214 protein-coding genes, 3 tRNA genes and 3 pseudogenes (2 of these 220 only partly in view) are annotated in these 230686 nt (G+C 37.4%); 134 read left to right on the forward strand and 86 right to left on the reverse strand.

Annotated features, from left to right (window positions below; all coding sequences use genetic code 11):
• A protein-coding gene (recJ, locus tag ESV24_RS03005; RefSeq protein ID WP_111815191.1) for a single-stranded-DNA-specific exonuclease RecJ crosses the window boundary here: on the forward strand, positions 1-1105 show its 3' portion. The gene continues 587 nt to the left of window position 1, outside the view; the window shows 1105 of its 1692 coding nt (coding positions 588-1692); its start codon lies off the left edge, out of view; the stop codon is at positions 1103-1105.
• Here recJ and ESV24_RS03010 read toward each other — a convergent pair.
• Positions 1095-1853, reverse strand: a complete 759-nt coding sequence (locus ESV24_RS03010; protein WP_111815193.1) for a UDP-2,3-diacylglucosamine diphosphatase — start codon at positions 1851-1853, stop codon at positions 1095-1097. The genes recJ and ESV24_RS03010 overlap by 11 nt on opposite strands.
• Positions 1854-1907: 54 nt before the next feature.
• Positions 1908-2357 carry a 6-pyruvoyl trahydropterin synthase family protein gene (locus ESV24_RS03015; RefSeq protein ID WP_111815196.1) on the reverse strand — a complete coding sequence of 150 codons (450 nt, stop codon included), beginning with the start codon at positions 2355-2357 and terminating at the stop codon, positions 1908-1910.
• A 208-nt stretch (positions 2358-2565) separates the two neighbouring features.
• On the opposite strand from ESV24_RS03015, the gene ESV24_RS03020 reads away from it, so the two are divergent.
• Positions 2566-3201, forward strand: coding sequence for a 2OG-Fe(II) oxygenase (locus tag ESV24_RS03020; protein ID WP_111815497.1), 636 nt, complete (start codon positions 2566-2568; stop codon positions 3199-3201).
• 22 nt (positions 3202-3223) lie between these two features.
• On the opposite strand, the gene ESV24_RS03025 is transcribed toward ESV24_RS03020, so the two are convergent.
• Both ESV24_RS03025 and ESV24_RS03030 read right to left on the reverse strand, forming a co-directional pair.
• On the reverse strand, positions 3224-3535 hold the full coding sequence (locus ESV24_RS03025; RefSeq protein ID WP_111815198.1) for a hypothetical protein: 312 nt from the start codon (positions 3533-3535) through the stop codon (positions 3224-3226).
• 188 nt (positions 3536-3723) lie between these two features.
• Positions 3724-5058 carry an MATE family efflux transporter gene (locus ESV24_RS03030; RefSeq protein WP_111815498.1) on the reverse strand — a complete coding sequence of 445 codons (1335 nt, stop codon included), beginning with the start codon at positions 5056-5058 and terminating at the stop codon, positions 3724-3726.
• A gap of 149 nt (positions 5059-5207) precedes the next feature.
• Here ESV24_RS03030 and ESV24_RS03035 point away from each other — a divergent pair, with 149 nt between their 5' ends.
• Positions 5208-5549, forward strand: a complete 342-nt coding sequence (locus ESV24_RS03035; RefSeq protein ID WP_235003992.1) for a universal stress protein — start codon at positions 5208-5210, stop codon at positions 5547-5549.
• A 278-nt stretch (positions 5550-5827) separates the two neighbouring features.
• Positions 5828-5904 (forward strand) — tRNA-Ala (locus ESV24_RS03040).
• A gap of 26 nt (positions 5905-5930) precedes the next feature.
• Here ESV24_RS03040 and ESV24_RS03045 read toward each other — a convergent pair.
• The 5 genes from ESV24_RS03045 to ESV24_RS03065 all read right to left on the reverse strand — a co-directional run bounded on the left by ESV24_RS03045 (position 5931) and on the right by ESV24_RS03065 (position 15448).
• Positions 5931-6770 carry an alpha/beta hydrolase family protein gene (locus tag ESV24_RS03045; protein WP_111815200.1) on the reverse strand — a complete coding sequence of 280 codons (840 nt, stop codon included), beginning with the start codon at positions 6768-6770 and terminating at the stop codon, positions 5931-5933.
• Positions 6770-9496 carry a PD-(D/E)XK nuclease family protein gene (locus tag ESV24_RS03050; RefSeq protein ID WP_111815202.1) on the reverse strand — a complete coding sequence of 909 codons (2727 nt, stop codon included), beginning with the start codon at positions 9494-9496 and terminating at the stop codon, positions 6770-6772. The genes ESV24_RS03045 and ESV24_RS03050 overlap by 1 nt, the downstream gene beginning before the upstream one ends.
• A gap of 70 nt (positions 9497-9566) precedes the next feature.
• A complete protein-coding gene (locus tag ESV24_RS03055) occupies positions 9567-10958 on the reverse strand; it encodes an OmpA family protein (RefSeq protein WP_111815204.1) in 1392 nt (463 codons plus the stop codon).
• A gap of 122 nt (positions 10959-11080) precedes the next feature.
• Positions 11081-12280, reverse strand: a complete 1200-nt coding sequence (kbl, locus tag ESV24_RS03060) for a glycine C-acetyltransferase (protein WP_111815206.1) — start codon at positions 12278-12280, stop codon at positions 11081-11083.
• 27 nt (positions 12281-12307) lie between these two features.
• On the reverse strand, positions 12308-15448 hold the full coding sequence (locus tag ESV24_RS03065) for a UvrD-helicase domain-containing protein (protein WP_111815208.1): 3141 nt from the start codon (positions 15446-15448) through the stop codon (positions 12308-12310).
• Between the two features lie 158 nt (positions 15449-15606).
• Between ESV24_RS03065 and ESV24_RS03070 the strand changes: the two genes are divergently transcribed.
• A complete protein-coding gene (locus ESV24_RS03070) occupies positions 15607-16215 on the forward strand; it encodes a superoxide dismutase (RefSeq protein WP_111815209.1) in 609 nt (202 codons plus the stop codon).
• 1187 nt (positions 16216-17402) lie between these two features.
• On the opposite strand, the gene ESV24_RS03075 is transcribed toward ESV24_RS03070, so the two are convergent.
• The 5 genes from ESV24_RS03075 to purN all read right to left on the reverse strand — a co-directional run bounded on the left by ESV24_RS03075 (position 17403) and on the right by purN (position 22333).
• Complete coding sequence (locus ESV24_RS03075; protein WP_111815211.1) at positions 17403-19301, reverse strand: amidophosphoribosyltransferase; 1899 nt, start codon at positions 19299-19301, stop codon at positions 17403-17405.
• A gap of 56 nt (positions 19302-19357) precedes the next feature.
• A complete protein-coding gene (locus ESV24_RS03080) occupies positions 19358-20281 on the reverse strand; it encodes a PfkB family carbohydrate kinase (RefSeq protein WP_111815212.1) in 924 nt (307 codons plus the stop codon).
• Positions 20282-20405: 124 nt separating this feature from the next.
• Entirely contained in the window at positions 20406-20948 is a 543-nt protein-coding gene (locus ESV24_RS03085; protein WP_111815213.1) for a hypothetical protein, read from the reverse strand.
• A gap of 78 nt (positions 20949-21026) precedes the next feature.
• Entirely contained in the window at positions 21027-21659 is a 633-nt protein-coding gene (locus ESV24_RS03090) for a ribonuclease H1 domain-containing protein (RefSeq protein WP_111815214.1), read from the reverse strand.
• An 80-nt stretch (positions 21660-21739) separates the two neighbouring features.
• Positions 21740-22333, reverse strand: coding sequence for a phosphoribosylglycinamide formyltransferase (gene purN / locus ESV24_RS03095; RefSeq protein WP_111815215.1), 594 nt, complete (start codon positions 22331-22333; stop codon positions 21740-21742).
• Positions 22334-22558: 225 nt separating this feature from the next.
• On the opposite strand from purN, the gene ESV24_RS03100 reads away from it, so the two are divergent.
• From ESV24_RS03100 to pyk, 5 genes are all read left to right on the forward strand, one after another.
• Entirely contained in the window at positions 22559-22792 is a 234-nt protein-coding gene (locus ESV24_RS03100) for an acyl carrier protein (RefSeq protein WP_014781833.1), read from the forward strand.
• Between the two features lie 10 nt (positions 22793-22802).
• Entirely contained in the window at positions 22803-24056 is a 1254-nt protein-coding gene (gene fabF / locus ESV24_RS03105; RefSeq protein WP_111815216.1) for a beta-ketoacyl-ACP synthase II, read from the forward strand.
• 8 nt (positions 24057-24064) lie between these two features.
• Positions 24065-24808 (forward strand): ribonuclease III, encoded by a 744-nt coding sequence (gene rnc, locus ESV24_RS03110; RefSeq protein WP_111815217.1) that lies wholly within the window; start codon positions 24065-24067, stop codon positions 24806-24808.
• A 140-nt stretch (positions 24809-24948) separates the two neighbouring features.
• Positions 24949-25440: an IPExxxVDY family protein gene (locus tag ESV24_RS03115; protein WP_111815218.1), complete on the forward strand. Its 492-nt coding sequence runs from the start codon at positions 24949-24951 to the stop codon at positions 25438-25440.
• Positions 25441-26871: a pyruvate kinase gene (gene pyk / locus ESV24_RS03120; RefSeq protein WP_111815219.1), complete on the forward strand. Its 1431-nt coding sequence runs from the start codon at positions 25441-25443 to the stop codon at positions 26869-26871.
• Positions 26872-26928: 57 nt separating this feature from the next.
• Here pyk and ESV24_RS03125 read toward each other — a convergent pair whose 3' ends face one another.
• Both ESV24_RS03125 and ESV24_RS03130 read right to left on the reverse strand, forming a co-directional pair.
• A complete protein-coding gene (locus ESV24_RS03125; RefSeq protein WP_111815220.1) occupies positions 26929-28299 on the reverse strand; it encodes a T9SS type A sorting domain-containing protein in 1371 nt (456 codons plus the stop codon).
• A 56-nt stretch (positions 28300-28355) separates the two neighbouring features.
• Entirely contained in the window at positions 28356-29708 is a 1353-nt protein-coding gene (locus ESV24_RS03130; protein WP_111815221.1) for a hypothetical protein, read from the reverse strand.
• A gap of 141 nt (positions 29709-29849) precedes the next feature.
• Between ESV24_RS03130 and ESV24_RS03135 the strand changes: the two genes are divergently transcribed.
• Both ESV24_RS03135 and ESV24_RS15650 read left to right on the forward strand, forming a co-directional pair.
• Positions 29850-30089: a helix-turn-helix domain-containing protein gene (locus ESV24_RS03135; RefSeq protein ID WP_111815222.1), complete on the forward strand. Its 240-nt coding sequence runs from the start codon at positions 29850-29852 to the stop codon at positions 30087-30089.
• Positions 30086-30220, forward strand: coding sequence for a helix-turn-helix domain-containing protein (locus ESV24_RS15650; RefSeq protein WP_394364091.1), 135 nt, complete (start codon positions 30086-30088; stop codon positions 30218-30220). The genes ESV24_RS03135 and ESV24_RS15650 overlap by 4 nt, the downstream gene beginning before the upstream one ends.
• A 32-nt stretch (positions 30221-30252) precedes the next feature.
• Here the strand turns inward: ESV24_RS15650 and ESV24_RS03145 are convergent, their stop codons facing one another.
• From ESV24_RS03145 to ESV24_RS03155, 3 genes are all read right to left on the reverse strand, one after another.
• On the reverse strand, positions 30253-31014 hold the full coding sequence (locus tag ESV24_RS03145) for an SH3 domain-containing protein (protein WP_111815223.1): 762 nt from the start codon (positions 31012-31014) through the stop codon (positions 30253-30255).
• A gap of 134 nt (positions 31015-31148) precedes the next feature.
• On the reverse strand, positions 31149-32252 hold the full coding sequence (dinB, locus tag ESV24_RS03150) for a DNA polymerase IV (RefSeq protein ID WP_111815224.1): 1104 nt from the start codon (positions 32250-32252) through the stop codon (positions 31149-31151).
• A 47-nt stretch (positions 32253-32299) separates the two neighbouring features.
• Entirely contained in the window at positions 32300-32878 is a 579-nt protein-coding gene (locus ESV24_RS03155) for a transposase (protein WP_146743133.1), read from the reverse strand.
• A gap of 135 nt (positions 32879-33013) precedes the next feature.
• Here ESV24_RS03155 and ESV24_RS03160 point away from each other — a divergent pair, with 135 nt between their 5' ends.
• Together ESV24_RS03160 and ESV24_RS03165 are read left to right on the forward strand one after the other, a co-directional pair.
• On the forward strand, positions 33014-33676 hold the full coding sequence (locus ESV24_RS03160) for an NAD(P)H-binding protein (RefSeq protein WP_111815500.1): 663 nt from the start codon (positions 33014-33016) through the stop codon (positions 33674-33676).
• Complete coding sequence (locus tag ESV24_RS03165; protein ID WP_111815226.1) at positions 33657-34127, forward strand: CYTH domain-containing protein; 471 nt, start codon at positions 33657-33659, stop codon at positions 34125-34127. The genes ESV24_RS03160 and ESV24_RS03165 overlap by 20 nt, the downstream gene beginning before the upstream one ends.
• A gap of 135 nt (positions 34128-34262) precedes the next feature.
• Here ESV24_RS03165 and ESV24_RS03170 read toward each other — a convergent pair whose 3' ends face one another.
• From ESV24_RS03170 to ESV24_RS03210, 9 genes are all read right to left on the reverse strand, one after another.
• Positions 34263-35660 (reverse strand): efflux transporter outer membrane subunit, encoded by a 1398-nt coding sequence (locus ESV24_RS03170; RefSeq protein ID WP_111815501.1) that lies wholly within the window; start codon positions 35658-35660, stop codon positions 34263-34265.
• Positions 35661-35682: 22 nt separating this feature from the next.
• On the reverse strand, positions 35683-38904 hold the full coding sequence (locus ESV24_RS03175) for an efflux RND transporter permease subunit (RefSeq protein WP_170227856.1): 3222 nt from the start codon (positions 38902-38904) through the stop codon (positions 35683-35685).
• A gap of 20 nt (positions 38905-38924) precedes the next feature.
• Positions 38925-40061 (reverse strand): efflux RND transporter periplasmic adaptor subunit, encoded by a 1137-nt coding sequence (locus ESV24_RS03180; RefSeq protein ID WP_111815227.1) that lies wholly within the window; start codon positions 40059-40061, stop codon positions 38925-38927.
• 11 nt (positions 40062-40072) lie between these two features.
• A complete protein-coding gene (locus ESV24_RS03185) occupies positions 40073-40561 on the reverse strand; it encodes a GbsR/MarR family transcriptional regulator (protein ID WP_111815228.1) in 489 nt (162 codons plus the stop codon).
• A gap of 92 nt (positions 40562-40653) precedes the next feature.
• On the reverse strand, positions 40654-43032 hold the full coding sequence (gene pbpC, locus ESV24_RS03190) for a penicillin-binding protein 1C (RefSeq protein WP_170227857.1): 2379 nt from the start codon (positions 43030-43032) through the stop codon (positions 40654-40656).
• A 25-nt stretch (positions 43033-43057) separates the two neighbouring features.
• Positions 43058-43357: a type II toxin-antitoxin system RelE/ParE family toxin gene (locus tag ESV24_RS03195; protein ID WP_111815229.1), complete on the reverse strand. Its 300-nt coding sequence runs from the start codon at positions 43355-43357 to the stop codon at positions 43058-43060.
• Between the two features lie 10 nt (positions 43358-43367).
• A complete protein-coding gene (locus ESV24_RS03200; protein ID WP_111815230.1) occupies positions 43368-43622 on the reverse strand; it encodes a hypothetical protein in 255 nt (84 codons plus the stop codon).
• Positions 43623-43767: 145 nt separating this feature from the next.
• Positions 43768-49434, reverse strand: coding sequence for an alpha-2-macroglobulin family protein (locus ESV24_RS03205; RefSeq protein ID WP_111815231.1), 5667 nt, complete (start codon positions 49432-49434; stop codon positions 43768-43770).
• A 195-nt stretch (positions 49435-49629) separates the two neighbouring features.
• On the reverse strand, positions 49630-50697 hold the full coding sequence (locus ESV24_RS03210) for an isoaspartyl peptidase/L-asparaginase family protein (protein ID WP_111815232.1): 1068 nt from the start codon (positions 50695-50697) through the stop codon (positions 49630-49632).
• 205 nt (positions 50698-50902) lie between these two features.
• On the opposite strand from ESV24_RS03210, the gene ESV24_RS03215 reads away from it, so the two are divergent.
• From ESV24_RS03215 to amaB, 3 genes are all read left to right on the forward strand, one after another.
• On the forward strand, positions 50903-51412 hold the full coding sequence (locus tag ESV24_RS03215) for a CAP domain-containing protein (RefSeq protein ID WP_111815233.1): 510 nt from the start codon (positions 50903-50905) through the stop codon (positions 51410-51412).
• Between the two features lie 64 nt (positions 51413-51476).
• Positions 51477-52013: a 3-hydroxyanthranilate 3,4-dioxygenase gene (locus ESV24_RS03220; RefSeq protein WP_111815234.1), complete on the forward strand. Its 537-nt coding sequence runs from the start codon at positions 51477-51479 to the stop codon at positions 52011-52013.
• 97 nt (positions 52014-52110) lie between these two features.
• Positions 52111-53664, forward strand: coding sequence for an L-piperidine-6-carboxylate dehydrogenase (gene amaB / locus ESV24_RS03225; RefSeq protein ID WP_111815235.1), 1554 nt, complete (start codon positions 52111-52113; stop codon positions 53662-53664).
• 112 nt (positions 53665-53776) lie between these two features.
• On the opposite strand, the gene ESV24_RS03230 is transcribed toward amaB, so the two are convergent.
• The 5 genes and pseudogenes from ESV24_RS03230 to ESV24_RS03255 form a co-directional block, all read right to left on the reverse strand.
• The gene (locus ESV24_RS03230) at positions 53777-54766 is read right to left on the reverse strand and encodes an acyl-ACP desaturase (RefSeq protein ID WP_111815236.1); all 990 of its coding nucleotides are present in this window, start codon (positions 54764-54766) and stop codon (positions 53777-53779) included.
• A gap of 64 nt (positions 54767-54830) precedes the next feature.
• Positions 54831-55556, reverse strand: a complete 726-nt coding sequence (locus ESV24_RS03235) for a metallophosphoesterase family protein (RefSeq protein ID WP_111815237.1) — start codon at positions 55554-55556, stop codon at positions 54831-54833.
• Between the two features lie 3 nt (positions 55557-55559).
• The gene (locus ESV24_RS03240) at positions 55560-56696 is read right to left on the reverse strand and encodes an ATP-binding protein (protein ID WP_111815503.1); all 1137 of its coding nucleotides are present in this window, start codon (positions 56694-56696) and stop codon (positions 55560-55562) included.
• 74 nt (positions 56697-56770) lie between these two features.
• Positions 56771-57160 (reverse strand): annotated as a pseudogene (locus tag ESV24_RS03250) (four helix bundle protein).
• Between the two features lie 38 nt (positions 57161-57198).
• Positions 57199-57960: an SDR family NAD(P)-dependent oxidoreductase gene (locus ESV24_RS03255; protein WP_111815238.1), complete on the reverse strand. Its 762-nt coding sequence runs from the start codon at positions 57958-57960 to the stop codon at positions 57199-57201.
• 143 nt (positions 57961-58103) lie between these two features.
• Between ESV24_RS03255 and ESV24_RS03260 the strand changes: the two genes are divergently transcribed.
• The 13 genes from ESV24_RS03260 to ESV24_RS03320 all read left to right on the forward strand — a co-directional run bounded on the left by ESV24_RS03260 (position 58104) and on the right by ESV24_RS03320 (position 71619).
• Entirely contained in the window at positions 58104-58883 is a 780-nt protein-coding gene (locus ESV24_RS03260) for a DUF4382 domain-containing protein (RefSeq protein WP_170227858.1), read from the forward strand.
• Between the two features lie 150 nt (positions 58884-59033).
• Positions 59034-60038 carry an AAA family ATPase gene (locus ESV24_RS03265; RefSeq protein ID WP_111815239.1) on the forward strand — a complete coding sequence of 335 codons (1005 nt, stop codon included), beginning with the start codon at positions 59034-59036 and terminating at the stop codon, positions 60036-60038.
• An 84-nt stretch (positions 60039-60122) separates the two neighbouring features.
• Entirely contained in the window at positions 60123-60986 is an 864-nt protein-coding gene (locus ESV24_RS03270) for a DUF58 domain-containing protein (RefSeq protein WP_111815240.1), read from the forward strand.
• Between the two features lie 65 nt (positions 60987-61051).
• Positions 61052-62725 (forward strand): DUF4381 domain-containing protein, encoded by a 1674-nt coding sequence (locus ESV24_RS03275; RefSeq protein ID WP_111815241.1) that lies wholly within the window; start codon positions 61052-61054, stop codon positions 62723-62725.
• Positions 62715-63719: a vWA domain-containing protein gene (locus ESV24_RS03280; RefSeq protein ID WP_111815242.1), complete on the forward strand. Its 1005-nt coding sequence runs from the start codon at positions 62715-62717 to the stop codon at positions 63717-63719. The genes ESV24_RS03275 and ESV24_RS03280 overlap by 11 nt, the downstream gene beginning before the upstream one ends.
• Positions 63720-63782: 63 nt before the next feature.
• Entirely contained in the window at positions 63783-64157 is a 375-nt protein-coding gene (locus ESV24_RS03285) for a hypothetical protein (protein ID WP_146743134.1), read from the forward strand.
• Positions 64158-64159: 2 nt separating this feature from the next.
• Positions 64160-65203, forward strand: coding sequence for a VWA domain-containing protein (locus ESV24_RS03290; RefSeq protein WP_111815244.1), 1044 nt, complete (start codon positions 64160-64162; stop codon positions 65201-65203).
• Positions 65184-66062 (forward strand): tetratricopeptide repeat protein, encoded by an 879-nt coding sequence (locus ESV24_RS03295; RefSeq protein WP_235003993.1) that lies wholly within the window; start codon positions 65184-65186, stop codon positions 66060-66062. Before ESV24_RS03290 ends, ESV24_RS03295 begins: the two co-directional genes overlap by 20 nt.
• A gap of 3 nt (positions 66063-66065) precedes the next feature.
• Positions 66066-67838, forward strand: a complete 1773-nt coding sequence (locus tag ESV24_RS03300) for a BatD family protein (RefSeq protein ID WP_111815245.1) — start codon at positions 66066-66068, stop codon at positions 67836-67838.
• Positions 67839-67849: 11 nt separating this feature from the next.
• Positions 67850-68599: an SH3 domain-containing protein gene (locus tag ESV24_RS03305; protein WP_111815246.1), complete on the forward strand. Its 750-nt coding sequence runs from the start codon at positions 67850-67852 to the stop codon at positions 68597-68599.
• 44 nt (positions 68600-68643) lie between these two features.
• Positions 68644-68958, forward strand: coding sequence for a hypothetical protein (locus tag ESV24_RS03310; RefSeq protein WP_111815247.1), 315 nt, complete (start codon positions 68644-68646; stop codon positions 68956-68958).
• 123 nt (positions 68959-69081) lie between these two features.
• Complete coding sequence (gene can, locus ESV24_RS03315; protein ID WP_111815248.1) at positions 69082-69714, forward strand: carbonate dehydratase; 633 nt, start codon at positions 69082-69084, stop codon at positions 69712-69714.
• A 54-nt stretch (positions 69715-69768) separates the two neighbouring features.
• Entirely contained in the window at positions 69769-71619 is a 1851-nt protein-coding gene (locus ESV24_RS03320) for a SulP family inorganic anion transporter (protein ID WP_111815249.1), read from the forward strand.
• Positions 71620-71626: 7 nt separating this feature from the next.
• Here ESV24_RS03320 and ESV24_RS03325 read toward each other — a convergent pair whose 3' ends face one another.
• Positions 71627-72181, reverse strand: coding sequence for a CvpA family protein (locus ESV24_RS03325; protein WP_111815250.1), 555 nt, complete (start codon positions 72179-72181; stop codon positions 71627-71629).
• Positions 72182-72285: 104 nt separating this feature from the next.
• On the opposite strand from ESV24_RS03325, the gene ESV24_RS03330 reads away from it, so the two are divergent.
• The 5 genes from ESV24_RS03330 to ESV24_RS03345 all read left to right on the forward strand — a co-directional run bounded on the left by ESV24_RS03330 (position 72286) and on the right by ESV24_RS03345 (position 75335).
• Complete coding sequence (locus ESV24_RS03330) at positions 72286-72642, forward strand: hypothetical protein (protein ID WP_111815251.1); 357 nt, start codon at positions 72286-72288, stop codon at positions 72640-72642.
• Positions 72643-72738: 96 nt separating this feature from the next.
• Positions 72739-73758, forward strand: coding sequence for a phenylalanine--tRNA ligase subunit alpha (pheS, locus tag ESV24_RS03335; protein WP_111815252.1), 1020 nt, complete (start codon positions 72739-72741; stop codon positions 73756-73758).
• Between the two features lie 57 nt (positions 73759-73815).
• Positions 73816-73980: a hypothetical protein gene (locus ESV24_RS15250; protein WP_170227859.1), complete on the forward strand. Its 165-nt coding sequence runs from the start codon at positions 73816-73818 to the stop codon at positions 73978-73980.
• Between the two features lie 2 nt (positions 73981-73982).
• A complete protein-coding gene (locus ESV24_RS03340) occupies positions 73983-74378 on the forward strand; it encodes a hypothetical protein (RefSeq protein ID WP_111815253.1) in 396 nt (131 codons plus the stop codon).
• 9 nt (positions 74379-74387) lie between these two features.
• A complete protein-coding gene (locus ESV24_RS03345) occupies positions 74388-75335 on the forward strand; it encodes an ABC transporter ATP-binding protein (protein WP_111815254.1) in 948 nt (315 codons plus the stop codon).
• A gap of 2 nt (positions 75336-75337) precedes the next feature.
• On the opposite strand, the gene ESV24_RS03350 is transcribed toward ESV24_RS03345, so the two are convergent.
• On the reverse strand, positions 75338-76333 hold the full coding sequence (locus ESV24_RS03350) for an NADP-dependent oxidoreductase (RefSeq protein WP_111815255.1): 996 nt from the start codon (positions 76331-76333) through the stop codon (positions 75338-75340).
• A 166-nt stretch (positions 76334-76499) separates the two neighbouring features.
• Here ESV24_RS03350 and ESV24_RS03355 point away from each other — a divergent pair, with 166 nt between their 5' ends.
• On the forward strand, positions 76500-78758 hold the full coding sequence (locus tag ESV24_RS03355; RefSeq protein WP_111815256.1) for an FUSC family protein: 2259 nt from the start codon (positions 76500-76502) through the stop codon (positions 78756-78758).
• Between the two features lie 10 nt (positions 78759-78768).
• On the opposite strand, the gene ESV24_RS03360 is transcribed toward ESV24_RS03355, so the two are convergent.
• From ESV24_RS03360 to pdxA, 9 genes are all read right to left on the reverse strand, one after another.
• Positions 78769-79227, reverse strand: coding sequence for a 3-oxoacyl-ACP synthase (locus tag ESV24_RS03360; RefSeq protein ID WP_111815257.1), 459 nt, complete (start codon positions 79225-79227; stop codon positions 78769-78771).
• On the reverse strand, positions 79224-79943 hold the full coding sequence (gene mtgA, locus ESV24_RS03365) for a monofunctional biosynthetic peptidoglycan transglycosylase (protein ID WP_111815258.1): 720 nt from the start codon (positions 79941-79943) through the stop codon (positions 79224-79226). Before mtgA ends, ESV24_RS03360 begins: the two co-directional genes overlap by 4 nt.
• On the reverse strand, positions 79936-81054 hold the full coding sequence (locus ESV24_RS03370; protein WP_111815259.1) for an NAD(P)/FAD-dependent oxidoreductase: 1119 nt from the start codon (positions 81052-81054) through the stop codon (positions 79936-79938). The genes mtgA and ESV24_RS03370 overlap by 8 nt, the downstream gene beginning before the upstream one ends.
• Before the next feature lie 133 nt (positions 81055-81187).
• On the reverse strand, positions 81188-82540 hold the full coding sequence (accC, locus tag ESV24_RS03375; protein ID WP_111815260.1) for an acetyl-CoA carboxylase biotin carboxylase subunit: 1353 nt from the start codon (positions 82538-82540) through the stop codon (positions 81188-81190).
• A 77-nt stretch (positions 82541-82617) separates the two neighbouring features.
• Positions 82618-83109, reverse strand: a complete 492-nt coding sequence (accB, locus tag ESV24_RS03380) for an acetyl-CoA carboxylase biotin carboxyl carrier protein (protein WP_111815261.1) — start codon at positions 83107-83109, stop codon at positions 82618-82620.
• Positions 83110-83145: 36 nt separating this feature from the next.
• Positions 83146-84144, reverse strand: a complete 999-nt coding sequence (locus ESV24_RS03385) for a beta-ketoacyl-ACP synthase III (protein WP_111815262.1) — start codon at positions 84142-84144, stop codon at positions 83146-83148.
• A 171-nt stretch (positions 84145-84315) separates the two neighbouring features.
• The gene (gene rpmF, locus ESV24_RS03390; protein WP_111815263.1) at positions 84316-84513 is read right to left on the reverse strand and encodes a 50S ribosomal protein L32; all 198 of its coding nucleotides are present in this window, start codon (positions 84511-84513) and stop codon (positions 84316-84318) included.
• Positions 84514-84522: 9 nt separating this feature from the next.
• Positions 84523-85068 carry a YceD family protein gene (locus ESV24_RS03395; protein ID WP_111815264.1) on the reverse strand — a complete coding sequence of 182 codons (546 nt, stop codon included), beginning with the start codon at positions 85066-85068 and terminating at the stop codon, positions 84523-84525.
• Between the two features lie 81 nt (positions 85069-85149).
• On the reverse strand, positions 85150-86211 hold the full coding sequence (gene pdxA / locus ESV24_RS03400; protein ID WP_111815265.1) for a 4-hydroxythreonine-4-phosphate dehydrogenase PdxA: 1062 nt from the start codon (positions 86209-86211) through the stop codon (positions 85150-85152).
• Positions 86212-86451: 240 nt separating this feature from the next.
• Between pdxA and ESV24_RS03405 the strand changes: the two genes are divergently transcribed.
• On the forward strand, positions 86452-87039 hold the full coding sequence (locus ESV24_RS03405) for a riboflavin synthase (RefSeq protein WP_111815266.1): 588 nt from the start codon (positions 86452-86454) through the stop codon (positions 87037-87039).
• Here ESV24_RS03405 and ESV24_RS03410 read toward each other — a convergent pair.
• The 3 genes from ESV24_RS03410 to mce all read right to left on the reverse strand — a co-directional run bounded on the left by ESV24_RS03410 (position 87020) and on the right by mce (position 88264).
• On the reverse strand, positions 87020-87217 hold the full coding sequence (locus ESV24_RS03410) for a hypothetical protein (RefSeq protein WP_146743135.1): 198 nt from the start codon (positions 87215-87217) through the stop codon (positions 87020-87022). The genes ESV24_RS03405 and ESV24_RS03410 overlap by 20 nt on opposite strands.
• A 448-nt stretch (positions 87218-87665) precedes the next feature.
• Positions 87666-87739 (reverse strand) — tRNA-Ile (locus ESV24_RS03415).
• A 117-nt stretch (positions 87740-87856) separates the two neighbouring features.
• A complete protein-coding gene (gene mce, locus ESV24_RS03420) occupies positions 87857-88264 on the reverse strand; it encodes a methylmalonyl-CoA epimerase (protein WP_111815267.1) in 408 nt (135 codons plus the stop codon).
• A gap of 106 nt (positions 88265-88370) precedes the next feature.
• Here mce and rbfA point away from each other — a divergent pair, with 106 nt between their 5' ends.
• Together rbfA and ESV24_RS03430 are read left to right on the forward strand one after the other, a co-directional pair.
• Entirely contained in the window at positions 88371-88766 is a 396-nt protein-coding gene (gene rbfA / locus ESV24_RS03425) for a 30S ribosome-binding factor RbfA (protein WP_111815506.1), read from the forward strand.
• Between the two features lies 1 nt (position 88767).
• Positions 88768-89973, forward strand: a complete 1206-nt coding sequence (locus ESV24_RS03430; RefSeq protein ID WP_111815268.1) for an ABC transporter permease — start codon at positions 88768-88770, stop codon at positions 89971-89973.
• On the opposite strand, the pseudogene ESV24_RS03435 reads toward ESV24_RS03430, so the two are convergent.
• A pseudogene (locus tag ESV24_RS03435) lies at positions 89970-90134 on the reverse strand (tRNA dihydrouridine synthase DusB); the annotation flags it as partial. The gene ESV24_RS03430 and the pseudogene ESV24_RS03435 sit on opposite strands and share 4 nt — an antisense overlap.
• A gap of 150 nt (positions 90135-90284) precedes the next feature.
• Between ESV24_RS03435 and ESV24_RS03440 the strand changes: the two are divergent.
• Positions 90285-92183, forward strand: coding sequence for a T9SS type A sorting domain-containing protein (locus ESV24_RS03440; RefSeq protein WP_111815269.1), 1899 nt, complete (start codon positions 90285-90287; stop codon positions 92181-92183).
• A 4-nt stretch (positions 92184-92187) separates the two neighbouring features.
• Positions 92188-92700 carry a hypothetical protein gene (locus ESV24_RS03445; RefSeq protein ID WP_146743136.1) on the forward strand — a complete coding sequence of 171 codons (513 nt, stop codon included), beginning with the start codon at positions 92188-92190 and terminating at the stop codon, positions 92698-92700.
• A 110-nt stretch (positions 92701-92810) separates the two neighbouring features.
• On the opposite strand, the gene dusB is transcribed toward ESV24_RS03445, so the two are convergent.
• Positions 92811-93803 (reverse strand): tRNA dihydrouridine synthase DusB, encoded by a 993-nt coding sequence (dusB, locus tag ESV24_RS03450; RefSeq protein WP_111815271.1) that lies wholly within the window; start codon positions 93801-93803, stop codon positions 92811-92813.
• A 127-nt stretch (positions 93804-93930) separates the two neighbouring features.
• Positions 93931-96321, reverse strand: coding sequence for an outer membrane beta-barrel family protein (locus ESV24_RS03455; protein ID WP_160110590.1), 2391 nt, complete (start codon positions 96319-96321; stop codon positions 93931-93933).
• A 232-nt stretch (positions 96322-96553) separates the two neighbouring features.
• Here ESV24_RS03455 and lepA point away from each other — a divergent pair, with 232 nt between their 5' ends.
• Positions 96554-98350 carry a translation elongation factor 4 gene (gene lepA / locus ESV24_RS03460; RefSeq protein WP_111815273.1) on the forward strand — a complete coding sequence of 599 codons (1797 nt, stop codon included), beginning with the start codon at positions 96554-96556 and terminating at the stop codon, positions 98348-98350.
• A gap of 13 nt (positions 98351-98363) precedes the next feature.
• Here lepA and ESV24_RS03465 read toward each other — a convergent pair whose 3' ends face one another.
• Positions 98364-98591 carry a hypothetical protein gene (locus tag ESV24_RS03465; protein WP_146743138.1) on the reverse strand — a complete coding sequence of 76 codons (228 nt, stop codon included), beginning with the start codon at positions 98589-98591 and terminating at the stop codon, positions 98364-98366.
• Between the two features lie 36 nt (positions 98592-98627).
• Entirely contained in the window at positions 98628-100496 is a 1869-nt protein-coding gene (locus ESV24_RS03470) for a cation:proton antiporter (protein WP_111815274.1), read from the reverse strand.
• A gap of 138 nt (positions 100497-100634) precedes the next feature.
• On the opposite strand from ESV24_RS03470, the gene ESV24_RS03475 reads away from it, so the two are divergent.
• Genes ESV24_RS03475 through ESV24_RS03485 form a run of 3 tightly spaced genes read left to right on the forward strand, consistent with a single transcriptional unit; the run spans position 100635 to position 105009 of the window.
• Positions 100635-101495, forward strand: coding sequence for an MBL fold metallo-hydrolase (locus ESV24_RS03475; protein ID WP_111815275.1), 861 nt, complete (start codon positions 100635-100637; stop codon positions 101493-101495).
• Between the two features lie 14 nt (positions 101496-101509).
• On the forward strand, positions 101510-103174 hold the full coding sequence (locus tag ESV24_RS03480) for a S8 family peptidase (protein ID WP_111815276.1): 1665 nt from the start codon (positions 101510-101512) through the stop codon (positions 103172-103174).
• Complete coding sequence (locus tag ESV24_RS03485) at positions 103174-105009, forward strand: M1 family metallopeptidase (RefSeq protein WP_111815277.1); 1836 nt, start codon at positions 103174-103176, stop codon at positions 105007-105009. Before ESV24_RS03480 ends, ESV24_RS03485 begins: the two co-directional genes overlap by 1 nt.
• Before the next feature lie 35 nt (positions 105010-105044).
• Here the strand turns inward: ESV24_RS03485 and ESV24_RS03490 are convergent, their stop codons facing one another.
• Positions 105045-105647, reverse strand: coding sequence for a transposase (locus tag ESV24_RS03490; RefSeq protein ID WP_111815278.1), 603 nt, complete (start codon positions 105645-105647; stop codon positions 105045-105047).
• Between the two features lie 182 nt (positions 105648-105829).
• Between ESV24_RS03490 and rnpA the strand changes: the two genes are divergently transcribed.
• The 6 genes from rnpA to ESV24_RS03520 all read left to right on the forward strand — a co-directional run bounded on the left by rnpA (position 105830) and on the right by ESV24_RS03520 (position 110603).
• On the forward strand, positions 105830-106195 hold the full coding sequence (gene rnpA, locus ESV24_RS03495; protein ID WP_111815279.1) for a ribonuclease P protein component: 366 nt from the start codon (positions 105830-105832) through the stop codon (positions 106193-106195).
• Positions 106182-107000 carry a DUF4349 domain-containing protein gene (locus ESV24_RS03500; protein ID WP_111815280.1) on the forward strand — a complete coding sequence of 273 codons (819 nt, stop codon included), beginning with the start codon at positions 106182-106184 and terminating at the stop codon, positions 106998-107000. The genes rnpA and ESV24_RS03500 overlap by 14 nt, the downstream gene beginning before the upstream one ends.
• 79 nt (positions 107001-107079) lie before the next feature.
• Positions 107080-108702 (forward strand): S41 family peptidase, encoded by a 1623-nt coding sequence (locus ESV24_RS03505; protein WP_111815281.1) that lies wholly within the window; start codon positions 107080-107082, stop codon positions 108700-108702.
• Between the two features lie 40 nt (positions 108703-108742).
• Positions 108743-109333: a hypothetical protein gene (locus ESV24_RS03510; protein WP_111815282.1), complete on the forward strand. Its 591-nt coding sequence runs from the start codon at positions 108743-108745 to the stop codon at positions 109331-109333.
• Positions 109334-109353: 20 nt separating this feature from the next.
• Positions 109354-110184 carry a sterol desaturase family protein gene (locus ESV24_RS03515; protein WP_111815283.1) on the forward strand — a complete coding sequence of 277 codons (831 nt, stop codon included), beginning with the start codon at positions 109354-109356 and terminating at the stop codon, positions 110182-110184.
• A 47-nt stretch (positions 110185-110231) separates the two neighbouring features.
• The gene (locus tag ESV24_RS03520) at positions 110232-110603 is read left to right on the forward strand and encodes a hypothetical protein (protein ID WP_111815284.1); all 372 of its coding nucleotides are present in this window, start codon (positions 110232-110234) and stop codon (positions 110601-110603) included.
• On the opposite strand, the gene ESV24_RS03525 is transcribed toward ESV24_RS03520, so the two are convergent.
• The 4 genes from ESV24_RS03525 to ESV24_RS03540 all read right to left on the reverse strand — a co-directional run bounded on the left by ESV24_RS03525 (position 110593) and on the right by ESV24_RS03540 (position 113329).
• Positions 110593-111033, reverse strand: coding sequence for a GNAT family N-acetyltransferase (locus ESV24_RS03525; RefSeq protein ID WP_111815285.1), 441 nt, complete (start codon positions 111031-111033; stop codon positions 110593-110595). The genes ESV24_RS03520 and ESV24_RS03525 overlap by 11 nt on opposite strands.
• Positions 111034-111146: 113 nt before the next feature.
• Complete coding sequence (locus tag ESV24_RS03530; RefSeq protein ID WP_111815286.1) at positions 111147-112064, reverse strand: cation diffusion facilitator family transporter; 918 nt, start codon at positions 112062-112064, stop codon at positions 111147-111149.
• A gap of 9 nt (positions 112065-112073) precedes the next feature.
• Entirely contained in the window at positions 112074-112505 is a 432-nt protein-coding gene (rpiB, locus tag ESV24_RS03535) for a ribose 5-phosphate isomerase B (protein WP_111815287.1), read from the reverse strand.
• A gap of 584 nt (positions 112506-113089) precedes the next feature.
• Positions 113090-113329 carry a DUF2007 domain-containing protein gene (locus tag ESV24_RS03540; RefSeq protein ID WP_111815288.1) on the reverse strand — a complete coding sequence of 80 codons (240 nt, stop codon included), beginning with the start codon at positions 113327-113329 and terminating at the stop codon, positions 113090-113092.
• A gap of 119 nt (positions 113330-113448) precedes the next feature.
• Here ESV24_RS03540 and rnr point away from each other — a divergent pair, with 119 nt between their 5' ends.
• The 3 genes from rnr to ESV24_RS03555 all read left to right on the forward strand — a co-directional run bounded on the left by rnr (position 113449) and on the right by ESV24_RS03555 (position 117193).
• Entirely contained in the window at positions 113449-115647 is a 2199-nt protein-coding gene (gene rnr, locus ESV24_RS03545; protein WP_111815289.1) for a ribonuclease R, read from the forward strand.
• 108 nt (positions 115648-115755) lie between these two features.
• Positions 115756-116433 (forward strand): head GIN domain-containing protein, encoded by a 678-nt coding sequence (locus ESV24_RS03550; protein ID WP_111815290.1) that lies wholly within the window; start codon positions 115756-115758, stop codon positions 116431-116433.
• A 46-nt stretch (positions 116434-116479) separates the two neighbouring features.
• Positions 116480-117193 (forward strand): LysE family translocator, encoded by a 714-nt coding sequence (locus ESV24_RS03555; protein WP_111815291.1) that lies wholly within the window; start codon positions 116480-116482, stop codon positions 117191-117193.
• Positions 117194-117224: 31 nt separating this feature from the next.
• Here the strand turns inward: ESV24_RS03555 and ESV24_RS03560 are convergent.
• Both ESV24_RS03560 and folB read right to left on the reverse strand, forming a co-directional pair.
• Positions 117225-117295: transfer RNA gene (locus tag ESV24_RS03560), tRNA-Cys, on the reverse strand.
• A gap of 57 nt (positions 117296-117352) precedes the next feature.
• Entirely contained in the window at positions 117353-117709 is a 357-nt protein-coding gene (gene folB / locus ESV24_RS03565; RefSeq protein ID WP_111815292.1) for a dihydroneopterin aldolase, read from the reverse strand.
• 134 nt (positions 117710-117843) lie between these two features.
• Here folB and ESV24_RS03570 point away from each other — a divergent pair, with 134 nt between their 5' ends.
• The 4 genes from ESV24_RS03570 (at position 117844) to ESV24_RS03585 (ending at position 120770) form a co-directional block, all read left to right on the forward strand.
• Complete coding sequence (locus ESV24_RS03570) at positions 117844-119523, forward strand: glutamine--tRNA ligase/YqeY domain fusion protein (protein WP_111815293.1); 1680 nt, start codon at positions 117844-117846, stop codon at positions 119521-119523.
• Between the two features lie 167 nt (positions 119524-119690).
• Complete coding sequence (locus tag ESV24_RS03575) at positions 119691-120068, forward strand: YtxH domain-containing protein (RefSeq protein ID WP_111815294.1); 378 nt, start codon at positions 119691-119693, stop codon at positions 120066-120068.
• A gap of 1 nt (position 120069) precedes the next feature.
• Positions 120070-120516, forward strand: coding sequence for a hypothetical protein (locus tag ESV24_RS03580; RefSeq protein ID WP_111815295.1), 447 nt, complete (start codon positions 120070-120072; stop codon positions 120514-120516).
• 5 nt (positions 120517-120521) lie between these two features.
• Positions 120522-120770 carry a hypothetical protein gene (locus ESV24_RS03585; protein ID WP_111815296.1) on the forward strand — a complete coding sequence of 83 codons (249 nt, stop codon included), beginning with the start codon at positions 120522-120524 and terminating at the stop codon, positions 120768-120770.
• A gap of 77 nt (positions 120771-120847) precedes the next feature.
• On the opposite strand, the gene ESV24_RS03590 is transcribed toward ESV24_RS03585, so the two are convergent.
• Positions 120848-121840: an SPFH domain-containing protein gene (locus tag ESV24_RS03590; RefSeq protein ID WP_111815297.1), complete on the reverse strand. Its 993-nt coding sequence runs from the start codon at positions 121838-121840 to the stop codon at positions 120848-120850.
• An 83-nt stretch (positions 121841-121923) separates the two neighbouring features.
• Here ESV24_RS03590 and ESV24_RS03595 point away from each other — a divergent pair, with 83 nt between their 5' ends.
• Positions 121924-122583, forward strand: coding sequence for an outer membrane beta-barrel protein (locus ESV24_RS03595; RefSeq protein WP_111815298.1), 660 nt, complete (start codon positions 121924-121926; stop codon positions 122581-122583).
• Here ESV24_RS03595 and gltX read toward each other — a convergent pair.
• Positions 122580-124091 carry a glutamate--tRNA ligase gene (gene gltX / locus ESV24_RS03600; RefSeq protein WP_111815299.1) on the reverse strand — a complete coding sequence of 504 codons (1512 nt, stop codon included), beginning with the start codon at positions 124089-124091 and terminating at the stop codon, positions 122580-122582. The genes ESV24_RS03595 and gltX overlap by 4 nt on opposite strands.
• Before the next feature lie 184 nt (positions 124092-124275).
• Here gltX and ESV24_RS03605 point away from each other — a divergent pair, with 184 nt between their 5' ends.
• The 4 genes from ESV24_RS03605 to ESV24_RS03620 all read left to right on the forward strand — a co-directional run bounded on the left by ESV24_RS03605 (position 124276) and on the right by ESV24_RS03620 (position 130975).
• On the forward strand, positions 124276-127671 hold the full coding sequence (locus ESV24_RS03605; RefSeq protein WP_111815300.1) for a DUF4175 family protein: 3396 nt from the start codon (positions 124276-124278) through the stop codon (positions 127669-127671).
• Complete coding sequence (ybeY, locus tag ESV24_RS03610) at positions 127664-128080, forward strand: rRNA maturation RNase YbeY (RefSeq protein WP_111815301.1); 417 nt, start codon at positions 127664-127666, stop codon at positions 128078-128080. Before ESV24_RS03605 ends, ybeY begins: the two co-directional genes overlap by 8 nt.
• 111 nt (positions 128081-128191) lie before the next feature.
• Entirely contained in the window at positions 128192-130063 is a 1872-nt protein-coding gene (gene mnmG / locus ESV24_RS03615) for a tRNA uridine-5-carboxymethylaminomethyl(34) synthesis enzyme MnmG (RefSeq protein WP_111815507.1), read from the forward strand.
• Between the two features lie 81 nt (positions 130064-130144).
• Positions 130145-130975, forward strand: a complete 831-nt coding sequence (locus ESV24_RS03620; protein WP_235003994.1) for a class I SAM-dependent methyltransferase — start codon at positions 130145-130147, stop codon at positions 130973-130975.
• 132 nt (positions 130976-131107) lie between these two features.
• On the opposite strand, the gene ESV24_RS03625 is transcribed toward ESV24_RS03620, so the two are convergent.
• A complete protein-coding gene (locus ESV24_RS03625) occupies positions 131108-132262 on the reverse strand; it encodes a DNA polymerase III subunit (protein WP_111815303.1) in 1155 nt (384 codons plus the stop codon).
• A 140-nt stretch (positions 132263-132402) separates the two neighbouring features.
• Between ESV24_RS03625 and ESV24_RS03630 the strand changes: the two genes are divergently transcribed.
• The 3 genes from ESV24_RS03630 to ESV24_RS03640 all read left to right on the forward strand — a co-directional run bounded on the left by ESV24_RS03630 (position 132403) and on the right by ESV24_RS03640 (position 136430).
• The gene (locus ESV24_RS03630) at positions 132403-133590 is read left to right on the forward strand and encodes a phosphoglycerate kinase (RefSeq protein ID WP_111815508.1); all 1188 of its coding nucleotides are present in this window, start codon (positions 132403-132405) and stop codon (positions 133588-133590) included.
• 186 nt (positions 133591-133776) lie between these two features.
• Positions 133777-135342, forward strand: coding sequence for a LysM peptidoglycan-binding domain-containing protein (locus tag ESV24_RS03635; RefSeq protein WP_111815304.1), 1566 nt, complete (start codon positions 133777-133779; stop codon positions 135340-135342).
• Between the two features lie 20 nt (positions 135343-135362).
• On the forward strand, positions 135363-136430 hold the full coding sequence (locus ESV24_RS03640) for a DUF4837 family protein (RefSeq protein ID WP_235003995.1): 1068 nt from the start codon (positions 135363-135365) through the stop codon (positions 136428-136430).
• 79 nt (positions 136431-136509) lie between these two features.
• On the opposite strand, the gene tatA is transcribed toward ESV24_RS03640, so the two are convergent.
• Positions 136510-136701, reverse strand: a complete 192-nt coding sequence (gene tatA / locus ESV24_RS03645; RefSeq protein WP_111815306.1) for a twin-arginine translocase TatA/TatE family subunit — start codon at positions 136699-136701, stop codon at positions 136510-136512.
• Positions 136702-136820: 119 nt separating this feature from the next.
• On the opposite strand from tatA, the gene ESV24_RS03650 reads away from it, so the two are divergent.
• The 11 genes from ESV24_RS03650 to ESV24_RS03700 all read left to right on the forward strand — a co-directional run bounded on the left by ESV24_RS03650 (position 136821) and on the right by ESV24_RS03700 (position 148120).
• Positions 136821-137684 carry a M23 family metallopeptidase gene (locus ESV24_RS03650; RefSeq protein WP_111815307.1) on the forward strand — a complete coding sequence of 288 codons (864 nt, stop codon included), beginning with the start codon at positions 136821-136823 and terminating at the stop codon, positions 137682-137684.
• Positions 137685-137690: 6 nt separating this feature from the next.
• Positions 137691-139193, forward strand: coding sequence for a GH3 auxin-responsive promoter family protein (locus ESV24_RS03655; protein WP_111815308.1), 1503 nt, complete (start codon positions 137691-137693; stop codon positions 139191-139193).
• 17 nt (positions 139194-139210) lie between these two features.
• Positions 139211-140911 (forward strand): DUF6909 family protein, encoded by a 1701-nt coding sequence (locus tag ESV24_RS03660; RefSeq protein WP_111815309.1) that lies wholly within the window; start codon positions 139211-139213, stop codon positions 140909-140911.
• Between the two features lie 5 nt (positions 140912-140916).
• Positions 140917-141924: a dTDP-glucose 4,6-dehydratase gene (gene rfbB, locus ESV24_RS03665; RefSeq protein WP_111815310.1), complete on the forward strand. Its 1008-nt coding sequence runs from the start codon at positions 140917-140919 to the stop codon at positions 141922-141924.
• Positions 141925-141990: 66 nt separating this feature from the next.
• On the forward strand, positions 141991-142848 hold the full coding sequence (gene rfbA / locus ESV24_RS03670) for a glucose-1-phosphate thymidylyltransferase RfbA (RefSeq protein ID WP_111815509.1): 858 nt from the start codon (positions 141991-141993) through the stop codon (positions 142846-142848).
• Between the two features lie 2 nt (positions 142849-142850).
• Positions 142851-143396, forward strand: a complete 546-nt coding sequence (rfbC, locus tag ESV24_RS03675; protein ID WP_111815311.1) for a dTDP-4-dehydrorhamnose 3,5-epimerase — start codon at positions 142851-142853, stop codon at positions 143394-143396.
• A complete protein-coding gene (rfbD, locus tag ESV24_RS03680; RefSeq protein ID WP_111815312.1) occupies positions 143393-144256 on the forward strand; it encodes a dTDP-4-dehydrorhamnose reductase in 864 nt (287 codons plus the stop codon). The genes rfbC and rfbD overlap by 4 nt, the downstream gene beginning before the upstream one ends.
• Positions 144257-144266: 10 nt before the next feature.
• Positions 144267-145226: a hypothetical protein gene (locus ESV24_RS03685; RefSeq protein ID WP_111815313.1), complete on the forward strand. Its 960-nt coding sequence runs from the start codon at positions 144267-144269 to the stop codon at positions 145224-145226.
• Positions 145227-145278: 52 nt separating this feature from the next.
• Entirely contained in the window at positions 145279-146403 is a 1125-nt protein-coding gene (wecB, locus tag ESV24_RS03690) for a non-hydrolyzing UDP-N-acetylglucosamine 2-epimerase (protein ID WP_111815314.1), read from the forward strand.
• Between the two features lies 1 nt (position 146404).
• Positions 146405-147625, forward strand: a complete 1221-nt coding sequence (gene wecC, locus ESV24_RS03695) for a UDP-N-acetyl-D-mannosamine dehydrogenase (protein ID WP_170227861.1) — start codon at positions 146405-146407, stop codon at positions 147623-147625.
• 18 nt (positions 147626-147643) lie between these two features.
• Positions 147644-148120 carry a hypothetical protein gene (locus ESV24_RS03700; protein WP_146743139.1) on the forward strand — a complete coding sequence of 159 codons (477 nt, stop codon included), beginning with the start codon at positions 147644-147646 and terminating at the stop codon, positions 148118-148120.
• Positions 148121-148146: 26 nt separating this feature from the next.
• On the opposite strand, the gene ESV24_RS03705 is transcribed toward ESV24_RS03700, so the two are convergent.
• The gene (locus ESV24_RS03705; protein ID WP_146743140.1) at positions 148147-148776 is read right to left on the reverse strand and encodes a class I SAM-dependent methyltransferase; all 630 of its coding nucleotides are present in this window, start codon (positions 148774-148776) and stop codon (positions 148147-148149) included.
• A gap of 221 nt (positions 148777-148997) precedes the next feature.
• Here ESV24_RS03705 and ESV24_RS03710 point away from each other — a divergent pair, with 221 nt between their 5' ends.
• The 12 genes and pseudogenes from ESV24_RS03710 to ESV24_RS03765 all read left to right on the forward strand — a co-directional run bounded on the left by ESV24_RS03710 (position 148998) and on the right by ESV24_RS03765 (position 163579).
• A complete protein-coding gene (locus ESV24_RS03710) occupies positions 148998-150236 on the forward strand; it encodes an MATE family efflux transporter (protein ID WP_111815317.1) in 1239 nt (412 codons plus the stop codon).
• A 14-nt stretch (positions 150237-150250) separates the two neighbouring features.
• Positions 150251-152083: an asparagine synthase (glutamine-hydrolyzing) gene (asnB, locus tag ESV24_RS03715; protein ID WP_111815318.1), complete on the forward strand. Its 1833-nt coding sequence runs from the start codon at positions 150251-150253 to the stop codon at positions 152081-152083.
• A gap of 165 nt (positions 152084-152248) precedes the next feature.
• Positions 152249-153502, forward strand: a complete 1254-nt coding sequence (locus ESV24_RS03720) for an O-antigen ligase family protein (protein WP_111815319.1) — start codon at positions 152249-152251, stop codon at positions 153500-153502.
• Positions 153499-154578 (forward strand): glycosyltransferase family 4 protein, encoded by a 1080-nt coding sequence (locus ESV24_RS03725; protein ID WP_111815320.1) that lies wholly within the window; start codon positions 153499-153501, stop codon positions 154576-154578. Before ESV24_RS03720 ends, ESV24_RS03725 begins: the two co-directional genes overlap by 4 nt.
• A 338-nt stretch (positions 154579-154916) precedes the next feature.
• Positions 154917-155072 (forward strand): annotated as a pseudogene (locus ESV24_RS15655) (DapH/DapD/GlmU-related protein); the annotation flags it as partial.
• Positions 155073-155097: 25 nt separating this feature from the next.
• Entirely contained in the window at positions 155098-156396 is a 1299-nt protein-coding gene (locus tag ESV24_RS03735; RefSeq protein ID WP_111815322.1) for an O-antigen ligase family protein, read from the forward strand.
• Positions 156378-157544: a hypothetical protein gene (locus tag ESV24_RS03740; protein WP_111815323.1), complete on the forward strand. Its 1167-nt coding sequence runs from the start codon at positions 156378-156380 to the stop codon at positions 157542-157544. Before ESV24_RS03735 ends, ESV24_RS03740 begins: the two co-directional genes overlap by 19 nt.
• Positions 157537-158274 (forward strand): WecB/TagA/CpsF family glycosyltransferase, encoded by a 738-nt coding sequence (locus ESV24_RS03745; protein WP_111815324.1) that lies wholly within the window; start codon positions 157537-157539, stop codon positions 158272-158274. The genes ESV24_RS03740 and ESV24_RS03745 overlap by 8 nt, the downstream gene beginning before the upstream one ends.
• Before the next feature lie 407 nt (positions 158275-158681).
• Complete coding sequence (locus ESV24_RS03750; protein ID WP_160110592.1) at positions 158682-159800, forward strand: O-antigen ligase family protein; 1119 nt, start codon at positions 158682-158684, stop codon at positions 159798-159800.
• 123 nt (positions 159801-159923) lie between these two features.
• Entirely contained in the window at positions 159924-161237 is a 1314-nt protein-coding gene (locus ESV24_RS03755; protein ID WP_111815326.1) for a UDP-glucose dehydrogenase family protein, read from the forward strand.
• Positions 161234-162220, forward strand: coding sequence for a UDP-glucuronic acid decarboxylase family protein (locus ESV24_RS03760; RefSeq protein ID WP_111815327.1), 987 nt, complete (start codon positions 161234-161236; stop codon positions 162218-162220). The genes ESV24_RS03755 and ESV24_RS03760 overlap by 4 nt, the downstream gene beginning before the upstream one ends.
• Before the next feature lie 6 nt (positions 162221-162226).
• Positions 162227-163579, forward strand: coding sequence for an exopolysaccharide biosynthesis polyprenyl glycosylphosphotransferase (locus ESV24_RS03765; RefSeq protein WP_111815328.1), 1353 nt, complete (start codon positions 162227-162229; stop codon positions 163577-163579).
• On the opposite strand, the gene ESV24_RS03770 is transcribed toward ESV24_RS03765, so the two are convergent.
• Together ESV24_RS03770 and ESV24_RS03775 are read right to left on the reverse strand one after the other, a co-directional pair.
• Positions 163576-164739: a glycosyltransferase family 4 protein gene (locus ESV24_RS03770; RefSeq protein ID WP_111815329.1), complete on the reverse strand. Its 1164-nt coding sequence runs from the start codon at positions 164737-164739 to the stop codon at positions 163576-163578. The genes ESV24_RS03765 and ESV24_RS03770 overlap by 4 nt on opposite strands.
• An 11-nt stretch (positions 164740-164750) precedes the next feature.
• The gene (locus ESV24_RS03775) at positions 164751-166061 is read right to left on the reverse strand and encodes a phenylacetate--CoA ligase family protein (RefSeq protein ID WP_111815330.1); all 1311 of its coding nucleotides are present in this window, start codon (positions 166059-166061) and stop codon (positions 164751-164753) included.
• Positions 166062-166297: 236 nt separating this feature from the next.
• Between ESV24_RS03775 and purD the strand changes: the two genes are divergently transcribed.
• Positions 166298-167569, forward strand: coding sequence for a phosphoribosylamine--glycine ligase (gene purD / locus ESV24_RS03780; protein WP_111815331.1), 1272 nt, complete (start codon positions 166298-166300; stop codon positions 167567-167569).
• 4 nt (positions 167570-167573) lie between these two features.
• Here purD and ESV24_RS03785 read toward each other — a convergent pair whose 3' ends face one another.
• Positions 167574-167795: a DUF6341 family protein gene (locus tag ESV24_RS03785; protein ID WP_111815332.1), complete on the reverse strand. Its 222-nt coding sequence runs from the start codon at positions 167793-167795 to the stop codon at positions 167574-167576.
• A 41-nt stretch (positions 167796-167836) separates the two neighbouring features.
• On the opposite strand from ESV24_RS03785, the gene ESV24_RS03790 reads away from it, so the two are divergent.
• The 7 genes from ESV24_RS03790 to ESV24_RS03820 all read left to right on the forward strand — a co-directional run bounded on the left by ESV24_RS03790 (position 167837) and on the right by ESV24_RS03820 (position 172951).
• Positions 167837-168790, forward strand: coding sequence for a DUF6427 family protein (locus ESV24_RS03790; protein WP_111815333.1), 954 nt, complete (start codon positions 167837-167839; stop codon positions 168788-168790).
• Between the two features lie 8 nt (positions 168791-168798).
• Positions 168799-169428 (forward strand): hypothetical protein, encoded by a 630-nt coding sequence (locus ESV24_RS03795; RefSeq protein WP_249041579.1) that lies wholly within the window; start codon positions 168799-168801, stop codon positions 169426-169428.
• Positions 169429-169522: 94 nt separating this feature from the next.
• Positions 169523-169780: a DUF6364 family protein gene (locus tag ESV24_RS03800; protein WP_111815335.1), complete on the forward strand. Its 258-nt coding sequence runs from the start codon at positions 169523-169525 to the stop codon at positions 169778-169780.
• Complete coding sequence (locus tag ESV24_RS03805; protein ID WP_111815336.1) at positions 169773-170195, forward strand: type II toxin-antitoxin system VapC family toxin; 423 nt, start codon at positions 169773-169775, stop codon at positions 170193-170195. Before ESV24_RS03800 ends, ESV24_RS03805 begins: the two co-directional genes overlap by 8 nt.
• A 13-nt stretch (positions 170196-170208) precedes the next feature.
• Positions 170209-171204 (forward strand): DNA adenine methylase, encoded by a 996-nt coding sequence (locus tag ESV24_RS03810; RefSeq protein ID WP_111815337.1) that lies wholly within the window; start codon positions 170209-170211, stop codon positions 171202-171204.
• Between the two features lie 75 nt (positions 171205-171279).
• The gene (locus ESV24_RS03815; RefSeq protein WP_111815338.1) at positions 171280-171894 is read left to right on the forward strand and encodes a DUF4254 domain-containing protein; all 615 of its coding nucleotides are present in this window, start codon (positions 171280-171282) and stop codon (positions 171892-171894) included.
• Positions 171895-171916: 22 nt separating this feature from the next.
• Positions 171917-172951, forward strand: a complete 1035-nt coding sequence (locus ESV24_RS03820) for a glycosyltransferase family 9 protein (RefSeq protein ID WP_111815339.1) — start codon at positions 171917-171919, stop codon at positions 172949-172951.
• A gap of 94 nt (positions 172952-173045) precedes the next feature.
• Here ESV24_RS03820 and ESV24_RS03825 read toward each other — a convergent pair whose 3' ends face one another.
• Positions 173046-174086 (reverse strand): ferredoxin--NADP reductase, encoded by a 1041-nt coding sequence (locus ESV24_RS03825; RefSeq protein WP_111815340.1) that lies wholly within the window; start codon positions 174084-174086, stop codon positions 173046-173048.
• Between the two features lie 360 nt (positions 174087-174446).
• Here ESV24_RS03825 and porW point away from each other — a divergent pair, with 360 nt between their 5' ends.
• The 16 genes from porW (at position 174447) to ESV24_RS03905 (ending at position 186833) form a co-directional block, all read left to right on the forward strand.
• Positions 174447-176993: a type IX secretion system periplasmic lipoprotein PorW/SprE gene (porW, locus tag ESV24_RS03830; protein ID WP_111815341.1), complete on the forward strand. Its 2547-nt coding sequence runs from the start codon at positions 174447-174449 to the stop codon at positions 176991-176993.
• A 49-nt stretch (positions 176994-177042) separates the two neighbouring features.
• Positions 177043-177519: a bactofilin family protein gene (locus tag ESV24_RS03835; RefSeq protein ID WP_111815342.1), complete on the forward strand. Its 477-nt coding sequence runs from the start codon at positions 177043-177045 to the stop codon at positions 177517-177519.
• 16 nt (positions 177520-177535) lie between these two features.
• A complete protein-coding gene (locus tag ESV24_RS15575) occupies positions 177536-177748 on the forward strand; it encodes an AtpZ/AtpI family protein (protein WP_111815343.1) in 213 nt (70 codons plus the stop codon).
• On the forward strand, positions 177749-178144 hold the full coding sequence (locus ESV24_RS03845) for a DUF6168 family protein (protein ID WP_111815344.1): 396 nt from the start codon (positions 177749-177751) through the stop codon (positions 178142-178144).
• 92 nt (positions 178145-178236) lie between these two features.
• Positions 178237-179424: a F0F1 ATP synthase subunit A gene (gene atpB, locus ESV24_RS03850; protein WP_111815345.1), complete on the forward strand. Its 1188-nt coding sequence runs from the start codon at positions 178237-178239 to the stop codon at positions 179422-179424.
• A gap of 47 nt (positions 179425-179471) precedes the next feature.
• A complete protein-coding gene (gene atpE, locus ESV24_RS03855) occupies positions 179472-179672 on the forward strand; it encodes an ATP synthase F0 subunit C (protein ID WP_111815511.1) in 201 nt (66 codons plus the stop codon).
• A 113-nt stretch (positions 179673-179785) separates the two neighbouring features.
• Positions 179786-180286, forward strand: coding sequence for a F0F1 ATP synthase subunit B (locus ESV24_RS03860; protein WP_111815346.1), 501 nt, complete (start codon positions 179786-179788; stop codon positions 180284-180286).
• Positions 180287-180292: 6 nt separating this feature from the next.
• Positions 180293-180829, forward strand: a complete 537-nt coding sequence (gene atpH, locus ESV24_RS03865) for an ATP synthase F1 subunit delta (RefSeq protein WP_111815347.1) — start codon at positions 180293-180295, stop codon at positions 180827-180829.
• Between the two features lie 102 nt (positions 180830-180931).
• Positions 180932-182512 (forward strand): F0F1 ATP synthase subunit alpha, encoded by a 1581-nt coding sequence (atpA, locus tag ESV24_RS03870; protein ID WP_111815348.1) that lies wholly within the window; start codon positions 180932-180934, stop codon positions 182510-182512.
• 70 nt (positions 182513-182582) lie between these two features.
• Positions 182583-183458: an ATP synthase F1 subunit gamma gene (gene atpG / locus ESV24_RS03875; RefSeq protein ID WP_111815349.1), complete on the forward strand. Its 876-nt coding sequence runs from the start codon at positions 182583-182585 to the stop codon at positions 183456-183458.
• A 92-nt stretch (positions 183459-183550) separates the two neighbouring features.
• Positions 183551-184084 (forward strand): hypothetical protein, encoded by a 534-nt coding sequence (locus ESV24_RS03880; RefSeq protein ID WP_111815350.1) that lies wholly within the window; start codon positions 183551-183553, stop codon positions 184082-184084.
• 101 nt (positions 184085-184185) lie between these two features.
• Positions 184186-184698, forward strand: a complete 513-nt coding sequence (locus ESV24_RS03885) for a hypothetical protein (protein WP_146743141.1) — start codon at positions 184186-184188, stop codon at positions 184696-184698.
• 2 nt (positions 184699-184700) lie between these two features.
• On the forward strand, positions 184701-185099 hold the full coding sequence (locus ESV24_RS03890) for a cupin domain-containing protein (RefSeq protein WP_111815352.1): 399 nt from the start codon (positions 184701-184703) through the stop codon (positions 185097-185099).
• A 3-nt stretch (positions 185100-185102) separates the two neighbouring features.
• Positions 185103-186059: a 2-hydroxyacid dehydrogenase gene (locus ESV24_RS03895; RefSeq protein ID WP_111815353.1), complete on the forward strand. Its 957-nt coding sequence runs from the start codon at positions 185103-185105 to the stop codon at positions 186057-186059.
• The gene (locus tag ESV24_RS03900; RefSeq protein WP_111815354.1) at positions 186049-186435 is read left to right on the forward strand and encodes a VOC family protein; all 387 of its coding nucleotides are present in this window, start codon (positions 186049-186051) and stop codon (positions 186433-186435) included. The genes ESV24_RS03895 and ESV24_RS03900 overlap by 11 nt, the downstream gene beginning before the upstream one ends.
• Positions 186436-186479: 44 nt before the next feature.
• Positions 186480-186833: a TM2 domain-containing protein gene (locus tag ESV24_RS03905; RefSeq protein ID WP_111815355.1), complete on the forward strand. Its 354-nt coding sequence runs from the start codon at positions 186480-186482 to the stop codon at positions 186831-186833.
• A 38-nt stretch (positions 186834-186871) separates the two neighbouring features.
• Here the strand turns inward: ESV24_RS03905 and ESV24_RS03910 are convergent, their stop codons facing one another.
• The 4 genes from ESV24_RS03910 to ESV24_RS03925 all read right to left on the reverse strand — a co-directional run bounded on the left by ESV24_RS03910 (position 186872) and on the right by ESV24_RS03925 (position 191365).
• Entirely contained in the window at positions 186872-187621 is a 750-nt protein-coding gene (locus ESV24_RS03910) for a DUF5995 family protein (protein ID WP_111815356.1), read from the reverse strand.
• A gap of 23 nt (positions 187622-187644) precedes the next feature.
• On the reverse strand, positions 187645-189495 hold the full coding sequence (locus ESV24_RS03915; protein WP_111815357.1) for a GNAT family N-acyltransferase: 1851 nt from the start codon (positions 189493-189495) through the stop codon (positions 187645-187647).
• Between the two features lie 50 nt (positions 189496-189545).
• A complete protein-coding gene (locus ESV24_RS03920) occupies positions 189546-190802 on the reverse strand; it encodes an aspartate kinase (protein ID WP_111815358.1) in 1257 nt (418 codons plus the stop codon).
• A gap of 62 nt (positions 190803-190864) precedes the next feature.
• Positions 190865-191365: a GNAT family N-acetyltransferase gene (locus ESV24_RS03925; RefSeq protein WP_111815359.1), complete on the reverse strand. Its 501-nt coding sequence runs from the start codon at positions 191363-191365 to the stop codon at positions 190865-190867.
• A 159-nt stretch (positions 191366-191524) separates the two neighbouring features.
• On the opposite strand from ESV24_RS03925, the gene fbp reads away from it, so the two are divergent.
• Complete coding sequence (gene fbp / locus ESV24_RS03930) at positions 191525-192532, forward strand: class 1 fructose-bisphosphatase (RefSeq protein ID WP_111815360.1); 1008 nt, start codon at positions 191525-191527, stop codon at positions 192530-192532.
• 103 nt (positions 192533-192635) lie between these two features.
• On the opposite strand, the gene ESV24_RS03935 is transcribed toward fbp, so the two are convergent.
• On the reverse strand, positions 192636-193061 hold the full coding sequence (locus ESV24_RS03935) for a tellurite resistance TerB family protein (RefSeq protein ID WP_111815361.1): 426 nt from the start codon (positions 193059-193061) through the stop codon (positions 192636-192638).
• 168 nt (positions 193062-193229) lie between these two features.
• Between ESV24_RS03935 and ESV24_RS03940 the strand changes: the two genes are divergently transcribed.
• From ESV24_RS03940 to ESV24_RS03955, 4 genes are all read left to right on the forward strand, one after another.
• The gene (locus tag ESV24_RS03940) at positions 193230-194273 is read left to right on the forward strand and encodes a ligase-associated DNA damage response exonuclease (protein ID WP_111815362.1); all 1044 of its coding nucleotides are present in this window, start codon (positions 193230-193232) and stop codon (positions 194271-194273) included.
• A gap of 45 nt (positions 194274-194318) precedes the next feature.
• Positions 194319-195911: an ATP-dependent DNA ligase gene (locus tag ESV24_RS03945; protein WP_111815363.1), complete on the forward strand. Its 1593-nt coding sequence runs from the start codon at positions 194319-194321 to the stop codon at positions 195909-195911.
• 158 nt (positions 195912-196069) lie between these two features.
• Positions 196070-196438: an endonuclease domain-containing protein gene (locus tag ESV24_RS03950; protein WP_111815364.1), complete on the forward strand. Its 369-nt coding sequence runs from the start codon at positions 196070-196072 to the stop codon at positions 196436-196438.
• Between the two features lie 172 nt (positions 196439-196610).
• Entirely contained in the window at positions 196611-199082 is a 2472-nt protein-coding gene (locus ESV24_RS03955) for a ligase-associated DNA damage response DEXH box helicase (RefSeq protein WP_111815365.1), read from the forward strand.
• Positions 199083-199123: 41 nt separating this feature from the next.
• On the opposite strand, the gene ESV24_RS03960 is transcribed toward ESV24_RS03955, so the two are convergent.
• On the reverse strand, positions 199124-200245 hold the full coding sequence (locus ESV24_RS03960; protein WP_111815366.1) for an ATP-binding protein: 1122 nt from the start codon (positions 200243-200245) through the stop codon (positions 199124-199126).
• 114 nt (positions 200246-200359) lie between these two features.
• Between ESV24_RS03960 and pdeM the strand changes: the two genes are divergently transcribed.
• Positions 200360-200998, forward strand: coding sequence for a ligase-associated DNA damage response endonuclease PdeM (gene pdeM, locus ESV24_RS03965; protein WP_111815367.1), 639 nt, complete (start codon positions 200360-200362; stop codon positions 200996-200998).
• 6 nt (positions 200999-201004) lie between these two features.
• Positions 201005-201811, forward strand: a complete 807-nt coding sequence (locus ESV24_RS03970) for a tryptophan-rich sensory protein (protein WP_111815368.1) — start codon at positions 201005-201007, stop codon at positions 201809-201811.
• An 88-nt stretch (positions 201812-201899) separates the two neighbouring features.
• On the opposite strand, the gene ESV24_RS03975 is transcribed toward ESV24_RS03970, so the two are convergent.
• Positions 201900-203252: a dihydrolipoyl dehydrogenase family protein gene (locus ESV24_RS03975; RefSeq protein WP_111815369.1), complete on the reverse strand. Its 1353-nt coding sequence runs from the start codon at positions 203250-203252 to the stop codon at positions 201900-201902.
• 157 nt (positions 203253-203409) lie between these two features.
• Between ESV24_RS03975 and mfd the strand changes: the two genes are divergently transcribed.
• The 4 genes from mfd to ESV24_RS03995 all read left to right on the forward strand — a co-directional run bounded on the left by mfd (position 203410) and on the right by ESV24_RS03995 (position 208244).
• A complete protein-coding gene (mfd, locus tag ESV24_RS03980; protein WP_111815370.1) occupies positions 203410-206751 on the forward strand; it encodes a transcription-repair coupling factor in 3342 nt (1113 codons plus the stop codon).
• A 30-nt stretch (positions 206752-206781) separates the two neighbouring features.
• A complete protein-coding gene (locus ESV24_RS03985; RefSeq protein WP_111815371.1) occupies positions 206782-207021 on the forward strand; it encodes a hypothetical protein in 240 nt (79 codons plus the stop codon).
• Positions 207014-207319: a type II toxin-antitoxin system RelE/ParE family toxin gene (locus ESV24_RS03990; protein ID WP_111815372.1), complete on the forward strand. Its 306-nt coding sequence runs from the start codon at positions 207014-207016 to the stop codon at positions 207317-207319. The genes ESV24_RS03985 and ESV24_RS03990 overlap by 8 nt, the downstream gene beginning before the upstream one ends.
• Before the next feature lie 112 nt (positions 207320-207431).
• Positions 207432-208244 carry a helix-turn-helix domain-containing protein gene (locus ESV24_RS03995; RefSeq protein WP_111815373.1) on the forward strand — a complete coding sequence of 271 codons (813 nt, stop codon included), beginning with the start codon at positions 207432-207434 and terminating at the stop codon, positions 208242-208244.
• A gap of 33 nt (positions 208245-208277) precedes the next feature.
• On the opposite strand, the gene ESV24_RS04000 is transcribed toward ESV24_RS03995, so the two are convergent.
• Both ESV24_RS04000 and ESV24_RS04005 read right to left on the reverse strand, forming a co-directional pair.
• The gene (locus ESV24_RS04000) at positions 208278-208640 is read right to left on the reverse strand and encodes a YraN family protein (RefSeq protein ID WP_111815374.1); all 363 of its coding nucleotides are present in this window, start codon (positions 208638-208640) and stop codon (positions 208278-208280) included.
• Between the two features lie 14 nt (positions 208641-208654).
• Positions 208655-209587, reverse strand: coding sequence for a S66 peptidase family protein (locus ESV24_RS04005; RefSeq protein ID WP_111815375.1), 933 nt, complete (start codon positions 209585-209587; stop codon positions 208655-208657).
• Between the two features lie 62 nt (positions 209588-209649).
• Between ESV24_RS04005 and metG the strand changes: the two genes are divergently transcribed.
• The 6 genes from metG (at position 209650) to ESV24_RS04035 (ending at position 217136) form a co-directional block, all read left to right on the forward strand.
• The gene (metG, locus tag ESV24_RS04010; RefSeq protein WP_111815376.1) at positions 209650-211746 is read left to right on the forward strand and encodes a methionine--tRNA ligase; all 2097 of its coding nucleotides are present in this window, start codon (positions 209650-209652) and stop codon (positions 211744-211746) included.
• A gap of 45 nt (positions 211747-211791) precedes the next feature.
• The gene (locus tag ESV24_RS04015; RefSeq protein WP_111815377.1) at positions 211792-213276 is read left to right on the forward strand and encodes a hypothetical protein; all 1485 of its coding nucleotides are present in this window, start codon (positions 211792-211794) and stop codon (positions 213274-213276) included.
• 9 nt (positions 213277-213285) lie between these two features.
• On the forward strand, positions 213286-215427 hold the full coding sequence (locus tag ESV24_RS04020) for a Tex family protein (RefSeq protein WP_111815378.1): 2142 nt from the start codon (positions 213286-213288) through the stop codon (positions 215425-215427).
• A gap of 100 nt (positions 215428-215527) precedes the next feature.
• The gene (locus ESV24_RS04025; protein ID WP_111815512.1) at positions 215528-215944 is read left to right on the forward strand and encodes an ester cyclase; all 417 of its coding nucleotides are present in this window, start codon (positions 215528-215530) and stop codon (positions 215942-215944) included.
• A gap of 27 nt (positions 215945-215971) precedes the next feature.
• Positions 215972-216922, forward strand: a complete 951-nt coding sequence (locus tag ESV24_RS04030; protein WP_111815379.1) for a histone deacetylase family protein — start codon at positions 215972-215974, stop codon at positions 216920-216922.
• A gap of 1 nt (position 216923) precedes the next feature.
• Positions 216924-217136: a hypothetical protein gene (locus ESV24_RS04035; RefSeq protein WP_111815380.1), complete on the forward strand. Its 213-nt coding sequence runs from the start codon at positions 216924-216926 to the stop codon at positions 217134-217136.
• Positions 217137-217139: 3 nt separating this feature from the next.
• Here ESV24_RS04035 and recQ read toward each other — a convergent pair whose 3' ends face one another.
• The 4 genes from recQ to ESV24_RS04055 form a co-directional block, all read right to left on the reverse strand.
• Entirely contained in the window at positions 217140-219218 is a 2079-nt protein-coding gene (recQ, locus tag ESV24_RS04040; RefSeq protein ID WP_111815381.1) for a DNA helicase RecQ, read from the reverse strand.
• A 73-nt stretch (positions 219219-219291) separates the two neighbouring features.
• A complete protein-coding gene (locus ESV24_RS04045; RefSeq protein WP_111815382.1) occupies positions 219292-219627 on the reverse strand; it encodes a single-stranded DNA-binding protein in 336 nt (111 codons plus the stop codon).
• A gap of 263 nt (positions 219628-219890) precedes the next feature.
• Positions 219891-220718, reverse strand: a complete 828-nt coding sequence (locus ESV24_RS04050; RefSeq protein ID WP_111815383.1) for a ferritin-like domain-containing protein — start codon at positions 220716-220718, stop codon at positions 219891-219893.
• 31 nt (positions 220719-220749) lie between these two features.
• On the reverse strand, positions 220750-221508 hold the full coding sequence (locus tag ESV24_RS04055; RefSeq protein ID WP_111815513.1) for a ferritin-like domain-containing protein: 759 nt from the start codon (positions 221506-221508) through the stop codon (positions 220750-220752).
• A gap of 177 nt (positions 221509-221685) precedes the next feature.
• Between ESV24_RS04055 and ESV24_RS04060 the strand changes: the two genes are divergently transcribed.
• Positions 221686-222258: a TMEM175 family protein gene (locus ESV24_RS04060; RefSeq protein ID WP_111815385.1), complete on the forward strand. Its 573-nt coding sequence runs from the start codon at positions 221686-221688 to the stop codon at positions 222256-222258.
• On the opposite strand, the gene ESV24_RS04065 is transcribed toward ESV24_RS04060, so the two are convergent.
• A complete protein-coding gene (locus tag ESV24_RS04065) occupies positions 222259-222720 on the reverse strand; it encodes a CBS domain-containing protein (protein WP_111815386.1) in 462 nt (153 codons plus the stop codon). It abuts the gene before it with no gap.
• 121 nt (positions 222721-222841) lie between these two features.
• Here ESV24_RS04065 and ESV24_RS04070 point away from each other — a divergent pair, with 121 nt between their 5' ends.
• Both ESV24_RS04070 and ESV24_RS04075 read left to right on the forward strand, forming a co-directional pair.
• Entirely contained in the window at positions 222842-225208 is a 2367-nt protein-coding gene (locus ESV24_RS04070; protein WP_111815387.1) for a M28 family peptidase, read from the forward strand.
• The gene (locus ESV24_RS04075) at positions 225201-226007 is read left to right on the forward strand and encodes an SDR family oxidoreductase (protein WP_111815388.1); all 807 of its coding nucleotides are present in this window, start codon (positions 225201-225203) and stop codon (positions 226005-226007) included. The genes ESV24_RS04070 and ESV24_RS04075 overlap by 8 nt, the downstream gene beginning before the upstream one ends.
• An 89-nt stretch (positions 226008-226096) precedes the next feature.
• Here ESV24_RS04075 and ESV24_RS04080 read toward each other — a convergent pair whose 3' ends face one another.
• The 4 genes from ESV24_RS04080 to ESV24_RS04095 form a co-directional block, all read right to left on the reverse strand.
• Positions 226097-226624 (reverse strand): Riean_0653 family protein, encoded by a 528-nt coding sequence (locus ESV24_RS04080; RefSeq protein WP_111815389.1) that lies wholly within the window; start codon positions 226622-226624, stop codon positions 226097-226099.
• Between the two features lie 210 nt (positions 226625-226834).
• Complete coding sequence (locus ESV24_RS04085; RefSeq protein ID WP_146743142.1) at positions 226835-227362, reverse strand: Riean_0653 family protein; 528 nt, start codon at positions 227360-227362, stop codon at positions 226835-226837.
• A gap of 175 nt (positions 227363-227537) precedes the next feature.
• Positions 227538-229604 (reverse strand): M13 family metallopeptidase, encoded by a 2067-nt coding sequence (locus ESV24_RS04090; RefSeq protein WP_111815391.1) that lies wholly within the window; start codon positions 229602-229604, stop codon positions 227538-227540.
• Positions 229605-229675: 71 nt separating this feature from the next.
• Complete coding sequence (locus tag ESV24_RS04095; protein ID WP_146951068.1) at positions 229676-230284, reverse strand: hypothetical protein; 609 nt, start codon at positions 230282-230284, stop codon at positions 229676-229678.
• Positions 230285-230384: 100 nt separating this feature from the next.
• Between ESV24_RS04095 and ESV24_RS04100 the strand changes: the two genes are divergently transcribed.
• Positions 230385-230686 carry the start of an NAD-dependent epimerase/dehydratase family protein gene (locus ESV24_RS04100; protein WP_111815393.1) on the forward strand. 646 nt of this gene lie beyond the right edge of the window, so the window shows 302 of its 948 coding nt (coding positions 1-302); the start codon lies at positions 230385-230387; its stop codon lies off the right edge, out of view.

Below are 230686 nucleotides of genomic sequence, written 5' to 3' on the forward strand. Positions count from 1 at the left end.
TGGAGTTGGATTTAAATTAATTCAGGCTTTAGCAGAACAAAGAGGTTTACAGATTAGAGATTTGTTGCTTTATTTAGATTTGGTAGCCACTGCCATTGCCGCAGATATTGTTCCAATAACTGGCGAAAATAGAATCCTCGCCCACTACGGATTGAAAGTGATAAACAGCAATCCACGCACCGGCTTTAAAGCTATTCTGAAACAAATAAAAAAAGAAACACTTACCATTACCGACGTAGTTTTTATCATCGCCCCGCGCATTAATGCTGCCGGACGAATGAAGCACGGCAACCACGCCGTTACATTACTCATAGAAACTGATGCTGAAAAAGCTGAAATATATGCTTCCGAAATTGAAACTTTTAATACTGATAGGCGTGATACAGACAAAACAATAACAGAAGAAGCGCTGCAGCAAATAATTGAAAATAAAGAAGAAGAACGAAAAACCACAGTAGTTTATAATGAAAATTGGCACAAAGGCGTTATCGGCATCGTGGCTTCCCGCTTAACGGAAACCTATTATCGTCCCACTTTAGTTTTTACAAAAAGTGGTGAAAAACTCGCTGCCTCTGCACGCTCCGTAAAAGGGTTTGATGTTTACAATGCTTTGGAAAGCTGTGCCGAACATATTGAACAGTTCGGTGGACATATGTATGCTGCGGGTTTAACCTTGTTCGAAAAAGACTTCGAAAAATTTAAAAATGAATTTGAACGTGTAGTTTCAGAAACCATCGATCCACATTTATTAACTCCGGAAATTAGGATTGATGCCGAAATAAATCTGAAAGACATCACCCCTAAATTCTTTCGGATACTTAAACAGTTTGCGCCTTTTGGCCCCGGAAATATGACGCCTACATTTATGACCCAAAACCTAAAAGACACGGGCTGGGGAAAATGTGTGGGCGAAGACAAAACACATCTGCGTGTTGTGGTTAAGCAGGGAAATTCAAACCAATTTACAGGAATAGGTTTCAGTATGGCTGAAAAAAGTGATATTGCTTGCAACGGAAAACCATTTAAAGCCGCCTATTGTATTGATGAAAACGAATGGCAGGGGAATGTAAGTTTGCAGCTTCGGCTTAAAGATATTATGGAGTAAATGTTTTCATTTCAAACGCTTCGCCCTCAAAAACGCCGTAAGTATAATGATTTATCCAATCGCCCAGATTATAGTAGGTTGAGTGTTCACCCACTTTAATTTCCATCGGCAAATGGCGGTGCCCAAATATGAAGTAATCAAAATGTTTGTTTTCCAGCTTTCGTTTTGAGTATTGCGCTAGCCATTCCTTTTCATCGCCCAAAAACAGCTTATCGTCATCACCAGAAATCAATTTATTTTTCACGGAAAGATGTTGCGCCACACGCATTCCAATATCTGGGTGCAACCAACGGAAAAGCCATTTAAAAACTGGATTGGTGAAAACCTTTTTCATACGCTTAAAACCCTTATCACCTGGACCTTTGCCATCGCCATGACCTATAAGGAAATGTTTGTTATTGAAAACAAATTCCTTAGAATCGTGATAGATTGGAATATTAAGCTCCTTTTCAAAATAATCATTCATCCAGAGATCATGGTTTCCCACAAAAAAGTGAATTTGAATTCCGCTGTCGCGAAGTTCGGCAAGCTTTCCCAAAACGCGAACAAAGCCTTTAGGCACCACGGTTCTGTATTCAAACCAAAAATCGAAGAGGTCGCCGAGCAGGAAAATAACTTCGGCATCGTGTTTAATGCTTTCCAGCCATTTTACAAAAATCTTTTCGCGCGGCAAGCTTTCTGCCTGTGTGGGCGCGCCAAGATGATTATCGCTAGAAAAGTATATTTTTTTGCCTTGCGGGATTTGCATATTCAAAGATATAGAAAAAGACCCTTCGACTGCGCTCAGGGTGACAATGTGAGTTTAATTATCGTCGGCAAACCACTCAGCATAACTACTGTCGGTTTCCTGAAGTTTAAGGGAGTGTAGCTGAATGTTTTTTGGCAATCGTATTTTTATTTTTTCAGAAAAATCTATTACCATCATTTCGCTGGTTGGCTGATAATCTACCAAAAGTACACTGTGACCGCGGTCACTCAGTTCCTTTGCCAATTCCACATGTGGCGTATTTTTATTGAATACAGTGGAATGGTCAAAAACATCAACAATTTCCTCTTTCACTATTTTTTTAAGGTCGCTAAAATCTATCACCATTCCAAATTTCACATTGTCAGTATCAGAAATTGGGGTGCCAATTACAGTTACCGAAAGTTTGTAACTGTGGCCGTGCACGTTTCTACACTTGCCATCGTAACCATAAAGTGCGTGGCCCGTTTCAAAAGAAAAAATCTTAGTGATGCGTATCTTATTCATAGGGTAAAGTTGGGCTACAAAGATACAATTTTCTTCGCCCAGACTTTAGCCAATAGCTTTTGAAAAAATAAACCGTAGTTTTGAACAAAAGCACGTATGGTTTGAACCAAAACCACGTATCGTTTTTCTGAAAATAAGGTTATGTTTTTGAGCATCGAGAAACCAACCAATTTCTGAACTATATTTGCCCGCTTTTAAAGAACCAAAAATGACGGAAGAACTCTTTGAACAATTGGAATTTATTGAAAATCCGTTGTTTGAAACTATTATAGATAATCTGCTTCAGCAGCAATATAGCATTGTGGATAACTTTTTTTCTTCGGAAGAAGTTGAAGTTTTACGCAATTCATTGCTTGCAAAATACGAAGCAGACCGTTTTAAAAAATCTGCCATCGGCAATCGCACCAATGAAGAAATTGATAAAACCATCCGTGGCGATTTTATTCTTTGGATGGATGAAAAGAACGCCAACGAAGCAGAATTGCTCTTCTTCAAGAAAATAAATGAACTCGTTAATTACCTAAACAAAACTTGCTTTTTAGGGATCCTCCATAAAGAGTTTCATTACGCAGTTTATCCAAAAGGCACTTTTTACAAGCGGCATTTAGACACTTTTCAGAATGACGACCGTAGAAAGCTTTCCATTGTTTGTTACTTAAATGAAGACAATTGGCTACCTGAAAACGGTGGCGAACTTACCATTTACAGCGAAAAAGAAGCGTTGGACATTTTACCGCTTCCGGGTCGATTGGTGATTTTTGAAAGCCAAATTTTGGAACATGAAGTGAAGGTGGTTAGAGCCTCAGAACGCATGAGTATTACGGGCTGGTTGAAAACGAGATAATTCTTGGCTTCTTTCTTGAAAATTATAGATAAATCTGATGATCGCGACAATAGTCGTCTATATACTTACGAAGATTTTCCACAGCGTTTTTGAAATTCACCCGTTCACTTTCGCCAAAACGTTCGGCTTCCAAATCGCGGTTCAGTTCCATGGAAATACTCTGCCTTATCTCACCCAGCAGGATTCTTAAATATTTTTCCTTGCCCATTTCAGAAAACTGCTGCAGATCTATCAGCGCATCGCATACTTTTTCGTACTCCCAAACGAGTTCTTTCACCGAATCATTTTCGAGCAATTTGGAATTATTTTTGAAGATTTCAGAAGGAGTTTTCAAAACAATAAATTTTTCTAAATAAAAAATACGAAGATTTTAGCGCTTTTTCAACTTTTGATAAATAACTACGGCAATTACCAGAACCGCCAAAATTAAAAATAGCCCTGGGCCGCCAATAAATTCTAACCAATCCATGATTTTCGTGATTTGTTAATTCGAGATTCGTTGTTTCTTGTTTCGTAAAAGTATTAATTTTCTATCAGCGGAATATATTTTCTTCGGAATTTAATCATCAATGCTACCGCGCGGTAAGCCACCCAAATAATAAGTGCGGCCCAGATTCCTATCAACCCCCAATCCATATATTTCGAAAAATAGAGTGCGGGAATAAAGCCAAATATTGTTGCACCCAAAAGTACGTTGCGCAAATAGCTCATTTCACCCAAGCCTTTAAAAATAGAATCTAGCGTGAATGCCATTGCATTAAAGGGCAGACAAATGAGCACCATAAAGAACATTCCGTAAAAAATGGAAAGCACCTTTTCATCTTTGTTAAAAAGAAGTCCCAAAGGTTCATAGAGCATTAACCCAATTAAAACAAGCATTGCGGCAACCCCAATATTATATAAGTTTACTTTTTTTGTAAGTTCCCATAGCGATTTGTAATTGCGCTCACCAAGCAGTTTTCCTCCCAAAATATTTCCGGCAGCTCCATATCCATCGATAAAAAATGCAGTGAAAATCCAGATATTAAAAGCGATAGTATGAGCCGCTATATATTCCTTTCCCAAGTCTGCCGCTTCACGAGTTGCTAAGATTAATGCAGTGTTTAAGGCCACCGAACGTAAAAACAGATTTAAACTCATGTTTACCAATCTCTTAATTTCAGGATGTAATGGAAACTTCAGTTTTAAGGATATCTCTGTTTTCTTTAAGAGAAATATCAAAGCCATAACAGCCATTACGGCTTGCGAAATAAGGCTCGCCCAAGCCGCTCCTCTAATTCCCATTGCGGAAATATATCCTTCAATTCCGTAGACAAAAGCAAAATCTAGTACAATGTTTAATGCTGCGCCAATGGCAGCAATAATCATTGGCCAAAATGTATTTTGAAGTCCGCGGAACAAACCAAAAACCGCAAAGGTGAAAAGCGTAAGTGGAAAGCCCCAAACGCGAATGTTGTAATAATCTATACTAAAGGAAAGAATCATGCCTTCGGCATTGAGTAGTTTAAAGATCTCCTCAACAAAAAAGTATGTGGAAAAAAGCACGACAATACTTAACGCAATATTAAAATAGATCGCCTGTGCTGGAAAACTTTGCAAGTCCTTCAATTTTCCGGCACCTAGATTTTGCGAAACTATCGCTGAAATCGCGCTTCGCGTTTGGCCTAAAATCCAGATCAATGCCGAAAGAAAGGAACCAACAATCCCAACGGCGGCGAGTGATTCAATACCGAATTCACTTATATTTCCAACTACTGCAGCATCGGTTGCAGACAGCACCGGTTCGGCAATTCCAGCGATAATGGCTGGAATGGCGAGCTGTTGGATTCGTTTGAATGAAATATCAGTCTGCAGCATTTTGGAAAAAGCAAAACTACGCAAAATGAAAAAAGCCAAAAGGCTTGATTGCCTTTAAAGTTTTATAATTTATTCAAAATGTGAAAGTATGCTGTGTCGAAGAATAATTACCTTAATTTTGTATTCATAAAAACTAGACGTTTCAGGTTATGCAAAATATTTTGGTCCCTGTTGGTTCTTCAGCAAACTCAATCAGTAATTTACAATACGCCATAGATTTGGCCGAATCGATAAAAGCCACTGTTTACGTAGTTTCTGTATTTCAGGAACTTTCAAAAGTTGGCGGTCTTTCAAAAGTAAACGCTATTTTAAAGGAAGAGTCTGAAAACCGCTTAGACGAAGTGCTCTCACAAGTAGACCGCAATGGAGTTCCTGTAATTGCACATCCAATTAAAGGCGAAGTTTTGGAAGGGATAGAACGCATTAGCAAGCAAGTGCCAATTATACGTCTTACACTCAGGTTGAAGCCGCTACAACTTTTCAGGCCGTGATAGAGCATTTTCAGCAATTTCAACCAGATATGCTTTGTGTAATTAGAAGAAAGCGAGGTTTTTTCAAAAAGCTTTGGGAAAAGAACGAGATTCTGAAGAGAGAATTTTATACCACTAAACCACTCTTGGTTTTGTCGGTTCAAGATTAAGTTATTTTTTTAAGATTGAAAATCACTTTTCATTTTGTGTTTCACCTGATACACAATTTAAAAAAATTTAGTATTTTCGCATCCTCAATCCGCAAATGTCCCTACTCTTTGAGAGCTACGGAACACAAAGGGGGATTAGCTCAGTTGGCTAGAGCGCTTGCATGGCATGCAAGAGGTCATCGGTTCGACTCCGATATTCTCCACCAGAACCACCGTTTCCGCGGTGGTTTTTTTATTTCAGAAAATCAATTGTTGTTTCAACAACAGTTTTTAATTCCTCGGGTAAGTTTTTATCTTCCCAAGGATGCTTTGTGTTAAAAACGTGATCTGCCCCCTCAACTATTTTTAATTCACTTTGTGAATTCCAAGAATGGATTGCCTTTGCTTCATTTACAGAAACCGTTGGGTCATCGCTTCCATGAACGAAAAATACAGGAATCTCAATATTTTTCACAGCGCGGTTTATTGAAAAGCGCTTTTCGTTTTCTTTAAAATCTTTATAAAACTGAAACTTGTGCGGCAGCATTTGTTTCGTTCTGCTATTTTCCACGTGAGTTATTCCCGTTTCTTTCCACGCTTTAAAATCTTCAGTATCTTCCTGAAATCTGGCTTTAAAATCGCTTACACTCGCCCAAGTAACAACTTTATTTACGCGAATATCTTCTTCGGCTTTTATTAAAACAATTCCGCCGCCACGGCTATGCCCGATTAATGAAATGGTTGAAATTTTCTTCGGAAGATTTTCGTTTCTACTTTTTATTTCATTTAAAACTCTGTCCAAATCATCTAGCTCCAAACTGAAATTATTTTCGGCAAAAGCTTCTAAATCTGGAAAATCTATTGGTTGTTCCGCGGTTCCGCCGTTATGCGAAAAATTAAATTTTATAAAACAAAAACCAGCTTCGGCAAAAGCTTCAGCTACTAAATGCCATGCACCCCAATCTTTAAAACCTTTGTAGCCGTGACAGAAAATAACGATTGGTTGCGATTTTTCTGTTTCATTATAATAAACATCGTAAAGTATCGGTTTTTTGTTTTCGGAAGTGAGTACTTTATTTTTTCTAACTATCATTATTCTATTTCTTTTTCAATGAATGGAATCTGTGGATCACAAATTTCCAAAATAAGTTTCTTTAATTCAATAGTAAAATTTTCTAAAGTTTCGGCAGTAATTTGTTGGTCCCGCTTACTGTATGCAGAGGTTTTTGTTCCAAATTTTAGAAATCCACCGGCTAGATTTTTAAACGAAATAATTCCTGCTTCCGCCCCATTTATTGGCAGCTCTCTGTTCATCATTAAAGCGTAGGTTAAAACTTGAAAAGCCTTGCTGAACTTGTAATCTTTGTTCAATACTGACCAATCAATAATTTCAACATCCCCCTGATTTACTGAGCCCGTTTTATAATCGATAATACGAAGTTGGCCGTTATAAGTATCTACCCTATCAACCTTTCCGTGAATTTTTACTGGAAAATTAATCTCGTGAATTGGAATTTCCAAAGTGAGATTGGCCTCAATCTTAACTATTTTTATTTCATTGCCAGCTTCAACTTCGGAAATTTCACGATCTATGAAGTTTGAAATATAACGCTTGGCCACCTCAAAGATGATTAGATTTTTTCCTTTGGAAAAGTTTCCTCCTTTGAACGTTTTTTTGAATTGTTTTGTCACCTCTTCGTGAATCCGCTCCTTCATATCTAATAGATTCTGTACACTAAGAACAAGCGCTTCCAAAGGTTGATAGAAGTTTTCTAAAGTGTCGTGAACGATGGTCCCCAAGGTATTTGCTGCAACAGTTTCTTCTACTTCCGCAAACTCATTCAACTTTAAAATCTTCTGAAAATAAAACTCCATCGGATTTCGGATGTAGCTTGTTAATGCCGAAGGTGAAAACCCTTTTTCTGCAATTTCGCGAATGCGCTTCAATACGGCTTCAGTTTTATGAATCTCCCGCAATTGAAGTGGTTTTATTTGAACTTTTGGTGAAAGAATGCGTTTTTCAATGGTATGATTTGGATGCTTTTCAATTTCTAATTGCCTAATAAATCGGCTTTTTTCACCAGTGTTAATTCCTTCGGAATGATTGTTATAGAGCAAGGTTACGTTTTTTGCACGTTGCAAGAGTCTATAAAAATGATAGGTGTAAATTGCATCCTTTTCAGTGTAAATCGGCAGGTTGAATTGTTGTTTCAAATCGTATGTAATAAACGAAGCGTTTGATTTTCCGGAAGGGAAAATACCCTCGTTTACAGAGGTAATTATAACATTTTCAAAATCGAGTACACGTGTTTCCAGCACACCCATTACTTGCAGCCCGCTGTAGGCATCACCTTCAAAATCTATTGATGTGGTCTGCGTTAATTCTGAAAAAAGCGTAAGCACACTTCTAATTGATTTTAGGTGTGGATATTTTTCATTTAGGGTGTCAATTTTTTTGAGCACCTTTCCCAATTGATTTGTTACCACACGCTCAACAACACTTAATTCTTTATCGTTTTGAAGTGTTTCAATAATTTTTATTGAAGATTTAATAGCGGTTTCACTATCATCATTCCAATCGTCAAAAATGAGTTGGAGCATCGGGTTTTCAGAATCTTCTGAAAAACTTTTTAAATCTTCGAAAGAAATATGGGTTATATTTTGATTGACTAGTTTTTTGTTAATAATCGTTGTATCCTTCAATAATGTGTTGCCCAACGGATGGTTCAAAATAGCTAATACATCTTTATAATATAGTGTTCTTGGATTGCGGTGATGGATGCCGTAAAGCAACTCAAAGAAAACAACAGCTGGAAAATTCTTGAGCGAAATGCCCATGGTAAGGTTTAAATTTTTTACATTTTCCGGTAGGGAATAAAGTAATGGAACTAGTAAGTTCTCATCGCCAAGTACAATAGCCGTTTTATTTATCTCCCCAGTGGAAAGGGTGGAAAGTAGTTCACCAACATACTTTGCCTGTCCAACATTTTTTTGGACTTCTACGAATCGAAATTGCTTGGGTCCTTCAAAATTACGGGCAATGAACTTTGGAGTTTCATCTTGAAAATACTTCCATTCTTTTATATACTTTCTTATGAAATAGGAAGCACTATGTTTTAAATCCTCATAAAAAAAGCGATCTGTATCCCAATAGATTTTTGAATTTTTTGTTTCAAGCAGCTCTTGAATGATATTTTGCTCTGCAGCATTTAGTGCATTAAAGCCTATGAAAATGTGCTTTTTGTATTTGTTGTTGTTTATATAATGCCCGAGGTTTGATGCGGCCTCTCGATAAACCATTCCTTGATAACCTATGCCTTCGCGTAATAATTGATTTTGAATATTTTCATAAAACGAAGGCAGGCTTTCCCAAAACCGTAAATAGTTCTCGATAAGCTGTGTTTTTTCATCATTCACACCCCATCTTTCCAAGGTCTTAATACTCGCCAAATAACTGAAAAACGGCGCAGGTTCAACTAAATACCTATCGATTTCATTAAAGTCATTCAATAATGTAATTGCCCAAGTGGAGTACGTTTCAAAATCTTCCTTTTCAGTACTACTATTTGTACTCAAATAGGCCTCATAGCTCTTGAAGAGTAGTTCCGTATTATCGATAATTTTAAGATTAGAAAGATCTTCTATAAATTCCTCAATACTGCAAATTCGCGGAGCAAACTGAGTGTTGTTAGTATTCTTTTTCAATTCATTCAAAAGAAAACCCCCAGCGCGTTTACTGGGTAGAACAAAAGTGATATCAGAAATATCTGGATTAGAATTTTTAATATCAGCTAAAACTTCTTGAAGGAATGTTACCATAGCCTAAAAATAAGAAACGCCCCCAAATTGGAGGCGTTTCAAAATTATTTATTTTAAAATTTAATTCAGATTATTTCTGAAGTGAAATTTCAACACGACGGTTTTGTTGTCTTCCAGCTGCAGTATTGTTTGTTGCAATTGGTCTTTCTTCACCGTAACCTTCAGAGGTAAGTCTATCACCTTCCATTCCAATAGTAGTAAGGTAATCTCTTACAGAAGCAGCTCTTTCTTTAGAAAGCTTCATATTGTAAGAATCACTACCACGACTATCTGTGTGGCCTCCAATGTGGAATATTGTGTTAGGATATTCTTTCATAATATCAGCGATGCTCTGAAGTGCAGAATAAGAGTCTTTTCTGATAGTTGCTTTATCATAGTCAAACAAGATAGTTTTAGAATACTCGTTCAATTGCTTTATAATTTCTATAGAAACTTCTGGACAACCTTTGTTTGCTACAGTACCAGCAACATCTGGACACTGATCATCTTTATCAAGGACACCATCACCATCTCTATCTTCGTAAGGGCAACCATTGTTAGATTTTGGACCAGCTTCATTTGGACAAGCATCATCTTTATCAGCGATACCGTCACCGTCAGCATCAGGACAACCGTTAAGTGCGGCTAGACCAGCAACAGTAGGACACTCATCTTGTGGATCAGCAATACCATCACCGTCAGTATCAGGACAACCGTTAAATTCAGCTAGACCAGGAGTATTAGGACAAGCATCATTTCTATCTTCGATGCCGTCACCGTCAGTATCAGGACAACCATTGAATTCAGCTAGACCTGGGGTCTCTGGACACTCATCATCTTTGTCGTAAATTCCGTCACCGTCAGTGTCTTTTCCGCCAAATTGAAATACAATACCAGCAGAATGTTGGAAGTGAGTGATTCCATAAGAATCCTCAAATGCATGCTTATAAGTAGATTGCAGATTAAGAGCAATGTTATCGTTAAACCAAAATTTAACGCCAGCAAGAGCATTAGCAGTACCAAACCCGATATCATCTACCCAAGTGTAACCACCACCAATACCAATAGAAGGATCGAACCATCCACCAGGACCGTTCAATGCATTTCTAAAGCTATATTTAATTTCCCCATCTGCACTGTAATAGCTAAGATCGTCTACGGCAATATCACCTAATTTGTCAATTCGGTTGATCGAACCTGCTCCAGTGAAAACAAAACCACTACCAATATATCTACTGATAGCTAATCTTGAAACTGAAGGAAGGATATTCCAGTGATCGTTTGCGTTAAAATACTCGTCAAAGATATCCCCTCTGGCAGCAGCTGGGATGCGTGCTTGGTCCTCGTTAAGTCCAGCTGGATAAACGTCAACAGCGTTTACACCAACCTCAACAGCCCAAGGATTGTTTTCGTCTTGCGCGTTCGCCACCCCGATTCCCATAAAAAGGATAGCAGCAACTAATAATCTGTTAAGATGTTTCATATTCGATTGTTTAATTTTTAAGTGTTAATTATGAGCAAAAGTAAGTTGTTAAATATTATAAACAAAAGCAAATCTAATAAAATTTTCCTAAAGTCATTGCTATTGATACGTAAATAAAGGATTTACTTGTCAATAACCCCCAATTTTTTTCCAATCTTAATAAAGGCATTTATCGCTTTGTCCAATTGTTCCTTGTTATGCGCTGCTGAAAGCTGCACACGAATTCTTGCCTTGTCTTTTGGCACGACAGGAAAAAAGAACCCTATTACATAAATTCCTTCCTCCAATAACATGTCAGCCATTTGTTGAGAAAGCTTAGCATCGTAAAGCATTACAGGTACTATGGCAGAATCTCCGTCTATAATATCAAAGCCAGCCCCTTTCATTCCCTTTTTAAAATAGGCAGTATTTTTTGCAAGTCTGTCCCTTAATGAGGTATCTTCTGAGAGCATCTCAAATACCTTAATAGATGCACCTACAATTGCGGGTGCTAAAGAGTTTGAAAATAAGTACGGACGAGAGCGTTGACGAAGTATTTCAATAATTTCTTTTTTCCCCGTTGTATAACCGCCCATAGCGCCACCCATGGCTTTACCCAATGTTCCAGTTATAATATCTATTCTACCCATTACGCCTTTTTCTTCCAAAGTGCCGCGTCCTGTTTCTCCAATGAAACCAGTAGCGTGACATTCGTCTATCATTACCATTGCGTCATATTTATCAGCCAAATCACAGATTTTGTCAAGCGGGGCAACCAAACCATCCATAGAAAAGACACCGTCGGTAACTATTATTTTAAATCTGGCACCCTTTTCGTTGGCAGTAATGAGTTGCTTTTCCAAGTCTTCCATATTGCTATTTGCATAGCGGTAGCGGGCTGCTTTACATAGGCGTACACCGTCAATAATTGAAGCATGGTTCAGCGAATCCGAAATTATTGCATCTTCTTCCCCCAAGAGAGGTTCAAAAACACCGCCATTGGCATCAAAAGCGGCTGCGTATAATATAGTGTCTTCAGTTTGATAGAAATCTGCGATTTTCTGTTCCAGTTCTTTATGAATATCCTGCGTTCCACAAATAAAGCGAACGGAAGACATTCCAAAACCGTGCGTATCCATAGCGTCTTTTGCAGCTTGGATCACTTCCTTATTAGAAGACAAACCCAAATAGTTATTAGAACAAAAATTTATCACCTTTTCGCCAGTAGAAATAGTAATTTCCGCATCTTGGGGAGATGTAATTATCCGCTCCTTTTTATAAAGACCGTTTTCCTTTATCTCTTCAATTTCTTTCTGTAAATGTTCTTTTATTTTTCCGTACATATCAAGCTTTGTTTAAAGTTTCCAAAATTAAACTTTATTTATTACTATTTCATCTTCGTTACTATAGATAAGCATTTTTTCTGAAACCAAAAAACCCATATCCTTTAAAGCATTTGAATAATCATTTAATTGGTCGTTGTGCCAAATCTTTGGGCTTCCAGTTTTATAATCTACTAATATTGAAATGTTTTCTGAATTGATATTTATCCTATCTGGCCGTAAAACCAGACCATCTTTTGTGATTATGTCCCGCTCATTATAAACCATACCGCTTCCTTCAAATAAAGCTTTTAAATGCGGATGCTGGACAATTTGAAAAACCGTTTTCCTTAAAATCTTAAATTCATCATTCGGCACTATCGCACGTTGCTCCAATTCCATCAAAACTCTTTCAGCATCTGCAGCCGTATAGATTTGAGCCATGGTATCGTGGAGCAAGTTTCCTGCTGTAATGGCCGCCTCTGTTTCATCTTCAAAATTTATTTCTTCCGAAAAAACTATTTTCAAACCATGATTATTTGGATTGCTGGAAAAATATTGCGGCTCCATTTGCGAAACGACCTCTTTTTTCTTTGAAATCTTTTCTGAATTCTTTCCGAATTCATAAACCATTTGGTCCCCGTTCCACATACTTTTATTTTTCAAAAATTCCACAAAAAGATGGTTGTATGTTGAAGGGATTCCGCCTTTTGGTTCGCTGGGCATCTCAGAGAAAATAAAGAGCTTTTCAACAGCCCGCGTTAACGTTACGTACAGCAAATTAATATTGTCTAACTCCAACTGGCTTCTATGTTCATTGTGCATTTTTTCGCCAACCTCGCTGTAATTTGCAATTTCAGATTTGTAATTTATCTGCGCCTCTTTAAAGTTGAAATCTTCGTTTTCTAACGGATACCAAAGTTTATCGTACTTGCCATCATACAATTGAATATCTGCAAACGGAAAAATAACCACAGGAAACTCAAGTCCCTTTGCTTTGTGAATGGTCATTAATTGCACGGCGTTCGTGCCTTCGCTGGCTGGGATCGAGGCATTTTCCCTTTTTGTTTCCCAATAGTCCAAAAAAGATATTTTATCAGCTTGCGGCTGTTGCTCGAATTCATAAACCAAATCCATAAAACCGAAAAGATACGCATCTGCGGAAGCGGCAATTTTGAATTTCTCAATACAATACTCAAAAGCTTCGTACAGCGACGCGGAACGCATTTCGGCAAAGGCGAAATCAACACCGTATTCCATTAAATTTTCAGAGAATTTTACTTCTGAAATAGTTAGGAATTTTGTAAAAAAAGTGTGCTTTTCTTCCGAAATTTTTAAATGGTCGTGCAACAAATCCAATATCTGTATTTTGGCCTCATCATTATTTGGATATAAACAAACCCGTAATGCAAAAACCAAAATCTGCACAAAAGCAGAAGACTGCAGCAGCAATGTTTCCGAAGAAATTACTGGCACGCCCTGCTCCATCAAAAAAGAACCGAGCGCGATTCCATCGGCTTTCTTTCTGGTCAAAATACAAATATCGCTTTCAGAATAACCTTTGCTTTTTACATCGCAAATTGCTTCATAAACCAAACTTGAATACGCTTCTTCCTTTTCAGCCTTATTTTGCTTTTCAATGAACTCAAACTTTATATAACCATCCTTTTTATCATTACATTCTTGCTTATTGCCGTCTTGATACAATTTTCTGTGACCTACATTGGCAAAATAGGAAGAAATGAATGTGAAAAAATCGTTATTAAAGTTCACGATTTCTGCGCAACTGCGATAGTTGGTTATTAATGGGAACACTTCTTTTTCACGCTGAAAGGGATTATCAATCCCGTACAAACCCATAAACTGTTCTGGCAAACCACCGCGCCAACGGTAAATTGATTGCTTGGCATCGCCCACCAACAAAAGGCTGCCGGAGGTTGGCTCCAATTGTTGCGAAAGTGCGTTGTCAATAAGCGGAATTAAATTTTCCCACTGCAGTTTTGAAGTATCCTGAAATTCATCAATAAAAAAGTGGCGATATTTTTCACCCATACGTTCGTAAATAAAAGGCGCTGGCTGGTTTTTAATTTCTTTGTTTATGAGGGAATTAAATTCTGAAATGGGCAGGATATTTTTTTCTCTCTTTATGGTTTCAATTTCTTGGTTTATCAAATTTATCACTGAGAGCGGAGTAGTATTTTTCAGGATATTCTCAGTTAAAAGCAACCGGAAAACTAAATTTTTTGTTTGCTGAAAATTTGTAATAAAAGTGGGAGTCAGTTCGTCAATTATTCCTCCAATTGCTGCTGAGACCCTGCCGGGATATAATACCTTTTCGCCCATTGTATCTTGCCACTTTGCGCTAAAATTCAGATTATATCTGCCAATTGCAAGATTTTGAAAATGCTTCGGCAAATAACTGCCGCTAAAATCATCATGCTGCAAGCCACTTTCTTCAATAAGCTGAAGTGTCTGCGAAGCGATGGTTTCAATTGCTTCGGAAAGTGTTTTCCCTTTGAGTATTAACTGCTTTTTGAATTTGAGAAAATCTTCCAACGTTTTCTGCTTCAAAACCGAAACATTATCAGAATCGTTTTCGGCGTATAGCAATTTGGCGGCGTTGGCAATATCCCGTGAAATGTCCCACGATTTATCATCATCTGTTTTTTCCAACGCAAAATCCAGTAGCACTTTGGTAATTTCTTTGTTTTCGCCCGCTTTGCTCAAAAGCAGATCCACAGCCTCTGCCAAGAGTTCATTTGTGTCTAGTGTAACTTCAAAATTTGTTGCCAGTTTTAAATCTCGCGCAAAAGTGCGGATGAGCCTATGGTTAAATCTGTCAATGGTTTCTACGCTGAAAGCCGCGTAGTTGTGTAGCAAATTTTTTAGAATTTTCTGGGAACGGCTTTTAATTTCTTCAAGTTTCATTCCTGTTTCTCCAGCAATATTAAGCATCATTGGGAGTGGTTCGGCTACACTTTTTTCTTCACTGAAACTCACCAAGGTTCCCACAATGCGCTGTTTCATTTCAGCAACAGCTTTGTTGGTAAAGGTGATTGCCAAAAGATGTTTGTAATAGTCATCACTTTTTGCAGATAAAATCTGTCTTAAATATTCTTTTACAAGTGTAAAAGTTTTTCCGCTCCCTGCTGCGGCATCATAAATTGAAAAAGAGGATTTTATTTCCAAGGCTTTATCATTTTGGACTAAAATACTGTTTTATTGCTTCGGAATCAAATTAATCTATACCCACATAGAAATCTTATAAAATCTATAACACTTTAAAGAGCTGAGATTGTCTAAATTTGAGTGAATTTAGTAATAATCAATAAAAAAACTATATAATTATGTCATTCGAATTACCAAAATTACCGTATGCATTTGATGCTTTAGAGCCTAACATAGATGCCAAAACAATGGAAATACACCACGACAAACACCACCAAGGTTACACTGATAAATTGAACGATGCTATTAAGGGCACCGATATGGAAGGAAAAACCATAGAAAATATTTTGACTAATCTTGATATGGAAAATAAAGCTGTACGTAATAACGGCGGCGGATTTTACAATCACAGCCTTTTTTGGAAAGTGATGTCCCCCAAGGGTGGTGGAAAACCTTCGGGCGATTTGGCAAAAGCTATAGACAGCGCCTATGGGAGTTTTGAAGATTTTAAACAGAAATTTTCCGAAGCTGCCAAAACACAGTTCGGTTCAGGTTGGGCTTGGCTTTGCGTTCACAATGGCGGAAAAGTTGAAGTTTGTTCAACCCCAAACCAAGACAATCCATTGATGCCAAAAGTAGGTTGCGGCGGAACTCCAATTTTAGGATTGGACGTTTGGGAGCACGCCTATTATCTAAAATACCAAAACAAGCGTCCAGACTATGTCGGAGCGTTTTGGAATGTAATTAATTGGGAAGAAGTTACTGCTAATTACGCCAAGAATAAATAACAATTGATAATTGAATTTATAGATCCGCAGCCTTTTTTAAGTTTGCGGATTTTTGATGTCATATTTGAAAAATCTAAATCATTTCAAATCAGCACGAAATATATCATGCTTGGAAATGAGTATTTTAAATTGTCTAAATACGAAAAAATAATTCCAGCGAAAAGTATTTTTGTTAAATAGAAAGCAAATTTATGCCCAAAAATAGAATCAAGCGGCTCGAAATTGAAGCTAATATTCAGATTAATTCTTTACGGTACTCAATATCCCAAAAATTTGGAGCATAAAAAAAGGCAAACAAGTGTCTGTGGGAAAAGAGAAACGGCTCGCAATAGTATTTTTATAAAGAAGGGTACTCCTTATTGCTCGCCACCCCGAAGATTTCGCGCATAAAAAAAGGCAAACAAGTGTCTGTGGGAAAAGAGAAACGGCTCGCAATAGTATTTTTATAAAGAAGGGTACTCCTTATTGCTCGCCACCCCGAAGATTTCGCGCATAAAAAAAGGCAAACAAGTGTCTGTGGGAAAAGAGAAACGGCTCGCAATAGTATTTTTATAAAGAAGGGTACTCCTTATTGCTCGCCACCCCGAAGATTTCGCGCATAAAAAAAGGCAAACGATGTTTGCCTTTTTTTGCCCCAAATCTACCATGAACTTAACCTACTTATGCTAATGGTATGTTCAAATATATGGCAATAAAACATTCGAGATTATGCTTTTAGACGAATTGCTTGTTTTTTCGTTGAAAGACATATTTTATTTGTTTTCGGTCAAAAAACCATCTTTTAAATCGAAATTTTAACATTTCAGAAGTGACTTTCAAACGAATTTTAGTAGAAAAGAGTTTAGCAAGAACTTATTTTAGATTTATAAATCTTAGGAATACTTGAATTAGGAATTTGAAAACTTGACAAAAGCTTTAGTAAAAGATGGGAAACGGCTCGCGAGAAAACGGAACGAACAATAGAGATTCCAAAGGCTCGCCACACCCCGCATTTGGTTCATGAAAAAAGGCAGACCTAAGTCTACCTTTTTTGCCCCAAATCTTACCATAGACCTAACCTACTTACGCCTTATGGTAAGCGCAAATATAATTTAAGTTTAGGCACTAAAACAGTGTTAATCAACAATTTCGATTAAGTGGATTGGGTTTCCGATAAACGGTAAAGGCTGTGTTAAAATTTAAAGAATTTAATAAGCACGCTCTGGATTTCCTTCATAGAAGTTAATGTAGGCTCGATTAACCACCCTATTGCCACCAGCGGTTGGATAGTTTCCTGTGAAGTACCAATCACCAAGGTTTTTTGGGCAAGCAATATGCAGATCGTCCACAGACTGAAATATAAGTTTCACTTTGGATGTAATGTCTTCATTACTTATTATTTCAGCTATTTTATCAGAGATTTCTTCATCTGTAAAAGGAGCGTATAACTTCTTCACATGGTTTATTACAGAAACATCTTCCATCGCAACTTGTTCTTTACATTTATGGTAGATTTCTTCAACAATTCCGTAGGTTCCGTCTTCTTTGTGAAGTTCCAAAGCAGCTTGAAATGCAACCAAATGTTCTAAGCGTGCCATATCTATACCGTAACAATCCGGGTAACGAATTTGCGGAGCGGAAGAAACCACAACAATCTGCTTCGGGTGAAGCCTATCAAGCATTTTCAAAATACTTTTCTTTAGAGTAGTTCCACGAACAATGCTATCGTCAATAATAACGAGATTATCATTCGGCTTCACAACGCCGTATGTAACATCATAAACGTGGGCAACCAAATCATCGCGGCTACTATCATCCGTTATAAAGGTTCGAAGCTTTACATCTTTAATGGCTATTTTTTCTGTACGTATTTTATGAGCTTGGATTTGTTGAAGTCGCTCTGGTGTCAAATTTTCCTTCTCGTTCAGAATTGCCTCATTTTTCTGTTTGTTCAGTTCGTCCTGTGCAGCTTCCAACATTCCGTAAAAGGAAGTTTCGGCTGTATTCGGAATGAAAGAGAAGACTGAGTTTTCTGTATCAAAATCTATTGCTTCCAGAATTTTCGGCATTATAAGCCTACCGAGCATTTTTCGCTCTTGATAAATTTCGGCATCGCTTCCACGGGAAAAATAGATGCGCTCGAAAGAACAGGATCTTCGTTCCAAAGGTGGAAGTATTTCAGAAAGTTTCATGCTTCCGTCTTTCTCAATGATAATAGCGTGGCCTGGCTCTAACTCTTTAACTTCCTCAAATGGAACGTTAAAGACTGTTTGTATCGCAGGCCTTTCTGAAGCAACCACAATTACTTCATCATCTTGATAATAATATGCGGGTCGAATTCCGGCTGGATCACGAAGTACAAAGGAATCGCCGTGGCCCAACAGACCTGCCATTGCATAGCCACCGTCCCAGTCAGCGGCAGATTTGCGAAGAATTTTTGCAACATTTAAGTGTTCGGCTATGTAAGGCGATGCTTCTTGTTTATTCAGTCCTTTCGCCTTAGCTTTTTTATATAATTTTCGAACTGCGTCATCTAAAAAGTGGCCTATTTTCTCCATCACCGTAACAGTATCCGCCTTTTCTTTTGGGTGCATTCCAAGCTTTATAAGATTATCAAAAAGCTCGTTGGTATTGGTCATATTGAAATTTCCAGCGATTATCAGATTTCGGTGCATCCAATTGTTTTGACGCAGGAAAGGATGAACATTTTCCACACTATTTATTCCGAAGGTACCGTAGCGAACGTGGCCAAGAAACAATTCACCTATATATGGGATGTTCTTTTTTTGTGCAGCAACATCGTCTTTGTATTCTGGATGATTTGTAAATTCAAGATTTATGCGCTCGTTAATTTGTGCAAAAATATCCTGAATGGGCTGTGCCGCGTTAGAGCGAACACGGCTAATGTAGCGCTCTCCTGGATTTACATCCAATTTAATGCTAGCGAAACCCGCACCGTCCTGCCCGCGGTTGTGCTGTTTTTCCATCATTAAATACATTTTATTTACGCCGTAAAAAGCTGTTCCATATTTTTCTTTGTAATATTCCAAAGGCTTCAACAGTCTTACCAGTGCAATTCCACATTCGTGTTTTAACGCGTCGCTCATATTTTTCTGAAACTATATAAATTACAAAAAACGCCCTGAAATTTCAGGGCGCGTATTTAGGTTAATTTGATATCAAATTGTGTCAAGCTTTTAAATTGCTGCAATCGTTGGTGTACTTCTTTGTTAGAAAGATTCAGTAATCTTTCTGGTCCGAACATTTCTACACAAAACGAAGCCAGTGCAGAACCGTTTATAATGGCATTCTTCATATTGTTAAAGCTATAATTCCCGGTTTTTGCCAAATAGCCCGTAAATCCTCCTGCAAAAGTGTCTCCAGCCCCAGTCGGGTCAAAAACTTCTTCCAGCGGAAGCGCGGGAGCAAAGAAAACGTCGTCATTACCAAAGAGCAATGCCCCGTGTTCGCCTTTCTTTATTACTACATACTTTGGGCCCATTTCCATTATTTTGGCCGCTGCTTTTACTAAGGAGTATTCTCCGGAAAGTTGTCTCGCTTCTTCGTCGTTTATAGTAATCACATCTACTTTAGCAATAACTTGCACCAATTCATTCAGGGCGCTGTCCATCCAGAAATTCATTGTGTCGAGAACAATCAATTTCGGCGAATCCATCTGTTCAATTACTTCTAACTGGACTAATGGATGCAAATTTCCTAACATAACCACTTCTGCGTCACGATAATCTTCGGGAACTTTTGGATTGAAATCTGCAAGCACATTCAAATCAGTTATCAGCGTATCACGCGTATTCATATCATTATGATATTTTCCGCTCCAAAAGAAGGTTTTTCCATTTTCAACAACTTCAAGCCCAGTAAGATCCATTCCTTTTGCTTCCAGCATTTTAAGATCATCCTTTGGAAAATCGCCTCCAACAATTGAAACTATTGCGCCATCTACGTTAAATTGTGAAGCTGCCAAACCTATATAAGTAGCGGCTCCACCAAGAATTTTATCAGTTTTCCCGAAAGGGGTTTCAATAGCGTCAAAGGCAACGGTGCCAACGATAACGAGTTTGCTCATAAAGGGTTTTTGAAATGAGATGCAAAGATACTGTTTTGGGTTTGGATATGCCAAAAAATAAAACCTTTCAGTTTTTAAAGCTGAAAGGTTTTAGAATGATGGATATTAAAATTTTCCCTTCTCGCTACTTTTGAATTGTAATTGCATACTCCTGATATATAAAATTAGTAGCTTCAACTTGTTGTTCATTAACATAAAAAGTGAAAGTTCTATTGTAAGGATTTATGGACTGCACATCATGGACACGCAGTGTATCTACATCTTCATTCGCATAGCGCAATAACCAATATTTGTCTTTTTCAAAAGGCACTGGGCCATTTACATCAACGCCCTCTGCGCCTGAAGCGAATGGAAGAGGTAAATAATCATTACAATTTTCACCACAAGAAATTCCAAAAAGAATAGAATCACCATTTTGAGATTGTATCGTAAGTTTGCCAAGATCAAACCAAAATAACTCCCCATTTCCAATAGGGTGTAATTGCCCATTGAAAAGCTCTTGCTCATTCGAAATTTTTAAATTATCATCTTCATATACCGTTCCATCGGAACGTAATAATTCAAAATTAAGATCGTATATTTTTGGATCTCCTTCGGAAGATTTATTCTCTTTTTCACAACTTAAAAGTGAAAATCCCATTACTATAATTAAAAATATTGTTTTCATAATATTCCCATTTTATTATTAGACTTAAAAATAACATTTAAAGTTTAAAGTTTAATACAAAATGTTTTCATTTAATAATTACTTCCGCCCAAAATCCGCAGGAATTTCTCCCCACGCTTTGGTTTCCCATTTTACGATTTTCGTTTCGTATTTATTTGTTTTGAGCCAGTTTTCGGCTCTTTCAACCAACTCAAAAACTGTTTTGTTTTTTGTAGATTGCTTCAGTTTCGTATTGCATTTTTTCTTTTTTAACCAACCCATCGCAATGCGTGAATCGGTGTAAATGATACGGTCGCTATCATTTTTTTTCAGGAATGCCAAGCCGTGCACAAGTGCTAAAAACTCTCCAATATTATTGGTTCCCTGCTGAAATGGCCCTTGATGAAAAAGTTGTTTGTGCGTTTGTGTATCCACCCCGCGATATTCCATTTTTCCGGGGTTGCCACTGGAAGCAGCATCAACGGCAATTGAATAAAGATTTGGCTCCCCTATTTTTTGAAGCTGTTCTTTTGAAAGTGTATTCTTAATTGTCTTTCCTTTATAATCAGCATATTCTTTATTGTATGCTTTTTTAGCTTCGTCAAAAGTTTCGAAGCTTTTGTATTGTGCGCCTTTTACTCCTTGAATTGAACGCTTGCATTCTTCCCAACTGCCAAAGATTCCAGCGGGATTTCCGAACCAAACCACGTAAAATTTTTGCTTTTTAGCCATAGTCTATAGTGAAAAAGCATTGCCCCAACCCTAAAGGGTGCGCTTTTTCGAAATAAAAAATTTAGATAATTTTCCTCCCTTTAGGGTTGGGGAAGAAAATTGCCGGGATATTTTAAAACTTCTTCAATTATTTTTGGAAACCATTCGTATTCTAAAGTATGGATTTTTTCAGCGACAGTTTTAGGTGTTTCAGTTTTTGAAAGCTTCACTTTTTTCTGTGAAATAATCGCGCCTTCATCATAATTTTCATTCACGTAGTGAACGGTAATGCCAGTTTCAACTTCCTTATTTTTCACTACCGCTTCGTGCACAAAATTGCCGTACATACCTTTTCCACCATATTTGGGAAGTAGTGCCGGGTGTATATTTATTACCTTTTTTGGAAATTCCTCCAGAATGATTTCAGGAAACTTCAAAAGAAAACCTGCCAATATTATAAGATCTGGCTTACTTTCTTTTAAAATTTTCAAAACTCCATCTTTTGAAAATAATTCGTCTTTAGTAAAAGAAACCGAGCCTACATTATTGCTTTTTGCCCTTTCCAAAACTTTTGCATCTTTCTTATTTGAGAGCACAAGAACGACCTCAGCAAATTGGGTCCGTTGAAAATATTTAATAATGTTCTCGGTATTGGTACCGCTACCCGACGCAAAAATTACAATCCGCTTCTTCATTCCCGTTTCCAAAAGTTTTTCCCGAAGTAAATATTAATAAATAAAATAACAAAAGTAAGGCAATAGGGTTTTACTTCGCCCAAAATTGTTTAAATTGGTTTTGCCAATTTTGTATCACAGTAAAATTTTGAAAATTATCAAAGGCACATTTTTAACATTAAATGGTGTTTTCAAATAAAATATTTTATTTTTGCCACTTATAATTAAAATTTAAAATCAAGAATTATGTCAGACATTGCATCACGAGTAAAAGCGATTATCGTAGACAAATTAGGTGTAGACGAAAACGAAGTTGTAAACGAAGCAAGCTTCACCAACGACTTAGGAGCAGACTCCCTAGATACGGTAGAGCTTATCATGGAATTTGAAAAAGAATTTGATATCCAGATTCCGGACGACCAAGCTGAAAACATTGCCACGGTAGGTCAAGCAATTTCCTATATAGAAGCAGCAAAATAAGAATTCTTCTATGGAATTAAAGCGAGTTGTAGTTACAGGTCTTGGCGCCCTTACCCCTATTGGTAACAATATTCAAGAATATTGGGATGCACTTATTAGTGGGAAAAGTGGCTGTGGACCCATAACCTATTTTGATACTGAAAAGTTCAAAACAAAATTCGCTTGCGAATTGAAGAATTTCAACGCAGAAGACCATTTTGATAGGAAAGAAGCCCGAAAACTGGACCGTTTTGCTCAATACGCCCTTGTATCTTCAGATGAAGCGATACTGGACGCCGGAATAAACCTTAATGAGGTCGATAAATTTCGCGTTGGTGTAATTTGGGGAGCCGGAATAGGTGGGTTGGAAACTTTTCAAAATGAAGTAATAAACTTTGCAGAAGGGGATGGAACACCACGTTTCAACCCCTTCTTTATTCCAAAAATGATTGCGGACATTGCGCCCGGAAATATTTCTATAAAGCATGGTTTTATGGGGCCAAACTATACAACAGTTTCGGCCTGTGCCTCAGCAGCCAATGCAATGATAGATGCACTCAACTACATTCGTTTGGGGCATTGTGACGTTATTGTAACTGGTGGAAGCGAAGCTGCTGTAACCATGGCTGGAATGGGAGGTTTTAACGCTATGCACGCTTTATCAACTCGCAACGAAAGTCCTGAAACGGCATCACGTCCTTTTGACGCGACCCGTGACGGTTTTGTTTTAGGCGAAGGAGCTGGAGCGTTGATCCTTGAGGAATACGAACACGCTAAAAAGCGTGGCGCAAAAATTTATGCCGAAGTAGTGGGCGGTGGTATGAGCAGCGATGCCTACCATATGACGGCCCCACACCCAGACGGTATTGGCGTGGAACGCGTTATGCTCAATACCCTGCGCGACGCTAATATGAGCCCAGACGAAGTGGATACTATAAACACCCACGGAACCTCAACTCCACTTGGCGATGTTGCTGAATTGAAAGCTATTGTGAAGGTTTTTGGCGAACACGCGAAAGATATCAACATCAATTCAACAAAATCTATGACGGGACACCTTTTAGGTGCTGCCGGTGCTATTGAAGCTATTGCCTCTATTTTGGCAATGAAATACGGGATTGTTCCACCTACCATTAACCATACTACGGTAGATGAAAACATAGATCCCTCCTTAAACCTAACCTTGAACAAAGCTCAGAAACGCGACATTAAAGTTGCCATGAGCAATACCTTCGGGTTTGGCGGGCACAATGCTTGTGTGCTCTTTAAAAAACTTGATGCCTAAAATAATTAATGGCTTCCATTAAAAACATATTTTCTTCCCGTTCAGACAAAAGCGGGGAATTTACCAATTCCCTAAAAAAAATATTGGGGTTCAAGCCCAAAGACCTTTCTATTTACGAAACCGCTTTCACACATCGTTCCACCAATGAAAAAAATATAAGCGGTCAACCACAAAACTATGAGCGGCTCGAGTTTTTAGGTGATGCCATGCTCGGCGCCGTAATTGCAGCGCACTTGTTTAAAAAAGTACCTGGCGGCAACGAGGGTTATCTTACTAAAATGAGGAGTAAAGTGGTAAGTCGCGAGCATTTAAATGAACTTGGCCGTGACTTAAACCTCATTATATTTTTAAAAACTACCATCCCCACGCAACAATTTAGTGGAAATATTTACGGTAACGTTTTTGAAGCATTGGTTGGTGCCATTTATCTAGACCGCGGTTTTAAGTACTGTGAAAAATTTATTCAAAAAAGGGTTATTAAGCCCTATGTAGATATTAAAAAGCTGGAAGGAAAAGTAATCAGTTATAAAAGTCTTTTTATTGAATGGTGTCAAAAGAATAAGAAACAATTCAATTTTGAAATTTACGAAGACAACGGAAAAGATGAGCTGAAACATTTCGCCGTTCGCCTAAAACTTGGAGATGAAATTGTGGCAAAAGCTCGCGCTACTTCAAAAAAGAAAGCGGAAGAGAGAGCTGCAAAAAGAGCTTTCTACAAACTTAAGATAAAGGTTGATTCAGAAAAGCCTTAGAGCCAAAAGTTATATTTCTATCAAATTTTCTATTCGTAACTAAGTTCTTTAGTTATTACCTTCAAAGTTGACTATTTTTGTAAGGCACGTGACAGTAGTGCCAATTGTAACAATCAGGAACCACAGCATCTAAAATCTATATGGCAAATCACAAATTAATTTTTGATGAAGATTTTGAAGAGCCTTACACGCTCATAGCCATCCATTGTAGTGAAGAAGCATATAAATTGGGATATTTGATTAATCAACATCTTAAACTAAAATTAAAAAGAAGCCACACCGATTTAGATTTTTCAACAGAAGGTTTGCTTATAACTTTTCCGTTGTATGATTTTGAGGATGTGTACAAATACACGCACTTTTACCTAGTGGCAAATAAATGCAAGTCGGTTAATGCAGTATTGCAAAGCTCTGGCGGCTTATTTGCTGAAATGGTTTCAGAAAAAGCAACGGTTCATTATCTGCTTCCCGAATTTAAAAAAGTAGATTATTTTCTGAAAATTTATTCAGATTTTGGAACAATTTCGCTGCGAAAAATTCTTTCAGAAATAAACGAGATAAAACAAGTTATTTCTGCCTATAACGTAGAAATGGACAATATAAAATCAAAGAACAATTTAATTTTCGACTAAATGTCAAATCAAAAAAGAACCAAAATAGTTGCCACGCTTGGCCCATCCACTTCTTCAAAAGAAATCTTGAGACATATGATTTTAGAAGGTGTAGATGTTTTTAGGGTAAATTTTTCGCACGCTGATTATGCAACTGTAAAAAAGACTATTAAAATTATCCGAAATCTTTCCGAAGAATTAGATATCCATGTAGCCATCCTTGGCGACCTTCAGGGACCGAAACTTCGTGTTGGGATGATGAAGGAGGAAGTGGTTGTGCAGCCTGGCGATGAACTTTCCTTTTGCACAGGTGAAGAATTTGAAGGCACCAAAACACGAGTTTACATGAATTACGACAAATTTCCGCGGGATGTAAACCCTGGCGAACGTGTTCTTTTGGATGATGGTAAACTAATTTTTGAAGTACTTGAAACCAATGGACGGGACGAAGTAAAAGTGATGGTAATACAAGGCGGGCCGTTGCGTTCCAAAAAAGGAGTAAACCTTCCAAATACCAATATTTCACTGCCCGCACTTACGGCAAAAGACAAGGCAGATGCCATTTTCGCAATTGAACAAAAGGTAGATTGGATGGCACTTTCCTTTGTACGCCACGCAGAAGATTTAAAAGAATTACAGGCAATTATTGAAGCACATTCGGAATATAAAATTCCTATCATCGCCAAAATTGAAAAACCAGAAGCAGTTGAAAACATTGATAAAATAGTAGCTTATTGCGACGGTTTGATGGTAGCCCGTGGCGATTTAGGCGTAGAAGTTCCCGCTGAGGAAGTTCCATTAATTCAGAAGGAATTAGTGCTTACTGCAAAACGTGCGCGCATTCCAGTAATTATTGCAACACAAATGATGGAAACGATGATAACCTCGTTAACACCAACCCGTGCCGAAGTGAATGACGTAGCAAACTCCGTAATGGATGGCGCCGATGCTGTAATGCTTTCTGGTGAAACTTCTGTTGGTAATTATCCCGTTGCGGTCATAAAAACAATGACCAAAATTCTAAAAAGTGTAGAAAATTCTGAATTGATTCACGTACCTCACGAACCTCCGCAGATTAAAACGAATCGTTACGTTACAAAATCCATTTGTTATCACGCGGCGCAAATGGCCAATGAAATTGAGGCACAAGCAATCTGTACGTTAACAAATAGTGGGTACACAGCCTTTCAAATTTCGGCTTGGCGGCCTTCTGCGTTTATCTTGGCGTTTACGAGTAACAAACGAATTCTTGCACGTTTAAATCTGTTGTGGGGCGTAAAAGCATTTTATTACGATAAATATGTAAGTACAGATGAAACCGTGGATGATGTAAATAGAATTGCTTTTGAAAAAGGCTACGTGCACAAAGGCGACTATTTAATCAATCTCGCGGCTATGCCTATTGTGGATAAGGGAATGGTAAATACGTTGCGGGTTTCGCAGGTGAAATGAATTTTTAACATTGACAAAGTTTTAAAATTTGTCAATATTAATTTCAGAATAAGGATTTTATTCTTTTATAACTTTTTTTACGAGTTCTCCGCTATCGGTTGTTATTGTTAAAAAATAAATGCCGCTTTGAAGGTTTGTAATATCCACTTCCTGAATATTCCCGTTTTGTTGAAGAACCTTTTTACCCAAAATATCAAAAACGCTAGCACCTACAATGTTTTCAGTTTTTGAATCTATAAAGACCAAACCATTTGTAGGATTGGGGTAGATTTTTACAGTATCTAATTGGTTCTCATCAATCCCAATAATTGTCATGTTTTCATACCAAGCTATTTTATCATCATTTTGGGATGCAGAAATTACGTCAATGTCACCATCGTTGTCAATATCAGCAGCATACACATGGCGGGGAAATTGAACTTCTGTTGTTATTACGTTTTTCGTTCCATAAGTGCCTTGCCCGTCTAAATTTTCAAACCGTACCACTTCTCCTCCAAAAGTTTCGGCAAGGGTAGATAAAACATCATTATCGCCATCATTGTCAAGATCTGCCACATAAACAGTCCAAGCACTGTCTAATGTATTTGTAATTACAATTTTTGGCCCGAAATTACCAAGCCCATCTATGTTTTCATACCAAGCCACTTCATTGTCTCCTGGAGATGCTGAAAAAACATCCATATCATTATCTCCATCGGCATCAGCGACAAAGATTCCATTTGAATATGAGGCAAAATCGCGAATAACACGTCGCGAGCCAAAGTTGCCCAAACCATCTAAGTTTTCATACCAGAATATTTTTGCAACATCTGGGGCATTCCCGTTGCCCACCACATCAAGATCTCCATCGCCGTCCATATCGGCAGCCACTACGGAGCGTGAATTGACCAGGTTGTCATCTATAATTATTCTAAAGCTAAAATCTCCGCTGCCATCAAGGTTTTCGTGCCAAGCCAAGCCCGAACCATCAGATGCCGAAACAACATCATTATCGCCATCACCATCCAAATCGATCGCTATGACCGAAAAACCGCCATCGGCATTTCCAGCGATTCCTATTTCTGGACCGAAATTCCCAAGACCATCTAAATTTTCGTACCATACCACGCGGTCTAAGGAAGAAGATACTCCCAATACGTCAATATCGCCATCATTATCCAGATCCGCCGCGTATATTGCTTTTGTTTCACTAAGAAGTCCTATTAGGTTCAAAGAGCTAAAAGTGCCATTACCGTCCATATTTCGATACCAAGCAATATTATTTTTAAATCTTGCGGCAGATAAAATATCTAATTTTCCATCCCCGTCTATATCTGCCGTAAAAACTTGAACCGGAAGCTCTGCCTCTGTAGAAATTATTTGTTGCGGACCAAACTGTGAATATCCATTAAAAAATAATAATGGTATAAAAATCAATATATATCTCATCTTTTAATAGATAAAAAGAAAGGCTCTATTTTTTAGAGCCTTTCTAAAATTAAACTTTAATTTTCCTTAAAAATAATATCCTGATCTGTAGCTCCGTCAAGATAATTCTTTTCTACTTTATAAAGACCGGGGTTTAACTCATTAATTAAAGTTGGGTGGTTTATGCCTAAGGAATCCTTTGGTGTAATGGTAATATTGGAATTTAAAACACCATCATTAAATCTAGTCACGCTTCCCCATGCTGGCTTGTTATTGTAGTTGTCATAACATCTTCGTGTTAATTGACCATTGGCAATACAGGGCGAGATCAAATCTATAAAGATGGCAGTATGGTTGGGGTGGGTTATGATACTGAAATCTGTCTCATATTTGCTAATGGTTAAAACCGCATTGGTGTTATAATAAAAAGAGGTGTCGTTATAATCTGAAGGCAGGGGGCAATCGCAACTGCATTCCACAAACTTATAGTCGAATCCCGGCTGGAACAAAGGTACATAATTGGCAGGGCTTCCCTGCGTACTGCTATAAAAATATTCGCCCGCATAAGGTTCGTACAACGAGGCAACATCAGTCAAGGCAGCGTTATAATATCCTACATCAATTGCTTGCCGCATCCGTATTCCCTGTCCTGTTGAAAAATAGTGGTTCCCACCACAGGGAATATTCACCCTTTTGCCCATGGTATTTATTATATCTTCGTGGAGTATATTATATGGGGTATTGCAATTGTCTATTTCAGCACCCGAATATTCACAATTAGAATCAGTATTTGTAGGGTTAAAACCAATATTGGCAGCTGTATCTACCACTCTATCTCCAGCAGTGATTGCATTGAAACAAGTATTGTTCGGATCACGAGTCGCATTTTCGGCTGCTGAGTTGGTATGGATAAGGTCTAAATTGTGGCCAATCTCGTGTGTTAAAATTGGAGTTAACAAGCTCGCAGAACTAACACCGCAAATAAGCGATTTGTAACTCGCAATTCCTCCAAAACCGTTGGCCCAGCCAAAAGCATAAACATTAAAGGCATTTTCATCCTTATAACCATTGGCAGCGGCCCAATTGAGCATAGCGCCATATTGTCCTGCATTTTGAAGTACAAAATACCCATCGGGATCACCTGGCAATGCCGGGCTGTCAATTGCTTCATAGCCACGGTATTTAAAATATATACCAAACTTGTTATAGAGAATGTTCAAATTTGCCACTCCCTGCAAAACATCGTTCGCCCTATTGGGAAAATAATCAATACCATTAGGATGATTAATCCCCCAGAACTTAATATTAAATACTACAATTTCACAGTCATCAAAAAAATTTTCATCTGTGGAATAGCTATAAACCCCGGAAGGATCTGTGCTTGTTGGTTCGGGTGTTGCACACTCTGCATTATTCTGTTGTGCGTTCATGAAAAGTACATTTATATGTACAAAAAAGAAGTAGGTTTTTCATAATTAAAAAGATTTGGGTTAATAATATCTTAAATATATGCAAAAATAATTACCGAACGGTAATTGTATGGATTTTTTCGACCACTGACCTTCGTGTCATTGGATGCAAAAGAAAATAATACCGATTTATTACGCTGGCTTGCAGAAAGAACAAAGGAGCTTCGAGTACAAAAAGACTTGACCCAGCTCCAGTGTTTTCACGAGACTAATGTACATGTGGGGAGGATTGAGCAAGGCAAACGGGACATCTCTTTCACTACCTTGATAAAACTGTGCGATTACTTCAGTATTACCCCAGAAGAATTTTTTGAGGGTTTTAAATATCTTCCCAAAAAATAAAATTAACGCTCTCGCGGGAATTTATCAATAGAATTGAAAATGGAAAAGTAAATATCTCGCTAACGAATGTAGTGGAAATTGCTAAATCCTTAGATATTACATCTAAGGATTTATTGGATTTTAATCTATAAACTAACTTATACTTGGCAAAATTTTATTCATTCTAATCCGCCACCTCCACCTTCTCAAGCTTCATCCCATTCGCTTCTTTGGTAATAGTAACATTATAACCAAAACCGGTGGTCTTATAATTGTAAACTATTTTTTGAAGCTCATTTTCATTTCGTAAAATCTGTAACTCGCTTACAAGATCGGTTTTCTTTTTATTGCCGTTTTGCTGGGTTTCGCTATTGGAACCTTTCGGGTTTGGAAAAGCAAATTCCTTTGGAATATTGAAAAGTTGCTGCGCTGTAAAAAACGCTTCGTGCCATTTATCCGTTGGCAAAATCAAAGTTTCGGTTTTGGTGGGTTTACTTGCCGTGCCTCCGGTTGCTTCGGAATAATTCATCTTTGGGAAATCCTTTTTTAATTCCTCAGAATAGTTTTTTGCGGAAGCATCTTCCCCGGGAGGGGAAAATTTCGACATAAAACCATTAAATGCAAATCCCTTTTTATTGTTGTATTCAATCTCATCCATCGCGCCATCAATTCCGCCCACGTTCATCGTTGTTTTTCCTTCGGAATTCACAAGTTTTACTTTTGTTCCCAGTGGCATTACGGCCAACTTTGCACTTTGAAGATTTGGAAATTCGCGCAAGGTCAAACCACTTACCGCGGTAACGTACATAGCATCGGGAGCGGTTTCTGTGGGAATGGAATCAGTCACAACTGTTTGATTTCCTTCGTTATTTTTGGCGTCGTTTTTACAGGAAAAAAGAAATGTAAAACCTACAAGGGTAAGGATAGAAAAAGCTACGGTCTTCATAATCTGGAGTTTTAAATTAGCTAAAGATAAGTAGCTTTTTTACATAATTAAAATTTATGATTCGGTGTCCTCCCCAACCCCTCCAAAGGAGGGGCTTTAAACTCCCTTCCCTTTGGGAAGGGCCGGGGATGGGACTAAAATTCAAATTTCAATTGTACGTCTATTGATTCTTTCGGAGCCTGCTTTTTCTTTGGAGTTTCGTTGTTTAGGTTTGAAATTGAAATTCCCAACAACCGTACCGATTCCTTCATCTTTTCCTGAAATAACAATTCTTTAACCACATCCAAAATCAATTCTTTTGAAGCGATAAAAAGCGGAAGTGTTTTACTGCGGGTTTGCAGTGTGAAATCGCGGTATTTTATTTTCAAAGTAACAGTTTTTCCAGCTAGTTTACTCTTCTGCAAACGCTTTTCAACTTCAGCTGCAATTTCTTCGAGACGTTCCATCATAAAAATTTCAGAAGAAATATTTTCTGAAAACGTATGTTCCGCCGCCAATGATTTCTGTGTTCGCGAAGGTTTCACTTTGCTGTTGTGAATTCCGCGAACCACCTTGTAATAAAATCCACCACTCTTCCCGAAGTTTTCTTCTAAAAAGTCAAAGGTTTTTCCTTTTAAATCCTTTCCTGTAAAAATTCCCAAACGGTACATTTTCTCCTTTGTGACTTTCCCAACGCCATAAAATTTCTTTACATCCAGCGTTTCCAAAAATGGGACTACTTCCTCCGGACCAATTGTTTTTTGTCCGTTGGGTTTGTTAATATCACTGGCAATTTTTGCAACAAATTTATTCATCGAAATTCCCGCGGAAGCATTCAAACCAGTCTTTTCCTTTATCTTTTTTCGAATTTCCGCAGCGATCATTGTTGCACTGGGATTGCCTTTTTTATTTTCGGTAACGTCCAGATAAGCTTCATCCAGCGAAAGCGGCTCAACCAAATCTGTATATTCAAAAAATATTTTCCGAATTTGTGTTGAAACTTCTTTATAACGGTCAAAATTAGTGCGCACAAAAATTAATTCGGGGCAAAGTTTTCTAGCCATTGCACCGCTCATCGCGCTGCGAACCCCGAATTTTCTTGCCTCATAACTCGCTGCCGCAACTACCCCGCGCGCAGAACTTCCACCAACCGCCAAAGGTTTCCCGCGCAATTCGGGGTTGTCCAGCTGCTCCACGGACGCGTAAAAAGCGTCCATATCTACGTGGATTATTTTGCGGATTGGGAACGAGTCTTGCATCTTGTCTCTGGCTTTGACAAAGTTTTAAACTTTGTCAAAGTTAAGGTTTAGAATTCTTCTATACCTGATATTCTTGGTGTTTGAGAATGTACAAAAACGAAATTTTCAACACTATCAAAATAATTCAAAACCTCTTTCCTCATTAATAAAGTAGGCTTCTTTGAAATTAGGGAATTATATGATGAATGTTGCCATTGATTTGGAAAGTTACAAAGCCCAGCTTCTACAGGGTTTGTATGAATGTAATGCATTAATTTTCTAAAATAAATTTCATCCAAAACTTCTTTTCGTTTAAATGGTCTCATAAAAAGATTTCCTTTTCTTGATTCCTGTTTATTAAAAGCTTGTGTATAAGAACTAAATAAATTTGAAAATTGCTTGCTTACATATAAATTTTGCTTTTTAGAATTTTTATAGTTTTCAATTTTCAAAAGTTCCTTGTGGGATTTTACTTTAACTAAAAAGTGGAAATGATTTGGCATTAAACAATAGCAAAAGGTTTCGACAACTGGAAAAAGATATTTCTTATATTTTCGAAGAAAGAATTCATAATTTTCTGATGAAGTGAAAATATGTTCCTTTCCGTTGGCACGATTGTAAATATGAAAGTGTCTGTCCGTTTCCAAAATATTATTTTTTAGAACTATTAAGATAAATAATTGAACGCTTAACTTTGACAAAGTTTCTGTAATTTTAATTAATATCAGTTAACTTTAAAATCAATTCAGATTTTTTATTAACTATCTTAAACTTTGTCAAAGTTGAAAACAGCAATAATATTAGGCGCAACCGGATTAACAGGCCGTATTTTACTTCAAAAACTTATAGAGGATGCTTCTTTTGAAAAAATAAAATTCTTTTCCCGAAGTGCTACAGAGCAATATTCTTCTAAAATCGAAGAGCATTTGATTGACATGTTTCAATTGGAAAAATATATAGAGGCGTTTACGGCCGATGTGGTTTTCTGCTGTATTGGCACCACAAAATCAAAAACCCCCGACAAAGAAACCTATAAAAAGATAGATTACGGTATTCCCGTTACCGCCGCAAAACTTGCGAAGCAGAACAATATTGAAAATTTTATAGTAATTTCAGCAATGGGCGCAGATGTAAACAGCAGCTTTTTTTACAACAAAACCAAAGGCGAAATGCAACGCGATGTTTTAGCGGAGAATATTGAAAACACTTATATTCTACAACCTTCGCTTATTGTAGGCGACCGTGATGAAAATCGTTTTGGCGAAAAAGTTGCGACCTTTTTTATGAAGACTTTCGGGTTTTTAATTCCTAAGAAATACAAAATGATAAAGGCCGAAACTATAGCGGAAGCAATGTTAATTCTGGCGAAAGAAAGATTTTCAAAACATCAAATTACTTCTGAGGAAATTAAACAAATAGCACAAAATGCAGGAAATAGAACGTAAATTTTTGGTCACAAGTGAGGCGTTTAAAAATGAAGCCCACAAGCGCACACGTATTGTTCAAGGTTTTTTGAACACCCATCCCGAGCGAACCGTGCGCGTGCGTATTCAGGGAAATGATGGTTTTTTAACCATTAAAGGGAAATCCAACAAATCCGGTCTTTCGCGTTTTGAGTGGGAAAAACAAATCTCCCAATTAGAAGCTGAGGAATTACTTCACCTTTGTGAACCTGGCATTATTGAAAAAACGCGTTATGAAATTTATATTGATAACCACACTTTTGAAGTTGATGATTTTATGGGTGAAAACGAAGGGTTAATTATAGCTGAAATAGAACTTAATTCAGAAACCGAACCCTTTTCAAAACCCGAATGGCTGGGAAAGGAAGTTACGGGAGACGTTAAATATTACAATTCAAATTTGAGTAAAAACCCTTTTAAAAACTGGAGTTGAAAAAAGTAGCAGTATGCAGTTGGCAGTGATTGCGGTTTTTTAGGTGGCTTTTTTATTAACTTCAAAAAAAACTGCCCTAGCAATAAATACCGGGGCAGTCAACCAATCAACTAATTATCCAATAAAAAAAATTTATTATCTCCAACCGCCACCCAAAGCTTCATAAAGATCTACGATGGATTGAAGTTGGCTGTTCTTTGCATTTATAAGATTCAAACTAGAATTTAAGGCATTTTCCTGAGCATTTAGCACTTCAAGATAATTGGCTAGGCCATTATCCAAAAGCTGTTTAGAATAATCTGTTGCCAAACTATAGGCTTCGAATTCCTTTTGGCGCACCTCAATTTTTTCTGAAGCGGCTTCGTAACTGTAAAGTGCATCTGAAACTTCTTTGCTGGCATTTATTACGGCAAACCTAAAATCTAGATAAGCCTGTTCCTGTTGTGCTTGCGAAACTTCATATTGTGTTCTTATCTGCCTTTTATTGAAAATAGGCTGCGTTAAACCTCCAATTAATGTTGCAAAAAGGGAATTCGCATTAAAGAGCTTATCGATTTCGATATTCTGAAATCCACCTGTTGCCGAAAGTGTTAATGAAGGATAAAAGCTGGCGCGTGCCGCATTTGTAAGTTCGAAGGCGTTCATTAAGCTGTATTCAGCTGCCATTACGTCTGGACGGTTTCTAAGCAATTGAGCCGGAACGCCAGTGTTTAGTGGTGTCGTTATGTTTTGATTTTCCAAATTACCGCGAGTAATTGCCTGTGGTGCATTTCCCAATAAAATGGACAGCGTATTTTCCAGCAAATGGGCTTGGTTTTTTAAATCGATTAAAATTACTTGGGCTGTGTATAATTGTGCTTCGGTTTGTTTTACGCCAACTTCGGTAACGTTTCCTGCTTCTTTTAAAGCTTGGGTGGTTTCCAATCCTTTTGAACGTGTTTCGATGGTTTCTTCAGTAACACGAATCTGTTCATCCAAAGCAAGAAGTCGATAATAAGTAGAAGCAATATTAGCGATCAACCTACTTTTTACAGCTTGATGGGCCGCCACACTTTGAAGATAGGAAGCTTGAAAAGCGCGTTCATTACTTCTTATTTTTCCCCAGATATCTGCTTCCCAAGAAAGTCCTGCGCTAAGTTCGTATTGTGTAAGTTGAGAAAATTGTGCCCCAAATTGACTACCCTGTGAAAATTCTTGATGGGTAACTTTTGCATTTCCATTTAGACTGGGAAGATAACCCGCCTTACCTTGTTTTACATAGGCTTCGGCAATCCTGATTTGCTGAATGGCCACACGGATATCTATATTGTTTTTCAATCCTTCTTCAATATAACTTTGAAGCGCAGCATCTGTAAATAATTCTTTCCATGATACGGTTGCCATCGTCAATGTATCTTGGGGAAGATTATCGGTTCTGTAATTGGCTTCATTTACTACTTCCGGCTGTTCGTAATTTTTAGCTGCAAAGCAGGAAACCAACAAAAACGGCAGACTTGCCAAAATCAATATTTTATATATACTATATTTTTTCATCTGTTTAAAAAATTTGATTTTTTTAGTTGTTGGCTTTAGAATCCCCACTAATTGCATCATTTGAATTATTAGGAACGGCAACAGCTTGGTGCGCTGGTAATTCCTTTAAATCTTCTGTTTCATCATCAGTTGGTGGGCCTGTTATCTTTTCTTGCAGCCATTGGAAAAAGATGAACAAAATAGGAATCACGAAAACCCCGAAAATTGTACCAATCAGCAATCCGCCAACGGCTCCCGTACCTATGGAACGGTTACCTGCTGCCCCTACGCCACTGGAAAGCACTAAGGGCGTTAATCCTAAAATGAAGGCGAAAGAGGTCATCAAAATGGGTCGCAATCGGGCTTCTGCTCCATCAATAGCGGCATCCACAATAGATTCTCCGTGTTTTCTTCGCTGTACAGCAAATTCAACAATAAGAATTGCGTTTTTTGCGAGCAGACCTATAAGCATTATGAGCGCAATTTGAAAATAAATATTGTTTTGCAATCCTGTGAGCTGCGTTGTAATGTACGCTCCAAAAACCCCAACTGGCAATGATAATATTACCGATAAGGGCAGTAAATAACTTTCATATTGGGCGGCGAGTAGGAAATAAACAAATACCAACGACAGAATAAAAATTGTCGTGGTTTGGTTTCCGGCATTTTTTTCTTCCAATGTTAAACCTGAATAGGCCACGTCAAAATTACTGGGCAGACTTTGTTTTACTTCTTCCACGGCTGCAATTACATCTCCAGAACTATAGCCCGGAGCCGTTGCCGCGGTAAGTTTGGTTGAATTAAAAAGATTGAAACGCGTTACCGATTGCGGTCCGTAAACTCTTTTCAGCGTTACGAATTGCGTTATCGGCGTCATTTCTCCACTTTCGGTGCGCACGTAAATGCTGTTTAAATCGCTCTCGCTTGCCCTATCTTCTGGTAAGGCTTGGACGTAAACGCGGTATTGTTTTCCGAAACGGGAAAAATCTGCAGCGAAAATACTTCCTATATATCCCTGCAATGTGGTAAAGATAGTTTGTACTGAAACCCCAAATTCTTTTGCCAAAGGTACATTTAGCGTCATTTCATATTGTGGATAGCGCGTATTGAAGGACGATTGCGCATATTGAATTTCGGGACGTTGACTAAGTTTTGCTATAAACTCTTGATTTACTTTATCCAAATCGGTAAAACTTCCGCCGGAACGATCCAACAAATTCAACTCTGCTCCCGCCGAGTTTCCAAAACCTGGAATACTTGGTGGGGAAAAAAATATAATTTGAGCTTCGGGAATCTGTGCGGCGATTCCGAATAAACTTCCAGTAATCGATTCTACAGAAAGAGAATCGGCTTCTCTATCACCCCAATCATCAAGCCTTATAAATCCAAGACCGTAATTGCTTCCTGCGCCACTTATCAAACTTCGGCCATCAATTACCGATGCTCCTTGAACACCTGGTAAATCCTTGATTTTGGAATAAAGTAATTGGTTTACTTCGTGCGTTCTGTCTATGGAAGATCCTGCGGGAAGTTCCATATTCATAAAAATAATTCCTCGGTCCTCATCCGGTACAAATCCTGTTTTGGTTACCGAAGAAGACCACATAATACCTGCAACTGCCAAAAGCAAAATGGCAACCGTTATCCATTTGTGACGGTATAAATAATGAACGGACTTTCCGTATTTATTTATCGTAGCCTTAAAGCCACGGTTGAAACCGTTAAAGAATTTCTGAATAAAACCTGGCTTTTTACTATTTTGTTTTTCGTCGTGTCCTTTAAGAAATAGTGCACATAAAGCCGGTGTTAGGGTCAAGGCGTTTACTGCCGAAATGATAATAGCAACAATAAGCGTGACCCCAAACTGTTCGTAAAAAACCCCGGTGGGACCTTCTATAAAAGTTACTGGAATAAACACGGCAGCCATCACCAGCGTAATGGACACAATGGCTCCAGAGATTTCGTGCATGGCATTGACCGAGGCTTTCTTTGCGCTTTTTTCGCCCTCATCAATTTTTGAATGTACCGCCTCGACGACTACAATTGCATCATCCACAACAATACCGATAGCAAGTACCAATGCGAAAAGAGTCAATAAATTTATGGAGTATCCGAATAAATTCAGAAAGAAAAACGTTCCAATAATCGATACAGGAACCGCAATAGCAGGAATTAGTGTAGAACGGAAATCCTGCAAAAAGATGAACACTACCAAGAATACCAAAAGGAATGCTTCAACTAAAGTGGTTATAACCTTTTCAATGGAAGCATTCAAAAAGTTATTCGTGTCATACGGAATGTAATAAGTAATTCCTTCTGGAAGATCAGCTTTAACTTTTTCCAATTTAACTTTTACCGCATCAATAATTTCCCGTGCGTTGGAACCTTTTGTTTGAAAAATTCCCATATTCACTGCGGGAAACCCATTGGTTACGGAGCCGCCAGCGTATGATTGTGCACCCAATTCAATTTTGGCAATATCGCTTAAACTTAAAAATTCACCATTACCCAATGCTTTTATTACGATATCACTATACTGTTGTTCGGTTTTGTAACGTCCTGCATATTTTATTGTGTATGAAAAAGCTTCTCCGTTATTCTCACCCAAAGCTCCAGCGGCAGCTTCTAAACTCTGTTCTTTTAAAGCGGCCACAACGTCTGAAGGCATCAAACTATATGCTGCAAGCTTTTGTGGGTCAAGCCAAATGCGCATGGAATAATCCTTTCCTCCAAAAACAGTTACATCTCCAACACCATTTACCCTTTGCAGTTCGGGAATAACGTTTATTTTTAAATAATTCTGAAGATAAGTGTCGTCATAATCCTTATTGGTACTATAAAATGAAAGAAACATCAACGCACTGGTTTGTTGTTTTGAAGTTGTAACCCCGGTTTGAATTACCGCCTGCGGCAATAGTGAATTTGCACGCGCAACACGATTTTGAACGTTTACCGCAGCAATATCAGGATCTACATCCTGATCAAAAAATACGCTTATAGAAGCCGTTCCGTTATTAGTAGCCGTAGAAGTTAAATAGGTCATTCCTTCCACTCCATTTATTTGCTCTTCCAATGGTATTATTACACTTTCAAGAATGGTTTCAGCATTTGCACCCGGATAGGATGCACTTACTTGAATTGTGGGCGGTGCTATATCTGGATATTGCGTGATTGGGAGATTCGATAGTCCTAAAACCCCAAGTATTACTATAATAATCGAGATAACCGTAGAAAGTACGGGTCTGTCTATAAATGTTTTTAGCATGATTATATTTTCTTAAACGGTTATCTAAAGACTTTTTCGATAGGCTTGGCTATGCTGTCAAAAGGCATTTCTTGCGGGTTTATCTTAGAGTTTCCCCGTAGCTTATTAGCGCCTTTAGCTACAATTCTATCGCCTTTTTGTAAACCGGATTCTACCACGTATAAGTTATCTACTTCCACTGAAATTTCGATTTTTGTTGAGACTGCTGTGCTGTCTTGTTCAACTTTATAAACATAGATGCTTCCTTGTTGCTCATAACTAGCCTGCTGTGGAACGACCACGGCATCTGCATAAACTTTAGGGATTTGAATTTTACCGCTGTTCCCACTTGTCAACAATCGTGAGGAATTTTCAAAAATAGCGCGGAAGGAAATAGAACCCGTCTGCGCATTAACCTGTGAATTTATTGTTTCAATAGTTCCTTCTTCTTCATAAAGACTTCCGTTAACCAAAAGCAATCTTACTTTGGGAAGCTTTTCTATTTTTTCCTCAACATCTTTTCCTTCTGCATTCTGCATGAAATCGAGATATTCCTTCTCGTTCATAGAAAAATAGGCATATACTTTACTGATGTCGACAACCGTAGTCATAGGAATTTGTGAGGTAGGACTCACTAATGCGCCTTTCCGAAGATTAATAGAACCCACGTAGCCATCTACAGGGCTTTTAATATTTCCATAGTCAATATTTGCGGCAATACTATTGTAACCACTTTTGGCCTGCTGCAGTTTTGCCTTTGCCGTTTCAAGTTGCACATTGCTGATGATATTTTTTTCTACCAAAGGTTTCAGTTTATCCACCTCAACTTGGGCAGCATTCACATTTGCACGTGCAGCGGCTGCGTCTTGATTTAAGGTTTGCGTTTCTAATCTAAATAGCGTTTGGCCTTTACTAACTTTTTGGCCTTCATCCACTAAAACGTCCGTAATATATCCTGAAATTTTTGCACGCACTTCGCTATTGATGATACCCTCAATGCTGGCAGGATAGGTAGTATAAGCGGTTAAAGTTTTTGTGGGAATTGTAACCACCGGCAAAGTTTGTGCTTGCTGTGCGGCCTGAGCCTGCTGTGCACTTTTATCGTCGCCACAGGATGAAAAGAATAGAAGAATTCCTAAAGCTATGGGGAGAGAATGAATTAAATTTTTCTTTTTCATTGTTGATTCAATTAATCGTTTTTATGTTTTTCGGTAAGTTTCTTTTTAAGTTTCTCAATAGAGGCACTGGCTTGATCGAGAAATTGCAAATAATCTGTATGAAATTCCAAATCGAAAATTTCATCGGAATCATTTGGAAGGGTTTTATTTATATCTTGCTTGTATTCAATTATTTCAAAATGTAGATCCCGCTCACATTTCCAGTTTTTGAGCATTTCAGTCATTGATTGAATCATCACATCTGGAATTATGATGAAATATTTTTTCCGATCGCCAGATTTTGTATAATAAGTAATTCTATTGGCGGCCTGTAAAGTAGTAAGGTGCGTAGAAATTGTACTTTTGCTCGCTGCCAGTTCACGGATCAAAGCGTCAAAAGTTATTCCTTGTTTTCCTGTTAATATTAAGGTTGCAAGAATTCGTGCTGCCAAAGGAGCAATCTGTTCTTTGCCCTCAATGTGTACACCCAGTTTCTCTATTAATTTTTTTCTTTTAATCAAAATATTTGCGGAATTAATTATCAGACCGCAAATGTACGTTTGGTTCGGAAAATACCGAACTAATGAGGTATTAAACTTTAGTTAAATAAATATTACGGATTTTCGGAAGTAGATTTAATCTCAATCGACTCCCTAAGTTCGTTACCGTTCTGATCCGTTGCAGTCAAAATATATTTCCCCGGTTTAGGCGAAACAGCCAACTCATGAAAGGTTTCCGTCTTTCCAATATATTCCGAATCCAAATACCAAAAAACTGTAGTTTCCGGTGAACGGTGCGCGAGTTTAAATATAACCTCGTTTACATTTTCATCAAAATTCTTTGGAAGCAGAACGGCCTCGTTTCTTTTCGGATAAATAAAAGCCATTAATTTTTCGCCTTCTTGTAAACAGTCTGGAGCAAAAGGGGGCAAAACTTGATATTCGGGATGAAGTGAAGCGTAATAATACTCCATCACCGGCGGCAGTGCGAACCAGTTTTTCTGTTTCATTTCCGAAAGCGGATAACACGAAGAATTAACGCGATAGTTTTCAGAAGCATTCAAAAATACAGTTTGGTGATATGGGCAAGCTTCGGTCCTTGTTCCATTTTTTGGGATCCATTCTGTTTTTGTTTCGTCGCAAAAAAGTCCGGCGAGATGGCCGCTTTTGGTACAGATTTCAGCTTCCACCAACTCATCATAAGGAATTTTGAACCACCTCCCGATAGCTATCGGGATTGGCAAAACATTTAAAACATCAAACAGGACCGGCGCCGCAGCCTGAATTCCTGTCAAGCCTGGGCGGCCTTCTCCATCGGCATTTCCAACCCAAATCCCGATTGCGTATTTAGGCGTTACACCCACCGCCCACGCATCTTTAAAGCCATAACTGGTTCCTGTTTTCCATGCCAGCGGTTGACTGCTTGTGAAAAATTCCCAGTTTTCTTCCCCGCTCGGTCGGTTTACTTTTTCCATCGCTTCGAATGCCTCATAAATTGCACCTGCATTCCAAACGGAAGGTTTTTGCTGGGTTTTTCCGAAGGAAATTTCATCGTGATTTTTCATATAAACAGGTTCCACAAATTCATTCTTCCTGTATTCGCTGGAAGAATTGTTGAAGAAATTTAAGGTTGAAGCCATTCCGGCATACGCTTTCGTTATATCCCAAAGACTGCTTTCCGCACCGCCGAGAATCAAGGAAAGCCCATAATAATCTGCAGGTTTGTCAATTGCTTTTTGATTCGTTTTCTCCAAAATATTATAGAATCTTTGAAATCCAAAATCGCGTAACATCCGCACCGCAGGAATATTCAGCGAACGTGAAAGGGCAACACTTGCCGGAACTGCACCGTTGAATTGTTTATCAAAATTTTCGGGAGTATAACCATTCACTGAAGTTGGAATATCGGCCACCAAAGTATTCGGAAGAATTTCACCAGCGTCCAGCATCGACGTAAAAAGAAAAGGTTTTAAAATACTGCCTGTGCTCCGTGGTTTTTCGATGACATCTACAAAATTATTGTGTTCGCGTGTTGTGGGCGAATTGCCTACATAAGCCAAAACTTCACGCGTATTCACGTCCAAAATCAAAACGGCAAGATTGTGGATTTGGTTTTGTGCCAACTTATAATGTTGTTCTTTTACGATATTGTTTACCTTTTGCTGAATCGAAAAATCAATCGTGGTTTCAATCCGTTTTCCATGATGTTCCTTTCGAATTTTTTCTGTCAAGTGAGGCGCAAATTCGGGTAACGGCAATGGTTTTCCGGGCAGAATTTCATCCAAAGCTAATTGATAGGTGGTTTCATCAATCACTTCATTTTGAAAAAGTTTCAGCAGTAATGCATCTTTTTTTTGTTTCAGAATTGCTTCATTTTTTCCAGGAAAAATTAAAGAGGGAGCATTCGGAAGAACAGCCAACGCCGCCGATTGTCCCCAACTCAATTCACTTGCAGGAATTCCGAAATAACGCCACGAAGCAGTTTCCAGACCAACTACATTTCCACCAAAAGGTGCATACGAAGCGTATAAATTAAGAATCGATTTCTTTCTGAAACCCGCTTCCAATCTTGTAGCTTGAAAAATTTCAATCAGTTTTTCAAAATACGTACGACCTTTATTTTGTCGGGAAAGGCGAATTACTTGTTGTGTGATCGTGCTTCCGCCGCGGCGGGAATTGGTGGTGATATTGTTCCAAAATGCTTTTGAAATGGAAACCGGATTAAAGCCCGGATGCCAATAAAAATACTCGTCTTCAAAATAAAGAATACATTTTTCAAACCGCGCTGGCACGGAATCCATTTGTGGAAATCGCCATTGGCCATCGTCCGCAATTCGTGCGCCGAGCATTTGACCGCTGTTGCTTTCGGCAACTGTCGCGGTTGGAACATTGAATAGTGGCGAGGGGAGGCAGAAGAGCCAAAACAAAAATAAAATCAGCAGGATGCTTAGTTTTATTTTGTTTTTTTTTAGGATAGGAACAATTTTATTCATCTCGCCATTACCAAACCTGCAGGGATTATTTTCTGAAATTTTCAGGATTTTTCTTTGTTGGATAAACGGCGGTAATCAAAATTATATCATAAATTATTTTATAAATTACACGAAATTTTCTTTTCACGATTACTCTTCTGCAAGATGGGTCAAATTCGTCCACTTGCCATTGTTTGGTGAAAATAATTTCTTCGGTTTCAGAAATTAGACTTAATATATTTTTGAATGCTTTGTCTGGGGAGTGTTCCAGATAGAAGTCGAAAATTTCATCTAAATCGCAATCAGCTTCTAAAGACCAATGAATGTTTTTTACCTTCTCATCCATCGCACTTTTTTTACTTAGATTTAAATTTCTCTTTTAATTGCTCAGAAGTTTTATATTTTCCTTCAGCATAACTAGCTTCGGCACGTTCATTTTTTTCACGATACTCCTTAAGCGAAATCTCTCGTCCATTAATGCTATGCGTAACAACAGTTGAATCTTTCAAAGATTCATTTTCAAGCATTTCTTCAAAACGTGCAACGTTTTCATCGTTTACTAAATGAAGAATTTTTTCTACCAATTTTATTTTTCTCTCAGCTATGTTCATTTCAAATCGATTTATTAAAGTAAATATAGGGATTTTACCCCTTCCGTCTTTCTAAAACTGCTTTTGGCTGTTTTAGAAAGCCACCTCCCCTGAAAAAAGGGAAGTAACTTAAATATTACAACAAGCATAACTCTGCACTCATAACTTATAACTCCACAGTAACCCACATCCCTTTATTCCTCGCATAATATGAATTATCATACATCGCCTCAACCTGCGTTCCTGGCAAATAATAGGTTCCCAAATAGGAAGCATTCAATTTAACCGTAAACGTTTTGGTTTCATTTCTATTCAAATCGAAAAAGAAATTCACTCGATCGTCCCGAATATCAGTATAACGCGCATTTCCATTTGCGCCGCCGCCTAATTCTGAGAAACTTGTGTTTACAATTTCCCAACCACTTGGGAAGATTTTCGCTAAAGCAACATTGTTTATCCAATCGCCGGAAGTATTGGTAACGCTCACTTTCGTAATAATTTCGGTTCCTTGTCGCAATTTTGTGACATCAATTGCTTTTCCGGCTCCGTCTAAATACTGCGACTTTATTGAAAGATTGCGCTGCTCCGCAAGTTCTTTCCCAAGTGGAAGTTTCCCCTGTTGCGAAAGCGTAACATAAACCACATTCCCTTTTTTGTTAGTTACCGAAACGGAATTGCTTCCCATAACAAACGAAAGATCTCGCTGTGCAATAGCACGGTCGGTTTTTAACTCAACCGATTTCCCGCCATTCGTAAACGTAAGTTCCATCGCTTTTCCACCGTTTTTGGCAACCATTTTCGCCATCGCCATCAATGCATACGAAGTTTCCTGTGTGCTGTACCAATTCCTGGAAGATAAATCTTTCGCTATGGAAATCGCCAAATCACGTTGTTTTGAATCTCCCAAAAGCACTAATGTTTCCAAAGCCATCGCTCTATTTCTGAACGGCGATCCATAGGTATAATCGTCATATTTCTGTGGCACAAAATTAATATTCGCAGTTTGTGCAATTTGCTCTGCCACGTTTTTCTTTCCTGCCAAAGCATAAGCCGCAGCCAGTCGCCATTTTGCGTCGTTACTCAACTCTTTACTTTCGCGAAGTCTATTCATCGCTGCAAGTTCAGGTTTTCCGGCCAACGCCAAAGTATAAAGTCTGTAAGCCTGCGTCAAACTTGTATTGTAACTTTTATAACTGTTTCGCCATTGGCGCGCCGTGTTTTGTTGATACAGCAACCAATTGCTCATAAAACTAATTGGCAGTGCATAGCCTTTTTGTTTCGCTTCCAGCATAAAATGGCCGACATAATTGGTCGCCCATTCATCAGCTTCGCGCTCTCCGGGCCAATAGGAAAGTCCGCCATTGGAAAGTTGGAATCTTCCCAAACGTTCAATTGCGGCTTTTATATTTTTCTCAATTTTCTGTTTTTTATCAAAAGTGATATCGAAAACATCTGCCAAATAAAGTTGCGGAAACGCCGAAGAAGTAGTCTGCTCAATACATCCGTACGGATAATGGATCAAATATTCCATTCGTTTTCCGAAATCCATCGGTGGCAAAGTTGAAAATTCAAGCATCGCGGTATTGCTTCCAGGCACGCCGAAAGTCTCAAAATTGATGGTTTGTGTTCCGTTTTCAGCAATGGTATATTGTGTAGATTTTTGCGAAATCGGATTCGGATTTTCTACGTCAATTTCTACTTTGTAACTCGCTTTTTCGCCGTTGCCGGAAGCGGTTACTTTAATGGTTTGAAATTGAGGCTTGCCCTGAGCGGAGTCGAAGGGCGTTGGCAAAACTTCAAATTCAAAATTCACAATCTGCTCGCCCGGTTCGCTGAAAGAGACAGTTTTTGAAGAACCATTTTTCGGTTTCAGTGCATCTCCAGTTTTCACAGTAATTGTGGCGGTTTTCACTTTATTTTCCATCGCAAAAACGGTAACCGGAAGCGTAACAGTTTCACCCGGCGATAATTTCCGCGGAAGCGAAGCCAGCACCATCAAAGGTGTTCGAACGGGTGTGGTTTTATCGACACTGCCGTAAGCGCCGTTGGTTTTATCGCCCGCAATGACCATCGTTCGCACCGAACCTATGTAATTTGGCATCATAATATTATGAGTTGCAGTTTTTCCGGCGGCAAGTTCAAACGGACCTAAATATTTCACAACTAGTTTAAATCTGTCCGCTTTTCTATTTTTTGCGCCCAAAGCTGCATCGCCACCGCCAATTGCATAAATATTATCGACACTGCCGGAATACGCACCAATAACGTAATCGAACATATCAAAAGTCTTTACGCCCAAAGCTTCGCGACTGTAAAAGGCTTCGTGGATATCTGGTGTTGCAAAGCGAGTTAAATCCAGTAAGCCTTCATCAACAACGGCCAAAGTATAGGTCATTGGTTTCCCTTTTTCTTCGGAAACTTTTACGGTGAATTTTTCTTCAGGTTTTAAAACATTCGGCATCGTGATTTTTGGGTGAAGCACCGTTGAAGGGTCTTCCACCGAAAGCGGAATAACGCCGTACAGCCGAATTGGTAAATCGTTTTTCGTTTGGCTGTGCGGTTGAAGCAGCGAAATATTCACATAAATATTTGGTGCCATTTCCTTTGTTATTTTTATCGCTGCTTTGGTTTCGCCTTTTCGGGTTTCAATCCAATGTGTTGCTAAAACTTCGGTTCCATTTTCAACGCTAATCAAGGCGTGGCCGTCACTTCCCGAAGGAAATGTTATAAAAGCTTCTTCGCCAACATTATATTTTTCTTTATCTGCTGAAAAAAACAACATTCGGGCACTTTCCGCATCGCCGTCGCTGGGTCGCTGCCACCAATTTCTGTAGAAATAAGTGATGCGTCCAGTTGCGTGGCCAGATTGTTTATCGATTACACGAATTAAATAGCGTCCACCTTCCTCTTCGGGAATATTTACGGTGAATTTTCCCTTTCCGCTACCATCGGTTTTTACCGTGAAATCTTTTACGGGACGATGCACTGTGGAATTTTCATAAGTTGAAAGATTATCCTCCCCGCGGTTCCACCACCAGCGCCATTCAATTTGGAAAACTTTTACCTCCAGCTCGCGATTGGCGGCAGCTTTGCCTTGGGCATCAACAGAAACTACATCGAAAACCGTGTTTTCATCTGTAAAATAGGAGCCGTATCGACCTGCTTCGGGCGATTTCAAACCCACAAAATGTGAGAACGGCGCCAAATCTTTTGAAAAAATATCCATTGAAAAATCGCCGCCGCCTTCGTACACTTTAGTTAAAAAGGTAGCTTTCAACATTCCCGGCGCATTTTTTCCAACTTCCAGATTTTGGCTGAAAGCAGTGCTGCCTTCCGAAGAAAGTTGTGCATCCAAAACAGGGATTTCCACTTCTGAAAAAGTTCGGATTGGGTCAATGAAATTGTACTTTGGAAATTTTGGAAAAGCAGAATTACTTGCGCGAAGCGTGGCCGTCATATCAATTTTTAAACTTCTTGCAGGTGAACCGTGAAGCCACGTCGCGCTCGCTGTTCCTTTTACAGGTTTTGTTGCGTCGAGAATCTCATCTTCAAAATCGAGCTTGATTTTTAGACGATTTGGCTTAATGGTTGCCACTTTTAAAGTGTGGCTGAATTGTGCTCCACCGACGGTTATTGTGGCGTTCCAGTTTCCAGTGGGTGCCGAAGCATCGGTTGCAATTGGGAAATAATAGAAAGAACCCAGCCCCCTAACCCCCGAAACCCCTCCGCCTTCGGCATCTCCCCTTGAAAAAGGGGAGGAACCAGTTCCATTATTATTTAGGACGGTTCTTTGAACTAACTTTCCGCGAGCATCGGTCACTGAAAGTGTAACCGGATGGTTTTTCGGAAGTGGGTTTGCGTTGTCGTTCAGCACAAAAGTTAAATGAATGCTGTCGCCGGGGCGGTAAACGCCACGCTCGGTATATGTGTAACCTTTTAAACCTTTCTGAAGTTCTTTCCCCGAAATGTCGAAATTGCTCATTGAAAGGGCATTTCCGTCTTCCAATTTTACGTAGGCAAAATTATTTCCTTTTTGGGCAACTGCGAAAGCGGCATTTTTGGTCCCATCATAAAGTGTCATCCCATCGCCTTCCGTGGTTACGGTTTCAATCAGCTGTTGTTGATAGTTGAAAAGTTTGACCTGTACCCCGCCTTCAGGTTTCGCTGAAATAAGATTTGTAGCAAAAAAATGATAGGAACGGTTGTTGCCTTTTTTTACAATCAAGCCCAAATCCGATCCCAAAATATTTGCTGTAACTACGCGTTCTTCGTTGTAAAATGCGGGATGGCACGGATTATCCTGCTGCTCCCAATTGTAGGTGTAATTTCGCCAACGGTATATTTCGTTGTCCCAATAACGCTCTTCACGGATTTCCTCATCTTCAGAGGAATCATTTGCGTAATAAGGGTCTTCTTCGTAATACTCATCTTCATATTCATCTTCGCTCCCATCTATATTTTTTTCTTCTGAAACAGATTCGGCACAATCATATGTGATGTAATCTTTTTTGAAGCTAAGTTCCAATTGATAAATGGCGCCGGGATCTGCCTTAAAATATTCCGAAAGGTTGATTGCGTATGCTTTCCAGCTACCGTTGTTTCCCAAATCACCATTTTTGAGTTCTATTGTTTTTTTGGCTATTCTTCTTCCAACACGTTTTATGTCATAGGTATTGTTATCGTTCAAATTATAACTTTGAAGAAACTGCAACACATTGTTTTCATAAATTTTAATGACGCGAACATCAACTTTTGAAAGGTTTACCGCTTCAAAATAAACTGGCGTGGAAGCGGAATTCGGAAGAATTACCCCTTTTGAAATCATCCGAACGGCTGGTTTTAATTGTTCAAAAGAAACCAATTCTGAAAATTCTTTTTTCAACCCAAAACCTTCGGTGTTTTTGATTCCCGTGAAAACGGTGACTTTTACATCGCCCACAACACGGTTTGGCGGATATACATTTAGCACATTTCCATTTACTTCGTAGCGCAAATCTTGTGTGTTTTCAATTGTTACCAAACCAGCAAAGTCTTGGTTTTCCATTAAAGGATCGGAAAAATTGATGCTCAAAAGTGCGGCGGGCGCCAAAGTGCTGCTAATGTCAACTATTGTAAAATTATTTTGTCCCGGAATTGTGAAAGTGCTTTCACCTTTGTTTTCGGCGCCAATGGATTTTCCGTTCCATTTAATTAGAATTTCAGAATCGTCTATTTTACGGTTGATGCTGTCAATTTTGAAGTTAAAATAACGCGCATCGGTTGCTTCCGAAGGCCATTTTAATTTTAGCTTTTTACCGTTCTGAGATGCTGATACCAGTTGCTTCACTTTTTCCAAAGAAATAACATCAGACGCCTCCACGGATGCTTCCACATATTGCCATTGCTTACTGTAACTTTGAAGTTTGCCAATATCTACTTTAAAATTTGGCGTAATAGTGTGAAAACTGAATGTGTAGGTTTTGAATTCCTTTGAAATGTCTTCATAAAATTTATCGAGTTTTACGGTAATGGTATATTCAGTATCCGGTTTTAAATTTTCCGAAGGTTGGAAGATTAAAGTTTTTCCGTTTTCAACAACCAGTTTTCCATCTGTTTTTGGAAAAATTTTTAAATACTCGTCTGCAGAAAGTTCCTGGGTCAGCTCAAACTGTTCCAAAGGTTTTGCAAGTTCAACGCGAATATCCGTCGTGATGGATTGGTTTCCGTAAGTGTTGTAAGAAATGTATTCCTTAAATTTAAAAAGATTATCGGTTTCGGAATGTTTGTCTTTGTCTTTGCAGGAAAATACGAAAAGGAGAATTAAAATGGGTAGAAACTTGAGGGCAGTTTTCATAGGCGATGGTTAAAAAGTATTTAAAATTAAGGCAAAATGATTGGGCCACAAAGCAAAACCAATTCGTTTTGTTTGAAAAATCTACTTAAATACGTTTTAAGGCTGGGTGGGTTAATTTGGAACGCAGAACCGTTTTAAAATCGTATTTTACAATTTAACATTTGGGACGGAATTAACAAAACCTGTATTCATTTCTTATTTCTCGCCTTCGTAAATTTTAATAATTAATTCACCTTTTGAATTCATTGTGGCTCGATACATTCCGGAAGTGTTGAACTCCATCGCTACATTGCCATCTTTATCGATGGCAACAATGCCACCATCGCCGCCCAATGCCGGTACTTTTTTCTGAATAACTTCTGAAGCGGCTTCCTGTAAAGTCATTCCTTTATATTCCATCAAAGCAGAAATATCATAAGCAACCACGGCACGAATAAAATATTCTCCCCAACCGGTTGAAGAAACCGCACAAGTTGTGTTATTCGCATACGTTCCCGCTCCAATAATTGGCGCATCGCCAATGCGGTTCCAGCGTTTGTTGGTCATTCCCCCTGTTGAAGTACCAGCGGCGAGATTGCCATGTTTGTCCAATGCGGCACAACCAACAGTTCCGAATTTTGAATTTTTGATGAATGGATCTTCAAAAGAAACTTTCTTTTCATTGCTAATTTTTTCTTTCTCCAAAACCTTTTGTAACGACTCATATTTGTTTTGGGTATAGAAATAGGAAGTATCCATCATTTTATACCCCAATGTTTGGGCAAATTCTTCCGCGCCAGCGCCGTAAAGCATTACGTGTTCACTTTTCTGCATTACATCTTTGGCTAAGTCTATTGGGTTTTTGATGTGCTTTACTCCAGCAATGGCTCCAGCGTTCAATGTTTTTCCATCCATAATGGAGGCGTCAAGTTCGTTGGAACCTTCATGCGTAAATACTGCACCTTTTCCTGCATTGAACAGCGGAGAATCTTCCATAATATTTATAGTATGCGTAACAGCATCTAAAGAACTGCCGCCATTTTTCAAGATTTCATAGCCTGCGGAAATGGCTTCTTTCAATTTGGCTTTATATGCGGCTTCCAAGGAATCGCTCATATTTTCTTTTAAGATGGTTCCAGCGCCTCCATGAATAACAATTCCGAAGTTTTCTTCCTTTTCAATCGGATTTTCTGAAGTTTTTGTTGCTTCAGAAGTAGATTTTTCTTCGTTTTTACATCCGAAAAGCAGAAAAATCACTGTAAAATATGTTAAAATTTTAACCATAATTGTTGGGTTTAATCTACCACCAATATACGCCAAAAATATAATGTTTACAGCGGCTAAGGTATTTTTGATTAACCAATAAATTTCAATTTTTTAACCCCATATCCGATTAAGTGCTATATTTTTTCGATTAAAAGCATTTTCGTTCAATAATTTTTATATATTTGGCTCAACATCATGCCCCAAATTTGATGTTACCCAAATTATGCACCTACTAAAAAGCAACCTACTTGCAATGGCATTGCTATGCCTAGTCATCACCTCTTGCTCGAAAGAGGATTCTGTTGAAGTTGAAGCCGCTAAATATGATATTGATTTGGCTTTAGCTCAAAAAAATGACAGCCAAATGTCTTCTGAAATTTTAAGTTTGGTAAATGACCATCGCTTGTCATTAGGCCTTTCTGCCCTCATAATAGACAATCAGTATTCTTCTGCTTTTGCTGTAAAGCACACTGAATATATGATTAATAAAGAACAAGTAAATCACGATAATTTCGGGTATCGCTCTGAAGGCATTAAATATCACGATGACGCTGAAGTAGTTGGCGAAAACGTAGCTTATGGCTATGAAACTGCCGAAGCTGTAGTAAGCGCATGGTTAAACAGCCCAGGGCACAAAGCAATTATTGAAGGCAATTACACCCACACGGGTTTTGGCGTTATGAAATGTGCCAAAGGCCGTTCCTATTTCACCCAACTCTTTTATAGAAAGTAACCTCACATCCCTTTTCTATTAGACCATTTTGCCGTATTTTTACGTAACAGTAAAAAATACGGCAATGGCTATTAAAAAACCTTTCAACCTGAATAAGTGGATATTAGAAAACCGCGACCTGCTGAAACCACCGGTGGGCAATAAAAATTTATATGTTGAATCTGACGATTATATCGTTATGATTGTTGCTGGTCCGAACGCCCGAAAGGATTACCACTACAACGAAACCGAGGAACTTTTCTATCAACTTGAAGGGAACATTCAGATTGCTATTCAAGAAAATGGCGAAAAGAAAGTGATGGAACTCGGCCCTGGCGATATGTATCTACATCCCGGAAAAGTACCTCATTCCCCTGGAAGAAGTGCCGGTTCAATAGGTTTGGTTATTGAAAGAAAGCGCGTTGACATTGACGGAAAAGATGGCTTGCTTTGGTTTTGTGACAATTGCAACAATAAATTGTATGAAGTTTACTTTCCTTTGAGCAATATTGAAACAGATTTTCTGAAACATTTTAAACATTTCTACGGAAGTAAAGAACTGCGCTCTTGTGATAAATGCGGAACCGTGATGGAAAGTGATCCGCGTTTCACACAAGATTAACACCATATTTTCCAAACAGATACCGTTTCATTTTACTTTCTACAGCGCATTGTGTACCTTTGCGCTTTATAAATTTTCGAATAAAAATCATAACTATATGCAAGTAACAACCACTAGCTTCGGGATTGAAGAAGCATTGGAACAATTAGGAATTAAAGAAGTAAACAAAGGAACTTCCACTGGAAAAAACTGGTTTTCCGAAGGCGAAGAGTTCTCTTCGTATTCTCCCGTGGATGGACAAGTGATTGCGAAAGTAACCACAACTTCAAAAGAAGATTACGAAAAAGTAATGGAAAGTGCCACTTCAGCATTTAAAGAATGGAGAATGAAACCTGCACCGCTACGTGGCGAAATTGTACGTCAATTTGGTGATGAATTGCGTAGATTGAAAGAACCATTGGGAAAATTGGTTTCCTACGAAATGGGAAAAAGCTACCAAGAGGGTTTGGGAGAAGTTCAGGAAATGATTGATATCTGCGATTTTGCCGTCGGTCTTTCGCGCCAACTTCACGGCTTGACGATGCACAGTGAACGCCCCGGACACAGAATGTATGAGCAATATCACCCGCTTGGTGTGGTTGGAATTATTTCAGCCTTTAACTTCCCAGTAGCCGTTTGGGCCTGGAACACAGCATTAGCTTGGATTTGCGGTGATGTTTGCGTTTGGAAACCTTCAGAAAAAACACCTCTTTGCGGAATTGCTTGTCAAAAAATTGCTGCTAAAATTATGGCAGATAATAATTTGCCTGAAGGTATTTCTTGCCTAATCAACGGCGATTACAAAGTTGGTGAAATGATGACCAACGACAAGCGAGTTCCATTGATTTCAGCAACTGGCTCTATTAGAATGGGTAAAATTGTTGCCCAAGCTGTTGCAGGACGCTTAGGAAAATCATTACTTGAACTTGGCGGAAACAACGCAATCATTGTTACTCCAGACGCGGATATTAAAATGACCGTTATAGGTGCTGTATTTGGCGCTGTGGGAACAGCCGGACAACGTTGCACCTCGACCCGAAGATTGATCATTCACGAAAGTATGTATGATAAAGTAAAAGATGCTGTAGTTGATGCTTACAAGCAACTTCGAATTGGGAATCCTTTGGATGAAAATAATCACGTTGGACCTGTCATTGATAAAGATGCAGTGAAAAACTACCAACACGCACTTAAAAAAGTAGTGGAAGAAGGTGGAAACATTATTGTGGAAGGCGGAGTACTTGAAGGCGAAGGCTTCGAAAGTGGCTGCTACGTAAAACCAGCAATCGCTGAAGCTAAAAACAGTTTTGAAATCGTACAGCACGAAACCTTTGCACCTGTATTATATATGATGAAATACAGCGGCGGTGTTGAAAACGCTCTCGAACTTCAAAATGGGGTTGTACAAGGACTTTCATCTGCAATTATGACAAATAATTTACGCGAGGCAGAACATTTCCTTTCCCAAGCAGGAAGCGATTGCGGAATTGCAAACGTAAACATAGGAACCAGCGGTGCCGAAATTGGCGGTGCTTTTGGTGGCGAAAAAGAAACTGGCGGCGGACGCGAAAGTGGAAGTGACGCTTGGAAAATCTATATGCGCAGACAAACAAATACAATCAATTATACTACTGAATTGCCGCTTGCGCAGGGAATTAAGTTTGATTTGTAGTCCCCTCCCGATCTCCCCAAAGGGGAGGAGACGGTAACGTAAAAAACCTCAAAGGTCTCTGAGACCTTTGAGGTTTTTTTAATAACAAGTAATTTAGTAACCCATTAACTTTTTATACTATTCCATTCGGCTCAACCCATTTAAAGCGGTTAGCATCCTGTGGTATCTTTATCCTTTCCGCAATACGGAGCATTCTTGAAGGCAGTTTTAGTAGATAATCACGTGCCTTTTCAGCTTCGTCTGTTAAGCCACTAATTTTTGAAATTTCCCAATGGGCATTTAATTTTTCTAAAATATCAATATAATCATAAGTTGTGTAAACGCCCAAACGTTGAGCTGCGTTGCTGAAATCATCAAATGCAGAGGCCATTTTACCACCACTTTGGCGGAGGTTTTGCGCAGGCATAATAATTTTTTTCTGCATCATATCTGCAAAGGCAATCATCATTTCGCTAGCATCGTATTCAAAGATAGTTTTTACAAATTGACGGTAGGCCAAATGGTGGCGCATTTCATCACCTGCAATAATATTACACATTTTTGAAAGCATTTTATTGCCTTTCTGTTTCGCTATTTTTCCAACGCGATTGTGCGACACATTGGTTGCAAGTTCCTGAAAACTAGTGTAAATAAAGTTTCGGTACGGGTCGCGGCCGGTACCTACTTCAAAGCCGTCATTAATTAAATGCTGTGTCGTTTTTTCGACTTCTTTCATATTTACCCTTCCAGATAAATAGAGGTATTTATTGAGCGTATCGCCGTGTCGGTTTTCTTCTCCAGTCCAATGACGAATCCATTTGCTCCATCCATTTCTGCCGTGCTGGTCCACACCTTCCATATCCATCAACCAACTCTCGTAGGTTGGTAATGCTTCTTCGGTAACCATATCGCCCACTAAAACAATCCAAAAATCGTAACCTAATTCTTTTGACTCCTCACGAAGTTGATGAACCTGATCCATATAATTTTCCTTTTGAAAATCTGGTAAAAGATCACTTGGTTGCCAAATTTCATCAACAGGAATCAGGTATTGATCGATATAACCGTCAATTTCTTTTTCAACAGTTTGCATTACTTCGAGACGAATATTTTTGAGTGCCATGATATTTTTTTAGAGGTGATTGCAAAGATAGCAAGTGAAAAGTGGAATTTGTAATAAAGAAATATTAATTCCTGCCTTTTTCATTTGGATAAAGCAAATGCACAGGTTCGCTTTGCCAAATTTCTTTAGAATCTACAGCAAGCATCGAGATTTTTCCTTTGAAAGCTGCTCCGGTATCTACATTCCAAACATTGGCAAAATTTGCTGGTTTCTCAAATCCTACTCGCGTTACGGGCGTATGGCCAATATAGATTTCTTTGAACAGCTTCAGTCGCTTTGGGTATTTATCGTCCTCTTCAGAAATAGCTGCGTCCATTGCGCAAACCATTTCCCAAAGGGTTCGGTCCCAATAAACTAAATTTGGATAATACTCGTGTTGTGGACCGTGTTGATTTGTAAAGCCCGCATGAAGAAAAAGGCGGTTTTCAGAATCTATGTAATAATTTTCAAGATTTTCGAAAAACTTAACGTTTTTTTCCTTTTCTGATTTGGAAAGCTTCGCATAACTTTTAATACTGCTTTTTCCGCCTTGGCTTAGCCACATTGGGTTGCTTTCACCAAACTTTAGATATTTATATAACAGTTCATCGTGATTTCCGCGAAGGAAAATACAATCATTAATTTCTGAAAAATCAATCAAATAGGAAACCACTTCAGCAGATTCGCTCCAACCATCCACGTAATCGCCTACAAAAATATATTTTGTGTCTTTCGGAAGATTTGTAGTTTCAAGCAACTGCTTTAATGCTTTAAAACCTCCATGAATATCACCAACTACAACTGTTTTCATGTTTTAATTATAACTAACTTTTCTTAAAATACGCAGTGATTCCTTTAAAAGTTGATAGGCTTCTGCATCATAATCCCTCAAAAATTCCTTGGCTTCCTGCAATTTTTCCTTGGCTTCCTCAAAATCGTTCAAATAACAAATAAGATAGGTTGAAGGAAGATTGCGCAAATCTTTTTCTTCGGAAGCGTTCAGCGGAATGTTCTTTTTTAATTTTTCCAGCACGGCATTATTTGAGTTGTAAATATGAAAAAGTGTCTTTTTGTTGAACCGCGGCGGCTCAAAAATAAGTCTGGAGTCCATATTGTAAGAACCGTTTTCTTTGAAGTGAATCGTCACTTCTTCCAATGGATAATACTTAAATTGCTCGTTCAATCCTAAATGTACATATTCCACGGTTTTGAAATAATCATTGGTAAACTCAATACTCACTTCATCTAAAGCCGAATAAAATAGACGAACCTGTTCGTTAATTAACTCAATATCCACGCGGGAATAATACGTGCTGTCCCTCAATTTTTTGGGGTTACCGGCCCAGCAAACCACGAATTGCTCTTTGAAAACTTTGTAGTGACTTTCCAAATCTTTGTGCCGGTTGCTGATAAAATCCATTACACCATCCAGCGTAAGTTCAATATTATTTTTGGCGGCGTTTTCAATAGATTTTACAATTTCAGAATTTACATCCTTTATTTCAATGTCGAAATCTTTTGGCATTGATATACTGCCGTCACGAAGAAAAATAGAGCCGCCCCAGTACTTCCAAATGTTTTTGCGCAAGGATGTAATCAAACCATTGGGACGAATGGTTACCAAACCCACCACTTTGTCCGATGGTAAATTTGGAAACGCCACATTTTCATAAATGATCAAAGGAGCATTGGTGAGGTAAGCATTTACCAAGTTTTGAATTTTACTATCATCAAAAAAATCTACACCATTTATTTCATTAGTTTCATCTTCAACACCTATAACAATGAAGGAATTGTTCGCAGGATTGCTATTGCTGAGCGCGCAAATGTGTTTCAGAAATTTTGCCTTTCCTTCTTTGGTCCCCAAATCAATTTTTCGCTTTTTATCATAGAAACTGCTCTCGTCGTTATGGGCGAGTAGGTTTTTTATAAGAAGTCTTTTGTTAATCATAGTTAAAGGTTGCAGGTTGCAGGTTGCAGGTTGCAGGTTGCAGGTTGCAGGTTGCAGGTTAAATGTTATTTTTTTCAATCATATTTAGAGCCTTTTCGGTCTGAATTTTTTAGGTAAATCATAAATGATTTTATTTTTTTACTGTTTAAAATAGCTTTTTCAGAAATTCTTTTGAAGGTTTCTTCGTCAATATGATTTCTGTCAAAGCAACGATATAATTGAGAGCGCGTTTCGCCACAGGAAGCCTTGGCAATACTTAAAAAATTAATAAACTCTCGATTCCCATCTCTTTCAAAACCTTCAGCAATATTATCCATTATTGAACCAGATGCACCATTAATTTGTTCTCGAAGTTTATAATCTTTTAGTAACGATGTGTTTTGAATTATAACTCAAACATCTTTACAAATTTCTCTAGCCAATTGCCAAATTTCTAAATCCTCAAACCTCTCAATTTTAGCCATAATATTGTCTTTAACGAAAAACCTGCAACCTGTAACTTTTAACTTGGAACTTTATTTACTATCGTACTACTAGCCTGATCCAAACACATAACCGTCAAATCTGCAATATTAACGTGCGGCGGACGGGTTACAGCAAACCAAATAATATCTGCAATATCTTCAGGCTTTAAGGGCGTAAAACCTTGATATACCTTTTCGGCTCTTTCAGAATCGCCTTTAAACCGCACTTCGCTGAATTCAGTTTCTACCATTCCCGGGTTTATTGCGCCCACTTTTATTCCCTTTCCGTTTAAATCCAGTCGCATTCCTTGGTTTATGGCATCGACGGCGTGTTTGCTGGCACAGTAAACGTTACCTTTTGGATAGACTTCCTTTCCGGCAGTGCTGCCAATGTTTATAATATGGCCACTTTTTCGCGCTATCATTTTTGGAAGAATTGCCTTGCTCACATACAGCAAACCTTTCACATTAATGTCCAGCATTGCGTCCCAATCTTCTGTATTTCCCTCTTGAATTGTATCCATTCCGTGGGCGTTTCCTGCGTTGTTTATTAAAATGTCTATTTCAGAAAAGTTCTTTGGAAGTGATTTTACGGCAGAAAAAACTTCTTCTTTGTTGCGAATGTCAAAACCTAAAGTGTGAACTTGGGTGATGGATGAAAGCTCTTCCGAAATATTTTTTAATCGCTCTTCTCTTCTTCCGCAGAGAATTAATTTTATTCCATTTTTGGCGAAAAGCTTTGCAGTTGCCATACCAATTCCGGAGGTTGCTCCTGTTATAAATGCTGTTTTGTTTTTCATATTAAACTTTTCCTAAAAATACCATTTCTGAAGAATTTAAGAGGATTAAATTCACGTTAATTAAATAGTTAAGAAGTGTTAAAGAAAATTTCAGTCTCTGAATCAGAACTTACGTTTGTGAAACTAATTCTAAAATTATGAAAATGAAATCCCTATTTAAATTAAGTTTAATTGCATTGTTATTCATAGGATTTGTATCCTGCAGTAGCAATGATGATTCCAATAAAAATGATGGCAAGGCAAAATTGTCACTACGTTTAACAGATGCTCCTGGAGATTATGACGCTGTTTTTATTGATGTTGAAGAAGTTGTTATAAAATACAATGGAGGTCAGGATGATGTTACTCTGGGCATTAATGCTGGCATTTATGATCTTTTAGAACTAACCGCAGGGGTAAATGTGTTATTATTTAACGATGAGATCCCTGCCGGAAGCATTAGCCAAATTCGTTTAGTCTTGGGAGACGAAAATACAATAGTAGTTGATGGTCAGCAGTTGCCTTTAGCAACACCAAGCGCACAACAATCAGGTTTAAAAATTCAGGTAAATGAAACTCTTGAACCAGGGATTTTATATGAATTTATGCTCGATTTTGATGTAGACAAATCCATTGTTGCACAAGGAAACGGAGGCTATAGCCTTAAACCAGTAATCAGGGCGACAACCGTGGCTGAAAGTGGTGCAATTTCAGGAACTATTGTTCCTCCCGGAATTATAACAATGATAACAGCAGATAATGGAACTACACAAGTTTCAACATACGCAAATCCTTTAGGCGTATTTTTGTTAAGCGGTGTTCCGGATGGAACTTATACCATTACGGTTCAAGCTGATTTAAGTTTGGGAATTCCACCCGTGGTAATTGAAAATGTGATAGTTGTTCAAGGTGAAGTTACAAGTATAGGAGAAATTAATTTGTAAACTTAAAAGGACAAAACATGTATTTATAAAAGAGGAAAAGTTAAACTTTTCCTCTTTTTTTTTAACCAATTGTTAACAGGCTTTTTAGCAATTATTGCACAATTTGCAGCCACTTTTTAAAAAGCATTCTACATTGAATCTAAATACAGTATGGAAAATACAAATTCAACCTTTGACATTGGGGCATTAAATGAAAAAATTGAAAGGGAAAGTGCCTTTGTGGACATTCTTTCAATGGAAATGAACAAGGTAATCGTTGGCCAAAAACACATGGTGGAACGCCTTATGATCGGTCTTTTGGGCCAAGGACACATTCTTTTGGAGGGTGTTCCTGGTCTTGCAAAAACGCTTGCAATCAATACGCTTGCAAAAGCGGTTCACGGAACTTTTAGCCGAATACAGTTTACCCCAGACTTACTTCCCGCAGATGTTGTGGGAACGATGATTTATAATATGAAGGTGAACGATTTCAGCATCAAAAAAGGTCCCATTTTCGCCAATTTTGTACTTGCGGATGAAATTAATCGTGCTCCCGCAAAAGTACAATCCGCACTTTTGGAAGCGATGCAGGAAAAGCAAGTAACCATTGGCGAAACCACTTTTAAACTGGACAAACCATTTTTGGTAATGGCAACACAAAACCCAATTGAGCAGGAAGGAACGTATCCGCTTCCCGAAGCGCAGGTTGACCGTTTTATGCTGAAAACCGTTATAAAATATCCACAGATTGCTGAGGAACAATTAATAATCCGCCAAAACTTAAAAGGCGATTATGAACAAATTAATCCAGTAGCAACTGTTGAGCAAATCTTAAGAGCCCAAGCTGCTGTTCGCGAAGTTTATATGGATGAAAAGATTGAGAAATACATTCTCGATATCATCTTCGCCACAAGAACGCCAGAAAATTATGGTCTTTCAGATTTAAAACCACTTATAAACTTTGGCGCTTCCCCGCGTGGAAGTATCAACCTTGCCATTGCTGCTAAATGTTATGCCTTTATACGTCGTCGTGGTTATGTGGTACCCGAAGATATTCGCGCCGTAGTGCACGATGTGCTTCGCCACAGAATTGGAATTACTTACGAAGCAGAGGCAGAAAACATCACTTCCGAAGATATCATCAATAAGATTGTTAATGTAATTGAAGTCCCATAGTATTTACGATTTTAGAATGCCGATTTACGATTCCATTTTGAGCATTAATCGTAAATCTAAAATCGTATATCGTAAATAAAAAATATGGATACCAAAGAACTTCTTAAAAAAGTACGAAAAATCGAGATCAAAACGCGTCGGTTGAGCGATCACGTGTTTGGTGGCGAGTATCACAGTACTTTTAAAGGTCGTGGAATGACGTTCAGTGAAGTGCGTCAATATCAGTTTGGCGATGATGTTCGGAATATTGATTGGAACGTTACCGCCCGCTACAACGAGCCATTTATAAAAGTTTTTGAGGAAGAACGCGAGCTTACTTTGATGTTGATGGTAGATATTAGCGGTTCAGAATATTTTGGAACGCAGGAGCAGTTCAAAAATGAAATAATTACTGAAATAGCTGCAACCCTTTCTTTTTCGGCTATGCAAAACAATGATAAAACGGGATTGATTCTTTTTTCAGATGAAATTGAATTATACATTCCACCGAAAAAAGGGAAATCGCACGTACTCCGTATAATCCGTGAACTTATTGAATTCAAACCAAAAAGCAACAAGACTGACATTGCAAATGCGCTGAAATTTTTAAGCAGCGTTATGAAAAAGAAAGCCATCGTTTTTGTGCTTTCAGATTTTATTGCCGACAGTTACCGAGATACGTTGAAGATTGCAGCAAAAAAACACGATGTAACAGGAATTAGAATATATGATAAAGCCGAAGAAACTATTCCAAACCTCGGAATGGTTGAAATGCAAGATCAAGAAACTGGCGAACTGCTTTTAGTAAACACAGGCTCAAAAAGCGTTCGCAACCAATATTACAGCTACCACCGCGAACGTGTGGATTATTTTACTGAATCATTCACAAAAAGTGGCGCAGGCGCATTGAGTTGTAGGGTAGATGAAAGTTATGTGAAAAAATTGTTAGGTTATTTTAAACGCAGGTAGGCGCGCGACTAATCGCGCGCCTACGGAATTTACTTATTTCTCGAAAACAAAATGAAAAATAGAAATTGAAAAAAATTATAATCCATATCATAATATATAGAATTTTGAAACCTTTAGGTTTTCAACCGAATCTTTATTTTATTTTCTCTTTTCTCTTTCTTCTTTGCTCTTTTGTCTCTTTTTCACAAGTAACCTCCTCCATCGATTCCACAAAAATTAAAATTGGCGAGGAAATTCTTTACACTATAAACGTACAAGCAGACTCTACCGATGTAGTGGTTTTTCCCGAAGAGCAAACTTTTGCGCCTTTGGAAATGATTGAATCTTACAAAACCGATACAACCTTTGAAGGTGACAAATATCGCCTCATCAAAAAATATGGGTTGACGCAGTTTGACAGCGGCAAATACACAATTCCGCCGCAGCGCATTTTTATAAACAACAAACCATTTTTAACAGATTCCATTAATGTTGAAGTAAAAGATGTTGTTGTTGATACTACCAAGCAAAAAATGTTCAATATAAAAGCTGCGGTGGAAGTGAAAGGTCCGCCGTTTGATTGGTTGTTGCTATTGTATTGGCTCGTGCCCATTCTTCTAATTATTGGAATTGCCATTTATTTATTCCGAAGAAAAAAACGAAAAGACGCCGCTGCAAAACAATTGCCGCCCTACGAAGAAGCCATCTTTGCTTTGAAAAATTTGGACAACACCCAACTTTTAAAAGAAAATAAAAGCAAGGAATATTACAGCAGTTTAACTGAAATTGTAAAACGCTATCTGGACCGCGAAGTAGACGAAGCAGCTTTGGAAAGCACGAGCGATGAGCTTATCACGCGTTTAATGATGCACAAAGACGCAGGCAGTTTCGATTTCGATTTGGAAACAATCCGCAAGCTGGATTCAATTTTTAAACGTGCAGATTTGGTGAAATTTGCAAAAATGAACCAAGAGTCCGGGCAAGCAGAGGTTGACCGAAAAACCATTGAGGAAATCATCAATGAAACCCACGAAGCCGTTCCCGAACCAACTGAGGAAGAGCTTTTGGAAAATCAGGAATACCTTGAAAAACTAGCTAAAAGACGCAAACGCCGAAAATGGATTTTAGGAATTTCGGGTGTATTTGCGGCCATTGTTTTGGCCGGAGTTATCTTCGGAGCTGCAACAGGATTCGATAATTTAAAAGATAAAGTTTTAGGAAATGACCTTCGCGAACTCGCCGAAGGCCGTTGGATTAAGAGTGAATATGGAAATCCGGCAGTTATTTTAGAAACGCCCGAAGTACTCATAAGAGCAGAAGCACCCGTTACAAACGCAGATAACAGTGCTGTAATAGGAAAAGACTTTTTTACCTATGGCGAAATGAATTCCCCGCTTTACATTATGGTTTCAACTATGCAGTTTAGCCAAAAACAAGATATTGCTTTAGATACTGCGCTGGATGCTGTTTTGGACGATTTAGAACAAAGTGGCGCCAAAAATATGATTGTAAAACGCGACGATTTTGAAACAGAAAAAGGCATAAAAGGTATAAAAGCTTACGGCGAATTTAACGTACAGGTTTCCGAAAATAAAGTATTGAAGCAGAAAAGCACCTATGAACTTTTACTTTTTGCACAGCAAAATGGTTTGCAGGAAGTATTGATAGTTTATCAAAATGACGGTAAGTACGCCGAAGAAATATTAAAACGAATTGAAGCTTCCATAGAGCTTGAAATAGCAGAGAAAGATGGGCAGTAATTTCGAATTTGTAAATCCGCAGATTTTCTGGTTGTTCCTTATACTTCCGGTGCTCGTGCTTTGGTATTTATGGAAGCGAAAAGAGCAAACGGCTTCCCTAAAAATTTCAAGTATCAGCGGTTTCAAATCTGGGAAAAACTGGTTGGCGCGGTTGAAACCATTACTTTTCGCACTTCGCCTTTTAGCACTTTCAGCAATAATAATTGCAATGGCACGCCCACGAACTGTCGACGAAACTACAAAAACAAAAACCACCCGCGGAATTGATATTGTAATGGCAATAGACGTTTCGGCAAGTATGCTAGCGCGCGATTTAAAACCAAACCGTTTGGAAGCACTTAAAACAGTGGCTGCAAGATTCATCAACGGTCGCCCGAATGACAGAATTGGTCTCGTGGAATACGCCGGGGAAAGTTACACCCGCACGCCGTTAACGAGCGACAAAACCATTGTACTTTCTTCATTAAAAAATATAAGCTACAACACAACAATTGAAGGCGGAACTGCAATTGGTTCCGGACTGGCAACAGCCGTAAACCGTTTAAAGGACAGTCGCGCAAAGAGCAAAGTGATTATTTTGCTTACGGACGGGGTCAACAATACAGGTTTCATCGATCCAAAAATAGCCAGCGAGCTTGCAGTGGAATTTGGCATTAAGGTTTACACTATCGGTTTGGGAAGCAATGGAATGGCAATGTCGCCCATTGGTATTCGTCCCGACGGCGGTTTTCAATATGGAAACGTGCAAGTTGAAATTGACGAAGCTTTGTTGAAAGAAATTGCGGTTAAAACTGGCGGACAATATTTCCGTGCGACGACAAATACAAAATTGGAAGAGATTTACGGAGAAATAAACAAGCTTGAAAAAACAGATATCGAAGAATTCAAATACACAAACTATAACGAAATGTTTCGCCCGTGGGCAATTTTCGCATTGGTATTAATTGCGTTTGAATTTTTGTTGCGAAATACAATATTTAAAGGATTTTTATAAATAATATTTGAAATTTTGCAACAGGAAAAAGATTACATAAAGCGCGAAATCCAAAAATTGACAATGGCTTTAATGAAATTGATTGACAAAACAGTTTCAGCAGATATCAATAATTTTGAATCAGTAGTTTTTGAAACGAATGAACAAATAAAAGAATATTTTGGTTTATCGCTAAATGAAATTGCTGCGGCCGATAATTCAAAATTGATGGATAGAGTGGAAAGTTTTCACGAAGTACATATTGAGAAATTAATTGAATTATTATTTCAGACAATTCAAAAATCAGAAGAATTAGAAGTTGAATTGAATTTTGAAATAGAAGAATTATCGAATAAACTTTTACTGATGATAGATTTTGCAAATGAAAAAAGTAAATCATTTTCTGTTGAAAGAATGAACATGAAAACCCATCTAATAAAAAATAGCAATAAAGAATAAAAATGTACCAATTAGAACAGCCCACATACTTCTACATTCTCTTCGCCATTCCGGTGATAGTGGTGGTTTTTCTGTTGCTTTTAGTTTGGAAAAAAACAGTTCAAAAACGGTTTGTTGATAAAGAACTTTTAAAGAAATTGAGTCCAAACCGCTCACTTTTCAAATCTGTTTTAAAAGTTTTAGTGCTTTGTTTAGCCATTGCCTGTTTAAGTTTTGCATTGGTAAACCCAAAAATTGGAACAAAGCTTGAGACCGTAAAACGTGAGGGCGTTGATATTGTTTTCGCATTGGACGTTTCAAAAAGTATGTTGGCGGAAGACATAGCGCCAAACCGTTTGGAAAAATCAAAACAGCTCATCACCCAAATAATCAATGGTCTTGCAGGCGATAGAATTGGTATAATTGGTTATGCCGGAAGCGCTTTTCCGCAGGTTCCAATTACTTCAGATTTTTCTTCTGCAAAGCTATTTTTAAGCGGAATGAACACAGGTATGGTTTCCTCACAAGGAACTGCCATTACCCAAGCAATTGAAATGGCGCAAACTTTTTATGACGATGAAGATCAAACCAATCGCGTTCTATTCTTAATAAGCGATGGTGAAGACCACGAAGGTAATATTTTGGAAATAGCCGAAGAAGCTGCGGAAAAAGGTATCCGTATTTTCACTATAGGTGTGGGAACTGTGGAAGGCGGCCCAATTCCTATTAAAGAAAACGGAGTGCTACAATATTATAAACGCGATCAAAATAACGAGCAAGTTATCACAAGATTAGGTGAAGAAACTCTTAAAGAGATTGCGAAAACCGCTAATGGTGAGTATATTGACGGCTCTAATACCAAAGTGGTGGTTGACCGAGTAAAAACCATTCTGAATGGAATGGACAAAAAGGAATTTGAGGCCAAGCAATTCACAGATTTTAAAGATCAGTTCCAGTGGTTTTTGGCTGGGGCATTGTTTTTGCTTGTATTGGATGTGTTCTTCTTAGAACGAAAAACAGCCTGGTTGAAAAAATTGAATTTGTTTAATGAAAAGGAAAAGATTTAAAATGATTTTTGGAGCTAAAACATTCTTTCAGAAACGTGCGATATGGAACATTTCGTTGGTTCTTTGTATGCTTCTGTTTTCATTGAATTCATTTGCACAACCACAAACCAAAGAACAGAAAAAGGAACTTAAGGCTTCCCAGAATTTTTTGAGTGAAGCCCAACACTCTCTTCAGAAAGAAGAATTTGCTTCCGCGGAAGCTGATTACCGGCGAGCCATTTCATTAAATCCAAAAAGCGAAACCGCAAAATACAATCTGGGAACCGCTTACTACGGAAAAGATAAAAATGCCGAGGCAATGCTTCGTTTTAAACAAGCTGCCCAAACTGCAACTAGCAAAGCCGAAAAACACAAAGCCTTTCATAATTTGGGCAATACTTTTATGAATGAAAAAAAGTATACCGAAGCCGTGGAATCTTATAAAAACGCACTTCGCAACAACCCGAATGACGATGAAACACGTTATAATTTAGCTTTGGCTAAAGATATGTTGGATAAAAATCCGCCTCCGCCAGAAGACAAAGACGACAAAAACAAGGATCAGAACGAAGACAAAAAAGATCAAGAAAACAAAGACGATAAAAATAAAGAAGGCGACAAAGGCGACGAGAAAGAAGATAAAGATAAGGGCGACCAAAAAGAAGATAAAAAAGAAGGCGATAAAGATAAAGACCAAAGTAAACCAAAAGAAGAGGAAGGCGACAAGCCGCAACAGCAACAGCCCGTTCCTGGGCAGCTTTCACCCCAACAAGTAAAAAGCCTTTTGGAAGCGATGAACAACGAAGAGAAAAAGGTACAGGATAAAATAAATGCCGAAAAGCAAAAAGGTGCAAAAGTGAGATCTGATAAAGATTGGTAGATTATGAAGACGAAGAATTTTTTATTCCTTTTAGGTTTTGTGTTGTGCAGCATTGTTGCAACGGCCCAGGTTCAGTTTGACGCAAAAGTGAGCAAGAAAAAGCTTGGAATAAACGAGCGTTTGCGAATAGATTTTGAAATGAACCAAGACGGCGACAATTTTAGACCGCCAAATTTTGATGGTTTCCGTGTTGTTGGCGGCCCAAATCAATCTATCAGTAATTCTTGGATAAATGGTAAAAGGAGCTTTTCAAAAACCTATTCTTACTTCTTATCTCCACAGACACGTGGAAAAGTTACCATTGCCCAAGCTACTATTGAAGTAGAAGGGGAAACCTATAAAACGCTTCCAGTTGAGGTAGAAATTACCGCCGCCGTAGAGGTTCCAAAAGATGGTAATAATGCAGAATATGTAGCAAGCGAAAACGTGCATTTGGTGGCAGAAATCTCAAATGCCAGTCCATTTCTTAACGAAGCGATTACCGTTACTTACAAATTATATGTTTCGCACGATGTGAGTATTACCAGTCAATGGCGAGAAATTGACACTCCAAAATACGCCGACTTCTGGAGCCAAAATATTGACAATCAAAACAATTTTAAAGTTTCCGAAGGAAAATACAATGGCGAAGATTATCGTTTCGTTGTTTTAAGAACTACCGTTCTCTATCCACAAAAAACTGGAGAATTGGAAATAGAGCCGCTCACGCTAGATATTCCAATTGACGTTCAAGGAAACCGCCGCGATATTTTTGGGCGACGAGTGATGGAGCGTGTTAATAAAACCATTTCTGCTGGAAAGCGTGCAATTAATGTGAAACCTCTACCTTTGGAAGGAAGACCCGATGGCTTTAACGGCGCCGTTGGCGATTTTACCTTTGAAGTTTCTACAAATAAAACCGCCCTAAACGCGAACGAATCTTTGCAACTTGACGTAAAAGTTTCGGGAAAGGGAAATTTGAAATTATTCACCGCCCCAACTGTTAAACTTCCGAACACCTTGGAAGTTTATGAGCCTGAACACAGCGAAAGTGTAAATACAACTATTGCCGGAATGCAAGGTTCCATAACCGATTCCTATACTATTGTGCCTCAATTTAAAGGAACATATCCCGTAAATCCAATAACCTTTTCTTTCTTTGATCCGAAGACTGAAAAGTATAGAACAATTTCTTCAAAAGAATTCACTATTGAAGTTAAAAATGGGCCAATAAGTTCGGCAACCGAGAGTACCAATTCCAACGATTCGAAAAAGCAGGTTGTTCTTTCCAAAGATAATTTCAAATACATAAAACTGGATGCCAATTTGGAATCCATCTCACAGGAAGAATTTTTTAAATCTCCGTTATTTTGGTCGCTTTTGGGCGGGCCGTTTTTGTTGATTCCACTGTTTATTCTCGCAGGTAAAAAACGCAAAGCACGTTTAAATGACGTGGAAGGAAACAAACTACGCCGTGCAAACAAACTTGCCAAAAAATACCTTTCCGAAGCAAAGCGGAATACATCAAATCCAGTTACATTTTATGAATCTTTAGAGCGCGCGCTTCACAATTACTTAAAAGCGAAACTGAATATTGAAACTTCCGAAATGGAAAAAAGCCTCATTTCAAAAATGTTGTTGGAACGAAACGTGGAAAATCCAATGGTTGAAAATTTCATTGACTTGCTGAAAAGTTGCGAATTTGCACGCTATGCTTCCTCTTCCGAAGTATCTGTGCAACAAGATTACAACAAAGCGTTGGAAGTGATTTCAAACATAGATAAACAAATACAGTAAAACTGAAGACGATGAAAAAGCTGCTGTACTTATTTATTTTACTTATTTCCTTCACAAGTGTTGGTCAAAATGAAACACTTTTTAACCAAGGAAAAGAACTCTACAAAAACGGAAAATACCAACAGGCCATCAATGCTTGGATGCAGATTTTGGACAAAGGCGAACATTCTGCAGAGCTGTATTTCAATTTAGGAAATGCGCAGTATAAACTGAACCACATTGGCCCAAGCGTTTATTATTACGAAAAAGCGCTTCAGCTCGTCCCAAACGATGATGACATAAAAAACAACCTCTCCTTTGCCGAAAACGCACGTATTGATTCTATTGAAACATTGCCGCAGACGGTTTTTTCAAAATGGTACAAAAATGTTGCCGGGTTATTTACCTTTAATGGCTGGGCCATTTTTTCAGTTGTGATTTCGTTTCTTTTTGTAGCACTTTTTCTTCTTTATTATTTTTCCTATTCCGAAAAAAGAAAACGATTATTGTTCGTCGGTTCTATGTTTGCAGGTTTGTTTATGATCGCTTCGCTTACGATGGCTTTTTTTACCTACGGCGATTACACAAAAAACCAACCCGCCGTTATTTTTGCGAGTGAAATAGAAGTAAAAACCGAACCAACTATGGGAAGCAACGTAGCTTTTGTATTGCACGAAGGAACGAAAGTTCAGATTTTAGCGCAGGATGGAAACTGGTTTCGCATCACTTTAGCAGACGGAAAAGACGGTTGGATACCTGCTTCAGATTTAAAACAACTATAGTTTTAATATTTACTTAACAGGAATTTAAGTTCAATCTGCTAATTTTGAATTTCTCCAAAAAAAATAAGTTGAGGATAACCAGTATTTTATTGTTGCTAGTATTTACAAGTTTTCTTATAACGCCTGCTATTATTAGTATTTCTGGTAATCAAGCTGATGTTATTACTTTTTTTTCAATGAACGAGGAAGAGAATTCAAACAAAATGCCCAAGTCTTTTGTTTTCTTTATTGAAAAAACCCAATCCAATTATAAATTTCTGAAATTTCTGAAAAAACAAAAAAATAAAGATATTTTTCATATTGACGACTATTCCAAAGTCTTTATAGACGTGGTTTCGCCGCCGCCTCGAATCGCTTAATATTTCCCCAACATTCCTAATTATTTCTTCAAAAAATATTTCCGTTGCCTATTCAACTGGAAATATATGTCAATTCTATTGGCTTTGGAGACAATTCACAATTAAACGCTAAAAGAAGCACCAATGAAATTATACGATACGCTTATAGAAAACAACAAAAAGTGGGTAGAAGAAAAATTAGAACTTGACCCTAACTATTTTACAAATCTCGCAAAAGGCCAAAGCCCGCCAGTGCTTTGGATTGGCTGTGCTGACAGCCGCGTACCGGCGAACGAAATTATTGGCGCCCAACCGGGTGAGGTATTTGTACAGCGCAACATTGCTAATATGGTTGTGCATACAGATATGAATATGCTAAGTGTTCTGGATTATGCTGTTAACGCCCTAAAAGTGAAACATGTAATTGTTTGTGGGCACTATGGCTGTGGAGGTGTAAAAGCCGCAATGCAGAATGAATCTATTGGATTGATCGACAATTGGCTAAGACACATTAAAGATGTTTACAGGCTCCATAAAGATGAACTTGATGGTGTGGCTGATGAAAAAGAAAGATTCAACCGTTTCGTGGAATTGAATGTGAAAGAACAGGTTTTTGATCTTGCCAAAACCTCTATTGTTCAAAACGCTTGGCACAATAAGCAAGAACTCTACCTGCACGGGTGGGTTTACGGTCTTGAATCGGGCTTGATTAAAGACCTTGATGTAAATGTGAGTAACGACTCCGAACTGGACAAAGTGTATCAACTCAATTTTTAAGCCTAACTAAAATTTGGTTTTGAGCTCAATTACACTAATCTTAAATAAATACTTATGACTAAAAATATATTTTCAAATTTTAGGGGTAACCTATTTGGTGGGATTACGGCAGGAATTGTTGCCCTACCATTGGCACTTGCATTTGGTGTTCAATCAGGTCTTGGGCCCGATGCGGGCTTATACGGCGCTATTTTCATAGGTTTTTTCGCATCACTTTTTGGGGGAACCAACACCCAAATTTCCGGGCCCACAGCTCCTATGACGGCGGTGTCTATGGTTCTGGTTGCCGGAATTATTGCGACAAACAATGGAGATCTAGAGAAAGCCCTTCCTTATATTTTACTTGTCTTTCTAATGGCAGGCCTAATGCAGGTTCTATTGGGAATAACAGGCGTAGGAAAGTACATAAAGTATATTCCATATCCCGTGGTTTCTGGTTTTATGACTGCAATTGGTGTTATCATTTTAATCACTCAGTTATTGCCCGTCTTGGGTTATTACACTGAAGAAGACACTGCTTATATTGAAACCTTCAATCCCCAGGCTGAAGAAGTAATTATGAACAAAATCCTCCAAGACGAAGCTGGAGAAGGCATCTTGGTTTTACAAGATTTTAAAGAAACCATAAGCAGATCTGAACAAATTTCAGAAGAAGATATTCTTCAGGAATCCAAAACACTCGCAAAGGCTGAAAACTCTGGCGTAGCCGGGGCTATTATAGCGTTGCCCAGAGCAATTGCAAATATTGATTGGTTGGAATTCATTCTTGCTTCGCTTACCATTTTTATTATTTACGGTTTCAAAAAAATTACAACAAAAGTGCCCAGTACATTGGTGGCACTGCTTGTGGTTTCCGTAGGTGCTTATTTTTTGAAACTAGATTACCAACCTATTGATCAAATTCCCGGTGGTTTCCCGATTCCGAACTTGGAGATGTTCAGTCAATTTCAATTTGGGCAAATTTCCCCTTATGTATTTACAGCGTTAACGCTTGCGTTTTTAGGAAGTATTGACTCATTGTTAACTTCTGTAGTTGCGGACAATATGACGAAAACCAAACACAATCCAAACCAAGAACTGATGGGACAAGGAATAGGAAACAGTGTTGCGGCAATTTTTGGTGGAATCCCAGGAGCGGGCGCAACTATCCGTACTGTCGTAAACATAAAATCTGGAGGAACAACCAAACTTTCTGGTATGATTGCCGCAGTTCTATTGTTAGTTATATTATTGGCATTGGGCCCAATAGCATCACAAATTCCAGCGGCTGTACTTGCAGGAATTTTGATAACTGTAGGTATTGGCGTTATGGATTATAAAGGTTTAAAAGCAATCCCTAAAATGCAAAAGGCTGAGGTAACCATTATGATTGTGGTGTTATTGCTTTCCGTATTTTGGAACCTCGTTTATGCTGTGGGAATAGGACTTGTATTGGCTTCCATTATTTTTATGAAGAAAATTGGAGATCTTACCGCCGACCAATCAAAAGTTGTTCCATTGAAAAATGCTGATGAACTTATGATGGCTTGGAGCGACGAGCTGAATTTTCCTGAAAAACTGAAAGAAGAAGTCTTTATCAAACGTTTGGAAGGACCACTGTTTTTTGGTTACACATCAGATTTTCAACAACTGGCAAAGGAAATTCCAGATACTGCAACCCACGTAATTATACGAATGGGGAAAACACCGTATATAGATCAATCCGGACTTTATGCTATGGAAGAAGTGTTGATGGAAATTTCACAAAGAGGTATTAAGCCAATATTTGAAGGCCTTCAGGCACAACCACGTGTTATGATGGAAAAGATAGATATTATTCCAGATTTGGTTCCGAAAGAATTAATTTTTACCGACTTTAAAGAAGCGGTTAAATATGCACGTGGTAACATAAAAAACGTGATATAAACTAATCTTACTCTATAGGAAGCTCCGTTTCGCCGGGGCTTTCTTCAGGAGTAATTTCAGAATCATTGATATTTAAATTATCAACTTCCTTCATTATTGTGGGCAACACTGCTGGCGCAATAGATGCTACTGGCCCATAAAGTATGGATGAATCGCGTTTTTCTTCAGTAAGAATTCTATAGTCTTTTGAAGCGTTTACGAACATAAAAACCACACTTATTAAAAAGGCGAATTTCAGCACATTAAAAATTCCGCCGAAAAGCTTATTGAAAATACCCAGCATCGCAAAATCGGCAACTTTTGTTAAAAGCTTTCCCAAAATACTGAACAGAATCATTATCAATAAAAAAGTTATAACGAACGCCATAATGGTGGTAATATCTGTGCTCCAATCAAACCAACGGATAAGATAATCGCCCACATAGCCCGAAAAAAACATCGCGCAATAAACGCCAACCACAATCCCAATTAATGAAGCGAGTGATCGAAGCAAACCTTTGCTAAACCCCACAAAAAAAGCGATGATAAAAATGATGCCTATAACAATGTCGATAGTGTTCATATCCTGAAATTTTTCATAAATATACCATTTTCCAAATTCTGAATTTTGAATTCACAATTCAGAATTGTAAAATGTATCTTTGCAGCCTAATTTATATATGAAAAATGGCACGCGACGAACAATTGAAGATGCAATGGGAAGCAGTAGTTAAACTACTAAGCAACCGCTTTGCCGATGGCGAGATTTTAGATTTGGACGCAATTATCTATTTAATCGGTTTGCAGGAATTGGGTCAATTACATCGAAAATTTAAAAAAGACGAAAAACTCAACCTAATGCACATTGCCATCTGCCGAGTTTTAGAACCTTATGGATATTACCAGTTTGATTACGTAGACGAAGAAGGCTGGCCGCATTATCACGTTTTAGAACAATTACCGCCATTAAAAGCCGGTGAACAAAGTGTATTGATGAAGGAGGCTATTGTGCAGTATTTTGTGGAGAAGGAGGTGATTATTTAATCGATTAATTAAAAAAAATCAAAAACATAATTGCGCTTATACGCGTGTTACACTACAAAAAATCATTAGTGAATTCGTGGCAAAAAAAGATTTAAAATGATAGAAATAATAAAAAAACACATAGCCGAAGTACAAGCCTTTTCTTCAACCAATAAAGAAGAAATAGAAAACTTCCGTATAAAATATCTGGGTAAAAAAGGACTTTTAAACGACTTTTTTGCCGAGTTTAAAAATGTGCCGAACGAGCAGAAAAAGGAGTTTGGGCAGGTTATAAACACCCTTAAAAACACCGCGCAGGAAAAAGTAGATTCGCTGAAAGAGGCATTGGAGAACAGCACAGAAACAAAAGGCGTTTACGGCGATCTTTCCCGTCCGGGCGAAGTGATTCCGTTGGGTTCGCGTCATCCTATTTCTATTGTAAAAAACAAAATTATCGACATCTTTTTGCGCATCGGTTTCAACGTTTCCGAAGGGCCCGAAATCGAGGATGACTGGCATAATTTTACAGCACTAAACCTGCCCGAATATCACCCTGCCCGCGATATGCAGGATACGTTTTTCGTCCAGACCAATCCAGACGTTTTGTTGCGCACGCACACATCTTCGGTACAGGTTCGGTATATGGAAAATAACAAACCACCTATTCGTACCATTTCACCGGGTCGTGTTTATAGAAATGAAGCCATTTCCGCACGCTCACACTGCTTTTTCCACCAAGTGGAAGGTTTGTATGTGGACAAAGGCGTAAGCTTCGCAGATTTAAAGCAAACGTTACAATATTTCACTACTGAAATGTTTGGGAAATCTAAAATCCGTCTTCGTCCGTCCTATTTTCCTTTCACGGAACCAAGCGCTGAAGTTGACGTTTATTGGGGATTAGAAACCGAAGCAGATCATAGAATCACCAAAGGAACAGGCTGGCTAGAAATTGGCGGTTGCGGAATGGTTGATCCCAACGTACTTAAAAACTGCGGCATAGATCCCGAAGAATATTCAGGCTTTGCCTTTGGCGTTGGCATAGATCGTATCGCGATGCTTTTGCACCAAATTCCCGATATAAGAATGTTCAGCGAAAACGATGTTCGATTTTTGGAACAATTTAAAAGTGTACTCTAAAAAAGATATAAGACCGTTTCGCATAAGATACAAGACTTAATTCCAAATAAAATTACTATGAAAAAATACCTCGTTATTGCCTTGTTAGTCATCGTTGCACTTATTGTGGCGTATTTTACTTTTATAATCGCAGCCATAAAGATTGTGCTGGGCGCAATTTTGCTTGGCGTTGCGGCAATAGCGCTTTTGGTAGTTTGGATTATGTGGAAAATTGACGATTAGTTATGCGAAAAGATATTGAAATCCCCAAAGCCGAAAGCGTGCATATTATTGCCGTAAAGGAATGGGACAAAGATTTTACTCAACAACTTTGGAACGTTTATTTGGTGAACAATCGCGAGGACGAAATTGATACTGTTTTAGTGCTATCTCGCGGTAAAAGTGACGATAAAAAAACTTCCACATTACGTCACGGTTTGGGAAATTTGAAACCAAAATCTTCAGCGAAAGTAGAGTTCATTCCAACAGAAGTTTTGGGTTTTACGAATGAATATTTGGTCACTTTTTTTGCTGAAAATAAACTCTTTGAACGCAAATTCATTTTTGAACCGAACAGTATTTCTGAAGAAAATATAGTTGAAATTCCAGTTTTGGAAAGCGAAGGAATTTTGGCAAAATAATATCTTGTGATGCTAAAAGTTGAAATCGATTCCTTTTCCTATTCCGAAAGGACCATTTTAAAAGACATTCATTTCACGCTGAAACCTGGCGAACATCTCAGCATTCTCGGGGAAAGCGGCTGCGGAAAATCTACACTTTTACATCTTGTTTACGGTTTGCTCCATTTAGAAAACGGGACGATTCATTACAACGAAAAAAAACTTCTCGGCCCAACCAAAACGCTCATTCCCGGCGAACCATTTATAAAGCTTGTAGCGCAAGAATTCAAAATTATGCCTTTCACCACCGTTGCCGAAAACTTGGGTTCACATCTTTCGCGGTTGGATGAAGAAAAGGATGAAAAACGTATTGACGAACTTTTGAAAGTCGTTGAATTGGAAACCTTCAAAAACACACTAGTAAAAAACTTAAGCGGCGGACAAAAACAGCGCGTAGCTTTGGCGAAAGCTTTGGCAAACGAACCTGAAATCCTTTTGCTGGATGAGCCTTTTAGTAATATTGACACCTTTCTAAAAAGTAAATTACAGCGGAAAATTTTCAGTTATTTGAAAGAAAAAAATATCAGTTGCATCACCGCGACCCACGACAGTGAAGAGGCTTTAGCATTTTCAGATAAAATTTTAATGCTGAAAAACGGCACCGAAGAAATGTACGGAACGCCAGAATTTATTTACAAAAATGTTTCAACTGAATATCAGGCGGGGTTTTTTGGAGAAGCAAATCTACTTCCGGAAAAACTCTTTTCTTCCGAAAAGGCTTCGGCAGAAATCATCGTTTTTCCACACCAACTTGAAATTTCCGAAGAGAAAACAAAACTAGAAGTTACCGTGAAAAAGTGCTATTTTAAAGGAACTCATTTTTTAGCTGAAGCAGATTATAATGGCAAAATAATATTTTTCAACAACCCATTTCCACTGAGAAAAGGAAATATTAGTTATCTGAAAATTTCAGAATAATACTAAACCATAACTATCATTTTCCCTTTATTCTTCCCATCAAACAAGTCAATAAACGCTTGTGGAATATTTTCAAAACCTTCAACCACGGTTTCCATATAGTTAAGTTTATCCTGCTCCATCCACGCTGCTAATTGTTTTTGGGCGGGACCAAAATCTTTTACAAAATCACGTACCGTAAACCCTTGCATTAAAATACTATTTTTAATGAGTGTTGTTTCAACACGCGGCCCAGTTGGTGTTTCGGTTTTATTATAAAGTGAAATAGCGCCGCAGTTTATTATGCGTCCGTATTTATTCATATTTTGAAGAGCAGCATCAAGAATTTCGCCACCTACATTGTCATAATAAACATCCACACCATCGGGACAGGCTTCGGCAATCGCCTTTTTCATTTCTTTTGTGGTTTTATAATTGATTGCATCGTCAAAACCAAACTTCTCTTGAATTCGGTCAATTTTTTCTTCACTGCCCGCAATTCCCACAACTCTGCATCCTTTTATTTTTCCTATCTGGCCAACAACGCTACCCACGGCGCCCGCAGCTCCAGAAACTAAAAGTGTTTCGCCTTTTTCAAGTTTACCAATTTTTTCTAAACCTAAATATGCTGTCATCCCTGTTAATCCCAAAACGCCCAAATAGGCTTTCAGCGGCGCTTTTTTGCTATCAACTTTATTTAATCCATTCCCGTTCGAGGTTTGAAACTGTTTCCACTGAAGCATTCCATTTACAAAATCGCCTTTCTCGAAATTCTTATTATTAGATTCAACAACTTCTGCGATAATACCAGATTCCAAAGGTTTGCCAACTTCAAAAGGGGCTATATAAGATTTCTCGTCGCGCATCCTTCCGCGCAGATAGGGATCTACGGATACGTATTTGGTTTTCAGTAATATTTCGCCTTCTTTGATTTGTGATTTTTCTTCTTCGGTAAACTCAAAATCTTGCGGTGATGGTCTTCCTTTTGGACGGTTTTTCAATAAAATTACTTTGTTCATCGGTGCTGTTTTTTTATTTCGGTTTCATAAAATTAAAGCTTAAAAAGACAACTGCCATAACACCTTTGTTTATTTAATAAAAGTATAACAGACTTACATTTCTGATAAGATTAACGAACTTAGCTTTTAAGCGTAATACCTTTGCAAGTTCTGAAACCAATTACTTTTGAAATCATCAAAAAACATACTTTTTTCTTCTTTAAAAGACCTTTCTGAGTTCTTTAAAAGTACCGATTTTTCCAAAGCCATATTGCTGGGAATTGCACTAACACTTCCTATAATTGCGGGAGTAAAACTGGATGCGCTACAAATTGGTATTACTATTACTGTTGGGGCTTTGCTTGCATCGCCAAGTGATGTAAGCGGGAGTATTCGCCATAAAACTACAGGAATTTTATTCGCCACTTTATTAGCAATGCTTGTAAGTTTGATTGGTGGTTATTTGCACCTTTCACTATGGTTGCTCTTTCCCATTTTGGGAATTTTAATGTTTGCCATTTCCTATATTTCTATTTATGGCTTTCGCGCTTCCCTTATTAGTTTTTCGGGCCTTTTTGCTTTGGTGCTTAGTTTTTCAAATGTTTCGGGCAGTGGGATGGAGCCTTATGAAAGAATGCTGCTTATTGGTATCGGTGGGCTTTGGTATGCTTCAGTTGCGCTGCTTTGGCATTTTATTTTTCCAAAGGCGCCCACAGAATATTATCTTTCAAAAACACTCAAACTAACAGCAGATTATTTAAAAACGCGGGGAGAATTGGTTGCCGAAACAACAGACCGCACAGAGCTTTTAAAAAAACTGTTGAACCTGCAGACTGACTTAACCAACATTCACGAAACGTTGCGGGATATTTTGATTGCAAGCCGAACGGGTTCTGGAAAAAGTGATTATGAAGGCAAGCGACTGCTCATTTTTGTACAATTGGTAGATATGCTGGAACTGGCAATGGCAAACCCAGTAAACTATACAAAAACTGATGCGTTTTTTGAAAAGAAACCAGCGCAACTGGCAGATTTTCAAGGTTTACTTTTTGCGATGAGTAGCAGGCTGAATGTAATTGCCGCAAATATTTCCACTCCTAAAAGGCTTCGGGATAACACTAAAATTGAAGAGTTTCACAAAAAGATTAAAAACGATATCTCCAAATATGCATCGGCTTCAAATGAAACCTTTGATGAAAATTTATTGCTGCTCAAAAATCTTTTCAAGTATCAAAAAGAGCAAATAAAAAAAATCGAAAAAATAGAATGGCTTCTAAAAAACCCTGCACAACGTGAGCTTTCATTGCTTAAAAAAGAAGATTCACGAAGATTTTTAACAAAACAGAATTACGATTTTGAAGTCCTAACTGAAAACTTCAATTTACGCTCACCAATTTTTAAACACTCGCTGCGGCTTGCTGTAATGACTATGATTGGTTATGGCGTGGGTATACTGTTTTCGGTCCAAAATCCATACTGGATTCTGCTCACATTAATTGTAATTATGCGTCCCACTTTTGGGCTTACAAAAACACGTTCCAAAGAAAGAACTATCGGAACTCTTATTGGCGGTGCCTTGGCTGTAGGTATTGTTCTGTTAACTCAAAATACTACGGTTTACGGTATTTTGGCTATCGGCTCACTGGTAATCGCTTTTTCAATGGTACAGCGTAACTATAAGGCGGCGGCAACTTTTATTACGCTGAGTGTGGTATTTATTTATGCGCTAATGCGGCCAGATATTTTCAACGTAATTCAATATCGCGTGATGGATACATTGATTGGCGCTGGATTGGCAACCCTGGGAAACCTAATTCTTTGGCCAGCATGGGAAATTCAGGGAATGCAAAAAACATTATTGGAAACCATTAAGGCGAATAGAATTTATTTGGAAGAAATTATAAATTTCTACAACAAAAAAGGAAATGTTCCTTCGGAGTATAAAGTGGCCCGTAAAAAAGCTTTTTTGGAAATGTCTGATCTCAGCGCTGCCTTCCAACGGATGACACAGGAGCCAAAATCAAAACAGAAAAGCTTGGATAAGGTTTACGAAATAACCGTGCTTAACCATACTTTCTTATCCTCTATGGCTTCCCTGAGCACTTACATTTTAAACAATCCAACCACCCCTGCTTCAAAAAACTTCAATAAGGTTTCTGAAAGCATAATTCAGAACCTTTCAGAAGCGGAAGGAATTTTAAAGGAAGAAATTGAACAAAATCCTTCTGAAAATACTTCACAAGAAAATGAGCCTGTATCACATTCCGAAGATCTTTTTGATGCAACTTTTGGAAAGAGCATAATTTTTTCTGAAGAAGAAAAAGCATCGCAATCGGAAGGTTTCCACTCAAAAATTGAAGAAGCACATTTGGTACGAGAACAACTAAAATGGTTATTAACAATGAGTGCTAAAATGCCAAAACTTTTGCGCGAAACCCAGTTTTGAAAACTTGTTTTTACTTCACACTCGTAATTTTATAAACACTTCCGTTAAGGTTAAATTCGTCTCCTTTATTTTTCCCAGAAATAAGCATTCCCACTGGAGAATTTAGAGCAACACAGAGATAATCTGTTTTACCAATTGCAACCGTACCTATAGAAATACTGATAAAATAGGTATACTTATCCGTATAGACCAAACTCCCCAAACGTGCATAATCTGAGGTGGCTTTTACGTCAATCTTTTTAAGAATCTGTACAACCTTTTCAATTTCCTGTAATTGTTTCCCAGCGTTTTCACGGTCTATTTGTAGCATTGCACGACCAGTTTCATGTTTATCGCCACTGCTGCTTTTAGATTCTTCCAGCAAAGATTCTTCAATGTCAACAATGGTTTGTTTAATTTTCGAATAACGATTGTCAACCTGTTTTTGACAGTGTTGCAGCAATTCGGTTTTAAGTTCTACTGCGATCATTTTTTCTTTTTGGTTTTCTTTTTATCCTCCTTTGGCTCCTGTTTTTCCAATATAAATGGTCCATAATAAAGCATTTGCCGAACGATCCATTGCGTTCTTCGGGCAACGTAATTACCGGGCGGATTTGCTCTGTAGCGCTGTGGACTGGGCAAAATTGCAGCAATTGCAGCCGCATTTTCAGTACGAAGATTTTTTGCAGATTTTTTAAACCAATATTGCGAAGCTGCTTCAGCGCCAAAAACGCCATTGCCCATTTCAATGCTGTTTAGATATACTTCCAAAATGCGCTCTTTGCTCCAAAGGGTTTCAATCAGTAACGTAAAGTATGCTTCCAACCCCTTTCTAAACCAAGTGCGGCCAGGCCACAAAAAAGCGTTTTTAGCTGTCTGCTGCGAAATGGTACTACCGCCACGAAGCTTTTTTCCTTTTTCGTTGTTTTTTAATGCTTTTTCTATGGCTTCACGATCAAAACCGCTGTGACTTAAGAATGTTTGGTCTTCGGCACAAATAACAGCTAGTTGTAAATACGGAGAAATTTCTTCAATTGGCACCCAATCGTGGCGGGTTTCGTAATCTTTATTACCCTCAATGGAGCGAATTGCCATCAATGGCGTGTACGGAACTGGAACGAATTTGTATAGCAATACCCAAAGAACTGTAAGCCCGATGAACCAAAGGAAAAATTTAAAAATAAATTTGAATAGTTTTTTAATCATACAAACAAGCTAATTCTTTACCAATGGAACTGCCTATGGCAACTCCCATTCCGCCCAATCGCACACCACAAAAAACGTTTTTGGACACTGCTTTCAAGATTGGTTTTTTTTGATTTCCCACTCCCATAATACCACTCCAGCGAGCTTCTATTTCAAAAGATTGAGTTGGTAAAATTACGGTTTTAAGTAATTGCTCCAACTTGTTTTGAACCAATTCTGTCAATTCCATCTGGGTAGTTTCTTCAGCTTTAAAATTCAGGTTTCGCCCGCCACCCAAAAGGATTCTATTTTCAATATTTCTGAAATAATAATAGCCCTTATCCAAGTGAAAGGTTCCTTTTATTTGAAGATTTTTAATAGGTTCAGTTATCAAAACTTGCGCTCTCGCTGGTTTAATATCTTCTTCTAAAAATTGCTTTGCGAAACCATTGGTAGCAATAAAAACTTTTTTTACTGAAATGTCTTTTGATGAATTTAGTTGAAGTGAAACACTTTCGCCATTATCTGAAATGTTTGTGATTTCCGAAGCATTCAATATTAAAATGTTTTCTTCCGAAGCTTTTTTAATTAAACCGAGCATCATTTTTCCGGTATCAATTTGGCCTTCAAACGCGCTATAAATCAAGTTTGGCTGAATATTTTTAAAGCCGAAATGATTTTCTTTTTCTGAAAAAATAGCGTCATTAAAGATAGGTTTCAGCAATTCATTTACAAAGGAAATATTTGTTTTGCAGGTTTCAAAAAGGGCAGCATCTTTTTCTGTGAAAAGTTCGTAACCACCGTATTCCTTGTAATCAAGTTGTTTGTCTCCCAAAATGTTTCGGAGTAGTTTTAAGCCATCAACCCTACTTTTCACAAGTTGGATTACTTCTTCTTCCGAATGATTATTTAAATCTTCCAATATTTCTGAAATACTTCCGAAGCAAGCAAATCCAGCATTTTTGGTACTAGCGCCGCTGGGAAGCATACCGCGCTCAAACACTACAATTTTACTTTTCGGATGCTTTTCCCGAAGTTCCAAAGCACAACTCAAACCTACGATTCCACTACCGATAATTGCGAAATCAATGTTTGAAAGCCAAGTTTTATGTTCCCAAAATGAGAGATTCATATTAAAAGAAAATTGAAATTAAAGAGCATCAAATTCCAAAGATAGTTTTTTGGAATTTGATGCTCTTAAAAAGTTTACAGTATTCAGTTGCAGTCAGGCACTACATACTGCCACTGCGTATTATTTACTTTATTTATTCCTCTTCGGGTTCGTTCATTTTAAAGGTATTCATAAAGGCAGTAGTGTAATTTCCGGCCACATAATCTGGTTCATCCATCAATTGACGGTGGAATGGTATTGTAGTTTTTATTCCTTCAATCACGAATTCATCCAAAGCACGTTTCATCTTGCTGATGGCTTCTTCACGCGTTTGTGCAGTTGTAATAAGCTTTGCAATCATTGAATCATAATTCGGCACAATTGTATAGCCAGCATAAACGTGAGTGTCTAAACGCACGCCGTGACCTCCCGGTGCGTGTAAAACGGTAATTTTACCTGGCGATGGGCGAAAGTCGTTATAAGGATCTTCTGCGTTTATCCTGCATTCTATGGCGTGCAACTGTGGTGTGTAATTCTTTCCAGAAATAGGCACTCCGGCAGCAACCAAGATTTGTTCACGAATAAGATCATAATCAATTACTTGTTCGGTGATGGGATGCTCTACTTGAATTCGGGTATTCATTTCCATAAAATAGAAATTACGGTGTTTGTCCACCAAAAATTCTATGGTTCCGGCGCCTTCATATTTAATATATTCTGCAGCTTTTACGGCCGCATTACCCATATCGGTACGAAGTTTTTTCGTCATAAAAGGGCTTGGAGTTTCCTCAGTAAGCTTTTGGTGGCGACGCTGAATGGAGCAGTCGCGTTCACTTAAGTGGCAAGCTCTACCCGTGCTATCGCCCACAATTTGGATTTCGATATGGCGTGGCTCTTCAATGAGTTTTTCCATATACATAGCGTCATTTCCAAAAGCTGCGGAAGCTTCTTGGCGAGCGCTTTCCCAAGCTTTTTTAAGTTCTTCTTTTTTATAAACCGCACGCATTCCTTTTCCACCCCCGCCAGCAGTGGCTTTCAGCATTATGGGATAACCAACTTCTTCGGCTAGTTTCTCACATTTTTCGAAAGATTCTATAATTCCTTCACTTCCGGGAACTGTTGGAACTCCAGCCGCTTTCATAGTAGCTTTTGCGGAGGCTTTATCGCCCATGCGCTCAATCATTTCGGGAGAGGCACCAATGAATTTTATACCGTGCTCCTGACAGATTCTTGAAAACTTTGCGTTTTCCGAAAGAAATCCGTAGCCTGGGTGAATTGCGTCTGCATTAGTAATTTCTGCAGCGGCAATTATGTTTGACATTTTTAGGTAGCTCAAATTACTTGGCGGTGGCCCGATGCAAACTGCTTCGTCAGCAAAACGAACGTGCAGGCTTTCCGCATCGGCGGTAGAATAAACGGCGACCGTTTTAATACCCATCTCTTTACAGGTGCGGATAATTCGCAATGCTATTTCGCCCCTATTTGCAATCAATATTTTTTTAAACATAACGTTTCTAAAATAACAAAAAACAAAAAACAAATTCCAAAGGTTTGGAATTTGGGATTTGAAATTTGGGGTTTATATTAAGATGGATCTACTAAAAATAAGGGTTGGTCAAATTCTACCGGAGAAGAATCGTCTACCAAAACTTTTACAATTTTCCCTGAAACTTCACTTTCTATTTCGTTGAAAAGTTTCATTGCCTCAATCACACAAAGCACATCGCCTTCTTTGATATTGCTTCCCACTTCAATAAAAACGGGTTTATCTGGAGAAGGTTTTCTGTAAAAAGTGCCAATTATTGGTGACTTGATAGTTATAAGTTTAGAGTCTGCGGCCTCAGCAGCATCTTGGGATGAAGTATCGTTTTGTTGAGGCGCTGCAGCAGATTGTGGCTGCATTTGCATTTGAGGTTGCGACATAGCAGGTATTTGCTGAATGTAGGTTGTCTCACCTCTGCTTTCTTCAGATCCTGTTTTTATTGTAATCTTTATGTCGTCAGTTTCAAGTTTTACTTCGCTGGCACCACTTTTTGCCACAAACTTGATTAAGTTTTGAATGTCTTTTAAATCCATATTACACGTGTTAGTCTTTCGAGTTGGTTAAAATAATTATTTTGAATCGTAGGCCCATTTTACGTAAACGGCACCCCAAGTAAAGCCTCCACCAAAGGAAGCAAATATTAAGTTATCTCCTTTTTTTAATTGTTTTTCATAATCAGCCAAGCAAAGCGGCAAAGTTGCGGAGGTAGTATTGCCATATTTGTGAATGTTCATCATTACTTTTTCCTGGGGAAGTTTCATTCGCGAAGCAGCAGCATCAATAATTCGTTTATTGGCTTGGTGTGGCACTAGCCAATCTATGTCTTCACTTGAAAGATCGTTTTTTTTCATTACTTTTTCGCAAACATCTGCCAAATTTGAAACTGCAAATTTGAAAACTGTTTTTCCTTCCTGAAAAACGAAATGTTGCTTATTTGTAACAGTTTCAATTGATGCCGGAAGTAATGATCCGCCCGCATCAATTTTCAGAAAAGGTCTTCCCACTCCATCGGTGCGCAAATATTCATCCATCACTCCCAATCCTTCCGTATTGGGTTCAAATAAAACAGCGCCGCCTCCATCACCAAAAATGATGCAGGTTGTTCTATCTGTATAATCAATAATTGACGACATTTTATCTGCGCCAATAAGAAGTACTTTTTTATATTTTCCGGATTCAATATAACGGGCTGCTGTTGACATTCCAAAGAGAAAACTGGAACAGGCTGCAACCAAATCATATGAAAAAGCGTTTACCGCTCCTATTTGTGTAGCCACGTAAACGCCTGTTGCTGCTACTGGCATATCTGGCGTTGCCGTTGCCATGATAACCAAATCAATTTCAGCTGGGTCTGTATTGCTTTTTTGAAGAAGGTCTTTTGCTGCTTGGATAGCAAGATAGGAGGTGCCTTTGTCTTTATCTCTCAATATCCTCCTTTCCTTAATTCCGGTTCTACTGGTAATCCACTCGTCGTTGGTATCTACCATTGTTTCCAGAATTTCGTTGGAGAGAACGTAATCTGGCACGTAGCTCCCTACAGCGGTGATAGCTGCCGTGATAGTATTCATAAAGCTGAATTAGAATTCACAAAAAAGACCAAAAATCTTTTAAAAAGAGTGAAAATTACTAAATTTTACTTGAAATTCGGCACTAATTAAGTTGTTTTTGACTTTTTGCAAAGTAAAAAAACAAAAAAACCCTCACGTTGCTGTGAGAGTTTTAAATCAAAATAAAGGCGATTATGCTTCTACCTGCTCAGTTGCATCAATAACAACTTGACCACGGTAATACATTTTTCCCTCATGCCAATGAGCTCTATGGAAAAGATGGGACTCACCAGTTGTTGGGTCTATTGCAATTGTAGGGGCAGTAGCTTTGTAATGCGTTCTTCTCTTATCTCTTCTTGTTTTCGAGATTTTTCTCTTAGGATGTGCCATTGCTATTTATTATTTATCCGTTAATAGTTTTTTTAATGAATCCCATCGGGGATCAGTATTTTCGTCTTCGGGCGTTTCTTCTTCATCTATCGCTTTCGGACTTAGCTCTTCAAGTTTTTCGAGTATATCACTTTTTAATGTACCGTCTTTTACCCCGGGATGAATTCTTCGTGAAGGCATAGCCAGCACAATGGATTCATAAATATATTGCTGGATGTTCACTTCGTAACTTCCGTGGGGCAAAATGAGTAAATCTTCATTTTCGTCATTGTATTCCTCACCAAAATTTACCACAAAATGATAGGTTCCAGAGATCTCTTGATCAAAGGGTTCATTTGTTGTGTCGCAAGCAACGTTTACAGTTCCATTAAATGTTAATGTGAACTCTAATAACGTGCTCATTTTTTCCAGCAGTACATCGAGATTAATGGCAGCGTCATTAAATTCGTCATACTCAAAATGCTCAAAGAACGCTTTTTTTAATTCAAAGTTAAACTGGTGTTTGCCTAATTTCAGCCCTACGAAAGGGATGGTAAACTCTTTCAAATCCTTCATTTTCACACCTATTTAAGACCTTAACCTTACGGATAAGGCGGGTGCAAAGATAAAAAAATATTTGAATAGCAATTAGTTTTTTTATTTCTTTTTTGAGAAGCCTCTTTTACGGTTTGTTTGAAGCGGATTTTTTGAAATTTCCTGATACTCTTCGCGGGTTTCAAAAATTGAAATTGCGCTGAAAACCGCTTCGCGAAAGGATTCATAATTGGCAGAATTTTTTCCAGCCAAGTCAAAAGCGGTTCCGTGGTCTGGCGAGGTACGAATGCGGTTAAGCCCAGCGGTGAAGTTTACACCTTTCCCAAAAGCAAGGGTTTTGAAAGGTATCAAACCTTGATCGTGATAGGAAGCGATAATGGCGTCAAAATTTTTATAATTGCCGGAGCCAAAAAAGCTGTCTGCCGCATAAGGACCGAAAACCATTTTTCCATTTTTGCGGATATTATCCAGCGCCGGACGCAAAAGTGTGTCGTCTTCATCGCCAATTACACCATTATCTCCCGTATGTGGATTGATGCCCAAAACTGCGATTTTCGGCATTTCAATTCCGAAGTCTTCAATTAATGTATGATAAATCGTGTTTATTTTCTTGTCAATACGTTCACGAGTAATGTTTTTTACAACATCTTTTACTGCAACGTGATCCGTTAAGAGACCAACGCGTAAATTTTCAGAAACTAAAAGCATCAAGCTTTCGCCTTCCAACTCTTGCGCCAAATAATCTGTATGGCCTGGGAAATTGAAACTTTCAGATTGGATGTTTGATTTGTTGATGGGGGCAGTAACCAAAGCGTCTATCTTTTTATTCTTTAAAGCTTCAACAGCCGCCTTTAAGGATTTTATGGCATATTCGCCCCCAGTTGGAGTTTCTTCACCAAAAGCGATATCCACATGTTCTTTCCAAACATTCAGCACGTTGATTTTCTTCGGAATAAGATCTTCTATTTTATCAATTCCGTGGAAATTAATATCTGTTTCAAAATGTTTTTTGAAGAAAGACATCAGCTTAACCGAGGCAAAAATAACAGGCGTACAAAATTCCAGCATGCGCGAATCCTCAAACGTTTTCAGAATTATTTCGCTTCCAATCCCGTTAATATCGCCAATGGAAATACCGACCACTATTTTATCCTCTCTGCTCATTTTTTAATTGTTATTTTTGCAATACAAATGTAACTAACCCATTGTGCATTTTGATTAAAATACTCCATAATTAACCCGAAATCTTCTTTCTTTTCTTCCAGTCCTAAAGGATGGAAAGAAGATTTCTCCAATTATCCCTTTGCTCCTGCGCTAAAGCTTTGGCGGCACGCGGAAGGGTTTGGGGCAAAATTGGAGAAATCTTTTCAAAATGTACAAAAAGTTAAATGATTAAATTGAAACATGTTTACAGGAATTATTGAAACCGTTGGCGAAATAAACCACCTTACCCAAGAAGCCGAAAATCTTCATATAGAAGTAAGAAGCCCATTGGCAGCAGCACTAAAAATAGACCAAAGTGTCTCTCACAATGGCGTGTGTTTAACTGTCATTGAAATAACGGAAGATGCATACGTGGTTACTGCTATTAAAGAAACTTTGGATAAGTCCAACCTAAAAACGCTCACAAAAGGCTCTTTGGTGAATCTGGAAAGAGCTATGAAACTTGGTGATAGGCTTGACGGACATATGGTACAGGGTCACGTAGATGGAACAGCCATTTGTGAAAAAGTTGAAGATGCAAATGGAAGCTGGATTTTCACTTTTGAGTATAATAACTCAGAATTCAATACTGTTGAAAAAGGCTCAATTACTGTAAATGGGGTAAGCCTTACGGTGGTTGATTCTAAAAAAGGAAAATTTAGTGTCGCGATTATCCCCTACACCTTTGAGAATACAAATTTTAAAACAATTAAAGAAGGAAGCGAAGTAAATTTAGAATTTGATATTATAGGGAAATATGTAAAAAATCTTATGCAGCCTTACTTGTAGATCGGTTTCTTCTGTAAATAATATAAATCCCGAAAAGAACACCAACTGCAATCAAAATCCAAATGTTATCATCAATAGGCAACTGAGGTGGACGATTTTGGGACGGCGGCGGTGGTCCCTCACCACCAGAAGTAGCTTGGGCAACAAACATAAATAGATTATAGATAAGTAAAACCATGGTTGTTCAATAACGATTTGGGATCGTATTTATGCGCCTAAAGTAATAATTTTTTTTATCCTAAAATAAAAAAATGAGTTATTGAATGCTTAATAACTCGTTTTAACCTGAAAAATTATCTTTTAATCGGGTTTTATAGGCTTATTCCTAGCTATATAAAAGTGATCCCATACTTCGATAAACTCAGTACACCGCATGGGCTCACTTCGACTTAGTTTATATTGAGCGCAGTCGAAATGCTCAGTGTAAACTTCTCGCCACTATCTTTTAGATTCAACAAAAGTCTCAGTTATAAAGAACGTATCGGTATTAAAAAGTGGTCCCATACTTCGATAAACTCAGTACACCGCATGGGCTCACTTCGACTTCGCTCAGTGTAAACTTCTCGCCACTATCTTTTAGATTCAACAAAAGTCTCAGTTATAAAGAACGTATCGGTATTAAAAAGTGGTCCCACATGGGCTCGAACCATGGACCCCCTGATTATGAGTCAGGTGCTCTAACCAGCTGAGCTATGGGACCGTTTTTATTTTCAATATTTCAAATATCAACTTATTTTTTTGTCTACAAACTTTAGAGTTTTGAAAAAATAAATAGTTTGCAAATGTAAAACACTTTACAAATACAGCAAAACTATTTTTACTTATTCTCAATTTCTTGGCAAAGCTCTATCAATACTCCGTTGCAGGATTTTGGGTGAAGGAAAGCAACAAGTTTATTATCTGCACCTTTTTTTGGCACATCATTTAGTAATTTAAAGCCTTCTTTTTTAAGTCGTTGTATCTCTGCTTCAATGTCACTCACGGCAAAAGCAATGTGGTGAATTCCCTCCCCTCGTTTTTCAATAAATTTTGCAATTGGACTCTCTGGATTTGTTGCCTCCAATAACTCAATTTTACTTTCTCCGGTTCGAAAAAAAGACGTTTGCACACCTTCACTCGCTACTTTTTCACTTTTATAGGGCGCGCTGCCCAGTAAAGTTTCATAAATTTTATTGGCTTCAGAAATGTTCTTTACCGCAATACCAATATGTTCTATTTTTTCCATTCAAAATTTATATTTCAACCAAAAATACAAACTTAATTCCATTGAATTTCAACAAGCTTCGGGCTTCATTAACATACCGTATGCTTTTATATTCTATTTTTGCAGTATGGAAGAAACCAATAGACAAAAAAAAATAGCTGGCGTTTTGCAGAACGACTTGGCAAATGTGCTTCAAAATATGCTTCGCGAAGCCGGGCAGATGGGCATTATTATTTCAGTAAGTAAAGTTACCGTAACTACAGATCTTTCCATTTCAAAGGTTTATGTAAGCGTTTTTCCGGTAGATAAAGCAGAAGCAATAGTACAGGAACTCAATAAATTAAAGCCAAAAATAAAACATCAAATTGCGCAATTAACAAGGAATCAACTTCGGAAAATGCCCGATCTTTCTTTTTATAACGATGATTCTTTGGAATACATTGAAAAGATTGACAAAGCCGTAAAAGGCGATGAAAACCCATTGAAAAATCCAGATTTACTTCCGAAACGAAAAAAATCATAAATTGAATTTTTCGCTCTATATCGCCAAGCGCTACTTGTTTTCAAAAAGTAGCAATAATGCTATAAATATTATTACTGGTATTGCGGCAACTGGTGTTGTAGTTGGGGCTATGTCACTATTTATAGTGCTTTCAGGATTTTCAGGTTTAAAAGATTTCAGCCTTCAGTTTACCAATGTTTTTGATAGCGACCTTAAAATTCTTCCGAAAAGCGGAAAAACCATAACAGTTTCTGAACAGCAAAAAAACCAATTGAAAAATATTGAAGGCATTGAATCTATTTCAGAAATAATTGAGGAGCGCGTTTTTCTTCATTACAAAGGGAAAAACCACATTGCCTACATAAAAGGTGTGGATTCCCGCTACGGAAATGTGACCCAATTGGACAGTATTATGTATTACGGCGATTGGCTGGTGCCCCAGCAAAACGAGGTGGTAGTGGGTCTTTCCACAATTGCAAAATTATCAATGGGGGTTCGCGATTACGGTGAACCTTTAGAAATTTACGTTCCAAAACCTGGAACGGGTCAACTTAACGCGTTGGATCCTTCAGATGCTTTCACCAAAGAAAACGTGGTGGTTTCTGGAGTGTATCAAGTAAATGAGGATTTGGATACAAAATATGTTTTCACAGATCTGGATTTTGCCAGAAACCTACTTTCTTTGGACAGTGCGAAAATTTCTTCTATTGAAATGAAATTGTCTCCAACCGCTTCCGAAGAAAAAGTGCGCAGTGAAATAGAAAAGCTTTTTCCAGAAGGGATTGTAATAAAAAACCGAATCCAGCAAAACGATGCACTCTACAAAATGCTGAATACCGAAAATATTGCTGTTTATTTAATCTTCACTTTAGTATTGATAATTGCACTCTTCAATGTAGTTGGCTCTATAATTATGATGGTTCTTGATAAACGGAAGAATATAAAAACACTTTATAATTTGGGCGCTTCGTTGCCTGAAATACGCAGAATCTTTTTCTTGCAAGGAACGTTAATGACCGTGCTTGGTGGTCTAATTGGAATTTTATTGGGAGTTGTTGCTGTGATGGCACAACTAAAGTTTGAATTTGTATCTATAACCAGCACCCTGCCTTATCCCGTAAAAATGGAAGTCTTAAATGTTATAATTGTTTTTGCAACGATAACGGTTTTAGGAATCATCGCTTCAAAAATTGCTTCGAGTAGAGTTCGGGAGAAGTTGTTGGTTTAAGCAAATTCATAATCGCCAAACAGCTCCAATACCTCATCAAAAGCTTCAAAAACCGAGACTGAATCGTCGCTTGTAACCATTTTCATTCGGTATTCCTTGAAGTTTGGGATTCCCTTAAAATAGTTTGTGTAATGACGACGGGTTTCAAGACGCCCAGGTTTTTAAATTTAAGTATTTATTATAAAAAACATCGTAAAACGAATAAAATCTTAGATTTCTAACCCATTATTTTGGTTTACAGCGATTAAAATGATATTTTTATAAATCATAACTCCCCAAGAAAATAGGTTTAATCTTTAAATTTTAAAGTTATGAGTAAAAATTTTACCCCCCCCCCGCAGTTTCTAAAAAGATTGTTGCTATCTTTTTTATTATTAATTTCTCTTGCCCTGTTAGGCCAAAATCATCGAGAAACTTCCCTTGGATGTGGAACTGTAATAGGCTCTGAAGAATACAAATTGGATAAATTTTATGGCTCCAATCAAAAGATAGTTGATTTGTTAATAGAGAACAATGTAAACATTGACAAAGACTATTTGGATAAATTAGATAGTATGGAGACTATGCCCCTTATGAATTCTGAAATGCTTAAAGGGGTTAGTACTTATTATGAAATTCCCATTAAAGCTTGGATTTATAGAAATAACAACGGTACCGGTAACATTTATCAAAGTGACGTGTATGATGTTGTTGACCAACTTAATACACTTTATACTGCCAACACCAATATACGGTTTTACCTGCTCTGTGATATTAGTATCATTAACAACAGTAATTATACCAATTTCGGTGATCAATATTTCAGTACCTACACGGCAAATAATAAAACCCCTGGTGCGATTAACGTCCATTTTGTTATAAGTTCTGCTCCTCCACCAAATGAAATTTGGGGCGGAAAGGCTTATTTGCCATGGCAAACAACCCCATATTCCTGTGCTGTTGAAACTATTGGTTTTTCAGTTGCTACGGTAGGAAGTGTTTTAGGACATGAGATTGGGCATAATTTAGGTTTAAGGCATACCCATGACAATGCTCGTCAATCAAATCAAGACTACAATGAAAGTGCAGGAAATTGCTATCAAGAAGCAGTAGATCGCTCCAAAAGACAAGGTCTTTTCTGCATAGGAACTCTTGACAATAGGAAATGTGAGGAAAATGGAGATCAACTTTGTGATACAGAAGCTGATCCCGGAATTAGGAGAGAGAATAGGATTCCTTTCTCCTATCTATATCCTTCAAGTTGTACTTATAATCCATATGTTGGAGGGCAAGATAATTGGGGCGATACTTGGACGCCTGTGTCGGCAAATATTATGAGTTATTCAACATTTAATTGTCGAAGTTATTTTTCCCCATTACAAGTGGGTAAAATGTATGGCTATATTGGCGGTATAGGAATCAATTATCCAACTTTTAATATTTCTGGTCCCAATACTGTTTGTAGCAATCAAAACGCTACTTTTTCGGTTAATTCCTTGCCTGGTGTGTCCAGCTATACTTGGGAAGTACCCTATAATATGAATATTTTGAGCGGCCAAGGAACAAATAGCATAACTATTGAAGCAGTGAGTGGGTATGGTGGTGTAATACGTGTTACGCCAAGTTGTGGTTCAAAGACTGCTAAGAAGTCTATCTTAAATCTAGGAGATATTGAGATTGATGGCTACGACCAAGCCTGTCCATATTTCACTTATACATATACAGCTCCAAACCTTTCAAACGCCAACTATATTTGGAGCGTTACAAATGGCACAATAATTTCTGGTCAATATACCAATCAAGTACAAGTCCAACTGACATTACATCCATCGAACCAAACAATTCTTAATTTACAAATAACAAATGTTTGTTCTAACGCGCTATATGCCCAAAAAATAATTGTTCACGGTGATCCGCCGCCGCCCGAACAGCAGTGTTTCGCTAACGATGATAAGCCAGTGGAAAAAAATGGATTTAAACCTCTCGAGAAGATCGCAGATATGGTGTTATATCCCAACCCTGCGAACACAACCATTACTATTGTGCCACCGAGTAATGAACAATATAACATACATATTTTTAATTCTTTGGGGCAATCATTTTATTTAAAAACTAAAATAATTGAAGATTCTTTTTCAATAGATGTCAAAAATTATCCAGATGGTATTTATTATGTAAAATTGGAAGGGACAACAGAAACTTTTATTAAAAAATTAATCATTAAAAATTAACGTTATGAAAGCAATTTATATATTATCTATATTTTCTATTATAATGATCTTAGCATGCAACAAAGAAGAAAACAAACCTAGTGGTGGCGACCTTCTTACATACAATGTTTATTTGGATCTACAAAAATCTGATGGCACCTCGTTTAACGAGGGGGAGATTGAAGCAAAAGGAGGGTATCTTAATGAAGAAGGACAACTGGTTTATAACGGTGATTGGTTTCAATTGCCTATCAATTTGGATTCTTTCGAAAAAACTTTATTTGGTCCTTTTGAGATAGGTGTTAGTTCTGGAGGAGGTAGTAATGAACCGGAATCTGGAACAGAATGGGTATCCAACACATTGCTTTTACTGCGGTATCAGGGCATTACCGAAATTGATACGCTTCGTAGCAGAGACAGCTCTAGATATCCTGATTTCCGTTATTTCGATATATTTAAAAATGATTCGCTGCTACAACGTTTCAATGATCCAGAAAATTATATTGAAAAACCGTGGTATATTACCATTCAAAAATAAAATGATTGCAATAATTCTAATAACCTACCTTCCTCTTTTCGAGGAAGGTTTTTTATCGGCAAAAAACTAAACAACCCATAATCCGAATACTAAGGCAACGTTCTTTGTACTTAAGCAAACTCATAATCTCCAAACACTTCCAAAACCTCATCAAAAGCTTCAAAGACTGAAGCAGCATCATCGCTTGTAACCATTTTCATTCGGTAATCCTTAAAGTTTGGAATTCCTTTAAAATAGTTGGTATAATGGCGGCGGGTTTCAAAAACGCCAAGGGTTTCACCTTTCCAGTCTATTGCCATCTGCAGGTGGCGTTTGGCAGCATCAACACGCTCCAACATTGTTGGTGGCGGTAAATGTTCACCTGTTTTAAAATAATGTTTTACTTCCTTAAAAAACCACGGATAACCAATGCTGGCGCGGCCAATCATTGCGCCGTCAAGACCGTATTTATCACGCATTTCCATCGCCTTTTCGGGGGTATCAACATCGCCATTTCCAAAGATGGGAATGTGCATTCTTGGATTGTTTTTTACTTCAGCGATAGGTTTCCAATCGGCATCGCCTTTATACATTTGTGCACGAGTGCGTCCGTGAATGGACAATGCTTGGCAGCCTACATCCTGCAAGCGTTCGGCAACCTCGACAATTTTTATAGAATCGTGGTCCCAGCCCAAACGGGTTTTTACGGTAATGGGAAGTTTGGTATGTTTTACCATTGCTTCGGTAAGGCTTACCATTAAATCAATATCTTTTAAAATTCCCGCTCCAGCGCCTTTTGAAACTACTTTTTTTACTGGACAGCCAAAATTTATGTCAATAATATCTGGGCCGCTAGCTTCAACTATTTCAACACTGCGTAGCATAGACTCCAAAACGGCTCCAAAAATCTGAATGCCCACGGGGCGTTCTTTTTCATAAATATCTAGTTTCATTACGCTTTTTGCGGCATCGCGAATAAGCCCTTCAGAAGAGATGAATTCAGTAAAAACCACATCAGCACCCTGCGCTTTGCAAAGTGCGCGGAATGGTGGGTCGCTTACGTCTTCCATCGGTGCAAGCAGCAATGGAAAGTCTGGCAGTTGTATGTTTCCTATTTTTGGCAATTCTTTTGTTTTGGAATTGCAAAAGTAGTAAATATCAGTAATATGAAATTTTAAAAGATTTTTATTGAAGAAAAGAATTTACTTGGCTTCTAGCCTATCGCCTTCGTCGGTATTTATTTTTAAAATATTATAACCTTTCACTTTCCTCTAGATTTAATTCTTTATTGTTGTCTCGAAGCCTAGCGTTTCCAAAATTGTACTTTAAACCAACTTTGAAAAGTGGACTTTCGGGTTTTGCGAAATAATGGTTATCCTGATTGTAGTATTTCGTTGAAACAGGCACATTATAAGTGTTTAAAAGATCTTCCACGCCTGCAGAAATACTTGCCTGCTTGTCCCAAAATTCTTTTCTAAATGAAATATTCAACAAAAATCTATTTTCATAATAAACAGAACCTGAAACAATATTAGAGAAATAAACCGTGGTTAAATCGGCTGTAAATGAACGATCTTTCGAAAGCGTGAAATTACTAGCAGTTTGGATATATTGTCCATAAGTATCGTTTTTATAGCTCTGCTGCACGCTTTCAAAAGCATTGAATTTGTCTGCCAAGTAAAAAGTAGAAGTGGAAATCTGAAACCACCACCAATTGAAGAGCGAATCATAATAAAGTATATCAAAACTATATTGATAGCTTTTAATCAAGTTAGATTCAACTCTCCGCAATGTGCTATTCTCATTATCCTGGAATGTTAAATTGCTCAACGCATTCTTTGTGTTTTGATAGTAGAGGTTAAAAAACAGTTTATTTTTATGAGAATAGCTTAGCGTTATTTTATCATCAATAGCCGGAATTAAATTGGGGTTTCCGCCACTAAAATTATTTTCGGTTATAAAGTATTTAAACGGATTGAGACTCTCATATCGGGGACGGTGAATGCTTTGATTGTAGCTAATGCCAATACTATTGTCATCATTAATGGTGTAATTTACAGAAGCGGAAGGAAATAATTCAAAATACTGTTGGATATTCACTTCACCCAAAGAACGAGAAATGGCGTCAATATCTGTGTACTCTCCACGAAGACCAGCCGTCATGCTCCATTTTTCCCATTCCTTTTCAAAGTTTATATACTCTGCGTATATATTTTCTTTGTAGTTAAAATTATCAGAGAGCGCATTGTTGAAAGTAGAGTTATTGTTCACAGTATTGAAAAAATCTAACTTGCTTTTGGTATCAATACTGCTGAATTTAACTCCTGCGTCAAAAGTGCCTCCCCATAATTCGGAAGAAACATCAGCTTGTCCGGTGAAGATTTGGCTGTTTTGTTTTGAGTCTGTAGAAAAACTATTGTTTCTCAAAAAATCTCCGTTTGGCAATAAATAATCAGAGCTAACACTTTGATTTTGGTCATTATCGTAATAAATATAATTTGCAGAAGTGCTTAGGGTAGCACCTTTATCATTTAAAACGCGGTTGTAGTCCAAGGCAATGGTGAGATTCTGTTTTTCATAACCCACATAACTTAAAGTAGTAATCGTGGAGTCCAACTGCCGTTGTGGATTATAAATTAATGAATGGCCGTGATTTTCATAATCCACTTTTGGTGTAAGCGAAACATTTGAAGTAAGGCTGATTGTATTTTTAGCATCCAAGGTAAAGTCCAGCACCACGTTCCCATTGTGGTTGTAAAATTCAGTTGTGCGGTTAAAATAGGTTTCCCAAATTGATTTTGTAGAAACTTCATCTGGCTGAAAAAAGCGAATGTTATTTTCGTCTTCCTTGTATAGCTTTTTATTTGCATAGGAATAACTGGCGTAAACGTTTAGCCATTTGTTCTTATAAAAATGGGAGGTTCCAAAATTATACTTCGGAAATATTGCTTGCTCATAAGTTGCGTTCACCGAACCTTTGTAACCTACGGAAATAGCTTTTGAAGTAATAATATTCAGAACCGTTCCCGACTCTGCATCGTATTTAGAAGAAGGATTTGTAATAACCTCAATGGATTTTATATTTGCTGCATCTGTATTTTCGAGCAACGATAAAATTTCAGAAGAAGAGAGATAAACCCTTTTACCGTTTATATAAATTACTGGCGAAGAAAACTTCACCTGAATATTTTCACCAATAACGGCAACACCAGGTGTTTTCTTAAGAAGATCCATCGTACTGCCAACGGAAAGAGAGGTATTCTCAACCTCAAAAACAAGTTTGCCAGCTGTTTTTCTAATGGTCGGCAGTTTTGCGGTAACCACCGTTTCGTCAAGCATTTCTTGATTTTCTTTTAAAGCAATATTGCCCAAATTTTTATTTGAAGAAAGTTCAATGGTTCGTAAAAAGTCTTCAAAACCGATATAGCTGAATATCAAGGTATAGGTTGCGGCCGGTAAACCTTTCAGAATAAAAGAACCGTCTTCATTGGTAGTAGTACCTTTTAAAGGGGTTTCCGTATCCACTTCGTAAACAAGCACATTAACAAAAGACAATGGGGAATTCCCTTCATCGGTTACCTTACCAGAAACCGAAAAATCCTGCGCCATCAAAACACTAGCTTGAAGGCAACATAAAAGCATAAACAACCTATTCATAACATAAGTAGATATCCGGGGCGACACCCATTACTATGGTTTTATCTGGGGAGAAAATTAATAATGTCAGTCGAAATACAACTAACGTTCTACAAATATGTTAAAAATTTATTAAACAAAAACATCATGGAGGCAATATTTCAAGTGTTTTAATCATAATATATATAATCACTCTTTTAATCTATATTTGCAACTTATAGCACGAGAAGGAATTTTTATGAAGAACATTCGCAATTTTTGCATTATCGCCCACATTGACCACGGAAAAAGCACCTTGGCAGATAGACTTTTAGATGCCACTGGTACCGTAACCGACCGCGAAAAACAGGCCCAATTGCTTGATACCATGGACTTGGAACGCGAGCGTGGCATAACAATAAAAAGTCATGCCATCCAAATGGAATATACTTACAAAGGAGAAAAATACATTCTCAATCTTATAGATACTCCTGGCCACGTAGATTTTTCATACGAAGTATCTCGTTCTATCGCCGCCTGCGAAGGTGCGTTACTTATTGTGGATGCCGCACAGAGCATACAGGCACAGACTATTTCAAACCTATATTTAGCGCTTGAAAACGACCTGGAAATCATTCCCGTACTGAACAAGGTAGATCTTCCTTCGGCAAACATAGAAGAAGTAACAGACGATATTGTTGATCTTTTAGGTTGCAAAGCGGAAGAGGTAATTCCTGCAAGCGCAAAAACAGGCGTTGGTATTGACGAGATTTTAAGTGCTATTATTGAGCGCATTCCGCCGCCAAAAGGTAATCCGGAGGAGTCGTTGCAAGCCTTGATTTTTGACTCTGTTTACAATCCTTTCCGTGGTGTTGAAACGTATTTTAGAGTTCTCAATGGCGAAATACGAAAAGGGCAGCACATCATGTTTATGGCTACCGGAAAAAGCTATTATGCAGATGAAGTGGGAACTTTGAAATTAAAACAACAGCCAAAAGACGTAGTAAAAACTGGCGATGTTGGTTATTTAATTACTGGTATAAAGGAGGCAAAAGAAGTAAAAGTAGGTGACACCATTACCGATTCCAAAAGCCCAACAGTAAATATGATTGAAGGCTTTGAAGATGTGAAGCCGATGGTTTTTGCAGGAATCTATCCTGTTGATACCGAAGAGTACGAAGAGCTTCGAAACTCAATGGAAAAATTGCAATTGAACGATGCTTCGTTGGTTTTTGCTCCGGAAAGTTCCATGGCACTCGGTTTCGGTTTTCGTTGCGGGTTTTTGGGAATGCTTCATCTTGAAATTATTCAGGAAAGACTTGAAAGAGAGTTTGATATGACGGTGATAACAACCGTTCCAAACGTTTCCTACCACGCCTTTAGCAATAAAGAGCCTGAAGTTCCAATTTTAGTAAACAACCCTTCAGATCTTCCAGATCCATCAAAAATAAACCGTGTTGAAGAGCCGTATATTAAAGCTACTATTATTACAAAATCAGACTATGTAGGTTCCGTAATGTCGCTTTGTATTGAAAAAAGAGGCGAAATCACTAATCAAACATACTTAACTACCGAAAGGGTTGAACTATCTTTTGATATGCCATTGGCAGAAATTGTTTTCGACTTTTATGATAGATTGAAAACCGTTTCAAAAGGATATGCGTCTTTTGATTATTCGCCTATTGGAATGCGAATGTCGCACCTTGTAAAAGTAGATGTACTATTAAACGGAAATATTGTAGATGCTCTTTCGGCCTTGCTGCACCGTGATAATGCTTTTGAAATTGGTAAGAAAATCTGCGAAAAGCTCCGCCAACTTATTCCGAGGCAACAGTTTGATATTCCGATTCAGGCGGCCATTGGTGCAAAAATTATTGCTCGTGAAACCGTAAAAGCACTTCGAAAAGACGTTACCGCAAAATGTTACGGGGGCGATATTTCGCGTAAGCGTAAACTTTTGGAAAAGCAGAAAAAAGGTAAAAAACGTATGCGCCAAGTAGGAAATGTTGAAATTCCGCAGGAAGCGTTTATGGCGGTGCTTAAATTGAACGATTAATCTTCATTTCGATTTAGTTGCCACAACTTGCACCAGCATCTTGAAGCCCTTGGATATAGGTATCATAGGGCGTCCCAGTATTTTGTCCGTTGACAGATGCATTTCCATTGCGTTCCTCGCAAACTTGAAAACTAGCTGTTTCAGGCGAAGAACAGTTGGTACAACTGATGCCATCATCCTTTTTACAGGAAAAGATAGACAGCGTGCAAATAATTGCTATAATAAAGGGAACTTTTTTCATTAAAAAGATTTCTAGGAAAACGGTTTTATTTCAAACTTATTTTTGCGCCTGCGCTTCATTTTCAGTTCTGGTGGCGTTTGCAACATCTTCAAAGTCCATTGGTTTACCCAAATAAATCAAGCTGCTGCCTTCCTCTACTTCCAGTTCTGAAGGAGCAGTTATTAAATCTAAAAATCCATCGGGACGTTTTAGGAAAAGTGGAATTGCGTTTTCGTTTTCATTTGTTATTCCAAGAACACGTAAAAATTGACTCTGGCTTGCAATAGGAATTTCCTGAATAGATGGAAAATCCTGAGCCACGCGGGTAAAACGTGTGTAATCGTGCGTATATGAAAATAATTCTTTAGCTGAAATTTTATGACGATTCTTCATTTCTTCTGAAGTCATTAATCTAAATGTTCCATTTTCTCCAAATAACTTTCCAAAGCGGCTAATGGCTTGTTTGTTTATTTCGTCACTGCCCGTCATTGCAAGTAAGTAACCAACGTCATTTAGTTCAATATTATCAGAAAGATCGTCTGAATAAATATTTGCGGTTATGGCATCAAGCCCAAGTTCCTTAGCTTTATTTACGTTCAACCTATTTGAGTCCAGCATCACAACGTGTCTGCCGCTTTTTTGAAGATAGGAAGCTATAAGTCTTGAAACTTTTGACGCACCCACTATTAAAATACCTTCAGATTTATTTAGAAATACCCCAACCATCGATGCAAATGCCCTGGCCGTTGTTGCATTCAGCAAAACCGTTACCAATACCACTGCAAATACTAAAGGTGTAATATATTCTGCTCCGGGCTCACCTTTTAAGACCAGCTTTGTGCCAAATAGCGAGGCAATACCAGCTGCAACAATACCTCTGGGGCCAACCCAACTTATAAATAATTTCTCATTTGTGGCGAGCGAAGATTTATAGGTGCTGAGAAAGACACCCAAGGGCCTTAAAACAAAAATTACGATGGCCATTAATATTGCGGTTTTCCAATTATAAACTAATAATAAATCATCTAAGCTTATATTGGCTGCCAAAAGAATAAATAAAATTGAAATTAATAGAACGCTCAAAGATTCTTTGAAATAAAGCAATTCCTTTAAGCTTGGTAGATCACTATTGCCCAAAAACATTCCCATAACTACTACGGAAAGTAAGCCAGACTCGTGCGCGAAAAGATCACTTTCCACAAAGATTAACAACACTACCGATAATGAAACAACATTAAGAAGGTAATGGGGTATCAATCTTTTTTTAATTGCGAAATACAGAGCATATCCGCCAGAAATCCCGAAAGCAAAACCTATTAAAATAATCTTCCCAAACTCTAGAATAGCCTGCTTGGTATAGCCGCTGTCGCCTTCTACACTTATAAATTCAAAAACCAATACAGCAACCAAAGCACCAATGGGGTCAATTAAAATACCTTCCCATTTCAGCACTGCCGAAACATCCTTTTTCAACGGAATATTTCTTAAAATAGGAGTTATTACCGTTGGGCCCGTAACAATTATTAAAGCCGCAAAGAGAAAAGAAATTTTCCAACTTAAACCGAAAACGTAATAGGCTGCAACACCTGCACCAAAAAAGGTGATGATCGAGCCCAAACTAATAAGCTTTACGATGACAGGGCCAACCTTAGAAATTTCACCACGCCTAAGCGTCAAACCACCCTCAAAAAGAATAATCCCAATAGCTAGGGAGACAAAATAGAAGAGATTATCTCCCGGAAATAGTCCTTTCCCGTTTTCATATATTGGCTGTATCCACTTAGTTCCGTCTTCAGAAATAAGAGTGGAAATTGGCCCTACAAAAAGGCCAATCAAAATTAGTGGTAAAATAGCAGGTATCTTAAATTTCCATGCGACCCATTGGGCCAAAATTCCTAAAATAATAATTCCTGCAAGTTCTAACATTCAGTCGGGGTTTTGGCAAATTAAAAACTTTTCGCTTCCAAGTAAAAATAATAATTTGTTAAAAATAGTATAATTAATTTATACTTCGCCTTTGTGAGTGTAACGCTTTTATTAATTTGCGGCTCATTCCCTATAATTATGCAATTATTCCCTATTGAAGCCGGAAATTTTAAACTAGATGGCGGCGCCATGTTTGGCGTTGTGCCTAAACCACTTTGGAACAGAACCAATCCGGCAGACGAAAACAATATGATCGACATTGCAGCGCGCTGTCTTCTTATTGAAAATGGAAATCGGTTAACGTTGATTGATACTGGAATGGGCGATAAACAAAGCGATAAGTTCTTTGGTTATTACTACCGCTGGGGAAACTATAATATTGATGATTCTCTTAAAAAATACGGTTTTCACAGAAATGATATTACCGATGTTTTTATGACGCATCTTCACTTTGACCATTGCGGCGGAAGTGTGCAATGGAACAAAGACCGAACAGGGTATGAGCCAGCTTTTAAAAATGCAACTTACTGGAGCAATAAAGAACACTGGCAGTGGGCTACGGAGCCGAATAGAAGGGAACAAGCATCTTTTTTAAAGGAAAATATTATGCCCATGCAGGAAAGCGGGCAGTTGAAGTTTGTTAATCAGCCAAGTTCAGATTTTGCAGAAGCCATCGAGCTTGACTTCGGAATTCTCTATGTTGACGGACATACCGACAAACAAATGATTCCTCATATAAATTATAAAGGAAAAACACTAGTCTTTATGGCAGATTTGCTTCCTACGGCTGGCCATTTACCACTTCCGTTTGTCATGGGTTATGACACACGCCCCTTGTTAACGCTTCCCGAAAAGGAGAAATTTCTGAACAAAGCTGCAGACAATAACTTCTATCTTTTTTTAGAGCACGACGCACACAACCCGATTATTACTGTAAAAAACACTGATAAAGGTGTTCGTCTAAACGAAACCTTTTCACTTAACGAATTTTTTAATTAACACTTATTTCAAAGATGAACATTTTTAAGATTACCCTTTTTTCAGTTGCAATGTCAACTGTTTTGGCAAGTTGCGGTGGCGCTGCAATTGTAGCCACCCCAATTCAAAATATTGATATTAACCCATTAAAAAATGCTCCACTCACAGATGCCCAACTTAAAAATTGGCCAGCGATGGATTTGGTAAAAGATACCGTTCCAGGAATGAGCGTGAACAAAGCATACAGCGAAATAATAAAAAAGCGCAAAGGCGAAACGGTAATCGTTGGTGTTATTGACAGCGGCGTTGATATTGATCACGAGGACCTTAAAAATGTAATTTGGACCAACCCCGGCGAAATTGCAGGCAACGGCATCGATGATGATAAAAATGGTTTTATTGACGATATACACGGATGGAATTTCTTAGGAGATATTGTAGGTGAAAACATGGAATACGTCCGTATCATCAGAAAATTGAAACCTAAATATGATGGTAAAAGTGAGTCTTCAATAAGTGCTGCAGATAGAAAAGAATTTGCGCTCTATCAAAAAGCAATGGCCGAATATGAAAAAGAATCTACTGATATAAACGCAAATAAAGGACGTTACAACCAAATCCTTTCACAATTGAAGCCAACGCACCAAGCAATGGTTAAAAAGCTTGGAAAAGAAAATTACACCAAGGAAGATTTGGCAAATATCAAAAATCCTTCTCCTGAAGAGCAGCAGCAAATAGCTATGCTCAGTCAAATGATGAATTTTGCCGACTCAGTGCCGGAAGTTATCAAAGAATTGGAAGGCGGTATTGAATATTTCAATGGAAGATTGGAAAACAATTTCAATATGACGAAAGATTTCCGCGGTATATTGGGCGACAATCCAGATGATATTACAGACAATATTTACGGCGACAATAACGTGGCCGGTCCAGACCCGACGAGAGAAAACGTAAAACACGGAACACACGTTGCTGGAATTATTGCAGCAGAGCGCAACAACGGTATCGGGATGGATGGTGTTGCAAAAAATGTGAAAATTATGGCCGTACGCGCCGTACCAGATGGCGATGAGTACGATAAAGACATTGCCTTGGCCATTCGTTATGCAGTAGATAATGGCGCAAAAGTGTTGAATACTAGCTTCGGAAAATATTACTCTCCACAAGCAGATTGGGTTTATGATGCTATTAAATACGCAGCCTCAAAAGATGTATTAATTGTGAATGCCGCAGGAAACGATGGCTTTGATTTGGACACTGTAAACGTTTATCCAAACGACCAAATTGACAACGGTTCTGAAATGGCAGATTCATTCTTGACCGTAGGCGCGCTTAACTTTGACTATGGGAGTGAATTGGTTGCAAACTTTTCAAACTATGGAAAAACAAACGTAGATGTTTTTGCACCGGGTGTTAAAATTTGGGCAACCACACCTTTAAATACCTATGAATATTTACAGGGAACCTCAATGGCCGCACCTGAAGTTGCTGGCGTTGCCGCAATGGTTCGTTCTTATTATCCAAACCTTTCTGCAAAACAAGTAAAGCAGATTTTGATGGATAGCGGTCTTTCAACAAATACAAAAGTTGTTTTGGGTGGCGAAACTTCCAACACAGAATCATTCTCAAATATTTCAAAATCAGGAAAAATGGTAAATATGTATAACGCCCTAATTATGGCTGATAAAATGTCTCAATAATGAAGCATATTTTAAACGGATTTTTTTTAACAGCAGTATTCTTTTCTGCCTTTGCGCAGAATAACAACAGCTATTGGCAACAGGAAGTTGATTATAAAATGAACGTTCAAATGGACGTGAAAACTTTTCAGTACAAAGGAACGCAGGAGTTGAAATACACGAACAATTCTCCCGATACTTTAAACAAGGTTTTCTATCATCTTTACTTCAACGCTTTTCAACCGGGAAGCGAAATGGACGTGCGTTCGCGCTCCATTGCAGATCCCGATAGCCGTGTGATGGACAGAATTTCGAAATTATTACCTTCTGAAATTGGTTACATAAAACCCACAATGTTCACCCAAGATAATACAACCGCCAAGTACACAATTAAAGGCACGGTGATGGAAGTAATGCTGAACAAACCCATTTTGCCAGGTGAAAGCACTGTTTTCAGTATGGAATGGGATGCCCAAGTGCCATCACAGATTCGGCGGTCGGGTAGAGAAAGTTCTGAAGGCGTTGCCCTAACTATGACGCAATGGTACCCAAAACTAGCTGAATATGATTTTGAAGGATGGCATGCCGATCCTTACATTGCTCGTGAATTTCACGGCGTATGGGGGGATTTTGACGTGACCATAACTATAGATGCAGATTACACAATTGGCGGAACAGGCTATCTTCAAAACCCAGCAGAAGTTGGCCATGGCTACACAATTCCCGGACAAAAGTGGATGAAGCCAGTAAAAGGCAAATACACTTGGCACTTTTTGGCGCCAGATGTGCACGATTTTGCTTGGGCTGCAGATGATGACTATATTCACGATACTTATCCAGGACCAAATGGAGTGACGCTTCATTTTTTCTACAAAGACAACCCTGAAATTGCAGAAAACTGGAAAAATCTACAACCCAAAACTGCCGAATTGATGGCCTTTTTTAATGAGCAAATAGGGGAATATCCATATGAGCAATACTCTGTGATACAAGGTGGCGACGGCGGAATGGAATATGCAATGAGTACTATGATAACCGGCGGTCGTGAGTTTGGAAGTTTAGTGGGCGTGACTGCTCATGAACTAGCACATTCATGGTTTCAGTTTGTTTTGGCTACCAATGAAAGCAAACACGAATGGATGGATGAAGGATTTACTTCATACATTTCAGATGAAGCTATGAATTATGTTATGAAGGAAGACAAGCCAAATCCACATGCCGGTTCATACCGAAGTTATTTATATATGGCAACAAGCGGAGCGGAGCAACCTCTTTCTACGCACGCAGACAGATACGCAAGCAACCGTGCCTATGGAGTAAATGCTTACAGTAAGGGTTCTGTATTTTTAACGCAATTGGGATACGTTATCGGGCCAGAAAATCTATCAAAAACTTTGAAGCGTTATTATTCAGATTTTAAATTTAAACACCCTACGCCAAATGATTTTATTCGCACTGCGGAAAAGGTTTCGGGTTTTGAATTGGATTGGTATTTAATGGATTGGACACAGACCACAAACACCATAGATTACGGAATTAAAACTGTTGAAAATGAAGAAGAAAACACAAAGGTGACTTTGGAAAGAATTGGTTTAATGCCAATGCCAATAGACCTTTACGTTACGTATGAAGATGATACGCAAGAGTTATTTTATATTCCTTTGCGAATGACGTGGGGTGAAAAACCAAATCCATTTACTGATCTAAAACGCATTGTTTTGGAAGATTGGGCCTGGGCATATCCAACCTATACTTTTGAAATAAAAAGCGGAAAAAAAATAAAAAATATGATGATTGATGCCACGCGAAGAATGGCAGATATAAATCCTGAGAATAATCTTTGGGAAGCTAAATAATATCGAACCCAATAGGCGCGCGATTCATCGCGCGCCTACATACTTAATCCCGAATCATTGTTTCTATCCCTCTCCCACATTTTTGGGTTGTTTGCTATATGGTCCTGAATTTTTATAAATGATTGTTGATTTCGTATAACGTGGTCATAAAATCTTGGTTGCCAACAAAATTTGGGATTAACTTTTCTACAATCAAATGTAGTTTTACCCTTAAACCAACGAACAGCGGTGGAAATATTTTGATACAACATTGGGTTGTTGCTACCAGTTATTCCACCCGTTTTCGTAGGCGCGCGATTTATCGCGCGCACATTATCATCAATCGGGCACACATTATCATCAATCGCGTGCTCATTACCATCATTGGTATCCCCACTGTACAAACCATCAATTATCAAAATTCCGTGCAAATGATTGGGCATAATCACAAAATCTGCAATTTTAATATTTCGAAATTGTTTATCGATATCCTGCCAATTTGTTTCGGCCACGGTTCCTATTTCATTCAAAAACATTTTACCGTTTTCAATTTTCCCAAATAAATATTCTTTATTTATAGTGCAAATGGTTATAAAATATAACCCTACATTAGAATAGTTCCATTCCTTCAATCTAAAAGAACCATCTTTGTGTTTCATTTAAACAGGTTTATTTTTAAAATAAATATAAGCCATTTTGTTAAATTTATCTCAGGAATCCAAAGTTTCAATACTGTTTCTGATTTTGACAGGATGAAACGAAATGGCGCGCGATGAATCGAAAAAAAGCGCGTGATGAATCGAAAAAGAGCGCGCGATGAATCGCGCGCCTACCAAATAATATGAACCAAAAATTTCCCAAAGCCGAAAAACTAAAAAGTTCCAAAACAATCGAAAAGTTGTTCCTGGAAGGAAAAACATATTCCAAATTTCCTTTAAAAGTATTTTTTCTTCCCAAAGAAAACATAGAAACCCACCGCGCTGCATTTGCAGTTCCAAAAAGAAATTTTAAATCTGCCGTAGACAGAAGCCGTGTAAAAAGACAGCTCCGTGAAGCATACCGTCTTCAAAAAGAATTGCTTGATGAAATTCACGGCAAGAACTTTGTAATGCTATTTCTTTTTTTAGGAAAAGTCAAACCGCAGTACGCCGAACTGGAAAAGGCAATAGTTGTTCTGCTTAAAAAATTACACGATGAAAATAGTTAGCGCTTTACTTTTATTGTATGTTTTGGGATGTTCCAACGGCGAGAGAGACAAAAAATACTTGGCAGATTCTTCAGTGGAAGAAATGGAAGTTGCCGAAGAAACAGGAATTAGACAATATCTTATTCCAGAAGCCACTCCAGAGGAACAGGAACAAAAAATCATCAAAACCGCCCGTTTGGCTTTTGAAACCAAGGATGTGGAAGCAACCCACAAGAAAATACTTCGGCTTGCTTCGCAATATAAAGGTTTGGTGCAGAGCGATAATAGCGGGAAAGACTACAACCGTATTTATAAAAATCTAACTGTTCGGATTCCTACTGAAAATTTTCAACCGTTTATTGACGGTATTTCCGAAGGTGTTGATTATTTCGACCAACGCAATATTTCTAGAGAGGACGTTTCCGAAGAATTTGTGGATTTGGAAGCGCGTTTAAAAGCAAAACGCATACTTGAAGAACGTTATCTTGAATTGCTTAAAAAAGCAAATAACGTAAAGGAAATGCTGGAAATTGAACGCGAACTTTCAAACATTCGCGAAGAAATTGAAGCAAAGCAGGGCCGTTTGCAGTATCTTCAAAGTCAGGTTTCAATGAGCACTGTAAATATTGAATTCTATAAAACCACCGCAGAAACCGGCATTACCCAATCCTATGGGCAAAAAATGAAAAATGCATTTCAAGGAGGATGGAACGGAATCTCAGTGTTTTTCTTGGGCATTTTATACCTTTGGCCATTATTCCTCGTTGCACTAATTACAGTTTTTGTTCTTCGTATATTTTTGAAGAATAGGAAAAAAAGAAATTAAAAAAGTTATTCATTTACTGATTTATTAAGTCTTAACCCTTAATAACTCAGTAACCAATAGCTCAATAACTTAAAAGAATATGAAAAAAAGAATCTTAATTCCCATCATCGCCATTGGTATATTTTTTACCACAGTAAGTTTCAAAAGTGATTTCTTCGAAATTGCAAAACAGATTGAAATATTCACCACTCTTTTCAAGGAATTGAATATGAATTACGTTGATGAAGTAACGCCCGCAACGCTTATGGACAAAGCCATAAAAGGAATGTTGGAAGATTTGGATCCATACACCGTTTACTGGAATGAACAGCAAGTTGAGGATGCTAAAATCAACAATTCTGGTATTTATACAGGAATTGGAGCCTCGGCCCGAAGCGAAAAAGACAAAATAATTATTGTTGAACCTTATAAAGATTATCCAGCCGATAAAGCTGGATTAAAAGCCGGCGACGAAATAATACAGATAGGAAACGTAACCATCGCTAATTTGGAGGATGAAGCAGGCAATCTTTTAAAAGGCGCACCTGGCTCAACAGTTGATGTAACCTTCAAAAGACAGGGGAAAACAGAAACCGTTACAATCACTCGCGGAGCGGTGGAGCTTAAAGCGGTTCCTTTTTATAAATTAATTAATAATGATATTGGCTACATCGTGCTTTCGCAATTCAACAGCAAAACCACTATCGAAACCAAAGCTGCCCTAGTTGATTTGAAGTCGCAGGGAGCCAAAAAACTAATTTTAGATTTACGTGGAAATCCAGGCGGATTGCTGAATGAGGCCATAAATGTGGTAAATCTTTTTGTTGATAAAGGCGAAGTAATTACGACTACAAAATCGGTCATTGAAAAATACAACCAAACCTATAAGACCAAAAGCGACCCCGTTGATAAAGAAATTCCACTAGTAGTTCTGGTAAACGGAAGAAGTGCCTCAGCCAGCGAAATTGTTTCCGGCGGCTTACAGGATTTGGATCGTGCAGTAATTGTGGGCGCCCGAAGTTTCGGGAAAGGACTAGTTCAACGCCCAAAAAAGTTGACTTACGGAACGCAACTTAAAGTTACCATTTCGCGCTATTACACTCCCAGCGGCCGTTGTATTCAAGCCTTGGATTATTGGCACCGCGATGAAAACGGAGATGCCGTCCGGAAAGATGCAAAGGAATACAACGCTTTCAAAACCAAAGGCGGAAGAACGGTTTATGACGGTGGTGGAATTCTTCCAGACGTGCAATTGGAGTCTGCAGTTTACAGCCCAATTACAACAGCTTTGCTGAAAGACAACGCTATTTTTGACTACGCCACAAAATACTACTACAGCCACCAAATGGCAGATTGGAAAAACTTTAAATTCGGGGAAGCAGATTTTCAGGATTTTATCAAGTTTTTGAAAGACAACAATTTTGAATACGAAACCGAGACAGAAAAAAAGTTTGCCGAAGGTTTAAAAATTTCTGAAGATGAGGATATGAGCAAAGATATTTCCGCCAGTTACAACCAACTTATGGCAGCAATTGACACTACCAAAGACAAAGCTATTGTTGATAAAAAAGTAGAAATAGAATCGTTATTGATGGATGAAATTTTGAAGCGTTACTTTTATCGTGAAGGATTGTATAATTATCAAATTGAGCACAATCCGGAGATTTTGGAGGCGGTATCGGTTTTGAATGATGCTGGCAGATATCGGAAGATTTTGAAGTAAATTTTTATTAAGCCCTATATTCTTTTTAAATAAAATTAAAATGGAAATAAAATTTCTTGATATTATTATAATTGCTTTTTCATTTGCGGCTATAGTAATTTCAATTTTATCTTTCTTTCAAAACCGAAATCTTAACAAAAGGCAATTACGAATTGAGAAATTAGAAGAAATGCTTGAAATAATCCATATTTTATATGGTAATTATCAATATTTTGCAAATGCTTATCTATTTAAACAACGCGTTTTAAACGAAGATGTAAAGGATGACATAAAAGAAAAATATATTATACAAATAAAAGAATTACTTGAAATTACAAACGAAATTACATTAAGAAATAAACTTGCTAGACTTTTTGTTTTAAATAATTCATATTTACCTAAAGCTCTATTAAAAGATAAAATAGGGGTTTTTATAACTGTTTATACTTCTATAGCTGAAAATACCATCACTCAAAGTGATAAGTTACATTATTTATCTTTTAAAAGTTTTCCGCAAAGTTGGGAATTTTCAGACTTTACCAGAGAATTACAAAATGAAATTATTGAAGAGATGAAATTAGGTTATAAAAATAATATTGAAGATAAAAATAACTTTGAAAAAATGTTTAAGAAACGTTATAATTTAGATTAAGAAATCTGATACTTAAACCAATGCAATACTTCCTAACCTTCTTCGAAACAATGCCGGTTTGGATGAAAGCTGGATGGATTTTTTTTGTGCTCAGCATTTTCTGGATTTTTGAAGGGTATTACAAGCTCGTTTTTGCCAAATACAACAAATGGCGGCACGCAAAAACCAATCTAATTCTGCTGGTTTTTGTGATGTTGATAAACGTAGTTTTCGGAATTGCAACTGTGGGAATATTTCTTTGGTTAAGCGATTCAAACTTTGGTTTGCTTCCGCTCATTAATGTACCTATTTGGCTGGAATTACTGCTTTCCATTCTAGTTTTAGATTTAATTGCGCAGTATTTTGTGCATTATCTGCTTCATAAAGTACAGTGGATGTGGCGGCTGCACACCGTGCACCATTCAGATAAAAATGTGGATGTAACCACAGGAACCCGTCACCATCCTTTCGATTTTATCATTCGGGAAACCTTTGCGTTAATTGCGGTAGTAATTATGGGAATGCCGATTGCTTTCTATCTTTTTTATAGAATTTTGAGCGTGCTATTCACCTATTTCACCCACGCTAATATTTCCCTTCCGAAGCAATTAGACAAAGCGCTAAGCTATGTAATTGTCACTCCGAATATGCACAAATTTCACCACCATTATCAAATGCCGTGGACGGACAGTAATTTCGGAAATATGTTTTCCATTTGGGATCGTTTGTTCGGGACGTTTGTGTACGCAGATACTTCAAAAATAAAATATGGATTGGACATTGCCGATCATATAAATGATGAAAACATTTTGAACCAACTCCATTTACCCTTCAATAAAACAGTTCGTTACAGGAAGAAATTTGACAGTTAACAAAACCTTAACCGCCTGTTTATCAATGATATTGTATTTTAGCACTTATGGTACAATCAGAAAGAGACGAAAATAAGGAGATTCTTAAGGAATCTGTGGCCTATTTAGAGAACCGGGGTTTTGAACACATTCAGGCTGATGTGGAAGGTTATGAAACTCCAAAATCCTATTACAAAAAAGATAGTGATGTTGTAATTACTCCAGACATAGTAGCAGAACGTGCTGGAATAAAGCATTATTTCGAAATCAGTCTAAAATCTGAAAAACCACGATTACTAAAATCAAAGTGGCAGTTTTTAGATACTTTGACGCGAATGAGAAATCAACGCTTTAAAATAATTACCCGTCGTGGTCATTATAAATTTACAGATGAAATGCTGAAAGACCTTAATTTGGAAAAAAATCTTATTAAGCTCTAACCATCGCAATGTGAGGAATACCATCCTCTAAGTAACGGTCGCCAAAAGTTTTAAATCCATGGCTTTCGTAGAAAATAACTAAATATATTTGAGCCGATATCTTTATGGTATCGGCTTTATATTTTGTTTTAACTGCCTCAATGGAAGCTTTGGTAATTTCGTGGCCATAACCAAGTTTTCGGTAGTTTTCCCGTACTAAAATCCTTCCTATGGATGCTTCATCAAAATAATCCCCCGCTTGAAAGCAGCGCGTATAAGCAACTAAAATATCATTTTCCCAGCCCATAACGTGTAGCGCGCGCTCATCCTTTCCATCAATATCCTGATATACGCAATCCTGCTCCACTACAAATACTTCGCTTCGCAATTGCAAGGCTTTATAAAGTTCTTTCGAACTTAATTCCTCAAAATTCTTTACTTCAATTTCCATAGTTTTTTCAAATAAATAATTCAGAATGTATAATGATAAGCTGATTTTTAAAACATTAAAAATTTAGTCTTATGTCTTATATCTTTCAGCAAAGCGGTCTTACATCTTACTAATCAATCTTGAACAATAATATCTTTTGGATCGTCCTTTTGGTGTTCGGGTTGAATAGTTACGTGGTTTATTCCGAAGTCATGAAAAAGTAATTCTTCAACCTTTGTTAACACGGTATCAAATTGTGAAAGGGTTACGTCTTCATAAAAATCTACATGAGCCTCCAGATGGGTTTCCTGTTCGTTAAGCTGCCAAATGTGCATATGGTGTACGTTCTTTATTTCGGGAATTTTACATAGTGCATCGTTAATTACCTCCAAACTTATATCATCTGGCGTAAAAAGCATCAAAACCTTAAAAGAACTTTTCAGTAAACTGTAACCCATAACCAGTAAATAAAGTGCTATTAAAACAGTCAACAGGCTATCTACCCAAAACCATTGGTAATATTTCATCAACAATCCACCAATTAAAACAGCCACAGATGCAGCCATATCAGTAATTAAATGAAGATATGCAGAGCGCATATTCATGTTGCTTTTTGAATCTTTAAAAAGCAATAAAACACTAAAACCGTTGAAGAAAATTCCCAAGATCGCCAGCCAAATAACCATACCACTTTCAATGGCCTGTGGATTGAAAAAACGCAAAATAGCTTCGTAAATAAGATAAATTGCAACCACAATTAAAGTGGCAGAATTCACAAAAGCAGCAATTATTTCGGCACGCTTGTAACCGAAAGTTTTTTCAACAGAAGCATCTTTTTTTGAATATCTATCAGCAATATAACTCACCACCAATGAAAGTACATCACTAAAATTGTGGAGCGCATCTGAAAGTAACGACAAACTCCCAGAAATCACACCACCCATTGCCTGTGCAACGGTGATACCTATATTCAAAAGAATGGAAAGCAAAAGCTTTCTTCCTTTCAAATCAGGTTGTGAATGGTTATGGGAATGTACGTGGTTGTGAGCCATCTTAAAAAATTATGAACAAGCTATTTTTTCAACGCGATATTGATGGCGGCCACCTTCAAATTCAGTTTTAAGAAAAGTTTTTACCATTTCAACAGCCTGTGCTTTACTTGTGAAACGTGCTGGAATACTCAGAATGTTCGCATTGTTGTGTTGGCGGGCAAGTTCAGTAATTTCTTTGGTCCAGCATAGTGCGGAACGTACCTTTTGGTGTTTATTTGCAGTCATATTTGCGCCGTTTCCGCTACCGCAGATTATAATTCCAAAATCTACTTTTTGGTTTTCAACATCGTTTGCAACCGGATGAACAAAATCTGGATAATCAACACTTGACTCACTATCGGTTCCATGGTTAATAACAGTATGACCTTCTTTTTCTAAATAAGAAACGATTTCAAATTTATACTCAGTACCCGCGTGATCGTTGCCAATGGAAATTTTCATGATTTTATTTTTTTTCAAAGATAAAACATCGTCTTTTTATATAAGTAGAATTAAAAGTATAATTATACAGACGTTAGTATTGAGTAAAGCTTGAAAATCAATTGATAACGATTTCTTAACGGTCAGGTCATTATATAGTTAACAACATTGTTGATATTTGTTCACGGAATTAGGACAAGTAATATTGCGAGTGTAAAGATTATTTACAATAGGTTTTAAATTTTCAGGAAACCAAAAATTTAAGTCTTTTTTTACTTGCTAGTTGTTACTAAAAATTTTCGCCTTTCAAACAATGTCTCGTAAAAAACTTGTTAGCTTTGAAATGTGAAAAGACGTTATTCACAGTTGTTCATTACTCATGCTATTTCATTATTTTCAAGGCCTTTAAATCTTAAATATATGTTAACAACCTCTTATTAAAAGGCAATAAATTTATTTCAACACATATCCTCAAAAAGTTATTGTACATATTAACACCCTATAATCATCACCATTTTTCTTTTAAAAATTTATAAAAAACCAAATGATGTATAATTATATGTTGATAACAATAAAATTGAGAAAATGATTTGTTTTGAAACTGGTCAAACAATTTTTAAATTAGAAGGATGATCTAGATTTTTTATGATTTCTATAGCCTGCTCTACATCCTCAATATGTACTTGAAGCCTAATCCCGCCAATAGCGTTGGAGTAGAATGGAAAAACACTTATCATTGTTTCATTCTGAAAAAAGTAACGAATTTCCTCTTGGTCAAACAAAAGCTGAAGCACCGCATATTCTGCAGGATAAGAAAAAATAGCTATGGTTTTAAAATGTTTCATTGTTATTTTACGGTGGTTGAGCGAAGTTGAAACTACTCATTCTAAGGTACTAAAACTTTACTAATGTGAACACATCATTCTTTAAGAAGTAGTACATTTACGCAATTACAAAAATAACTATGCCAAAAAATAAAAGAAAAAAGAATACCAATAAAATTGAAAATCTTTCCCAAACTATACTGAACATTCTTCGGAAAGATCATTCACAAGCTTTCAACTACAAACAAATTGCCGCAAAATTACAACTGGACGACCCCAGCAGCAGGAACCAAATAGTGAAAAAACTTAAGGATCTGCAGGGAAAAGGAACTATTCAAGAAATTGAACGTGGCAAATATATTCTTACCCCTTCACAAAATTATTATACAGGAAAAGTAGATATAGCAGGCCGTGGCCAAGGTTATATTATTGTCGAGGATTTAGAGGATGACATTTATGTGAGTAGCAAGAATCTAAACAAAGCTTTGAACGGCGATATTGTTGAAGTTTATGTTTTCAAAAGAAAAAAAGGTGGGAAGACCGAAGGTGAAATAACAAAAATTATAGAAAGAAAACGAACTGAATTTGTAGGTACCATACAAGTGCAGGAAAACTTTGCATTTGTTGACGTTACCGATTATAAAATGTACACAGATATTTTTGTTCCGAAGAATAAAATAAACGGTGCCAAAAACGGAGAAAAAGTATTGGTAGCCATGGAAGACTGGCCAGAAAAAGCAGATTCTCCTTTCGGAAGCGTTATCAAAGTACTTGGAATGCCGGGTGAACATAATACTGAAATACATTCCATTCTGGCACAATACGGTCTTCCGTATGAATTTCCGCAAGAAGTGGAAGACTATGCTAATAAAATTGATACTTCTATAAAAACTTCAGAAATTAAAAAGCGCCGCGATATGCGAAAAGCGCTAACATTTACAATAGATCCAAAAGATGCAAAAGATTTTGATGATGCCCTTTCTTTTGAAAAAATGGAGAACGGAAACTATGAAATAGGAATCCATATTGCAGATGTTTCACATTACCTAACTCCCGGAAACGAGCTTGATGATGAAGCCTACGAACGCGCAACCTCGGTCTATTTGGTAGATAGAGTAGTGCCGATGCTTCCGGAAATTCTTTCAAATAACGCTTGTTCGCTTCGTCCAAACGAAGAAAAATACACTTTTTCCGCAGTCTTCGAAATGAATCAAAAAGCAGAAGTAGTAAAACAGTGGTTTGGAAAAACAGTAACCTATAGCGATGCACGTTTTGCTTATGAAGAAGCACAGCACGTTATTGAGAATCCTAAAGAGGAAACACATATAATGCCTTCTAATATTTCAATTACAGATAAGGAATACACTGTTAAACCAGAAATTGCGGATGCTATTTTAGAAATGGATCGTTTAGCGAAAACATTACGAACTAAACGTATGCGAGCTGGCGCTATTTCTTTCGATAAAGTGGAAGTAAAATTTATTCTCGATGAAAAAAGTAATCCTGAAGGCGTCTATTTTAAAGAAAGCAAAGACGCAAATAAAATGATCGAGGAATTCATGCTTTTGGCAAACCGGAGTGTTGCTGAATTCATTGGAAAACAACAACCGAAAAAGACTTTCGTTTACCGTGTTCACGATGAACCGGATGATGAAAAGATTGCCGCTTTGGAAAATATAATCAAGCGCTTTGGTTACAAATTGAATACTAAAGACCGTCATTCCACGGCAACTTCAATGAACAAACTTTTAAAGGATGTTCATGGTAAAAAAGAACAAAACCTGATAGATACCCTTGCCATACGTAGTATGAGCAAAGCAATGTACACCACACACAACATCGGCCATTATGGTTTGGCGTTTGATTATTATACACATTTCACTTCACCAATTCGTCGTTATCCCGATGTAATGGTACATCGCCTCTTGCAGCACTATCTAGACAATGGAAAATCTGCCAAGGAAGAAGAATACGAAGAAAAATGTGGACATAGTAGCGATATGGAAAGTTTAGCTACTAATGCAGAGCGCGATAGTATAAAGTATATGCAAGTAAAGTATATGCAGGATCATCAAGACGAAGAATTTTTGGGTGTAATATCTGGTGTAACCGAATGGGGAATCTATGTAGAAATTATGTCGAATAAATGTGAAGGAATGATCCGTTTACAGGATTTGAATGACGATCGCTACGAATTTGATAAAGATGAATACGCAGTAATAGGCCAGCGAACCAAGAAAGTCTATCAACTTGGTGATGAAATTTATGTAAAGGTGAAGAATGCTGATTTAGTTAAAAAACATTTAGATTTTACAATGATCGGTCACCAAAAAGATTAAAATAACTAAAGTTTTAGACGTATGAAATGGCAATATGTAAATGTCAAATCAACGCATAATGGATATTTTGTGCATTCCGACTTCCGCTTTATCTAAAATTCTATACAGATGAAAAAACTAATTTTTATAGCAATACTTTTTATCTCAGCCTTTTCATTTTCGCAGGAAACAACAGAAGTTGGTGATTTCAGCGAATTGAAAGTTTACGATCTTATTACCGTAAAACTTTTTTTAGCGAACGAAAATAAAGTAGTTGTTGAAGGAGAGAATACGGAATTTGTAAAAATAATAAATGATGATGGGGTATTGAAAATTAGGATGGAACTGGAAGAACGTTTCGATGGCAATGCAACTACTGTAACCGTCTACTCAAAGAATATTTCAATTATTGATGCAAACGAAGGTTCTGAAATTTATGCAGACAAGACAATATCAGTTCCCTCTTTGGAACTAAGAACCCAAGAAGGCGGGAAGATAAAAGTGGAAGTAGCAACTGATAATTTAAATATTAAAGCGGTTTCTGGCGGTGTTATTGAGACTGCAGGGACTACAAAAAAGCAAGACATAAAAATAAATTCTGGGGGAATTTATGAGGCTAAAGATCTTATTTCAGATGAAACCTATGTTAATGTAACCGCTGGTGGATCCGCCACAATTTATGCTATCGAAAAAGTAGAAGCAAAAGTTACTGCAGGAGGTTATGTTACCATTCACGGTAACCCTAAAGATGTGAAGAAAAAGAAATTTGCTGGCGGAAAAATAAAAATAGTAGAAGGTAAAAATTAAAATTTTACGGTAATTGGGCAAAAGTAATTTGTATTTTTACCCTACTATGTTTGACGGTTTACTATACGCAGCGTTCTACGGATTTTTATTGGCATTCGCAGTCGGTCCAGTGTTTTTTACACTTATTGAAACTGCTATTACCAAGGGAATCAAAGCCGCTATCTTTTTTGATCTTGGGGCACTATTCGCAGATGTAATTTTTATATTGATTGCTTTTTTCAGTACAAGTAGAATTCTTGAAAAAGTAAAGCATGATCCAGGCCTTCTTATCTTCGGAGGTGCCATTCTTATTGCCTACGGAATTATTTCATACATCCGTACCAATAAATCAATTTTCAAATTTGTACGGGAGCACTATGCCGTAAAAGTAAAAAAAAACCTCGGCGGATTATTTTTAAAAGGTTTTCTTTTAAATTTCGTAAACTTCGGTGTCTTGGCCGGATGGATAGGTACATTAATAATGGCAAATGCTCTTACAAGTTCAGATAATGGTATTCTTCTTTTTATAGCTACCGTTCTTGCCACTTTCTTTCTGACTGACCTTTCGAAAATACTTTTAGCAAAAAGATTGAAGAATAAAATGACGCCGCGTTTCATTTTTAAAACTAAGAAATGGGTCAGTATTTTGATATTAGGGTTTGGGATTTTATTACTTATTCAAGGCATTTTTCCGAAAGGCGTAGAAGCTCAGCTCGAAAAAATACCAGGTCAGCAGCAGCCGGTGGAAAGGCCAATCCCTCCAATTGAAGAACCTCAATAAAAAACCCCAACTATAAGCTGGGGTTTCTTTGAGGCATCGAGCGGATTCGAACCGCTGTAGCAGCTTTTGCAGAGCTGTGCCTAGCCACTCGGCCACGATGCCTTATTAAGGATGCAAATGTAAAAAAATTAAACTTAAAAATCCTATTAAAAAACTAATTTACCTTTTCCTTTTCAGGGTAACGCTCACTTCAGCCACATCCCCACCAATGGGCGGATTCCTTTTGGCAACGGTAACTTTCACTTCATTTACCATTTCAACTTTTAGAAGTATTGAATCAATAATCCGTTTTGCTACCTGCTCTAAAAGTTTAGCACGCAACGCCATTTCTTCCCGAACAATTTTTTGCAACAAAACATAATCTACGGTATCTGCAAGCTCATCAGTATTAGAAGCGTTTTTCAAATCGGCTTTTACTGAAAGATTAACCAAATAATCAGAACCTATCTGGCCTTCCTCAACTAAACAGCCATGAAATGCATAGATCTTTATATTTTTTAAGCGAATGGTACCCATATAATATTTTTGGTAAATATAATCGATATTTTTCCAGTTGCGTGCTCTCCATACCCCTAAGGATGAAACCTACTTTTGGTAAACTTATTTTTCAGTTAATTGGTTACCTTTGTTCTTCTTAAAAAAAATATTATATGAATAACGAAGCTGCGCCGCTTAATTTTATTGAACACATAATTGAAGAAGATCTTACCAAAGGGTATAAAAAGGACCAATTATGTTTCCGTTTTCCACCAGAGCCTAATGGCTACCTTCATATTGGCCATGCGTCCTCTATTTGTTTAAATTTTGGTTTGGGGGAAAGATACAATGCCCCGGTAAACCTTCGTTTTGACGACACAAACCCAGCAAAGGAAGAACAGGAATTTGTAGATGCCATAAAGCGCGACATTTCTTGGTTGGGTTATGAATGGGCTACGGAATGTTATGCTTCAGATTATTTTCAGCAGTTGTATGATTGGGCAGTTCAACTTATAAAAAATGGAAAAGCCTATGTAGATTCACAAACTTCGGAAGCTATTGCGGAACAAAAAGGAACGCCGAATACTCCAGGAAAGCCAAGCCCGTTCAGAAATCGTTCTGTAGAAGAAAACTTGGATTTGCTTGAAAAAATGAAAAATGGCGAAACCAAGGAAGGAGAACACGTGCTTCGTGCAAAAGTAAATATGGAATCGCCAAATATGTTGATGCGTGATCCTGTTATGTACCGAACCATCAACAAAAATCACCACCGTACCGGAACCGATTGGAAAATCTTCCCAATGTACGATTGGACCCACGGTGAAAGCGATTACATAGAACAAGTATCGCATTCCTTCTGTACACTTGAATTTCTGCCTCACAGAGAGCTGTACGATTGGTTTCTTGACCAAGTATACGATTCTGAAAAATTACGCCCAAAACAGCGCGAATTCGCCCGCAGAAACCTAAGCCATACTGTAGTTAGTAAAAGAAAACTTGCCCAATTGGTATCTGCTGGTGTAGTTAATGGATGGGATGATCCAAGAATGCCTACAATTTCTGGTCTACGCCGAAGAGGTTACACGCCAGATTCCATAAAAAACTTTGCTGACAGTATTGGTGTTGGAAAACGTGAGAATTTGATTGATGTTTCACATTTAGAATTCAACGTTCGCGAAGATCTAAACAAAATTGCACCGCGAATCATGGTGGTTTTAGATCCTGTGAAATTGATAATTGACAATTATCCCGAAGGAAAAACCGAAATGTTGGAGGCCGAAAATAATCAGGAAGATGAAAGCGCAGGCTATCGCGAAGTTCCTTTTACGAAAGAACTCTTAATTGAGAGAGATGATTTTCTTGAAGAAGCAAACCGTAAATTTTTCCGTTTAACTATAGGGAAAGAAGTTCGTTTAAAGAACGCATACATCATAAAAGGTGAAAGCGTTGTAAAAGATGCCGACGGAAATATTACTGAAATTCATTGTAGCTATGATCCCGATAGCAAAAGCGGAAGTGGCTCCGAAGCTTCTTTGCGTAAAGTAAAGGGAACACTTCACTGGGTTTCTGCTGAACACGCTTTGCCCGTTGAAGTACGTCTTTACGATCGTCTTTTCACTGAAGCTTCTCCAGATACCAATAAAGAAAAGGATTTTATGGAATTCATCAATCCAGATTCTTTGCAGGTAATTACTGGATACGCAGAGCCGAGCGTAAAAGATTCAAAAATAGAAGACAAGTTTCAGTTTCAACGTTTGGGTTATTTTGTGGTCGATAAAGATTCCACTTCACAAAAATTAATCTTCAACCGCACCGTTCCACTGCGCGACTCTTGGAGTAAGTTGGCCGAATAATTAACATTTATCGTTAAGATTGTTTCTATTTTTAAGAGAAATTGGCTATAGTTGTTTCATTTTAAGATAAAATTATAGATTTAAAAATAACTATTAACCGGTTGTTAACAACAAATAGGAAGACCGTTGCCTACCTTTGAAATTATTAACTAATAAAACAAAGAATAATGGCATCAAATACAGGACAAACACTTATCGCATTATTAACCGGAGCAGCTATCGGAGCTGGATTGGGAATTCTTTATGCACCGGACAAAGGTTCGAATACAAGAGATAAGTTGAGCAAAGAAGCAAAAAGAGCTCAGAAAAAATTGAACAAGCAGATAAAGGAAACAAGCGGTACGCTTAGTGACCGGGCGCATCTTGCCAAGTTAAATTTTGAACAAAAACTTAACGAGACACTTTCATCTGCAAGCTATAAGGCAGATGATATTTTAGTTGCAATGGAAGATAAATTGGAAGCTTTAAGAAGACAGAACGCCAAACTTCAAATGGACTCCACTATTGATGAGGCTAAAGCGAAGGCCAAAAAAGTAATTTCGTAATATGGCATTTAGCAGCCTAAAAGAAAGCCTACATAAGGTAACCGATAGAATAGAAGATTACAGTGTAAGCATGGCGGAGTATTACAAACTCCGCCTGTTTAAATCTGCTATGAAAGGTGCCGTATCTTTAGTGAACCTATTGGTCTATGGCAGCCTTTCTCTTTTTGTGATGCTATTTCTTTCAGTAGGAGCCGCCTTTTGGCTTGGAACTTTCTTTGAATATGTGTATGTTGGCTTTCTATTGATTGGAGCCTTTTATGGAGTTATTCTAATTTTCATGTACATATTTGGACGGAAAATTATGGAACGTAAACTTCTTCACCAATTTTCAGGTCTTTTGTATGATGCAGAAGATTTAGAACCAAAAGTTGCAGTAGAGCAAGAGATTAATGAATACCAAGAAACGCTGCTAGAAGAAGAAAGCAAGGAAGAGAAAATTTCAAATTAATATTTATGAAGAAATACACTACTTTTGAAGAAATAGATAGAGATTTGAAATACCTTCGACTTAAAGCGCAGATAGATCTTGAAGAAGTTAAACTTGGTTTAAATGAAGGCAGAAATACGATTAGTGAAGTGTTTTCCCCCATTAATCTGGTTGCAAATACCATAGGCTCTATTCTTAAAAAAGCCTTTGTTTACAAAATGGTAGATAAATTAATAGGTATAAAAAAGGTTAAGAACGAAGATTACGAAAGTTGAGTAAAAATACTTAGAACGTAAAAAAACCAACGCCCTTCAAATTTTGAAGGGCGTTGGTTTTTTATTACTTTCTCTATTTAATAATTTAGATCATCACCTTCCTCTTTTCGGGGTGGAGCTTCACGTTTGGGTTTCTTTTTTAGAATGATTCCCTTTTCGATATTCTTTTTCTTCATCTCCTCGCCAATTTGATTACTAGCCACAAAGGAGGCAATCATATTGTTGAGCATTTCGCTACCTGCCTGTGGTGAGTTTGGCAAAAGAATAAGATTTGTATTGGTTGCTTCGCCAATAGACTGCAATGTATCGTAATGTTGCGTTACCACAATAAGGGCAGATGCCTCCTGTGAATTTATTCCCACATTGTTTAAAACATCAACACTTTCCTCCAGCCCACGAGCAATTTCACGGCGTTGATCTGCTATACCTTGCCCCTGCAGGCGCTTGCTTTCCGCTTCTGCACGGGCTTTAGCCACAATTTTAATTCTTTCTGCTTCTGCTTCAAATTCGGCGGCTACTTTTTCGCGTTCAGCAGCGTTTATTCGGTTCATCGCAGCTTTTACCTGTATATCGGGATCAATATCCGTGACTAAGGTTTTAATAATATCGTAACCATAAGTGCTCATCGCTTCGTTCAATTCTGCTTTTACAGCTATTGCCACATCATCCTTTCTTTCAAAAACATCATCGAGTTTCATTTTTGGCACCTCTGCGCGCACTACGTCAAAAACATAAGATGTTATTTGATCGTGAGGATTTTCCAATTTGTAGAAGGCATCATAAACCTTTTGCTCTAAAACTTGAAATTGTACTGAAATTTTCAATCTAACAAAAACATCATCCTTCGTTTTCGTTTCAACAATTACATCTAACTGTTGGATTTTCAAATTTATACGGCCCGCAATCCGATCAATTAACGGAATTTTTAATTGCAAACCTGAATGCCGTATACTATGAAATTTTCCAAAGCGCTCTACTACAGCAGCTGTTTGTTGCTTCACTGTAAAAAATCCAGACAGTAAAATAAAAAGGCCTATTAGTAAAATTGGCACAATAAAAACATAACCCATACTCTTATATATTTAAATGATTATTTGTAGTTGAAGATACAAAAAATAAAACCTATTTTCACGACCTTAAAATATCCCCAATTATGAATCTAAAAAATTTAATTTTTGCTACCTTTTTTCTTTTTGTCTTCCAACAAACCTTTGCCCAGCGCAACTATGAAGGCTATAATTTTTTTGGATTACAAGGTGGAATTACATTTTTTGATATTCATACCGATGATTTGGTAACGGAGCAACGAGAGGGCTTCACGGCTGGATTTACTACACGTGGAGCTTTTAGAAATAATTTCGACTTAATTTATGGACTCAGTTTTCAAAGTGCCACAGTTGGCGTTGAAGGTAGGGAATCATTTGGCACAAAGACTCAAAATATTGGCTATACCATTCAAGGGGTACAGCTTAATTTTTTAGGTAGTTATAACATTATCGTAAAACATTTAAGCTTTGAGTTTGGCCCTGTTTTCGACTTAAACGGCAAAATGAAGCTGGACGATAGTAAATTTGAAGGTTATATTTTAACTGGGTATAAAAAGCTTACTGCAAAAGATATCCAAGAAATTTCCAGATTCAATGTACGGCTTGCGGGCGGTCTTACCGCGGGATTGGAACATTTCCGAATAAGTGCGCAGTACCAATATGGCGTTACAAATATTCTGGGCGGATTGAACAGTAAAGATTTGGAAAACGACAACTTTAAAGGCAACAGCTCCACTATTATTGTTGCTGGAGTGATTTACTTTTAACCAATAAAATCAATTGCTTTTTCAATGCGGGAAATACTTTCTTCTTTTCCTAAAATTGAAAGAATATCAAAAACTTCCGGACCTTTCATCTCACCCACCAATGCTAATCGCAGCGGCATCATTACTTTTCCAAACCCTATATTTTCTGAAGTAATCCACCCTTTCACTTTTTCCGAAAGATTTTCTGCTGAGAAGTCTTCCGAAGAATTTAAAAGTGAAACTACTTTTTGCAACAATTCGGGTGTTTCAGGTTTGAATGCTTTTTCCACAGCTTTTGCATCGTAAGTTTTGGGCGCTTCAAAAAAGAAACTTCCCTCTTCCCAAATATCACTTACGAAAGTTGCACGTTCTTTTAAAAGTGAAACAATCAATGGCACATCCAGCGCAGTCGAGATGCTTCTATCAATAAGAAATTTTTTAAATTCTTCCGAGAGCCTTGCGTCATCAACCTCTTGTAAATATTGATGTTGAAACCATTTTGTTTTTTCGGGATCGAACTTTGCACCTGCTTTATGAACTCGTTCCAGTTCAAAAGCTGCAACTAATTCCTGCAAACTGAAAATTTCCTGTTCGGTTCCTGGGTTCCAGCCTAAAAATGCCAACATATTTACAACGGCTTCGGGCAAATAACCATCTTCGCGATAGCCTGAAAATTCATCACCTTCAGCAGTTTTCCATTGTAGGGGAAATACAGGGAAGCCCATTTTATCGCCATCCCGCTTGCTTAGTTTACCGTTACCGGTTGGTTTTAAAATTAATGGCAAATGTGCGAATTGAGGCGCGTGCCAACCAAAAGCGCGATATAACAGAATATGCAGCGCCAAAGAAGGCAGCCATTCCTCACCACGGATAACGTGGGTTATTTCCATTAAATGATCATCCACAATATTTGCCAAATGGTAGGTTGGCATTCCGTCACTTTTGAATAAAACTTTATCGTCCAAAACGCTTGTCTCCACTTGCATTCCACCACGAATTATATCATTCAAATAAAGTGTTTCGTCTTCCGGAGATTTGAAACGAATTACATATTCTTCACCATTGGCTATTTTCTGCTGCGTTTCTTCCGAAGAAAAAGTCAGTGAATTTTTCAATTTTAAACGATTGTGCCAATTATATATAAAAGTTTTTCCCTTTTCTTCGTGGTCTTTTCGGTGTGAGTCAAGTTTTTCAGCTGTATCAAAAGCATAGTATGCATTCCCTGACTCAATAAGAGCATCTGCGTATTGCTTGTAAAGGTCTTTGCGCTCACTTTGACGGTATGGACCACAATCTTTTTCCTTTCCTGGGCCTTCATCATAGGGAATGTTAAGCCAATTCAAAGCTTCAATAATATATGCCTCGGCGCCTTCCACATAACGGTTTTGGTCGGTATCTTCAATTCGTAGCAGAAAATCGCCACCGTGCTTTTTCGCAAATAGATAATTGAACAAAGCAGTGCGAACACCACCAATATGTAAAGGCCCTGTTGGACTTGGGGCAAAACGAACCCGAACTTTTTGAGACATAAGAATTTATTTTTATTCCCGCGAATGCGGAAGACTTTTTCTAATCGGCAAAGGTACAATTCTGCAGCGGCATTTTAAAGTTATTGCGCGATGCGGTTTTTATTTTTTTGGAGCAATATTTGCGGCGTGTGCGGAACAAAATATTATCGTATTTTAGAAGTTTTATATACAGGAAAATACAACTATGAGCACCTTTAGCACCATCCAGCAAAAACTGGAGGAATTTATTAAGAAATACTATACCAATGAGCTTATAAAAGGAGCTATTCTTTTTTTCGCCATAGGGCTGCTTTACTTATTGATTACACTGCTTGTTGAATATTTTTTGTGGCTCAACCCATTGGGAAGAAGAATTCTGTTTTGGACTTTTATTATAGTTGAATTAGCCTTATTTGTTCGTTTTATTGCTTTTCCGCTTGCGAAACTTTTCAAACTTCAAAAAGGAATAGATTACGAAGAAGCTTCAAAAATAATAGGAAACCATTTTCCGCAGGTGAGTGATAAATTGTTGAATGTAATTCAGCTCAACCAAAATCAACGTGAAAGTGAACTACTTGCCGCAAGCATCGATCAAAAAGCAATTGAATTACAACCCGTTCCTTTCAAAAGTGCAGTAAATTTTAATAAGAATGCCAAATATTTAAAATACGCTGCCATTCCAGTTTTTGTGTTTTTAGCGTTTAGCGTTTTAGGCGGAATTGATGTTTTTTCAAGTAGTTATAAACGTGTAGTTCAGTACGACACTGCTTTTGAACCGCCAGCTCCGTTTTCATTTATTTTAATGAATGAAGATTTAAATGCCGTTGAAAACAAACCCTTCACTTTAAAAATTAGAACCCAGGGAACTGCAATTCCTGAAAATGCAAGCATTAATTTTAGCGGCGAAACCTATTATATGCAGCAGACCGCACCCGGGTTTTTTGAATATACGTTTCAGCAACCGGTTGAGTCTATTGATTTTTCTTTAAACGCAAACAAAGTGAATTCGCGTGAATACACATTGGATGTCATAAAAACCCCGTCATTGCTCAATTTTGAAATGGTTCTGGATTATCCTTCATATACCGGGAAGAGAGATGAAATCTTAAAAAGTACCGGAAACGCAACTATTCCAGAAGGAACGAGGGTGAAATGGAACGTTGCCACTAAGAATACAAACGAAGTAACTCTGAAAACTGCAGACACTACTTTTTCCTTTGCTTCCAAAGATGAAAACTTCAATTTCGAAAAAGGAATTTATAGTAAGTTGGATTATGCAATCACCACTTCCAACGAAAAACTGAAGGATTACGAAAATCTGTCATTCACGTTAAATGTAGTGAAAGACCAGTTTCCTGAAATTGATGTGCAATCAAAACAAGATAGCACCAACAGTCAGCGGGTTTTCTTTTTGGGACAGATTTCTGATGATTACGGGCTTACAAAACTTCGATTGGTTTACTTTCCCGAAAGCGATGAAAAACAGACTAAAACACAAGGCTTGCCGCTTAACAAGACAAATTTTGATCAATTTACTTATACTTTCCCGGGAAACCTTTCTTTGGAAGAAGGCATTTCTTATGAATATTATTTTGAGGTTTTTGATAACGATGCCATTCACAACTATAAATCATCAAAATCTGGAATGTATTCTTTCAGAAAACTTACGAAAAGTGAATTGGAAGACCAACAACTTCAAAACCAACAAAACGCGATAAAGGGATTGGACAAATCTTTGGAAGAATTTAAGGATCAAAAACAAACTTTAGAAGAGCTTTCGCAAACTCAAAAAGAGAAGAACGAACTTAATTATAACGATAAAAAGAAATTAGATAATTTTCTGAAGCGCCAAAAGCAGCAAGAGGAAATGATGAAGAATTTTTCGAAAGAGCTAAAAGAAGAACTTCAAAACTTTCAACCTGAAAATGAGGAAAAGGATCCTTTTAAGGAGGAACTTGAAAAACGTTTGGACGAAAATGAAGAACGATTAAAGGAGAATGAAAAATTATTGGAAGAACTTGAAAAACTTCAAGACAAAATTCAAAAAGAAGAATTGACCGATAAACTTGAAAAGCTTTCAAAACAGAATAAAAACCAAGAAAAGAACTTGGAGCAATTACTTGAATTAACAAAAAGATATTACGTTGAAAAGAAAGCGGAAAAGTTAGCCGAAGAGCTTTATGAGCTAGGTGAAGAGCAAGAGGAACTTTCTGAAAAGTCTGCAGAGGAAAATACTAAAGAGGCACAAGAAGAACTAAACAAAAAGTTTGAAGAATACAAAAAGCAAATGGACGAACTGCAAAAGGAAAATAAAGGCTTAAAAAAGCCTATAGATATTCCTGAGGATAAACCAACAGAGCAACAGATTGACGAAGAACAGGATAAAGCCACAGATAAATTAGAAAAGCAAAAACCAGGCGAAGCTGGTAAGAACCAAAAAAAGGCAGGCGAAAAGATGAAGCAGATGGGGAAGGCAATGAAGATGCAGATGCAATCTGGACAAATGGAGTCCATTGAAGAGGATGTAAAAATGCTTCGCCAGATTGTGGACAACTTGGTTGTGTTTTCTTTTCAGCAAGAAGATTTGATGGAGGTTTTCAAAAAAATTGAATATGGAAATCCAGTTTTTGGCAAGAAACTGAATGTTCAAAATGATCTTAAAACCAATTTTGAGCATATAGACGACAGTATATTTGCGCTATCGCTTCGTCAGCCCCTAATTGGTACGCAAATAAATACCTCTCTTACTGAAATTCAATATAACATTGATAAGTCTTTAGAACGTCTAGCTGAGAATCAAACGCGGCAAGGAATTGGAAACCAGCAATATACAGTTACAGGAGCGAATGATTTGGCGGTTCTTTTGAGCGAAATTCTTAGCAACATGCAAATGCAGATGTCCATGTCTATGGGCTCTGGTTCTGGAAAAGGCAAGCCCAGCCCAGGCTCGGGCAGTGGCAGTGGTTTCCAGCTTCCAGATATAATTAAGAAGCAAGAAAGTCTTAGCGAAAAAATGAAGGAGGGTATGAATAAAGGCAAGAAAGGTTCTAAAGGTGAAGGCGAGGGCGAAGGTGAAGGTGAAGGTGATGGAAGCGGTGATGGAAAAGGTAAAAATGGCAAAGACGGTAAAGATGGACAGAATGGTAATGAAAATGGCGAAAATAAAGATGGAAAAGGGAATAGCGAGGACATGAATGGCGAACTATTCGAAATATATAAACAACAACAAGACTTGCGTCAACAACTTCAAGACAGATTAAGCAAGGAAGGTTTAAAAGGTAATGGTGGTGATTTATTAAAAAAGATGGAAGGAATAGAACAGCAATTGCTAGATAAAGGCTTCAATCAAAACACACTTCAACAAATGCTCAACCTTAAATACGAATTATTGAAACTTGACAAAGCAGACCTTGAACAAGGACAAGAAAACAGAAGAGAATCCCAAACCAATAAAAAGGACTTCCGAAATGATAGCCAACCTGCACCAGAGGACATAAAAGAATACTTTAATTCAACCGAAATTTTGAATCGTGAGGCCTTACCTTTGCGCCAAGATTATAAAAATAAAGTGCAAGAATATTTTAAAGAGACCAATGATTGAGTTTTATTCTGAAACAGATTTTCAACTTGAAAACAAAGCTGAAATTAAGAAATGGATTTCTGAGGTTATAATTTCTGAAGGTTACGAAGTAGGTAATATTATTTATATTTTTTGTGATGATGAATATTTGCATAAACTGAATGTCGAGTTTCTGGATCATGACACCCTTACAGATATTTTAAGTTTTGACTATTGCTTAGGGAAGGAAATAAATGGAGAGGTTTATATTTCAATTGAACGTGTTATGGATAACGCGACAGATTTTAAAACTCATTTTCATAACGAACTTCATCGAGTAATTATTCACGGAATATTCCATTTTTGTGGCTACAAGGATAAGACGGATGTAGAAGAAAAACTTATGCGCGAGAAAGAAAGTTCAGCTTTACATTCTCTATCACAAATGTGATTGCTAAGTTGTATGTTTTACTTGCCTTAAAATTAGATAATTATTGTAATTTTGCGCTCCTAAAAAAATAGACACTATATAATGTTCCACGTGGAACAATTAAAGAAGAATATGTTTCCAAAAGAGTATGATGTAATTGTAGTTGGTGCTGGTCACGCAGGTTCTGAGGCGGCGGCGGCAGCAGCCAATATGGGTTCAAATACCTTATTGGTGACAATGAATTTACAAACCATTGCCCAAATGAGTTGTAATCCCGCAATGGGTGGAATTGCAAAGGGGCAAATTGTTCGTGAAATAGATGCAATGGGTGGGTATAGCGGTATAATTTCCGATAAAACCGCAATTCAGTTTAAAATGCTCAATAAATCAAAGGGACCTGCAATGTGGAGCCCGAGGGTGCAAAGTGACCGAATGCGTTTTGCCGAAACTTGGAGACTTAAACTTGAACAAACTCCAAACTTGGATTTCTACCAAGAAATGATTTCAGGGATAATTGTTGAAAACGGAAACATTAAAGGAGTTAGAACATCGCTTGGTTTAGAAATAAGAGGGAAAAGTGTGGTTTTGACAAATGGTACATTTTTAAATGGATTAATACATATAGGTGAGAAACAATTTGGAGGAGGCCGTGCAGGTGAAAAAGCATCAACTGGAATTACCCAAGATTTATTAGATTTAGGTTTTGAAGCTGGGAGAATGAAGACAGGAACTCCGCCGAGAGTAGATGGACGTTCTTTGGATTTTTCAAAAATGATAGAACAACCGGGCGACGCTATTCCTGAAAAGTTTTCGTATTCAGATGAAACATCTCCTCTAAAAAATCAGCGGTCTTGCCATATGAGCTATACAAGTTTGGATGTTCATGATATTTTACGTGAAGGTTTTGATAGGTCTCCTATGTTTAATGGAGCTATTCAAAGTTTGGGGCCAAGATATTGTCCTTCTATCGAAGATAAAATAAATCGCTTTGCTGATAAGGATAGGCATCAACTTTTTGTTGAGCCTGAAGGGTGGGACACTGTTGAATACTATATAAATGGTTTTTCTACTTCGCTGCCCGAGGATATTCAGTTTAAAGCATTAAGGCAAGTAGCTGGTTTTGAAAACGTAAAATTCTTCCGTCCAGGATACGCTATCGAGTATGACTATTTTCCACCTACTCAATTAAAACACACACTTGAAACAAAGTTGGTGTCTGGCTTGTATTTTGCGGGACAAATTAATGGTACAACTGGTTATGAAGAGGCAGCCTCACAAGGTCTAATGGCTGGGATAAACGCACATTTGAAAGTCCATGAAAAAGAATCTTTTGTTCTACAGCGAAATGAGGCATACATAGGAGTTTTAATAGACGATCTTATTACCAAAGGAACAGAAGAGCCCTACAGAATGTTTACTTCGCGTGCTGAATATAGAACATTGCTTCGTCAGGATAATGCTGACTTTAGACTAACTCCGAAAGCATTTGAGATTGGTTTAGCTAGCGAAAAACGCATGCGCAAGATGGAAGAGAAGAAAGAAAAGTCAGAAAGTTTCGTTCAATTTTTTAAAGATACAAGTGCTTCGACCGATGAAATTAATCCGATTTTTGAATCAAGGGAATCTGCGTTGGTTCAGCAGAGCGATAAAATGTTTAAATTCTTTGCGCGTCCCGAAGTAACTATGGACGATATGAGAACCATTACTGCAGTTGAAAATTTTATTGAAGAGAATTATCTGGATGTTGAAATGATTCAACAAGCAGAGGTTCAAGTAAAATATTCTGGCTATATCGAAAAAGAAAAAAACAACGCAGATAAATTAAACAGATTAGAAGGTCTAAAGATTCCTGCTTCATTTGATTATTCAAAATTGAAATCACTTTCTTACGAAGCTAGGGAAAAGCTTACTAAAATTAAACCTGCCACCATTTCGCAGGCATCGCGAATAAGCGGAGTTTCACCAAATGATGTATCTGTTCTACTAGTCTACATGGGTCGTTAGGAAAATTGTTTCACGTGGAACGTTAGTTTAATCCTCATTTTTAATTACCATTTCAAATTGCAAAAGGCAGGAAGAAAATATTTGTCAACTAAGGATCATTTGGTTTCGGGTGAAACTTTTAATTTGGTGTATCATGAAGAATCGGATTTGCTAAAAACATCTCCATCTCCAAAAATTGAAGAACTTTCCAAATATTACGAAAGCCAGGATTACATTTCACATACAGATAAAAAGAGCGGTTTATTTTCAAGCTTATATCAATTAGTAAAAAAATGGTCGCTTCAGAAAAAAGCTAAATTGATATTTCATCAAAATAATGGAAAAGGTTCCTTATTGGATGTAGGTGCCGGAACAGGAGATTTTTTAAAAGTTGCCAAAGAAAAAGGATGGCAAGTTCAAGGAACGGAACCGAATGAAAATGCTGCGAAATTGGCTTTGGAAAAAGGAATTCAACTTAATCCTTCTTTGAATAATTTTAAAGGAAACGAATTTGACGTTGTTACGCTTTGGCACGTTTTGGAACACGTCCCAAATCTCGAAGAAACAATCTCGGAATTATCGAGCTTAGTAAAGCCAAATGGCACTTTAATTATTGCAGTTCCAAATTTTAAAAGTTTTGATGCAAAGCACTACGGAAAATTTTGGGCAGCTTATGATGTCCCAAGGCATCTTTGGCATTTTTCAAAAAAATCCATTGAACAACTTTTTTCTGAAAATTTTCAACTACAAAACATAGAGCCAATGATTTTTGATTCGTTTTATGTGAGTTTACTTTCAGAAAAATATAAAACGGGTAATAAATTTTCATTAAAAGCTTTTTGGATAGGCTTTCTGTCAAATTTAAAAGCGAATAGTACAAAAGAGTATTCTTCGCACATTTACTGTTTCAAAAGAAGAAATAAGGCTATTTAAGCTGTTTTGAGCAATTTTCAACTTAAAACGGACTACAACTAAGGTTCTAAAAAGATAATTTGGAAAAAGAAGCGATAAGCTGCTTATTAAAATAGAAGTATTCTATTAAAATAAAAATATAATAGGCGCACTCTATACAAGCTCTGGTTTATGTATTAAGCGAGTTAATTTAATAGAAAGATCAGTAAAAATAATTTTTGAATTTCCATTTCTTTCAATGTGGTAAGAAGCATCCTCCAGAGCAGAATTGATTTCAAAAATGTTATTTTGATGCACGAAAGGTGCAAATTTTGGCAACGAGAAAGTTTTGTCCTTTGCCTCAAAAAACAAAAGATTGTCAGCACTGTAATTTTTTAGTAGCGCTTGCCTAAAAACTTCGATGCAATAAGATAGAAATTTCTTTTGCATTTCACGGCCCTGTCCGGCTAGTTCGTCGCTCCAATCTAAAAGATTGTTGATGGCGCCCTTGTTTCCTTTCGCCCTAAAAGCAGTCCTCACCCAACTTATAAACCATTTCTCAAAAATCTCATCTTCTCCGGTATCTTTAAGTAGCTGTAACGCTCTGTTATAATTGCCGCGCGATCTACGAGCAGTTAGCAAAGCTATGTTCTCTTTTACTTGGATTCTTTTCTTCAAGCTTTCAGAAATATCGGCTTCCGAAAGGAGTGGAAAAGTTAGTTTTTGGCAACGTGATTGAATGGTTGTGATAATTTGCTCTTCCTTTTCCGTTAAAAGCAAAAGAACTGTTTTGTCAGAGGGTTCTTCTACTAACTTTAAAATTTTGTTAGCACATTCAGTATTCATATTGTCTGCCATCCAAATAATCATAACCTTATAACCACCTTCGAAGGCTTTTAGAGATAGTTTTTTAGAAATATTCTCAGCTTCATACTTACTGATGTTTCCCTGTTTCTTTTCAATGCCAATGCTCTGCAACCATTCGAAAAGCGATGCATACGGATTATTTAAAACAAATTTGCGCCAGCCCTCAGCATAATTGTCAGAAATTGCGTTCTTTGAAGCTATTTCACTGGTGTTAACAGGGTAAACAAAATGTAAATCCGGATGTGCCAGTTTTGAAACTCTATTTTTACATGAAATATATTCGGCACTTTCTTTTTCATATTTACTGCAAAGTAGTTCGGAAGCGAACGCAATGGCCATAGGCAATAAACCGCTTCCGTTAACACCGGAAAATAGCTGTGCATGAGGAATTCTGCCATTTTCAATTGTTTTTGAAAGATGCGATTTTATGTGTTGTTGACCTATTACTTCAGAAAAATCCATCGGCAAATCTAATCATTTTTAGAAACTAATTTCAGATTGAAATATATTCAAATTCAAATTATATTCTACATTAATATCAAACTATCCAAACGTTCAATAAACATCAAAAAACCTATATTTGCATCATAAAAATGGAAAAGATGAAAACTGTTAACGATATAGATTTTAAAGGGAAGAAGGCATTAATTCGGGTTGATTTTAATGTACCGTTGGATGATGATTTTAAGGTAACAGACGATACGCGAATACGTGCAGCAAAACCTACCATTTTAAAAATTTTGGAAGATGGCGGAAGTTGTGTTTTAATGTCACATCTAGGAAGACCGAAAAATAGGGAAGCTGAATTTTCACTTCAGCATATTGTAAAAGCGCTATCAAATATATTGGGTGTTCAAGTAAAATTTGTTGCTGATTGCATTGGCCCAGTTGTTGAAAAAGCCGTGGCTGATTTAAAAAATGGAGAAATTCTTTTACTCGAAAACCTGCGTTATTATGAAGAAGAAACAAAAGGCGATCGCGCTTTCGCCGAAAAACTTTCAAAATTTGGTGGTGTATACGTAAATGACGCCTTTGGAACCGCTCACCGTGCGCACGCTTCCACGGCAATCATCGCTGAATTTTTTCCAAAAAACAAATGCTTCGGTTTATTGTTGGCTTCGGAAATAGAAAACGTAAAAAAAGTATTGGAAAAAAACGAAAAGCCTGTAACTGCTATAATTGGTGGAGCTAAGGTTTCTTCAAAAATCACTATAATTGAAAACATTCTAGACAAGATTGATCATTTAATTATTGGCGGTGGGATGGCTTTTACTTTTATAAAAGCTCAAGGAGGTAAAATAGGAGATTCTTTGGTTGAAGACGATAAGCAGAATTTGGCGCTGGAAATTTTGGAAATAGCAAAAAATAAGGGTGTGGCAGTTCATTTGCCGGTTGATGCGATTATTGCTGATAGTTTTGCAGAAACTGCTAACACACAAATCTCCCCGGTGAACAATATTCCCGACGGCTGGATGGGACTCGATGTGGGCCCAAGAACAAATGAAATTTTCGCGGATGTACTTGCCGAATCAAAAACTATTTTGTGGAATGGTCCGGTGGGCGTGTTTGAAATGGAAAAATTTGCAGAAGGAACCAAAATCTTAGGAAAAAACATCGCTAAAGCAACTGAAAACGGTGCTTTCTCGTTAGTTGGAGGTGGAGACTCTGTGGCGGCTGTCCAGAAATTTAAACTTGCAGATAAGGTTAGTTATGTATCCACCGGAGGTGGGGCAATGTTAGAAATGCTCGAAGGCAAGACACTGCCCGGCATTAAAGCTTTATTAGAATAAAAGTTAAATATCACAATATTAGACTTTTGAGTATAAAATTTGCTTAATTTCGCAAAATAATTATTTTTGATAAAATTTTTTATTGAAAAAAACGTTTCATTTTTTAGGAACCTAAAATGAAGCCTTTTTTTAATAGTGTAACAATCAGGCGAATTTGCCAAAATCCCCAAACGCAATCAATAGCTGATGAAACTAAACAAAATCCTTCCCCTTATGCTGCTGCTAGCCTGCAGTATGAGTTTTGCCCAACAAGGCAAAAAGCAGAGCAAGAAGCTGAACACAAAAAAAATTCAGATTGTTGATTCCATTAAAGTTTCAAAAATTGCTGAGGAATTACCCTCAACAGTGGTGGCTACCTCCTTTAAGGATAGCACAGTTTTTAACTTGAAAGATATGGCCCTAGCCCGTAAAAAGGATAGTCTCTGGCTAAAAGAACTCTACAAATCTGATCTTTTTGAAGATATATACAACAGCGTAGCAAACCAAGATTTTGATCCCGTAGATTACGATGAACTCCCCACAGAATTATTAAAGCAACGTCTAAAGGAACTAGATGCCCGAACACCATTTAAAGTAGAATACAATCCTTCCTTAGAAAGTGTAATTAAGCAATATCTTAAGAATCGTCGTAGAGGGTTGGAGCGTTTAATGGGACTAAGTGAATATTATTTCCCTTTGTTTGAACAAGAACTAGACAAGCACAACTTGCCTTTAGAATTAAAATATCTAGCTGTTATTGAATCTGCCTTAAATCCTCGAGCCCAGTCAAGGGTTGGTGCCACAGGACTATGGCAGTTTATGTTTCCTACTGGCAAAATGTTCGGATTGGATGTTAGCTCTTATGTTGATGAGCGTTCAGATCCATATCTTGCAACAGAAGCCGCCTGTAAATACTTAAAGAGTTTAAACACTAGCTTCAACGATTGGGATTTGGCACTTGCTGCTTATAATTCTGGCCCTGGAAATGTTTCAAAAGCAATTCGTCGTTCCGGTGGAAAAACCGATTATTGGAAGCTTCGAGATTATCTTCCGCGTGAAACTGCAGGCTATGTGCCAGCATTTTTGGCTACAATGTATATTTTTGAATATGCACAGGAGCACGGCTTTAAAAAGCAAGCCGCAAGAATTCCTTTTGTAGCCACAGACACCATCCGTGTTAAACAACAAATTACTTTAGATCAAGTTGCAAAACTTACCAATCTTGACAGAGAAGAGCTTGAGTTCCTTAATCCATCGTACAAACTGGGTATTATACCTGTAGTAAAGAATGAAAACTACGTGCTTAGGCTTCCTCTAACGGCTGTTGGAGCCTTTGTAAATAACGAAGATGCTATATATACATTTGCACAAGAAGAGCAGGACGAAACCGAGAAAGCATTGCCTGAATTGTTTGAGCAACCTGAAAAAATACGCTACCGTGTAAAAAGAGGCGATTACCTCGGCAGAATTGCGGAACGATACGGTGTGGGCGTAAGCGAAGTAAGAAGTTGGAATGGGATGCGTAGCAACACTGTTAAAGTAGGTCAGAACTTAATCATTTACCCGAAAAAAAGCACTCAGGATATAGCTAGTAACGCTCCTGTGCAGACCAGTAATTCTTCCGAAAAGACTTACACCGTCCGCAACGGTGATTCATTGTGGAGCATTTCACAAAAATTTCCTGGAGTTTCAGTCCAAAATATCAAAAAATGGAACGATATTAGTGGTACTAACTTAAAGCCTGGAACTAAACTGAAAATTCTAAAAGGATAGTTCCAAAAAATATCCTTTAAATGAAACATCCACTAATAAATTCTTCTTATATATTCCAAACATTATATAAAGATGTTCCATCTGTCAATAAAAACAGGTATAATCGTCGGATGGAACTAATCAATATTGTATTGCTGTTGCTTCTTGTTGCATTATCTTCTTGCAATGAAAACGGTAAAAGGGACAAATCGCTTGTTCCCAATTCTGTAGGAAACATTAATGCCCTTCAAATAATTACACCCAACGATCTTTGGAACGGTGTGGTGGGTGAAGCCATCCGAAATAACTTCGCAGCGCCCACAGATGGTCTTCCGCAAGACGAACCACTTTTTTCAATGAGCCAAATGCCACCGGACGCTTTTACGGGTTTTGCCCGTAGTAACAGGCTTTTTTTATATGTGGTTTTAAGTGAAGAAGACAAGGTTACCGTGGCTACTGATGAATATGCCAAACCTCAAGCTGGGGCAATAATAAAAGCTTCTTCCGAAGAAAAATTGGTAGAACTTATAAATAAAAATGCTGCACAAATCATAGATTCTTTTCACGCTTCCGAAATAAAGGAACGCCAACGAAGAACTGCTATTTCCCTCATGAAAACCGATTCGCTTAAAAAAGTAATGGGCGTTAGTATGCAAATTCCGAGTGCTTATAGAATAGCAAAGGCCACCGACAGTTTTTTCTGGATGCGGAAGGATTTAAAGGATGGTACAACAAATATTCTGGTATATGAAGTGCCATTATCGATGATTACAAGCGACAGTACAGCGGTTGGAGATATTATTAAAATTCGCGATTCAATTGGGAGCAGACTATTACCGGTGGAAGATGACGGCCAGTTTATTACTGAAGATGCATACGCCCCGTATCTTTTCAAAACAAAAATTGATGGAAAATTTGCTTATGAAACTAAGGGAACTTGGGAAGTAAAAGACGACTGGATGGGAGGCCCCTTCGTAAACTATGCCGTGCGGGACGAAAAAAACAATCGCTATTTGATAATAGAAGGTTTTACGTATGCTCCTGCAGTAGCCAAAAGAGATCTTCAATTTGAGTTGGAATCAATATTGAATTCCGCCAAAATAGAATAGATTTCAGGAAAGTATTTCAAAAAAAGAGCCTTTCAGTTTAATGCTGAAAGGCTCTTTTTTTGAAATAAAAACAAGTTTTTTATTTGTTATCGTCAATCTTTTTATCCGCTGGTTCTTCTTTAGACGCATCCTTAAATTCTTTAAGTCCGCTACCCAAACCGCGCATAAGCTCCGGGATTTTCTTTCCGCCGAAAAGCAATAAAACGATCACTACAATCAATATAATTTGCCAAGGGCCAATAACACCTAAAGGAATAAATAATGCAATCATAATTTTGAATATTTAATTAAGCAAAGGTAACAAGAAATGTTTAGATACAACGTTTTGAGGTTAACTTTAGCATATAGCGCTTTAGTTTATTTTATATTTGCAAAAAGCAATTGCAGATTATGACCCAAAAAGAAAAAAGAGCCAAAAAGTTCAAAAAGAAGCTTCTGCACAAATACCGATTGGTAATTTTAAACGAAGAAACCTTTGAAGAGCGTTTTTCGTTTAAGCTAAATAGGTTAAATGTTTTTGTTTTCAGTATTCTTTTTGCTTTGTTTCTCATTTTAACAACTACGTTTATCATCGCATTTACGCCTCTTCGGGAGTATATTCCTGGCTATTCCTCAACCGCCTTAAAAAAGAAAGCCACACAATTGGCGTACAAAACAGATTCACTTCAAAAGATTCTCTATGTAAATGAGCAATACCTCACCTCAATCAAAAAAGTACTTACAGGCGATGTTAAAACCGTGAATTTCAACAAAGATTCTCTTATTGAGATTGCTAAAACAGATCCTTCCGTTTTAATACGAACTTCAAGAAAAGATTCCCTTTTGCGTCAAGCTGTTGCAAAGGAAGATAAATATAACCCACTTATTGCGCCCAAAGTTCAGCAATACGCACTTTTTGCACCGGTAAAAGGCACCATCACTGAAAACTATGATTCACAAGCAAAGCACTATGCGGTGGACGTGGTAACCATAAAAGATTCGCCAGTAAAGGCAGTAGCAGACGGCACAGTTATTTTTGCGGAATGGACGGTCGCCACTGGTTACGTTATTATTTTGAAACATGATAACAACTTAATTTCAGTTTATAAACACAACGCAATGCTCACCAAAGAACAGGGCGAAACTGTAAAAGCCGGAGAAGTAATTGGTACCGTAGGTAATACGGGCGAACTCACCACAGGCCCACACCTTCATTTTGAATTGTGGCGAGATGGCTTTCCCGTAAACCCAACAAGTTTTATTGATTTTGATTAATTGCTTATGTCACTAAAGTCCGTTTCCGCTAAAATTTTCTCTAAAATTGTCGTACTCCGAATTAAAAAATGGGCCACAAATCCTGTTGAAACACAACAAAAAGTTTTTGAAAAACTAATTTCCAACGCAAAGAATACTGCTTTTGGAAAGGACCATAATTTTGAAAAGATTAATTCCTTCGAAGAATTTACAAAACACGTTCCAGTTCGCGATTACGAAGATTTGAAACCTTACGTTGACCGTGTGGTTTCTGGAGAAGAAAACGTGCTGTGGCACGGAAAACCGCTCTATTTTGCTAAGACTTCAGGTACCACCTCAGGTGCTAAATACATTCCGCTAACCAAGGAATCTATGCCCCATCATATTGAAGCCGCCCGAAATGCAATTCTGTGCTATATCAATGAAACCGGAAAAGCAGATTTTGTAGATGGCAAAATGATTTTTCTACAGGGAAGCCCAGAAATGCAGGAAAAGAACGGTATAAAAGTGGGCAGACTTTCGGGAATTGTAGCACATTTCGTGCCTGCCTATCTTCAAAAAAACCGTTTGCCAAGTTTAGAAACCAATTGCATCGACGATTGGGAAACCAAAGTAGATGCCATTGTTGAAGAAACCAAAAACGAAGATATGACCGTAATCAGTGGCATTCCCTCGTGGGTTCAGATGTATTTTGAAAAACTTCAAAAAAATACCGGAAAGAAGGTTGGTGATCTTTTCAAAAATTTCAACCTTTTTATTTACGGCGGAGTCAACTATGAACCCTATCGCGCCAAATTTGAAAATTTAATAGGAAGAAAAGTTGACAGCATCGAGCTGTTTCCCGCTAGTGAAGGGTTTTTCGCCTTCCAGGACAGTCAAAAGGAAAAGGGAATGTTATTGCTTTTGAATTCGGGAATTTTTTATGAATTCATTGAAGCTTCAACTTTTTTTGATGAAAACCCAAAACGGCTAACTATTGGCGAAGTAAAAACTGATATAAACTATGTAATGATAATTTCAACAAATGCGGGGCTTTGGGCTTACAATTTGGGCGATACCGTGCAGTTTACTTCAACCAAACCATACCGCGTCATGGTTTCGGGAAGAATAAAGCATTTTATTTCTGCTTTTGGCGAACACGTAATTGGTAAAGAGGTAGAGGAAGCGATGAACAAAGCGATGGCAAAATTCAATTTTTCCATTACTGAATTCACGGTTGCGCCGCATATTATTCCTTCCGAAGAAAATCTGCCATATCACGAATGGCTTGTAGAATTCGATAATATTCCAGATAGCCTTCAGCAAGTAGCTATTTTACTCGATGCTGAAATGCAGCAACAAAACTCGTATTACTTCGATTTAATTAAAGGAAAAGTATTGCAGCCACTAAAAATCACTACCCTTAAAAGAGATAGTTTTCAGCATTATATGAAATCTCAAGGCAAGTTGGGTGGGCAAAACAAAGTGCCACGTCTTGCTAATGACCGCAAAATCGCTGACGCTTTAATACAAATGCAGCCTCAAAATTAGTGTTATCTTTGCACCCAATGAATAAATTGAATTCACATACCCGTACTCGCGCGCAGGAAAGTACACAAGCTATTGAGCGATTGTATATAACCATGCGCCATCTTTTTAATCGTGGGTTTTACAAGCCTATGGGAGTTTCTGGAGAAACACTGCGCGAATCGTTACTAATGCTTCGTCCTGAAATTTATGGCTCCATAAAAGAAGACAAAATTGAATTGCAAGGCTTGCTTTACGTAATGGACCGTTTGCCGTATGGAATAGAGGAATGCAGGTTTATCAACTTAACCAGCGATGAAGGCTACAAAAACTCACATTTCGAACCAATAATTCCATTGAAACGCCGCAGAAACTGTTACCGCATAGATTCGGAACAGATGAATATTGAAATCACCCGCGGACGTTCAGAAATCTATGATATACTTACACACTTAACCTTCCTCTTCATCGAATCGCATAAGATTATGAAGCAGGTGCTCATCAACGAGAATGGCGAAGTGATCCGCGATTGGAAAAAACTGGAACAAGCAGTACTTAAAAAAGGCAAGCTTACGCAGGAAGAAAAAGAAGTAGCCTTAACGCACACTGCGAATTTCCTTGGAAGAACTTTTCAGGAAGTAAAAAATGTGTATCCATTTTTCGCAAGTGAAAAGAACGAGAACCGCTTCTTCAATATTATCTACTTTTTGGGAAAACTGGCTATCGATGAAATTATTGAAGACAATCAGCGTATAATTACCTTCAGTCCAGTGCTGCGCGAACGTTTAGGCCATCACATCCACGGAGAACTTTGGGCTTTTAACATAAAACAAACTTTACAGGAAAAAGGTTTATTGGAACGTCCAGTACATATTATAAGTGCAAATATGCACAGTGTAATGAATAGCCTTTATGGCCCAAAAGCATTACCTACTGAGTTTTCCAAGAAAAAACCGATGGAGGTTTTTGAAGCCCTAAGCAGTCCTATGAACTTAAAACTGCGTGAAAAAGTAACAAAAACCGCTTTGGCGGAAGGAATGATTTTCATTGAGGACCAGAGCGGAACTAATATTGATGTGCAAATAATCGATACCGCCAAAATTAAGCAGAGTGAATACACCGAAGGACTAAAAGAGCTTGAAGACTCAAAAAAACCTGTAATTGTTGTAATGGATTACGCCTTTGGCGAACAGGCATACGAAACTATGGACGAGCTTTTGAAACCTTTTGTAGATAATGATAAAAACCGCTATTTATTGAATGTAGTTTCTGTTTCTATAATGGGAAAAGCTGGAATTTTAGAAGGTGGAAAGGGCGATATTATGATTCCGTCAGCCCACGTTTTTGAAGGCACAGCAGATAATTACCCATTTAAAAATAAGTTGGATAAGTCACATTTTAAAGATGATGATGTAAATGTCTACACCGGAACAATGATTTCAGTTTTGGGAACCTCACTCCAAAATCGCGATGTGCTTAAGTTTTTCCACAATTCCACCTGGAACGTTATTGGGCTTGAGATGGAAGGTGCTCACTACCAAAAGGCAATTCAGGCAGCATCAAAAATACGCCGAAGTATTAGTCCGAAAGTTAAGGTTCGTTATGCTTATTACGCATCAGATAATCCATTGGAAACAGGAAGCACTTTGGCCTCGGGTGGATTGGGCACAACAGGTGTAAAACCTACCTATTTAATTACCGAAAAGATGTTAAAACAGATTTTAGACACTTCTAAAAATTAATTTTAATGAGTGATAAAGTACTGATTACCGGAGGCGCAGGATTCATTGGCTCCAATTATGTGGAATACGTCCTTGAAAATTGGGAAGACGAAATTTTCGTGCTGGACAAGCTTACCTATGCCGGAAATCTAAAGAATTTGGAAGCTGTTTCAGACAAAATCACCTTTATAAAAGGAGATATTTGTGATGTGGAATTCATTCAAAATTTATTTAAAAAATATCAATTTCAAAAAGTAGTTCACTTTGCCGCCGAAAGCCATGTGGATAATTCTATTTCTGGCCCATCAGAATTTATACACACAAATATCGTTGGCACCTTCAATTTGCTTCAAAGTGCCTATAAAACTTGGATGAGTGGCCCGAATGATATAAAAACTGAATTCAAAAACGCGCGTTTTCTGCATATTTCTACTGATGAAGTTTATGGCACCTTGGGCGAAACGGGTCTTTTTACGGAAGAAACGCCTTATGCACCCAACAGTCCGTACAGTGCTTCAAAAGCGTCTTCAGATTTTATTGTGCGCAGTTATTTTCATACATACGGTATGCCGGTTGTAACAACAAACTGTTCCAATAATTACGGACCCAATCAGCATAAAGAAAAATTGATCCCAACCATTATTCGGAAAGCAATTTCGGGGGAAGCTATCCCAATTTATGGCGATGGAAAAAACGTTCGGGATTGGCTCTATGTAATGGACCATTGTAGCGGTATTTATTTGGCTTTGGAAGATGGAAAACTAGGCGAGACCTATAATATAGGAGGTCGCAATGAGCGTGAAAATCTTTATATTGCAAATGTTATCTGTGAATTTCTGGACGAAATGCTTCCGAAGAAAACTTCTTATAAAGAGCAAATAACTTTTGTGAAAGACCGTCCTGGACACGATTTTAGATACGCCATTGACGCTTCAAAAATAGAAGAAGAATTGAGCTGGAAAGCGAAGGAGAATTTCGAAACTGGCATTCAGAAAACCATTGCTTGGTATTTGGAAAATAGAGATAGATTATAATTTAAGCCACGAATTCACGAATATTTATGCATAAGTATTCGTGAATTCATGGTAAAACAACAACGCATGAAAGGAATAATTTTAGCAGGAGGCTCAGGCACACGATTGCACCCTATCACTTTAGCAGTAAGCAAGCAATTAATGCCCGTTTATGACAAACCGATGATTTATTATCCGCTGTCAACACTTATGTATGCTGGCATTAAGGATATTTTAATTATTTCCACACCACAGGATCTCCCACTTTTTAAACAACTTTTAGGTGATGGTAAAAAGCTTGGCTGCAACTTCGAATATGCAGAGCAAGCACACCCCAACGGACTAGCAGAAGCTTTTATTATTGGAAAGGAATTCATTGGAAATGAAAAGGTTGCATTAATACTAGGCGACAATATTTTTTATGGCTCTGGCTTGAAAGAGTTATTACAATCAAACAACAATCCCGATGGTGGCGTAATATACGCATATCACGTCTTGGATCCTGAACGCTATGGCGTTGTGGACTTTGATAAGAATGGGAAAGCTCTCTCCATAGAGGAAAAACCAAAAAATCCAAAATCAAATTATGCCGTTCCTGGAATTTATTTTTACGACAACAGTGTCGTGGAAATAGCCACAAATATAAAACCCAGTGAACGCGGTGAGCTGGAAATAACCGATATAAACAATGTGTATTTAAAAAAAGGAAAGCTCAACGTGAGCATACTCGATAAAGGCACGGCTTGGCTAGATACCGGCACCTTTGCTTCCTTGATGCAAGCAGCACAATTTGTTGAGGTTATTGAAGAAAGACAAGGCTTAAAAATTGGCGCCATTGAAGAAGCGGCTTATGAAATGGGCTATATTTCAAAAGAACAATTAGTAGCTTTGGCCGAACCTTTGCTGAAAAGCGGCTATGGAAAACATTTACTTCAACTAGACTAAACTTGGAACTACAAAAAACTATTTTAAAAGATTGCTTTATACTAAAACCGAACGTTTTTAAGGACGAACGTGGGCTTTTTTATGAAACCTACAATCAAAATGTATTTGAGAAAACTACAGGATTGAAAGTTGATTTTGTACAGGACAACCAATCTGTATCATCAAAAGGTACGTTGCGCGGACTTCATTTTCAAAATGGTGAAATGGCGCAGGCCAAGTTGGTTCGCGTTGTTAGAGGAAGTGTTATGGACGTCGTGATTGATATTCGGAAAAATTCCGAAACTTTTGGAAAATCTTTCTCAATTGTTTTAGATGATGTTGAGCATCTTCAACTTTTTGTGCCACGAGGTTTTGCGCATGGATTTATTACACTTTCGCAACAATCGATTTTTTCGTACAAATGCGATAATTATTATGATAAAGCTTCCGAAAGCGGAATCATTTATAATGACGCAACCTTAGGGTTGGATTGGCATCTTCCAGAGGAAGAATTTATTATTTCAGAAAAAGATTTGGAACTTCCCACTTTTGAGGAAGCTGTTTCATGAAGAAAATACTGGTAACAGGCGCAAACGGACAATTGGGAAGATGCATAAATGATGCAGCAGCCGAATTTCCCGACCTTGAATTTGTCTTTGTTCCAAAAGAAAAACTTGACATTCAAGAGGCGAACTCTTTAAAGGATTTCTTTAGAAAAAACCATTTTTCACATTGTATTAATACTGCTGCATATACCAACGTTGAAAAAGCGGAAAGCGAAAGTGATAAAGCATTTGCTATCAATTCAGAAGCAGTGAAGAATTTGGCTGAAACCTGCAAGGAAAACGACGTTGTTCTGTTTCATATTTCCACTGACTACGTTTTTGACGGAACAAAAAAATCTCCTTATTTGGAAACCGATTTAACAAACCCAATTAATGTTTATGGGGCTTCAAAGCTTAAAGGAGAAAACTATATTCAAAAAATCAGTAATAAATTCTTCATATTTCGCACTTCTTGGCTCTATTCCCAATACGGGCATAATTTTTTAAAAACTATCTTGAAATACGCCGAAGAGGGAAAACCGTTAACCATTACCACTGAGCAAACGGGAACTCCTACAAATGCAAATGATTTGGCCAGAGCACTATTACAGGTAATTGCACAAGATTCAAAAGATTACGGCGTTTATCATTACAGCAACAGCGGTGAAACCACTTGGTTTGGCTTTGCCGAAGAGATACTCCGGCAAACCAAAAAATTAAAAGATACAAATCTTGCAAAAACCAACCATTACCGTACTTTTGCCGCAAGGCCAGAATATAGTGTGTTGGATAACACAAAGGCACAGAATAAGTTAAAATTAAAATATATAGATTGGCGAGAAAGCTTACAATCTGTATTAGAAAAGACAGTCATTAATTTATAAAACAGTTATTATGGCACAGCAGAGTTCAGAAGAAATTGATTTAGGGTATCTTTTTAAGAAATCTAACGATTTTTTTAAAAGTATTATTAGAGGACTTTTTCTTATCCTGGCATTTTTCAGAAAGTTCTACATTATTATTCTTGTTCTCGTATTAGTTGGCTTTGCCTATGGTTATTATAAGGATTCCAACTCTGTGACGACTTACAATAATGAAATTATTGTTATTCCAAATTTTGAAAGTGTTGATTATTTATATGATAAAGTGGAGGTCATCAACAACAAGATTGCTAGTGGGGATACACTTTATCTTCAAAATGTATTGGATACCAATTTCCGTAAATTAAACAGTATTAAATTAGAGCCTATTGTTGATATATATAATTTTGTATCAAAATCTTATAGAAATTATGATGTCTTGCGGTTAATAGCCGAAAAGCAGGATTTTTCAGAGTATACAGAGGATCTTTCTACGAGTAAATATTATAAATATCACAGAATGGATGTTTCAACCACTGGTAAAGAATCATCTGAAAAAATAATTGAGGATTTACTTATCTTTTTAAATAATAATGAACATTTTAGAAAATATCAGGATGTATATGTAGAAAATAACAAATTCGAGATACAAGAGCATTATAATATGATATCTCAAATAGATTCTTTGTTGAGAGCAAATTCAAGGATAAATAATATTGCTTCGAATGTCTTCATAAACAATACCACAGATTTATTTAATTTAATAGATAGAAAAAGACAATTGGTAGAAAATCTTGTTCAGCTTAAAACAGAAGAAATCGATTTTAAATTACCCATAAAGAAAGTTAGCGGTGATTACAATTTGGAATCAAAAAAATTCTTCTCAATTTCGAATAAAATCAAATATCCTTTAATTTTTGTTTTTCTTTTTTCACTTGTATTTTTTATTATATATATATTCAAAAAGCTCAATAGATATGGACATTCTCATTAATAGCCTTTTTTGGAATTGTATGGAATAAAATATTTGTTGCAAAGAAAACTTAATGAAAATAAAAATTTTAATCGTTTTTGGAACGAGACCCGAGGCTATAAAAATGGCTCCTTTGGTTCTCAAGTTTTTGGGGAATCATAATTTTGAAACCAAGGTTTGTGTGACCGCCCAGCATCGTGAAATGCTAGATCAAGTATTGGATTTCTTTGAAATAATTCCCGATTTCGATTTGGACTTAATGAAACCAAATCAAAATCTTTACTCATTAACTGCAACAATAATTGAGAGCATGAAACCGGTTTTAGATGAGCTAAAGCCTGATTATGTATATGTTCATGGGGACACAACAACTTCAATGGCAGTGGGCATTGCAGCTTTTTACAGTGGCGCAAAAATATGTCATGTTGAAGCTGGACTGCGTACATTTAACAGGCAATATCCTTTTCCAGAAGAATTCAATAGACAGCTTACTGGAAAAATTGCTGATTATCATTTTGCACCTACCATTCTTTCCAAAGAAAATCTTTTGGCTGAAAATATCCATGAGGAAAATATCCTTGTAACTGGAAATACAGTGATTGATGCCCTTCTTTATGGAATTGAAAAAGTAAATTCTGAAAACTTTAAGGATGGGGAAATTGAGAATTTAAAAACTTTCCTAGACTTTCAAAAAAGGATCATTCTTGTAACTGGACATAGAAGGGAAAACCATGGCGAGGGACTTATAAATATTTGCGACGCTCTGAAGACAATAGCACAAAATCACCTAGACGTGCAGATAATTTACCCTGTCCATTTAAATCCAAATGTAGTTGGACCAGTAAACGAATTACTTGGCGGAATTGAAAATATACATTTAGTGTCCCCGTTAGCGTATCCTGCGTTTATTTGGTTAATGGAAAAATCATATTTAATCATTACGGATAGTGGCGGAATTCAAGAAGAGGCTCCGAGTTTAGGCAAGCCTGTTTTGGTTACTAGAACCACTACGGAGCGTCCTGAGGCTGTTAATGAAGGTACGGTAATTTTAGTGGGAACCGATTCAAATAAAATTAGTGAAGAAACTGAAAAATTACTGAACAATTCAGAATACTATAACGGTATGAGTATGTTGCATAATCCTTATGGTGATGGAAAAGCAACAGAAAGAATCGTAAATTTTATCGAAAAATTATAAAATGGAAAACAAACCCACAGTGGTTATGATGGGGCTTGGTTATATTGGCCTTCCCACCGCAGCACTGATAGCGAGTAAAAAATTAAATGTTACAGGTGTAGATATTTCGCATCGTGTAGTAAATACAATAAACGAAGGCAAAATCCACATAGTAGAACCAGATCTTGATGGCTTAGTTCATCATGTGGTGAAGCAAGGCTATCTCCAGGCTTCAACAAAGCCGATAGCGGCAGATGTTTATTTGATCGCTGTTCCAACACCCTTTAAGGAAAACCATATGCCAGACCTCTCTTTTGTTGAAAGCGCGGTTAAAAGTATTATTACTACCCTTCAAAAAGGAGCATTGGTTATTTTGGAATCTACTAGCCCAGTTGGAACAACCCATAAAATTCAAGAAATAATTTTTAAGGAACGCCCCGACCTAAAAGGTGAAATCTATATTGCATATTGCCCAGAACGTGTGTTACCTGGTAACGTAATCTACGAATTGGAACAAAACGATCGTGTAATAGGTGGAATTGACGAGGCTTCTACGGAAAAGGCAGTTTGGTTTTATAAACATTTCGTTAAAGGTGAACTTCACAAAACAAATTCACAAACCGCTGAAATGTGCAAATTGGTGGAAAACTCATCACGCGATGTGCAGATAGCTTTTGCCAATGAACTCTCAATGATTTGTGATAAAGCAAACATAGATGTGTGGAAATTGATTCGTTTGGCAAACAAGCACCCACGCGTAAACATTCTTCAGCCAGGAACAGGTGTTGGCGGCCACTGTATAGCCGTGGATCCTTGGTTTATAGTTTCGGAATTTCCAGAAGAATCTAAAATAATCCGTTCTGCGCGCGAAATCAATAATTATAAAACAGAATGGGTTATTGAAAAAGTGAAAAATGCCGCCCTCCAATTTAAGATTGATAATGGAAGAGGTGCCGTCATTTCTTGCATGGGCCTTGCCTTTAAACCTAATATTGATGATTTACGCGAGTCACCTGCCCTTCATGTTGCTGAACAATTGCAAAAAGATGGATTCAATGTTTTATTCATTGAGCCAAATTTAAACAAATACCCAAAATACAATTTAACGTCACTAAATGATGTGAGAGAAAAGACCGATATTATTGTTTTTCTCGTTGCCCACAAAGAATTTATGGCAATGGAGATAGATGGAAATATAAAAATTTTGGATTTTTGTGGGGTAAGAAATCAATCCCAAAATTAATGAAAAACTAAAAGTGCTATGAAAACCGTTTTTTCTAGGATGGCCATATTTGTCACTATATTGTTTTTTGCTACTTCTTGTGAGAACCGTACATTACAGGAAAATCTTAATACGGGCTTACTACATTACAAAAAGGTAAGATTTATAAACAGAGGTTTTATAGATGGTTATGGAATAGAAAAAATTGCTTTTTTCAAAGAGCAAGACTCCAATTATACTTTTGTCTTAAAAATGTATGACAATGCAGTAAATGACACAGTGGAAAAGTATAGGCTTGGCATTGTTTTTTTTCCTGAAGGCGACACGCTTGCGCCATTCTCAAAGTGGTGGTTTATGGAACCTACAATGAAGAAGGTAGGGAAATATAAATATGTAATTGAAAAAGTTTTTCTGCCTTATCAAAAGTTAGACAGCATAAGGCTGTTTTTAACAGATAGGAAGGGTTATAATGGGGTTAAAGGAAATGTACTTAATTTGAAAAACCTCAGGTTATAAGGAAAGATATTTTAAGAATGTTTTTTCTAATCCTTTACTAATATTAAAGACTTGGTCATCAACGCAATTTTTTCATCATAAATTTTAGCCTCAGGAAAGAGTTTTTTCAACTCTTTTCTTGAAAGCAGATCACAACCTTCCACAGCTGTTTTGGCATCTTCATAATCCGTTTTTTTCTCATACCAGCCCAATTTGAAGTTCTGCACCAGTTTTATACGTATAGATTTTGGAAACCATTGAAAAAATGGTGTCAAAAAATGTGGTTCAACTGGAAACCAATAATTGGGCGTCTGTAAATAATATTTTTCCGCTACCCGTTTAGTTTCTTCAGCAAACTGTACTTTTCGCTCCCAAGTATCCCCCACGTGTTCTATAACAGAATTTGAGTGTGAAATATGAAATGATTTGTCGTGTATTCCAACTAGATTACATCCATCGCCATCTATAAAGGTAAAAAGCTCATCATCCTCAAACATTGCTGTGGTATCCGGAAGATTTACAGCAGTAATATGCACATTTTTTGAAATTAAAAAATCTGTTGGAATTATTTTCCAATAAGTTTTGGTTCCACCTATATCGATGATATTTACTTTTCCATATTCAGCATAACAGTCATTTATCATTTTAATTATACGCGCTGAACGTTTTTTTCTCATTTTGAATGCAAAGGATTTTTCAGACTTGTAATTTATAAGTTTTTTAGCTATAAAATTTGTTATGGACATAGAGTGATATTAAATATTTGGCTAAAATACTCAAAAATATATATTATAGTTTCAGAACATCTGAATAAGTAAAATGATTTTTTAAATCATATTTAAGATATATGCTTTAAAAATTTAAAAGACTATTTTTGCATCTCTGCAAACCTTCTTGGATGTCAAGCGTTTTTTTAAAGAATTTATTTTTCAATAATATTTCACAAGGGCTGCAATTTGGCTCTCGCTGGTTTTTCAATTTAATATTGATAACCGTACTTTCAGATGTCAATTTTGGTATTTTTGCCTATGCAATAGCACTATCAAATATTCTAATCCCAATTTTACCATTTGGAAGCCCAGTATATTTAATAGGATTTGTCTCCCCAAAAAATAAAAATCTAATACTTGCAGATTCTTTAGCCATACTAATTTCATTTTCGCTTGTGGCTTTGTTCTTATATGTATGTTTGCTTCCCTTTAAAATTGAATATTACCACGTTCTTTTCTACGGTTTAATTTTAGGATTTCTTTATGCACTCAATACCATATTGTATTTTTATTTTAAAAGCTTGGGTAAATTTCTGGAGGAAATCAAGGCATCCTTCCTATCATTCATATTGATTTTAATTTTTATTGGTTACAATTTCTTTTTTCAGAATAAAATAACTGATGTTACTCTCATTTTAGTTTTACTGATATTTATTAATCTTTGTGTTACACTTTATCTTTTTCTTTTTAGCAAGTATATAAATGTTAGAAAAATATTTCAAAACCTAAAGCAATCATTTCAAAATCTTCCAAACTTGATAAAAGCCAGAATGTATTTCGGTCTTCAAGAAATTATGGGTGCATCTTATTCTCAACTTGGTATGTTTGTTCTCTTCTATTTTTTAATAGAAGAACGTTACGCAGCTTATAGAAAAATGTTTATTATAATTGCACCAATATATTTACTGTCAGTAACATTTTCACAAGTATTGTTACACCATCTTAAAAATTATTACGGTAAATCTGTTATTATAGAATTTAGAAAATATCAGAAATATACTATTGTAGGAGCCATTATTGTAACAGCTCTTCTATATTTTTTCAGAGAATTTTTATTAGAGACTCTTGGAAAGTTAAATTTTACGGAAAACATTAATAATGCATTTATTATTGTTATAATCGTATGTTTCGTTCGCTTCCTCTATGGAAATTACGAAATGCTATTGGTTAAAATAGATAAACAAAAATCGAGATTTTGGATTATGTTAATTGCCGGTATTGCAAACGTTCTTAGTATAGTTATATTAGTGCCGAAATTCGATTTAATGGGTGCTGTATTTACGGACATTATTTCAAATTTAGTAGTTCTATTTGGTGTAATGATTATTTCAGAAAGAACAATAAGAAAGTCAACACAAATTGATTAAAAAAGAAAAATTCTATGTGCGGAATTCTTGGTGCAGTAAACAAACATTTTGATGAAAGTACACTTACTCTAATAAATCATCGAGGTCCAGATTCCCTTGGTGTTAAGAAATTTGAAGTTGGCACTCACAAAGTTCTGTTAGGGATGACTCGCTTGGCCATTGTTGATCTTTCAGAAGCTGGAAAGCAACCTATGATGTCTTCTTGCGGTAATTATGCCATTATTTTTAATGGTGAAATATACAACCATATGCAATTGAGAGAAAAATTGCTGGAAACTGAATTTAAAGGTCATTCAGACACTGAAACAGTGTTGTATTATTTAAAAAAATTCGGAATAGACGCTGTTAAGGATTTCAATGGTATATTCGGTTTCTCTTTTCTGGATATTTCTGCGAGAAAAATTTTTTTGGCCCGTGATATTTTTGGCGTAAAGCCTTTATACTATTTGGTTCGAGGTGAAAGTTTAGTTTTCTCTTCTGAAATAAGAACGATTAAAAATATTGAAAATCAAACATTATCTATAGACGAGGATAATCTAGCCACACTTCTTAAACTTCGTTACTTACCTTCTCCATTAACGTTATATGCTCAAATAAATAAAATTAAACCTGGGCATTATATTTCAGTAGATTTGGAAAATCCACATTTCGATATTATTGAGAAATACTTTGTTAAACCCCAGAAGAAACAAAATATTCCAATAGGATATCCCATAGTTGAAATGTATGGCAAATATTTGGATGAAGCTGTAAAAAGACAATTAATGGCTGATGTTGAAGTAGGTATATTGTTAAGTGGAGGAATTGATAGCGCCGTTATTGCCGCATTGGCGCAAAAAAATTCTAAAAAAAAACTTAAGGCATTTACAATTGGATTTGAAGGCGATTATGAAGAAGATGAAATAGAACAGGCCGAAAAAACAGCCGAGATATTAGGTCTTGAACATTATTCTAAAAAGATAAACTTTACTGATTTTTTATCTATCATTAAAGAAACTACACGCATAATTGAAGAACCTTTGGCTACAACTTCATCCATCCCCATGTATTTTCTGGCACAGATGGCTTCAAGCCATGTAAAAGTGGTTCTTACAGGGCAAGGTGCCGACGAACCTTTGGGAGGTTATCAAAAATATCAAGGAGAACTTATTTCTCAAAGAATTCCTCGTGGATTAATTAATCTTTCAAAGAAGATAATTCCGTATACAGGTATTAAAAGCGAGAAAATATTAAGAGCATCAAAATCACTTGGGGAGCCAGAGGATATTAAACGTTTCTTGAACGTTTCGTCACTTTTCTCGAATGATGAAATAGGAAGGCTTCTTAAAGTTGGTAATAGCAAAGCAAGTGGATTAATTGAGTATTTTTACAATCTGCTAGACCTTAAACAAAAAAAATATTCTGTAGAGCGAATGATGGCGCTGGACACCCGAATGAATCTTGCAGATGATCTTTTGCTTTATACAGATAAAATTTCGATGAATTTTTCTTTGGAATGTAGAGTCCCAATGCTGGATTTAGAATTGGTTAATTTTATAGAATCCTTACCTATCGATCAACGTATAAAAATTGGCAAATCCAAAATCATTCATAAAAAGTTTGCAAAAGAGATTTTACCTCTAGAAATAATAAATAGAAAAAAGATGGCATTTCAATCCCCTACAAATTTTTGGTTTAAAAAACATCATAAAGTTATAACGGAGCTACTTTTGGGGTCGAGCGCTTTTACCAATATTCTTGATGAAAAGGAAGTTAAAGCTATTATCAATCAACATATAGAAGGATATAATCGAGAAAAACAAATATTCTTGATGTTGAGCGTTTATTATTGGCTAGAATATTTTTAAATGTTTACAATTATTCAGAATATGGCAGATTCTATTTTCATATGTCGAAAATCGTTTAGAAACAGCAATTTAATACGTCAATTCCTTTCTCTAAATTAGTAATTTTGAAATCTCAATAAGCAACATTTAATTTTTTATTGAATTGTTGTTTGCATAAGATGAATTATGTTCAAAATAAAATATCTTGACAAGCTTATAATTTTTCTAATGTTTTGGCTCTTACCGGTCGATACATTGCACGGCTTCGTAATGCAGAAAGGAATTAATTTGCCAATAAGTATTGGCCAATTCTATAAATTTATTATTATTGTACTTCTACTGTTTCGGTTTTTATTTCGTCCTAAATCACTTTTTATTTCGGTTTTCTTCGTTTTAATTCTTATACTTCCTACTGTCTATCAAATTATTAAGCAAGGGGATGTTACTTTTCTTTTTTCCGATATAATTAAAATCTCTAAATACTTAGCCCCACTTTTTGCATTTCTCTTTTTTGTTGATTATATAAAGAGGGAGGGAGAACACGGTATAAAAATTCTTTTAAAACTTATTCAGTTTTCTTACATTATATTAATAGGAAACGTGTTTCTTAAGTATGTGGGGTTGGGGTATCCCATGTATGAATACGGGAATATTGGAAGTAAGGGATTTATATATGCGGGAAATGAAATTTCTGCACTCCTGGTTATATTAAGTGCCATAATTGCTTATGATTTATGGAGAAGAGGAGAAAATCTGAAATATTTTTTATTTTGGGGTCTAACGTTTTTCGCGGGGTTAACAGTAGGTTCAAAAACAGGGTCAATTGGAGTATTGGTAATTTTTTTGTTGATACCGTTAAAGCGCCCATCATTTAGAATCAGTTTAAAAAAAATATTATTTTTCTTTATATCTTTTTTTGCAATAATCCCCGCAGCACTATATTTTGCCTGGTTTTATATTCAAGATACACAGCTTTATATTAGACTGGACTATTTTTATAAAAAATCTGATTTTTTGACGTTTATATTATCAAACAGGAATGTTTTTTTCGAAAACGCACATAAAAATTATATTGAAGAGTACAGCTTATTAGAAAAAATTATTGGAATTGGACAAACAAATTATGAATCTTTAAATAATGGCCAAATAGTTGAAATCGATATGGCTGATATATTATTTTCACTGGGTATTTTTGGCTTAATTTATCTATTTGCTATTACGCTTTTTCTTTTAATTCAAGCTTTTCGTTTTTCGACAAACCGTAATTATACTTATTCAAAATTTGTTCTGTTAATGATTTTCGTATTATTTGGTATATCAGCCACAGCTGGGCATATATATAGTTCAGCTATGATAGCGGTTTTTATGGGATTACTTTTCGCTTTAATGTATTTTAAAAAAGATGTAAGTAATGAAGAATTAAATACTATCGACAGATGAAAATATTCCTAATATCAAATATGTATCCTTCCAAAACAGATCCACTGTTTGGCGTTTTTGTGAAAAATTTCAGAGAAGAACTTGAGAATAGAGGTGTAGATTTTGCCGCCGTTTCCGTGATTGAGGGGAAACGTTTTCACAGAATTCAAAAATTATTTACCTATTTAAAATATTATCTCTCTATTGCCTACAACTATATTTTCAAAAATTATAATTGTGTTTATGTTCATGTAATTACTCATAATTCTCCGATCATGGCCTTCCTTCTTTTAATTTTTGGCAAAAAGAAACCGCTCGTAATAAATGTACACGGGGATGATGTAATAAGCTCCAAGGGAAAAAAAATAGATAGGCTCAATAGGTTCGTTCTAAAAAAGGCTGACTTGATTGTTGTACCATCTTCATATTTTAAACAATTGGTAGTAGCCAATTATCCTTTCCTAAGAGCAAAGCGAATATTAGTGTCTCCATCAGCCGGCGTAGATATTGAAAAATTTTATCCTGTTCCCAGGGCAGAAAATACGATACCAATTATTGGGATGATTTCTAGAATAGATGCCGGAAAAGGGTGGGATATTTTTCTAGATGCGCTGGCAGTTTTAAAGAACGCAAATGTGGGTTTTATTTCTAAAATTGCTGGTCAAGGATTGGAGCAGCAGGCTATGCAAAAAAAAATCATCGATTTAAATCTAACAGATAATGTGTCCTTTTTAGGTCTCATTAAACAAGATAAATTGGTACACTTGTACAATGAATTGGACATAATGGTTTTTCCTACGCAGAAGTCTGAAAGCTTGGGTCTAGTTGGTTTAGAGGCAATGGCTTGCAAGGTTCCCGTAATTGGCAGTAACATTGCAGGATTAAAAACATATATAAGCCACACGGTAAATGGTTTCTTATTTTCACCGGGAGATGCGGGCGCGTTGGCGGAAAACATAATGAATTTTCTGGATCTTTCAGGTGTTGACAAGGATCAAATGCGCAATGCTGCATACCGCACAGCAAAAGATTATGAAAGTAAGATAGTTATGGACAACTTACATAAAAACCTGGAAAAATTATGTACAAAAAATTGACACTTGGTATTTATTATTTATTGATTTGTCATTTACCGCATTCGCGGTTTCTTTCTTTTACAAGTGCTATTCGTGTGTGGTACGTTTCTAGGATATTGAAACTGATGCCCTATGACAAAAACAGTAAAATTGAACATAATGTATATCTTTCAAATGGCATTGGTATTTCTATAGGCTATAATTGCCGTATAAATGAAAATGTTTTTATTCAGAAGGCTACTATAGGTAATAATGTTCTAATAGCTCCAAATGTTTCAATATTAAGCACATCACACCTTCATGAAAACACAGAAATTCCAATTGTGTTACAAGGTGATACCCTGCCAAACCCACCGTTTATTGCGGACAATGTTTGGATAGGCAGAAATGTTGTAATTATGCCTGGAATTAAAATTGGCGAAGGTTCAATTATTGGTGCTGGTGCAATTGTAACTAAAAACGTGGAGCCCTTCTCTATAATGGGAGGAGTGCCTGCCAAGTTGATAAAATCAAGGATATAAATTATCGATATTGTAAAAAATGAAAAACAAACTTAGTCTTATTAAAAACATCGTTTGTTTTTCAATGGCTTTTTTCCTACCCATCCATATTGGTATAAGTAACGTTTTCTTGGTGCTATTCTTTGTGGTGTCAACTTATCTTGTAATTACCGAAAAACGTTTTCATTCAATAAAAATTAGAGCACTCTACTTCTCACTTATTCCAATCGTTCTATTATACATTTTCGGACTATTTTTTTCTTTCCCTATTTTTAAAGGAATTGATATTATAGGAAGAAATATATCGTTTTTACTCTGTCCATTAATTTTCTCCTGGTTTAACAATCAAGAACTAACAAAAATTAGAAAAAGTTTGTATGGAGGACTTATTTTGGGCTCAATCCTATCTATCATTATTTTACTTATTAACAACTTTCTAAATTATTTTGCCACAAGGCCATTTTTAAAATTTGATGACGAAATATTTAATTACTATTATACCTATAATTATTTTACATCTTCCCTTGAAATACATCCCACCTATCTTGGTGTTTATTTTGTTATAGCATTAGTAATATTGATAAGAGATTTTTTTGGAAGAGGACAAATAAATTATTATTTAAAGATTATTGGAATTGTTATTCTTTCCGCAGGCATTCTATTTTTGAATTCAAGAATGGTTTATTTTCTTTTTTCCGTGGCTGTAATTGGTGCAATATTATATAGTGCAATATTGTTTTTTCGGAAAAGATACTATAAACAATTGTTGATACTGACAATAGTAAGTGTTTGTGGTATTTTCTTGAGTTTTAACTTAATTTCAAAAACTTTTATAGTATCACGCTTTACAGACGAACTTGCTTGGGAGCTTAGTGATCAAGTGGACACAAGTTATAACAATAAAAATGTTGTTGCAGATTCGCGAATTGCACGTTGGGCGACTGTGCTGAAAACTATTTCTGAAAAACCAATTTTTGGACACGGCACCCATTCTGAGAAAGATATTTTGGCAGCTGGTTATAAAAAAGATGGTTTGCTCATATCCTATAAAAATAGGTACGATGCCCATAATATTTATATGTCATTTGCAGTAGAATTTGGAATAGTTGGGCTTTTCATCCTTCTTTTTTATCTACTTTCAAATTTGTGGATAGCAATAAAAGCCAAGGATTTAGAATATGCATTTTTGATCTTTGCCATTATTTCAGTTGGCTGTTTTGAAAGTTACTTGAAAAATAACGCTGCAATTACATTTGTTGCTATGTTTGGGAGTATGCTTCTTTTTTACAATTTGGACAAAAATTCAAAAAATAAGGTCCGATGCAAATTAAAAAAATAAATGTTTTTTTTGAGTCACACCTGGCAGGCATCCTTTTTCTGCTTTTCTTTTTTTCCGAAGCTTACAGTAAATATTGTATTGTATACTCAGATGGAAAATCTCTAATTCCAGCAGCTATCAAATTTTTGGCAATTACCTTTTTTATTATTATGTGTATAAGGCCCTATCAAAACTTATTGCGTATAGTATCGTTGGGAGTTGTTTTTTGCGTTGGTCAATTATTTATTGATCAGGGGTTTACGACAAACATTTTATTGAGTTTTACAAAATTCATTTTCCCCATACTCCTATTTACTTATTTTCATATATATAAACAATCTGGTAGAAGTAGACAGCTATTTTTTTCAATTTTTGAATTAATTTTAATAATAAATTCAGTTTTAATAATAATGGGATTTCTGTTCGATATTCATTTATTCGACTCTTACAGAGGTGGGAGATTTGGATATAATGGTTTGATTATAAGCTCCTCAACGGCTTCTTATGTTTATACACTTACTCTTTTTTATCTCCTATTAAAATACAAATCTTTATTTTTTAAAAATTGGAGGAGCTTCCTAATATTGTTTTCATGTATTCTAATTGGAACAAAACTTCTTTATATCTCAATATTAGGAACTTTGTTTGTTTTCATTTTTTATTATGCCAATCTAAAAAGAATTCAAAAGCAAATATTCTTCCTTACTTTGGCGCTATTGGGTTTCATTTTTATTTATTTATTTTTCTTCCAGTATGGCACTTTCAACAAAATAAGAGAGCAGCAAGGTCTAATCTCTTCGGTTCTCTCCTTCCGTGACGATCTTTTATTTAATACAACAATACCTTTTATACAGAATAATTGGAAGTGGCCGAATTATCTTTTTGGTGGAATACCAGATCTTTCATTACGTTCGCAAATGGGATTTATAGATGTATTTTTATTTTGGGGTATTCTTGGAGGAATTTTGTACTTATATTATTTTTGTAGAATTTACGTAACTTTTGCTCTGACCAAAAGCGTTTTATATTTTCTATTTATCTTAGTAATTGTAGTATTTTTGGCTGGAAATTTTTTCGAAAATGCTTCTGTGGCCATTTATTTATTAATATTAAAAGAGAGGCTGATTGATGATAGTACTTTTGCTCAAAAGAAAACTATAAATGAATAGAATCCAAATCCTAAACACCACCATAGACAACCTCTCCATGCAAGAAACCCTTGCTTTGGTACAGGAAAAAATAAAGACTGGTGAGCAGCTCCATCACGTAGTGGTGAATGCAGGAAAAGTTGTGGCTATGCAAAAGGATATTGAGCTGCGCCATGTTGTAAACCAATGCCATATTATCAATGCTGACGGCCAATCAGTTGTTTGGGCTTCACGCTTTTTAGGAAAACCACTTAAGGAACGCGTTGCCGGAATAGACTTAATGGCCAGCCTTGTGGAAATGGCACATAAAAACCACAATAAAATCTTTCTTTTCGGAGCAAAAGAAGAAGTGGTTAAAAACGTTGTCGAGAAATACTCTGAAATCTACAGTCCCGATATTATAGCTGGTTATCGCAATGGTTATTTTAACCCTTCCGAAGAGAAAGAAATTGCCCAACAGATTGCAGACAGCGGAACGCAAATGCTTTTCGTGGCAATCTCTTCCCCCATTAAAGAAAATTTTCTTTACAAATACCGCGACCTCCTTAAAAACGTAAACCTAATTATGGGCGTAGGCGGCAGTTTTGATGTGGTAGCCGGAAAAACAAAACGAGCGCCTTCTTGGATGCAAAACGCCGGGCTGGAATGGTTCTATCGCTTTGCCCAAGAGCCAAAACGCATGTGGAAACGCTATTTGGTGGGAAATTCAAAATTTATCTTTTTAGTTCTTAAAGAAAGATTTTCTAAATAAACTACTTTAGTTTTTAACCGAAACTTAGCTGCCCGATTGCAAACAATACAATAATTGTCTTGTACTTGTCTTGTCATAAAAAGGCCAGTCGCAGATACTCCATAGATAAGCCACGGATAAGCCATAGATGGTTCATTAAAACGTAAGAAAAACCCCCTTTTTTCCTACAAATATAAAACAGTCCAATTAGGACAATCAATTTAGTTTAACCAGACAGATCACATGGGTAATATCTACTTGATCAAAAGAGGGTTTTTTAACAATAGTTTTTTATCTTCCCCTAAAATTTATCAGACTTCCATTTTATCATGAGGATACTGCTCTCCGCCATATACCCCTATGCTTTTTTGCTGCTCTACCTCATTATTCCTTTTGACAATTACATAAGGGCGTTGCCAAACATACTAATGGCAATTTTAGTAGTCGCCTTTCCTTTTATTGTAAAAAAAGAAGATTTCAAAAAACTGAAATCACTACCCATCGCCATATTTTTGATCCTTTTTGCATATCTATTGATTGATTCGTTCAGTAGCGGAAGACTCTTAGAGGATTTCAATATCATTAAAAAAATAATGATTGCCGCTGGTCTCGCCATACTTTACATACCAGTGGCAGATGCAAAGAAAATTAACGGTGCCATTATATTTTCATCCCTAGCAGCTATCCTTTTTTCGGTCTATAATTTTGTACTTATAACCGATGCCACGGGAGGTTTTGCTCTTGGCGACTCTCCACAGGTTATAGAATCACTGTTGATAGATAGACTGTACTTGGGGCTGCTCTGCACCTTCAGTATTTTGATTTCCTTTCAAGGAATTCAGAAAAAATACCATCCAAATAACAATTATTATTTAGCAAACATTCTAATTAATGCGCTCTTTATAATTTTAATCGCTTCAAAAATTGCCGTCGTTTCGTTGTTCATTTTATTGTTGATTAAACAGTTTTATGGTCAACGGAAAATTTGGAAAATTTTAATTGCCGCATTCGCAATAACTGCGGTCGTGGGACTGTTTTTTGTTATTAGAAACGAACAAAGCATTCAATCCAGTCAAAAAGAAAATCTCAAAAACCCTCCGGCCTTTATTGAAAACTCAATGACTTATGAATTAAGGGCAGTGGTATGGAATTGCGCACAAACCATAATTAATGAAGATGGCTTTACTCTAACAGGAATTGGGTTTGACGCTACTAAAGATGAATTGGTTGCTTGTTATAAAACTCAAATTTCCGATATAGAGAAAAGTGAAAAATTTGTTTCCAAACGTTATAATACCCACAACCAGTTTTTAGATTTCTATTTAAGTGCGGGCTTTATTGCACTTTTTATTTTTTTGGCTTTTGTAGTTGTCAGCTTTATTACAAACCGAAAACAATTTTTCCCCACCGCTATGTTAGCAATATTGCTGATGTATTGTATGGTTGAAAATTTATTTCACAGACAGATTGGAGCTTATTATGTAGGGTTCATTTTGATTGTACTAATAACAAGTGCCAAACCAGCGGAAAACAACAGTTTAAAATAGATATAAAAAGAATTGCAAATTGTACTTTTGCAATCGTTAATTTAAAAAAAATACCGCCGCAGTTATCCTGAATAAAGTTCCCAGAACGGGAGATGAAGGGACAACGAAAAGCGGGAGACGAATATGAAAATTTCAGTAATAGGAACAGGCTACGTAGGCTTAGTAACAGGAACCTGTTTGGCAGAAACAGGAAATGAAGTAGTTTGTGTAGACATTGATAAGGCTAAGGTAGAAAAAATGCGAAACGGTGTGGTGCCAATCTATGAGCCACATTTGGACGTTCTTTTTGAAAGAAACATTAAAGCAAATCGTTTAAGATTTACAACTTCATTGGAAGAAGGTTTAGAGCACGGCGAAATTATTTTTTTAGCGCTCCCCACCCCAGAGGATGAAGATGGATCTGCAGACCTTTCCTATGTATTGAATGTTTCCGAAGAGATTGGGATTAAAATAAAAAATTATAAAGTAATAGTAGATAAAAGTACCGTACCAGTGGGTACTTCAGAAAAAGTACACAGCGTAATCGCCAAAAATGCTTCCTGTGATTTTGATGTGGTCTCAAACCCAGAGTTTCTTCGCGAAGGTTTTGCTGTGGACGATTTTTTGAAACCTGAGCGTATAATTATTGGCTCGAGCAGTGAAAAAGCAACCGAGCTAATGAAAAGACTATACAGCCCTTTTGTGCGCTCCGGCAATCCAATTATAGTAATGGACGAAAAATCTGCCGAGCTTACTAAATACGCGGCAAATGCGTTCTTAGCAACCAAAATTACTTTTATGAACGAGATAGCAAACTATTGCGAAAAAGTTGGCGCAGATGTAGATATGGTTCGCGCAGGAATTGGTACAGACAGTCGTATAGGTAAGCGTTTCCTTTTCCCAGGAATTGGTTATGGAGGCTCTTGCTTCCCTAAAGACGTGAAAGCACTTCAGAAAGCTGGCAAGAATGTAAACTACGATTTCAAGATTTTGAATTCTGTAATTGAAATCAATTCGGCCCAAAAAACAGTTTTACTTCCGAAAATTGACAATTATTTCAAAAATGATTTAAAGGGAAAAACAATCGCTATTTGGGGATTGGCCTTTAAGCCTGAAACAGACGATATTCGTGAAGCCCCATCTATCGATATTATGGAAGCCTTACTTCAAAAAGGCACAAAACTTCAAGTTTTTGATCCCGAGGCAATGCCAAATATCAAAAAAAGATTTGGAGATAAATTAAATTATTCCCAATCAATGTACGCCGCACTTGAAGGTGCTGATGCGCTTGTAATCTGCACGGAATGGAGCATTTTCCGGACTCCAGATTACGGCAAATTAAAAGAACTCTTGAAAAATCCAGTTGTTTTTGACGGAAGAAATCTATACAATGTGAATGATATGGAAACAGAAGGATTTACTTATGTTTCTGTTGGAAGAAAGCCAGTGAACTTATGAAGAAACGCGTTTTAATTACCGGTGCGGCTGGATTTTTAGGCTCGCACCTTTGCGATAAATTTATTGCCGAAGATTTCCACGTTATTGCGATGGACAATCTGATTACAGGCGATCTTAAGAATATTCAACATCTTTTTAAACTGCCCGAATTTGAGTTCTACCATCACGACGTCACCAAATTTGTGCACGTTCCCGGAAAAGTAGACTACATACTTCATTTCGCTTCACCAGCAAGCCCAATAGATTATTTAAAAATACCAATCCAAACCCTAAAAGTTGGTTCTTTGGGAACGCACAATCTTCTTGGTTTGGCACGAGAAAAAAATGCAAGAATCCTGATTGCCTCTACTTCTGAAGTTTATGGAGATCCACAGGTTCATCCACAAACCGAAGAATATTACGGAAACGTAAACACAATAGGTCCCCGGGGGGTTTATGATGAGGCAAAGCGCTTTCAGGAATCCATCACGATGGCCTATCACAGATTCCACGGGCTCGAAACCCGCATTGCCCGTATCTTTAATACTTACGGCCCACGTATGCGTCTTAACGATGGTCGTGTTATTCCTGCTTTTATCGGTCAGTCACTTCGGGGTGAAGATCTAACAGTCTTTGGCGATGGTTCGCAAACACGGTCCTTTTGTTATGTTGATGATGAGATTGAGGGCTTGTACCGTTTATTGATGAGCGATTATGCTCTGCCCGTAAATATTGGCAATCCAGAGGAAATAACTATTCTTGATTTTGCGGAGGAAATTATTAAATTAACAGGCACAGAGCAGAAAATAATATTTAAGCCATTGCCGCAGGACGACCCAATGCAACGTGAACCAGATATTACCAAAGCAAGGGAAATATTGGGATGGGAACCTAAAGTATCTAGGGAAGAAGGTATGAAAAAGACATTTGAATACTTTAAGAACCTATCAAAAGAAGAGCTTTTTAAAAGTGAACATAAAGATTTCTCAAAACACAACAGATAAGTAAGAATGTTTAAAAGCGGAAGATATTCAGGATTGTTGCGGCCTATTTCCTATGGAATAGATCTCTTCTTTGTCTATTATTTTGCTTTTGAATTTTTTGCCAAACCTTTTCCGTTTTTCAATTACATTATTTATTTAACCGTTGCTTGGTTACTGCTCTCGCTACGTTCGGGGTTTTATGAAATTTATCGTTTCACCCACATTTCCAAAATTATGTCGTTGATTGGCAAACAAGGTGTAGTTTTTGTTTTGATTGTTTTCTCCTTTTTTGGCTTTTATAATAATTTAGAAACCTCCGCATCTACTATATTCAATTACATTCTTTTGGTGTTGCTGTGCATTGCCATTGTAAAATTCGGCATTTATTACCTATTGAAAAAATACAGATTACACTTAGGTGGAAATGTTCGGAAAGTGGTTATTATCGGCCTGAACCAAAAGACGGATCTGTTGCGCAAGTTTTTTACGACTAATCCGGTGTATGGGTACAAATTGTACAAAACCTTCGACTTAAAAGGGCCAAATAGTGTAACCATACAGGAATGCATGGACTATATCTTACAAGAAGAAATAGATGAAGTATATTCTTCTGTAGCCGAAATTGGCAATAAGGATTTGATCAAGCTCATGGATTTCGCGGATAACAACCTAAAAATCCTGAAATTCCTACCCGACAACAAAGAGATTTATAGTAAGAAACTGGACTTTACCTATTACGGTGTACTGCCAATACTTTCCATGCGCAAAATACCAATGGATGAACCTTTCAACAAGTTTTTAAAGCGAAGTTTTGACATTGTACTGTCGTTGATGATTATTATAGGCATTTTGTCTTGGCTCACGCCACTTCTTGGTATCTTGATAAAATTGGAGTCCAAGGGTCCTGTTTTCTTTAAACAAAAACGCAATGGTTTGGACTACCAAGAATTTTATTGCTATAAGTTTAGATCAATGAAGCCAAACCCCATGGCGCATCTTCATCAAATTTCAAAAGGAGATATTCGCGTTACCAGGGTAGGAAGAATAATCCGAAAAACCAGTATTGATGAATTGCCACAGTTTATAAATGTTTTAAAGGGAGATATGTCCGTTGTGGGGCCACGTCCGCATATGGTAAGCCACACACATATGTATGCGGAACGAATAGATAAATTTATGGTGCGCCATTTCATCAAACCAGGGATTACTGGATTGGCTCAGGTAAGTGGTTTTCGTGGCGAGGTAGAAGATGATAACCATATTATAAGCAGAGTTAAATACGACATTTTTTATCTGGAAAACTGGAGTCTCTTCCTCGATATTAAAATTGTGTTCCAAACTGTATTTAACGCGCTTCGCGGCGAGGAGAAAGCATACTAAACACTTTCAATTGAATTGATGAATGCTTCAAACTGCTCACTGAAATTAAAAGCAGAAATGGAGTTCTCTTGAACCGTTTTTTTTGGAAATCGCTTTAATTCCTCTTCAGAAACTGTGTCTATAAATCCTTGTAGTGCTTTAAAATTATTTACGGGCAAAACCCATCCTAGCGATTCTTTCTTAACAATATGGCCACCTTCTCCACCTGCAAAATAAAGTACAGGCAGCCCCAAACGTGTATATTCAAAGATTTTTGATGGAACCGAACCATAAATTCGTTTTATCAATGGAATGAAGGCAATGTTATAATTTTGCAACGCTGTATGTAATTTCTCCCGGTCCAACTCACCATAAAAAAACACGTTCTGCTTTTGTAAATTTTGAAGTTTTTCAGCTTCGGGTCCGGCGCCATAGATGTGAAGACTTACGTTCCTTGGAAATATAACTTGTTGGCAGATTTCAAAAATACCCTGCGCCACCCCCAATAAACCTGCGTAAACTATTTTAATTTCTTCAGAAGTAGATAGTTCTGTGATTACAGGTGTTGCGATATTTGGAACGTTTCGATATAAAAAACTTGGTTTGTGTTTCTCATAATTCGAAATATGTTGAAGAATCTCATTAGACTGGCCCACAACCAAATCTGCGCTCCGATAACAATAGCGTTCCATTTTCAACAAGAGGGAATAATAGACACCTCTATTTAAAATCCCCATCTCTAATCCTGCCGAAGGCCAAAGATCTGAAACATTTAGAATGATTTTTTTTGAAAATAAACGCCCCAAACAAACGGCTGTAAAACCTATGAATACAGGTGAATATTGAATAAAAATCTTTTTTGGAGTTTTGTTAAATATAAAGAACAAAGCTAAGCTAATTGAAAATGACAACATGGACAGTAGCCGCACAAATTTGTTTGTAGAATTGCTGGGCCAAACCCACAATCGCTCTATTCTCCCGAATGAAACATTCTCCGAAAAAGAGAATATTCCTTTATAGCCTTCAAAGATTTTTCCGTTGGGGTAATTGGGCAAAGGGCACACTACCGTTACTGAATAGCCAGCTTTTCCCAGACCAATGGCAATACTTTGCAGACGGTTTGCTGCAGCGCCTTTTTCAGGTGGAAAATAATTTGTTATAAGAAGAATTTTTTTTTGCACCTATCCAGAAATTACGATTTTACCAAAGAAACAAACTGCTTCAGTTTACCACTTTCGCTTCTATCCAATTGCTCTTTCCTATGAAATATAAAAGTTAATCCGGACTCCAAAAATTGCTCAAGTGTTTTTGCAATAAAGCTCTTCTTTTCCTGAGTTAATGGCTCTTCACTTACATAATTAATTTTAAAAGTATCAATCTTTGTTTGAACCACTTTAAACTCTTTTATGTTTCCACTCTCTTCCATTATTTTTTTTGTGATAACATAAAAGGTCATTCCGGCTGCTTTCTTTCCGCTGGGAAGTATTGCAAAATCATTGGTTCTGCCGGTCAGTTTTTTTAGAATCGGTTTTTTGAAAGTGCTTTTTTCGCTAAAAGCTCCGTAATCGCCAATTTCATAACGTATAAATGGATGTGCTTTGTTGTGAAGGGATGTAACAATAATCCGTCCTTCTTCACCCAATGGGAGCGGTTTACCGTCTTCGTCCAAAATTTCCACAAAAAGTGTTTTGGAATCAACTTCCCATTCCCCATCAGGATTTGAAAATGCAATAACACCAGCTTCAGAGCAGCCGTATTCATTAACCACTGGGACGCCCAGCTGTTTTTCAAGCAGAACTTTATCATCTTCAAAAAGCATTTCGGAAGTTATAATACAAACTTTTAAAGTGGGACAAACAGTTTTTAAAATGATACTTTTTTCTTTCAAATATTTTGCGAAAAGCACAATACTGCTAGTGTAGCCGTTTATATAATCAAAGGGTTTTTGTTTGTAAACCTCCAACATTTCACCCAATGCTTTTTCAGAAAGATCGTTTATTGAAAATCGGTACCGTTTGGCCAAAAAATCTTTTAGCTGCACCGTTTTATTTTCAATGGTATCTAACGGAATTCCGTAATAACGCGCCTGCAGGGAGCTATTAAAATCTATTCCGTACCAGCCAAATCGTTCTATATGATACGCCCACGTTATAGCGTGGCTATATTTATCTTTTGCAAAACGGATGGGGTTACCACTGGAACCCGATGTTTTGTTTATGTAAACATCCTTTTCCGAAAAATCTATTGAAAGCCGCTCTTTTAGCGGAATTTGATAATCTGTTTTTTTCAAAATAGGAAGTGATTCCCAATTTGTAGAACCCTCACTTACTTTACTTTGATAAAAATTATTGTACTTTAAGTGATAATTTACAATCTCCGCCTTTTTCGCATTTAAAAATGCTTCGTAATCTGCTTCATTAATTGCAGAAATGTGAAGCAATTCGTCTTTGGCCCTTTTAATAGGAAACCGTTTCAGAAAAAGGGAAATATCGAAAAGTCTCAAAAGCCTATTATTTTAATATCGAAAACAAATTTTTCTGAAAGATTAATTCGCTTCAAATTAATTAGCGGTTCAAGGTACAAATTTACTGAAACTCAATTTCCGAAAGTTTTCATTTTAAACTTTCGGAAATTGCCAGTTGGAGAAATCCCGTTGAGGAGCACGACCTTTTATTTTTTATTACCTTGTTTTGGCATTAAAATGAATTATTTTTGACACCGAAACAAAACATTTCAAATATGAATATTCTCATCCTTGGCTCTGGCGGTCGCGAACATACTTTTGCCTATAAAATTTTACAGAGCAAACGCTGTAATAAACTTTTTGTAGCACCCGGAAATGCCGGTACTGCAACCATCGCAACAAATGTTGAATTAAAGGTAACAGATTTTGAAGCAGTGAAAAAATGTGTTGTTGAAAATACTATTGAAATGGTGATTGTTGGTCCCGAAGATCCATTGGTACAGGGAATAGCAGATTATTTTGCCGAAACTCCGGAATTGAAAAATGTGATGCTCATAGGGCCGTCAAAACGCGGTGCATTGCTGGAAGGCAGCAAACAGCGCGCAAAGGAGTTTATGATGCAGCACAACATCCCTACCGCCGCATATGAAACTTTTACTGTGGAATCTTTAGATGCTGGAAAAGTATTTTTAGATAGGCTGAATCCTCCATACGTTTTAAAAGCTGACGGATTGGCTGCCGGAAAGGGGGTTTTAATTTTAAACGATTTAAATGAAGCCAAAGAGGAACTTGAAAATATGCTTACCCACAGTAAGTTTGGTGAAGCAAGCTCTAAAGTAGTAATTGAAGAATTTCTGGACGGAATAGAGCTCAGCGTTTTTGTTTTGACTGATGGTAAAAACTACAAAATACTTCCCACAGCAAAAGACTATAAGCGCATCGGCGAAGGCGATAAAGGATTGAATACGGGCGGAATGGGTGCCGTATCGCCAGTACCTTTTGCAGATGAAGTTCTGATGAAAAAAATCGAGGAACGAATTGTTAAACCCACGGTGAACGGTCTTTCCGAAGAAAAAATTGATTACAAAGGGTTTGTTTTTATTGGCTTGATAAAAGTGAAAGGCGAACCTTATGTTATAGAGTACAATGTGCGTATGGGCGATCCTGAAACCGAGGTTGTCCTTCCACGTATCACAACAGATTTGGTAGATTTATTTGAAGCTACCTATCATCAAAAACTCGACGATTTCACTATTGAAATTGATGAAAGAGCCGCTACAACAATAATGCTCGTTTCTGGCGGCTATCCCGAAAGTTATGAGAAAGGAAAAGAGATTTCAGGTTTGGACAATGTGGAAGGGTCCATTGTTTTTCATGCAGGAACAAAAGCTGAAAACGGTAAAATTCTTACTAACGGTGGGCGTGTCTTGGCGGTGACTTCTTTGGATTATGATTTCAAAAAGGCACTAAAAAAATCCTATCAAAATATAGAAAAACTATCTTTTGACAGGATGCAGTATCGTAATGATATAGGTTTCGACCTTTAGAAAATCAAGGATTTTCGTCGAAAGTATAAGTGCTTTCCGTGCTTTCGTTGAAATTTTTCAGCTTGCTCAGCCAATAAATAAAAGCAGCAGCCCCAATAAGCAAAAATACCCAAGAGAAAATGTTTGCAAGCCACCAACTATCAATCTCCCTCAAAGCATCATAAGGGATAAAAAGAACATTTTCAAAAAGAGAAGCGATTCCTTCCCAAAAACCTTTCCAAGTCATATCTTTAATATTTAGAAAGCAAAAATATAAAATTACACCGTATGCTGACAAGCTTTTTTGGAAAATCTAACCCCATAAATTATTTGCTTCTTGGTGTTTTTATAATTGCGGGGTATTTATTGGGTGCAATTTCACACAGTGAAATTTTTATAACTCCGTCCCTTCTAGTGCTCCATTTGGCTTTTATAATTATTAGCGTCTTGAGTATGTTGCTTTTAGATTTTATAATCCGAAAAAACCATTTGACCAAAAACAATACTTACGCAATTCTTTTTTTTACTTGCTTTTTGGTAATGTTGCCTGTAGCTTTTCTTCAGCATACAATGCTTTTGGCGAATATTTTTCTTCTTCTGGCACTTCGGAGAATAATGAGTTTGCAAAGCGATAAAAATTCCGAAAGGAAAATCTTTGATGCTAGTCTTTGGATTAGCGTAGCCTCCTTATTTCATTTTTGGAGTCTTCTATTTTTTATCCCGCTTTGGATTGCAATCGTGCAAAAACCCAACTCAAATTACAAACAAATGTTGGTTCCCTTTACGGGTTTTTTTGCAGTTATAATTATTAATACCGCCTATCAATTAGTTACTAGCGATGGTTTTTCTTGGTTCTTGAATTGGAAAGATGATGTAAGTTTTGATTTTTCTGCTTATAACTCGGCTTCTATTTTAGTGCCGGTAACAATTATTCTGGCATTGTATATTTGGACTTCAGTTCACAGAATCCTGAAAATATCTGCACTGCCCTTAAAGGAAAAATCAAGCCACCTTCTGTTGCTTTATGTAAGTATTACTGCTTTGTTTATCACCCTGGGAGCTTCCGAAAAAACGGGTGCTGAGGTACTTTTTATTTTGGCTCCCGTTGCAATTATTAGTGCCAATTATATTGAAAGTTCGAACACGGAAATCTATCGCGAAAAAGATCCTACAGAGTTTTGGTTTAAAGAAACTATGCTTTGGATAGTCGTGCTGCTGCCTTTTGTATTTTTGTTAGTATGACTTTGAATTTGCAAAATATTGAAAACGAACTGAAGCAAAGACACCAATATTCCTATAAATGGTTTCGGAAACAGAACGACGCTTGGGACAACCACACAAACTTTATTTACCAAACGCCCAATTGGGAAAGCCTCATTCAGAAAATTGCCCTTCTAGCGGAAACGCATGCTTTTGAAAAGCATGAAATCTTTCAGTACGCCGCAAACCGATGGTACAATTTCTGGAGCGCGCAAGCCGTGGAACAGATTTTCACAGAAATAGAAGGCATTGAACCTGTATCTGAAACTAAAGATTCTGAAAAAGATTTCTATCTCCATGGAATACCTTTTGACCATAAAACATCGGTCTTTCCGAAGCAATTTCAAAAGACTTTTGAGTACGCCCAAAACCACAAAGCTGAATTAATTGAATGGCTTTACAGAAACCAAAGCACGCAGAAACGGCATCATTTCAAAAACCGTCTTTTCATTGTTGTTTATGATAAAAACGAGGAACACTGGAAACTGAAGGCCGAAATTTCAATGCTTAAAATAGCTATTGAAAAATATGTTGCGGGTTTTAAGAGCGAGCAGCTTCATTCCTTTACTTTTGTTGAGGGACAAACAACGTTAAGTGATGTTATTTGGGTTTTACGTTGAATATAATTCAGAACAAAAACACGTATTAATAAATATTTATTGCACGTGTGTTTGAATTTTATTATTTTTGAAATAATTTATAAATCAAGCACCAATGAACACCAAACTAACCCTTACTATAGAGCAAGAAGTCATTGAAAAAGCAAAGGCTTATGCAAAAGGAAAAGGCAGAAGTCTATCAGATCTTGTGGAGAATTATTTTAAAACAATCACCGCAAGCAATCAGCCAGATTATAAAGTTCACGGTTCAATTGCAGCGTCTTTATTGGGTAGTTTTCAAGAACCTGAAAATTTTGACTATAAAAAAGAATTGGAGAACGCCATCGCAGAAAAACACTTGAAAAATGGATAGTGTTTTATTGGATAGTGATGTGCTTTTAGACTTTTTGTTTGATAGAAAACCCTTTTCTTCGGAAGCTTTTCAAGTATTATCACTTTGTGAAAACCAAAAATTGAAAGCATATATAACCCCAGTAATTATAAGTAATCTATACTATATTTTAAGAAAACAAGCCACACACAAAATGGTAATTGAAAAGTTGAAACAATTGCTAACTATAATTGATGTGCTTTCCATGGATAAACAAACTGTACTTTCGGCAATCCATTCAGAATTTAAGGATTTTGAAGATGCACTTCAAAACTTTGCTGCTCAAAGCTCAGAAGAGATAAAAATTATTTTAACCCGAAATGGCAAAGATTTTAAAAAAAGCAAGCTCGCAATCCTTACTCCAGAAATGTTTTTAAATACACTTCCGAAGACTTAAAAGCAGACAAAAATTGAACTATATAGGCTCTAAACATAAACTCTCCAGCTTCATTTTTGAAACAGTTACCGAAATCTGCGGAAATGATCTTTCACAAAAAATATTCTGCGATCTTTTTGCAGGAACTGGAATTGTGGGCAGAAACTTCAAAACTCACGTAAAACAAGTAATTGCCAACGACGTAGAATATTACAGTTTCGTGCTGAACCGAAATTACATCGGCAATAATACTGCCTTAGAATTCGAAGATTTCTTAAATGAATTGAATTCTATCAACGGAAAAAAAGGTTTCATATTTCAGAATTATTCCGAAGCCGGAAAGGCGGGAAGAAACTATTTCACTTCAGAAAACGGACAGAAGATTGATGCCGTTCGTACCCAAATTGAAGCATGGAAAAAAACTTCAAAAATTACGGAAGACCAATATTATTTTCTATTAGCTTCCTTGCTGGAAAGCGCGGATAAAGTGGCGAATACCGCTTCCGTTTATGGCGCGTACTTAAAACATATAAAAACTTCGGCAGCAAAAAAATTGGTTATCAAACCTGCCGTTTTTCAGCAAACAGGAAACACCCATGAAGTTTTTCAGCAGGACAGCAATGCACTTATAAAGAAGATTGAAGGCGATATTCTGTATTTAGACCCACCATACAACGCCCGTCAATACGGCGCAAATTATCATTTGCTGAATACTATTGCAAAATATGATACCTTTGTACCTAAGGGAAAAACCGGCCTTCGCGATTACTATAAAAGCGATTGGTGCAAAACCGGCGAAGTACTTAAAAGTTTTGAGGAATTGATTGAAAATGCACACTTCAAATACATTTTTCTAAGTTATAATAACGAAGGATTAATGAGCCAAAAAGAAGTGCAAACGGTAATGGAACGCTTCGGAAAATACACGTTGAAAACAAAAAAATACCAACGTTTTAAAGCAGACAAAACCGAAAACAGAAACCACAAAGCTTCAGAAACTTTTGAATATTTGCACATTTTAGAAAAATAATCATTTCGGCTCCGCTCAATGACCCGATAATAACTGTCGGTGTCTGAGCGGAGCCGAAGACACAAAATAAAAAATATGTTCTCAGACAAAGCAAACAAAATCTTCGCAGAAGTAATAAACAAATACCACGAGGTAAATACCGTGGATCAGCCGTTTAGAAATCCATACAATAAGGACAGCGATTTAATAGAACACTTGTTGTACCGTAAATGCTGGATAGACACTGTGCAATGGCATTATGAAGATATTATCCGCGATCCGAATATAGATCCTGTTGGTGCTCTAAAATTAAAGCGGCAAATAGATGCTTCAAACCAAGACCGCACAGATATGGTTGAGTACATTGATAGTTATTTCCTCGAAAAATTTGAGGGAGCAAATGTAAAAGACGATGCTACAATTAATACGGAAAGCCCAGCTTGGGGAATTGATAGACTGTCAATTTTAGCGTTGAAGGTGTACCATATGAATGAAGAAGCAAACCGCATTGAAGCAAGTCAAGAACACCAAATAGCCTGTAAAGCAAAACTGAATATTTTGCTGGAACAACGTGTAGATTTGAGCACTGCAATCAATCAATTGCTGGACGATATTGCCCATGGCAGAAAATATATGAAAGTCTACAAGCAGATGAAAATGTATAATGACGATGAGTTGAATCCTGTGCTTCGCGGTAATAAAGCCCCATAACCCCAAATGGGGGAATATCAAGATGCCCAAAGCCACCCACATATTGGTAATCCGCCTTTCTGCAATGGGCGACGTGGCTATGACCGTTCCGGTAATTCGTGTTTTGGCGCAAACCTATCCCGATTTGAAAATTACCGTAATTTCCCGTTCTTTTTTCAAACCTTTTTTTGAAGGAATTGCCAACCTCAATTTTTTGGAAGCAGATGTTTACGGAAAGCACAAACGCCTCGGATTAATAAAACTTGCAAAGGAAGCTCAGGAACATGGCATTGATGCTGTGGCAGATCTTCACAACGTGCTACGTTCTAAAATTATTACGAAATATTTAAAATTTAAGGGATTTAAAACCGCAAGAATAAATAAAGGCAGAACAGAAAAAAGAGTATTGATTTCCTCCAAAGGAAAAAATATTTCACAATTAAAAACAACACATCAGCGCTATGCCGATGTTTTTGAAAAGCTCGGTTTTCCAATAGATTTAGAAAAATACGCTGCGCCACCAAAAAAAAGATTGACTCCAAAACTAAACGGACTTTTAGGAATTGAACAAAAAAAACTGATTGGCATCGCCCCATTCGCGGCGTATGAAAGTAAAATGTACCCGTTGGATTTAATGGCTGAACTAATCCGCAAATTAGACGAAACCGACAAATACAGAATTTTCCTTTTCGGTGGCGGAAAGAAAGAAATGGCGCAACTTCAGAAACTAGAAAATCCTTTTGCAAACGTTACTAACGTTGCTGCTAAACTCACTTTTGAAGAGGAACTCGCATTAATTTCAAACTTAGATTTAATGCTTTCTATGGATAGTGGTAATGGCCATTTGGCGGCAATGTACGGCGTACCAGTAGTTACACTTTGGGGCGTAACACATCCGTATGCGGGTTTTGTGCCCTTCAACCAGCCTGACACTAATCAACTTCTTGCCGATCATAAAAAATATCCACTAATTCCTACTTCTATTTATGGAAATAACTTTCCGAAAGGATATGAAGATGCTATGAAAACCATTTCTGTAGAAATTGTAATTTTGAAAATCAAGGAAGTTTTATCGTAAAAGCTTAATTTAATATCAAAGGCCCCAAGGTTTTTAAAACCTTGGGGCCTATTTATAAACGGTTGAGAATACCCCCTTCGGGGGTTAGGGGGATTTAAACATCATCATAATCCACAACCACTTTAGCAGTTGTTGGATGCGCTTGGCAAGTAAGTATCAAACCGTCTGCAATTTCAGCTTCGGTGAGAATTTGGTTTTTGCGCATTTCTGCTTTTCCTTCTTTCAAACGCGCGATGCAAGTACTACAAATACCACCTTGACAGGAATAGGGCGGATCTAAACCTTCATCCAGCGCCGCTTCAAGTATAGATTTGGTCTGCGGCATTTGGAAAGTTTCCTCTTCGTCATCTAGTGTTACAGTAACGCTTGTAAAACCATCGTGCATTTCAACCAAAAGCCCTTTTTCGGCAGTTGAAAAAAGTTCGTGGTGAATTTGCTTTGAATTGATTCCGTTGGATTTCAGGGTTGCGGAAACTTCATCAATCATTTCCTCGGGGCCGCATAAATAGAATGCTTCGTAAGTAGTCTCTTTATATTTATTTTTCAGAAAAAAGTTAACGATGGAGCGGTCAATTCTTCCAAATTTTGAATTTTCTTCTTCCTTTCTACTGAAAATAAATTCCGCAGCAAAACGATCGGGAAACTGTTTTTGAAGCTCCAAAATTTCACTGTAAAACATGGTTTCTTCAACGTTTTGATTGCCATAAATTAATAAGAAACTGCTTTGGGGCATTTCTTCCAAAGTGCTTTTTATCAATGACAGTACCGGAGTTATTCCGCTTCCGGCGGCAAAGGCTACATAGCTTTTTAAATTTGGTTCTAGAATAAATTTCCCCGTTGGTGGCATCACTTGTAGCAGGTCGCCAGCTTTCAGTCCATTATTCGCAAATACTGAAAATTCTCCTTTAGCCACTTTTTTTACAGCTATCTTCAGCATTCCGCTTTTGGGCGAAGAACAAATGGAATACGCTCTGCGTAGCTCTTTTCCATCCTTTTGATGTTTGATGGTAATATATTGTCCCGCCTTGAAAGCGAACTCAGTTTTTAGTTTTTCGGGTACATCAAAAGTGATGGAAACGGAGTTTGGAGTTTCTTTATTTACTTCGGAAACGGCAAGCGTATGGAATTCGCTCATAATCGTGAATTTTTTTTTTGCAAAAATAGTAAAACTCTATTTTTTAAAGTTGCTTTTTGCAACGAATAAAAAATAGACAGTCAACTATCCCGATGAATATCGGGATCTTTTTATTTGACTCCTGAGATTCCTTAAACAATTGACTCTAGTTCAATTTTTCAATGAATATTCCAGCAGATATTAAAAAGAAATGTATTTTTACCGCTCTTTAGTGATTCTACATACTAAACTAGAACCTTTTAAGTTACAATATCATATAAACTGAAAGCATTTTGAAATGAGCCAGAACTTATCTTTTCATAAAATACAAAAATGTGGAACGGCGAATTCCATCTTTCAATAATAGAATATAAAATATAGATGAAAGGCACATATAAAATTACTTTATTTATTCTGGCTGTTGTTTTTATGGCAGCCTGTTCCCGTAAAAAAAACACCTTTTTAAACCGTAACGTTCACGCTCTTACCACGGAATATAACACGTTGTACAATGGCGATGTGGCTTTTACGGATGCCAAGGAACAACTGGCTTACGGATTTCGCGATAATTTTTGGGAAATACTTCCGGTAGAGCGCATTGATATTGAGGAAGCAGAAATAAAAGCTCCCGGAGCCAATAAAAGTGGCGGCGGAGGTTTTAATCGCGCCGAGGAAAAAGCCGCAAAGGCAATCCAGAAACATTCCATGTATATAGACGGGAAAGAATACAACCCACAAACTGACGAAGCTTATATGTTATTGGGGAAAGCACGCTATTATGACGGTCGCTTTATTCCTGCATTGGACGCGTTTAATTTTATTTTGGATCGATATCCAACCAGCAACAACATTAACGTTGCCAAGGTTTGGAAAGCAAAAACCAACATTCGTTTAAAAAATGAGGAATACGCAATAGAAACCCTCAAAAAAATGTTTGATCAAGCCGAACTTGAAGATGAAGAAATGGCTGAGGGAGCTGCTATGATGACACAGGCTTTTATCAATTTAGATTCTTTACAACCCGCACTTGAGTATATTAAAATTGCTACCGAAAACATAAAAGATAAAGAGCTGAAGGGTAGATACACATTTATAAAAGGGCAGCTTTACAACCGTTTGAATGAAAAGGACAGCGCCAACATCGCTTTTGATGAGGTGATTGAAATGAACCGCAAAACCTCCAGAGCCTATTTAATCAATGCGTATTTGGAAAAGGGAAAAAACTTTGATTATGAAAAGGGAGATCGCACAGCATTTTTGGAACTGTTGCAAGACCTAGAAAAAAATCGTGAAAACCGTCCGTTCTTAGATAAAATCTACAATCAATTTGGAGATTATTACTACAACAGCGATAGCACGGAAACTGCGGTTAAATACTATAATAAGTCTATTAAAGCTTTCAAGCAGGACAGAATATTGCAGTCCGTTAATTACCAAACACTAGCATTAATCAATTTTGACGCCGCAGAGTATAAAAATGCGGGCGCCTATTACGATAGCACGCTCACATTTCTTCAAGAAAACAGCCGCCAGTGGCGCCGGATGAAGAAAAAACGTGAAAATCTTGACGATGTTATAAAATACGAAGACATTGCAACAACAAACGACAGTATTCTAAAACTGACGAATATGAGCGAATCTGAACAGCTTGCATTTTTCACAGATTATACTTCGCGTTTGAAAGAGCAGGCAATAAAGGATTCCTTGGAAGCCATTAAAATTGAAGCTAAAATTGCAAACAAAGAATTTTATGAAAAAGGCAAAACTGCTTCAGGGCCAAATAAGGGAAGCACCTTCTATTTCTACAATACTTCTACCGTAGCTTATGGTAAAGGAGAATTCAGAAAAATTTGGGGAGACAGAAAGTTGGAAGACTACTGGAGACTTTCAAGTAAAAGAACTTCTTTAATTCAAGAGGATGATGAGGTTGTTGCTATTGCACCCATCGCAGAAAATGAACTTTACAAGCCGCAAACATATATTGCAAAGATTCCAACGGAGCAAAAAGTAATTGACAGTTTGGCGAAGGACAGAAACTTTGCCTATTACCAATTAGGGTTAATTTATAAAGAAAAATTCAAAGAATACAATCTTGCCATAAACAGACTTGAAAAACTACTCACCTACAATCCCGAAGAGCGATTGGTAGTTCCTGCAAAATACAATTTGGTTAAGATTTATGAAATCTTGGAAGATCCCTCGGCTGCAGATAGATACAAAAATGATGTATTGACCAATCACGCTGAGACACGTTACGCCGAAATACTCCGTAATCCAAATTCTCAATTGCCCACGGACGAATCCAGCCCAGAGTTTAAGTACAAACAACTATATAAAGAGTTTGAAGCTGCAAAATATGCGGATGTTATTGAAAAGTCTGACAATTTTATAATGGTCTATAATGGGAATGATATTGTTCCAAAATTTGAATTACTTAAAGCCACCGCCATCGGTCGCCAGCAAGGCTTTGAAGCATATAAAAAAGCGTTGAATTTCGTTTCCCTAAATTATCCCAGCAGCGAAGAAGGTAAGCAGGCGCAACTAATTTACAGCAATACATTACCGCTTCTTGCCGTAAAAGATTTTGTTCCAGAAGAAGAAACAAATAGTTGGAAACTTGTGTATAAATTCAGCAATGAAGAAGCAGAAGCAGCACAACAACTAAAAGAAAAACTTGATAAGGCTATTGAAGATTACCGCTATACAAATATGGTGACCTCTATTGATTTCTACGACCCACAGACCAAACTTGTAATTGTTCATGGATTGAATACTAAAATGGGAGCCATTGATTTTGGTGATATATTGAAAGAAAAGAAAGAATATAAAATAAAGCATCCTTTCTTCGAGATCGCAACACCAAATTATAAAATTGTTCAGATCCATAAAAACTTGGATGATTATTTAATGAAAGATATAATTAAGTAACAGCTCATAATAACCGAATAACAGAATAGTAACCTTTAAACCAACTGCTATGTTTTCAGACAAAAAAGAAAAGCGAATTGCAGCCGAACCAGGCTCTGCCCAAAATAGAATCAACGAAGGCACCAAGCTAAAAGGTGATGTTTCCTCAACTGGTTTTTTTAGGATTGATGGTACTGTTGAAGGCAATGTAAAAACACCATCCAAAGTAGTTTTGGGAAAAACAGGTGTTATAATAGGAACACTTACTTGTGAAAATGCAGATATTGAAGGCAGATTTGAAGGCAATCTTCAAGTTTCTGGAACGTTGTCTTTAAGATCCACAGCGATAATAGAAGGAGACGTTACTGTAGGTAAGTTGGCTGTTGAGCCAGGAGCTACTATGAATGCCTCTTGCGTTATGCAGGATGGAAAACCAAAAACCACAACTGCCGAAACTCAATCTACTTCAGATAATTCCAAAGTGCATCCTTTTGATCGACAGCAGCGGATTAAGAAAGCAGCCGTAGAACACCCAGAATCTGAATAACACTTCTTCTTTAGTTATGAATGACGAAAAAAAGAATGGAGGTAATAAGTGGGTTGCACTCTCGGGCATAGGCATACAAATGGGACTTATAATTTTTCTCGGAAACTTAATGGGAAAATGGTTAGATACCATCTTCAATAAATCTTTTTTAGAACCTACAATTACCATTCTAGCTATCTTTATTTCTATTTATAGCGTTATAAAGGGCGTAAATAAAATTAATAAGTAGATGCTTCAAAAAAAAATATTCCGCTACGCAATACTTTGTTGTTTAGTTTTAGTAATAGGTTATACCCTTCACAGCACTATCTTAAATTATTTTGAAATTACACACCCCTTTAAACTTTGGAAAATTTACCTATTTCAAGGCATCACTACCTTAATTCTTTGTGCTTCATTTGAAATAATTTCTCAAAAATCTCAAAAATATCGTGACCAATTGGGGTTTTTATATTTGGGCGCCATGGTTTTGAAAGTAATTTTATTTTCTGCGTTCTTTAGCAGTATACTTATTTCAAGCCTTGTGCTGTCTAAGTTAGACAGTCTTTCGTTGTTAATTCCAATCTTTATTTTTCTCTTTTTGGAAGTTGTAATTATCGTAAAAATTCTGAATAGAAATAACTAAAATATAAATATGCATTTGTTGTGGGTATTTTAGTTAGAAATTCATTATTTTTGCGCCCAAATTAAACGGGTATTATTTTTTCAAAAGAAACAATGAAAATATCATTTTATTCTATTAAATTTTTCGGACTCCTATTTAGTTTCTTATTGACGCTCAATGGTTTTGCTAACGAGGGCAGTGACAATGCTTCTCAGGGCGATGAGAGAATAAATACCGAAAACGAAATTAAAGAGTACATTCAACATCACATCAAAGACGCACATGATTTTCATTTGGTGTCTTATACAAATGACGCTGGCGAGCGTGTTCATGTTGGTTTTCCGCTTCCGGTTATTTTATATGGAAGAGATGGAATCACAACTTTTATGTCTTCTGAGTTTCATCACGATACGGAGGGAAAAGTTGTTGTAGAAAAGAATGGCAGTCGCTTTGTAAACTACCACAGTAAGATTTATGAACTGGAAAATGGCGCCTCTGAGGTGGCATTTGATGCAGATAAACACCCGGTAAATGCTTCAAGACCATTGGATCTTTCTATTTCAAAAAGTGTTTTTGGAATTTTAGTGATAGGACTTTTAATGCTATGGTGGTTCTCATCATTGGCAAGACAATATAAAAAAAGAAGTATCCCAAAAGGTTTTGGTCGTGTTTTGGAGCCACTAGTTATATATGTTAGAGACGAAATTGCAAAACCGAATATAGGCGAAAAAAAATATAGAAAATTTACAGGATATTTAATGACCGTGTTTTTCTTTATATGGTTCTTGAATATTTTGGGCTTAACTCCTCTTGGATTTAACGTAACTGGCCAGATAGCAGTTACAGCTGCTCTTGCTATTTTCACCCTTATTATTTATACCGTTAGCGGAAATAGGGATTATTGGATCCACATGATATGGATGCCCGGTGTACCAATTTTAATTCGTCCAGTTTTGGCTTTAATAGAGTTGCTTGGTGCGTTTGTAATTAAACCTTTCTCTTTGTTGGTTCGACTATTCGCAAACATTTCTGCAGGTCACATTATAGTAATGAGCCTTGTAGCAATTATGATAACCTTAAAGTCTGAAATGACAGTTTTTGGTTCAACAACTTTATCTTTTGTTTTAGCATTATTCATAACTGTAATAGAGCTTTTGGTAGCTTTCTTACAAGCATATATTTTCACAATGCTTTCAGCATTATTTATTGGAATGGCTGTAGCAGAGCACGATCATGAACACGATTCTGATGGCACACACGAGTTATCCGATGCTGAAGACGTTCGTGCAGATTTTATTTAAGTAGAATTTTTGTTTAATTATTTATATACATTTTTATTATGGAAGAAATGGTAACTTATGTTCCAAATTTAGTAGGTGCAGGTTTAATCGTAATCGGTGCAGGTATTGGTCTAGGTAAAATTGGTGGTGCTGCAATGGAAGGTATTGCTCGTCAACCAGAAGCTACTGGTAAGATCCAAACTGCGATGATTATCATTGCGGCGCTTTTAGAAGGTTTAGCTTTTGGTGCTCTTTTCTTAGGAAAGTAATCCAAAAAAACAGCCAAAATTCACTTTCCTGTAACGGTTGGTTGCAGGAAGTGAATTTTTTTTAAGAAAACGAATAATAAAAAAACTTTTCCCTCAGGGTAATATTCATAATTATGGATCAATTAATAAATGATTTTTCTCCAGGACTGTTTATAATGCAAACAGTCATTTTAATAGTGCTTATTTTCTTAATGGTAAAATTTGCATGGAAACCTATCTTGAATTCTTTGAATGAAAGAGAAGAAGGTATCCAAGGGGCATTGGATGCTGCAGAAAAGGCGAAACTTGAAATGCAAAACCTTCAGGCAGACAATGAAAAATTACTGCAGGAAGCCCGTGCAGAGCGCGAAGCAATGATGAAAGAAGCACGCGAGATAAAAACAAAAATGATTGCAGACGCCAAAGAAGAAGCAAAAGAGGAAGGAGACAAAATCGTCGCCAACGCGCAAGCTGCTATTGAAAGTGAAAAGAAGTCGGCAATTGCAGAATTGAAACAACAAGTAGCAAGCCTTTCTTTGGAAATTGCAGAGAAAGTAGTGAAACACGAACTTTCTGACAGCGATAAGCAAATGAAGCTCGTAAATGAAATGTTGGGAGACGCCAAACTAAACTAATTTTCGATGAGCAGAGCAGCGATACGATACGCAAAAGCAATTTTGCAGAAGGCAAACGAAGACAACACAGAAGCTGTTTTGTTTGGCGATATGCAATCTGTTTACAAAACTATTGAAGACAGCCGCGAATTGCAATCAGTGCTTCAAAGTCCGGTAATAAAAGCCAATGATAAAAAAGAGGCTTTGTTAAAGATTTTTAGTGAACAATCAAATACTACGCATTCGCTAATCAGAATTTTGGTAGCTAATAAACGTACTTCGTTGTTGGGAAATGTAGCAAAAAGCTATATCGATCTTTACAATGACGACCAAGGCGTAAAAGTAGCCACTGTAATTACGGCTGTACCACTTACTTCAGAATTAGAAGACAAAGTAATGGCCAAAGTAAAGGAATTGACAGGAAGCCAAAAAGTAACGCTTACCAACGAAGTTGACCCAGCAATAATTGGTGGTTTTATCCTTCGTTCTGGCGATATTCAATACAATGCGAGCATCGCGAACCAATTAGGAAATTTAAAAAGAGAATTCAGTAAATCAATATAGTCCTTCGCGTAAGCTACGGACTACAAATAATAAGTCAAGTTATAGTATGATGGGAAGTTTTGGATGAATTCTGAAATCTAACGTCTAAAATCTAAAATCAAAATGGCAGAAGTAAAACCAGCTGAAGTATCAGCAATATTAAAGCAACAACTTACAGGCTTTGAAGCAACTGCTTCCCTGGATGAAGTAGGAACTGTTTTAACCGTGGGTGACGGTATTGTTCGTGCATACGGACTTTCAAACGCCCAGTACGGCGAATTGGTAGCCTTCGATAGCGGTCTTGAAGGTATTGTATTGAACCTTGAGGAGGATAACGTAGGTATCGTGCTTTTAGGACCTTCAAAAGGTATTAAAGAAGGTTCAACCGTAAAACGCACCCAACGTATCGCTTCGCTTGAAGTAGGTGAAGGTATTGTTGGCCGTGTGGTAAACACATTGGGCCAGCCTATAGATGGTAAAGGTCCTATTACAGGTGAAACTTATGAAATGCCTTTGGAGCGTAAAGCACCCGGAGTTATTTATCGTCAGCCAGTAACCGAGCCACTTCAAACAGGTATTAAATCTATCGATGCAATGATTCCCGTGGGCCGTGGCCAACGTGAACTTGTAATTGGTGACCGTCAAACAGGTAAATCTACCGTTTGTATCGATACCATTTTGAATCAAAAAGAATTTTACGATGCGGGTGAGCCTGTATATTGTATCTATGTGGCGATTGGGCAAAAAGCTTCAACTGTTGCGAACATTGCTAACGTTTTGGAAGAAAAAGGTGCAATGGCCTATACAACCATTGTTGCTGCAAACGCCTCAGATCCTGCGCCTATGCAGGTTTACGCTCCGTTTGCTGGGGCAGCTATTGGTGAATTTTTCCGTGACACAGGTCGTCCGGCGTTAATTGTTTTTGATGATCTTTCTAAACAGGCGGTAGCATATCGTGAAATTTCGCTTCTTTTGCGTCGTCCACCAGGGCGTGAGGCATATCCTGGAGATGTATTTTATCTTCACTCCCGTTTATTGGAGCGTGCGGCAAAGATTATTGATGATGATGATATTGCAAGAGAAATGAACAATATTCCTGAATCTTTAAAAGGAATGGTAAAAGGAGGAGGTTCGTTAACTGCACTTCCTATTATTGAGACACAGGCGGGCGACGTTTCGGCTTATATTCCAACAAACGTAATTTCGATTACAGATGGTCAGATTTTCTTGGATGGAGATTTGTTCAACGCGGGTGTTCGTCCAGCAATTAACGTAGGTATTTCGGTATCGCGCGTGGGTGGAAACGCACAGATTAAATCGATGAAAAAAGTAGCAGGTACCTTGAAACTGGATCAAGCAGCTTTCCGTGAATTGGAAGCCTTTTCAAAATTCGGTTCAGATCTCGATGCTGCAACTTTGAATGTAATTGAAAAAGGAAGACGTAACGTAGAGATATTAAAACAATCTGAAAACGATCCGTACACGGTTGAAGATCAAATTGCAGTTATCTATGCAGGTTCTAAAAACCTAATGCGTAACGTTCCTGTAGATAAGATTAAGGAATTTGAAAGAGATTACCTAGAAATGCTAAACGTAAAGCACAGAGATACACTTAACGATTTGAAGGCAGGTAAACTTACCGATGACGCAATTGATGTGATGACGGCTGTGGCAGCAGATCTTTCAGCGAAATATAAAAAGTAGTTAGATTTTAGTATTGAGTATTGAGATGTATTCTCAATACTCAATACTCATTTCTCAATTCTAAAGAAGTATGGCCAATTTAAAGGAAATTAGAAACAGAATATCGTCCGTCAGTTCAACGATGCAGATTACCAGTGCCATGAAAATGGTTTCTGCTGCTAAGTTGAAAAAGGCGCAGGATGCCATTACCGCAATGCGTCCCTATTCTGAAAAACTTACCGAACTTTTACAAAATCTAAGTGCTACGCTGGATGAAGATGCTGGAAGTAAGTATTCTGAACAACGCGAAGCAAACAAAATTTTGGTGGTTGCCATTACCAGTAACCGTGGTTTGGCGGGAGCTTTCAATAGTAATATTATAAAACAAGCTCGCAATTTGGCTGCAAATACCTACGCAGGCAAACAGGTAGATTTTATGACCCTTGGGAAAAAGGGTAATGATATTCTGAAAAAGAGTGGAACTATTCTCGAAAATAACAATGCTATTTTTGATGATCTTTCTTTTGAAAATACTTCAGAAATCGCAGAAAAACTGATGCTTCTTTTTTCTGAAGGGAAATATGACAAAATTATTGTTGTTTATAACAATTTCAAAAACGCCGCTACGCAAGTAGTAATGACAGAGCAGTTTTTGCCAATTTTGCCTCCAAAATTAATTGATGGCCAAGAAGCAAAAACTACCGAGACATTCTACATTTTCGAACCTTCAAAAGAAGAAATTATTGAGGCGCTAATTCCGAAAAGCTTAAAGACACAATTATTTAAGGCACTCCGCGATAGTGTGGCAAGTGAACACGGCGCACGTATGACTGCGATGCATAAAGCAACAGATAATGCAACCGAGCTTCGCGATGATCTGAAATTAAAATACAACAAAGCGCGTCAAGCTTCAATTACCAATGAAATCCTTGAGATTGTTGGAGGTGCAGAAGCGTTGGCGGGATAACATTTATAGATTTTATTTTAAAAGCCTTTCGTTTTGCGGAAGGCTTTTTTTTTGGTTCAAAATTTATTTATCTTCATTGAAATTTTGAACAAATGAGAAACTTCTTCTTTATAATTGCTTTTATTCTTTCCTTTAGCGTTCTAGCCCAAAACCAGAAGGCGGAAATGATCCTTTCGGTGGTGCTCTCACCCTATCCAACAACCACCTACAATGAAGACGATTTTGGGGCTTTGGGACTTGCTAGTTTTGAATTTTTCGTTTCAAATAAAGTTTCCCTGTCTGGAAGCTTTTTCACTTCAAACAATACTTTAATAAAGAATAACAGCGGTGTTACAATTCATTCCTATGGTTTTGTTCCCTCCATACATTATTACTTTATAAATAAAGAAAAATTGAACGTTTTTGCCCAAGCCGGCTATGGTTTTGGATTTGAGGACCAAACGCAGGGTTGTATTGAAAACAGTGCATTAACGATTTACAACATTGGTCCCGGAGCGCATTACAGAATTGGCGATAAACTGTATTTAAAACTACTGTTGCCTTATTTCAATGCCAGAAATATTACCTTGAATGTTGATGCTGCAGATGGGATTGCGGTATTTTTGGGTCTCGGTTTTAAATTGTAATTATATTCAAACCTGACAGTGTCATTGCGAGGCACGAAGCAATCTAACCTGTCAGGTTTATTGTTCCATATTATTCGTAAATTTCGAGAATGATAAAAAAGATGAAAACAATAGCTATTATTTTGACATTGCCTATTCTGATTCTGAGTTTTTCCAATTGTGGCGGGGCTACAACGGTTGGCTCGAAAATGTCCTTTGAACAAAATCCACCATTTAAAATTGCCGAAGCATATTACCAAAACTGGGTTGCCGGTGTAAAGGAAGGTGGCTCTGGTACAAATGTGCACATTACATTCAGTGAAATTGACCCCAATGTTGTTATTCAGAATATTTATTTCAAAAAGCAAATTCTTGAAGCAAAAGGGAATGTAAACGAGCCGAAACAATTTGTTGGTTATCTCAAAAATGAGCAGCAACGCGACATAATCATGGATTCCGATCCAATAAAAGAAGCTCAAAACACGCCATCTAAAACATTCCCTTTTGAATTGGAAAATAATCAAGCAGTGGTGGAATATTGGTTCAGCGGGAAAAAGAATTATTATAAAATAATAAATCTTTCGCAAAAGGAAATGATTCCATATCCGCAGGCAAATCCAAATTCGCACGAATAGTTATGAAAACCATCAATCTCAAAAATAAGTTTTTAACTTTCAAAGAACAGTGGCATCCGCATCAAATTGCAGTTGTGGACAATATGCAAGTACTTTTGGCAAAGTTGAAAGATGAATTTGTTTGGCACAAACACGAGGAAGAAGACGAGCTGTTTTTTGTGCAAAAAGGTACTTTGGAAATGCATTTCCGCACTTCGCCCACCGAAGCCAATGGAGGAGGCGGGGATAAAGTTGAAATTGTAAAAGAAGGTGAAATAATTGTAGTTCCCAAAGGTGTAGAGCATTGTCCAAAAACCCAAAATGGAGAAGAAGTTCACGTGCTTCTTTTTGAAAAACTTTCCACAAAACATACTGGAAATGTAACATCGGAAAAGACCGTTGCCGAATATCTCAAAATCTAAAAAATGAAAATCCTTCACCTCGATAGCAACCATCCTTTATTGTTGAAAATGTTAGAGGAAGCTGGGTTTTCAAATAAAGAAAACTATAAATCTTCTAAATCTGAAGTGGAAGAAATCATTTCAACTTACGATGGTATTGTTATCCGAAGCCGTTTCAATATTGACAAACAATTTCTAGATGTTGCAAAAAACCTGAAATTCATAGCCCGTGTAGGCGCTGGTTTGGAAAGCATCGATACAGATTATGCTGAAAAACTTGAAATCAAATTAGTAGCTGCGCCCGAAGGCAATAGAAACGCCGTAGGTGAACATGCCTTGGGAATGCTTCTTTCGCTATTCAACAATTTAAATAAAGCCGACAGAGAGGTTAAAAGCGGCCTTTGGAATCGTGAGCCCAACCGCGGGATAGAACTAGACGGAAAAACCGTTGGAATAATCGGTTATGGTAATATGGGTAAAGCGTTCGCCAAAAAACTAAAAGGTTTTGATTGTGAAGTTATTTGTTATGACATAAAAGAAAATGTGGGTGATGAAAATGCCAAACAAGTTACTTTAAAAGAACTTCAGCAAAAAGTAGATGTTTTGAGCCTTCACACACCTTGGACCCCAAATACCGATAAAATGGTAAACGCTGAATTTATAGCTGGATTTTCAAAGCCATTTTGGCTAATTAATACTGCCCGCGGTAAAAGTGTGGTCACAGATGATTTAGTTTCTGCCTTAAAATCAGGCAAAATTTTGGGAGCTGGATTGGACGTTATGGAGTTTGAAAAACTTTCCTTTGAAACACTTTTTGATTCTGATAATCTTCCAAAATCCTTGAAGGAATTGTTTGCGATGAACAATGTGATTTTAAGTCCGCACATTGCTGGATGGACTTTGGAAAGCAAAGAAAAACTTGCAAAAGTGATTGCTGAAAAAATAATTAAAAATTTCAAAAATCAATACAATGAAAAATAGAGTAACAGGTATTGGTGGCATTTTCTTCAAAACAAAAGATCCCGGTAAAACTAGGGAATGGTACAAAAACCATTTGGGATTTAATACGGATGATTACGGGTGTACTTTCAATTGGCAGGACGAAAATGGCAAAAATTGTGCTACGCAATGGAGCCCGTTTAAATCTGATACCGAATATTTTTCACCGAGCGAAAAGGAATTCATGATTAACTATCGTGTTGAAAACCAAGAAGAATTAATGAAACTTTTAAAAGAAGAAGGTGTAACGATTGTAGGAGATATGGAGTCTTATGATTACGGAAAATTTGGCTGGATCCTCGACCCCGAAGGAAATAAAATTGAACTTTGGCAAGCGGTGGACAATTCATTCGTCTAAATTTTTATACATTTAATACAACTTAAAAACCAACATATTATACAATGGAAGAACAACAAAACTCAGGCTACGATAGCACAAAAAAAAATACGGATAATTCTTTTGAACAAGAGGCTAGAAATAGTGCCAATGAATTTAGAGAAGGTTGGAATCAAACAACCCACGGACAAGAAAATAAAAAAATTCTTGCTGGAATTTTAGCTATTGTCATCGGTTCTTTGGGAATTCATAAATTTATTCTTGGATATACTCAAGAAGGAATCATACAAATAGTTATAACGATTGTCACCTGCGGTATCGGTGGTATTATTCCGCTTATAGAAGGAATAATTTACCTCACAAAAAGCGATGAGGAATTCTACCAAACCTATCAAGTAGGAAAAAAAGGATGGTTCTAAAAACAAAAAGGCCTTTGAATTTTTTCAAAGGCTTTTTTTTAACTTTTAAGCACGGCAACTATTTGCGGCACATCTTTCTTTTCAAAGATATAAATTGTTTTCACCAAATATTTCAGCAGCCAACTTTTTTGGGTTATTAATTTTTCGGCAAGTATAGCTATAACAGCATCTCGGCTATTTAACTCGTTTACTTTATTGGGTGAAATATGATATTGATTTGCAAAGAGCCAAGCACCGTCCCTTGCAATATTTATACTGAAACTAACTAATTTGTCCTCGCGGCCCTTTCCAATTTTATCAAGTAATCCAAATAAGGGTGAAACTGAAATTATCTTAGCTTCCACATTTGCGATCATCGAACCCAAAATAGCATTGATTTTATTGAAATCGTTTTCAAAATCCATCAATTCGCCATCGTCTCCAACGGTTTCTGCAACGGCAATTCCTAAGTCTAGATTTATATGTGCGTTTATGCCTAAAAGCAGATGTTGCATAATCAACAACTTCCCAGTTTTTGCTGCTTCAAAAGCATTCTTCCAGCTTTTAGTAAATGGTTTATTAAATGCGGAACGGTCATAAGCATCAATATATCTGTTCGCGAAAATCACATCCAGTTTCTCCATTCGCTGGTTATTTTCAAACTCTTGATTTACAATACCTTCTTTGATGCGAATGGTAACTTTTCGGTAAAGAATAGGGAAATACGCCATACACGAATTGTTTGCGCATTCTGTTTCAACAATACTGTCCAATCGCGCTATAACTTCATCAATATTTGTAGCGGCCATAATGGAACAGTTTTTAAAATGAATTAATCTGGGTTCACTTTTTCATTTGGAGTGTCTAGATCGGCGTTTTCAACGTTCTTGTCTGAATACTTTTTCTCAAGCTCAGCCTGAAATTCTTCCATCACAGGTTTTACAGTGCTTTCGGGCAAATCTGCAATACGAATGTACATCAACCCATCCACGGCATTGTTGAAGAGCGGATCTACGTTGAAGGCTACAACCTTTGCGTTCTGTTTAATATATTTTTTGATGAGTACTGGCAAACGAAGACTGCCAGGCTCTACTTCGTCAATTATTTTGTCGAATTTGTTGAGGTCGGCCTCGCTTTCGTCAAAGATGAAATCTTTGTCAGCGTCTTTCAGTTTTACCTTGTATTCTTTTTTCGGGTTTATGTATTGCGCAACATACGGATCGTAATAGTTGGATTTCATAAACTCTATCATCAAACCTTTAGAGAATTCCGAAAATTTATTGCTGATACTCACCCCACCAATTAAATACCGATGCTCCGGGTAGCGAAGTGTTGTGTGTACAATTCCTTTCCAAAGCAAGAATAGAGGCATTGGTCGCAGTTGGTATTCTTTAATAATAAAAGCACGTCCCATCTCGATGGATTTGCTCATCATTTCGTAAAGTTCGGGCTCAAAACGGAAAAGGTCCTGCAAGTAAAAACCATCAATTCCAAAGCGCTGAAAAATTTCTGAACCAAGGCCCATTCTATAAGCGCCTGCCATTTTCTTTGCATCGTTGTCCCAAAGAAACATATGGTGATAATAGCTATCAAATTTATCGAGGTCGGTGCTGTTGTTGGTGCCTTCGCCCACTTCCCGGAAGGTAATTTCGCGAAGTCGCCCAATTTCCTGTAAAATGTATGGAATTGAATTTGCCTCGGCCAAAAACACCTCGTAATTTTTACTTATAAGAAGTCGCTTATCGTTTTCGCGAAGCTTTTCAATTTCCGCTTCCATTGCTTTCAACGGTATAGGCCCAGCAATTTTCTTTGGTGGCTTTGGAAATTTTAATGTTTTTGGAATGCTATCCAATAATTTTTTCTTCTGAAAAGCATTGGAAAGCATATACGTTTTCTTCCGAAGAAATTCCGTAAACATAGCTAATGACTCGTGCTCCTTTTGGTCTTCTACCGAAATAGGATTTCCTATTCTCACTTTTATAAGGCGTTCTTTTTGTGTAAGTAATTCTGAAGGCAGTTTTGCAGTTCGGAGCTTGTCACTCATCTTCGCCAAGCGGTAAAACAACTTGCTGTTTTTTGCGTGAAAATATATTGGAACTATGGGCACTTCAGCCTTTTTCACCAATTTCATCGCTGCTTCTTCCCAAGGTTTGTCAACCAAAAGTTTTCCGTCTCTGTAAGTGGAAACCTCTCCCGCGGGGAAAATACCCAAAGGATGATCTTCCTGCAAATGCTTTAGCGAAGATTTAAAACCGCTTATGCTTGATTTTACGTCTTTCCTATCCTCGAAAGGATTTACGGGCATCACGTAAGGTTTCAGGGGTTCAATTCGGTGCAAAAGGAAATTGGCAACAATTTTGAAATCTGGGCGATGCTCCAACAATAATTTCAGTAATAAAATACCGTCAATTCCACCAAGCGGATGGTTTGAAATAGTTATGAAAGCACCTGTTTTAGGGATACGACGTAAATCTTCTTCGGGAATTTCAAATTTTATTTCAAAATCTTCAATAAGGGCATTTATAAATTCTAAATCATGCAGATGCTTGTTTTTGTTGTAGATTTTGTTGAGAGTAGTAATGTTCAAAATTTTCATTAACGACCAGCCCATGAAAGTACCAAGAAAGCCGAATTTATCGACGTTTATTGCTTTTGCAACTTCCTTTGCATTGACTAATCCCATGAAATATTTAGGTTGGTTGTATGCCGCAAATATAAGGAAAGCAAATGATACTATTCCTTTATTACCAACTGTACAGTCTCCTTGCTTTCCTGTTTTAAAAGCACGTTTTTGTTTTCAGCAAGTGCCTTTACCTCAGCGGTTTTAAAATGGCGAATAGTGTATAATGAAACGTTTTCATTCCACTTAACACTAAAGTTTTCTCGAAGTTTTGCAAGCAAAGGCTCTAAATTTCCAAATCTATTATCTACACAAACTGAAAAACTGATTGCAGAATTTTGAATAAGATTGACCTTCATTTTGTATTCGTGAAGCAGTTTAAATACGTCGCCTATATTGTTTTCCATCATAAATGAAAAATCAAGCGAAGAGAGCGAAATCAAAACTTGATCTTTTTTCAGAATAAAAGAAGATGTAAATGGGTCAAGCAACACGCCTTTGCCCACGCAGGTTCCAGGAGCCGTTGGATTCAAAAAAGATTTTACAAATAGCGGAATTTCTTTACGCTGCAAGGGTTGCAATGTTTTTGGGTGAATTACCGATGCGCCGTAAAACGCAAGTTCTATCGCTTCTCTGTATGAAATATTGTTGTAAAGCTGCGTCTTAGTAAAATAACGCGGATCTGCATTTAAAACTCCAGGCACATCTTTCCAAATAGTAACATTTTCGGCATTTAAACAATAAGCGAAGATTGCGGCAGTATAATCACTCCCTTCCCGCCCCAAAGTGGTTGTAAAATTATTAGTGTTTTCAGCACCCAAAAAACCTTGGGTTACGGTAATTCCTTGCGCACTTACTCTTTCTAAAATCCTCTGTTGCGTTTTTTCCCAATCTACATTTGCATCGCGGTAGTTGGCATCGGTCTTTATGCATTGGCGCACATCTAGCCAAGTATTTTTTATACCAATTTCTGAAAAATAGGCTGAAATGATTGTTGACGAAATAATTTCGCCATAAGAAACCACCTGGTCGTAAACGAAAGCGTGATTTTTAGATTTATTGGTTTCCAAAAAATGCTTGAGCTCTTTAAAACTTTTGTCCAGTTCACCAAAAGAAGAATGTGAACTAGACTGAAAGAGGCCCTTCAATATTTCAAAATGAAAATCGTAAACGATTCGTAAAGAATCTTTTATATTTCCATTATCATCGAAATAATCATTTACCACTTCTTCCAGCGCATTTGTAATCTTTCCCATTGCAGAAACCACAACTACCAAATCTTTTTCGCCAGTTTGGTTAATTACTGAAACAACATTTTTTACGTTTTCGGCATCTTTTGTGGATGCCCCACCAAATTTGAAAATTTTCATAATCAAGCATTGTGAGCCACGAATACACGAATAAATAATTATACGTGTATTCGTGGCTCAATTTATTTTTTGATATAATTTTTTAGTCCTTTTTCATCCATATGCACTACGCGCCAATCTTTCATAATATTTGCGCCACTGCGTTCGTAAAATTTTATTGCTCCTTTGTTCCAATCCAATACATCCCAAGCAACGCGTTTTAATCCACGGTCATAAGCAAACTGCATCACCTGTTTGTATAGCGCCTCGCCAATTCCTTTGCCGCGATGGGTTTCATTTACAATTAAATCTTCTAAATGAAGCGTGCGTCCCTTCCACGTTGAAAAACGATAATAAATCAACGCAGCACCAACAATTTCATCCGAATTTTGGTCGCTGAGCGAAGCCGAAGCGTCCAGTTCTGCAACAAAACAAGTAAAGAGCGGATTTTCACCAAAACCTTCATTCTGCAAATCTGTTACGGTAACTTCAACCGCATTGGGTTCATTTTCAAAAATGGCAAGTTCTTTTATAAGTTCTAGAACTTGCGGCATGTCTTCCTTAGTTGCTTTGCGTACTTTCATAGTAATTTTTATTTTCAACTTCAACTTCAACTTCAACTTCAACTTCAACTTCGATTTGATTTCGATTTCGTTTTCAGTTTCGTTTTCCCTTCACAAATATCGGTTCAATTTCTTAAAAATCCCGATATTTGCTTCAAATTCAGGAACCACTTCAACCTCATGGCAAAAATAAATCAATCCCTCGGCGAGTTTATAATTGAAAACCAAAGTGAATTCAAGTACTCTTCGGGAGAACTTTCGCGGCTAATTAATTCTATCCGTTTGGCGGCAAAAGTAGTAAACCATAAAGTGAACAAAGCGGGATTGGTTGATATTTTGGGCGCAGCCGGTGATACAAATATACAGGGTGAAGACCAGCAAAAGCTGGATGTTTTTGCAAATGAAGTTTTTATTAATACACTTACCAATCGTGAAATTGTTTGCGGAATTGCCAGTGAAGAAGAAGACAATTTCATTACAATAAAAGGCAGAAACGAAAAGAACGATAACAAATATGTGGTTTTGATAGATCCTTTAGACGGTTCTTCAAACATTGATGTAAATGTTTCCGTCGGGACCATCTTTTCAATTTATAGAAGAATTACACCTTCCGGAACTCCCGTCACCATTGAAGATTTTCTTCAGCCGGGCATCAATCAGGTTGCAGCTGGATATATTGTTTATGGTACTTCAACCATGATTGTTTACACAACAGGCCACGGAGTAAATGGTTTTACCTTGAATCCTGCTATTGGAACATATTATCTTTCACACCCAAACATGCACTTTCCAGAGAACGGAAATATTTATTCTGTAAATGAAGGTAACTATGTTCACTTTCCGCAGGGCGTGAAAGATTATATAAAATACTGCCAAAAAGAGGAAGAAGACCGTCCGTACACTTCGCGATACATAGGTTCTTTGGTTTCTGATTTTCATCGAAATATGATAAAAGGTGGAATTTACATCTACCCAAACACTTCTAAAGATCCGAATGGAAAACTTCGTCTTCTTTACGAATGCAACCCAATGGCGATGATTGCCGAACAGGCGGGCGGAAAAGCGAGTAATGGTTTTGAAAGTATTTTAAAAATTCAACCCACAAGTTTGCACCAACGTGTGCCCTTTTTCTGCGGAAGCACTAAAATGGTTGAAAAGGCTGAAGAATTTATGAAACAAGCCCCCTAACCCCCGAAGGGGTAACTCTTACTCAAGCCCGATAAAAAAAGCTCCGAAAGGAGCTTTAGTTTTTTATAAGAGTGGAATTCCCCCTTCGGGGGTTGGGGGGCTTTTATTTTTTGTTTAAAAGATATCTGTAATCTTCCAAATCAAGTCCGCCACTATAAATTTCAATAGATCTTTTAATTAAATGTTGCGCTGTTGCAAGGTCGTAGCCAAGACCAATCGCATATCTTTCAATCAAAAAACGTTCGTGGTCGTCAATTTCGTGATCGACAAAAATCATTTGAAAAAGATCGTGAATACGTTCTAATCGTCTTTCGGCATCATTAGGAGGGTTGATTGGATACTTGCCTGGATTTTTAAGCACTTCTAAATATACAGATTCGTCAATGTCAAGTTTGCGGGCAAAGCGTTTCAACATTTTTTCCTCTTCTGCCCCTATTTCACCATGAACTGAAGCAATATTTGCAATAGAAGCAAAATGCCCTAAATTTCGGGAATGCTCCCCACTTTCGAATAAATCTGTAAATGACATAATTTGGTTTTATGCTACAAATATAAAACGAATTGCGAGCAAAGCGAAGCAATCTGTTCATGTTTTTTCTGTACAGCCTTTTAAAAGTAATTCACCCTAAACTTTTCTTAATTACGAGCGTAGCGAAGTTACCTTTTCTTATTTTTAAACTGCTTCTGAAAGAAATACATGAATCAACCATTGCTGGTCTTTAACGAAAAAGGAATTTACTGCGAAAAAGCGGGCGTTTACATCGATGCTTGGCGGCCGGTTGATAAATGTATCATAACACATGGCCATGCAGACCATAGTCGTTGGGGCCATAAACAATATATTACCCACGCCAATAATGTACCTATAATCAAACATCGTTTGGGCGAAATTTCGGTAACCGGAAAAGCTTGGAATGAAACATTCAAGATAAATGGAGTGAAATTTTCCTTGCATCCCGCTGGGCATATTATTGCCTCAGCACAGGTTCGGGTAGAGTATAAAGGAGAAGTTTGGGTTTTCACGGGTGATTTCAAAACCGAAGATGATGGTTTGGCTGAAGTTTACGAACCCGTAAAATGCCACACCTTTATCACGGAATGCACATTCGGTTTGCCCGCTTTTAAATGGGAACCGCAAGCTGAAGTTTTTAAAGATATAAACGAATGGTGGGCCAGTAATATTGCCGATGGCAGAACCTCGATTCTCTTTGGCTACAGTTTGGGAAAAGCGCAGCGAATATTGAAACATTTAGATACTTCCATCGGAAAAATTTATACCCACGGCGCGGTTGAAAATATGACAGAAGTGGTTCGTCCGTTGTACAGTTTACCTGAAACTACTTTGATTACAAGAGATACTTCAAAAGAAGAAATAAAAGGAAACATAATAGTTGCCCCGCCCAGCGCCCACGGCAGCACTTGGATCCGAAGGTTTGTGCCTTACGTAACAGCTTCCGCCAGCGGTTGGATGACGTTTCGTGGCGCGCGAAGAAGAAGAGCAATCGACCGCGGGTTTGTTTTGAGCGACCACGCCGATTGGGAAGGTTTGCTTTCGGCAATTGACGCTACGGGCTGCGAAAAAGTAATCGCCACCCACGGTTATACTGATATTTTTTCACGCTATTTAAGGGAAGAATTAGGCTACGATGCCCGAACCGAAAAAACCCAATACGAAGAAGAAAGTGCAGAAATTGATACTTCGGCTTCGCTCAGCAACCAGAAAATTGAAAATGAGGATTGAAATTTCAACATACAATAAATTCCCCCTTTGGGGGCAAGGGGGCTTATGAAAGATTTCGCCCAACTCATAAAAAAGCTCGACAGCACCAACAAAACCAATGAAAAGGTAGCAGCGCTCACTGCGTATTTTCAAAATGCTAACGATGAAGATAAGTTGTGGACCATCGCCATTCTTTCTCATCGAAGACCGAAACGACCTGTAAACACAACACTTCTTCGACTTTGGGCAACAGAAATCAGTGGAATTCCGCTTTGGCTTTTTGAGGAAAGCTATCATATTGTCGGCGATTTGGCGGAAACAATTGCACTTATTTTACCAACCTCCGAAGAACATTCCGAGAAATCACTTTCAGAATTTGTTTCAGAAATTATTGAACTGCGAACGCTGCCTGAAGAAGAAAAAAAGAAATATCTGCACGACAATTGGTTGGCGCTAAATTATTTTGAGCGTTTCGTTTTCAATAAAATTCTCACGGGAAGTTTTAGAATTGGAGTAAGTCAAAAGTTGATGACGCGCGCCCTTTCCAAAGCCACGGGAATTGACGAGGACATTCTCGCCTATAAATTGATGGGCGATTGGACGCCCGAGAAAACCACTTATAAAAAACTGATTCTCGAACATAATGAGGAAGATTACCTCAGCAAACCCTATCCATTTTATTTGGCGTATGCCGTTGAGGATAATTTTCAAGAAGATTTGGGACCCATTTCAGATTGGAGTTTTGAGCATAAATGGGACGGAATTCGCAGCCAAGTAATTATTCGAAACGATGAGGTTTTCGTGTGGTCGCGCGGCGAAGAATTGGTGACTGATAAATATCCCGAGTTCCAACGTTTTCTTTCTGAGATTCCTAATGGAACTGTAATCGATGGAGAGATTTTGCCTTTCGGCGAAGGAGAAATTGGCAACTTCAATGCGCTTCAAACGAGGATTGGAAGAAAGAACATTTCAAAAGCGCTTTTGAAAAAAACTCCGGTAATTCTGAATGCATACGATTTACTGGAATGGCAAGGCGAGGATATTCGGCAAAAACCTTTTTCAGAAAGAAGAGAGATTTTGGATTCATTAATTCAAAAAATTAATTCCGAAGAAACAGGAATCTATTTAAGCGAAACAATGAATTTTGAAACTTGGGAAGAAGCCGCCGCCGAACGCGACCTTTCCCGTGAAAAACGCAGCGAGGGCTTGATGTTGAAAAGAAAGGATTCTCCGTATTTGGTTGGTAGAAAAAAAGGAGATTGGTGGAAATGGAAAATCGATCCATTCACCATTGATGCGGTTTTAACGTACGCAATGCGAGGCCATGGAAGACGCGCCAATCTTTACACAGATTACACTTTCGCACTTTGGGAACAGGGCGAATTGGTCACTTTTGCAAAAGCCTATTCTGGTTTGACGGATGCTGAATTTAGACAAGTAGATGCGTGGATTAAACGAAATACTTTAGAACGATTCGGACCAGTGCGAAGCGTAACCCCGCAACACGTTTTCGAAATCGCGTTCGAAGGAATCGCTGAAAGCAGTCGTCACAAAAGCGGAATTGCTACACGTTTTCCAAGAATTTTAAGTTGGCGAAAAGATAAACCAATTGAAGAGGCGAATACTTTGGATGATTTAAAAGCGCTAATTCCGAAGTAACCTGTTCCCCTCCTTTTTTCAAGGAGGGGTGCCCGAAGGGCGGGGTGGTCCTTTTTTCAAGGAGGGGTGCCCGAAGGGCGGGGTGGTCCTTTTTTCAAGGAGGGGTGTCAGCTTTGCTGACGGGGTGGTTATAGCAGAATTTTGATTAAATTTAATTTATGAAAAAACAAATACACAACCTAAAGGAAATGGAAGTGTACAGGAAATCACTCCGCAACAATTCAAATTCCGCGGAGGCGTTTCTTTGGAATTTTTTAAAAGGCTCAAAGTTGGAAGGTAGAAAATTTAGAAGGCAGCACAGTATTAAACATTATATCGTAGACTTTTACTGTCCTTCAGAAAAATTGATTGTGGAACTTGACGGGCAAGTACATTTAAACAATACCGCGGATGAATATGATAGAAAGCGAGAGAAAGATTTGGAAAATTTAGGATTTACAGTTATTCGTTTTGAAAATAAAATGGTTTTTGATTTATTGCCTTCGGTGTTGAAGGATATAAAGGACCATTTTAAAAATAACACGTAACCCTTCCGTCCAGCAAAGCTGTCCACCTTCCCTTTAAAAGGGAAGGAGCTCTAAAAAAACCTTCGCTTTTTTAATTTGGTGAAGGTAAGGTTCCCCTCCTTTTAAAGGAGGGGTGTCAGCTTTGCTGACGGGGTGGTTAAGGCCTAATTTTCAATAAACTCAAAAAAATAAATTGAATAATACTCACATTACAGATATAGCTGCCTCTTGGTTCGAATCCAAAAATTGGACTGCCTTCCCCTTCCAACAAAAAACTTGGAAAGCCTTTCTCGACGGCAAACACGGACTACTAAACGCACCAACCGGAAGTGGAAAAACCTACGCGCTGTGGGTTCCAATCGTGCTTCAATATTTAAAGGAAAACCCGAATTATAAAACGAAACATACAAAAGGAATTAAAGCTATTTGGATAACACCATTACGCGCGCTTTCCATAGAAATACAACAGTCAGCACAGCGTTTTGCAGATGATTTGGGAACGGGGTTAACCGTGGGAATACGAACCGGCGATACTTCGCAAAGCGATCGTGCAAAGCAAAAACGGCAAATGCCCGATTTGCTGATAACTACACCCGAAAGTCTGATGCTCCTTTTGGCTTCCAAAGATTATGACAAAACCTTCAAAAGCTTGACTGCAATTGTGGTTGACGAATGGCACGAGCTTTTAGGAAGTAAACGCGGCGTACAAATGGAATTGGCACTTTCCCGCTTAAAAACCGTTTCTCCAAAACTTCGGATTTGGGGAATTTCGGCAACTATAGGAAATCTTGAAGAAGCGATGGACGTACTTTTGGGGGTAAATCGAAATGTCACCCTGAGCGGAGTCGAAGGGTCAGTTTTGATTAAATCGGAACAAAAATCGAAAATTGAAGTGCGCTCTATTATTCCTAAAAAAATGGAAACTTTTCCGTGGCGAGGACATTTAGGTCTGCATCTTTTAGAAGAAATTGTTCCAATAATCAAAGCTAGTAAAACCACTATTATTTTTACAAATACACGCGGACAGTGCGAAATTTGGTTTCAGAAATTACTGGAAAAACATCCCGAATTTGCTGGTGAAATCGCGATGCATCACGGTAGCATTGCAAAGGACACGAGGCTTTGGGTAGAACAAGCTATCCGCAATGAGTCATTATTGGCGGTAGTTGCCACTTCAAGTTTAGATTTAGGCGTTGATTTTGCTCCTGTGGAAACGGTAATTCAAATAGGCTCACCGAAAGGAGTTGCAAAATTCCTGCAACGTGCGGGACGAAGCAATCACCGTCCCGGCGAGCCTTCGGTTATTTATTTTTTGCCCACTCATGCTTTGGAATTGTTGGAAGCTTCTGCCTTAAAACGAGCTGTAAAAGATGAAGTGGTTGAAGATAGAATCCCGTATTTGCTTAGTTTCGACGTGTTGATTCAATATTTAGTCACGCTTGCCGTGAGCAACGGATTTTTTCCAAAGGAAATTTTCCCCGAAATAAAAAGTACTTTCTGTTTTCAGGGAATTACTGAAGAAAAGTGGAATTGGTGCCTCAATTTTATCACTTTGGGAAGTCAAAGTCTGCAAGCCTACGACGAATATAAAAAGGTAGAAGTTACGGAAGAAGGGCTATTTAAAGTGGAAAGCAAACAAGTTGCAATGATGCATAGACTAAGTATTGGCACCATTGTGAGCGATTCCATGATGCAAGTAAAATATGTTTCCGGAGGCTTTATTGGTACAATCGAAGAATGGTTTATTAGCAAAATGAAACCCGGAGATACATTTGTTTTTGCGGGAAGAACTTTGGAATTGGTCCGTCTTCGGCAAATGCAGGCACAGGTTAGAAAATCTAAAAAACGCACGGCAAATGTGGTGAGTTTTATGGGCGGACGCTTGCCACTTTCTTCGCAGATGAGTAAAATTCTGCGAGAAGAAATGCAAAGTGAAGCAGACCATAAACGAAACACGCCCGAATTAAAAGCATTGAGCCATATTTTTGATAGGCAGGAACGGGAGAGCATTGTTCCGGGAGAAAACGAATTCCTGATTGAAACGTTTAAAACACGCGAAGGATATCACTCTATTTTCTACCCTTTTGAAGGGCGGTTTGTACACGAGGCGATGAGCAGTTTGCTGGCCTACAGAATCAGTTTGTTGTCGCCAATTACTTTTTCTTTGGCTTATAATGATTATGGTTTTGAACTGTTGAGCGATCAATTTTTGGATATTCAAACCGTTTTGGACAACAATCTTTTCTCTGCGGAATATCTATTTGATGACCTTCAAAAAAGTTTGAATTCCACCGAACTGGCGCGTCGAAAATTCCGAGACATCGCTGTTATTAGCGGAATGGTTTTTCAAGGTTATCCGAATAAAGTAATTAAAACGAAACACCTTCAAAGTAACAGCCAATTGCTTTTCGATGTTTTTCGGGATTATGAGCCAGACAATCTTTTGTATCTTCAAGCCTACCGCGAAACCTTTGAACATCAATTGGAAGAGGGACGATTGCGATTGGCTTTGGAACGCATAAATTCACAAAAAATAATTTGGAAGCAGTGCGAAAAAGCAACGCCATTCAGTTTCCCCATAATTACAGATAGATTGCGGGAAAAATTGTCTTCGGAAAAACTGGCGGATAGGATTAAGCGGATGACACTTCAATTAATGAAATGATTTTAAAATCACTTTTTAAATAGTATTTTGATTTTTGTATACTACGCTTCCAAAAAGTCCTCAAAGTTTTCAGCATTTATTATTTTAACATCTGTATTATACGTTTCTCCAAAGAGTTTTGGAATCTTCGTTTTGGCTTTCGGAGTAAATTTGAATTCAAAACCACTTATTTCACTCGCATTTTCTTCTACATAATCAATTTCCTGTTGGCGTACCGTTCTCCAAAAATACATACGCGCATCACTTTGAGAATAACGCAGGATTTTTAATCTTTCAGACATTAGAAAGTTTTCCCATAAAGCGCCTTTATCAGCTCTAGAATTCAGAAAATTGAGATTTCCGATTACTGCATTTCGCACACCATTATCATAGAAATATATTTTTTGATTTGTTTTTATTTCATTTCGCAAATTTTTACTAAAACTTGGCACCTTGAATAAAACATAGGCTTTGCACAGCATGTCAATATAATTAGAGACCGTATTTTTATCTATGCCTACAAGTTGGGCAATTTCGTTATAGCTTACTTCATTGCCAACTTGAAAAGCTATGGCCCGTAATAGCTTATCCAACACCTCAGCTTTTCGTATTCCACTTAAAGCTAAAATATCTTTATATAAATAGCTGCTTACCAATTGTTTAAGCACTTCTTTTTCAGCGCCATTTGAATTTAGCACATCAGGATACATACCATATATTAAACGAAGATTTAATTGTTGTTTGGCCTCTAAATATCCTACAGTGTTTACAAATTCTGGCCACGATATAGGGAAAAGTTCATATTCCCATTTACGTCCTGTTAATGGTTCGTTTATTTGATTGTTAAGGTCAAAAGCGGAGGAACCACTAAGCAATAATTGCACGTTCGGAAAGATATCAGTAATAATTTTGGATGTAAGTCCAATATTTTCAATTCGTTGTGCTTCATCAATAAAAACATATTTGTGAGAACCTATTATATTTTCAAGTTCTTTTGTATTTGGATTGGTTAAAAGTTGTCTGACTGTTGAATCATCGCCATTTAAAAACAAATATACTTTGTCCGTTAGCAATTCTCGTATTAAAGTTGTTTTCCCAACCTGTCTTGGCCCCACTAAAACGATTGCCTTTCCTGCGCCAATTTTGGTGTTAATATGGGTTTTTATAGTTCTATTAATTTGCATGATCAGTGATTATATTCACCAAATATACGTATAATTGGTGAATAAGATCACCAAACTTACTTTTATATTAATCTTATAAATTTGTAATCGATGCTTTACCTTTGCAATCAAACTATGCAAAAAATTCAGATTAATTCACATAATTTTATACTTCATCCAAGCGGAGCCATCTATTGGGAAGCAAAAAAAATGCTCCTTATTGCCGATGTGCATTTAGGGAAAGTGGTACATTTCAGAAAACACGGTTCGCCTGTTCCATCAAATGCTGCATACAAAAATCTGGAAAAACTAACTGAAGTAACCAACCATTTTGAACCAGAAACCGTGTGTTTTCTTGGAGATTTATTTCACAGCAAACTTAACGAAGAATGGCATGATTTTAAAAAATGGGTAGAATATTGCAAAGCAGATGTAATCCTAATTTCAGGCAATCACGACATAATTCCAAAATATTTATATGAAGATTTGGGTGTAAAAGTCTTTGATGAATTATTGTTGGATGGCTTTTATTTAACGCATCATCCAACCGAAATAAAAGGGACTTTCAATTTTTCCGGCCACATTCATCCGGGAATAAGAATGAAAGGTGTTGGCAGACAATATTTGAGCCTACCCTGTTTTTATAAAACAGAAAGCCAACTTATTCTCCCCGCTTTTGGTAACTTTACGGGGAAACATATTTTAACGCCTTCAGAAAAGGATGCCGTTTTTGCAATTGTTGAGGGGGAAGTTATCTGTGTTTCTAAAAAATGATCTACTATGAAAAAAACACTACAAATAGCCAACATCATTGCCTTCGTGGCAACAGTTTTTGTAAACTATCTTTCTAACACGGGAGCCATAAACAATACAACCATTGGTGATATTTCTGATGCCTCAAAAAATCTTTTCACTCCGGCAGGATATGCTTTCTCCATTTGGGGGATTATTTATTTGTTGTTGTTGGGTTTCATAATTTATCAAAGCAGAAGTCTTTTTAGTAAAGTGCGTGATGATCAATTCATCTTAAAAACGGGATGGTGGTTCGTGCTTTCTTGCTTCGCCAATATTATGTGGATTACTTTCTGGCTCTACGGATATATGGAGTATTCTATTTTGGCGATTTTCGTTTTATTGTTTTCACTTCTGAAAATTGTTATGAATAACAGAATGGAACTATGGGACGCACCAATGTCAGTAATTGCCTTTCTATGGTGGCCTTTCGTGTTTTATAGCGGCTGGGTTACCGTTGCGAGTATCGCAAACGTTGCTGCCTATTTAACGAGTATAGAATGGGAAGCGTGGGGTTATAGCGAAAGTTCTTGGGCTGTCACAATGATTATTATAGCAGGAATAATAAATCTATTTGTTACTTGGAAACGCAATATGCGTGAATTTGCCTTAGTCGGTGTTTGGGCGTTGGCAGCTATCGCGGTCGCTAATTGGGAAGTAAGCCAAACAGTTGCCTACGCGGCAATTGCTGTGGCAGCAGTGCTTTTCGTGAGCAGCAGTTATCACGCTTTCAAAAATCGCGAAACTAGCCCAGTAAATAAATACAAAGAATATTTAAATAGACATAAGACTTAAGACCGCTTCGCTGAAAGACACAAGACTATGGTTTTAATAATATTTATATTCATCAATCGTTAATCTAAAATCTACAATCGTCAATCAACTAGACCATTCCCTTAATATCATTTCCCCAAGTGGGGTAGGCAAAAATCATTGCTTTTAGATTTTCTGTGGTCAATTTTCCGCACATTGCAAGGACGAATAAATTGATCATTTCTCCTGCTTCGGAAGAAATAATATGTGCTCCCAAAACAAGATTTCGTTTTTTGTCTACAATCGTTTTATATGCGTAAACTTCTTCATTGATGTGTTTTGCATTAAACCATTTCGGCACACTTTTATACTCCACTACAAAATCATAACCTTTTTCTTTTGCTTCCTCTTCCGTTAAGCCGATGGAAGCAAGTTTCGGAATGGTAAAAACTACGGAAGGCACTGGCGGGAAATCCATTTTTGTATGATTTCCTTTTCTGATATTTAAAGAAACAATCCTCGCTTCCTGTGAAGAAGTGGGCGTCAACGGAAGCGAACCACTTGCCGAAACATCGCCACAGGCGTACACCGATTTGTTTGTGGTATTCTGAAGAAATTCGTTCACAGAAATTCCACCCTTTATAAAAGAAACATTTCCTTTTTCCAAATCTAAATCATCGATTGAAGGAACGCGACCCGCAGTGTTAAAAACCATTCGCGCGTCAACGGAGTCAGTTTTGCCATTTTTCTGAAATGAAACGCGATAATTTTTCTGAAGTTTTTCCACTTCAGAAACTTTAGCGTTAAATATGAATTTTATCCCAAGTTTTTCCGAAACTTTTGTGAGGTGCGAAACGATATCGGCTTCAAAAGGACCGAGCGGTCTGTCTCCAAATTCAACAACCGTAACCTTTGCACCACAACGCGCTGCAATATGTGCGAATTCCATCCCAATATAACCAGCACCAACAAATACAATACTTTCCGGGAGTTCTTCCAATTCCAAAAAATCATCGCTCACTTTTAAATAATCCCTTCCCGGGATTTTAAGTTCCATTGGCTTTTGTCCAGTAGCGATTACTATTTTCTTCGCTTTTATAGTTTTACCTTCCACTGAAAGCGTGTTTTCATCAAGAAACTTTGGGGATTGATGGTACATTTCAATTCCAGCTTCCTTCAATTTTTTTTCCGTGGAAGCAGGCACAGCATCTGTAAATGTTGACTTAAATTTCTGAAGTGCCGCCCAATCAATCTTTGGGACGGAAACAATTCCCTTTCCTTTTAAATTTTCAGAAAGTTGCATCGCTTCAGTAATTCCCACCAAAACTTTTTTCGGGTCGCAGCCACGGTTGGCGCAAGTTCCGCCAAATTCGCGGTTGTCTGCAATTGCTACTTTCATTCCTTCCGAAGCACATTCGTATGCCACAGATTTCCCCGCTGTTCCGGTTCCTATTACAAAAACATCGTATTCTTTTATTGCCATTTTAAATGCCCGTGAAGACGGGCAACTGTTTAATTAAATCTATATTTTAAAAATAGGTAATGCGAAATGCTATTTGTGTTATTAAAATGATAAAGTTGATAATAAAAACCTGTCAGGTTTTGAAAACCTGACAGGTTTGGATTAAATTTGCCGCTCAATGAGCAAAACCCTCGTTAATTCACTTTATTCAAAGTCTTCGCAAACACGAAAACTGGGGGATACTATTGCCCAATCCCAACAAAATATATTCGTTTCAGGTCTTGTCGGTTCTTCGCTATCACTAGTTTTGGCGGAGGTTTTTGGTACTTCGGAATTGCCTTTTCTTTTAATTTTTAATGACAAAGAAGAAGCTGCTTATCACTTAAATGATTTGGAAAATCTGTTGGGTGACCAAAATGTGCTTTTCTATCCAGGAAGCTATCGGCGTCCATACCAAATTGAAGAAACCGACAACGCCAATGTTTTATTGCGAAGCGAAGTGTTGAACAGAATTAATTCCCGGAAAAAACCAGCGCTGATAGTTACCTATCCCGAAGCGCTTTTTGAAAAAGTGGTGACGCGAAAGGAACTGGAACGAAACACATTAAAAATTGCAGTAAACGACCAACTTTCTATAGATTTTGTAAACGAAGTTTTGTTTGAATATAATTTCAAACGTACCGATTTTGTAACCGAACCTGGCGAGTTTTCTGTTCGCGGAGGAATTTTAGACGTCTTCAGTTTCAGTAATGACGAACCGTACCGAATCGAGTTTTTTGGAAATGAAGTTGACAGCATTCGAACCTTTGATGTAGAAACGCAGCTTTCTTTGGAGCAAGTGAAAAAAGTTTCCATCATTCCGAATGTAGAAAACAAAATGATTGATGAAAATCGCGAAAGTTTTCTGAAATACATCGCTTCAAAAACAGTAGTTTTTCTGAAAAACGAAGAACTTTTCAGCAGTGCCATCGACAATCTTTTCAAAAAAGCGATCGAAGCTTTTAACGCAATCGATTCAGAGATAAAACGTGCGAAACCTTCAGAATTGTTCTGTACTTCAGAATTGTTGAAAGAGCAACTTTCTGAATTTACAACGGTACATCTTAAAAATAGTTCGGTTTCAGATTCAGATTCAATTTCATTCCACACAAAACCACAGCCTTCATTCAATAAACAATTTAATCTGTTGATTGAAAATTTGAATGAAAACACTGAGAAAGGATATAAAAACTATATTTTCTGCAGCAGTGAGCAACAAGCAAAACGTTTCCACGATATTTTTGAAGATGCACAACAAAATGTGGAGCAGTTTGAAACCATTGTCTTCCCGTTGTTTCAAGGTTTTATCGATGACGATTTAAAACTTGTATGTTATACCGACCATCAAATTTTTGAACGCTACCATAAATTTCAGCTTAAAAACGGCTACGCCAAAAAACAAGCAATTACATTAAAGGAAATTACAAATCTGGAAGTGGGCGATTACGTAACGCACATTGACCACGGAATTGGGAAATTTGGTGGTTTGCAAAAAATTGATGTGGAAGGAAAAATGCAGGAAGCCATCAAACTTTTTTATGGCGACCGCGATATTTTGTATCTCAGTATTCACAGCCTTCACAAGATTTCAAAGTTTAATGGAAAAGACGGAAAAGAGCCAAAAATCTACAAATTAGGTAGCGATGCGTGGAAAAAACTGAAGCAAAAAACCAAAACACGCGTAAAGGAGATTGCTTTCAACTTAATTGAATTATATGCCAAACGCCGCACATTAAAAGGTTTTGCTTTTGATCCGGACAGTTATTTGCAAGCCGAATTGGAATCTTCCTTTATTTATGAAGACACGCCTGACCAAAGCACAGCGACGGAAGACGTAAAAAAAGATATGGAAAACGAACGTCCAATGGATCGTTTGGTTTGCGGAGACGTTGGTTTCGGAAAAACGGAAGTCGCCATTCGCGCGGCTTTTAAAGCTGTTGATAATGGAAAACAAGTCGCCATTTTGGTGCCTACAACCATTTTGGCTTTTCAGCATTTTAAAACGTTTACGGAACGACTTTCTGAAATGCCCGTGAAGGTTGATTATTTGAATCGTTTCAGAACAGCAAAAGAACGAAAAGTTGTTCTCGATGGCTTGAAAGATGGAAGATTGGATATTGTTATCGGTACACATCAATTGGTCAGCAAATCGGTTGAATTCAAGGATTTGGGTCTTTTAATTATTGACGAAGAACAAAAATTTGGGGTAGGCGTAAAAGATAAATTGAAAACCATAAAAGAAAATGTGGATACGCTGACCTTGACAGCAACGCCAATTCCGCGTACGTTGCAGTTCAGTTTGATGGCCGCGCGCGATCTTTCGGTAATCACTACTCCGCCACCCAACCGTTATCCTGTGGAAACCCACGTGATACGTTTTGGGGAAGAAAGCATTCGCGATGCCGTTCGCTATGAAATTACGCGTGGCGGGCAGGTTTTCTTCGTTCACAACCGGATTGAAAACATTAAAGAAGTAGCGGGATTGATACAACGTTTGGTGCCAGATGCGAAAATCGGGATCGGCCACGGGCAGATGGACGGTAAAAAACTGGAAGATTTAATGCTTCGGTTTATGAATAATGAATTTGATGTTCTTGTTTCCACAACCATTATTGAAAGTGGGTTGGACGTGCCTAATGCCAATACCATTTTCATCAACAACGCAAACAATTTCGGACTTTCAGATTTGCACCAAATGCGCGGCCGTGTAGGGCGTAGCAATAAAAAAGCTTTCTGTTATTTTATCACTCCAGAATATTCCGCGATGACGGACGAAGCGCGAAAACGTATCACTGCCTTGGAACAGTTTTCAGAATTGGGAAGTGGAATCAACATTGCAATGAAAGATTTGGAAATCCGTGGTGCTGGTGATTTGCTTGGCGGTGAACAAAGCGGATTCATCAACGAGATTGGTTTTGAAACCTATCAAAAAATTCTTGCCGAAGCGATCGATGAATTGAAAGATAAAGAGTTCAAAAATCTATACGAAGAAACCGAAGGACCGAAGAAAAATTTCGTAAAAGAGATGACAATCGATACAGATTTCGAACTTCTTTTTCCAGATGATTATGTAAACAACATCACTGAAAGACTCAATCTTTATACAAAATTGAATGAGCTGAAAAACGAAGCCGAACTTCAAAAATTTGAAAAGGAACTTTTGGATCGTTTTGGAGAATTGCCTAACCAAGCGGAAGATTTACTGAATAGCGTTCGTATAAAGAGAATTGCAATTTCAATGGGACTTGAAAGAGTAGTTATGAAACAGAAAAAGCTTGTTGGTTATTTTGTGGCAGATCAATTGAGCGCTTTTTACCAAAGTGAATCGTTTTCCAAAGTGCTTCAATACGTACAAAGCCATCCCCAAAAAGTGACAATGAAGGAAAAACAGACCCGCAACGGATTGCGATTGTTGTTGACTTTTGAGGGGATTTCTTCAGTAGATAAGGCACTTCGGGCTTTGGAGCCGTTTTCGAATTAAAAAAACCATTTCATTTCGTATATTTGGTTTATGGCCACAACAAATTATACAGTTGAACAACTTGCCCAAGCTTTTCAAGAATTGAGTATTTCTGAAAGAACGAAGCTAGCGGCACTTCTGCCAGAAAAATGGTTTGAAGATTCAAATGAACTGACTGAAATTCAGAAACAGGCTTTGGATTTTGCTTCGGAAAAGGAGAATGATGGAAGAGCGGTTTTTCATACTTGGGAAGAAGTAGAAAATTATGTGAAGCACAGACCCAATGAGTAACTATCGAATTTCGATAGAAGAAGATGCTAAGTTCGACATCGCGGAGGGATACGATTGGTATTCAAAAATTTCAGAAAAAGTAAGTGATTCCTTTCTAGTACAAATAAAGAAAACGATTGAGTATTTAGAGCAAGATCCCTTTCTATTTCAATTAATTTATAAAAACTATCGTCAAGTTCCAGTTAAAAAATTTCCTTTCGTAATTATTTATAAAGTTGAAACCCAAAGTGTAAAAATCTATAGAGTTTTCCCAACAAAAATGGATCCTTCAAGTAAATTCAAAATTCTTAGAAATTGAAATTAAGCCATTAAATTCAACGAATGTCGGGCAAATGTCGGGTGAAATTCCCTTTAATAATAGTGCACTATCTTTACTTCCATCGTACTATTGCTTCATCAATTAATATAAAATGAAACAACCAGAACTCGGTAGAAAAATTGTGGAACTTCGCAAAGAAAAAGGTCTTACGCAAGAAGAACTCGTGGAGCAATGTAATATAAATGTGCGAACCATCCAGCGCATTGAAGCCGGTGAAGTTACGCCGCGAAGCTTTACCCTAAAAACAATATTGAATGCTTTGGGTGAAGACTTGGAAAACTTAAAGGATTCCGATTCTTTAGTCACAGAAAATTTCAATTTAAAGGAAGTTGGATTCTCCATTTTCTACATAAAACTGGCTTGGATTTGTGGAATCATTTATTTTCTTTCTGGCTTTGTGGAATTTGCTGTGGACTATGCCCGATTTTATGAAAATGAACTTATAATTTCAAAAAGCGCTTACATCAGCATGAAATTTATAGTGCTCATCACTTACATTTATTTCATGTGGGGCTTTGTTCTGAGTGGTAAAATTTTCAATAATTATTTATTGAAAATCGGCGCTTTCTTTTTAATTGGCTCTACTATTTTATTTTATGGCTACGATATGGCATCCCTTTATTTTGAAGGGTTTTACACGGAATATGTCTTGGTGACCCAATCCATTTTCTGCGGAATTGGAAGCTGTATTTTTGGCTTTGCGCTGTTGCGATTGGCAAAACCAATGGGAAGCATTTCACAAATAGCGGGTGGCTTAGAAATAGCGAGTGGTGTGTTTTTTATCTTGGTTTTTATGGCGTGGTTGGGACTTATATTTTTAATCCCAGCTGTTATTTTACAAATCATTTTGCTTTATAAAATTGAGGAGTTTGTAAAAAATGAATGCTTAAAAGAAATGGCGTAGACTTCTATGACAAGATTTCCGTCTTCACGGGAATTAGAAATGATAAAAAGCATTTTCGAAATGTTCCAATTTTTCCACTTTTTGGTTTTTCAAGATTGCGATAATGTCAAAACGAACTTCAACATTTAGTTCATTTGAAACAATATATTCATTGGCTGCTTTCACTAAAAGCTTAATTTTTGCAGGTGTTACAAAACTTTGAGGATCTCCAAAAAAGTCACTGTTTCGTGTTTTCACTTCAACGATTACAACAGTGTCTTCTTCCTTTTGGGCAATAATATCGATCTCGGCTTTATCGAAATAAAAATTCCGACGCAGGATTTTATAACCGTTGCGCAGCAAATATTGCGCAGCTATTTCTTCACCTAATTTTCCGAGTTCGTTGTGCGAGGCCAATTTGATTTATTATTTTAGATTGCCGATTTACGATTTTTTGAACTTGAGAATTGAATATTGATAATTGAAGATTGAACATTCAATTCAACTTCCCTTCCAAAAATCAGCGCCCGATTATCGTTGATATGTCCAGCTGGAAAACCAGAAATCACAGGATAATTGTATTCTTTTACCAAACCTACAATTATTTCCTCTGCCGTTTTTCCGAAGTAAACTTTATTGTCTTTCATTTCTGTCATTCCCCCAATAATGAGCGCTTTCAGGTTTTTAAGATAGCCGCTTCTTTTCAAATTCATCATCATTCTATCAATGTGGTAGAGTATTTCGTCAAGATCTTCAATAAACAGAATTTTACCATCGGTTTTCATTTCCGAAGCACTTCCTATCAAAGAGTAAAGCACAGAAAGATTTCCACCAATCAAAGTTCCTTTTATAACTTGGGCTCCCGCACTTGTTGCGGGACCGCTTCCTTCAAAATTTATCGAATATTCTTCCCCAAACAAAACCTTCCGAATAGAATCTCCAGTTTCCGCAGTTTTGTTTTCAATTTCCAAACACATCTGCGCGTGCAAAGTTTCAATCCCAAAATTATGGATGTGCGAATGCAAAACCGTGACATCGCTGTAACCTACAATCCATTTCGGGTTTTTTTTGAATGCTGAAAAGTCTAATTTATCAATAATGCGAACCGTTCCGTAACCACCGCGGGCACACCAAATGGCTTTGATTTTTTGGTCGTCTAGCATTTTTTGAAAATCTGCCGCGCGCAAATCATCGCTTCCCGCAAATTGGTTTTCTTCGGCTCCGATGGTTTTTCCCAAAATGGCTTTCAAACCCCAACTTTCAAGTAATTGAAGCGCAGGGTTTAATTCCTCTTTTGAAATTTTCCGTGCGGTGGAAACAATGGCTACTGTATCACCTTTCTGAAGTCTGTTTGGAGTAATCATGAATCTATTTAAAACCACAAATTACTACATTTATATGTACTTTTGTCATCTCAAAAAAAATTATGGATCAAAACCCAAACAGGTACACAATTACCGCGGCATTACCATATACCAACGGTCCCGTTCACATTGGCCATTTGGCGGGCGTTTACGTTCCGGCAGATATTTATGCACGTTTTCAAAGGCTTCAAAATAAAGACGTAGCCTTTATCTGCGGCAGTGATGAACACGGAGTGCCAATTACCATAAAAGCAAAAAAGGAAGGCATCACACCACAGCAAGTGGTTGATAAATACCACACCATTATCAAAAAAAGTTTCGCAGATTTTGGAATTTCGTTTGATAATTATTCGCGCACTTCCGCGGAAATCCATCATAAAACCGCTTCTGAATTTTTCAAAAAATTATACGAAGAAGATAAATTTATTGAAGAAGTAACCGAGCAATTATACGACGAAGAAGCCAACCAATTTTTGGCAGACCGATTTGTAGTTGGCACTTGCCCAAAATGTGGTTTCGAGGAAAGTTACGGCGACCAATGCGAAAACTGCGGCACCAGTCACAACGCTACTGATTTGATAAATCCGAAAAGCGCCATTTCTGGGAATAAGCCTATTTTGAAAGAAACAAAACACTGGTTTTTACCTTTAAATGAATACGAAGATTTCTTAAAACAATGGATTCTAGTTGATCATAAAAAAGATTGGAAAACCAATGTATATGGTCAATGCAAAAGCTGGATTGATGATGGTTTGCGTCCGCGTGCAGTAACCCGCGATTTGGATTGGGGAATTCCCGTGCCAGTCAAAGGAGCCAACGGAAAAGTGCTTTACGTTTGGTTTGATGCGCCTATCGGCTATATTTCTTCAACAAAGGAATGGGCAGAAAGGGAAGGCAAAAATTGGGAAGATTATTGGAAAGACGAAAACACAAAACTACTTCATTTTATTGGCAAAGACAACATTGTTTTCCATTGTATTATATTTCCTGCAATGTTGAAAGCTGAAGGAAGCTACATTCTTCCAGAGAACGTTCCCGCAAATGAATTTTTAAATCTTGAGGGAAACAAAATTTCAACCAGTAAAAACTGGGCAGTTTGGTTGCACGAATATTTGGAGGATTTTCCAAACCAGCAGGATGTATTGCGTTATACTTTAACCGCAAACGCTCCAGAAACGAAGGACAACGATTTTACCTGGGCAGATTTTCAAGCCCGAAATAATAATGAATTGGTTGCCATTTTCGGAAATTTCATTAACCGCGTGATGGTTTTAACCGATAAATATTATGACGGAATCGTGCCGCAACCCGCAACTTTTTCAGAAATAGACGAGCAGACTTTAAGCGAATTGAAAGCCTATCCCGCAGTAATTGCAAGTTCGTTGGAACGTTACCGTTTCCGCGAAGCACAGGGCGAGTTGATGAACGTTGCACGCCTCGGGAACAAATATTTGGCGGATGAAGAGCCTTGGAAAACTATCAAAACCGACGAAGAACGCACCAAAACGGTAATGTATGTTGCGTTGCAGATTGCTTCCGCTTTGGCTGTTTTGAGTGAACCGTTTTTGCCTTTTACTTCAGAAAAATTAAAGAAAATGCTCAATGTCCGGTCGAGCGCAGTCGAGACCTCTTTGAAATGGAACGACGTTTCTTCCAAATCAGAATTACTGAAATCCGGCCACAAAGTAAACAAAGCCGAATTGCTTTTTAGTAAGGTTGAGGATGAACAAATTGAAGAACAATTAGAGAAATTACAAAAGACTAAAATGGAGAATACAGAAAATAAGGAAAATAGCGAAGAGACTGCTTCGGCTGTCGCCCCGCAGAAAGAAACCATTCAATACGACGATTTCGCAAAACTCGATATACGCGTTGGGACAATAATTGAAGCAGAAAAAATGCCCAAAGCAGATAAACTTTTGGTTTTAAAAATTGATACAGGAATTGACGTTCGAACCATAGTTTCCGGCATCGCCCAAAGTTTTGAACCTGAAGAAATCGTAGGCAAAAAAGTTACTGTTTTGGTAAATCTTGCACCGCGAGCGCTTCGTGGGGTTGAAAGTCAAGGAATGATTTTGATGACTGAAAATGCTGAGGGGAAACTTGTTTTTGTGAATCCTGGAGAGGAAGGGGTTGAGAATGGGGCTACTATTAATTAATTTGAAATTCTTCTAATATTTCTCAAATTCTCAAATTCTCAATCTATGTTTTTCAAAATACTTTTTCTTTCAATTTTTTGTGTCTTTGCAGCAATCGGGCAAACCTCTTTTTTAGAAATGCCAAATGATTTAAGTAAAAAGAATTATTCTGTTGAAAATGCTTTTGTAGTAGTAGATGATGAAAAACAAACTTTTGCAACATTCTTGACCAATGAAAATACTATAAACGCCTATCTATATTCCGAAAACGCGGAGTCAATATCTAAATTTGCGTCCAAAGGCTTACCGGAAGGATATAATGAAATCATCGGAAAAACTATTAAAGATGGTCAAGTTCGTTTGTATTTTAAAGAATACTACAATAAAAAATTTGGAGCCGTACTTTTCGATTTTGAAAGAAAACAATCTATTGAAACCGAATTTGGTTTTAAATTGAAGGATGAAATCTATCTTCAATCGCACAGTTACCGAGACAGGCTTTATATAATCACAGTAAGTAAAAAAACTTCTATTTTAAATATATATACTTTTCAGCACGATGGAAAGTTTGAAAAAAAATCATTCGACTTCACCGAAAATATTTTTGTGAATGGAAAAAACGAACCTACCACACTTTATAAACTTTTATACGATAGTTTTAATGGATTAACATCAGTTGTTAAAATTGAGGAGTCAAATCCTAATTCACTTCAAATTACAAGCAATCTTTCCAAGATTTATGACCGCGGCAATTCCTTCATTCTCTCTATTGACAAAGAAGATTTATTTACATACTTACTTGAGTTTAAAGTGCCAGAGCTTTCAGTAAAAATTTCAGCAATTGAAAAACTGAATGAAATTGGTGATGAAAAATTTAACACAACTAATTCATATCTGTATAAGGATAAAATATTCCAGATTGGCGGAAACAGTAAAATATTGGTTTTTACTATAAAAGAACTTGACACAAAAAAGGAACTAAAACGTTATGTTTTTTCAAAAGACGAAGACATACCTTTTAAAAATAGCGCCATTATTGAAGAATATGCTACAAATAGATCCATCAAAACGAAGGAATTGGATAACGCTGCTTTACTTCTTCAAATATTCAATAGAGGAAATAGTGGAGTTGCTATTAATCCAACAAGCACTGGCTACCAAATAACAATGGGAGGAAGTGAAATTATAAAAAAAGGAGGAGGCGGTGGCTTTGGACCAATGATGGTAGGTGGTTCCGGTAATGGGATGTCAATAAATAGCACGGGAGGTGGGATGGTAGTCACGAGCGGTTTCAACCCTACATTTTATTCCTTTGGAGGCTACGCCTACAACGAAGAGAACAGAACCAAACGCATTGAGTGTCTGTTCAATGAAGATTTTGAGCACATAGATGGTGAAATTCCTCAAAATGTTTTTAATAGGTTAAGAAACCATATTTCAAATCTGCCAAAAGCAAAAGCAGAAACGTTGTTTAAAATGAATGATTTTTTTGTTTATGGCAGGTATTTTTCCAAAGAGAATGTTTATAATTTTTTTAAATTTTCAGACTAATTTTCCATAATGAAAAACCTCCTTCAATACATAACCTCCCAAACCCAACTACCCAAAAAAAGCGTTGAGAATACGGTCAAGCTTTTAAACGAAGACTGCACCATCCCCTTTATTTCACGCTACCGAAAGGAGTTGACGGGCAATCTTGATGAGGTCCAAATTGGTGATATTGTAAAATACAAAGATCAGTTTGAAGCGTTAGAAAAACGTAAAACTGCTATACTAAAATCTTTGGAAGAACAAGAAGTTTTGAGTGATGAACTTCGGAACAAAATTGAAGAAGCAACAGATTTAATCACTTTGGAAGATTTGTATTTGCCGTACAAAAAGAAGCGAAAAACAAAAGCAGATACAGCGCGTGAAAACGGTTTGGAGCTTCTCGCGAAAATTATAATGAGTCAATCCCGAAATCTTGGTAGCACAGAAATTTCTTCACTTGCTTCAAAATACATAAAAGGCGAAGTGAATTCCGAAGAGGACGCTTTGGAAGGCGCACGCCACATTATTGCAGAATGGATTAACGAACGTACCGATATTCGGAATATGCTGCGGCACCAATTGGAACGTTTCGCCACAATTTCAACTAAGGTAGTTAAGAAATTTAAAGATGACGAAAAAGCCCAAAAATTCCGCGATTATTTTGATTGGAACGAAGGGTTGAATAAAATTCCTTCGCATAGACTATTGGCAATTCTACGCGCAACTTCCGAAGGATTTATTCGCCAGAAAATAGAAATTGATGATGAAAAGGCCATTTCAAAAATTGAAGATCGAGTCATAAAATCAAATGATGCTGCTTCAAAACAAATTAAACTGGCCATTGAAGATAGCTATAAACGGCTGTTGCTTCCAGCACTTTCAAACGAAGCGTTGTCTGCGGCCAAAGAGAAAGCAGACGAAACTGCAATTAACGTTTTTGCCAAAAACTTAAAACAACTTTTGCTTGGTTCGCCTTTGGGGGAAAAGCGCGTTTTGGCCATTGATCCAGGTTTTAGAACGGGCTGCAAAATAGTTTGCCTCGATGCCCAAGGCGGTTTGCAGCACAACGAAACCATTTATCCGCACGCTCCAAAAAACGACACCAAAGGAGCGATGAAAAAGATAAGTTCGCTGGCCGATGCTTATAAAATTGATGCAATCGCCATTGGCAATGGAACTGCTTCGCGGGAAACGGAGCAATTCATAAAACGAATCCATTTTAAAAATGCGATGCAGGTTTTTGTGGTGAGCGAGGCTGGCGCTTCTATCTATTCGGCTTCAAAAATTGCACGTGATGAATTTCCGAATTATGATGTTACCGTTCGAGGTTCTGTGTCCATCGGTCGCCGTTTGCAGGATCCGCTAGCGGAACTTGTAAAAATTGATGCAAAATCCATTGGTGTTGGGCAATATCAGCACGATGTTGATCAAACAAAATTGAAAAGTTCGTTGGACACTTCGGTGGAATTATGTGTGAATGCAGTTGGTGTAAACATAAATACGGCAAGCATCCCACTTTTAAGTTATGTATCGGGAATCGGTCCAAAACTGGCTGAAAATGTAGTAAACTATCGCGAAGAAAAGGGCGCATTTTCTTCACGCGAAGAAATTAAAAAAGTACCGCGTTTAGGTGGAAAAGCTTTTGAACAGGCGGCGGGATTTCTTCGAATTAAAAATGGCGAAAATCCGTTGGATGATTCGTCCGTACATCCCGAAAGTTATTCGGTGGTCTCAAAAATGGCGAAGGATGAAAAAGTAAAAGTTTCAGAATTGATAGGAAACAAAGCACTGTTGCAGAAAATTAATCTTGAAAAATACATTTCAGAAAAAACTGGGCTACCCACTTTAAAAGATATTATCAAAGAACTTGAAAAACCGGGACTTGACATTCGCGAAGAGGTTAAGGTTTTCACTTTCAACCAAAACATAAAAACCATCATCGATTTGCAGGAAGGACAATTGCTGCCTGGAATTGTGAATAACATCACTAATTTCGGTTGTTTTGTGGATATTGGAATAAAGGAAAGTGGCTTGATTCACGTTTCAAATCTTGCTGATTCCTTTGTGAAGGACGTAAGCGAGCATGTACATTTGCACCAACAAATTGTGGTAAAAGTATTGGAGGTTGATGTGCCCAGAAAGCGAATTCAGCTGAAATTACACAAAAATTAAATTCTTCAAAATAGTTTTCAGCAATTGCTAAACATTTCCCAAACCATCTAAAACAAAAGTGGTTGATCTGAATATTTCTTATCTTGAAAGGAAAATAATTATGAGTAAAGAAAGGAACATTCAGGCACAGGAAACATTTGGCGATGCAGTAAATTCAGGAAATTTGGAAAACATCCGTGGGGTTGTTTCAGAAAATGTAAAAGACCACGATCCTGCTGAAATACAGGGAAAAGGAGCGCAAGGATTTATTGATTTTTTTAGTATGATGCGAAAAGCTTTTCCAGACTTTAAAGTTGATGTGAAACACATGGTTACGGATGAGGAAAATGTAAGTTTTGCATATACTGCTTCTGGCACACATAAAGGAAATTTTATGGGAATTGCCCCTACTGGAAAAAGTTTTCAAGTCCGAGGCATGCAAATAAGTCGTTTTGAAGATGGTAAATTAATAGAACGTTGGGGAAGTACCGATGAACTTGGAATTTTGAAACAATTGGGCTTTGATCCCACTTCATAAGGATTCAGTTCAAATTACATACGCTGAATGCTTAAAATTGCTTTCCACCCCATCTACAAACACCCTCTGCCCAAAGGACACCGTTTTCCTATGTCTAAATATGAGTTGCTTCCACAACAATTGTTGCACGAAGGAACCTGCAAAGCCGAAAACTTTTTTGAACCAAAAATGCTTTCCGAAGAAAATATTCTCGCGGTGCACACAAAGGAATATTTTAATAGTTTACTGAATCTTACTTTAGATAAAAGTGCAGCACGAAAAATTGGGTTTCCACTTTCCGAGGCGCTTGTACAACGAGGAAGGATTATTTCCCAAGGGACGATTGATTGTTGTGAATATGCATTGAAATATGGCATTGCAATGAACATTGCCGGCGGCACACACCACGCCTATACCGATCACGGGGAAGGATTTTGTTTGTTGAATGATCAAGCGATTGCGGCGAAATACCTTTTGATGAAATATGGAACAGTCGATAAAACGGTTCCGCAACAGGTGCGGAACGACAACGTCGTTGTCAACAAAATATTAATAGTGGATTTGGACGTTCACCAAGGTAACGGCACCGCCAAAATTTTTGAAAATGACGAAAGCGTTTTTACATTTTCTATGCACGGTGCAGGAAATTATCCTTTTGAAAAAGAAAAAAGTGATTTGGATATTGCCATTCCCGATGGAAGTGGCGATGCAATTTATCTTCAGAAATTAAAGGAAACTTTACCAAAGTTGATTGAAGAACAGAAGTCAGATTTTATCTTTTATTTAAGTGGCGTGGATATTTTGGAAACCGATAAATTGGGAAGGTTAAACTGTACCGTGGAAGGCTGTAAAGAACGCGACCGTTTTGTGCTGCAATTGTGTAAAGATTTACAAATTCCTGTTGAGGTTAGTATGGGTGGTGGCTATTCCCCAGAAATAAAAACTATTATAGAGGCGCACGCAAACACTTTTAGGTTGGCAACGAAGATTTATTTTTAACATGTCAAAAAAGAAAAAAGGCAAGAAGAAATCCACCTTCGCTAAAGCTTCGGCAGACGAGGGAAAAAAAGGACTAAAAGAAGAATGCTGCGAAAAGTATCTCAAAAAAGGAGAGCAGAAACGATGCAGACGTTGCCCGTGTTTTGATATGACCGAAGCGAAACGTTTGCAGCGGTTTGAGCATTTGGAAATAGCAATTAATTCCGGAGATTAAAATTTATAAATACAGTCCAAGTTTAATCTTCCAATAGGGTACTTTCTCCTCAAAATATTCAAAATACGGTTTTAAAGCTTCCGGATCTTCAAGTGATTTTTGTGCAGTTTTGATTTTCTGAATTTCTTCAGAAGTAATGAGTTCGGAAAAGTCAAATTCACTTCCTAATTGATGCATTTTTATAAAGTGTCCATAAACTGAATCTTCTGAAAGTCCGCGTTGATTTGCAATTTCCAAAGGTGAAAAATTATCTTCTTTAAACATTTTATAACTGCGTTCGTGTGTTGGTAAATCGCTTTCCAAACCGTCTAAATGCCTATTGATTATCTTTAGAAAATCGTCAGCATATTTTTCAAGTTTGGCTTCCCCAACTCCAGAAATTTCTGCAAATTCTTCTCGGTTTCGAGGTTTTTTGTATTCCATATCTTCTAAAGCAGCGTCGCTAAAAACAATGTAGGCTGGCATTCCAGCTTCCTGTGCTAATTTTGTTCGAAGCGTTTTAAGTTTTTCAAAAAGATCAGCGCGTTTTCGGGGCGCTCTTTCAGTCTTCACTTTTTCGGTTTCTTGAATGATGTTTGCCAAACGAACTTTTTTACCCTCATACAAAACTTTCTTTGCAAAAGGAGTAAGCAATAACCGCCCGTTTTCGTGAAAATAGATCTGTAAAATCCCCTGATTTAAAAGTTGAATAACATATTGCTGCAAATCGCGCCACGAAATATCTTTTGCGGCGCCGAAAGTTTTTATGTTTTGGTAACCTTTATCATAAACCTGAGCATTTTGTGAACCACGGAGTACGTCCAAAACCATTCCCATTGCTTCCTGTTCTTGTAGTCGCGCAACCGCAGAGCAAACTTTTTGGGCAATTAGCGTTCCATCAAAATATTTTGGCGGCGTTTTGCAGATGTCGCAATTGCCGCAATCTTCAGTTATATGTTCACCAAAATAACCCAAAAGGGCCTTTCTTCGGCAACTCAAAGCTTCAGCGAATTGCTGCATTCTTTCAAGTTTAGCCAATTGATACGTTTCGGTTTCTGTGCCTTCAGCAAATTTCCGAAGCATAATAACATCTGCGAAACTGTAGAAAAGTATGGTATGAGACGCCAAACCATCTCTTCCGCTACGACCAATTTCCTGATAATAAGCTTCAATGTTTTTTGGCATATTGTAGTGGATCACCCAACGCACATTGCTTTTGTCGATACCCATTCCAAAAGCGATTGTTGCAACAATAATTGGCGTTCGGTCATTTACAAAATTATCTTGGATGGTGCTTCTTTCTTCTGAAGTAAGACCAGCGTGATAGGCTTCTGCTCTATAACCTTTTGACTTTAGTGTAGCCGCCAGTTTCTCTGTACTTTTTCTGCTTAAACAATAAATGATGCCGCTTTCATCTGTATGTTTTTTCAGAAAATCGAGAATTTGTTTGTTTCGGTTTTGTCCAGGACGAACGTCTAAATATAAATTTGGCCTATCAAAGGAAGCGATAAATGTTTCTGCATTTGGAATAGCGAGTTGATTTGCAATGTCTTCTCGCGTAGGTTTATCTGCAGTAGCTGTAAGTGCTATCAATGGGACGTTTGGAAATTGTTCCTTCAAGCTTTTAAGTTGCGTATAAGCTGGACGAAAATCGTGCCCCCAACTGGAAATACAGTGTGCTTCATCAACGGCGAAAAGGCTTATTTTTATTGACTTCAGAATAAAATTCAATTGTGGAAGACTTTCGGGAGCTACATATAACAACTTTAAATTTTCGTTTTGGAGATCTTTTAAAACCTGTTGCTGTTCTTCATAAGGTTGGGAACTGTTGTAGAAAGTGGCAGAAATCCCGTTTGCTTTTAAAGCATCCACTTGATCTTTCATTAAAGCGATTAGTGGAGAAACAATAATTGCAGTTCCTTCCATAGCCAATGCGGGCAATTGAAAGCACAACGATTTCCCGCCGCCTGTGGGCATAATTGCGATGGTGTCTTTTTGATCTAATACATTATTTATGATTTCTTCCTGATTTGGTAGAAATTTCTCGTAACCGAAATACGTTTTGAGCAAATCGAATATGTTTAATTGAGTAGTTGTATCCATTGCTGTAAAAATAAAGATTTCAAATTTAAAAAGCCTCCCGAATTTAATCGGGAGGCTTGGTTGGCCAGTCGTTTTATTTACTCCCCAGCATGACTAGCTCGTTGCAAAATACTTCAGTAATATAATGTTTATTGCCCTCCTTATCATCCCACGACCTATTCGTAAGCTTTCCTTCTATAACGATTTCCTGACCTTTGGTCACATAATTTTCGACCACCTTAACGAGTCCACCTTTTACAACTACGTTGTGCCAATAGGTGCGTTCTACTTTTTGACCCTCTTTGTCTTTGTAACTGTCATCTGTGGCCATTGAGAATTTGGCCATTTTATTGCCATCGGCAAAAGTTACGATTTCTGGGTCTTGGCCCAATCTTCCAATCAACTGTACTTTGTTTCTAAGTGCGTTCATGATTTCTAAATTTTAATGTTAAACAATTGATACTATCGAAGTTATTTTTATTCGACAGGACAAACTTACATTGGCTTCTAAATTTTAGTTGGTTGTTACGTATTTACTTTCGTTTATAGTTGTTTGTAAGCGTTTGAAAACATATCTTATTTTAAGAAAATCCAATGTTTATAGTATTCGGAGCTCTTTTCAGAATTTCGAAAAACATCAAAAAAAATCCTGGAATGTCCAGGATTTATTCTTCAAATGTGTATTTATTTTGATTAGGAAACGATAAAGATACCGCCAATAGCAAGAACTTCGTTCATAGTCAAAGGTTCATCGAAAGCCTCAGTAACGGCATCGTCGCCACCTACGGAACCGAATAATCCACTTAAGTTTACACCACCCTGAACGAGATTGCTCTCCGGAATTTCACCTCCATAAATGGGAGCAAACGCTGATGGTAAGGTATTTTGAGATCTAGTAATCCATCCTTTTTCACCGCGCATTCTTCTAACTTGTGAAGCATGGCGCGCTTCAACGGAGTGAATCTGCAAAGCGTAGGTCAATAAGGTATCGTCATTGGCCAATGCTCCAGCCTGCCCTTTATAAGCACGAACTCCCGTGTCTTCAAACCCTTGTGCAAGCGCCATAAAGGTTGGGTAATCATTAAAGGGGTCAAGGTTTAATCCACCAGGTGCTCCAGTGAAATCGAACTCTGGTTTTAGATCACCATCTTGTAAACCCAGTGCCGCAAGTAGAAAATCTACGTGTGCATCCTCATGTCTGGAAATAGTGGAAAATACGGTTTCATCCTCTGATGGAATAACCCCACTATCTAAGCCCAATTGGTAAAATTCGCGTTCCAAATATTCTAAGGTTAGTGCAAATTTTAGTACATCCTCGTTGGAAGCCATTTTGTTTCCAAAACCCATAGCAAGAGTAGCAGCTTTAGTTTTGGAGCTCGTTGCGGCCAAAGCAAAAGGTATTGATGCCAAGGCAACATTTTTCCCTACATTTTTAAATTGTTGAAATGAATCCCTTCTAGAGCTCTTCTCTTTTAAAAGCTTATCGTCTGAAAGAATATCTAATATTTTTATAAAATTCATAATATTATGTTTTTAAGATTGATAGTTAATTTTAGAAATTCGGTAAGTTAAATGCTGTGAATTCAGTTTTCAAGAATCCGGTTGCTATAACCTCATTTAACACTGTCTTTGGAGCTGCTGCTTGATCAAAAGCAGGAGCGGTTCCGCCTAGACCTATTAAAATGTCATCACCGGCAAAATCCATTGAACCTGGATTTATTAAATCTCTAATTGCGGACGCATGTCTTGCTTCCACAGAGACTATTTTTCCTGCTAATAATAAGTATGTCTGACCTGCAGCATTACTAACATCAATTAACTGTCCTGCGCCATTATAGGCTCTAACACCAGTATCTTCCAAGACTTGTGAGATTCCAAGAACGGCATCTCTACTGCTAAAATCAACTGAAGAGAAATCAAATTCCAAATCTGGAAGAACCATACTTTGGTCCACAGCTGCACTGATGGCAGTTTTGAAGAAATCTCTATGGATTACTTCGTGATTATAAAGATCCTTAAATAAGGTTTTTTCTCTGGAAGGTGCACCAGCATAATAGCTACCTTGGATAACCTTTGTATAAAATGCTGCCTCTAATTGTTCTAAAGCATATGCATAATTTAAGATTCCTAGATTTCCACCTCCTAAATCAAATTGATCTGGTGGGGTTTCGAGCGTCATAACTTCATCATCGTCGCTACACCCAGTCATAAAAAATAAGCCGGTACCTACTAAGGCTGCTCCGCTAAGCTTCAAAAATCTCCTGCGATCATTTTGGGTTGTTGGGAACTCTTTTTCAATTTTGTTTTTCATAATCATGTTTGTTTTGTGTTAATGTTTTAAATTTACGTAGTAATCACACCTTTGGTTTTAATATTAAGGTTAAATGTTTACCAACGGTTTACCAAAAAGAGTTAAATAACGCAAAAATGGTAGGTTATAGTGGCTGGAAGTATGAATTCAATAATGTAAGAGAGCTAAGTTATCAGTATGAACAGCAACAGACTTGAAGCATTCAGCGATGGTGTTCTCGCCATAATAATCACTATAATGGTCTTAGAACTAAAGGTGCCGGAAGGCACAGATTTAGCCGCACTAAAATCCGTGTTGCCTGTATTCTTGAGTTATATACTTAGTTTTATTTATGTAGGTATTTACTGGAACAACCACCACCATATGATGCATGCCGTACAAAAAATTAATGGTGGAATTCTATGGGCCAATCTTCATTTGTTGTTTTGGCTTTCCTTAATCCCTTTTGTTACGGGCTGGATTGGTGAAAATCATTTTTCCGAATTGCCAATGGCTCTTTACGGAGCTGTGCTATTGATGGCCGCAAGTGCCTTTTTTATTCTTCAGAATAGAATTTTGGCGGTGCAGGGAAAAGATTCTCTATTGGCGAAGGCATTGGGAAATGATTTAAAAGGTAAAGCATCTCCAATTATTTATATTATTGCATCGTTTTATAATCCGTGGATTGCCGGAGTGCTATATATTATGGTAGCTTTAATATGGTTGATTCCCGATAAAAGGATAGAAATTATTTTTAGGGACAAAGAATAATTACCAAGATTGTCCTTTCAGTTCCATTGCGGCCCGAAGCACATCGCGTTGGCTTATCTGGCCAACTAGTTTTCCATTTTCTATAATCGGAAAACGGCGGTGTTTTGATTCCAAAAATTTACTGGCAGCATCCAGCACGTTCATTTCACCATCAATGGTATCAACATTTTTAATCATATGTAGTTCCACTTTCACGTCTTCCATTGGGTGGTTGTGGTAGCGGCAATCGCTGAGCTGTTTCATACAGTCGCCTTCGGAAATGATGCCGACCAATTCATTTTTGTCATTAATAACGGGGCCACCGGAAATTCTTTTTTTCAGAAGAATCTCGATTACTTCAAGCACAGATTGGTCAGGTTTGAAGGTGATGAGGTTGCGCGTCATATAATCAGAAACCTTAATTTTTTCCGAAGAACCTTTTTGGGGCTTTGCCCTTCTGCCAATAAAACTTTTAATTCCCATAATATCAAATTTTTGCGAACTTCTAATATACTCAATTTTATGATATCAAAGAAACCCTATGTTTCAAACGAAAAAACCCTTCCGATTAAAATTGTATTTTTATCAACCTAAACTTCCCACCATGAAAAAAATTGGCGCCATTCTTTCGCTACCACTTATTATTGCATTAGTATATTACAGTTTTTATGGTTTGACGCCACATTATGACGGAGATGAAACCGCACCAGCCACCGAATTTTCAGTTGATAGAGCATTGCAGCCTTTAAGCGAAATTTCAAAAAAACCCCATTATTTAGGTTCCGAAGGACACGGAGAAGTTCGTAAAATTTTAATTTCTGAATTGGGTAAATTGGGTCTCGATCCACATATCCAAGAAGGGTTTAGCCTAAACCCCGAATCTAAAACGCTAAACAAACCCATTAATATTGTTGGCCGAATAAAAGGATCTGAAGACGGAAAAGCACTTTTATTGCTTTCACATTACGATAGCGCGCTTGTTCCATCTTTCGGCGCGAGTGATGCCGGAAGCGGCTTGGTTACTATTTTGGAAAGCGTTCGCGCCTATTTGGCTTCAAGAGAAACACCCAAAAACGATATAATAATTCTTTTTTCTGATGCTGAGGAAATAGGGCTTGACGGGGCAAAACTTTTTGTGAACGAACATCCATGGGCAAAAGATGTAGGTTTGGTGCTCAACTTTGAAGCTCGCGGAAGCAGCGGCCCCAGCAATATGATTTTGGAAACTAATGGCGGGAATTCAAACTTGGTAAAGGAATTTATACAAGCCAATCCAGATTTTCCAGTTGCTTCCTCCTTAATGTATAGCGTTTATAAAATGTTGCCCAACGATACCGATTCCACCGTTTTTAGGGAAGATGGAGATATACCCAGTTTCTTCTTCGCCTTTATTGACAGTCACTTTAATTATCACACTGCCAATGACACGTTTTATAATTTAAGCAACAATTCGCTGGCGCACCAAGGAAGTTATTTGCTTCCGCTAATTCATTATTTTGCCCATGCCGATCTCTCAAAGATGAAGTCGGAAACGGACGATGTTTACGTAAATTTTCCTTTGGTAAAAATGATAAGCTATCCATTTTCGTGGATTTTGCCAATGCTTATTTTGGCAACACTACTGTTTTTGTTCCTCATTTTTTACGGACTTCACAAAAGAAAACTAAACGGAAAAACAATGGCGTTGGGCTTTGTTCCGTTTTTACTTTCTCTCTTTGTTTGTGGCCTTATTGGTTTCTTTGGTTGGAAATTGATTTTGGTACTCTACCCGCAATACTCCGAAATACAACAAGGTTTTACCTATAATGGGCATTGGTATATTGCATTTTTTGTCTTTCTTTCGTTGGCAATTACATTTGCTATTTATAAAAAATTCACTCAAAAATTTAACGAGGCTTCCTTTTACGTAGCTCCGTTACTTTTTTGGTTCTTAATAAACGTTGCAGTTTTTATAATCCTGAAAGGTGCTGCTTTCTTTATAATCCCCGTATTTTTTGGATTGATTTCATTTTTTGTGATGCTTCGGCAGCAACGTCCCAATCTTTTGGCAACGGCGCTTTTGGCAGTTCCGGCAATCTTTATTTTTGCGCCGCTCATTCAGTTTTTTCCAGTTGGTTTGGGTTTAAAAATGCTAGTTATTAGTTGTGTTTTTACCGTTTTGCTTTTTACATTATTATGGCCAGTTTTCGGATATTATAAAATGAAAGGTTTGCTTTCAGGTTTATGTTTACTGCTTGCCATTTTCTTCTTTATAAAAGCACATTCAAAAAGTGATTTTTCCGAAGAACGAAAAAAACCAAACAGTCTCGTTTATTATAAAGATGCCAATGAAAACAAAACCTATTGGCTAACATACGATAAAGAAATTGATGAATGGACCCAGCAATATTTAGGCGAAAAACCCGAAGATGCTTCCAAAATTTTAGGTGATGCTGCGTATAATAAATACGGAAGAAATTTCAGTTTTGCCGCTGAAGCTCCGGAAAAAAACATTGCAGATTTCGAAGTTATTTTAGAAGAAGATACGCTGGTTGAAAATCTTCGGAATGTTCGGTTTACAATCGTTCCAAAGCGTAAAGTGAATAAAATAGATTTATACAGCGTTGAGAATACCTCCTTTAAAACTTTGGAATTCAACGGAAAAAAGGCAGCAGTTTCAGGACATAAAGATTATAGAGGCACTAAAAACAGTGCGCTCATTAATTATTACGTTTCCGAAAATGATTCACTTAAAGTGAAATTTTCCGTTGAAAACAATTTACCAGTTTCTTTTAAAGTGATGGAATATTCTTTTGATTTAATGTCTAATCCTGAATTTGAAATTGCGAAACGCCCCAATTACACAATGCCGAAACCATTTGTAATTACGGATGCTGTTGCGGTGAAACGAACTTTTTCAATAGATTCGTTGAGTATAAAAGTTGCAGACACAATTACAATGAACCCCAAAATTTCTTTTCCCAATGACTAAAACAATTTCTATTGTGGGCCTGGGATGGCTCGGACAACCTTTGGCATATCGCTTGGCAACGTTGGGTTACACCGTAAAAGGTTCAGTAACTACTGTTGCAAAAGCTGCTTTATTACAACAAAACGGTTTTGATGCTTATCCTGTAGAAATTTCGGAAAATGGAATTGAGGGTGAAATAAAAGCACTTTTAAACAATACCGATTATTTAATGATAATGATCCCGCCCGGACTTCGGAAAAATACGGGTGCAGATTATGTTTTAAAAATGGCGCACTTGCTTGCAGCAATAAACGAATCTTCCGTTTCTAAAATAATTTTGGTGAGCAGCACTTCTGTTTATGATGATTCACAAGGAAACGTTACTGAAAAGGATGAACCAAAACCACAAACCATTGCCGGAAAACAACTGCGGCAAGTGGAAGAACTATTTATAAATTCAGAAGGATTGCAGACTACAATTGTGCGTTTTGGAGGATTGATAGGCGGAAGCAGAAATCCCGCAAAATACTTGGCGGGACGAAAAGATTTGGCAGATGGCAACGCCTCAGTGAATCTGATTCACCGCGATGATTGTATCAATATTTTAGTCGAAATTTTAAAACAGGACGCTTTCGGTAATGTTTTTAATGCTGTAAACCCAGACCATCCCAAAAAATCAGACTATTATATTCAAAAAACAAAAGAGCTTGGTTTGGAGCCACCAACTTTTGCTGAAAATTCTACGGATGAGGTTTATAAGCGAGTAGATTCTGAGAATTTAAAATCTATTTTGAACTATTCTTTTAAAGTTTCCATATAAAAAAAGGAACCTTTTAAAGCTCCTTTTATATTCTTAATTTAATTCTCTCGACATAAGATAGCAAGGGTTAAAGATTTGGGTTAAAATTATTATTGTGTAAAGTGGCTATCGAAACGGCCTTCTCTTATTTTTACTGTTTCTCCAGTTGTAGGATGTTTTATATCAAATGTAAATGTGCCTGAAACTATATTATTTATAAAATCTAATTTTGTAATTGAAAATTCTCCTGTATAATCTGAATTTGTTGTTGATGTCTCTAAAATATCTTGAAAAAAAAGCGCGGCGCTTGCATTGCCGTCTATTTCTTCAAGTAGTGGATAAATTTGCCCTTCTTCAATCGGTTTTTTAATAGTTCCAATATCAATTCCTCCCGGAATCATATTAAAGTTAGTGCCTGATATATGAAAATAATATTCTCCCCCTACCAATTGATAAAAACAATTAAAGGAGCCACTGTTGTCTATAAAGGGTTCACCATTTACCAAGCAGCCAAAAGTACCCGCCCCCGTTTGGGTGGCTGGTGGCAGTTGATCTATTGGTGCAACGGCGTCGTCGTCTTTGTGACAGGAGCTTAAAAGGATAAGGGTTGTAAATACCAAGAGATGTAGGTTTTTCATAGTGTAAAATGTTATTTGCAAAACACGGACTAAATATTTTAAGTTATGTTTTGTGAATGTTAAACATGGGTTTCATTTTTGAACTCTAGATTTCTGCTGGGTTAACTTCCTGTTGTGAAAAGCATAAGGAAGAAATGCCCATAAAGAGCAATAAGGTAATTTTTTTCATTGTAGGTTAAATAAAATAGTTAAAGATTTGGGTTAAAATCATTATTGTGTAAAGTGGCTGTCAAAACGGCCTTCTCTTATTTTTACTGTTTCTCCTGAGATAGGATCTTTTAAATCAAACCAAAAAGTTCCAGATACAATATAAGTTTCAAAATTAAATGTAGTTATATGTAACTCTCCAATCATTGTTTCCCCAGTATCAGCACTAACTCCCACACCCTGAAAAGAACATTCGGCATAAACCGAACCCTCAATGTTTGCCATCAATAAATAAGTGTTTCCTTCTTCAATTGATTTATTATTTGATGCGAGGAAAATTTGCCGAATAAAATAGTCTTCCTTGGCCCCACTTAGTCCAAAATAATATTCTCCACTCACCAATTGATAAAAGCAGTTAAAAGAGCCACTATTATCAATAAAAGCCTCTCCATTAACCAAACAACCAAAAGTACCTGCTCCGGTTTGAGTGGCTGGTGGCAGTTGGTCTATTGGTGCAACGGAATCATCGTCTTTGTGGCAGGAAGTCATTATAAAGATTATAATGATAAGTAGATATTTAGATATTCTCATTTTATAGATTTATTGGGCGTTACAAAGCTAACAGATTTCAATCTTTTTAAAAACAAAAAAGGAGCCTTTTACAGCTCCTTTTTTTATAAAAATATATGTCAGGCTGAGCGCAGTCGAAGCCACATGATTTGAAATTCAAGGCATTTCGACTGCGCTCAATGTGACAATTGACAAACTACCAAATACGAACCCTATTTTCTGGGGCAACGTACATTGGGTCACCTTCCTTAATATCAAACGCTTCGTAAAAAGCATCAACATTTACCAAAGGTTGTGTAGCACGTACCATTCCTGGGGAGTGTGGGTCTGTTTTCACTTGGTTGCGAACAGCTTCATCACGAGCTTTGGTACGCCAAACGGTTGCCCAACTCATAAAGAAACGTTGCTCTGGAGTGAAACCGTCAATGTTATCTGGACGTCCGTTTTCTTTATAAAAACGCTGCAAACCATCGTAAGCACCAAGCACACCACCAAGATCGCCAATGTTTTCACCTAAAGTGAACTTTCCATTAATAAAAACACTGTCTAAAACTTCTATATTGCTGTATTGCTCGGCAAGCTTATTACCACGTTCGGTGAAGTTTTCAAGGTCTTTATCTGTCCACCAATTAACTAAGTTTCCGTTGGAGTCAAAACGCGAACCACTGTCGTCAAAAGCGTGTGAAATTTCGTGACCTATTACTGCGCCAATTCCACCGTAGTTTACTGCTTCATCTGCTTTGTAATCGTAGAAAGGTGGTTGAAGGATTGCAGCCGGGAAAACTATTTCGTTGTTGAACGGGTTAAAGTAAGCATTCACGGTTTGTGGGCTCATACCCCATTCAGTGCGGTCCACAGGCTCATCTATTTTTTCAAGATTATCTTTCAGGTTCCAAGTTTGTACGGCTACCATATTGTCATAATATGTATTTCCAGTTTTCACTTCCATAGCGGAATAATCTTTCCACTTATCTGGGTATCCAACCTTTACTGTGAACTTGTCAAGTTTTTCGATAGCTTTCACTTTCGTGCTGTCACTCATCCAGTCCAAAGCGTTGATTCTGTCTTTGTAGGCTGCAATTACGTTAGTAATCATTGCTTCCGCTTTTTCTTTTGCTTCCGGCGGAAACATTTCATCTACATATAATTTACCCAAAGCTTCGCCCACGCTTCCGTTAACGGTGGCAAGGGCACGCTCATCTGCTGGTTTTTGTTTTTTGGTTCCGTTTAAGGTTGTAGAGTAAAAATCAAAATTCGCTTGGTCAATTTCGGTAGTTAGCATTCCTGTGGCACTATTTAAAGTAGACCAGCGCATTACGGTTTTCCAAGTATCAAAATCTGGCTTTGCAAACATTTGGTTTAATGTTTCCATATATTTTGGCTGCATTACGATAACGGTATCCATTTTTTTGGTAACGCCCATTCCTTTGAAAGCCTCTTCCCACTTAAGTTGTGGAAGCATTTTCTGCAATTCAGCAATGCTTCTTGGGTTGTTGAAATTTCTGAAATCGCGGCTCGCCACTTTGTCTAATCTTGGGGTGGCAAGTTTTGTTTCGAAAGCAAGAATGGTTTCTGCCTGCTTACGGGCAGATTCTTCTGTATCGCCCAAAAACTGAAGCATTCTTGTAATATGATCTACATATTGCTGACGGATTTTTACCGAGGCAGGATCTGTATTAGTATAAAAATCGCGGTCCGGAAGCCCTAAACTACCTGGAGTGATATACGCTGCGTTCATCGCGCTATTGCTTGGGTTTGAAAAAGCTGCAAGACCCAAAAATGGTTGTGAAACCGCAACAGCATCCTCACTCATCAATTTTTGAAAATCTTCCATGCTGTCCATGGCAGCAATTTTATCAAGCGTTGGCATTATTGGAGTAATACCAGCCTTGTCTCTAGCAACTGAGTCTAGCTTAGACTCATAAATCATTAAAGCTTTTGCTTGGTCAGTTTCTGGAGCGTATTTTCCGCTTTCTTTTGCTTTTGTTAAAATATTCAGCATGTCTTTGCTGGTTTTTTTGCGCAGAATAGTGAACCCGGCCCAACTAGTTTCATCGTCTGGTATTTCGTTGTTTTTCATCCAGTTACCGTTCACGTAATTGTAAAAATCTGCTTTTGGGCTTACTGTGGTATCCATGTTTGCAAGAATGATTCCGTGTGGTTCGTTATCTGCTACGGCCACATCAGTTTTTTCTTTACAAGCTGTTACAGCTACGGCAATCACTGCAAAAGCCACAACAGGTTTCAAAAAATTAGTCTTCATTGTATGATTTGTGTTTTAGTGTTTATTTTAAATTTATTACGAAAGTATAAGTTGCTTTTTCTATTTGAATGTTACAGTTTCTTATTCTTTTTATCCTGAAGTTCCAAATTCATGATAGAATCTTTGTAACGCTTTTGTTTTTTCAGTTCGTTATCCTCATCTTCCTTTCTTTGAAAATCAATGTAATCCTTTTGAAATTTCTCATTCAGTTGAACAATCAGGTTTGTTACTGCGGTGTTCATTGCTTCTAAAGACTGCTGCACTTTTACAGAATCAATCGTTCCTTGGTGCGAAGCCTGAAATAGCAACTCTGAGCGGGTTTTTAATACCACCAGTCGGCTGTGGATTGGTTTGGTATTTAAAGTATCTGGAATTTTTTTGAAGAGTGAATCAGCAAATTCTTTCAGATACTCTGTGCGGTTGCGAAGATCCTGATAGTTGTTGCCGTTGGCGTTTTTTGCTTCGGTAAGAAAATCCTCCAAAATTCCCCAACGTACAGCCTGTATTTTAGCAGGCGGAGTGAGTTGAGGAAACTCGTAATCTTTATTGCCAAAAATTATGGAAGCATCGTTAGATGGAGTTTGGTTCTTGTTTTCGTCGGCAGCATTTCCGCAGGAAAAAACAAAGCCAACAACTAATAAGAGAGGAATAATAAACTTCATAAAAAATAAAAGGAGCACAAAGATACTGGTTATTAAACAAATGGCACATAATTTTTTTTAGGCGCTGAAAGAACTCATAATATGTATCTTTACACCACATTTTTGAAAAAATAAACAGATGAAAAAGAGAATTCTAATTATAGGCGCCTGTGGCCAAATAGGAACGGAATTAACGATTTATTTACGTGAAAAATTCGGCAGTCATAAAGTGATAGCCAGCGACATACGTGAAGGTGAAGAAGAATTGATGAAAAGTGGGCCTTTCGAGATTTTGGACGCTATGGATTACGATGCAGTAGAAGAGGTAGTAATTCGTCACGAGATTACAGACGTTTATTTAATGGCTGCTATGCTTTCCGCCACTGCTGAAAAATTTCCGATGAAAGGTTGGAATTTGAATATGAACTCACTTTTTCACGT

Source organism: Aequorivita lipolytica (assembly GCF_007997135.1).
Lineage (GTDB): Bacteria > Bacteroidota > Bacteroidia > Flavobacteriales > Flavobacteriaceae > Aequorivita > Aequorivita lipolytica.

Bases quoted from the DNA above. Each gene is read 5' to 3' on its own strand.
- ESV24_RS03010 (WP_111815193.1), bottom strand. From the start codon at position 1,853: ATGCAAATCCCGCAAGGCAAAAAAATATACTTTTCTAGCGATAATCAT.
- ESV24_RS03015 (WP_111815196.1), bottom strand. From the start codon at position 2,357: ATGAATAAGATACGCATCACTAAGATTTTTTCTTTTGAAACGGGCCAC.
- ESV24_RS03020 (WP_111815497.1), top strand. From the start codon at position 2,566: ATGACGGAAGAACTCTTTGAACAATTGGAATTTATTGAAAATCCGTTG.
- ESV24_RS03030 (WP_111815498.1), bottom strand. From the start codon at position 5,058: ATGCTGCAGACTGATATTTCATTCAAACGAATCCAACAGCTCGCCATT.
- ESV24_RS03035 (WP_235003992.1), top strand. From the start codon at position 5,208: ATGCAAAATATTTTGGTCCCTGTTGGTTCTTCAGCAAACTCAATCAGT.
- ESV24_RS03045 (WP_111815200.1), bottom strand. From the start codon at position 6,770: ATGATAGTTAGAAAAAATAAAGTACTCACTTCCGAAAACAAAAAACCG.
- ESV24_RS03050 (WP_111815202.1), bottom strand. From the start codon at position 9,496: ATGGTAACATTCCTTCAAGAAGTTTTAGCTGATATTAAAAATTCTAAT.
- ESV24_RS03055 (WP_111815204.1), bottom strand. From the start codon at position 10,958: ATGAAACATCTTAACAGATTATTAGTTGCTGCTATCCTTTTTATGGGA.
- kbl (WP_111815206.1), bottom strand. From the start codon at position 12,280: ATGTACGGAAAAATAAAAGAACATTTACAGAAAGAAATTGAAGAGATA.
- ESV24_RS03070 (WP_111815209.1), top strand. From the start codon at position 15,607: ATGTCATTCGAATTACCAAAATTACCGTATGCATTTGATGCTTTAGAG.
- ESV24_RS03075 (WP_111815211.1), bottom strand. From the start codon at position 19,301: ATGAGCGACGCGTTAAAACACGAATGTGGAATTGCACTGGTAAGACTG.
- ESV24_RS03080 (WP_111815212.1), bottom strand. From the start codon at position 20,281: ATGAGCAAACTCGTTATCGTTGGCACCGTTGCCTTTGACGCTATTGAA.
- ESV24_RS03085 (WP_111815213.1), bottom strand. From the start codon at position 20,948: ATGAAAACAATATTTTTAATTATAGTAATGGGATTTTCACTTTTAAGT.
- ESV24_RS03090 (WP_111815214.1), bottom strand. From the start codon at position 21,659: ATGGCTAAAAAGCAAAAATTTTACGTGGTTTGGTTCGGAAATCCCGCT.
- purN (WP_111815215.1), bottom strand. From the start codon at position 22,333: ATGAAGAAGCGGATTGTAATTTTTGCGTCGGGTAGCGGTACCAATACC.
- ESV24_RS03100 (WP_014781833.1), top strand. From the start codon at position 22,559: ATGTCAGACATTGCATCACGAGTAAAAGCGATTATCGTAGACAAATTA.
- fabF (WP_111815216.1), top strand. From the start codon at position 22,803: ATGGAATTAAAGCGAGTTGTAGTTACAGGTCTTGGCGCCCTTACCCCT.
- rnc (WP_111815217.1), top strand. From the start codon at position 24,065: ATGGCTTCCATTAAAAACATATTTTCTTCCCGTTCAGACAAAAGCGGG.
- ESV24_RS03115 (WP_111815218.1), top strand. From the start codon at position 24,949: ATGGCAAATCACAAATTAATTTTTGATGAAGATTTTGAAGAGCCTTAC.
- pyk (WP_111815219.1), top strand. From the start codon at position 25,441: ATGTCAAATCAAAAAAGAACCAAAATAGTTGCCACGCTTGGCCCATCC.
- ESV24_RS03125 (WP_111815220.1), bottom strand. From the start codon at position 28,299: ATGAGATATATATTGATTTTTATACCATTATTATTTTTTAATGGATAT.
- ESV24_RS03130 (WP_111815221.1), bottom strand. From the start codon at position 29,708: ATGAACGCACAACAGAATAATGCAGAGTGTGCAACACCCGAACCAACA.
- ESV24_RS03145 (WP_111815223.1), bottom strand. From the start codon at position 31,014: ATGAAGACCGTAGCTTTTTCTATCCTTACCCTTGTAGGTTTTACATTT.
- dinB (WP_111815224.1), bottom strand. From the start codon at position 32,252: ATGCAAGACTCGTTCCCAATCCGCAAAATAATCCACGTAGATATGGAC.
- ESV24_RS03165 (WP_111815226.1), top strand. From the start codon at position 33,657: ATGCAGGAAATAGAACGTAAATTTTTGGTCACAAGTGAGGCGTTTAAA.
- ESV24_RS03170 (WP_111815501.1), bottom strand. From the start codon at position 35,660: ATGAAAAAATATAGTATATATAAAATATTGATTTTGGCAAGTCTGCCG.
- ESV24_RS03175 (WP_170227856.1), bottom strand. From the start codon at position 38,904: ATGCTAAAAACATTTATAGACAGACCCGTACTTTCTACGGTTATCTCG.
- ESV24_RS03180 (WP_111815227.1), bottom strand. From the start codon at position 40,061: ATGAAAAAGAAAAATTTAATTCATTCTCTCCCCATAGCTTTAGGAATT.
- pbpC (WP_170227857.1), bottom strand. From the start codon at position 43,032: ATGAATAAAATTGTTCCTATCCTAAAAAAAAACAAAATAAAACTAAGC.
- ESV24_RS03195 (WP_111815229.1), bottom strand. From the start codon at position 43,357: ATGGATGAGAAGGTAAAAAACATTCATTGGTCTTTAGAAGCTGATTGC.
- ESV24_RS03200 (WP_111815230.1), bottom strand. From the start codon at position 43,622: ATGAACATAGCTGAGAGAAAAATAAAATTGGTAGAAAAAATTCTTCAT.
- ESV24_RS03205 (WP_111815231.1), bottom strand. From the start codon at position 49,434: ATGAAAACTGCCCTCAAGTTTCTACCCATTTTAATTCTCCTTTTCGTA.
- ESV24_RS03210 (WP_111815232.1), bottom strand. From the start codon at position 50,697: ATGGTTAAAATTTTAACATATTTTACAGTGATTTTTCTGCTTTTCGGA.
- ESV24_RS03215 (WP_111815233.1), top strand. From the start codon at position 50,903: ATGCACCTACTAAAAAGCAACCTACTTGCAATGGCATTGCTATGCCTA.
- ESV24_RS03220 (WP_111815234.1), top strand. From the start codon at position 51,477: ATGGCTATTAAAAAACCTTTCAACCTGAATAAGTGGATATTAGAAAAC.
- amaB (WP_111815235.1), top strand. From the start codon at position 52,111: ATGCAAGTAACAACCACTAGCTTCGGGATTGAAGAAGCATTGGAACAA.
- ESV24_RS03230 (WP_111815236.1), bottom strand. From the start codon at position 54,766: ATGGCACTCAAAAATATTCGTCTCGAAGTAATGCAAACTGTTGAAAAA.
- ESV24_RS03235 (WP_111815237.1), bottom strand. From the start codon at position 55,556: ATGAAAACAGTTGTAGTTGGTGATATTCATGGAGGTTTTAAAGCATTA.
- ESV24_RS03240 (WP_111815503.1), bottom strand. From the start codon at position 56,696: ATGATTAACAAAAGACTTCTTATAAAAAACCTACTCGCCCATAACGAC.
- ESV24_RS03255 (WP_111815238.1), bottom strand. From the start codon at position 57,960: ATGAAAAACAAAACAGCATTTATAACAGGAGCAACCTCCGGAATTGGT.
- ESV24_RS03260 (WP_170227858.1), top strand. From the start codon at position 58,104: ATGAAATCCCTATTTAAATTAAGTTTAATTGCATTGTTATTCATAGGA.
- ESV24_RS03265 (WP_111815239.1), top strand. From the start codon at position 59,034: ATGGAAAATACAAATTCAACCTTTGACATTGGGGCATTAAATGAAAAA.
- ESV24_RS03270 (WP_111815240.1), top strand. From the start codon at position 60,123: ATGGATACCAAAGAACTTCTTAAAAAAGTACGAAAAATCGAGATCAAA.
- ESV24_RS03280 (WP_111815242.1), top strand. From the start codon at position 62,715: ATGGGCAGTAATTTCGAATTTGTAAATCCGCAGATTTTCTGGTTGTTC.
- ESV24_RS03285 (WP_146743134.1), top strand. From the start codon at position 63,783: ATGGCTTTAATGAAATTGATTGACAAAACAGTTTCAGCAGATATCAAT.
- ESV24_RS03290 (WP_111815244.1), top strand. From the start codon at position 64,160: ATGTACCAATTAGAACAGCCCACATACTTCTACATTCTCTTCGCCATT.
- ESV24_RS03295 (WP_235003993.1), top strand. From the start codon at position 65,184: ATGAAAAGGAAAAGATTTAAAATGATTTTTGGAGCTAAAACATTCTTT.
- ESV24_RS03300 (WP_111815245.1), top strand. From the start codon at position 66,066: ATGAAGACGAAGAATTTTTTATTCCTTTTAGGTTTTGTGTTGTGCAGC.
- ESV24_RS03305 (WP_111815246.1), top strand. From the start codon at position 67,850: ATGAAAAAGCTGCTGTACTTATTTATTTTACTTATTTCCTTCACAAGT.
- can (WP_111815248.1), top strand. From the start codon at position 69,082: ATGAAATTATACGATACGCTTATAGAAAACAACAAAAAGTGGGTAGAA.
- ESV24_RS03320 (WP_111815249.1), top strand. From the start codon at position 69,769: ATGACTAAAAATATATTTTCAAATTTTAGGGGTAACCTATTTGGTGGG.
- ESV24_RS03325 (WP_111815250.1), bottom strand. From the start codon at position 72,181: ATGAACACTATCGACATTGTTATAGGCATCATTTTTATCATCGCTTTT.
- ESV24_RS03330 (WP_111815251.1), top strand. From the start codon at position 72,286: ATGGCACGCGACGAACAATTGAAGATGCAATGGGAAGCAGTAGTTAAA.
- pheS (WP_111815252.1), top strand. From the start codon at position 72,739: ATGATAGAAATAATAAAAAAACACATAGCCGAAGTACAAGCCTTTTCT.
- ESV24_RS15250 (WP_170227859.1), top strand. From the start codon at position 73,816: ATGAAAAAATACCTCGTTATTGCCTTGTTAGTCATCGTTGCACTTATT.
- ESV24_RS03340 (WP_111815253.1), top strand. From the start codon at position 73,983: ATGCGAAAAGATATTGAAATCCCCAAAGCCGAAAGCGTGCATATTATT.
- ESV24_RS03345 (WP_111815254.1), top strand. From the start codon at position 74,388: ATGCTAAAAGTTGAAATCGATTCCTTTTCCTATTCCGAAAGGACCATT.
- ESV24_RS03350 (WP_111815255.1), bottom strand. From the start codon at position 76,333: ATGAACAAAGTAATTTTATTGAAAAACCGTCCAAAAGGAAGACCATCA.
- ESV24_RS03360 (WP_111815257.1), bottom strand. From the start codon at position 79,227: ATGATCGCAGTAGAACTTAAAACCGAATTGCTGCAACACTGTCAAAAA.
- mtgA (WP_111815258.1), bottom strand. From the start codon at position 79,943: ATGATTAAAAAACTATTCAAATTTATTTTTAAATTTTTCCTTTGGTTC.
- ESV24_RS03370 (WP_111815259.1), bottom strand. From the start codon at position 81,054: ATGAATCTCTCATTTTGGGAACATAAAACTTGGCTTTCAAACATTGAT.
- accC (WP_111815260.1), bottom strand. From the start codon at position 82,540: ATGTTTAAAAAAATATTGATTGCAAATAGGGGCGAAATAGCATTGCGA.
- accB (WP_111815261.1), bottom strand. From the start codon at position 83,109: ATGGATTTAAAAGACATTCAAAACTTAATCAAGTTTGTGGCAAAAAGT.
- ESV24_RS03385 (WP_111815262.1), bottom strand. From the start codon at position 84,144: ATGAATACTATCACGGCAGCTATCACCGCTGTAGGGAGCTACGTGCCA.
- rpmF (WP_111815263.1), bottom strand. From the start codon at position 84,513: ATGGCACATCCTAAGAGAAAAATCTCGAAAACAAGAAGAGATAAGAGA.
- ESV24_RS03395 (WP_111815264.1), bottom strand. From the start codon at position 85,068: ATGAAGGATTTGAAAGAGTTTACCATCCCTTTCGTAGGGCTGAAATTA.
- pdxA (WP_111815265.1), bottom strand. From the start codon at position 86,211: ATGAGCAGAGAGGATAAAATAGTGGTCGGTATTTCCATTGGCGATATT.
- ESV24_RS03405 (WP_111815266.1), top strand. From the start codon at position 86,452: ATGTTTACAGGAATTATTGAAACCGTTGGCGAAATAAACCACCTTACC.
- ESV24_RS03410 (WP_146743135.1), bottom strand. From the start codon at position 87,217: ATGGTTTTACTTATCTATAATCTATTTATGTTTGTTGCCCAAGCTACT.
- mce (WP_111815267.1), bottom strand. From the start codon at position 88,264: ATGGAAAAAATAGAACATATTGGTATTGCGGTAAAGAACATTTCTGAA.
- rbfA (WP_111815506.1), top strand. From the start codon at position 88,371: ATGGAAGAAACCAATAGACAAAAAAAAATAGCTGGCGTTTTGCAGAAC.
- ESV24_RS03440 (WP_111815269.1), top strand. From the start codon at position 90,285: ATGAGTAAAAATTTTACCCCCCCCCCGCAGTTTCTAAAAAGATTGTTG.
- ESV24_RS03445 (WP_146743136.1), top strand. From the start codon at position 92,188: ATGAAAGCAATTTATATATTATCTATATTTTCTATTATAATGATCTTA.
- ESV24_RS03455 (WP_160110590.1), bottom strand. From the start codon at position 96,321: ATGCTTTTATGTTGCCTTCAAGCTAGTGTTTTGATGGCGCAGGATTTT.
- lepA (WP_111815273.1), top strand. From the start codon at position 96,554: ATGAAGAACATTCGCAATTTTTGCATTATCGCCCACATTGACCACGGA.
- ESV24_RS03465 (WP_146743138.1), bottom strand. From the start codon at position 98,591: ATGAAAAAAGTTCCCTTTATTATAGCAATTATTTGCACGCTGTCTATC.
- ESV24_RS03470 (WP_111815274.1), bottom strand. From the start codon at position 100,496: ATGTTAGAACTTGCAGGAATTATTATTTTAGGAATTTTGGCCCAATGG.
- ESV24_RS03475 (WP_111815275.1), top strand. From the start codon at position 100,635: ATGCAATTATTCCCTATTGAAGCCGGAAATTTTAAACTAGATGGCGGC.
- ESV24_RS03480 (WP_111815276.1), top strand. From the start codon at position 101,510: ATGAACATTTTTAAGATTACCCTTTTTTCAGTTGCAATGTCAACTGTT.
- ESV24_RS03485 (WP_111815277.1), top strand. From the start codon at position 103,174: ATGAAGCATATTTTAAACGGATTTTTTTTAACAGCAGTATTCTTTTCT.
- ESV24_RS03490 (WP_111815278.1), bottom strand. From the start codon at position 105,647: ATGAAACACAAAGATGGTTCTTTTAGATTGAAGGAATGGAACTATTCT.
- rnpA (WP_111815279.1), top strand. From the start codon at position 105,830: ATGAACCAAAAATTTCCCAAAGCCGAAAAACTAAAAAGTTCCAAAACA.
- ESV24_RS03500 (WP_111815280.1), top strand. From the start codon at position 106,182: ATGAAAATAGTTAGCGCTTTACTTTTATTGTATGTTTTGGGATGTTCC.
- ESV24_RS03505 (WP_111815281.1), top strand. From the start codon at position 107,080: ATGAAAAAAAGAATCTTAATTCCCATCATCGCCATTGGTATATTTTTT.
- ESV24_RS03510 (WP_111815282.1), top strand. From the start codon at position 108,743: ATGGAAATAAAATTTCTTGATATTATTATAATTGCTTTTTCATTTGCG.
- ESV24_RS03515 (WP_111815283.1), top strand. From the start codon at position 109,354: ATGCAATACTTCCTAACCTTCTTCGAAACAATGCCGGTTTGGATGAAA.
- ESV24_RS03520 (WP_111815284.1), top strand. From the start codon at position 110,232: ATGGTACAATCAGAAAGAGACGAAAATAAGGAGATTCTTAAGGAATCT.
- ESV24_RS03525 (WP_111815285.1), bottom strand. From the start codon at position 111,033: ATGGAAATTGAAGTAAAGAATTTTGAGGAATTAAGTTCGAAAGAACTT.
- ESV24_RS03530 (WP_111815286.1), bottom strand. From the start codon at position 112,064: ATGGCTCACAACCACGTACATTCCCATAACCATTCACAACCTGATTTG.
- rpiB (WP_111815287.1), bottom strand. From the start codon at position 112,505: ATGAAAATTTCCATTGGCAACGATCACGCGGGTACTGAGTATAAATTT.
- ESV24_RS03540 (WP_111815288.1), bottom strand. From the start codon at position 113,329: ATGAAACATTTTAAAACCATAGCTATTTTTTCTTATCCTGCAGAATAT.
- rnr (WP_111815289.1), top strand. From the start codon at position 113,449: ATGCCAAAAAATAAAAGAAAAAAGAATACCAATAAAATTGAAAATCTT.
- ESV24_RS03550 (WP_111815290.1), top strand. From the start codon at position 115,756: ATGAAAAAACTAATTTTTATAGCAATACTTTTTATCTCAGCCTTTTCA.
- ESV24_RS03555 (WP_111815291.1), top strand. From the start codon at position 116,480: ATGTTTGACGGTTTACTATACGCAGCGTTCTACGGATTTTTATTGGCA.
- folB (WP_111815292.1), bottom strand. From the start codon at position 117,709: ATGGGTACCATTCGCTTAAAAAATATAAAGATCTATGCATTTCATGGC.
- ESV24_RS03570 (WP_111815293.1), top strand. From the start codon at position 117,844: ATGAATAACGAAGCTGCGCCGCTTAATTTTATTGAACACATAATTGAA.
- ESV24_RS03575 (WP_111815294.1), top strand. From the start codon at position 119,691: ATGGCATCAAATACAGGACAAACACTTATCGCATTATTAACCGGAGCA.
- ESV24_RS03580 (WP_111815295.1), top strand. From the start codon at position 120,070: ATGGCATTTAGCAGCCTAAAAGAAAGCCTACATAAGGTAACCGATAGA.
- ESV24_RS03585 (WP_111815296.1), top strand. From the start codon at position 120,522: ATGAAGAAATACACTACTTTTGAAGAAATAGATAGAGATTTGAAATAC.
- ESV24_RS03590 (WP_111815297.1), bottom strand. From the start codon at position 121,840: ATGGGTTATGTTTTTATTGTGCCAATTTTACTAATAGGCCTTTTTATT.
- ESV24_RS03595 (WP_111815298.1), top strand. From the start codon at position 121,924: ATGAATCTAAAAAATTTAATTTTTGCTACCTTTTTTCTTTTTGTCTTC.
- gltX (WP_111815299.1), bottom strand. From the start codon at position 124,091: ATGTCTCAAAAAGTTCGGGTTCGTTTTGCCCCAAGTCCAACAGGGCCT.
- ESV24_RS03605 (WP_111815300.1), top strand. From the start codon at position 124,276: ATGAGCACCTTTAGCACCATCCAGCAAAAACTGGAGGAATTTATTAAG.
- ybeY (WP_111815301.1), top strand. From the start codon at position 127,664: ATGATTGAGTTTTATTCTGAAACAGATTTTCAACTTGAAAACAAAGCT.
- mnmG (WP_111815507.1), top strand. From the start codon at position 128,192: ATGTTTCCAAAAGAGTATGATGTAATTGTAGTTGGTGCTGGTCACGCA.
- ESV24_RS03625 (WP_111815303.1), bottom strand. From the start codon at position 132,262: ATGGATTTTTCTGAAGTAATAGGTCAACAACACATAAAATCGCATCTT.
- ESV24_RS03630 (WP_111815508.1), top strand. From the start codon at position 132,403: ATGAAAACTGTTAACGATATAGATTTTAAAGGGAAGAAGGCATTAATT.
- ESV24_RS03635 (WP_111815304.1), top strand. From the start codon at position 133,777: ATGAAACTAAACAAAATCCTTCCCCTTATGCTGCTGCTAGCCTGCAGT.
- ESV24_RS03640 (WP_235003995.1), top strand. From the start codon at position 135,363: ATGAAACATCCACTAATAAATTCTTCTTATATATTCCAAACATTATAT.
- tatA (WP_111815306.1), bottom strand. From the start codon at position 136,701: ATGATTGCATTATTTATTCCTTTAGGTGTTATTGGCCCTTGGCAAATT.
- ESV24_RS03650 (WP_111815307.1), top strand. From the start codon at position 136,821: ATGACCCAAAAAGAAAAAAGAGCCAAAAAGTTCAAAAAGAAGCTTCTG.
- ESV24_RS03655 (WP_111815308.1), top strand. From the start codon at position 137,691: ATGTCACTAAAGTCCGTTTCCGCTAAAATTTTCTCTAAAATTGTCGTA.
- ESV24_RS03660 (WP_111815309.1), top strand. From the start codon at position 139,211: ATGAATAAATTGAATTCACATACCCGTACTCGCGCGCAGGAAAGTACA.
- rfbB (WP_111815310.1), top strand. From the start codon at position 140,917: ATGAGTGATAAAGTACTGATTACCGGAGGCGCAGGATTCATTGGCTCC.
- rfbA (WP_111815509.1), top strand. From the start codon at position 141,991: ATGAAAGGAATAATTTTAGCAGGAGGCTCAGGCACACGATTGCACCCT.
- rfbD (WP_111815312.1), top strand. From the start codon at position 143,393: ATGAAGAAAATACTGGTAACAGGCGCAAACGGACAATTGGGAAGATGC.
- ESV24_RS03685 (WP_111815313.1), top strand. From the start codon at position 144,267: ATGGCACAGCAGAGTTCAGAAGAAATTGATTTAGGGTATCTTTTTAAG.
- wecB (WP_111815314.1), top strand. From the start codon at position 145,279: ATGAAAATAAAAATTTTAATCGTTTTTGGAACGAGACCCGAGGCTATA.
- wecC (WP_170227861.1), top strand. From the start codon at position 146,405: ATGGAAAACAAACCCACAGTGGTTATGATGGGGCTTGGTTATATTGGC.
- ESV24_RS03700 (WP_146743139.1), top strand. From the start codon at position 147,644: ATGAAAACCGTTTTTTCTAGGATGGCCATATTTGTCACTATATTGTTT.
- ESV24_RS03705 (WP_146743140.1), bottom strand. From the start codon at position 148,776: ATGAGAAAAAAACGTTCAGCGCGTATAATTAAAATGATAAATGACTGT.
- ESV24_RS03710 (WP_111815317.1), top strand. From the start codon at position 148,998: ATGTCAAGCGTTTTTTTAAAGAATTTATTTTTCAATAATATTTCACAA.
- asnB (WP_111815318.1), top strand. From the start codon at position 150,251: ATGTGCGGAATTCTTGGTGCAGTAAACAAACATTTTGATGAAAGTACA.
- ESV24_RS03720 (WP_111815319.1), top strand. From the start codon at position 152,249: ATGTTCAAAATAAAATATCTTGACAAGCTTATAATTTTTCTAATGTTT.
- ESV24_RS03725 (WP_111815320.1), top strand. From the start codon at position 153,499: ATGAAAATATTCCTAATATCAAATATGTATCCTTCCAAAACAGATCCA.
- ESV24_RS03735 (WP_111815322.1), top strand. From the start codon at position 155,098: ATGAAAAACAAACTTAGTCTTATTAAAAACATCGTTTGTTTTTCAATG.
- ESV24_RS03740 (WP_111815323.1), top strand. From the start codon at position 156,378: ATGCAAATTAAAAAAATAAATGTTTTTTTTGAGTCACACCTGGCAGGC.
- ESV24_RS03745 (WP_111815324.1), top strand. From the start codon at position 157,537: ATGAATAGAATCCAAATCCTAAACACCACCATAGACAACCTCTCCATG.
- ESV24_RS03750 (WP_160110592.1), top strand. From the start codon at position 158,682: ATGGCAATTTTAGTAGTCGCCTTTCCTTTTATTGTAAAAAAAGAAGAT.
- ESV24_RS03755 (WP_111815326.1), top strand. From the start codon at position 159,924: ATGAAAATTTCAGTAATAGGAACAGGCTACGTAGGCTTAGTAACAGGA.
- ESV24_RS03760 (WP_111815327.1), top strand. From the start codon at position 161,234: ATGAAGAAACGCGTTTTAATTACCGGTGCGGCTGGATTTTTAGGCTCG.
- ESV24_RS03765 (WP_111815328.1), top strand. From the start codon at position 162,227: ATGTTTAAAAGCGGAAGATATTCAGGATTGTTGCGGCCTATTTCCTAT.
- purD (WP_111815331.1), top strand. From the start codon at position 166,298: ATGAATATTCTCATCCTTGGCTCTGGCGGTCGCGAACATACTTTTGCC.
- ESV24_RS03785 (WP_111815332.1), bottom strand. From the start codon at position 167,795: ATGACTTGGAAAGGTTTTTGGGAAGGAATCGCTTCTCTTTTTGAAAAT.
- ESV24_RS03790 (WP_111815333.1), top strand. From the start codon at position 167,837: ATGCTGACAAGCTTTTTTGGAAAATCTAACCCCATAAATTATTTGCTT.
- ESV24_RS03800 (WP_111815335.1), top strand. From the start codon at position 169,523: ATGAACACCAAACTAACCCTTACTATAGAGCAAGAAGTCATTGAAAAA.
- ESV24_RS03805 (WP_111815336.1), top strand. From the start codon at position 169,773: ATGGATAGTGTTTTATTGGATAGTGATGTGCTTTTAGACTTTTTGTTT.
- ESV24_RS03815 (WP_111815338.1), top strand. From the start codon at position 171,280: ATGTTCTCAGACAAAGCAAACAAAATCTTCGCAGAAGTAATAAACAAA.
- ESV24_RS03820 (WP_111815339.1), top strand. From the start codon at position 171,917: ATGCCCAAAGCCACCCACATATTGGTAATCCGCCTTTCTGCAATGGGC.
- ESV24_RS03825 (WP_111815340.1), bottom strand. From the start codon at position 174,086: ATGAGCGAATTCCATACGCTTGCCGTTTCCGAAGTAAATAAAGAAACT.
- porW (WP_111815341.1), top strand. From the start codon at position 174,447: ATGAAAGGCACATATAAAATTACTTTATTTATTCTGGCTGTTGTTTTT.
- ESV24_RS03835 (WP_111815342.1), top strand. From the start codon at position 177,043: ATGTTTTCAGACAAAAAAGAAAAGCGAATTGCAGCCGAACCAGGCTCT.
- ESV24_RS15575 (WP_111815343.1), top strand. From the start codon at position 177,536: ATGAATGACGAAAAAAAGAATGGAGGTAATAAGTGGGTTGCACTCTCG.
- ESV24_RS03845 (WP_111815344.1), top strand. From the start codon at position 177,749: ATGCTTCAAAAAAAAATATTCCGCTACGCAATACTTTGTTGTTTAGTT.
- atpB (WP_111815345.1), top strand. From the start codon at position 178,237: ATGAAAATATCATTTTATTCTATTAAATTTTTCGGACTCCTATTTAGT.
- atpE (WP_111815511.1), top strand. From the start codon at position 179,472: ATGGTAACTTATGTTCCAAATTTAGTAGGTGCAGGTTTAATCGTAATC.
- ESV24_RS03860 (WP_111815346.1), top strand. From the start codon at position 179,786: ATGGATCAATTAATAAATGATTTTTCTCCAGGACTGTTTATAATGCAA.
- atpH (WP_111815347.1), top strand. From the start codon at position 180,293: ATGAGCAGAGCAGCGATACGATACGCAAAAGCAATTTTGCAGAAGGCA.
- atpA (WP_111815348.1), top strand. From the start codon at position 180,932: ATGGCAGAAGTAAAACCAGCTGAAGTATCAGCAATATTAAAGCAACAA.
- atpG (WP_111815349.1), top strand. From the start codon at position 182,583: ATGGCCAATTTAAAGGAAATTAGAAACAGAATATCGTCCGTCAGTTCA.
- ESV24_RS03880 (WP_111815350.1), top strand. From the start codon at position 183,551: ATGAGAAACTTCTTCTTTATAATTGCTTTTATTCTTTCCTTTAGCGTT.
- ESV24_RS03885 (WP_146743141.1), top strand. From the start codon at position 184,186: ATGAAAACAATAGCTATTATTTTGACATTGCCTATTCTGATTCTGAGT.
- ESV24_RS03890 (WP_111815352.1), top strand. From the start codon at position 184,701: ATGAAAACCATCAATCTCAAAAATAAGTTTTTAACTTTCAAAGAACAG.
- ESV24_RS03895 (WP_111815353.1), top strand. From the start codon at position 185,103: ATGAAAATCCTTCACCTCGATAGCAACCATCCTTTATTGTTGAAAATG.
- ESV24_RS03900 (WP_111815354.1), top strand. From the start codon at position 186,049: ATGAAAAATAGAGTAACAGGTATTGGTGGCATTTTCTTCAAAACAAAA.
- ESV24_RS03905 (WP_111815355.1), top strand. From the start codon at position 186,480: ATGGAAGAACAACAAAACTCAGGCTACGATAGCACAAAAAAAAATACG.
- ESV24_RS03910 (WP_111815356.1), bottom strand. From the start codon at position 187,621: ATGGCCGCTACAAATATTGATGAAGTTATAGCGCGATTGGACAGTATT.
- ESV24_RS03915 (WP_111815357.1), bottom strand. From the start codon at position 189,495: ATGGGATTAGTCAATGCAAAGGAAGTTGCAAAAGCAATAAACGTCGAT.
- ESV24_RS03920 (WP_111815358.1), bottom strand. From the start codon at position 190,802: ATGAAAATTTTCAAATTTGGTGGGGCATCCACAAAAGATGCCGAAAAC.
- ESV24_RS03925 (WP_111815359.1), bottom strand. From the start codon at position 191,365: ATGAAAGTACGCAAAGCAACTAAGGAAGACATGCCGCAAGTTCTAGAA.
- fbp (WP_111815360.1), top strand. From the start codon at position 191,525: ATGGCAAAAATAAATCAATCCCTCGGCGAGTTTATAATTGAAAACCAA.
- ESV24_RS03935 (WP_111815361.1), bottom strand. From the start codon at position 193,061: ATGTCATTTACAGATTTATTCGAAAGTGGGGAGCATTCCCGAAATTTA.
- ESV24_RS03940 (WP_111815362.1), top strand. From the start codon at position 193,230: ATGAATCAACCATTGCTGGTCTTTAACGAAAAAGGAATTTACTGCGAA.
- ESV24_RS03945 (WP_111815363.1), top strand. From the start codon at position 194,319: ATGAAAGATTTCGCCCAACTCATAAAAAAGCTCGACAGCACCAACAAA.
- ESV24_RS03950 (WP_111815364.1), top strand. From the start codon at position 196,070: ATGAAAAAACAAATACACAACCTAAAGGAAATGGAAGTGTACAGGAAA.
- ESV24_RS03960 (WP_111815366.1), bottom strand. From the start codon at position 200,245: ATGCAAATTAATAGAACTATAAAAACCCATATTAACACCAAAATTGGC.
- pdeM (WP_111815367.1), top strand. From the start codon at position 200,360: ATGCAAAAAATTCAGATTAATTCACATAATTTTATACTTCATCCAAGC.
- ESV24_RS03970 (WP_111815368.1), top strand. From the start codon at position 201,005: ATGAAAAAAACACTACAAATAGCCAACATCATTGCCTTCGTGGCAACA.
- ESV24_RS03975 (WP_111815369.1), bottom strand. From the start codon at position 203,252: ATGGCAATAAAAGAATACGATGTTTTTGTAATAGGAACCGGAACAGCG.
- mfd (WP_111815370.1), top strand. From the start codon at position 203,410: ATGAGCAAAACCCTCGTTAATTCACTTTATTCAAAGTCTTCGCAAACA.
- ESV24_RS03985 (WP_111815371.1), top strand. From the start codon at position 206,782: ATGGCCACAACAAATTATACAGTTGAACAACTTGCCCAAGCTTTTCAA.
- ESV24_RS03990 (WP_111815372.1), top strand. From the start codon at position 207,014: ATGAGTAACTATCGAATTTCGATAGAAGAAGATGCTAAGTTCGACATC.
- ESV24_RS03995 (WP_111815373.1), top strand. From the start codon at position 207,432: ATGAAACAACCAGAACTCGGTAGAAAAATTGTGGAACTTCGCAAAGAA.
- ESV24_RS04005 (WP_111815375.1), bottom strand. From the start codon at position 209,587: ATGATTACTCCAAACAGACTTCAGAAAGGTGATACAGTAGCCATTGTT.
- metG (WP_111815376.1), top strand. From the start codon at position 209,650: ATGGATCAAAACCCAAACAGGTACACAATTACCGCGGCATTACCATAT.
- ESV24_RS04015 (WP_111815377.1), top strand. From the start codon at position 211,792: ATGTTTTTCAAAATACTTTTTCTTTCAATTTTTTGTGTCTTTGCAGCA.
- ESV24_RS04020 (WP_111815378.1), top strand. From the start codon at position 213,286: ATGAAAAACCTCCTTCAATACATAACCTCCCAAACCCAACTACCCAAA.
- ESV24_RS04025 (WP_111815512.1), top strand. From the start codon at position 215,528: ATGAGTAAAGAAAGGAACATTCAGGCACAGGAAACATTTGGCGATGCA.
- ESV24_RS04030 (WP_111815379.1), top strand. From the start codon at position 215,972: ATGCTTAAAATTGCTTTCCACCCCATCTACAAACACCCTCTGCCCAAA.
- ESV24_RS04035 (WP_111815380.1), top strand. From the start codon at position 216,924: ATGTCAAAAAAGAAAAAAGGCAAGAAGAAATCCACCTTCGCTAAAGCT.
- recQ (WP_111815381.1), bottom strand. From the start codon at position 219,218: ATGGATACAACTACTCAATTAAACATATTCGATTTGCTCAAAACGTAT.
- ESV24_RS04045 (WP_111815382.1), bottom strand. From the start codon at position 219,627: ATGAACGCACTTAGAAACAAAGTACAGTTGATTGGAAGATTGGGCCAA.
- ESV24_RS04050 (WP_111815383.1), bottom strand. From the start codon at position 220,718: ATGAATTTTATAAAAATATTAGATATTCTTTCAGACGATAAGCTTTTA.
- ESV24_RS04055 (WP_111815513.1), bottom strand. From the start codon at position 221,508: ATGAAAAACAAAATTGAAAAAGAGTTCCCAACAACCCAAAATGATCGC.
- ESV24_RS04060 (WP_111815385.1), top strand. From the start codon at position 221,686: ATGAACAGCAACAGACTTGAAGCATTCAGCGATGGTGTTCTCGCCATA.
- ESV24_RS04065 (WP_111815386.1), bottom strand. From the start codon at position 222,720: ATGGGAATTAAAAGTTTTATTGGCAGAAGGGCAAAGCCCCAAAAAGGT.
- ESV24_RS04070 (WP_111815387.1), top strand. From the start codon at position 222,842: ATGAAAAAAATTGGCGCCATTCTTTCGCTACCACTTATTATTGCATTA.
- ESV24_RS04075 (WP_111815388.1), top strand. From the start codon at position 225,201: ATGACTAAAACAATTTCTATTGTGGGCCTGGGATGGCTCGGACAACCT.
- ESV24_RS04080 (WP_111815389.1), bottom strand. From the start codon at position 226,624: ATGAAAAACCTACATCTCTTGGTATTTACAACCCTTATCCTTTTAAGC.
- ESV24_RS04085 (WP_146743142.1), bottom strand. From the start codon at position 227,362: ATGAGAATATCTAAATATCTACTTATCATTATAATCTTTATAATGACT.
- ESV24_RS04090 (WP_111815391.1), bottom strand. From the start codon at position 229,604: ATGAAGACTAATTTTTTGAAACCTGTTGTGGCTTTTGCAGTGATTGCC.